Origin of the sequence: Planosporangium mesophilum (assembly GCF_016863255.1) — a bacterium.
GTDB lineage: Bacteria > Actinomycetota > Actinomycetes > Mycobacteriales > Micromonosporaceae > Planosporangium > Planosporangium mesophilum.
Window position 1 is genome coordinate 1 of the sequence record NZ_BOON01000030.1, and the last position, 166,771, is coordinate 166,771.

The 166,771-nt window shown below is 70.8% G+C and carries 132 protein-coding genes, 1 tRNA gene, 1 other RNA gene and 1 pseudogene; 73 read left to right on the top strand and 62 right to left on the bottom strand.

Annotated features, from left to right (window positions below):
• Positions 1-353: 353 nt before the first annotated feature.
• From Pme01_RS15470 to purE, 5 genes are all read left to right on the top strand, one after another.
• Positions 354-2,861 (top strand): putative bifunctional diguanylate cyclase/phosphodiesterase, encoded by a 2,508-nt coding sequence (locus Pme01_RS15470; RefSeq protein ID WP_168116458.1) that lies wholly within the window; start codon positions 354-356, stop codon positions 2,859-2,861.
• Positions 2,862-2,899: 38 nt separating this feature from the next.
• A complete protein-coding gene (locus tag Pme01_RS15475) occupies positions 2,900-4,888 on the top strand; it encodes a thioredoxin domain-containing protein (RefSeq protein ID WP_168116457.1) in 1,989 nt (662 codons plus the stop codon).
• A 144-nt stretch (positions 4,889-5,032) separates the two neighbouring features.
• Complete coding sequence (abmR, locus tag Pme01_RS15480; protein ID WP_239088255.1) at positions 5,033-5,602, top strand: ATP-binding transcription factor AbmR; 570 nt, start codon at positions 5,033-5,035, stop codon at positions 5,600-5,602.
• A 68-nt stretch (positions 5,603-5,670) separates the two neighbouring features.
• Positions 5,671-6,813 (top strand): 5-(carboxyamino)imidazole ribonucleotide synthase, encoded by a 1,143-nt coding sequence (locus tag Pme01_RS15485; protein ID WP_168116456.1) that lies wholly within the window; start codon positions 5,671-5,673, stop codon positions 6,811-6,813.
• A complete protein-coding gene (purE, locus tag Pme01_RS15490; protein WP_168116455.1) occupies positions 6,806-7,303 on the top strand; it encodes a 5-(carboxyamino)imidazole ribonucleotide mutase in 498 nt (165 codons plus the stop codon). Before Pme01_RS15485 ends, purE begins: the two co-directional genes overlap by 8 nt.
• 52 nt (positions 7,304-7,355) lie before the next feature.
• Here purE and Pme01_RS15495 read toward each other — a convergent pair whose 3' ends face one another.
• Positions 7,356-12,623: an SCO7613 C-terminal domain-containing membrane protein gene (locus Pme01_RS15495; protein WP_168116454.1), complete on the bottom strand. Its 5,268-nt coding sequence runs from the start codon at positions 12,621-12,623 to the stop codon at positions 7,356-7,358.
• A 210-nt stretch (positions 12,624-12,833) separates the two neighbouring features.
• Positions 12,834-14,258 (bottom strand): UDP-glucose dehydrogenase family protein, encoded by a 1,425-nt coding sequence (locus Pme01_RS15500; RefSeq protein WP_168116453.1) that lies wholly within the window; start codon positions 14,256-14,258, stop codon positions 12,834-12,836.
• A 253-nt stretch (positions 14,259-14,511) separates the two neighbouring features.
• Here Pme01_RS15500 and Pme01_RS15505 point away from each other — a divergent pair, with 253 nt between their 5' ends.
• From Pme01_RS15505 to Pme01_RS15515, 3 genes are all read left to right on the top strand, one after another.
• Complete coding sequence (locus tag Pme01_RS15505) at positions 14,512-15,672, top strand: acyl-CoA dehydrogenase family protein (RefSeq protein WP_168116452.1); 1,161 nt, start codon at positions 14,512-14,514, stop codon at positions 15,670-15,672.
• Between the two features lie 311 nt (positions 15,673-15,983).
• Positions 15,984-16,499: an acyl-CoA thioesterase gene (locus tag Pme01_RS15510; RefSeq protein ID WP_168116451.1), complete on the top strand. Its 516-nt coding sequence runs from the start codon at positions 15,984-15,986 to the stop codon at positions 16,497-16,499.
• A gap of 60 nt (positions 16,500-16,559) precedes the next feature.
• The gene (locus Pme01_RS15515) at positions 16,560-18,518 is read left to right on the top strand and encodes an acetoacetate--CoA ligase (protein ID WP_168116450.1); all 1,959 of its coding nucleotides are present in this window, start codon (positions 16,560-16,562) and stop codon (positions 18,516-18,518) included.
• A gap of 44 nt (positions 18,519-18,562) precedes the next feature.
• Here Pme01_RS15515 and Pme01_RS15520 read toward each other — a convergent pair whose 3' ends face one another.
• Complete coding sequence (locus Pme01_RS15520; RefSeq protein ID WP_168116467.1) at positions 18,563-19,291, bottom strand: TIGR03089 family protein; 729 nt, start codon at positions 19,289-19,291, stop codon at positions 18,563-18,565.
• A 39-nt stretch (positions 19,292-19,330) separates the two neighbouring features.
• On the opposite strand from Pme01_RS15520, the gene Pme01_RS15525 reads away from it, so the two are divergent.
• From Pme01_RS15525 to Pme01_RS15535, 3 genes are all read left to right on the top strand, one after another.
• Positions 19,331-21,658, top strand: a complete 2,328-nt coding sequence (locus Pme01_RS15525) for a hypothetical protein (protein ID WP_168116449.1) — start codon at positions 19,331-19,333, stop codon at positions 21,656-21,658.
• 192 nt (positions 21,659-21,850) lie between these two features.
• The gene (locus tag Pme01_RS15530) at positions 21,851-23,029 is read left to right on the top strand and encodes a glycosyltransferase family 4 protein (RefSeq protein WP_168116448.1); all 1,179 of its coding nucleotides are present in this window, start codon (positions 21,851-21,853) and stop codon (positions 23,027-23,029) included.
• Between the two features lie 66 nt (positions 23,030-23,095).
• Positions 23,096-24,196 carry a mannose-1-phosphate guanylyltransferase gene (locus Pme01_RS15535; protein WP_168116447.1) on the top strand — a complete coding sequence of 367 codons (1,101 nt, stop codon included), beginning with the start codon at positions 23,096-23,098 and terminating at the stop codon, positions 24,194-24,196.
• A 2-nt stretch (positions 24,197-24,198) separates the two neighbouring features.
• Here Pme01_RS15535 and Pme01_RS15540 read toward each other — a convergent pair whose 3' ends face one another.
• Positions 24,199-25,317, bottom strand: a complete 1,119-nt coding sequence (locus Pme01_RS15540) for a coenzyme F420-0:L-glutamate ligase (protein WP_168116466.1) — start codon at positions 25,315-25,317, stop codon at positions 24,199-24,201.
• Positions 25,307-26,251, bottom strand: coding sequence for a 2-phospho-L-lactate transferase (cofD, locus tag Pme01_RS15545; RefSeq protein ID WP_168116446.1), 945 nt, complete (start codon positions 26,249-26,251; stop codon positions 25,307-25,309). The genes Pme01_RS15540 and cofD overlap by 11 nt, the downstream gene beginning before the upstream one ends.
• Before the next feature lie 177 nt (positions 26,252-26,428).
• Here cofD and Pme01_RS15550 point away from each other — a divergent pair, with 177 nt between their 5' ends.
• From Pme01_RS15550 to Pme01_RS15560, 3 genes are all read left to right on the top strand, one after another.
• Positions 26,429-27,460 (top strand): DUF2076 domain-containing protein, encoded by a 1,032-nt coding sequence (locus Pme01_RS15550; RefSeq protein WP_168116445.1) that lies wholly within the window; start codon positions 26,429-26,431, stop codon positions 27,458-27,460.
• A gap of 55 nt (positions 27,461-27,515) precedes the next feature.
• Positions 27,516-30,050 carry a bifunctional FO biosynthesis protein CofGH gene (locus Pme01_RS15555; protein WP_168116444.1) on the top strand — a complete coding sequence of 845 codons (2,535 nt, stop codon included), beginning with the start codon at positions 27,516-27,518 and terminating at the stop codon, positions 30,048-30,050.
• A gap of 404 nt (positions 30,051-30,454) precedes the next feature.
• Complete coding sequence (locus Pme01_RS15560) at positions 30,455-30,712, top strand: WhiB family transcriptional regulator (protein WP_168116465.1); 258 nt, start codon at positions 30,455-30,457, stop codon at positions 30,710-30,712.
• 159 nt (positions 30,713-30,871) lie between these two features.
• On the opposite strand, the gene Pme01_RS15565 is transcribed toward Pme01_RS15560, so the two are convergent.
• Positions 30,872-31,237, bottom strand: coding sequence for a metallopeptidase family protein (locus Pme01_RS15565; protein WP_203935655.1), 366 nt, complete (start codon positions 31,235-31,237; stop codon positions 30,872-30,874).
• A gap of 344 nt (positions 31,238-31,581) precedes the next feature.
• On the opposite strand from Pme01_RS15565, the gene Pme01_RS15570 reads away from it, so the two are divergent.
• Positions 31,582-31,941, top strand: a complete 360-nt coding sequence (locus tag Pme01_RS15570; protein WP_168116442.1) for a DUF3499 domain-containing protein — start codon at positions 31,582-31,584, stop codon at positions 31,939-31,941.
• Positions 31,942-32,005: 64 nt separating this feature from the next.
• Here Pme01_RS15570 and Pme01_RS15575 read toward each other — a convergent pair whose 3' ends face one another.
• The 4 genes from Pme01_RS15575 to Pme01_RS15590 all read right to left on the bottom strand — a co-directional run bounded on the left by Pme01_RS15575 (position 32,006) and on the right by Pme01_RS15590 (position 36,910).
• Positions 32,006-33,361 carry an NAD(P)/FAD-dependent oxidoreductase gene (locus Pme01_RS15575; protein WP_168116441.1) on the bottom strand — a complete coding sequence of 452 codons (1,356 nt, stop codon included), beginning with the start codon at positions 33,359-33,361 and terminating at the stop codon, positions 32,006-32,008.
• Positions 33,362-33,425: 64 nt separating this feature from the next.
• Positions 33,426-34,793 carry an aspartate aminotransferase family protein gene (locus tag Pme01_RS15580; protein WP_168116440.1) on the bottom strand — a complete coding sequence of 456 codons (1,368 nt, stop codon included), beginning with the start codon at positions 34,791-34,793 and terminating at the stop codon, positions 33,426-33,428.
• Positions 34,790-35,254 carry an Lrp/AsnC family transcriptional regulator gene (locus tag Pme01_RS15585; RefSeq protein WP_373315490.1) on the bottom strand — a complete coding sequence of 155 codons (465 nt, stop codon included), beginning with the start codon at positions 35,252-35,254 and terminating at the stop codon, positions 34,790-34,792. The genes Pme01_RS15580 and Pme01_RS15585 overlap by 4 nt, the downstream gene beginning before the upstream one ends.
• Before the next feature lie 120 nt (positions 35,255-35,374).
• On the bottom strand, positions 35,375-36,910 hold the full coding sequence (locus Pme01_RS15590) for an APC family permease (RefSeq protein ID WP_168116438.1): 1,536 nt from the start codon (positions 36,908-36,910) through the stop codon (positions 35,375-35,377).
• 169 nt (positions 36,911-37,079) lie between these two features.
• Between Pme01_RS15590 and Pme01_RS15595 the strand changes: the two genes are divergently transcribed.
• Positions 37,080-38,285: a saccharopine dehydrogenase family protein gene (locus Pme01_RS15595; protein WP_168116437.1), complete on the top strand. Its 1,206-nt coding sequence runs from the start codon at positions 37,080-37,082 to the stop codon at positions 38,283-38,285.
• A 136-nt stretch (positions 38,286-38,421) separates the two neighbouring features.
• On the opposite strand, the gene gabT is transcribed toward Pme01_RS15595, so the two are convergent.
• Together gabT and Pme01_RS15605 are read right to left on the bottom strand one after the other, a co-directional pair.
• Positions 38,422-39,711, bottom strand: coding sequence for a 4-aminobutyrate--2-oxoglutarate transaminase (gabT, locus tag Pme01_RS15600; RefSeq protein ID WP_168116436.1), 1,290 nt, complete (start codon positions 39,709-39,711; stop codon positions 38,422-38,424).
• The gene (locus tag Pme01_RS15605) at positions 39,712-41,148 is read right to left on the bottom strand and encodes a gamma-aminobutyraldehyde dehydrogenase (RefSeq protein WP_168116435.1); all 1,437 of its coding nucleotides are present in this window, start codon (positions 41,146-41,148) and stop codon (positions 39,712-39,714) included.
• A gap of 211 nt (positions 41,149-41,359) precedes the next feature.
• Here Pme01_RS15605 and Pme01_RS15610 point away from each other — a divergent pair, with 211 nt between their 5' ends.
• The 14 genes from Pme01_RS15610 to Pme01_RS15675 all read left to right on the top strand — a co-directional run bounded on the left by Pme01_RS15610 (position 41,360) and on the right by Pme01_RS15675 (position 58,013).
• Positions 41,360-42,748, top strand: coding sequence for a phosphomannomutase/phosphoglucomutase (locus Pme01_RS15610; RefSeq protein WP_168116434.1), 1,389 nt, complete (start codon positions 41,360-41,362; stop codon positions 42,746-42,748).
• A gap of 25 nt (positions 42,749-42,773) precedes the next feature.
• The gene (locus tag Pme01_RS15615) at positions 42,774-42,956 is read left to right on the top strand and encodes a Trm112 family protein (protein WP_168116433.1); all 183 of its coding nucleotides are present in this window, start codon (positions 42,774-42,776) and stop codon (positions 42,954-42,956) included.
• Positions 42,956-44,173 carry an SIS domain-containing protein gene (locus Pme01_RS15620; protein WP_168116432.1) on the top strand — a complete coding sequence of 406 codons (1,218 nt, stop codon included), beginning with the start codon at positions 42,956-42,958 and terminating at the stop codon, positions 44,171-44,173. Before Pme01_RS15615 ends, Pme01_RS15620 begins: the two co-directional genes overlap by 1 nt.
• Positions 44,174-44,236: 63 nt before the next feature.
• The gene (locus Pme01_RS15625) at positions 44,237-45,193 is read left to right on the top strand and encodes a cation diffusion facilitator family transporter (RefSeq protein WP_168116431.1); all 957 of its coding nucleotides are present in this window, start codon (positions 44,237-44,239) and stop codon (positions 45,191-45,193) included.
• A 3-nt stretch (positions 45,194-45,196) separates the two neighbouring features.
• Positions 45,197-46,348, top strand: a complete 1,152-nt coding sequence (manA, locus tag Pme01_RS15630) for a mannose-6-phosphate isomerase, class I (protein ID WP_168116430.1) — start codon at positions 45,197-45,199, stop codon at positions 46,346-46,348.
• Positions 46,349-46,603: 255 nt separating this feature from the next.
• Complete coding sequence (gene ahcY, locus Pme01_RS15635) at positions 46,604-48,100, top strand: adenosylhomocysteinase (RefSeq protein ID WP_168116429.1); 1,497 nt, start codon at positions 46,604-46,606, stop codon at positions 48,098-48,100.
• Between the two features lie 151 nt (positions 48,101-48,251).
• Positions 48,252-49,100 (top strand): iron uptake transporter permease EfeU, encoded by an 849-nt coding sequence (efeU, locus tag Pme01_RS15640; RefSeq protein ID WP_168116428.1) that lies wholly within the window; start codon positions 48,252-48,254, stop codon positions 49,098-49,100.
• Positions 49,101-49,142: 42 nt separating this feature from the next.
• Positions 49,143-50,261 (top strand): iron uptake system protein EfeO, encoded by a 1,119-nt coding sequence (gene efeO, locus Pme01_RS15645; protein WP_168116427.1) that lies wholly within the window; start codon positions 49,143-49,145, stop codon positions 50,259-50,261.
• Between the two features lie 72 nt (positions 50,262-50,333).
• Complete coding sequence (efeB, locus tag Pme01_RS15650) at positions 50,334-51,608, top strand: iron uptake transporter deferrochelatase/peroxidase subunit (RefSeq protein ID WP_168116426.1); 1,275 nt, start codon at positions 50,334-50,336, stop codon at positions 51,606-51,608.
• 418 nt (positions 51,609-52,026) lie between these two features.
• Positions 52,027-53,745, top strand: coding sequence for an ABC transporter family substrate-binding protein (locus tag Pme01_RS15655; RefSeq protein ID WP_168116425.1), 1,719 nt, complete (start codon positions 52,027-52,029; stop codon positions 53,743-53,745).
• Between the two features lie 106 nt (positions 53,746-53,851).
• Positions 53,852-54,838 carry an ABC transporter permease gene (locus Pme01_RS15660; RefSeq protein ID WP_168116424.1) on the top strand — a complete coding sequence of 329 codons (987 nt, stop codon included), beginning with the start codon at positions 53,852-53,854 and terminating at the stop codon, positions 54,836-54,838.
• Positions 54,839-54,907: 69 nt separating this feature from the next.
• The gene (locus Pme01_RS15665) at positions 54,908-55,849 is read left to right on the top strand and encodes an ABC transporter permease (RefSeq protein ID WP_168116423.1); all 942 of its coding nucleotides are present in this window, start codon (positions 54,908-54,910) and stop codon (positions 55,847-55,849) included.
• Positions 55,846-56,946, top strand: a complete 1,101-nt coding sequence (locus Pme01_RS15670; RefSeq protein ID WP_168116422.1) for an ABC transporter ATP-binding protein — start codon at positions 55,846-55,848, stop codon at positions 56,944-56,946. The genes Pme01_RS15665 and Pme01_RS15670 overlap by 4 nt, the downstream gene beginning before the upstream one ends.
• On the top strand, positions 56,943-58,013 hold the full coding sequence (locus tag Pme01_RS15675; RefSeq protein WP_168116421.1) for an ABC transporter ATP-binding protein: 1,071 nt from the start codon (positions 56,943-56,945) through the stop codon (positions 58,011-58,013). Before Pme01_RS15670 ends, Pme01_RS15675 begins: the two co-directional genes overlap by 4 nt.
• Before the next feature lie 91 nt (positions 58,014-58,104).
• Here the strand turns inward: Pme01_RS15675 and Pme01_RS15680 are convergent, their stop codons facing one another.
• The gene (locus tag Pme01_RS15680) at positions 58,105-58,959 is read right to left on the bottom strand and encodes an RDD family protein (RefSeq protein WP_168116420.1); all 855 of its coding nucleotides are present in this window, start codon (positions 58,957-58,959) and stop codon (positions 58,105-58,107) included.
• A 42-nt stretch (positions 58,960-59,001) separates the two neighbouring features.
• Between Pme01_RS15680 and Pme01_RS15685 the strand changes: the two genes are divergently transcribed.
• Positions 59,002-59,952 (top strand): stage II sporulation protein M, encoded by a 951-nt coding sequence (locus Pme01_RS15685; protein ID WP_168116419.1) that lies wholly within the window; start codon positions 59,002-59,004, stop codon positions 59,950-59,952.
• Here Pme01_RS15685 and Pme01_RS15690 read toward each other — a convergent pair.
• Genes Pme01_RS15690 through Pme01_RS15710 form a run of 5 tightly spaced genes read right to left on the bottom strand, consistent with a single transcriptional unit; the run spans position 59,949 to position 64,972 of the window.
• Positions 59,949-61,274 (bottom strand): DUF58 domain-containing protein, encoded by a 1,326-nt coding sequence (locus tag Pme01_RS15690; protein WP_168116418.1) that lies wholly within the window; start codon positions 61,272-61,274, stop codon positions 59,949-59,951. The two genes, Pme01_RS15685 and Pme01_RS15690, sit on opposite strands and share 4 nt — an antisense overlap.
• Positions 61,271-62,254: an AAA family ATPase gene (locus tag Pme01_RS15695; protein ID WP_239088257.1), complete on the bottom strand. Its 984-nt coding sequence runs from the start codon at positions 62,252-62,254 to the stop codon at positions 61,271-61,273. The genes Pme01_RS15690 and Pme01_RS15695 overlap by 4 nt, the downstream gene beginning before the upstream one ends.
• Complete coding sequence (locus Pme01_RS15700; RefSeq protein ID WP_168116417.1) at positions 62,251-63,552, bottom strand: DUF4350 domain-containing protein; 1,302 nt, start codon at positions 63,550-63,552, stop codon at positions 62,251-62,253. Before Pme01_RS15700 ends, Pme01_RS15695 begins: the two co-directional genes overlap by 4 nt.
• Complete coding sequence (locus Pme01_RS15705; RefSeq protein WP_168116416.1) at positions 63,549-64,127, bottom strand: DUF4129 domain-containing protein; 579 nt, start codon at positions 64,125-64,127, stop codon at positions 63,549-63,551. Before Pme01_RS15705 ends, Pme01_RS15700 begins: the two co-directional genes overlap by 4 nt.
• Positions 64,124-64,972: a hypothetical protein gene (locus tag Pme01_RS15710; RefSeq protein ID WP_168116415.1), complete on the bottom strand. Its 849-nt coding sequence runs from the start codon at positions 64,970-64,972 to the stop codon at positions 64,124-64,126. Before Pme01_RS15710 ends, Pme01_RS15705 begins: the two co-directional genes overlap by 4 nt.
• 185 nt (positions 64,973-65,157) lie before the next feature.
• Here Pme01_RS15710 and mtrA point away from each other — a divergent pair, with 185 nt between their 5' ends.
• The 5 genes from mtrA to hpf all read left to right on the top strand — a co-directional run bounded on the left by mtrA (position 65,158) and on the right by hpf (position 71,417).
• Positions 65,158-65,847, top strand: a complete 690-nt coding sequence (gene mtrA / locus Pme01_RS15715) for an MtrAB system response regulator MtrA (RefSeq protein ID WP_168116414.1) — start codon at positions 65,158-65,160, stop codon at positions 65,845-65,847.
• Positions 65,848-65,851: 4 nt separating this feature from the next.
• On the top strand, positions 65,852-67,792 hold the full coding sequence (mtrB, locus tag Pme01_RS15720) for an MtrAB system histidine kinase MtrB (RefSeq protein WP_239088258.1): 1,941 nt from the start codon (positions 65,852-65,854) through the stop codon (positions 67,790-67,792).
• Positions 67,789-69,627, top strand: coding sequence for an LpqB family beta-propeller domain-containing protein (locus Pme01_RS15725; protein ID WP_168116413.1), 1,839 nt, complete (start codon positions 67,789-67,791; stop codon positions 69,625-69,627). The genes mtrB and Pme01_RS15725 overlap by 4 nt, the downstream gene beginning before the upstream one ends.
• A gap of 75 nt (positions 69,628-69,702) precedes the next feature.
• Positions 69,703-70,434, top strand: a complete 732-nt coding sequence (locus Pme01_RS15730; protein WP_168116412.1) for a ComF family protein — start codon at positions 69,703-69,705, stop codon at positions 70,432-70,434.
• Positions 70,435-70,754: 320 nt separating this feature from the next.
• The gene (hpf, locus tag Pme01_RS15735) at positions 70,755-71,417 is read left to right on the top strand and encodes a ribosome hibernation-promoting factor, HPF/YfiA family (RefSeq protein WP_168116411.1); all 663 of its coding nucleotides are present in this window, start codon (positions 70,755-70,757) and stop codon (positions 71,415-71,417) included.
• Between the two features lie 147 nt (positions 71,418-71,564).
• Here hpf and Pme01_RS15740 read toward each other — a convergent pair whose 3' ends face one another.
• Entirely contained in the window at positions 71,565-72,707 is a 1,143-nt protein-coding gene (locus tag Pme01_RS15740) for a GNAT family N-acetyltransferase (RefSeq protein WP_168116410.1), read from the bottom strand.
• A gap of 221 nt (positions 72,708-72,928) precedes the next feature.
• Here Pme01_RS15740 and secA point away from each other — a divergent pair, with 221 nt between their 5' ends.
• Entirely contained in the window at positions 72,929-75,805 is a 2,877-nt protein-coding gene (gene secA, locus Pme01_RS15745) for a preprotein translocase subunit SecA (RefSeq protein ID WP_168116409.1), read from the top strand.
• A gap of 60 nt (positions 75,806-75,865) precedes the next feature.
• Here the strand turns inward: secA and Pme01_RS15750 are convergent, their stop codons facing one another.
• A complete protein-coding gene (locus Pme01_RS15750) occupies positions 75,866-76,441 on the bottom strand; it encodes an Rv3235 family protein (RefSeq protein WP_168116408.1) in 576 nt (191 codons plus the stop codon).
• 149 nt (positions 76,442-76,590) lie between these two features.
• Positions 76,591-76,827, bottom strand: a complete 237-nt coding sequence (locus Pme01_RS15755) for a helix-turn-helix domain-containing protein (RefSeq protein ID WP_168116407.1) — start codon at positions 76,825-76,827, stop codon at positions 76,591-76,593.
• Between the two features lie 255 nt (positions 76,828-77,082).
• Here Pme01_RS15755 and Pme01_RS15760 point away from each other — a divergent pair, with 255 nt between their 5' ends.
• Positions 77,083-77,586, top strand: coding sequence for a DUF6912 family protein (locus tag Pme01_RS15760; protein ID WP_168116406.1), 504 nt, complete (start codon positions 77,083-77,085; stop codon positions 77,584-77,586).
• On the opposite strand, the gene Pme01_RS15765 is transcribed toward Pme01_RS15760, so the two are convergent.
• Positions 77,574-78,587: a hypothetical protein gene (locus tag Pme01_RS15765; RefSeq protein WP_168116405.1), complete on the bottom strand. Its 1,014-nt coding sequence runs from the start codon at positions 78,585-78,587 to the stop codon at positions 77,574-77,576. The two genes, Pme01_RS15760 and Pme01_RS15765, sit on opposite strands and share 13 nt — an antisense overlap.
• Before the next feature lie 182 nt (positions 78,588-78,769).
• On the opposite strand from Pme01_RS15765, the gene pruA reads away from it, so the two are divergent.
• The gene (pruA, locus tag Pme01_RS15770) at positions 78,770-80,401 is read left to right on the top strand and encodes an L-glutamate gamma-semialdehyde dehydrogenase (protein WP_168116404.1); all 1,632 of its coding nucleotides are present in this window, start codon (positions 78,770-78,772) and stop codon (positions 80,399-80,401) included.
• Entirely contained in the window at positions 80,398-81,213 is an 816-nt protein-coding gene (locus Pme01_RS15775) for a tryptophan 2,3-dioxygenase (protein ID WP_168116403.1), read from the top strand. Before pruA ends, Pme01_RS15775 begins: the two co-directional genes overlap by 4 nt.
• On the opposite strand, the gene Pme01_RS15780 is transcribed toward Pme01_RS15775, so the two are convergent.
• The 3 genes from Pme01_RS15780 to Pme01_RS15795 form a co-directional block, all read right to left on the bottom strand.
• Complete coding sequence (locus Pme01_RS15780) at positions 81,177-82,205, bottom strand: N-acetylglucosamine kinase (protein WP_168116402.1); 1,029 nt, start codon at positions 82,203-82,205, stop codon at positions 81,177-81,179. The genes Pme01_RS15775 and Pme01_RS15780 overlap by 37 nt on opposite strands.
• Positions 82,193-83,458 (bottom strand): 6-phospho-beta-glucosidase, encoded by a 1,266-nt coding sequence (locus Pme01_RS15785; protein ID WP_168116401.1) that lies wholly within the window; start codon positions 83,456-83,458, stop codon positions 82,193-82,195. Before Pme01_RS15785 ends, Pme01_RS15780 begins: the two co-directional genes overlap by 13 nt.
• A gap of 201 nt (positions 83,459-83,659) precedes the next feature.
• A complete protein-coding gene (locus Pme01_RS15795) occupies positions 83,660-84,865 on the bottom strand; it encodes an ROK family transcriptional regulator (RefSeq protein ID WP_168116400.1) in 1,206 nt (401 codons plus the stop codon).
• A gap of 437 nt (positions 84,866-85,302) precedes the next feature.
• Between Pme01_RS15795 and Pme01_RS15800 the strand changes: the two genes are divergently transcribed.
• The 7 genes from Pme01_RS15800 to ssrA all read left to right on the top strand — a co-directional run bounded on the left by Pme01_RS15800 (position 85,303) and on the right by ssrA (position 91,272).
• The gene (locus Pme01_RS15800; protein WP_168116399.1) at positions 85,303-85,818 is read left to right on the top strand and encodes a PadR family transcriptional regulator; all 516 of its coding nucleotides are present in this window, start codon (positions 85,303-85,305) and stop codon (positions 85,816-85,818) included.
• 18 nt (positions 85,819-85,836) lie between these two features.
• Positions 85,837-86,958 carry a peptide chain release factor 2 gene (gene prfB, locus Pme01_RS15805; RefSeq protein ID WP_168116398.1) on the top strand — a complete coding sequence of 374 codons (1,122 nt, stop codon included), beginning with the start codon at positions 85,837-85,839 and terminating at the stop codon, positions 86,956-86,958.
• A gap of 198 nt (positions 86,959-87,156) precedes the next feature.
• On the top strand, positions 87,157-87,837 hold the full coding sequence (gene ftsE / locus Pme01_RS15810) for a cell division ATP-binding protein FtsE (protein WP_168116397.1): 681 nt from the start codon (positions 87,157-87,159) through the stop codon (positions 87,835-87,837).
• Positions 87,838-87,915: 78 nt separating this feature from the next.
• Positions 87,916-88,794 carry a permease-like cell division protein FtsX gene (gene ftsX, locus Pme01_RS15815; RefSeq protein WP_168116396.1) on the top strand — a complete coding sequence of 293 codons (879 nt, stop codon included), beginning with the start codon at positions 87,916-87,918 and terminating at the stop codon, positions 88,792-88,794.
• 154 nt (positions 88,795-88,948) lie between these two features.
• A complete protein-coding gene (locus Pme01_RS15820; protein WP_168116395.1) occupies positions 88,949-90,187 on the top strand; it encodes a M23 family metallopeptidase in 1,239 nt (412 codons plus the stop codon).
• Positions 90,188-90,324: 137 nt separating this feature from the next.
• On the top strand, positions 90,325-90,801 hold the full coding sequence (gene smpB, locus Pme01_RS15825) for an SsrA-binding protein SmpB (RefSeq protein WP_168116394.1): 477 nt from the start codon (positions 90,325-90,327) through the stop codon (positions 90,799-90,801).
• A 96-nt stretch (positions 90,802-90,897) separates the two neighbouring features.
• Positions 90,898-91,272: a transfer-messenger RNA gene (ssrA, locus tag Pme01_RS15830) on the top strand.
• 244 nt (positions 91,273-91,516) lie between these two features.
• Here ssrA and Pme01_RS15835 read toward each other — a convergent pair.
• The 5 genes from Pme01_RS15835 to Pme01_RS15855 all read right to left on the bottom strand — a co-directional run bounded on the left by Pme01_RS15835 (position 91,517) and on the right by Pme01_RS15855 (position 95,380).
• On the bottom strand, positions 91,517-91,924 hold the full coding sequence (locus Pme01_RS15835) for a (R)-mandelonitrile lyase (RefSeq protein ID WP_168116393.1): 408 nt from the start codon (positions 91,922-91,924) through the stop codon (positions 91,517-91,519).
• A gap of 47 nt (positions 91,925-91,971) precedes the next feature.
• Positions 91,972-92,994: a zinc-dependent alcohol dehydrogenase family protein gene (locus Pme01_RS15840; RefSeq protein ID WP_168116392.1), complete on the bottom strand. Its 1,023-nt coding sequence runs from the start codon at positions 92,992-92,994 to the stop codon at positions 91,972-91,974.
• A gap of 104 nt (positions 92,995-93,098) precedes the next feature.
• A complete protein-coding gene (locus tag Pme01_RS15845) occupies positions 93,099-93,434 on the bottom strand; it encodes a carboxymuconolactone decarboxylase family protein (RefSeq protein WP_168116391.1) in 336 nt (111 codons plus the stop codon).
• A 24-nt stretch (positions 93,435-93,458) separates the two neighbouring features.
• Positions 93,459-93,896 (bottom strand): DUF2255 family protein, encoded by a 438-nt coding sequence (locus tag Pme01_RS15850; RefSeq protein WP_168116390.1) that lies wholly within the window; start codon positions 93,894-93,896, stop codon positions 93,459-93,461.
• Positions 93,897-93,973: 77 nt separating this feature from the next.
• A complete protein-coding gene (locus tag Pme01_RS15855; protein WP_168116389.1) occupies positions 93,974-95,380 on the bottom strand; it encodes an MFS transporter in 1,407 nt (468 codons plus the stop codon).
• Positions 95,381-95,552: 172 nt separating this feature from the next.
• Between Pme01_RS15855 and Pme01_RS15860 the strand changes: the two genes are divergently transcribed.
• On the top strand, positions 95,553-96,446 hold the full coding sequence (locus tag Pme01_RS15860; RefSeq protein ID WP_239088259.1) for a helix-turn-helix transcriptional regulator: 894 nt from the start codon (positions 95,553-95,555) through the stop codon (positions 96,444-96,446).
• Positions 96,447-96,899: 453 nt separating this feature from the next.
• Here Pme01_RS15860 and Pme01_RS15865 read toward each other — a convergent pair whose 3' ends face one another.
• From Pme01_RS15865 to Pme01_RS15900, 8 genes are all read right to left on the bottom strand, one after another.
• Entirely contained in the window at positions 96,900-97,496 is a 597-nt protein-coding gene (locus Pme01_RS15865; protein WP_203935656.1) for a maleylpyruvate isomerase family mycothiol-dependent enzyme, read from the bottom strand.
• A gap of 206 nt (positions 97,497-97,702) precedes the next feature.
• Positions 97,703-98,983: a threonine--tRNA ligase gene (gene thrS, locus Pme01_RS15870; RefSeq protein ID WP_203935657.1), complete on the bottom strand. Its 1,281-nt coding sequence runs from the start codon at positions 98,981-98,983 to the stop codon at positions 97,703-97,705.
• Between the two features lie 298 nt (positions 98,984-99,281).
• On the bottom strand, positions 99,282-102,524 hold the full coding sequence (locus Pme01_RS15875; protein ID WP_168116386.1) for a LamG-like jellyroll fold domain-containing protein: 3,243 nt from the start codon (positions 102,522-102,524) through the stop codon (positions 99,282-99,284).
• 17 nt (positions 102,525-102,541) lie between these two features.
• A complete protein-coding gene (locus Pme01_RS15880; RefSeq protein ID WP_168116385.1) occupies positions 102,542-103,564 on the bottom strand; it encodes a LacI family DNA-binding transcriptional regulator in 1,023 nt (340 codons plus the stop codon).
• A 5-nt stretch (positions 103,565-103,569) separates the two neighbouring features.
• The gene (locus Pme01_RS15885; RefSeq protein WP_168116384.1) at positions 103,570-104,562 is read right to left on the bottom strand and encodes an ABC transporter permease; all 993 of its coding nucleotides are present in this window, start codon (positions 104,560-104,562) and stop codon (positions 103,570-103,572) included.
• Between the two features lie 23 nt (positions 104,563-104,585).
• The gene (locus Pme01_RS15890; RefSeq protein WP_168116383.1) at positions 104,586-105,563 is read right to left on the bottom strand and encodes an ABC transporter permease; all 978 of its coding nucleotides are present in this window, start codon (positions 105,561-105,563) and stop codon (positions 104,586-104,588) included.
• Positions 105,560-107,083, bottom strand: coding sequence for a sugar ABC transporter ATP-binding protein (locus tag Pme01_RS15895; RefSeq protein WP_168116382.1), 1,524 nt, complete (start codon positions 107,081-107,083; stop codon positions 105,560-105,562). The genes Pme01_RS15890 and Pme01_RS15895 overlap by 4 nt, the downstream gene beginning before the upstream one ends.
• Before the next feature lie 66 nt (positions 107,084-107,149).
• Complete coding sequence (locus Pme01_RS15900) at positions 107,150-108,229, bottom strand: ABC transporter substrate-binding protein (protein WP_239088260.1); 1,080 nt, start codon at positions 108,227-108,229, stop codon at positions 107,150-107,152.
• A gap of 434 nt (positions 108,230-108,663) precedes the next feature.
• Between Pme01_RS15900 and Pme01_RS31515 the strand changes: the two genes are divergently transcribed.
• The 4 genes and pseudogenes from Pme01_RS31515 to Pme01_RS15920 all read left to right on the top strand — a co-directional run bounded on the left by Pme01_RS31515 (position 108,664) and on the right by Pme01_RS15920 (position 112,397).
• Positions 108,664-109,284 (top strand): FAD-dependent oxidoreductase, encoded by a 621-nt coding sequence (locus tag Pme01_RS31515; protein ID WP_203935658.1) that lies wholly within the window; start codon positions 108,664-108,666, stop codon positions 109,282-109,284.
• Positions 109,256-110,047 (top strand): annotated as a pseudogene (locus Pme01_RS31520) (FAD-dependent oxidoreductase); the annotation flags it as partial. The gene Pme01_RS31515 and the pseudogene Pme01_RS31520, both read left to right, overlap by 29 nt.
• A gap of 130 nt (positions 110,048-110,177) precedes the next feature.
• Positions 110,178-111,740, top strand: a complete 1,563-nt coding sequence (locus Pme01_RS15915; RefSeq protein ID WP_168116381.1) for a methyl-accepting chemotaxis protein — start codon at positions 110,178-110,180, stop codon at positions 111,738-111,740.
• A 195-nt stretch (positions 111,741-111,935) separates the two neighbouring features.
• Positions 111,936-112,397, top strand: a complete 462-nt coding sequence (locus tag Pme01_RS15920) for a hypothetical protein (RefSeq protein WP_168116380.1) — start codon at positions 111,936-111,938, stop codon at positions 112,395-112,397.
• Between the two features lie 113 nt (positions 112,398-112,510).
• On the opposite strand, the gene Pme01_RS15925 is transcribed toward Pme01_RS15920, so the two are convergent.
• A complete protein-coding gene (locus Pme01_RS15925; protein WP_239088261.1) occupies positions 112,511-113,311 on the bottom strand; it encodes an S-methyl-5'-thioadenosine phosphorylase in 801 nt (266 codons plus the stop codon).
• 48 nt (positions 113,312-113,359) lie between these two features.
• On the opposite strand from Pme01_RS15925, the gene Pme01_RS15930 reads away from it, so the two are divergent.
• The 3 genes from Pme01_RS15930 (at position 113,360) to Pme01_RS15940 (ending at position 114,515) form a co-directional block, all read left to right on the top strand.
• Entirely contained in the window at positions 113,360-113,704 is a 345-nt protein-coding gene (locus Pme01_RS15930; RefSeq protein ID WP_168116378.1) for a VOC family protein, read from the top strand.
• 56 nt (positions 113,705-113,760) lie between these two features.
• Positions 113,761-114,315: a YqgE/AlgH family protein gene (locus Pme01_RS15935; RefSeq protein ID WP_168116377.1), complete on the top strand. Its 555-nt coding sequence runs from the start codon at positions 113,761-113,763 to the stop codon at positions 114,313-114,315.
• Positions 114,316-114,442: 127 nt separating this feature from the next.
• Positions 114,443-114,515, top strand: a tRNA-Ala gene (locus tag Pme01_RS15940).
• A 196-nt stretch (positions 114,516-114,711) separates the two neighbouring features.
• Here Pme01_RS15940 and Pme01_RS15945 read toward each other — a convergent pair.
• From Pme01_RS15945 to Pme01_RS15995, 11 genes are all read right to left on the bottom strand, one after another.
• Positions 114,712-115,062 carry a DUF6401 family natural product biosynthesis protein gene (locus tag Pme01_RS15945; RefSeq protein WP_239088262.1) on the bottom strand — a complete coding sequence of 117 codons (351 nt, stop codon included), beginning with the start codon at positions 115,060-115,062 and terminating at the stop codon, positions 114,712-114,714.
• A gap of 80 nt (positions 115,063-115,142) precedes the next feature.
• Positions 115,143-115,442, bottom strand: coding sequence for a DUF4193 domain-containing protein (locus Pme01_RS15950; RefSeq protein ID WP_168116376.1), 300 nt, complete (start codon positions 115,440-115,442; stop codon positions 115,143-115,145).
• A 268-nt stretch (positions 115,443-115,710) separates the two neighbouring features.
• Entirely contained in the window at positions 115,711-117,063 is a 1,353-nt protein-coding gene (locus Pme01_RS15955) for a glycoside hydrolase family 26 protein (RefSeq protein WP_168116375.1), read from the bottom strand.
• Complete coding sequence (locus Pme01_RS15960) at positions 117,057-119,267, bottom strand: glycosyltransferase (RefSeq protein WP_203935659.1); 2,211 nt, start codon at positions 119,265-119,267, stop codon at positions 117,057-117,059. Before Pme01_RS15960 ends, Pme01_RS15955 begins: the two co-directional genes overlap by 7 nt.
• A gap of 254 nt (positions 119,268-119,521) precedes the next feature.
• Entirely contained in the window at positions 119,522-120,121 is a 600-nt protein-coding gene (locus tag Pme01_RS15965; RefSeq protein WP_168116374.1) for a GTP-binding protein, read from the bottom strand.
• On the bottom strand, positions 120,102-120,470 hold the full coding sequence (locus tag Pme01_RS15970; protein ID WP_168116373.1) for a DUF742 domain-containing protein: 369 nt from the start codon (positions 120,468-120,470) through the stop codon (positions 120,102-120,104). Before Pme01_RS15970 ends, Pme01_RS15965 begins: the two co-directional genes overlap by 20 nt.
• A 15-nt stretch (positions 120,471-120,485) precedes the next feature.
• Positions 120,486-120,938, bottom strand: a complete 453-nt coding sequence (locus Pme01_RS15975) for a roadblock/LC7 domain-containing protein (RefSeq protein ID WP_168116372.1) — start codon at positions 120,936-120,938, stop codon at positions 120,486-120,488.
• Positions 120,938-123,373 carry a sensor histidine kinase gene (locus Pme01_RS15980; RefSeq protein WP_168116371.1) on the bottom strand — a complete coding sequence of 812 codons (2,436 nt, stop codon included), beginning with the start codon at positions 123,371-123,373 and terminating at the stop codon, positions 120,938-120,940. The genes Pme01_RS15975 and Pme01_RS15980 overlap by 1 nt, the downstream gene beginning before the upstream one ends.
• Before the next feature lie 216 nt (positions 123,374-123,589).
• Complete coding sequence (locus Pme01_RS15985; protein WP_168116370.1) at positions 123,590-123,976, bottom strand: DUF742 domain-containing protein; 387 nt, start codon at positions 123,974-123,976, stop codon at positions 123,590-123,592.
• Between the two features lie 12 nt (positions 123,977-123,988).
• The gene (locus Pme01_RS15990) at positions 123,989-124,420 is read right to left on the bottom strand and encodes a roadblock/LC7 domain-containing protein (RefSeq protein WP_168116369.1); all 432 of its coding nucleotides are present in this window, start codon (positions 124,418-124,420) and stop codon (positions 123,989-123,991) included.
• A gap of 2 nt (positions 124,421-124,422) precedes the next feature.
• Positions 124,423-126,756 (bottom strand): sensor histidine kinase, encoded by a 2,334-nt coding sequence (locus Pme01_RS15995; protein ID WP_168116368.1) that lies wholly within the window; start codon positions 126,754-126,756, stop codon positions 124,423-124,425.
• 363 nt (positions 126,757-127,119) lie between these two features.
• Here Pme01_RS15995 and Pme01_RS16000 point away from each other — a divergent pair, with 363 nt between their 5' ends.
• Both Pme01_RS16000 and Pme01_RS16005 read left to right on the top strand, forming a co-directional pair.
• Complete coding sequence (locus Pme01_RS16000) at positions 127,120-128,472, top strand: cytochrome P450 (protein ID WP_168116367.1); 1,353 nt, start codon at positions 127,120-127,122, stop codon at positions 128,470-128,472.
• A gap of 255 nt (positions 128,473-128,727) precedes the next feature.
• On the top strand, positions 128,728-129,018 hold the full coding sequence (locus Pme01_RS16005) for a HesB/IscA family protein (protein ID WP_168116366.1): 291 nt from the start codon (positions 128,728-128,730) through the stop codon (positions 129,016-129,018).
• A gap of 26 nt (positions 129,019-129,044) precedes the next feature.
• On the opposite strand, the gene Pme01_RS16010 is transcribed toward Pme01_RS16005, so the two are convergent.
• Positions 129,045-130,094 carry a lipase family protein gene (locus Pme01_RS16010; RefSeq protein WP_168116365.1) on the bottom strand — a complete coding sequence of 350 codons (1,050 nt, stop codon included), beginning with the start codon at positions 130,092-130,094 and terminating at the stop codon, positions 129,045-129,047.
• Positions 130,095-130,321: 227 nt separating this feature from the next.
• On the opposite strand from Pme01_RS16010, the gene Pme01_RS16015 reads away from it, so the two are divergent.
• Positions 130,322-131,398, top strand: coding sequence for a MerR family transcriptional regulator (locus tag Pme01_RS16015; protein ID WP_168116364.1), 1,077 nt, complete (start codon positions 130,322-130,324; stop codon positions 131,396-131,398).
• Here Pme01_RS16015 and Pme01_RS16020 read toward each other — a convergent pair.
• Both Pme01_RS16020 and Pme01_RS16025 read right to left on the bottom strand, forming a co-directional pair.
• The gene (locus Pme01_RS16020; protein WP_168116363.1) at positions 131,395-131,697 is read right to left on the bottom strand and encodes an AzlD domain-containing protein; all 303 of its coding nucleotides are present in this window, start codon (positions 131,695-131,697) and stop codon (positions 131,395-131,397) included. The genes Pme01_RS16015 and Pme01_RS16020 overlap by 4 nt on opposite strands.
• On the bottom strand, positions 131,694-132,428 hold the full coding sequence (locus Pme01_RS16025) for an AzlC family ABC transporter permease (RefSeq protein WP_168116362.1): 735 nt from the start codon (positions 132,426-132,428) through the stop codon (positions 131,694-131,696). Before Pme01_RS16025 ends, Pme01_RS16020 begins: the two co-directional genes overlap by 4 nt.
• Positions 132,429-132,581: 153 nt before the next feature.
• On the opposite strand from Pme01_RS16025, the gene Pme01_RS16030 reads away from it, so the two are divergent.
• Positions 132,582-133,496: a TIGR03620 family F420-dependent LLM class oxidoreductase gene (locus Pme01_RS16030; protein WP_168116361.1), complete on the top strand. Its 915-nt coding sequence runs from the start codon at positions 132,582-132,584 to the stop codon at positions 133,494-133,496.
• 225 nt (positions 133,497-133,721) lie between these two features.
• Here the strand turns inward: Pme01_RS16030 and Pme01_RS16035 are convergent, their stop codons facing one another.
• The gene (locus tag Pme01_RS16035; RefSeq protein ID WP_168116360.1) at positions 133,722-134,036 is read right to left on the bottom strand and encodes a YciI family protein; all 315 of its coding nucleotides are present in this window, start codon (positions 134,034-134,036) and stop codon (positions 133,722-133,724) included.
• A gap of 227 nt (positions 134,037-134,263) precedes the next feature.
• Here Pme01_RS16035 and Pme01_RS16040 point away from each other — a divergent pair, with 227 nt between their 5' ends.
• Together Pme01_RS16040 and Pme01_RS16045 are read left to right on the top strand one after the other, a co-directional pair.
• Positions 134,264-134,860 carry a hypothetical protein gene (locus tag Pme01_RS16040; RefSeq protein ID WP_168116359.1) on the top strand — a complete coding sequence of 199 codons (597 nt, stop codon included), beginning with the start codon at positions 134,264-134,266 and terminating at the stop codon, positions 134,858-134,860.
• A gap of 212 nt (positions 134,861-135,072) precedes the next feature.
• Complete coding sequence (locus tag Pme01_RS16045) at positions 135,073-135,705, top strand: FMN-dependent NADH-azoreductase (protein WP_168116358.1); 633 nt, start codon at positions 135,073-135,075, stop codon at positions 135,703-135,705.
• A gap of 141 nt (positions 135,706-135,846) precedes the next feature.
• Here the strand turns inward: Pme01_RS16045 and Pme01_RS16050 are convergent, their stop codons facing one another.
• The 3 genes from Pme01_RS16050 to Pme01_RS16060 all read right to left on the bottom strand — a co-directional run bounded on the left by Pme01_RS16050 (position 135,847) and on the right by Pme01_RS16060 (position 138,580).
• A complete protein-coding gene (locus tag Pme01_RS16050) occupies positions 135,847-136,896 on the bottom strand; it encodes a 1-acyl-sn-glycerol-3-phosphate acyltransferase (RefSeq protein WP_168116357.1) in 1,050 nt (349 codons plus the stop codon).
• A gap of 31 nt (positions 136,897-136,927) precedes the next feature.
• Positions 136,928-137,758, bottom strand: coding sequence for a patatin-like phospholipase family protein (locus Pme01_RS16055; protein ID WP_168116356.1), 831 nt, complete (start codon positions 137,756-137,758; stop codon positions 136,928-136,930).
• A 165-nt stretch (positions 137,759-137,923) separates the two neighbouring features.
• Complete coding sequence (locus Pme01_RS16060; protein ID WP_168116355.1) at positions 137,924-138,580, bottom strand: polysaccharide deacetylase family protein; 657 nt, start codon at positions 138,578-138,580, stop codon at positions 137,924-137,926.
• Positions 138,581-139,090: 510 nt separating this feature from the next.
• Between Pme01_RS16060 and Pme01_RS16065 the strand changes: the two genes are divergently transcribed.
• From Pme01_RS16065 to pglZ, 8 genes are all read left to right on the top strand, one after another.
• Entirely contained in the window at positions 139,091-139,858 is a 768-nt protein-coding gene (locus Pme01_RS16065; RefSeq protein WP_168116354.1) for a hypothetical protein, read from the top strand.
• Positions 139,855-140,952: a hypothetical protein gene (locus tag Pme01_RS16070; RefSeq protein ID WP_168116353.1), complete on the top strand. Its 1,098-nt coding sequence runs from the start codon at positions 139,855-139,857 to the stop codon at positions 140,950-140,952. The genes Pme01_RS16065 and Pme01_RS16070 overlap by 4 nt, the downstream gene beginning before the upstream one ends.
• Positions 140,949-142,400 carry a hypothetical protein gene (locus Pme01_RS16075; RefSeq protein WP_168116352.1) on the top strand — a complete coding sequence of 484 codons (1,452 nt, stop codon included), beginning with the start codon at positions 140,949-140,951 and terminating at the stop codon, positions 142,398-142,400. The genes Pme01_RS16070 and Pme01_RS16075 overlap by 4 nt, the downstream gene beginning before the upstream one ends.
• Positions 142,397-143,686, top strand: a complete 1,290-nt coding sequence (locus tag Pme01_RS16080) for an AAA domain-containing protein (protein WP_239088263.1) — start codon at positions 142,397-142,399, stop codon at positions 143,684-143,686. The genes Pme01_RS16075 and Pme01_RS16080 overlap by 4 nt, the downstream gene beginning before the upstream one ends.
• 278 nt (positions 143,687-143,964) lie before the next feature.
• Positions 143,965-148,140: a BREX system serine/threonine kinase PglW gene (gene pglW, locus Pme01_RS16085; RefSeq protein ID WP_239088264.1), complete on the top strand. Its 4,176-nt coding sequence runs from the start codon at positions 143,965-143,967 to the stop codon at positions 148,138-148,140.
• Positions 148,137-151,649 carry a BREX-2 system adenine-specific DNA-methyltransferase PglX gene (pglX, locus tag Pme01_RS16090; protein ID WP_168116350.1) on the top strand — a complete coding sequence of 1,171 codons (3,513 nt, stop codon included), beginning with the start codon at positions 148,137-148,139 and terminating at the stop codon, positions 151,647-151,649. The genes pglW and pglX overlap by 4 nt, the downstream gene beginning before the upstream one ends.
• On the top strand, positions 151,646-155,329 hold the full coding sequence (locus Pme01_RS16095) for a DUF6079 family protein (RefSeq protein WP_168116349.1): 3,684 nt from the start codon (positions 151,646-151,648) through the stop codon (positions 155,327-155,329). The genes pglX and Pme01_RS16095 overlap by 4 nt, the downstream gene beginning before the upstream one ends.
• Positions 155,326-158,004, top strand: coding sequence for a BREX-2 system phosphatase PglZ (gene pglZ, locus Pme01_RS16100; RefSeq protein WP_168116348.1), 2,679 nt, complete (start codon positions 155,326-155,328; stop codon positions 158,002-158,004). Before Pme01_RS16095 ends, pglZ begins: the two co-directional genes overlap by 4 nt.
• A gap of 8 nt (positions 158,005-158,012) precedes the next feature.
• Here pglZ and Pme01_RS16105 read toward each other — a convergent pair whose 3' ends face one another.
• A complete protein-coding gene (locus tag Pme01_RS16105; RefSeq protein ID WP_168116347.1) occupies positions 158,013-158,642 on the bottom strand; it encodes an NYN domain-containing protein in 630 nt (209 codons plus the stop codon).
• A 167-nt stretch (positions 158,643-158,809) separates the two neighbouring features.
• The gene (locus Pme01_RS16110; protein ID WP_168116346.1) at positions 158,810-159,244 is read right to left on the bottom strand and encodes a hypothetical protein; all 435 of its coding nucleotides are present in this window, start codon (positions 159,242-159,244) and stop codon (positions 158,810-158,812) included.
• A gap of 154 nt (positions 159,245-159,398) precedes the next feature.
• On the opposite strand from Pme01_RS16110, the gene brxD reads away from it, so the two are divergent.
• From brxD to Pme01_RS16125, 3 genes are all read left to right on the top strand, one after another.
• Complete coding sequence (gene brxD / locus Pme01_RS16115) at positions 159,399-160,733, top strand: BREX system ATP-binding protein BrxD (RefSeq protein ID WP_168116345.1); 1,335 nt, start codon at positions 159,399-159,401, stop codon at positions 160,731-160,733.
• Positions 160,730-162,832, top strand: coding sequence for a DEAD/DEAH box helicase (locus Pme01_RS16120; RefSeq protein ID WP_168116344.1), 2,103 nt, complete (start codon positions 160,730-160,732; stop codon positions 162,830-162,832). Before brxD ends, Pme01_RS16120 begins: the two co-directional genes overlap by 4 nt.
• Before the next feature lie 774 nt (positions 162,833-163,606).
• Entirely contained in the window at positions 163,607-164,014 is a 408-nt protein-coding gene (locus Pme01_RS16125) for a hypothetical protein (RefSeq protein ID WP_168116343.1), read from the top strand.
• 205 nt (positions 164,015-164,219) lie between these two features.
• Here Pme01_RS16125 and Pme01_RS16130 read toward each other — a convergent pair whose 3' ends face one another.
• Both Pme01_RS16130 and Pme01_RS16135 read right to left on the bottom strand, forming a co-directional pair.
• Positions 164,220-164,576 (bottom strand): hypothetical protein, encoded by a 357-nt coding sequence (locus tag Pme01_RS16130; protein WP_168116339.1) that lies wholly within the window; start codon positions 164,574-164,576, stop codon positions 164,220-164,222.
• A 118-nt stretch (positions 164,577-164,694) separates the two neighbouring features.
• Positions 164,695-165,063: a nucleotide pyrophosphohydrolase gene (locus Pme01_RS16135; RefSeq protein WP_168116342.1), complete on the bottom strand. Its 369-nt coding sequence runs from the start codon at positions 165,061-165,063 to the stop codon at positions 164,695-164,697.
• Here Pme01_RS16135 and Pme01_RS16140 point away from each other — a divergent pair.
• On the top strand, positions 165,041-165,829 hold the full coding sequence (locus tag Pme01_RS16140) for a ComEA family DNA-binding protein (protein ID WP_168116341.1): 789 nt from the start codon (positions 165,041-165,043) through the stop codon (positions 165,827-165,829). The two genes, Pme01_RS16135 and Pme01_RS16140, sit on opposite strands and share 23 nt — an antisense overlap.
• Here Pme01_RS16140 and Pme01_RS16145 read toward each other — a convergent pair.
• A complete protein-coding gene (locus Pme01_RS16145) occupies positions 165,826-166,080 on the bottom strand; it encodes a hypothetical protein (RefSeq protein ID WP_168116340.1) in 255 nt (84 codons plus the stop codon). The genes Pme01_RS16140 and Pme01_RS16145 overlap by 4 nt on opposite strands.
• Between the last annotated feature and the right edge of the window lie 691 nt (positions 166,081-166,771).

Here is a 166,771-nt window from a genome sequence, read left to right on the forward strand (position 1 = left end):
CCCCCCCCCCCCGGAGCCGCAAACCGGATTTTCGTCGCCATTCCGTCCTAATACAACGAACGGATTGGATCCCTCCCTCGGGTTTGCTCTAGCCTCCGGCTGGACGGTGAGGGAGGGGCGGGCATGGGTGGTCGGCGCGTGCCTTTCGTCCGTCGTGACCTCCCGCTACCGGTGAGTCGGCCCACCCCTTCGCCCCACCGCCACGTCACCCCCGCGATCACCGCTGATATCGCTCCCAGGGCCGTCCGGGTGACGGCGGTAACCGGCGCGACCGATGTCGCATCGACCGCCGTACGGATAATCTCCTCGGGGAAGCGCACGCCTGGGCTCCGGGGGCGGGAGAGGTAAGGCGGATGACGGCAACGCTGCGGCGTCAGGGCACTCTCGTGCCACTGCTCGCGTTCGCGTTGGCCACCGCCGGCGTACTGGTGGGCAGCCACGTCCTGGACACCGGTATCCCCGCGCTCGACGCGCCGGCGCCGCACCCCGCCTGGTTCGCGATCGCGGTCGGCGTGGTGATCGCCGCCCAGCTGCCCATGCTGCGGGTACGCGTCGGCACTGGCGCGATCGGGCTGGCCTGGGGCGAGTCGGCGGTCGTCATCCTCTGCGTGCTGCTGCCGGCGGCCTGGGTGCCGCCGGTGACGCTGGTCGGCGTCGGGTTGGCCCGCGTGATCCAGGTACGGCGCCGGGACCTGCCCGTACGGAGTTCGGCGGTGTGGGGCACCGGTGTGCTCACGCTCGCCAGCGGTGCGGCCGCCGCCGCGGCCAACCTCCTCACCGTGACCTACCGGCATCCGCTCACCCCGCGGCTGGCGGCGGCGCTGTTCCTGGCCGCCGGCGGGTACGCCGTCACCAGCCTCGGCGTGGTCTCGTGGCGGGTGGCGCGCCGCAACGGCGATCCGTTCCCGCCGGTACTGCGCAGCGCCAACGCCAGCAAGCTGCCGATGGTGATCGGCAACGTGGCGGTCGGTCTGCTCGTCGTCGGCCTGTACGGGGTGAACCCACGCTGGCTGGCGCTGCTGCCACCCGCGCTGTGGCTGCTGCACCGGGCGTACGCGTACCGGCTGCGCATCGACGACGAACGGCGCAACTGGCAGACGTTCGCGGACGCGACGCGCCAGCTCAACCGGCTCGACGACGAGGGGACGATCCGGGCCGGCATCGAGTGCGCGCTGCGCCTGTTCGACGGCGAGTGGGCCCGGTTGTCGCTGATCACGCCGGGCGGCGCGGTCCGGGCGTACGCGGGTTCGCGCGACGGCGAGGTCGAGGGGTGGGAGTGCGGCGACGCCGACGAGCCCGGCACCGTCGCGCGCGACCTCTCCGTGGCCGGGGTGCACGTCGGTGAGCTGCGGATCCGCCTGCGACTGCCGGACCGGATGGGCTCCCGCGACCGGCTCATGTTCGCCGCGTACGCCGATGCCCTCGCCGGGGCGCTGCACGACGCCGCGAGCCACGAGCAGTTGCGGGAGATGGGGGAGCGCAGCACCCGCGATCTCATCCATGACTCGCTCACCGGGCTGACCAACCGCGTCGGGTTCCTGACCTCCGGCGACCGGCTGCTGCGGGAGCTGCCCGCCGGTACGCCGGTCGCCCTGCTGCTGCTCGACCTGGACCGCTTCAAGGAGGTCAACGACACCCTTGGCCACGGCGCGGGTGACGTGCTGCTGCGGATCGCCGGCTCGCGGCTGGGCGAGGCGCTCGGCCCCGGCGAGCTGCTGGCCCGGTTGGGTGGCGACGAGTACGCGCTGCTGCTGCCGGAGCTGTCCGGCGGCGGGATCGAACCGCCGCGGTGGCTGGTCACCGATCACCCGGACGAAGTGGTGTACGCCCTGGTCCGGGCCCGCGCCCTGGTCCGCGGCCTCGCCGTCCCGACCGAGGTGGCCGGGGTCCAGCTCTCGGTCGAGGCGTCCGTCGGCGTCGCCGTCGGGGTCGCCGGCTCGGTCGACCTGACCGAGCTGCTGCGCCGCGCCGACATCGCGATGTACCAGGCCAAGCGCGGCGGGGTGCGGGTCGGCTGGTACGACGCGGCCCGGGACCTGGCCAGCACGGACCGGCTGTCGCTGCTGGCCGAGGTGCGCGAGGCGCTCGCCGTCGACGATCAGCTCACGCTCGTCCTGCAGCCGGCGGTCCGGCTCGGCGAAGGCGGCGGCGTCACCGGCGTCGAGGCGCTCGTACGGTGGAACCACCCCCGTCGGGGCACTCTGATGCCCGACGACTTCGTGACCGTCATCGAGCACAGCGAGCTGCTCGGTGACTTCACCCGGTACGTGCTCGACCGCGCGCTCGCCGTCGCGGCGGGCTGGGCCACCGAAGGCCTCGACGTACCCATCGCGGTCAACCTGTCGCCGCGCAGCCTGCTGGACGCGACCCTGCCGGCCGACATCGCCGCGCTGCTCGACCTCCACGGCGTCCGGCCGGACCGGCTGGTCCTGGAGATCACCGAGACCGTGGTGATGAGCGAGCTGAGCGTCATCGACGATGTGCTCTCCGCGCTGCGCGAGCTGGGCGTCCAGTTCGCCGTCGACGACTTCGGCACCGGGTACTCGTCGTTGACGTTCCTGACCCGGGTGGCCGTCGACGAGGTGAAGATCGACCGGGCGTTCGTCCGTGGCATGGTCGAGTCCGCCGGCGCCGCCGCGATCGTACGGACCACTGTGGACCTCGCCCACCGCCTGGGCCTGCGGGTCATCGCGGAGGGTGTGGAGACCGCCGAGCAGCGTGCGGTGCTGACCGCGCTCGGCTGTACCGGTGCGCAGGGCTACTTCTTCCACCCGCCGATGCCGCCCGAGCGCATCGTCGAGGTGCTGCACGGGCTGACCGACGCCGAGGTCGTCCCGCTGCGCCAGGAGGGCGCCGGCTGACGGCTGCCGGCGATCTTGGTGGCGCGTAGGGTGGACCCATGGCCAACCGACTGGCGGACGCCACCTCGCCCTACCTCCGGCAGCACGCCGACAACCCGGTCGACTGGTGGCAGTGGGGCCCCGAGGCGTTCGAGGAGGCCCGGCGCCGCGACGTACCGGTGCTGATCTCTATCGGGTACGCGGCCTGCCACTGGTGCCACGTCATGGCCCACGAGAGCTTCGAGCACGAGGGCGTCGCCGCCGTGGTCAACGAGGCGTGCGTACCGATCAAGGTCGACCGCGAGGAGCGCCCCGACATCGACGCGGTCTACATGACCGCGACGCAGGCGATGACCGGCCAGGGCGGCTGGCCCATGACGGTCTTCGCGACCCCCGACGGCGAGCCGTTCTTCTGTGGCACCTACTTTCCCCGCCCCAATTTCGTGCGCCTGGTCCAGTCGGTGGCCGAGGCGTGGCGCGACAACCGCGAGGCGGTGCTGAAGCAGAGCTCCGCGGTCGTGGAGGCGATCGCCCGCGCCAGCGGCATGGGCCTCCCCACCGGGCCGATGACCGCCCAGGTGCTCGACTCGGCCGCCGCGTCCCTGTCGCGGGAGTACGACGAGCGGTACGGCGGGTTCGGCGACGCGCCCAAGTTCCCACCGCACATGAACCTGCTGTTCCTGCTGCGCCACCACCAGCGCACCGACTCGGAGCGGTCGCTGGAGATGGTGCGGGGGACCTGCGAGGCGATGGCCCGCGGCGGCATCTACGACCAGCTCGGCGGCGGCTTCGCCCGGTACAGCGTCGACCGCACGTGGACGGTGCCGCACTTCGAGAAGATGCTCTACGACAACGCGCTGCTGCTGCGCGCGTACGCGCACCTGTGGCGGCTGACCGGCGACGAGCTTGCGCTGCGGGTGGCCCGGGAGACCGCGGACTTCCTGCTCGGCTCGATGCGTACCGGCGAGGGCGGCTTCGCGTCCGCCCTGGACGCCGACACCGACGGCGTCGAGGGGCTGACGTACGTGTGGACGCCGGCCGGGCTGGCCGAGGTGCTCGGTGACGACGATGCCGCCTGGGCGGCCAGGGTCTTCAACGTCACCGAGGAGGGGACGTTCGAGCACGGTACGAGCGTGCTGCAGTTGCCCGTCGACCCCGAGGACGGGGAGCGTTTGGAGCGGGTGAAGGCGCTGCTGCTGGACGCCCGCGCGGGCCGTCCGCAGCCGGACCGGGACGACAAGGTCGTCGCCTCGTGGAACGGGCTCGTGGTGACCGCGCTGGTCGAGTACCTGGCGATCGCGGGGGAGCGGGAGTCCAACGCGCTGGCGCTGGAGGCGGCGATGGTGCAGGCCGGCAACGTCCTGGTCGACCACATCGTCGACGGCCGGCTGCGCCGGGTGTCGCTGGGCGGGGTCGTCGGCGAGCCGATGGGCGTACTGGAGGACTACGGCGCCGTGGCCGAGGCGTTCTGCGCGCTGCACCAGTACTGCGGCGAGGGCCGCTGGCTGGAGTTGGCCGGCCAACTGCTCGACCATGCCCTGGAGCACTTCGCCGACTCCTCGGGCGGGTTCTACGACACCGCCGACTACGCCGAGCGCCTGGTGACCCGGCCGTCCGACCCGACCGACAACGCCACCCCGTCGGGCTTGTCGGCGCTGCTGGCGGCGCTGACCGCGTACTCGGCGCTGACCGGTGACAAGCGGTACCGCGACACGGCGGAGCTGGCGCTGACCAAGGTGGCCGCGCTGGCGGCGCAGCACGCGAGGTTCGCCGGGTACTCCTGCGCGACCGGTGAGGCGCTGCTGTCGGGCCCGTACGAGATCGCCATCGCCGGCCCCGTCGGGGAGGCCGAGCCGATGATCGAGGCAGCGTGGCGGGCGGCGCCCCCGGGCGCGGTCATCGTTGCCGGCGAGCCGGACGCGCCGGGGGTACCGCTGCTCGTGGGCCGTCCGGCGCTCAGCGGGAAGCCCACGGCGTACGTGTGTCGCGGGTTCGTCTGCGACGCGCCCGTGACGACCGTGGACGAGCTGGTCGCCAAGCTGTCGTAGGTGCTCTTCGTGATCCTGGACTCCCGCGTCGGGTGTCCGGGATCGGCGCGTCATCCGTCCTGTTCGCTGCCAGCGAACACAATGGCGCTCCGGTTGGTGCAACGATGTAAGCATGTAATCAATGCACCGGAGGAGGAGGCCGCCATGAGGAAAGAGCACTGGGGGATGGGCGCCGGTTGGAGCCGCGGCGGCCGTACGGAGCCGCCGCCCGCCGACGACGCCCCGGCCTGGATCGCGGGGGCGCTGCCCGATGACTGGTTCACCGGTACACCGGAGATCAGCATCGACCGGGATGAGATCGTCATCGTGGGCCGGCTGCCCGAGCCGACCCTCGCGCAGGACGCCGCCGACGCCGACCGGGCAGCGGCCGAACAGGGCAGGATCGCATCGTTCCGGGAGTCGACCCGGGACCGGCGGGTCGCCATCGCCCGGCAGCTCGAGCACCGGTACAGGCGCAAGGTCGGCTGGGGGGCGGCGGCCGGCGGCACCCGTGAGCTGTTCACGACGCTGTCCGCTCCGGTGATGACCCGGCTGCGCCAGGACGACCGCCAGGTCCTGGACACGCTCGTCGCCGCCGGCGTCGCGCGCTCGCGCTCGGACGCGCTCGGCTGGTGCGTGAACCTGGTCGGTCAGCACGCCGATGCCTGGCTGGCGGAGCTGCGCGCCGCCATGGGTGCGGTCGATGAGCTGCGCCGCCGCGGCCCGGAGCTTTAGGGCGACCCGTGCCGGTAAGCGGCCCGGAGCTGTAACGGAGTGTCCGGGGCGCGGTAGTCTTTGCGCCGATGAATTCCCACACCGGTCTGCCCGTTGTCGGCATGGTCGGCGGCGGTCAGCTCGCTCGGATGACCCACCAGGCCGCGATCGCGCTCGGCCAGTCCCTCCGGGTTCTCGCTACCTCGCCCGCCGACGGCGCCGCCTTGGTCACCCCCAACGTCGCCCTCGGCCACCACACCGACCTCGCCGCGCTGCGCGAGTTCGCCAAGGAGTGCGACGTGGTCACGTTCGACCACGAACACGTACCGGGCGAGCACATCCGTGCGCTGGCCGCCGAGGGCGTCACGGTGCTGCCCGGCGCCGACGCCCTCCGGTACGCCCAGGACAAGCGCGCCATGCGCGAGCGCCTCTCGTCGCTCGGACTTCCCGTTCCCCGGTGGCGCGCGGTCTCGTCGCCGTCCGATATCGCCGACTTCGCCGCAGAGGTCGGCTGGCCGGTCGTCGCCAAGGCCGTCCGCGGCGGGTACGACGGGCGCGGTGTCTGGATGCTGGGTCCTGACGACCCGGCGCCCGACACCGAGTTGATCGTCGAGGAGAGGGTGCCGCTGCGCCGGGAACTCTCCGCCGTCGTGGCCCGGTCGCCGTTCGGGCAGGTCGCCGCGTACCCGGTGGTGGAGACCGTGCAGCGCGACGGCATCTGCGTCGAGGTGCTGGCCCCGGCGCCGAACCTGTCGGAGGACCTGGCCTGCGCCGCGACGCGGTTGGCGATCGACGTGGCGACCGAGCTCGGCGTCGTCGGCATCCTCGCAGTCGAACTGTTCGAGACGGCCGACGGCCTGGTGGTCAACGAACTGGCGATGCGCCCGCACAACTCCGGGCACTGGACGATCGAGGGCGCCCGTACCTCGCAGTTCGAGCAGCACCTGCGCGCCGTGCTCGACTACCCGCTGGGCGACACGTCGCTGGCGGCCCCGGTGGTCGTGATGGCCAACGTGCTGGGCGGCACCGAGGGCGGCATGTCGATCGACGAGCGCCTGCACCACCTGTTCGCCGCCGAGCCGGGCGCGCGCGTCCACCTGTACGGCAAGGAGGTCCGCCCCGGCCGCAAGATCGGGCACGTGACCGTGCTCGGCGATGACCTTGACGACGTACGGGCGCGTGCGGCGCGGGCCGCCCGCTGGCTGACCGAGGGTGGGGACCCGCATGCCTGACGTTGGCGTGATCATGGGCAGTGATTCGGACTGGCCGGTCATGAAGGCCGCCGCCGAGGCGCTCGCCGAGTTCGACGTGCCGTTCGAGGCACACGTCGTGTCCGCGCACCGGACGCCCGAGAAGATGATCGAGTACGCGCACAGCGCCGCCTCGCGTGGCCTTCGCGTCATCATCGCCGGCGCGGGTGGCGCCGCGCACCTGCCGGGCATGGTCGCCTCGGCGACGCCGCTGCCGGTGATCGGCGTGCCGGTGCCGTTGAAGTACCTCGACGGGATGGACTCGCTGCTGTCGATCGTGCAGATGCCGGCCGGGGTGCCGGTCGCCACGGTGTCGGTCGGCGGCGCCCGCAACGCCGGCCTGCTCGCGGTACGCATCCTGGCCGCGTCGGACGAGGCGCTGCGGTCGAGGATGGCGGCGTACCAGGAGGACCTGAAGCGCCTGGTGGCCGAGAAGGACGCCGCGCTCCAGTCGGAGATCGTGGACAGCTAGACCGGTAGACCGGCTGTAGGCGGCCTCACTGTCCACGATCGCGGAGATGGGGTCAACGCAGGCGGTCGAAGGCGCCACGCAGTCGCGCCACGTTGTGACGGCGCTTCTCGTACGTCGCACCCAGGCTGATCAGCAGCGCACCGGCCGCGCTGAACAGCAGGAGCAGCACCCACCAGGGCAGCATCGCGGACAGCCGCAGCAGTTCGTGCAGCGTCGCGACGGCCGTGACCGCGCTGCCCACCACGACCGGCGCCTTCTGCCGGCGGACGCTGCCCACCGCCAGGGTCAGTACCCCGGCGACGATCACCAGTACCCGGCGCGCGGGAGCGCCGTCCGCCATCAGGACCAGGGCCAGGCTGGGCGCGAAGCCGGCGACCAGGGCGGGCCCGTATGCCAACCAGCTACCCAGGTCGGGCCGGCGGCGCAGCTCGAAGACGCCGACGAGCAGGGCGAACACGGCAAACGGCAGGCTGTACGCCTCGGGCAGCTCTACCCGGCCGGTGCTCATCAGCAGCCACACGCCGACGACCTCGGCCGCGGCCGCCGCGAAGATCAGACCTTGCAGGTACTTCTCCGGCCGGCCGGGGCGCAGCGCGGCCAGGCCGAGGATGGCGCCGAGCGCGGTGCAGGCCAGCGCGGTGTAGCGGGTGTTGTCCGAGGTCAGCACGAGCGCCCCGACCAGCCCGAGGAGAGCGGTCGCCTCGATGACCGTGGCCTCCGTGTCGACCGAGACGGTGGGCCGCAGCCGGGGCAGCGTCGCCGCCAGCGCGACGGCGATCGCGGCCACGCCGAGCAGCGGGAACGCCGCCGAGCGGGCGGGGTGGCCGGCGGCCAGGCTGGCGGCGAAGGCGAGTAGTTGGGCGGTACCCACGGCCACGTGCCAGCCGATCATCCGGGCGAGCGGGTACCGGCCCCAGAGCGCGCCGATCGCGCCGACCACCACCGAGCCCGCGAGGGCCTGGATCGTCATCGACCGGGTCGCGAGGCTGCCGACCTGCCCGGCGATCGCGGCGAGCACGGCCAGCGCGAACACCAGCCGCCGCGCCGTCCGCAGCGGCCCGCCCTCGATGCTGTCCGGGGCCGGCGGCAGGGTCAGCGCCAGGCTCAGCCCGCACAGCGTCGTCACCAGCAGGGCGAACGTCGCCTGGAGATGGTCGAGGTGCGCGGCGGTGGGGATGAGCAGCAGGGTCAGGGCGGCACCTGGTACGACCACCGCGACGGTCCGGTTCGCGACCTGCTCGCGTGACCCGCCCAGCCCGAGGGCGGCGAGGGCGGCCGCGAAGGTCAGCACGGCCATCGTGATCACGTCGGTCGCGTGCGCCTTCCAGCCGTTGAACGACGCCAGGTTGCCCGCGCCGGTCTGGGTAGAGGTCCACGGGTGCAGCCCGAAGTGGTACGGGCCGAAGAGGACGGCGACGAGCGGCAGCGCCACGGCGGCCACCGCGATCGCGGCCGGTACGGCGCTCGCGGCCGCCGCGCCGCCCCCGAAGCCGATCGGCTCACCGGCCGGGCGCCAGCGGCCCATACCGAGCCAGCCCCGCCCCGGCATCCACTGGTCGAACCGCGGTCCGCGGCCCGGGCTCCAGTCGGCCACCGGCTGCCAGCCGTCCTCCGGGCGCCAGCCGATCCGGCGTACCGCGCCGACCCGCATCAGCTCGGCCAGCACGCCGAGCAGGGCGCCGGTCGCCCCGTACAGCCCGAGGGGCAGCCGGTGCGGCAGTGCCGCCAGCGCGGTCGCCGTGCAGGCGACGGCCACCGCGGCCGTCAGGTACGGCAGGAAGCCGGGCGTACGCCAGCAGGCCAGCCCGGTCACGACCAGCGAGAGGCTGGTGGCGGCGAGGGCGCCGGCGAGCACCACCGGCGTCGGGTGGTGGCCGCCGGCGGACAGCGCGGCCGCGGCGCCGGTGAACGAGAGCACCGCGGCGGCGACGGCGCCGCCGCCGACGGGTACCAGATGAGCCCGTCCGACGCGGTCGTCGGCCAGCCGGACCCCGGCGAGCGCCGCGACGAGCGTGCCGACGAGCGCGATGCTCTGCAGGGTCGCGGCGGTGGACGCGGGCCGTACCAGGCTGGCCGCGGCGGTGTACAGCGCGAGCAGCCCGGCGACGCCGACGCGGGTGTACGCCACCCGTGGCAGGTCGGCCAGGCACGCGGCCACCCCCAGCCCGGTGATGGCCAGCAGGCCGACCACCATCGGCGACCACCAGGGCAGCCCGAGCGCGACCGGGGCGACGACGGCGGCGAGCCCCATCGCGACGGTCGCGATGTCCTCGCCCTGTGGGCGCGGTACGACGATCACCGCCGCCAGGGCGATCAGCAGCAGCGCCACCGGCGCCTGCCACCCGTACGGGGTGTACTGCGCCGAGGTGTGCCCCCAGGCCGGGCCGAGGTCGGCCTGCCAGACCGGGTTGGCCGCGTGGATCACGCCGGCCGCGGCACCGAGAGCGGCCGCGCCGCTGGCCGCCGCGATCACCGCTCCGATGGCCATCTCGCCGGCGACCGGGCCGCGCCGCTGCCGCGCCGGCAGCCGCCGGACCGCGGTGGCGACGGCGACCACGAGCACCGCCGTCGTCACCAGCCCGATACCCGGTACGGCCAGCGCGAGTACCCGTGCCAGGGCCGCCGTGGCGCTGGCGGTGACCGCCGCGGCGGCGATGTCGTTGCCGTCGAGATCCTGGCCGAACACGATCCGCGAGCCGAACGAGGGCGCGGTCCAGAGCAGGATCGCACCGGTCGCCAGCAGGATGCCGACGGCCATGTCGATGACGGTCGTGCCGCGGCCCGCCAGCGCCCCGATGGCCACCGCGAACGCGCCGAGCGAGGTACCGAGCAGCAGTGGCCGGCTCTCGCGGCGGCCGGACACGAGCCGGTAGGCCGAGTACCCGAGGGTGCCCGACACGGCGACGAAGCCACCGGCGAGAACCAGGGACGCGTTGGCGCCGGGGAAGACCCCCTCGCGTACCAGCGAGGCGAGCCCGGCGCAGACGGCACCGGGCAGCGCGAACGCCGCACCGCCGGCGGCCCACTCGCCGACGCGCTGCCCCACCAGCTCCGCCTGCGGGTCGGTACGGGGTGGCCGCAGCGTCGCGATCACGTACCCGCCGAGCGTGATCGCGGCCAGCGTGAACGACGTCGCGGCCGGGTGGGTGAGCCCGGTGAGGGCGGCGTACCCGCCGAGAACCCCGGCGGCGGCCACGAAGCCGTTCGCGGCCTCCTCGTCGCGCGCGGTCAGCCCGCTCGCGCCCACCGCGACGGCGGCGATCACGAGCACGGCGGGCGTGACCACCCAGTTGAGGTGCCAGGCGGCGGGCATCGTGAGTATCGTGAGGACACCGCTGGCGAGCGCGGCGTTGACGCGGAGCGAACCGGGTAGCGCGAGCGCCGCCGCGAGGGTGAGCAGTGCGCCCGCCACGACCAGTTGCCACCCGGTCGGCCCGGCCGCGTCGCCGATCCTTTGCGCGTACCCGGGGAGGTCGGCGCGCCACCACGGGTACGCGGCCTTGACCGGGGCCACGATCGCCGGTACCGCCTGGGCGAGCAGCACCAGCCCGGTGACCGCCGCAGCGACGCCGCTGGCCAGCCGCGGACCGGTACGGGCGGCCGTCGGCAGCAGGGGTACGACCACGGCGGCGACCGCGACCGCGAGGGCGGCGAACAGCAGCGCCCGGCCGGGCAGCGCGACCATGCCGACCCGGGTGACCGCGACGACGACCGCGAGGGTGGCCAGCCCTCCGGCGAGGTCGGGCAGCGGGTTGCGCCGCCAGGTCAGCGCGCCGGCCAGGCCCAGCCCGGCGGCGAGCAGCAGGACCAGCGCGGCGCGTACCGCGGGTCCGGGTGTGGTGGCGGTGGTGAGGGCGACGGTGGCGTACGCCAGTGACGCTCCGAACGCGACGGTGAACAGTACCCAGGTCAGGTCGCGCAGGATGGCCGGCGCCTGGACGGCCGGGGCCGGCTCGGTCAGCGTCGGGGTCGGCGCCGGCTTCGGGGCGGGCTCCGGTCGGGTGGGGAAGTCGGACGAGGTCTTGACGTCCTCCGGCTCCTCCGGGGCGCTCTCCGGGCGTACCGGGGGCGTGCCGTCGTCGACCGGTTCGGGCTCTTCGTGGTGCGGCCGGTGCAGGCGTACCGGCCGGACGAAGCCGGCCAGGGTGGCGAACCGGCCGGGGCGGGTGAGGCTGATGCCGAGGGCCAGGTCGAGCGCGGTGACCCCGGCCAGCGCGAGCCCCCAGCCGGCCGGGCCGGAGATCCAGTCGTACCCGAGCAGCGGCAGGACCGGCTGCAGGACCAGGACCGTGGCGTACCGGGGTGCGATGAGGTGGCTCGCGCCCCGGTAAGCGGTCGCGATGGCGGCCGTGGCGAGGCAGACGAATCCGAAGTAGACCGGTGTCGAGATGAACGACGCCCCGAGCAGCCCCAACGACCAGGTGACGTACCCGTCGAGCAGGACCATCAGCAGCCCGACCGAGGCGATGGTCTCGGCGGTGGCGACGAGGCCGCGGACGGCCAGCCGTACCGGCAGCATGAGCAGGATGAACGTGGCGAGGGTGAGCAGGGCGACCCGCCCCATCGAGCCGAGGCTGCCGAACCCGAAGACCGCGAGCACGACGGCGGCGCCGGCCAGCAGCAGGCCGCCGACGGCCAGCAGCGCGCTCTGGGAGGTCGCGGTGGTGGTCTCCGCGCCGCCGACGCGCCCCGGCCCGGTCACCGGCGGGCGGGGCGTCCGGGGGCTGCGGGTCTCGACCTTCGGCGGGGCGTCGGCCAGCACACCGGGCAGGCGTCCGGCGATGGCGGGCGGAAGCCCTCCGGTGCGCCGCGGCCGACCGGCCTGCGCCGGCTCACCCGATCGCTCACCTGCCTCGCCCGGCTCGCCCGCGCGGGCGGGCCGCTCACCCGGGCGCCCGGGTGGCGCACCGCCCGGCGGTGCCGTGGGCGGGGCTGTCCTGTGTGGTGCCGCCCCGGAGGTCGGTGTCGCGCCGGGAGCCGGTGCCGCGCCAGCGGTCGGCTGTTCCGGCTCGGCACCCGTGGACTCGTCCACGGAGTCGGTGACGGGATCGGTATCCCCGCGGCGCGTGATGCGGGAGCGCAGCGAGCGGCCCTGGCCGCGGCCGGCGCCCTCCCGGTCGAACTTGGCGCGTACCCGTCTGGCGAGGGAGTCGCGCTGCGCGGACGCGTGCGCGAGCTGCGTCTTCAGCAGCAGTTGGTCTTTTTCGTACTGGCGCTTCTTGGCCTCGAGCGCGGCCACGGTCCGTTTGAACATGGCCAGCGCGGCGACGTCCTGGTCGTACGGGCTGCCGCAGCGGCGGCACCCCTCGTCCCGTGTCACCGTGCCACCGCAGACCGGACACTGATAGGTGTCCACGCCGCTCCCTCCCGCCGGACGGGTGTGTCAGCACCCGGCGCCTCTTACGGGAGTTTCCCGTACGCGAGGCTTCCACAGAAGGATTCTGCGTGTTTCGGCGGTCTTCCGCGCGTCACGATCATAAATGTGTCCGCCACGATCGGTGATCGATCGTGGCGGACACAGGCGTGAGGGTCAGGAGAAGACGGGGCGACCCATGCCGCGGTACTCCCAGCCGGCGGCGGTCCACACGACCGGATCGAGGCAGTTCCGTCCGTCGATCACCTTGCGGCCGGCGACGAGCTCGCCGAGCGCCTGCGGGTCGGCGTTGCGGAACTCCTCCCACTCCGTGAGGACGCAGACCAGGTCCGCGCCGGCGACCGCCTCGGTCAGCGCCTTGGTGTAGGAGACGTCGCCGACCTCGCGCTTGGCGTTCTCCATGCCCTCGGGGTCGTACACGTTCACCTGCGCGCCGGAGCGGGCCAGCTTGCGCACGATCGACAGGGCCGGCGAGTCGCGGACGTCGTCGGAGTTGGGCTTGAAGGTGGCGCCGAGCACGGCGACGCGGACGCCGGACAGGTCCGGGCCGGCCGGGCCGTACGGGCGCTCGAGCAGCTCGGCGGCGAGCTGGACGACGCGCTGGCGGCGCCGCTGGTTGATCAGGTCGACCTCGTGCAGGAAGCGCAGCGCCTCGCCGGCGCCCAGCTCCTGGGCGCGGGCCTGGAACGCGCGGATGTCCTTGGGCAGGCAGCCGCCGCCGAAGCCGACGCCGGCACGCAGGAACTTGTTGCCGATGCGGGGGTCGTACCCGATGGCGCGGGCCAGCAGGGTCACGTCCGCGCCGGCGGCCTCGCAGACCTCGGCCATCGCGTTGATGAACGAGATCTTCGTGGCCAGGAACGCGTTCGCGGCCACCTTGACCAGCTCGGCGGTGGCGAAGTCGGTCACGACCACCGGAACCTCGCGGTCCTCGGTCATGGCCAGGTCGAAGACACCCTTGTGCGCGGCGTAGAGCATGGCGTTGGCCCACTCGCTCCGGACGCCGACGATGATGCGATTGGGCCGCAGCACGTCCTCGACGGCGAAGCCCTCCTGGAGGAACTCCGGGCTCCACGCGACCTCGACGCCGGCGTCGGCGGGCGCGTGCCGGCGGACCAGCTGCTCGATCCACTCGGCGGTGCCGACCGGTACCGTCGACTTGCCCACGATCAGCGCCTTGCGCTTCAGGTGCGGGGCGAGGTTGGTCACGGCGCTCTCGACGTACGAGAGGTCGGCGGCCATGCCGTCGGCCCGCTGCGGCGTACCCACGCAGATGAAGTGCACGTCACCGAAGTCCGCCACCTCCTCATAGGACGTGGAGAAGCGGAGCTTGCCGGAGGCGAGGTTCTTTCGGAGCAGCTCGTCCAGGCCGGGCTCGTGGAACGGCACCTGACCCTCGGAGAGCATCGCGATCTTCGCCTTGTCGACGTCGAACCCGAGGACCTCGTACCCCAGTTCGGCGAAGCAGATCGCGTAGGTGGCACCCAGGTAGCCGGTACCGAGGAAGGTCAGACGCGGACGCGCGGCACCGGACGGCGGCGTCACCGCGGCGGGCGTCGTGCTGGGGTATGGGATCGTCACGCGGCATCTCCGTTGGTGTGATGGGCGTCGGCGCACAAGGGTGTCGCGCGGGGCCGCTCGAGGTCAATATATCTGACGGGTACCTGGACAAACGTCGTCAATATTGCGTTTATCGCCACAGACGGCGTAGCACGGTGGTCGACCGCCACGTCGCTCGGGCGAGGATAGTCCCACCCGGCCGACCGCGCCGGTAGCCCGTGGTTACCCGTCGGTATCCTGACAGCCGCCCACGTCGTTTCGGGAGGCTACAGCCATGGCGGATTCGCAGTTCGACGCATACCAACTGCCCGAGGAGCACGAGGCGATCCGGGAGGCGGTGCGGGCGGTCTGTGAAGGCAAGGTCGCTCCCAACGCCGCGACCGCCGACGAGACCGGTGAGTTCCCCCAGGCGTCCTACGATGCGCTGCGGGCCGCCGACTTCCACGCCCCGCACATCCCCGTCGAGTACGGGGGAGCCGGCGCCGACGCGCTCGCCACGGCGATCGTGATCGAGGAGGTGGCGCGGGTGTGCGCCTCATCCTCTCTGATCCCGGCGGTCAACAAGCTCGGCACCATGCCGCTGCTGCTGTCCGCCTCCGAGGAGCTCAAGCGCCAGTACCTGACGCCGGTGGCGTCCGGGGAGGCGATGTTCTCGTACTGCCTGACCGAGCGTGAGGCGGGCAGCGACGCCGCGTCCATGAAGACCCGCGCCGAGCGTGACGGCGATCACTACGTGCTCAACGGCGTGAAGTGCTTCATCACCAACGCGGGTGTCTCCGAGTACTACACCGTGTTCGCGGTGACCCAGTCGGGCATCGGCGCGCGCGGCATCTCGGCGTTCGTGGTGGAGAAGTCCGACGCCGGCGTGAGCTTCGGCGCCCCGGAGAAGAAGCTGGGTATCAAGGGCTCGCCGACCCGCGAGGTGTACTTCGACAACGTGCGCATCCCCGCCTCCCGGATGATCGGGGCGGAGGGCACCGGCTTCGCCACCGCGATGCGTACCCTCGACCACACCCGGGTCACGATCGCCGCACAGGCGGTGGGCATCGCGCAGGGCGCGCTCGACTTCGCCAAGGGCTACATCCAGGAGCGCAAGCAGTTCGGCAAGGCGGTCGCGGACTTCCAGGGCATCCAGTTCATGCTCGCCGACATGGGTATGAAGGTGGAGGCGGCCCGGCAGCTCACCTACACCGCGGGCGGCAAGTCCGAGCGCGGTGACGCCGACCTGACCTACTTCGGCGCGGCGGCCAAGTGCTTCGCCTCCGACGCCGCGATGGAGGTCACCACGGACGCCGTCCAGCTGCTCGGCGGGTACGGCTACACCAAGGACTTCCCGGTGGAGCGCATGATGCGCGACGCCAAGATCACCCAGATCTACGAGGGCACGAACCAGGTACAGCGCATCGTCATGGCCCGGCAGCTGCTCAGGGGTTAGATCGGGGATTCTCAGCGCCTGGGCCACTGCCGGGCCGGCTGATCGAAGCGGCCCTGGCCGGCGACCGGTAGTTCTCGAAGGCCAGGGTGCTCATCACCGGCCCAGGTTAAGGCGTGCGCCACCCAACGCCGCCGTTCGCGGGCGTCGGAGTTCGGCGGCGGGTGGACCGCGAGCTGAATCACCCCCGGCCATGCTTTCGTGGGGCCGGGGGACCGGCTCTTGATAACGTGCGCTGGTCTGGGCCGCCAACCCGCCGCGGGCCGTGAAACGGCCGGCGGGCACGGCAGGGAAAGTCGAAAAGAGCACCTGAGATGTTGGACGGCAAGCCCACTTCGTACTCCCGGGTCACGCTGAGTCGGATCATGACCGCGGTGGACGTGAACCTGTACGGGACCGTCCACGGCGGAGTGATCATGAAGTTCATGGACGACGTGGCCGGTGCCGCCGCCGCCCGGCACTGCGGCGGCACCGCCGTCACCGCGGCGATCGACGAGATCGCCTTCCTCGAGCCGGTCCGTACCGGCGACCTCGTGCACGCCCACGCCCAGGTCAACTGGACGGGCAAGGCGTCGATGGAGGTCGGCGTGCGGCTGGTGGCCGAGCGCTGGGACCGCGCCGAGGACGAGCCGGTCGACGTCGCCACCGCGTACCTCGTCTTCGTGGCGGTGGACGCCGACGGCACGCCGCGGGAGGTCCGGCCGGTGGTGCCGGAGACCGCCGAGGACATCCGCCGGTGGCGGGAGGCAGAGATCCGGCGGGCCCACCGGCTGGCCCGCCGGGAGGCGATCCAGGCGTCGCGCGAGACGGCCGGTCCACCACAATCCTGAGCGCCGTATGTGGCGCGCACCCATGTCTGGTCAACGGCGGCCCGTGCGAGGATGGCCGCTATGACAGGCGAGGTGCTCTGGACGCCACCGGGCGACATACGGGACTGCTCGCGCATCGGCGCGTACCTCCGCTGGCTGTCCGACGAGCGTGGGCTCGACGTCGCCGACTACGCCGCGCTCTGGCAGTGGTCGGTCGACGACCTGCCCGGGTTCTGGCGCTCGATCTGGGACTACTTCGACGTGGTGGCGCACACGGCGCCGAGCGACACGCTGCCCGACGCCCGGATGCCCGGCGCGCGCTGGTTCCCGGACGCCCGGCTCAACTACGCCGAGAACGTGCTGCGCATGCCGGGCATCGGCGACGACGAGCCCGCCGTGATCGCGTACTCCCAGACCCGGGCGCCGGTCACGCTGACCGCGGCGCAGCTGCGCGACGAGGTCCGCCGGGTCCGCGCGGGCCTTGCGCGCCTCGGGGTGGCGGCCGGCGACCGGGTGGCGGCGTACGCCCCGAACATCCCCGAGACCTACGTGCTGATGCTCGCCTCCGCGAGCCTCGGCGCCGTCTTCTCCAGCTGCGCCCCGGAGTTCGGTACCCGCAGCGTGGTCGACCGGTGGCGGCAGATCGCGCCGAAGGTCCTGGTCGCCGTGGACGGCTACCGCTACGGCGACAAGGCGGTCGACCGGACCGGTGAGGTGGCCGCGATCCGGGAGGCGTTGCCGTCGCTGGAGCACACGGTGATGCTGTCCTACCTGGACGGCGACCGCCCGGACGGCTGGGCGGAGCTCGCCGGGCCGACCGATGAGCCGCTGAGCTTCGCGCCGGTACCGTTCGACCACCCGCTGTACGTCCTGTACTCCTCGGGTACCACCGGACTGCCCAAGCCGATCGTGCACGGTCACGGCGGGATCCTGGTCGAGCACCTCAAGATGCTGGCCCTGCACCACGACCTCGGCCCCGGCGACCGGTTCTTCTGGTTCTCCACCACCGGCTGGATGATGTGGAACTACCTGGCCTCCGGCCCGGCGGTGGGTGCCGCGATCGTGCTCTTCGACGGCAATCCGGCCGCCCCGGACCTCGGTGAACTCTGGCGGGTCGCCGCCGACTCGGGCATGACCTACTTCGGTACCTCGGCGCCGTTCCTGCTCTCCTGCCGCAAGGCCGGCATCGTGCCGCGCGAGCTGGCCGACCTGTCGAAGCTGCGCGGGATCGGTTCGACCGGCGCGCCGCTGCCGCCCGAGGGATTCCGCTGGGTGTACCAGGCCGTGGGCAAGGACCTGCTGCTCGCCTCGGCGTCCGGCGGCACCGACGTGTGCACGGCGTTCGTCGGCGGGGTACCGCTGCTGCCGGTGTACGCCGGGGAGATCTCCTGCCGGTGCCTGGGCGCCCGGGTGGAGGCTTTCGGCCCGGACGGCTCGCCGGTCGTCGGCGAGCTGGGGGAGCTGGTCATCACCGCGCCGCTGCCGAGCATGCCGGTCGGCTTCTGGGGTGACGAGGACGGCTCCCGCTACCGGGAGGCGTACTTCGACGTGTACCCGGGGGTGTGGCGGCACGGCGACTGGATCACCATCGACGCCGAGCGCGGCACCTTGGTGATCACCGGGCGCTCCGACGCCACCCTCAACCGGGGCGGGGTACGCCTGGGCACCGCCGAGTTCTACTCGGTGGTCGAGGGGCTCGACGAGGTCGTCGACTCGGTCGTGGTGCACCTGGAGGACGCGGCCGGCGGCGCCGGTGAGCTGCTGCTGTTCGTGGTCCTGGACTCCGGCCTGGAACTGGACGGCGCGATGCGCGACCGGATCGCCCGCGAGCTGCGTACCGCGCTGTCGCCCCGGCACGTACCCGACGAGATCTTCGGAGTACGGGCGGTGCCCCGGACCCTGTCGGGCAAGAAGCTCGAGGTACCGGTGAAGCGCATCCTCACCGGTACCCCGGTGGAGTCGGCCGCCGCGAAGGGCGCGCTGGTCAACCCCGAGTCGCTGACCGCCTTCGAGCGCTTGGCGGCGGAACGCCGCCCATGATCATCGAGAGTCTGCGGCGCGATCGCGCCGCAAACTCTCGGCGATCATGAGAGGACGTGCGTGATCCGTTCGGCGTCGCGGCGGCGGTCGAGCGTGGTCGGGTCGAGGTTCGCGCAGAGGACGACCGACGCGCCGGCCACGAGCGGGGCGAGCAGCCAGGTCAGCGGATCGGGCGCGGCGGCGGCGTCGACGAGTACCCGGTCGGTCGGGCCGATGCCGCGCGCCGCCGCCAGTTCCCGCGCCGCGCCGCAGAGTTCGGCGTGGGTGGTGCCGTCGGCCAGCGCCGGGTCCGTGTCGCGGACCCGGGTGACCGGTTGGAAGCGGTCGCCGTGGCCGCGCACCTCGGCCACGTAGTCGACGAAGCCGGCCGGCACCTCCCGCAGCGGTAGGGCCATCGGGGCGAGCCCGAGTACGAATCGATCGGGGCCGTCGGGGGCCTCGCCGATCCGGTCGGCGGCGACGAAGGCCACCTCCGCCGCGGTCGGGTTCGTGTGGTCGACCACGAGCCCGGCCGACCACGCGCCCAGCAGGACGGCGGCCGTCTGCCAGTGCGGCGGCAGCACGATGCCGGCGGAGTCGCCGGCCATCAGGCCGCAGCCGTCCACGAGCAGGTTGGCGGTCTTGGCGACCCAGTTCTCCAGCGTCGTACCGGAGAGTTCGGTCCGCTCGCCGGTCGCGTCGTCGTAGAACGTCAGCAGCGGCCGGGTCGGATCCGAGGCGATCGCATCACCAAACGCGGCTGGAACGTTACCAAAACCGTCTTTGGCAGATATAACCACGAGATGCTCCAAAACGGATGAATGGTGGTAGGTGTGAGCGGCGCGGCGGCACGGTCACGGCGACGATACCGGCTGGTCTCGGCGGGGGTCGTGGCCGCGGCGGCGCTGCCGCTGCTGCTGGCCGGCGCCTGGCGCGCGGACCGGGCACCGACGGCCGGGCCCGAACGGGGGGACGGCGACGCGGCCAACCGCGTGGCCGTCCGGGCACGGCCGGAGGCCGGGCAGGCCGGATCGTCGGGGGGCGGGATCGCGCCCGGGGCGGTCCGGCTTCGGCTCGGCCGCTTCGACGCGCCCGCCACGGACGCGGTGGCCGGCTGGGGGGTACCCGACGGGGTGCCGCTCGTGGCCGGCTTCCCCGGGCCGGCCGGAGCACGCACGCTGCGCCTGGCCCGCGAGGGGTTGACGCCGTTCCGCGCGGCCGGCGTGACGTGGACCGGCCCGGCCGACGGGGTCAGCGTCGCCGTACGCTCCCGGACCGGTACGGGGGAGTGGAACTCCTGGCACCTCGCAGCCCCGACGGGCGGCGCCGACGGGGCCGGACCGGGAGCGCGGCAGGGCGCCCAACTGGTCTGGCTCGGCAGTGGCGACGCCGTACAGGTCGCCGTCACGTTCACGGCGGTCGCCACGCCGGACGACGTGAGCGTCGACCTGATCGACCCGCGCGAGGCGCCCGGGGACGCCGTGGCGGTGCCGTCGGTGACCAGTGTCTCGGTCGATGCCTCCCGCGTCGCGCGGCCGCCGATCCACAGCCGGGCGGAGTGGGGGGCCGACGAGCGGCTGATGAACTGGCCTCCGCAGTACGCGTCCGTGGCGCGCGCGCTCGCCGTGCACGACCAGTCGGTCGGCGGCGACTACGCCGAGACCGACGTACCGCGGATCCTGCGGGCGCTGTTCTACTACGACGCGGTCAGCCGGGGCTGGGGCGACCTCGGCGACAACGTGATCGTCGACCGGTTCGGCCGGCTCTGGGAGGGCCGGTACGGCGGCCTGTCGCGCCCCGTCATCGGCGCGCACACGCCCGGACGCAACGCCGGTACCGCGGGGATCGGGGTCCTGGGTGGTCCGCCGCCCACCGACCCGGCCGCATCCGGCCAGGCGACCGACCCCGCCGTCGAGGCCGCCGCCCGGTACGTCGCCTGGAAGCTGTCCATGGGGCCCGCCGTCGATCCCCGCGGTGACGCGACGCTGCCGCCGGTGGCCGGCGCGCCGGCGGGCGGCTCGGCGCCGATCTCGCCGCCCGCGCCGCTGCCGCCGGCCGAAACCGTGACGCAGGCCGCGCCGGCGCCGGTCCCGCCGCAGGCCGCGCCGCCCCCGGTCGCGCAGCCCGCCCCCGACCCGAGGCAGGAGCGCGGGACGCTGCCGTCGGCCACCCCGACGCCGAAGCCGACGGCCCCGGTGGCACCGAAGGTGACGAAGCCGAAGCCGAAGCCGTCGGCGTCGAAGACGACGACCAAGGCGAAGCCGAAGGCGCCGGCGAAGCCCAAGTCCAAGCCGACCCCGCCACCGGTCACCATTCCGCGCGTCTTCACGGCCGGCCAGGCCGTACCCGCGCCCATATTGTTCGCCGTCCGCGACCGCGCGTACGCGCTGATGGGTGGTTGGACGCGGCCGGAGACGATGCGCCGCACGCTCGCCGTGTGGAGCCCGGGGCGCGCCGCCTTCGCCGAACTGGGCGGTGGGGCCGAGGCGTGGGCGGGGCAGCCGGGCGACGTACCGGTACCAGCGGACTACGACGGTGACGGCCAGTTGGACCTGGCGACGTGGTCGCCGGCGACCGGGGCGTGGACGATCCAGAACTCCGGCGGAGGTACCACCGAGCGGTCCGTCCTGGGCCAGCACGGCGACGTGCCGGTACCGGCGGACTACGACGGCGACGGGCGCGCCGAGCCGGCCACGTTCACCCCGGCGACCGCCACCTGGCACGTCCGCGGTGCGGCGGACGTGGTGTACGGCAAGCCCGGTGACCGGCCGGTGCCGGCCGACTACACCGGCGACGGGCGCGCCGACCTGGCGGTCTATCGAGCAAAGAGCGGCCTGTGGGAGATTCAGGGTCTCGGACGGGTGAATCTCGGTTCGCCGTGGCACCTTCCGGTACCGGCCGACTACGACGGCGACGGCAGGATCGAGCCGGCGACCTGGTCGCCGCTGTCGGGCCTGTGGTACCTGCGCGGCAAGCCGCCCGTGCGGTTCGGCAACCCCGGCGACGTACCGGTTCCCGGGCAGTACAACGGTGACGGGAAGGCCGATTTGGCCGTCTGGCGACCGCCGAGCCGTGGGGCGACCACCGGTACCTGGATCGTCCGAGGGGTGGGCAGCTATCCGCTGGGCACCCAAGGTGACGTGCCCACGACCCTCGGGTAACCGTTTTGTCGATTCGGTCGCGGGTACGCGTGTGGACATCGGGCGGTGGGCCCGTAGCAGTAGGCTGACGAACAGATGCCGAACCCCGCGTACCCGCGCGGCGCCCGCTCGGTTTCGCTCCGCTCACGAAGCGGGGTACGGCCGGGTGGTGTCGGGTGGTTGCGCATCGCAACGAGTGCGAGGAGCTGCCCAGTGACCCCCGGCCGCCCGCCCCGCGTGCTAGTCGACGCCACGAGTGTCCCGGCCGACCGCGGAGGGGTGGGGCGCTATGTCGATGGCCTACTCGGCGCGTTGGGCACCATGGACGTCGATCTGGCAGTGGTCTGCCAGCGCACCGACGCGGAGCGTTACGGCAGGCTGCTGCCGTCCGCCAAGGTGATCGCCGCGCCCGCCGCAGCGGCCCATCGGCCGGCTCGGCTGGCGTGGGAGCAGACGGGCCTGCCGCTGCTCGGGCAGCAGGTCGGTGCCCAGGTGCTGCACTCGCCGTTCTATACCTGTCCGTTGCGCACAAACTGTCCGGTTACCGTGACTGTGCACGACGCGACTTTTTTCACGGAACCCGAGCACTACGACAAATCTCGCCGCACGTTCTTCCGGTCGGCGATCAAGACGTCGCTGCGCCGCGCCGCCCGGGTGATCGTGCCGAGCAAGGCCACCCGCGACGAGCTGATCCGGCTGCTGGACGCCGACCCGACCCGCATCGACGTGGCCTACCACGGGGTCGACTCCCACGCCTTCCACGTGCCGAGCGAGGACGAGAAGGCCCGGGTACGCGCGCGGCTCGGCCTCGGTAGCACCGACTACATCGCGTTCCTCGGTGCCAAGGAGCCGCGCAAGAACGTGCCCAACCTGATCCGGGGCTGGGCCGAGGCGGTACGGGACCGCGAGGACCCGCCCGCGCTGGTCATCGCCGGCGGGCAGGGCCACGACGACGAGATCGACCAGGCCGTCAGCGAGGTGCCACCGCACCTGCGCCTGCTGCGCCCCGGGTACCTGCGCTACGCCGACCTGCCCGGGTTCCTCGGCGGTGCGCTGGTCGCGGCCTACCCGTCCTACGGCGAGGGCTTCGGCCTGCCGATCCTCGAGGCGATGGCGTGCGGCGCCCCGGTGCTCACCACCCCGCGGCTGTCGCTGCCCGAGGTCGGCGGCGATGCGGTGGCCTACACCGGCCCCAACTCCGACGAGATCGCCCGTGACCTGAGCGCCCTGCTCGACGACGAGCCGCGCCGGGTCGCGCTGGCCAAGGCGGGGGTCGACCGGGCGAAGGAGTTCACCTGGGAGTCCAGCGCCGAGGTACACCTCGCGGCCTGGGCCCGGGCCCTCGCGGGTAGCGCCGGTGGCATCGCGATCCCGGATCTGTCGAGCCGGTAGCAGGCACAACGTGGTTCGGGGCACCCCAGCTATGCCTCGGGGGATCTAGTCGGCATGATGGTCGGCGTGTTCTACGCGGTTATTCCCGCTGGCGGCAGCGGCACTCGGTTGTGGCCCTTGTCGCGAGCCGGTCACCCTAAGTTCCTGCACACGCTGACCGGTACGTCGGCCAGCCTGCTGCAGGCCACCGTCGACCGGCTCGGCCAGCTGGCCGAGCCGGAGTCGACCTACGTGGTGACCGGGGTGGCCCACGCCGCCGCCGTCGCACGGCAACTGCCGGCGCTGCCCGACGCGAACATTCTCGTCGAGCCGTCGCCGCGGGACTCGTGCGCGGCGATCGGCCTCGCCGCCGCCATCATCGCCGCCCGCGACCCGCACGCCGTGATGGGTTCGTTCGCCGCCGACCATCTCGTCCGCGACGGTGACGCCTTCGCCAGCGCGGTCCGCGCCGCCACCGACGGCGCCCGGGACGGCCTGCTGATGACCGTCGGCATCACCCCGACCCATCCCGAGACCGGGTACGGCTACCTGCGCTGCGGCGAGGCCGTCGGCGCCGGCCAGGTACGCCGGGTCGCGGAGTTCACCGAGAAGCCGCCGTACGAGGTGGCGGTCTCCTATGTGGAGTCCGGCGAGTACTTCTGGAACGCCAGCATGTTCATCTGGCGGGTCGACGTGTTCCTCGCCGAGCTGCTCCGTCAGCAGCCGCAGCTGCACGCCGGCCTGATGCGGATCGCGCACGCGTGGAACGGCGTGGATCGGGAGCGGGTCCTCGGGGAGGTGTGGCCCACGCTGCCGAAGATCTCCGTCGACTACGCGGTGATGGAGGGCGCGGCCGCCGCCGGCCTGGTCGGCACGGTGCCCGGTGACTTCGGCTGGAACGACGTCGGGGACTTCCACACCCTCGGCGACGTGCTCGAGCGCGACGAGCGCGGCAACGTCGTGATCGAGTCCGACGACGGCGCCGTCGGCAAGTCCGACATCCTGCTGCACGACACCGACCGCACCGTGGTCGTACCGCGGTCGGGCCGGCTGGTGTCGGCGGTCGGCGTGCACGACCTGATCATCGTGGACACGCCGGACGCGCTGCTGGTGTGCCCGCGGGACCGCGCTCAGGACGTCAAGAAGCTGGTCGACAGCCTGAAGGAGCGCGGCAACCCGCACGTGTAGAGCTAGCCCGGCACGCCCACCGCGAGCAGGCCGAGCGGCTCCTGGCCGGGCGGCAGGGCGGCCAGGCCGGTGATGGCCGCGGCCTCGGCCCGTACCCACGCGGTGGACAGACCGGCCGAGGCGAGCGCCGCGCGCAGCCGGTGGACGTCGGCGCCCGCGGCCGCGAGCGCCCACCGGTCGGCGGCGGCGGCCAGGTGCGGTACGACCACCTCGGCGGTACCGCTCGGTGCGAGGTCACGCAGCTTGTCGCGGACTCCGTGGTCGGTGACGTGGGTGAACGCGGTGCCGACCGGCCCGACGGTGGCGAGCGCCGCCGCGACCAGCTCGGGATCCACCGGTACGTGGGCGAAGCTCGTCGCGTCGGCGAGCGTGGCAGCCTCGGCGGCGCCCCGCGCCCGCGCCTCGGCGGTACCGAGCGAGAACATGTCCTGCTCGGCGTCGCGTACCAGGGCCCGGGCGCCCGGGCCGTCGTCGTCGGTCACACCGGGGTAGCCGCGGACCACGGCGACCGGCACCTGGTCGTACTTGCCCTTGACCAGTTCGCCGGCGGCGGCCAGCTCGTCGACGTCGGCCATCTCGGTGACCCGTAGCTCGTTGCCGTACGGGTCGACGTGCCCCCGGTAGTCGCGTACGGGCGCGACCCCCGCCGCGCCGATCGCCACGTCGGTGAGGCCCAGCCGCCACGGCCGGCCCATCGTGTCGGTGATCACGATGCCCACGCGCACGTCGTACCGCTCCCGCAGGGCGGCGCGCAGCGCCCGGGCCGAGGCGTCCGGATCGACCGGGAGGAGGACCAGGCGAGTCGGCTCGACGTTGGACGCGTCGATACCGGCGGCGGCCATCACCAGGCCGTGGTGGGTCTGCACGATGCGGGTCGGCCCGCGGCGGGCCACCACGCGGGCGGTCTCGGCGGCCAGTACGGCGTCGCGTACCGCGTCGCGCTCCGGCCCGCTCTCCGGCACCTCGACCAGGCGCCCCTCCGCCTTGCTCACGATCTTGCTGGTGACCACGAGGACGTCGCCGTCACGGATCCAGTCGGCGGCGACCATGACGAGCGCGGCCAGGTCGGAGCCGGGCGTGACCTCACCGATGCCGGTGACCGGGTGGATCTCAAGCACCAGCCACCTCCAGCGCGGCCCGCACGATGGCGGCGGTGGACGCCTCGTCGCGCATCCAGAGGTCGTGGCTGCGTACGGTCACGCCGGGGATACTGACGTCCGCGTCGGTCGGGTCGACCAGCCAGCCGTCGAGCAACCCGCCGGTACTCCGCGCGCCGTAGAGCCCGCCCACGCCGGCCGCGCTGCACTCGACCCCGACGGTGGCGAGGCACTTGTCGGCCATCCCGCGTACCGGCGCGCCGCCGATGATGGGGGAGACGCCGACGACCGGCGCGGTCAGGGCCTCCCGGATGCCGCCCACGGCGAGGATCGGCGCGATGCTCACCACCGGGTTGCTCGGCGCGACGAGGATCACGTCGGCGGCGCCCAGCGCGTCGAGGACGCCGGCCGCCGGCTTGCTGGCCTCCGCGCCGACGAAGACGAAGCGCTTCGCGGGAAGCTCGCCCCGGTAGCGGACCCACCACTCCTGGAAGTGGACGGCGCGCTGCTTGCCCTGCTCCTCCACCACGACGTGGGTCTCGGCCCGGTCGTCGGTGGCGGGCAGCAGGCGTACCCCCGGCTGCCAGCGTGTGGACAGCGCCTCGGTGACGGCCGACAGCGGGTACCCGGCGTCGAGCATCCGGGTGCGTACCAGGTGGGTGGCGATGTCGCGGTCACCCAGCCCGAACCAGGTCGGCTCGGCCCCGTACGCGGCCAGCTCCTCCTTGACGGTCCAGGTCTCGCCCCGGCGGCCCCAGCCGCGCTCCGGGTCGGCGCCGCCGCCCAGGGTGTACATCACGCTGTCGAGGTCGGGGCAGATGCGCAGGCCGTGCAGGGTCACGTCGTCGCCGACGTTGACCACGGCGGTCACCTCGGCACCGGACTCCCGCGCGACCGCGCGCACCCCCGTAAGGAACTTGGCCCCGCCGATTCCACCGGCCAGTACGACGATCCGCATGCCTGCCATCCTCGCGTACCGGCCCGACGCGGGCCCTTCGGGTCCGGTGGTGCGCCACGAGGGTCCGGCGCTGCACCACGGCGGGCGGTACGGGTACTAGGCTTCGATCCGGCGTTCCGGTTCACCGTGCCCGTCGCGCCCGGGCAGCCACTGACCGCCGACCCTCTGGGGGCAGCCGTGACCAGCCAGCCCAACGACACGCCGCCAGCCGCGCCGGCCGGTACGCCGGGCGACAGCGCGCCGTCCGGTCCGGTCGGCACCGCGCCCGCCGAACCGGCGGACAAGAGCATCCGTCAGCTCACCGAGCCGCTGCGGCAGCCCGCCGCGTTCCTGCTCCTCCTCGCGAACGCGCTGATCCTGCTGTTCGCGATGATCGACTTGATCGTGATCTTCGACGACTGGTCGGGGAGCTTCGTACAGCGGGCCGGCGGCACGTTCAGCAGCTTCGTCGGTCTGATCTCGATCGGGTTCCCGTTGCTGGCCGTGCTGCTCGCCCACCTCAAGCCGCGGGTGCCGCACGCCAGGGTCGTCACCGTCGTCGCGCTCGTGGAGTACGGGGTGTCGGCCGTCTTCGGCGCGCTGTGCCTGCTGGTGGACTTCCTGCACGGCGTGACGAACGGCCAGGCGATCCTCGGGATGAGCTCGGCCCGGCGGGCGTTCGAGGAGCTGCTGATCCGGGCCGGTGAGTTCGGACTGCTCGCCATCGCCGCGTTCGCCGTGTTCCAGATCTTCCAGGGCCTGTACCCGTCGGCCAGGCCGGCCCCGGCCCACCCGCCGTACGCCGGCGGGTACGCGCCCGGTTACGCGCAGCCGGGCTACCCCCAGCCGGGCTACCCCCAGCCCGGCTACGGCCAGCCCGGCTACCCCGCCGGGTACGCCCAGCCGACCCAGCCGGCCGGTTACGGCCAGCCGGGGTACCCGCCCGCCTTCCAGCAGTACGGTCAGCAGTACGGACAGCCGTACGGCGGGCAGCCCAGCGCCTGGGCGGCTCCGCACACCGAGGCCCCACAGGGAGCAGCGCCGCCGCAGGCATACGCTCCGGCGCCGGAGCCCCCCGCCGCCCCGGCTCCCGAGACCCCGGCCGCCGCTACCCCGCAGGCTCCCGAGACCCCGGAGAACAGGGACGACAACTCGGAGGCGACCCGGCCGATCCGGCCCGCGGTCGCCCCCGAAGGGCCCTCTGACCAGTGGAACCGTCCACAGGGCTGAGAGCCCCACCGCCCGCCCGGGTGCGGGCCGGGGTACAACGCCTACTGTTGATCGGGTGAGCACCGGTAGGAGCCAGCCGATATCCGACAGCGCCATCCGACGCGCGCTGCGCCGAGCCTCAGACGGGCGCCCGCTCGACCCGGCCGAGGCGACGACGTTGCTCTCCTCCCGAGAGGAGGCGTTCGACCAGCTGCTCGGCATCGCCGCCGGGGTGCGCGACGCGGGCCTCGCCGACGCGGACCGACCGGGCGTCGTCACGTACTCGAAAAAGGTCTTCATCCCGCTCACCCGGCTGTGCCGGGACCGTTGCCACTACTGCACGTTCGTGACGGTCCCGCACCGGGTCCCGGCACCGTACCTGGAGCGCGACGAGGTCCTGGCGATCGCCCGGCAGGGCGCCGCGATGGGCTGCAAGGAGGCCCTGTTCACCCTCGGCGACCGCCCGGAGACGCGGTGGCCCCAGGCCAAGGCCTGGCTGGAGGAGCGCGGGTACTCGTCCACACTGGACTATGTGCGGGCCTGCGCGATCGCGGTCCTCGAGGAGACCGGCCTGCTGCCGCACCTCAACCCCGGCGTGATGTCCTGGGCGGAGCTGCAGCGGCTGCGACCCGTCGCGCCGAGCATGGGCATGATGCTCGAGACGACCGCGACCAGGCTGTGGAGCGAGCCCGGTGGGCCGCACTACGGGTCCCCGGACAAGGAGCCGGCGGTCCGCCTGCGGGTACTGGAGGACGCCGGCCGCGTGGGGATCCCGTTCACCACCGGCATCCTGATCGGCATCGGCGAGACGCTCGCCGAGCGGGTCGACTCGCTGTTCGCGATCCGGCGGCTGTCGCGCGAGTACGGGCACGTCCAGGAAGTCATCGTGCAGAACTTCCGCGCCAAGCCGGACACGGCCATGCGTGGCATGCCCGACGCCGACCTGCACGACCTCGCCGCCACGGTGGCGGTCGCCCGCCTCGTGCTCGGGCCCAAGGCCCGCATCCAGGCGCCGCCCAACCTGATCGCGGGCGAGTACGAGCTGCTGCTGCGCGCCGGCATCGACGACTGGGGCGGGGTGTCCCCACTGACGCCCGACCACGTCAACCCGGAGCGCCCCTGGCCGCAGATCGACGAGCTGGCCCGCCGCAGCGCCGCCGCCGGCTTCGCCCTGCGCGAGCGGCTCACCGTCTACCCGGAGTACGTCCGGCGCGGCGAGACCTGGATCGACCCGCGGGTGTGGGGCCACGTGACGGCCCTGGCCGACCCGGTGACCGGGCTCGCGGTCGAGGAGGCGAGGGCGGTCGGCCAGCCGTGGCAGGAGCCCGACGGCGGGTTCCCCGACACCGGCCGGACCGACCTGCACGCCACGATCGACACGACCGGTCGCAGCGCCGACCGGCGCGGCGACTTCGACACGGTGTACGGCGACTGGGCCGAGGTCGCCGCGCACGCGGCGGCCGAGGACACGGCCGCCCGCCTGTCCACGGGTCCGGCCCGGCTCGGCGGTGACCTGACGGCGGCGCTGTCGCTGGCCGCCTCCGACCCGGCCGCGCTGCTCGACCCGGCCCGCGAGGCCGCGGCCCTCGCGCTGTTCACCGCCGACGGCACCGCGCTGGACGAACTGACCCGCATCGCCGACGGCTTGCGTCGCGACGCGGTCGGCGACGACGTCACGTACGTGGTCAACCGCAACATCAACTTCACGAACGTCTGTTACGTCGGGTGCCGGTTCTGCGCCTTCGCCCAGCGGGAGCGGGATGCCGACGCGTACCGGCTCTCGGTGGAGCAGGTCGCCGAGCGGGCGGAGGAGGCGTGGCTGGCAGGCGCGACCGAGGTCTGCATGCAGGGCGGCATCGACCCACAATTGCCGGTGTCGACGTACCCGGAATTGATTAAAGCGATCAAGAGGCGGGTACCGGGTATGCATGTGCATGCCTACAGCCCGATGGAGATCGTCACCGCGGCGGCCAAGGCCGGGGTGTCGGTGCGGGAATGGCTGACCGAGCTGCGCGACGCGGGCCTGGACACGATCCCCGGTACCGCCGCCGAGATCCTCGACGACGAGGTCCGGTGGGTGCTGACCAAGGGCAAGCTGCCCGCGGCGACCTGGATCGAGGTTGTGACCACCGCTCACGAACTGGGCGTCCGGTCCAGCTCGACGATGATGTACGGCCACGTCGACAACCCGCGGCACTGGCTGGGGCACCTGCGTACCCTCGCGGCGCTGCAGGACCGCACCGGAGGGTTCACCGAGTTCGTCGGGCTGCCGTTCGTGCACAACAGCGCGCCGATCTACCTCGCCGGGATCGCCCGGCCGGGCCCGACCTGGCGCGACAACCGGGCGGTGCACGCGATGGCCCGGATCCTGCTGCACGGCCGGATCGCGAACATCCAGTGCTCGTGGGTGAAGCTCGGCGACGAGGGCACCGTCGCGCTGCTGCGCGGGGGAGCCAACGATCTGGGCGGCACGCTGATGGAGGAGACCATCTCCCGGATGGCCGGCAGTGAGCACGGCTCCGCCCGTACCGTCGAGCAGTTGCACCGGATCGCGGCGACTGCGGGTCGACCGGCGCGGGAGCGGACGACCACCTATGCACTCGTGCACTGAACGTCGGCAATCATCCGATTGTCCGAATATGCCCGACGGTTCGCCGTCGGTTACCCCACGATCAGCGGAATTGGAATGCGCCACGCCGAACGGCGCGCCGAAATCGCGGAAAAGGGCGTTACCAACCGCCCGGCTGGGTCGGTAACAGTACGACACCGCGCGAATCGGTTCGGGTCCGACATCGGGCGAATCGGACGAGGACGGGGTGTTGGAGGGCAGGGCCTATTTATCAGGTTCCGCTTGACGACGCGAGCATTACACGCGTGTAATTTCACTGGGGATGCTCAATCAGGGCGCTGGGAAGCGCCATGTTTCGTGCAAATCGGAACGCGTTTCCGACGGGATGCGCCTTCCGCGTGGGGGGTTGCGTCGGCATGGCCGGCGCGCAAGAAGGAGGCACGCTGATGGACGGCCGAGGTGTAGTGGCCGACCTGCTAGGTGACGCGCCCGAGTGGCAGGAGCGCGCTCTGTGCTCCCAAACCGACCCGGAAGCGTTCTTTCCCGAGAAGGGGGGCTCGACCCGCGAGGCGAAGCGCATCTGCACGCGGTGCGATGTGAAGGCGGACTGCCTTGAGTACGCGCTCGGGCACGACGAGCGCTTCGGCATCTGGGGCGGACTGTCCGAGCGCGAGCGTCGCAAGCTCAAGCGCCGGGCGGCCTAGCAGGGGGACGCAGAGCTGGCACGAGGGCGGGTACCGGTCGGGGGATCGGGTGCCCGCCCTCGCCGCGTCCGCGGGCGGGCAGAGCCCGCGAACTGACGATCATGCGATTCGACGGTGGCGCCGTCCGTGCTGCCGTGCTCAACCTCGGCCGGACCCGGATCAGTCGAGATCCTCCGGCGCCACCCCGAGCAGGTTGGCGACCTGTTCGATGATCACGTCGTGCACGAGGTCGCCCAGGTCGTCACGGTCGGTCGCGCGGAACTCCAGCGGCCGCCGGTAGAGCACGATCCGGGGCGGCACGCCGTGGCGGCCGGGCCGGCCGGGCAGCAGCCGGGCCAGCGGCACGTCCCCGTCCTCGAGCACGTCGGAGTCGTACACGTTGAGGTCGGGCGGTACGTCCTCGACCGCGAACTCCACCCCGGCCAGCTCCTTGGAGAACCGCTGCTCCAGCACCTCCACCGCGTCGAGCACAAGATCGTCGAAGATCTCGGCGCGGGTCCGGGAGAGCGGCGCCGAGGCGGGCACGAGGCGGCCTCGCAGCCCCCGTCCGTGACGGTCGCGCCCGCGCCGACCAGGACCACCGTGGCCCGGGGCTGCGCTGGACGCTCCGCCGCCGTGGCCCGGGGTTCCGGCGGGACCTGAGGCTGCGCCGGAGGCTCCGGCGGGACCCGAGGCTGCGCCGGAGGCTCCGCGATGGCGTCGGTCGGGACTGGTCACGTCGCCAGATTAGCGCCGGCCTGCGACAAGACCGCACGGCGCGCCATCCGGTGTGTCCCATTCGTGATCGTCGTACCGGTGTGATGATCGGACTCGGCGTGTCGTGAGGCCAGCACGGCGTGCCATGAGGCGCGGGGCGATACCGTTCCGCCGTGAGGTCACCACGACGCTGCTCCCGCAATGGCTGTCCCCGGCAGCCCGTCGCGACGCTCACCTATGTCTACGCCGATTCGACCGCGGTGGTCGGTCCGTTGGCCGCGTTCGCCGAGCCACACTCGTACGATCTGTGCGAGCAGCACGCACGTAGCCTGACCACCCCGCGCGGCTGGGACCTGGTGCGTCACGACGGCGAGTTCGAACCCCCGCCGCCGAGCAGTGACGACCTCGTCGCGCTGGCCGAGGCGGTCCGGGAGGCGGCCAAGCCGCCGGTCCAGCGTGACGACCTCGGTGACGGCCTCGGGCAGCATCTGGGCCGCCGTGGCCACCTGCGCGTCATCCCGCCGGGCCGGTAGCTCAGCGTTCCGCGGGCGCCGCCCGCCACCCGCGAGAACAGCGCCGCTTACGAGACAGCGCCGCTTACGAGAACAGTGGGGTCAGTAGTCGGGCCAGCCGCGAGGACCGGCCGGTACGCGCCTCCTCGGCGTCTGACGCGCCGGCCAGCCGGAGACCGGCGTTGACGCCCACCCAGCGCAGTGGCTCCGGCTCCCAGCGCCGCGACCGGTGGCCGACCCACGGCAGCCGGACCCGCTCGCTGTCGACGCCGAGGATCAGGTCGGCGAGCGTACGCCCGGCGAGGTTGGACGTCGCGACGCCGTCGCCGACGTAGCCGCCGGCCCACCCCAGCCCGTCGCGCAGGCCGACCGACGGCATCCAGTCCCTCGGTACGCCCAGCGGGCCGCCCCAGGCGTGGCTCACCGGTAGCTCGTCGCCGAACAGGTCGGCCAGGGTCGCCCGCAGCGCGGCGAAGACGGCCGGCTCCCGGTCGTACGACGGCCGGACCCGCGACCCGAAGTGGTACGGCGCGCCCCGCCCTCCGAAGGCGAGCCGGTCGTCGGCGGTGCGCTGCCCGTAGATGATGAGGTGGCGGTGGTCGGAGAAGGTCTCGCGGCGGCTCAGCCCCACCCGGTCCCAGAACGCCGCCGGCAGCGGCTCGGTCGCGATCATCAGCGAGTACACCGGGGCGAGGGCGCGCCGCAGGCCGGGCAGGCCCGGCGTGTACCCCTCGGTGGCGCGTACCACCACGTCGGCCCGCACCGTCCCGGTGGCGGTGACCACCGCGCCGGGCCGCGCGGCGAGTACCCGGGTGCCCTCGTGGACGGTGACGCCCCGGCGTTCGACCGCTCCGGCCAGGCCACGGACCAGCCGCGCCGGGTGGATCGCGGCGCAGTCCGGCGTGTACGTGCCGCCGAGTACCCCGCAGGCGCCGCAGCGGGCCCGGGCCTCGGCGGCGGACAGCAGCGACAGGGGCAGGCCGTACTCCTCGGCCTCGGCCACCTCGGCGCGGGCCCGGTCGAGCTGGGCGGCCGACCGGGCCAGCACGACCGTGCCGCCCTTGGCGTAGTGGCAGTCGATCTGCTCGGCGGCGGCCACCCGGCCCACCTCGTCGACGGTGTCGCGCAGCGCCTGGTACAGGGCGACGGCCGGTCCGCGGCCATACCGGCGGGCGAGGGCGGAGACGGGCTTCGGGAACAGCGCGGAGCACCAGCCGCCGTTGCGCCCGGAAGCGCCGAAGCCGGCGTACTCGGCCTCCAGTACCGCGATCCGCAGCCCCGGGGCGGTGGTGGCCAGGTAGTAGGCAGTCCACAGTCCGGTGAAGCCGGCACCGACGATGGCGACGTCGACGTCCCGGTCGCCGGGGAGTGCGGGCCTGCGGGCCACGTTGTCCACACCGGACAACCAGTACGGCCCGGCCGCGGCTGGTCCGCCGGTCACGGCGCTCGGCGGTGACGTCGGGCCGGTGGACCAGCCGCGGTGCTCAATGGGCCACCCACGGTGCTCACATATGCGTCCAGGCCTCGGTGAGCACGCTCCGCAGGATCTGCTCGATCTCCGCGAAGTGCGACTCGTCGCAGACCAGCGGCGGGGCCAGTTGGATGACCGGGTCACCCCGGTCGTCGGCCCGACAGTACAGGCCGGCGTCGAAGAGCGCCTTCGACAGGAACCCGCGCAGCAGCCGCTCGCACTCCTCGTCGTTGAACGACTGCTTGGTGGCCTTGTCCTTGACCAGTTCGATGCCGAAGAAGTACCCGTCGCCGCGCACGTCGCCGACGATCGGCAGGTCGGTCAGGCGCTCCAGGTACGACCGGAACAGTCCGCTGTTGGCGCGCACGTGCCCGTTGAGGTCCTCGCGCTCGAAGATGTCCAGGTTGGCCAGGGCCACCGCGGAGGCGACCGGGTGCCCGCCGTACGTGATGCCGTGGGCGAACCAGCTCGTGCCGCCCAGGAACGGCTCGGCCAGCCGCTCCGAGGCGATCATCGCGCCGAGCGGGACGTAGCCGGAGGTCAGGCCCTTGGCAGAGGTGATGATGTCGGGCTGGTAGCCGTACCGGTCGGCGCCGAAGTACTCGCCGAGCCGGCCGAACGCGCAGATCACCTCGTCCGAGACGAGCAGCACGTCGTAGCGGTCGCAGATCTCGCGTACCCGCTGGAAGTACCCGGGCGGCGGCGGGAAGCAGCCGCCGGCGTTCTGGACCGGCTCCAGGAAGACGCACGCGACCGTGTCCGGCCCCTCGAACTCGATCGCCTCGGCGATCCGGTCGGCGGCCCAGATCCCGAACTGCTCCTCGGTCATGGACTGATCGGGACGCCGGTAGTAGTTCGTGTTCGGCACCCGGAACGTCGACGGGATCAGCGGCTCGAACTCCTGCTTGAGCACGGGCAGGCCGGTGATCGACAGGGCGCCCATCGAGGTGCCGTGGTACGCGACGGCCCGCGAGATCGCCTTGGTCTTCATCGGCTTGCCGACCTGCTTGAAGTAGCTACGCGCGAGCTTCCAGGCGCTCTCGACGGCCTCCGAGCCGCCGGTGGTGAAGAAGACCCGGTTGAGGTCGCCCGGGGCAAGCCCGGCGAGCCGGTCGGCCAGCTCGATCGCCGCGGGGTGTGCGTACGACCACAGCGGGAAGTACGCGAGCTCGGCGGCCTGCTTCGCGGCGGCCTCGGCCAGCTCGGTACGGCCGTGGCCGACCTGTACCACGAACAGCCCGGACAGGCCGTCGAGGTAGCGCTTGCCGCGCGAGTCGTACACGTACGGGCCGGAGCCGCGCACGATCACGGGTACGTCGGCCTCGGCGTACGCGGACAGCCGGGTGAAGTGCATCCACAGGTGGTCGCGGGCCGCCGCGTACATGGCATCGCCGTCGGTCATCGGGTCCCCCAGGCGTAGGTTTGCTTGGCTAGTTTGAGATAGACGAACGTCTCCGTCGCGGTGACGCCGGGGACGGTCCGGATGGTGTCGTTGAGGAGATGCAGCAGGTGGTCGTCGTCGGTACAGACGAGCTCGACGAGGAGGTCGTAGCCCCCGGCGCAGATGACGACGTAGTCGACCTCGGGGATCGCGGCGATCGCGTCGGCCGCCGCGCGCAGGTCCCCGGTCACCTTGATGCCGATCATCACCTGGCGTGCGAAGCCGAGCATGAGGGGATCGGTCACGGCGACGATCTGCATCACGCCACCGTCGAGCAGTCGCTGTACCCGCTGGCGGACCGCCGCCTCCGACAGCCCCACGATCTTTGCCAGGGCGGCGTAGGACAGGCGGCCGTCGCGCTGCAACTGTTCGATGATCAGCTTGTTCACGTCGTCCAGCACCGGCTCCACCACGCCATGGATTCTCTCGCGTGACCGCTCATTTATCAATGAAATCCGTCGGCAGACCGTGCCTATTATCATGATTCCGCAGAGTTGGGGGCACCGCAGGGTCGCGACGCCCCCATCTCCGGGGTAGGTGCGTCAGTCGCTGAGGACCTCCTCGCCGTGCTCGCCGACCGCGACACCCTCGCGCATCGTGGTGCCCCGGAAGTACTCCGGGCGCACCGCGTTCCACGCCACCATCAGCACGACGCCGACCAGGATCGAGCCGATGCCGAGGACGAACACGCCGCCGATGCCGAACGGCGACGTCTCGCTGTCGCCTCCCGCCGGGAAGCTGTCGATGGCGGTCTTGACGAACGCGACCAGCAGGATCACGCCGCCCAGCAGCGGCATGATCACCTTCAGCCACAGGTCCTTCGCCGTGCGGCCCGGCTCGTTGCGGAAGTACCAGGCGGAGGCGAAGCCGGTCAACCCGTAGTAGAACGCGATCAGCAGACCGATGGCCGCGATGAGGTCGTTGAGCGAACCCGGGCTCAACCAGGTGAGGCCGGCGTAGAACACGACCGACGCGATACCCATCGCCCAGGTCGACACGGTCGGTGTCTGGTAGCGCGGGTGGACGTCGCCGAACACCTTCGGTGCGGCCTTGTATGCGGCCATCGACAGCGTCGTCCGGGCGGTCGGCAGGATCGTGGTCTGGGTCGACGCGGCGGCCGACGACAGCACCGCGAGGAAGAGGAACTTCGCGCCCCAGCCGCCGAGCACCGCCTCGCCGATCCCGGAGAGCGGGTCGTCGATGGTGTCCGGGTTGGTCATGCCGATGCCGTCGGAGCCGACACCGGCGTACGCCTGGGCGGCCACCGTGACGATCACGTAGGTCGCCAGCAGGATCACCGTCGAGAGCACCGCGGCGCGTCCCGGGGTCACCGCGCGGTTGTCGGTCTCCTCGTTGACCGCGACCGCCGAGTCCCAGCCCCAGTAGATGAAGACCGCGAGCAGGAAGGCCGCCGACAGCGTCTTGAAGTCCATGCCGCCGCCGAACGGGTTGAACCAGTCCAGCGACGGGTGGATGGACTGGTCGCCGGCGCTGTTCGCGTACACCTGGACCAGTGCGACGACCGAGAACACCGCGAGGACGAGCAGTTCCAGGCCGAGCAGGACGACCTGGGTACGCGCCGACAGTTCGACGCCCCGCCAGGCGATCCAGGTCATGACGAGGATCCAGACGCAGCCCAGGCCGGTCACGGCCCACGTGTTGCCACCCAGTTCCTTGAGCCCCAGCAGGTCGAACGTGTACTTGCCGGCGATCTGGGCGAGGTTGGCCATCACGATGACGTCCGCGGCGACGATCACCCAACCGGTGAGCCAGCCGAGGCGCCGGCTGAACACGCGCGCCACCCAGGTGAAACTGGTGCCGCAGTCGGGGTCGACGTTGTTGAGCGCCTTGTACGCGTACGAGATGAACAGCATCGGGATGAACGCCAACAGCATGATGATCGGCCCCTTGGTGCCGACCTCGTCCGCGACGTAGCCCATGGTTGCCGCGAGGCTGTAGCCCGGAGCGGTCGAGGCCACGCCGATCACGACGGTCGATAACAGGCCGATGGCGCCGAGCCTGAGGCCCTTGTCAGCGGGCGACCGGGCCGGGGTCGCCGGGGGAGCGGAAGCGGTCATCGCAGCCATCCTCGGAGTGGGAGAGAGATCGACGTGCTGCGTTTATCGCAGGTTTGGATGCTCTTGACAAGGGTTTCCGTAGCAGTAACGTGCTTCGATAACGGTTTCAGTCTTACGTGGGCCGCCACGGTTACGTGGCTGTGCCCGTCTTCTGGTGAAAGGCGCACCCATGCGGGTACTTCTCGTGGGCGCCGGCGGCGTAGGTGCTGCCGCGGCCGGTATCGCCGCGAGGCGCGACTTCTTCGACGCGTTCGTCGTCGCCGACCATGACGCGGCGCGGGCCGAGAAAGCGGCGTCGGGCACCGGCGATCCCCGCTTCGTGGCCGCCCGGGTCGACGCCTCCGCGCCGGAGGCCGTCGCGGCGCTGTGCCGCGAGCACGGCATCACGCACGTGCTCAACGCGGTCGATCCCCGTTTCGTCATGTCGATCTTCTCCGGCGCGTACGCGGCCGGCGCGGACTACCTCGACATGGCCATGTCCCTGTCCAGCCCGCATCCGGAGCGACCGTACCGCGACTGCGGCGTCAAGCTCGGCGACGAGCAGTTCGCGGTGGCCGACGACTGGGCCGCCAATGGACGGCTCGCGCTCGTGGGCATCGGCGTCGAGCCCGGACTGTCCGATGTGTTCGCCCGGTACGCCGCGGACCACCTCTTCTCCCGCGTCGACGAGATCGGCGTCCGGGACGGCGCCAACCTGGTCGTGGACGGCTACGACTTCGCCCCGACGTTCTCGATCTGGACGACGATCGAGGAGTGCCTCAACCCGCCGGTGGTCTGGGAGGCCGACCGCGGCTGGTACACCACGGAACCGTTCTCCGAGCCGGAGGTCTTCGACTTCCCGGCCGGCATCGGGCCGGTCGAGTGCGTGAACGTGGAGCACGAGGAGGTGCTGCTGATCCCGCGCTGGGTCAAGGCCCGGCGCGTGACGTTCAAGTACGGCCTCGGCAACGAGTTCATCGAGGTGCTGAAGACGTTGCACAAGCTGGGGCTGGACTCGACCGGACCGGTGAAGGTCGGTGGCGTTTCGGTGGCCCCGCGCGACGTCGTGGCGGCGTGCCTGCCCGACCCGGCGACCCTGGGTGAACGAATGCGCGGCAAGACGTGTGCTGGAACCTTGGTTACGGGCCTGGACCGATCAAATCAGTATAAGTCGATATATCTTTATCACGTGGTCGACAATGAGTGGTCGATGCGCGAGTACGGCTCCCAGGCGGTCGTCTGGCAGACCGCCGTCAACCCGATCGTCGCGCTCGAACTGCTGGCATCGGGTACGTGGTCGGGCGTCGGCGTGCTCGGGCCGGAGGCGTTCGACGCCGTCCCGTTCCTGGACAAGCTCGTCGAGTACGGCTCCCCGTGGGGCATTCGCGAGCAGTGAGTCGCCGCGAGCACGGAACGCGGACACGATAAGCTGAGCCGCTCCCAGTAGCGATCTTGGAGTTGTGGCGCCGCTGCACCGCTGCCGCGGAGGCGGGCGGCAGGCGCCACAACTCCAGGGTCGTCAAAGTCGTCGATCATGACGCCAGTGCGGACCCCAGGATCTTCAGGCCGCGGGCGAGGTGCTCGTCGGAGATGACCAGGGGCGGCAGGAAACGCAGCACGTTGCCGTGCGTACCGCAGGTCAGCACCAGCAGCCCCGCCTCGTGGCACGCCAGCGCGACCCGCGCCGTCGTCACCGGATCCGGCTCGGGCCCGGTCGGCCCGGAGGCACCCGGCACCACCAGTTCGATGGCGAGCATGGCGCCACGGCCGCGTACCTCACCGATCGCCGGATGCCGTGCGGCCAACTCTTCCAGGCCCGGCCGGAGCACCGACTCGATCCGCCGCGCCGCGGCGCACAGGTCCAGCTCGCGCATGGTCTCGATGGCCGCGAGCGCGGCGGCGCAGGCGATCGGGTTCCCGCCGTACGTGCCGCCCAGCCCGCCGGGGTGCACGGAGTCCATCAACTCCGCGCGCCCGGTCACGCCCGCCAGCGGCAGCCCGCCCGCCATGCCCTTCGCCGTGGCGACCAGGTCGGGCTCGACGCCCTCGTGGGAGGACGCGAACCAGTCGCCGGTACGGCAGAAGCCGGTCTGGATCTCGTCGGCGACGAAGACCGCACCGGCCTCGCGCGCCCACGCCGCGATGGCGGGGAGGAACCCCGGCGCGGGTACCACGAAGCCGCCCTCGCCCTGGATCGGCTCGATCAGGACGGCCGCCACGTTCGAGGCGCCGACCTGTTTCTCGATGACCTCGATGGCGCGCACGGCGGCGTCCACACCGGACAGTCCGCCGTCGCGCAGTGGGTACGACATCGGCGCGCGGTACACCTCCGGCGCGAACGGGCCGAAGCCGTGCTTGTACGGCATCGACTTGGCCGTCATCGCCATGGTGAGGTTGGTGCGGCCGTGGTACGCGTGGTCGAACACCACCACGGCCGGCCTGCCGGTGGCGTGCCGGGCCACCTTCACGGCGTTCTCCACCGCCTCGGCGCCGGAGTTGAACAGCGCCGACCGCTTGTCGAACGTCCCCGGCGTCAGCGCGGCCAACTGCTCGCAGACGGCCACGTACTGCTCGTACGGGGCGACCATGAAGCAGGTATGGGTGAAGCGCTCAACCTGCTCGCGGACGGCCGCCACCACCCGGGGCGCGGAGTTGCCGACGTTGGTGACGGCGATGCCGGCGGCGAAGTCGACCCACTCCCGGCCGTCGACGTCGACGAGCGTGCCGCCGCCAGCACGCTCCACATAGGACGAGATGACGGAGCCGACGCCACGGGCGACAGCGGCTGCCCGCCGCTTGTGCAGCTCAGCAGACGACGACATCTAGGCCTCGATGTTGTGCATGACGTGCTTGACCCGGGTGTAGTCCTCCAGCCCGTACACCGAAAGGTCCTTGCCGTGGCCGGAGTGCTTGAAGCCGCCGTGCGGCATCTCCGCCACCAGGGGGATGTGGGTGTTGACCCAGACGCAGCCGAAGTCCAGCCGGCGCGTCATCCGCATCGCACGGCCGTGGTCGCGGGTCCAGACCGAGGAGGCCAGGCCGTACTTGACGCCGTTGGCCCAGCGCACCGCCTCGTCCTCGTCGGTGAAGCGCTGCACGGTGATGACCGGGCCGAAGATCTCGTCCTGGATGACCTCGTCGTTCTGGTTCAGCCCCGCGACGACGGTGGGGGAGTAGAAGTAGCCCCGGTCGCCCACCCGGGAACCACCGGCCCGCAGCTCGGCGTGGTCGGGCAGCCGGTCGACGAAGCCCGCGACCCGGGCGAGCTGGTTGGCGTTGTTGAGCGGGCCGTACAGGACGTCCTCGTCGTCGGGGGCTCCGGTCCTGGTGCCGCGGGCCTGCTCGGCGAGGGCGGCCACGAAGTCGTCGTGGATCCCGGGGGCGGCCAGCACCCGGGTGGCGGCGGTGCAGTCCTGCCCGGCGTTGAAGTAGCCGCCGATCGCGATCGCCTCGGCGGCGGCCTCCACGTCGGCGTCGTCGAAGATCACCACGGGGGCCTTGCCGCCGAGCTCGAGGTGGGTGCGCTTGAGGTCGGCGGCGGCCGCGGTGGCGACCTCCATGCCGGCGCGGGTCGAGCCGGTGATCGAGACCAGCCGGGGGGTGGGGTGGTTGACCAGGGCGCGGCCGGTGTCCCGGTCGCCGGTGACCACGTTGAGTACGCCCGGGGGCAGGAACTCGGCGGCGATCTCGGCCAGCATCAGCGTGGTGACCGGGGTCGTGTCGGACGGCTTGAGCACGACCGTGTTACCGGCGGCGAGCGCCGGGGCGATCTTCCACACCGCCATCATGAGCGGGTAGTTCCAGGGGGTGACCTGGCCGACCACCCCGATCGGCTCGCGCCGCACGTAGCTGGTGTGCCCGGCCAGGTACTCCCCGGCGGAGCGCCCCTCCAGCAGCCGGGCGGCGCCGGCGAAGAACCGGAGCTGGTCGACCGCCGGGGGGAGTTCCTCGTCCGTGGTCAGGCCGATCGGCTTGCCGGTGTTCTGGCTCTCCGCGGCGACCAGTTCGTCGGCGCGCGCCTCGACCGCGTCGGCAAACTTGAGCAGCGCCCGCTGCCGGTCGCCGGGCGTGGTGTCGCGCCAGGTCTCGAACGCCTTCTCGGCCGCCCGCATGGCGCGGTCGACGTCTTCCGCGCCGGAGACAGGGGCTGCCGCGAAGACCTCCCCGGTGGAAGGATCGATCAGGTCCGCGTACCGGCCGTCGGCCGGCTCACGCGCGGCTCCGTCGATGAAGTTGGAAAGTACACGCTTGTCGGGCATGCCTGGCCTCCAGCACTGATATCCGCCTTCAAAGCCACATCCTTCCATCGAATCCGCAGCAGGCAAGGCCGTATTTCGATCGTTTCCGTCGGTGCGGACCAGGGCTGAGGGTCCGGGGAGGGCGCGTGCCCGGTGTCGTCGGCGGAGCGTGGGCCGCGATCGGTAGGCTCCTGGGTACATCCGACGACGTACCCCCGAGGAGCCCGAACCCGTGTCCGACCTGAGTCGCATCGTCAAGGCGTACGACGTCCGCGGGACGGTTCCCGACCAACTGGACGAGGCGACCGCCGAAGCGCTCGGCGCGGCCTTCGTGCAGACCGTGCGCGCGGGCGGTGACGACGCCTCCCGCGTGGTGGTCGCGCACGACATGCGGGACTCCTCGCCGGCGCTGTCCGGGGCGTTCATCCGGGGCGCCCGCGCGGCCGGCGCGGACGTGGTGGAGGCCGGGCTGGGCTCGACCGACCTGCTGTACTACGCCTCGGGCTCGCTCGACATCCCCGGCGCGATGTTCACCGCCAGCCACAACCCGGCGCGGTACAACGGCATCAAGATGTGCCGGGCCGGCGCCCGGCCGATCGGGCAGGAGACCGGCCTGGCCGAGATCCGTGACCGGGCGCAGCGCATCCTCGACGGGACCGCCGCCGTCGGCGACGGGGAGGGCAGCGCCACGCGTCAGGACCTGCTCACCCAGTACGCGGCGCACCTGCGTACCCTCGTCGACCTTTCCAAGATCCGGCCGCTGAAGGTGGTCGTGGACGCCGGCAACGGCATGGGCGGGTACACCGTCCCGGCGGTGCTCGGCGCCGCCGTGCTCGACCGGCTGCCGCTGGAGATCGTGCCGCTGTACTTCGAGCTGGACGGTTCGTTCCCCAACCACGAGGCCAACCCCCTGGAGCCGGCCAACCTGGTCGACCTGCAGAAGGCCGTTCGTGAGCACGGTGCGGACCTGGGCATCGCGTTCGACGGCGACGCGGACCGGTGCTTCTTCGTCGACGAGCGCGGCGAGGCGGTCTCGCCGTCGGCGGTCACCGCCATGGTCGCGGTACGGGAGCTCGACAAGCACCCCGGCAGCGTGATCATCCACAACCTGATCACCAGCCGGGCGGTACCCGAGATCGTGAGCGAGAACGGCGGCGAGCCGATCCGTACCCGGGTGGGGCACTCCTTCATCAAGGCCGAGATGGCACGTACCAACGCGGTGTTCGGTGGCGAGCACTCCGCGCACTACTACTTCCGCGACTTCTGGTACGCCGACACCGGCATGCTGGCCGCGATGCACGTCCTCGCCGCGCTCGGTGAGCAGGACGAGCCGCTGTCGGCCCTGGTCAGCAGGTACATCCGGTACACGGACTCGGGTGAGATCAACTCCACGGTCACCGACCAGCGGGCCAGAACCGCCGAGGTCGAGGCCGCGTTCGCCGGTGTCGAGGGCGCGCACGTCGACACCCTCGACGGGCTGACCGTGGACCTGCCCGACGGCAGTTGGATCAACCTGCGCCCGTCCAACACGGAGCCGCTGCTGCGCCTGAACGTGGAGGCGCCGACTCCGGAGCGGATGGCTCAGCTACGCGACCAGGTCCTCGCTATCGTGCGGGGTTGAGCAAAAGACATTAAGGAGAACGACCGTGTCACTCGACCCGGCGCTGCTGGAGATCCTGCGCTGCCCCGATGAGCACCACGCGGCCCTCGACTACGACGCCACGGCTTCGACGCTGACCTGCACCGAGTGCGCCCGCGTCTACGAGGTCCGCGACGGCATCCCGGTCCTGCTGCTCGACGAGGCCCGTCAGGGCGGCGAGAAGTCCTGATGGCCGGTCCGTTCGAGGGCGAGGCCGGCGTCCGAGGCCACCGGCACCTGGATCTCGACCTGCTCGACGACGCCGAGGCGCTGGCGACCGCCGACCCCGGCGGGATGCTGCGCGCCACGGCGTCCTCCGGAGCACAGGTGCGCGAGTCCGCCGCCCTGGCGGCCGAGGCCAACCTCGGCTCGATCGCCGACGAGGGCCGGCCCAGGGCCGTGGTCGTCGCGGGCGTGGGTACCGCCGCGCGTACCGGCGAGATCCTCGCCACGGTCGCCGGTGCCCGCTGCCCGGTCCCGGTACTCGCGCACCGCAGCGCCGGCATCCCGGGCTGGGTCGGCGCCGGTGACGTGGTCATCGCGGTATCGGCGTCGGGCCGCTCGCCCGAGGCGCTGGCCGCCGCCGAGGCGGCCTCCCGGCGCGGCGCCCGGCTGGTCGCGATCGGCGCTCCCGACTCCGAGCTGCAGTCCATGGCAGAGCGCGCCCGCGCGCCGTTCATCCCGGTGCCGCGGCGTGCCCCGGCCCGGGCCAGCCTGTGGGCGCTCACCGTGCCGGTGCTGCTGGCCGCCCGTACCCTCGGGTTGGTCAAGGTCAACGAGGCCGACCTGGCGGAGACCGCGACCCGGCTCGACATGGACGCCGACCGGTGCCGGCCCGCCCTGGAGTCGTTCGTCAACCCGGCCAAGGCGCTCGCCCTCGACCTCGCCAACTCGATCCCGGTGATCTGGGGCTCGTCGTCGCTGGCGACGCTCGCAGCCCGCCGCTTCGCCGACACCCTCAGCTCGAACGCGCGCTACCCGGCGGTGGCGGGCGCGCTGGGCGAGGCCGGGCGCGGGCGCGTCGGCCTGCTCGACGGGGTCTACGGCGGCCTGACCGAGGCCGGCCGCGACATCTTCGCCGACCCGGGTGAGAGCGACGAGGACGTGACCCGGCTGCGGCTGGTGCTGCTGCGCGACGGCGGCCTCTCCGACGACACCGACGACCAGGGCGAGCCGCTCGCCGTCGAGGAGCGCCGCGCCGACGCGGTGCAGGCTCTGGCCGAGCGTCGCGGGGTACGCGTGAGCGTGGTGACCGCCGAGGGCGCGTCGCCGCTGGAGCGACTGGCGTCGCTCGTCGCGGTCCCCGACTTCGCCTCGATGTACCTCGGTCTGGCCCACGGCCTGGACCCGATGGCCGTGCCGGCCGTCTCGGAGATGAAGGAGCTGTCGCGGCATGAGCGAGCGTAGCGAGCGAATCAGTAACTCAGTGCTTTGGCGAGCGCCGTCGCCGAGCGCCAGCGAGGTGACGGCATGAGTGCCGGCGGTGGTAACAAGGCGGTGGTCGCGGCGCTCGCGGCCAACCTCGGCATCGCGGTGACGAAGTTCGTCGCCTTCGCGCTGACCCTGTCGTCGTCGATGCTGGCGGAGGGGATCCACTCGCTCGTCGACTCCGGCAACCAGGTGCTGCTGCTGATCGGCGGCAAGCGGGCGAAACGCCACGCGACGCCCAAGCATCCGTTCGGCTTCGGGCGGGAGCGCTACATCTATGCGTTCGTCGTCTCGATCATGCTCTTCTTCGTGGGTGGTCTGTTCGCCCTCTACGAGGCGTACCACAAGATCTCCCACCCCGAGCCGATCCTCAAATGGCAGTGGGTCCCGATCGTGGTCCTGGTGATCGGCATCGTGCTGGAGTCGTTGTCGTTCCGGACCGCGATCCACGAGACCAACCAGATCCGCGGCGACGCGAGCTGGCCGGAGTTCATCCGCCGTTCCCGGGTACCGGAGCTGCCGGTGATCCTGCTGGAGGACTTCGCGGCGCTGATCGGCCTGGTGCTCGCGCTGTTCGGCGTCGGCCTGACGATCCTGACCGGCAACGGGATCTGGGACGGCGTCGGTACCGCGGCGATCGGCCTGCTGCTGGTGGCGGTCGCGTTCGTCCTCGCGGTGGAGATGAAGAGCCTGCTGCTCGGCGAGTCGGCCACGGCCGACACGGTCGCGAAGATCGAGCGGGCGATCCTGGAAGGCGACGAGGCCGAGCGGATCATCCACATGCGTACCGTTCACGTCGGCCCGGAGGACCTGCTGGTGGCGGCGAAGATCGCGGTCCGCCACGACGAGACCGCCGGTGCGGTCGCCAAGGGCATCGACGCTATCGAGCGGCGCATCCGCTCCGCCGTACCGATCGCGAAGATGATCTACCTTGAGCCCGACATCTACCGGAAGCCGGGGACCAGCGTGGAGGCCGAGTCGGCGCTGACGGAGAGCTGATCCGTGGAGCCGCTCGACAACCCGGTCCGCGGGTACGCCTGGGGGTCGCGAACCGTTCTCGCGGCCCTGCAGGGGCGGCCCGCGACCGGGCGGCCCGAGGCCGAGCTGTGGATGGGTGCGCACCCGGGCAGCCCGTCGGCGGCGGGCGGGGTGCTGCTGACCGAGGTGATCGCGGGCGACCCGGCCGGCGTGCTCGGCGCCGGTACTGTCGCCCGCTTCGGGGAGCGGCTGCCGTTCCTGCTGAAGGTGCTGGCCGCCGCCGAGCCGCTGTCGTTGCAGGCCCACCCCACCAGCGGGCAGGCGGCCGAGGGGTTCGCCGCGGAGGAGGCGGCCGGCAAGCCGCGCGACGCGCCGGACCGCAACTACCGGGACCCGTACCACAAGCCTGAGCTGCTGGTCGCGGTCGAGCCGTTCGAGGCGCTGTGCGGGTTCCGCGACCCGGCGGTGACGGCGACCCTGCTCGCGGGCCTCGACGTCGCCGAGCTCGCGCCCACCGTCGCCGCGCTGCGCGGCGCGGATCCGGGCGTGGCTCTGCGCGAGGCGGTCACCGGCCTGATGGAGCTGGCCGAGGCCGAGCGCTCCGCGTTGGTCAAGGGCGTCGTCGCGGCGGCGCGCGGCCGGTCCGGCTACGAGCTGGCCACGGCGCTGGGGCAGCGGTACCGGGACGACCTCGGCGTGGTGGTCGCGCTGCTGCTCAACCACGTCACACTGCAACCGGGCGAGGCGGTCTGGATGCCGGCGGGCAACCTGCACGCGTACCTGCGCGGTACCGGGGTCGAGATCATGGCCGCCAGCGACAACGTGCTGCGGGGCGGGCTCACGCCGAAGCACGTGGACGTGCCGGAGCTGCTGCGGGTACTGCGCTTCGAGGTCCTCGCCGATCCGGTCGTACGCCCGCGCGAGGTGGCGCCGGGGCTGGTGACCTGGCCGGCGCCGGTCGACGACTTCGCGCTGTACCGGGCCCTGCCGGACGGTTCCGCGATCACCCTGCCCGGCGACGGCCCGCGCATCGTGTTCTGCCTGCGCGGAGAGGTTCGGGTCGACGACGGCGCGGGGGAGGTGGTCCTCGCCGGCGGGCAGGCCGCCTTCGGGAGGGCCGGCCGTGCCGCCACGGTCGCCGGCTCGGGTGAGGTCTACCAGGCGACGATCGCCTGACCAGCCCGTACGGGCGCTGGTCTGCACCCGACTTGCAACCTGGAATGTCCCCATTCGCCTTGACGGTAAGACTGCAGCCTGTAACTTAATAACCACGCATTGTCACTCCTCTGGGAGTGCGAGCTGTGCGTGGGGGAACCAAACCGGGGGGAGACGCGGGGCGGTGGTGTCGGACACCACCGCCCCGCGCGTTTTCTGTTGCGCGTACGCTGGATTGTTGCCGCCCGCTTACGCATTGGCAGATCTGGAGACTTCATGACGAGCACAATTCAGCCGCGGGCCAACGCGGCCGCAGCCGGCCGTCCGCAGACCGTGGCTGACGGTGATTTCAAGGTTGCCGACCTGTCCCTCGCGGCGTTCGGCCGCAAGGAGATTCAGCTGGCCGAGCACGAGATGCCCGGCCTGATGGCGCTGCGCCGCGAGTACGGCGACGCCCAGCCGCTGCGCGGAGCGCGGATCACCGGGTCGCTGCACATGACGATCCAGACCGCGGTCCTGATCGAGACGCTGGTCGCGCTGGGCGCCCAGGTCCGGTGGGCGTCGTGCAACATCTTCTCCACCCAGGACCACGCCGCCGCGGCGATCGCGGTCGGTCCGAACGGCACGCCGGACAACCCGCAGGGCGTACCGGTGTACGCCTGGAAGGGCGAGACGCTGCCCGAGTACTGGTGGTGCACCGAGCAGGTGCTGCTGTGGCCGGACGGCGGCGGCCCGAACATGATCCTCGACGACGGCGGGGACGCCACCCTGCTGGTCCACAAGGGTGCGGAGTTCGAGGGCGCGGGCGCGGTGCCGGCGGTGTCCGAGCACGACAGCGAGGAGTACGGCGTCATCCTGGAGACGCTGCGCCGCTCCCTCGCCGAGGACAACCAGCGGTGGACGCGGGTGGCGGCCGGGATCAAGGGCGTCACCGAGGAGACCACCACCGGCGTGCACCGGCTGTACGAGATGGCCCGCGCCGGCACGCTGCTGTTCCCGGCGATCAACGTCAACGACTCGGTGACCAAGTCGAAGTTCGACAACAAGTACGGCTGCCGGCACTCGCTCATCGACGGCATCAACCGGGCCACCGACGTGCTCATCGGCGGCAAGGTCGCGCTGGTGTGCGGCTACGGCGACGTCGGCAAGGGCTGCGCGGAGTCGCTGCGCGGCCAGGGCGCCCGCGTGATCGTCACCGAGGTCGACCCGATCTGCGCGCTGCAGGCGGCGATGGACGGCTACCAGGTGACCACGATCGAGGACGTCGTCGGCATGGTCGACATCTTCGTGACCACCACCGGCAACAAGGACATCATCACGGCCGCCCACATGGCCCGGATGAAGCACCAGGCCATCGTGGGAAACATCGGCCACTTCGACAACGAGATCGACATGGCCGGCCTGGCGAAGACGCCGGGCATCGTGAAGAACGAGGTCAAGCCGCAGGTCCACGAGTGGGTGTTCCCGGACGGGCACTCGATCATCGTGCTGTCGGAGGGCCGGCTGCTGAACCTGGGCAACGCCACCGGGCACCCCAGCTTCGTCATGAGCAACTCGTTCACCAACCAGGTGATGGCGCAGATCGAGCTGTACGCCAAGACCGACCAGTACCCGGTCGGGGTCTACACCCTCCCCAAGCACCTGGACGAGAAGGTCGCGCGGCTGCACCTGGACGCCCTCGGCGTCAAGCTCACCACGCTGACCAAGGACCAGGCCGACTACATCGGCGTCCCGGTCGAGGGCCCGTACAAGTCGGAGCACTACCGGTACTGATATATCTCCCGAAGATGCCGGCCACGGTCACCGTGGCCGGCATCTTTGTTTGTTCTGTCACCTTGACTTCCGACACCGGTCGCGCCGTAAGGTATCCCTAGCCTAAGTAAGGTCTACCTAACTGGAACGTATCCAGTGTCAGGAGCGTGCCGTGTTGAACGCCCTTCTCGGCAACTTCCTCATCGGACTGCGTGAGGGCCTCGAAGCGACGCTCGTCGTCACGATTCTCGTCGCCTTCCTGGTGAAATCCGACCGCAAGGAGCGACTGCCCCAGGTGTGGGCGGGGGTCGGTGCCGCGGTGGCGCTGTCGGTCGGCTTCGGCGCCCTGCTGACGTTCGTGGCGCAGGATCTGCTGCCCTCGAGCAAGCGGGAGCTCTTCGACGCCGTGGTCTCCGTCGTCGCCGTCGTCTTCGTCACCTGGATGATCTTCTGGATGCGGCGGACCTCCCGGAAGCTCTCCGGCGAGCTGCGCACGAAGCTGTCCGACGCGATCAACGTCGGCGGGTTCGCCGTGGTCGGCATGGCGTTCCTCGCCGTGGCCCGGGAAGGGCTCGAGACCGCGACGCTGTTCTACACCGCCGCGCAGGGCGCCACCACGTCGGCCGGCCCGCTGGCCGGCATCACGCTGGGACTGGTCGCGTCCATCGCGCTCGGCTGGGCGCTGTACGCCAGCGCGGTGCGGATCAACCTCGCCACGTTCTTCAAGTGGACCGGTCTGCTGCTGGTCCTCGTCGCGGCCGGCATCCTCAAGTACGCCGTCCACGACTTCCACGAGGCCGGTGTGCTGCCCGGCGGCAACGTCCACGCCTTCGACTTCTCCAACGTCATCGACCCGGCCGCGTGGTACTCGGCCCTGGTGGGCGGCATGTTCAACCTCACGCCCACGATGAGCGTGTTCGAGCTGACCGCCTGGCTCGCGTACGCCGTGCCCGTGCTGTTCCTGTTCCTGCGCCCGGCGCGCCCGGTGACGCGGGTACCCGTGACGAGCGCCGCCGCCTGAGCCAGCCTCTTCCCCCGATCCTCGCCGCCAGGAGTGCCCTTCATGCGTAGCCACCGCCTGCCCGCCTGCGTCACGCTCGGCGCCCTCGCCCTCACCGGCCTCGCGGCGTGCGGGCAGAAGACGGACAAGTCGCAGAAGATCGCCGTCAGCGCCTCGGACAGCGCCTGCGAGGTCGCCCGGACCGAGCTGCCCGCCGGTGCCCACACCTTCTCGGTGACCAACAAGGGCAGCAAGGTCACCGAGTTCTACGTGTACGCCAAGGACGGCAGCATCAAGGGCGAGGTGGAGAACATCGGCCCGGGTACCACCCGCGACGTCCACGTCGAGCTGGCGGCCGGCGAGTACGAGAGCGCCTGCAAGCCCGGTATGAAGGGCGACGGGATCCGGGGCAAGCTGACCGTCACCGGTCAGGCGGCGGCGCTCGCGTCCGACCCCAAGCTGGCCGCGGCCGTGGCGACGTACAAGGCGTACGTGTCGACCGAGGCCGACGCCCTGCTGGCGAAGACCACCGAGTTCGCGGCCGCCGTGAAGGCGGGCGACACCGCGAAGGCCAAGGAGCTGTACCCGGTCGCACGTACCCACTGGGAGCGCATCGAGCCGGTGGCGGAGTCGTTCGGCGACCTGGACCCGGCGATCGACGCGCGGGAGAACGACGTCGAGGCCGGCCAGGAGTGGACCGGCTTCCACAAGATCGAAAAGGACCTGTGGGTCACCGGCGACGTCAGCGGTGACGCCCGCGTGGCGGACAAGCTGGTCACCGACGTCACGGAGATCGTGACCCGTTCCAAGTCGGTGGACCTGTCCCCGGTGCAGTTGGCAACCGGCTCGAAGGAGCTGCTCGACGAGGTCGCGACCGGGAAGATCACCGGCGAGGAGGACCGGTACTCCCACACCGACCTCTGGGACTTCGCCGCCAACGTCGAGGGCTCCAAGGCCGCGGTCGACGCGCTGCGTGACGCCCTGACCGCCCGCGACCCGAAGCTGGCCGACGAGCTGACCGCCAAGTTCGCGGCGGTCGACGCCGCGCTGGGCAAGCACAAGGCCGGTACCGGCTGGAAGTCCTACACCGAGCTGTCCAAGGCCGACATCAAGGAGTTGTCGGACGTCATCAACGGTCTGGCCGAGCCGATCAGCAAGGTCGCGGCGGTGATCGCCAAGTAGTCGTGTCTTGGACGGTTGTGCGACCTACGGGTTGAACAACCGTCCACGATCGCGGAGTTCGGGAGGGTGGCGATGGCGGGCAGGTTCTCGCGACGGCGGATGCTCACGGTCGGCGGCGCGGGCGTGGCCGGCGCGGTGGCGGCCGGCGGGGCCGGTGCGTGGGCGCGCGGCCTGATGGCGGAGGAGCAGCACGGCTCGGAGGCGGGCGGTGCCGTCGCGTTCCTCGGTGAGCACCAGGCCGGTATCACCACCCCGGCGCAGGACCGGCTGCACTTCGTGGCGTTCGACGTGACCACGGACAAGCGGGCCGACCTGGTCGACCTGCTGCGGGAGTGGACCCTGGCGGCCGCCCGGCTGACCGCCGGGCACGACGCCGGGCCGGTCGGCGCGGTGAACGGGTCGCCGGAGGCGCCGCCCGACGACACCGGCGAGGCGCTGGGCCTCCCGCCGTCCGGGCTGACGCTGACGGTCGGTTTCGGGCCCACGCTGTTCCGGGACGCCGGCGGCCGCGACCGGTTCGGGATCGCCGACCGCAAACCGGCGGCCCTCGCCGACCTGCCGCACTTTCGCGGCGACGCGCTGGACCCGGCCACCGGTGGCGGCGACATCTGCGTACAGGCCTGCGCGCACGACCCGCAGGTGGCCGTGCACGCCATCCGCAACCTGGCCCGTATCGGCTTCGGCGCGGTGAGCATGCGCTGGTCCCAGCTGGGCTTCGGGCGTACCTCCTCCACGTCGCGCGCGCAGGCCACGCCCCGCAACCTGTTCGGGTTCAAAGACGGTACGGCCAACCTCAAGGCGGAGGACACCGCCGCGCTCCGCCAGCACCTGTGGGTACAGGCGGGGGACGGGCCGGCGTGGATGACCGGCGGCACGTACCTGGTCACCCGGAAGATCCGGATGATGATCGAGACGTGGGACCGCACCTCGCTGGCCGAGCAGGAGGCCATCGTCGGGCGGACGAAGGGTACCGGCGCGCCGCTCGGAAAGCGCGGCGAGTTCGACGAACTCAACCTCGCGGCGACCGGCGCCGACGGTAAGCAGGTGATCCCCGCCGACTCACACGTACGGCTGGCCCACCCGGACACCAACGGCGGCGCGCGGCTGCTGCGGCGCGGGTACAACTTCGTCGACGGCTCGGACGGGCTGGGCCGGCTCGGCGCCGGCCTGTTCTTCATGGCCTACCAGCGGGATCCGCGGCGGCAGTTCGTGCCGATCCAGACCTCGCTGGCCCGGAACGACGCCATGAACGAGTACCTGCGGCACGTCTCCAGCGGGCTGTACGCCTGCCCGCCCGGGGTCCGTACGGCCGACGACTTCTGGGGCCGCGCGCTGTTCTCGTCGTGACCGGCGCGACCCTAGATACGGCGGTGTGACAACCGTGGTCTCGGCTCGGCCGACTCTCTTCGAACCCTTGCTCCGGGTCCGGAAATCGGGTTGCACGGCCGGGCGTCCCGGGCCGTCCGGTCCGAGCCGACGAGGCCGAGCGGGCCAGCATACCCGACATGTCGGGCGTGGATCGGGTTATCGGCGAGGTGATGTGAACTTTCAGTCATACAGGATCGGACGTACGGATGACGGTCGTTACCCTGGCGTGGTGTCCGGATAACGGGACAGTCACGAATTCGGGCGCCCTCTTTGCAGGCGACCCCTGGCGACGTTTGCTTTATGCACTACAACGCAGCCCCTGCCTGCCCGGGTCCGTGCACCTTGCCATGGTCTCGGCGTGCCGGCGCGTGGGCTGCGGTAGCTGACTGGAGGGAAAATGCGCACAGCTAAGAGGTTGGCGGGCGCTGTCGCTGCCGCCGGCGTCTCACTGGCGGTGGTTGCGGCGTGTGGTGGCGGCGGCAGCTCGGATAGCGGAAAGACCGTCTCGACGAGCTTTGCCGACTGCGCCACCAAGCCGAACGACTGCAACGGTGGGGCGACCAAGCAGGGTGGCACGCTCACGTACGCCGTCGAGAAGAAGATCACCGGTTGGAACCTCAACGACGCGGAGACAAACACCGCCGACTACGTGCCGGTGATGACCGGCATCACGCCCCAGGCGTTCGTCGTTGAGCCGGACTTCTCCGTCCGACTCAACGACGACCTGCTGGATTCGGCCGAGCAGACGAGCACCAGCCCGCAGACGATCGTCTACAAGATCAAGAAGGAAGCGGTCTGGGACGACGGCACGCCGATCTCCGCCGACGACTTCACCTACGCCTTCCAGACCCGCAACAGCAAGGACTGCAAGGACTGCAGCCCCGCGTCGGCCTCTGGCTACAACATCATCAAGTCGGTCACCGGCTCGGACAACGGCAAGACCGTGACCGTGGTCTTCGACAGCCCGTTCCCGGACTGGAAGGCGTTGTTCGACAACCTGCAGCCGGCGCACATCGCCAAGCAGCACGGTGACCTGGCGACCTCGTTCAAGTGGTTCAACGAGACCGTGCCCACCTTCTCCGGTGGCCCGTACAAGATCTCGGACTACCAGAAGGACGTCTCGGTCACCGAGGTGCCGAACCCGAAGTGGTACGGCAAGACCAAGCCGAAGCTCGACAAGCTGGTCTTCCGTATCATCACCGACCAGTCGCAGGAGGTGCCGGCCCTCCAGAACAACGAGGTCCAGGTCATCTACCCGCAGCCGGACCAGGACATGGTCAACCAGGTGAAGGCGCTGGCCCCGAACGTTCAGTACAGCCTGGGCACGGGCCTGACCTGGGAGCACTTCGACCTCAACCTGAAGAACAAGTTCCTGGCTGACAAGCCGCTGCGACAGGCGATCTTCACGGCGCTCAACCGCCAGGAGGTCATCGCCAAGACGATCGGCCAGTTCGTGCCGGGCGCCAAGCCGCTGAACAACCACAACTTCAAGCCGAGCCAGGACGGCTACAAGGACGTCGTCACCTCCACCGGTGCCGGCTCCGGCGACGTCGAGAAGGCCAAGAAGGTCCTCACCGACGCCGGTTACAAGGGCGTCGGCACGGCACTGGCCACCCCCGCCGGCGAGCCCATCTCGCTGCGCGTCACTTACACCGCCAGCAACCCGCTGCGGAAGGCGACCGCCGAGCTGTTCCAGAAGCAGATGCAGGCGATCGGTCTCAAGATCGACGTCACCCCCACCCAGACTCTCGGCCCGACACTGACCAAGGGCGACTACGACGTGATCCTGTTCGCGTGGATCGGTCAGCCGTTCGCCTTGCAGGGCGCGGAGCAGCTGTGGGGCAGCGCCAGCGACAGCAACTACGGCAAGTGGGTGAACCCCAAGAGCGACGACCTGCTGAAGCAGGCCACCGCGCAGGTCGACCCCAAGAAGGCCACTGACCTGCTCAACCAGGCCAACCAGGTCATGGCGGACGACTACTACGTGCTTCCGCTGTTCCAGAAGCCGACGTTCCTGGCCGCGTACTCGCAGTTCGCGAACATCCGCGACAACGCGACCACGAGCAGCCCTGGTTACAACAACCAGGAGTGGGGCCTGCGCGCCTCGGCCAAGTGAGGTAGCCGCCAGGCAACGTAAACGCCATCTGCACATTGGGTAGTGTCGGATCCCGGACGTTCGCGTCCGGGATCCGACACTAAGTGGGCACAGCTGGGAGGTACGCGTGCTCGCGTACGTCATACGACGCATTTTTGTTTCGATCCCGATCCTGATCGGATCGACGATCCTGGTCTTCATCATGGTCAAGTTCTCCGGTGATCCGCTGGAGCCCTTGAAGATGCGCAACCCGCCGGCTCCGCGACAGACGATCCTGAACGAGGAGCACCGGCTCGGTCTGGACCAGCCGATTCACGTGCAGTACCTGAACTGGTTGAAGAACCTGGTCCTGCACGGCGACTTCGGCCCGTCGGTCCACTCCAACACCAACATCGGCCACGAACTGGGCGGCCGGCTCGTCGTATCGCTGCGTCTGGTCCTCATCTCGGTGTTGATCGCCCTCATCTTCGCGGTGATCACCGGTGTGGTGAGTGCCGTGAAGCAGTACTCGGCGACCGACTACACCTTCACGTTCACCGGCTTCCTGTTCCTGGCCATGCCCACGTTCTGGTTCGCGATCCTGCTCAAGTCGGCGGCCATCTCGTACAACCAGGCAATCGGTACCCAGACCTTCTTCACCATCGGCGACAAGTCGCCGTTCCTGACCGACGACTCCGCCTGGGGGCACGTCAAGGACATCGCCGGCCACATGATCCTGCCGACCATCGTGCTGGGCCTCGTCAGCTACGCGGCGTGGAGCCGGTTCCAGCGCGCGTCGATGCTCGAGGTGCTCAACAGCGACTACGTCCGGCTGGCCCGGGCCAAGGGGCTGCGGCCCCGGCGGGTCCTGGTACGGCACGCGCTGCGTACCGCGCTGATCCCGCTGACGACCGTGACGGCGCTCGACATCGCCGCGCTGCTCGGCAGCACGATCATCACCGAACGGGTCTTCCAGTGGCACGGTCTCGGTGAGTTCTTCCTCGACTCGGTCGGGGACCACGACGCGAACGCGATGCTGGGCTGGCTGCTCATCTCCGCGTTGATCGTCATTCTCTTCAACCTCGTCGCCGACCTCTTGTACGGCGTGCTCGACCCGAGGATCCGCTATGAGTGAGCGAAGCGAACGAATCATGGGCTCAGCGTGTGTGCTCATGCGGTCAGCGAGCCCCAGCGAGGTGGCGGCATGAGTGAGATGCGTGCCAGTTCGGTGACGACGTCGGGAACCCCCCAGCCGACGTCTGTGACGGGCGGGTCCGACCGCGAGTTCAACGTCAAGGAGCGCAGCCAGCTTCAGCAGGCGCTGCGGCGCTTCCGGCGCCATCGGCTCGCCGTCGCCAGCCTGGTGCTGTTGATTTTCATCGTGCTGCTGGCGTTCGTCGGTCCGCTGGTGTGGAAGTACCAGTACACCGACATCACGCCGGACAACTCGCAGCCGCCGTCGCTGGCGCACCCCTTCGGCACCGACAGCCTCGGCCATGACGGGTTCGCACAGGTGCTGCGGGGGCTCCAGCAGTCGATCAAAGTGGCGCTCTGCATCGCCCTCGTCGCCACCACCCTCGGCGTGGTGTGGGGCGGCATCTCCGGGTACTACCGGGGCCTGGCCGACTCCGTGCTCATGCGTCTTGCCGATCTGATCCTGACGATCCCCGCGATCGCGCTGGCCGCCGCGCTGGGCAGCACCTCCGGCGGCGCCTGGTGGATGATCGCCCTGATCCTGGGCGGCCTGAGCGCGCCGCTGGTGGCGCGGGCCGTCCGCGGCGTCGTGCTCTCCCTGCGCGAGCAGGAGTTCATCGAGGCGGCCCGGGCGCTGGGCGCCTCGGACAGCCGGATCATCCTGCGCCACCTCGTGCCGAACGCGCTCGCGGTGGTCATCGTCTACGCGACGCTGCTGGTCGCCGCCGGCATCCTCGCCGAGACGGCGTTGTCCTACGTCGGCTTCGGGGTGCAGGCGCCCGATACCTCGCTCGGTCTTCTCATCACCGCGGCCCAGTCGGCGGTACAGACCCGGCCGTGGCTGTTCTACTTCCCCGGCTTGTTCATCATCCTGATCGCGCTCACGGTCAACTTCATCGGTGACGGCCTGCGTGACGCGCTCGACCCCCGACAGACGAGGCAACGCCGATGACCGCAGAGACCAATATCGAGCTGAGCCGCAAAGCCGGCGACCGCGAGGCCGTACTGGAGGTCGAGAACCTCACGGTCGAGTTCCCCACCGACGACGGTGTCGTCCAGGCCGTCCGCGGTGTCAGCTACCGGCTGGCGCCGGGGGAGGCGATGGGCATCGTCGGCGAGTCGGGCTCCGGCAAGTCCGTGACGTCGATGGCGATCATGGGACTGCTGCCGAAGACGGCACGGATCAGCGGATCGGTCCGCTTCCGCGGTGAGGAACTGCTCGGCCGCAGCGAGAACGACTACTCGTCGATCCGCGGCAAGAAGATCGCCATGATCTTCCAGGACCCGCTGACGTCGCTCAACCCGGTGTACACCGTGGGCTACCAGATCTCCGAGGCGATCCTGGCCCACAACGACGTGTCCAAGAAGGCCGCGATGGACCGGGCGATCGAACTGCTCGCCATGGTCGGCATCCCGAACCCTTCGCAGCGGGTGAACAACTACCCGCACGAGATGTCGGGCGGTATGCGGCAGCGCGTCGTCATCGCGATCGCGATGGCCAACAACCCGGACGTCATCATCGCCGACGAGCCGACCACCGCCCTCGACGTGACGGTGCAGGCCCAGGTGCTGGAGGCGCTCGAGGCGGCCCGCGCCGCGACCGGCGCCGCCCTGGTGCTGATCACCCACGACCTGGGGGTCATCGCCGGCCACGCCGACCGCATCGGGGTGATGTACGCCGGCAGGCTGGTCGAGAAGGGCACCGTCGACGAGGTGTTCTACGAGCCCAGAATGCCGTACACGCTGGGCCTGCTCGGCAGCCTGCCGCGCCTGGACGAGGCCGGCCGCGAGCGGCTGACCCCGATCGTGGGCGCCCCGCCGTCGTTGATGAACCTCCCACCCGGCTGCCCGTTCACGCCGCGGTGCCCGCTGGCGCAGCCGGTCTGTGAGGAGCGGGAGCCGGACCTGTACGTCACCGACGCGCCCGACCACCTGTCGGCCTGCCACTTCCACGAGCGGCTGGTCGGGGCGAGCGCCGCGCAGTTATTCCGGCCCACGTCAGTGGACACCGAGGACATCACGCCTCGGGATCTGGAGGTACAGCCATGACGGCCGCCAACGTGGTCGAGGCGGGGGCCGGCGGCACGGCCGGTGGTCCCGGTGAGCCGGTCCTCGCAGTGCGCGACCTGGTCAAGCACTTCCCGGTACGCTCGCGCGGCCTCGTGCGCCGGACCGTCGGCGACGTGCACGCGGTGTGCGGGGTCTCGTTCGACCTGTTCGGGAACGAGACGCTGGGGCTGGTCGGCGAGTCCGGCTGCGGCAAGACGACGACCGGCCGGCTCCTGCTCAACCTGATCAAGGCGACCTCCGGCGAGGTGGTCTACGCCGGCCGCAACCTGGTCGAGCTGTCGCCCGGCCAGATGCGGCCGCTGCGGCGCGACCTGCAACTGGTGTTCCAGGATCCGTTCGCCTCGCTGGACCCCCGGATGACGGTCAACGAGATCGTCGCCGAGCCGCTGCGCATCCACGGGCTGTTCGGTTCGGGGACGCAGGGTCGGGACAAGGTACGCGAGCTGCTGAAGTTGGTCGGGCTCAACCCCGAGCACGGCAACCGGTACCCGCACGAGTTCTCCGGCGGCCAGCGCCAGCGCATCGGCATCGCCCGCGCCCTGGCGCTGCGCCCGAAGGTCCTCATCCTCGACGAGCCGGTCTCCGCCCTGGACGTGTCGATCCAGGCCGGCGTGATCAACCTGCTCGAGGACCTGCAGAGCGAACTGGGCCTGTCGTACCTGTTCATCTCGCACGACCTGTCCGTGGTGCGGCACATCGCGGACCGGGTCGCCGTGATGTACCTGGGCCGGATCGTGGAGATCGCCGACAAGGAGGAGCTGTTCACCAAGGCGGCTCACCCGTACACCCAGGCGCTGATCTCGGCGATCCCGCTGCCGGACCCGCGCAAGGAGCGCTCCCGCAAGCGCATCACGCTGACGGGTGACGTGCCGAGCCCGGTCAACCCGCCCAGCGGGTGCCGGTTCCGGACGCGCTGCCCGAAGTTCGCCAATGTGCTGTCCGAGGCGGAGCGGCGCAAGTGCGTGGACGAGGTGCCGGCGCTGACGGACCGGGGCCAGGGGCACGCCTCGGCATGCCACTACGCCGAGGCGATCAAGCTCGTCTGATCATCAAGATCGGCACAACCTCCGATCTGGAAGAAGTGGTCTCGACCCCGGCCGGAGACCACGACCTCCGGTGGAGGTTGTGCCGATCTTGCTATGTCGTGCCGGGCCAGGCCGGGGGCGCGTCGGGCCAGACCGAGGCGGTCGCGGCGCGGTTCGCGGCCAGCCGTCCCGTCGCGCGGCGATGCCGCTCGGCGAGGACCGCCGCGAGGTAGGCCCAGCCGGGTACCCCGGGCGGGGGCGGCGGCGTGACCCGGGCGGAGACCTCGACGGCCAGCGCGTACCCGATCCGGCTGCGCGCCGGTTCGTGGATCTGCCGGTTGCGCGCCAGGTAGTGCCGCAGTGCGAGCGCCAGCTCGTCGTCGAGGCGGGTGAGGTCGAGCAGCGAGGCCCACGAGGCCAGGTGGGGTGGCATCGCCGGTACCCAGCCCCAGGCGGCGGGGGCGCGCTCGTGGATGACGATCGTGCCGGCGGCCAGGTCGCCGATGCGCTTGCCGCGGGGGTGGGCGAGCATCGTGGCCAGCGCGATCATCGGGGCCAGGAACGGGAGGACCAGCCCCGGCCACTCCACCGCCACGGCGACGAGGCAGCGGGTCAGCGCGTGCCGGAACCGGATCGGCCCGCCGTCGTCGCCGACCACCCGCAGGCCGAGGGCGAGCTTGCCGATCGTGCGGCCACCGGCGAGCGTCTCCATCGTCACCGGGTACCCGACGAGCACGACGACCGCGACCACCACGGTGAGCGCCTGCGTGGAGGCCGCGTCGGCGCCCGGGACCAGCGGCTCCACCACCAGCACGGCGACAACCAGGAGAAGCAGGTACAGCACGCCCTGCGCCAGGGCGTCGAGGATGCGGGCGAGGACCCGCGAGCCGACGCCGGCGACCCGGACGTCCAGCTCCACGGCCTCACCGCTGACCAGTCGGTCGACCGGCTCCTCGCTTCGATCCATCTCGATAGTCAACACCATCCACGCCGGCACTAAAGTCACGGCGTGGACCTGGACGCCTACGTGGCCGAGCACGCCGACGAGTGGCACCGGCTGGAGGCGCTGTCGCGGCGGCGACGCCTGTCCGCGGTCGAGGCAGATGAGCTGATCCGGCTGTACCAGCGGGCCGCCACGCACCTGTCCCTGATCCGCAGCCGCTCGCCGGACCCCGTCCTGGTGGCACGCCTGTCGCACCTCGTGCTCGCCGCCCGGTCGGCGATCACCGGGCCGAGCGCGTTCTCACTCCGGCGGATCGGCCGGTTCTTCACCGTCTCGTTCCCGCTGGAGGTGTACCGGGCCAGGTGGTGGTCGGCGGCCGTCGCCGTCGGCTTCGTGACCCTGTCCGGGCTGGTCATCGGGTACATCGCGGGCCATCCGGCGGCCGCGCACGTGTTCATGGGCGACGCCGAGATCAACCGGCTGGTCGACTCGGAGTTCGTCGGCTACTACAGCACCTACCGGCCGCAGAACTTCGCCCTCGCGGTCTCGAGCCACAACGCGTGGCTGTCGGCCCAGTGCCTGGCGTCGGGGGTACTGCTCGTGCCGGTGCTGTACCTGCTGGCCAGCAACGCGCTCAACCTCGGGGTCACCGGTGGCGTCATGGCGGCGGGCGGCCGTACCGACGTCTTCTTCGCCTACCTCACGCCGCACGGGCTGCTCGAGCTGACCGCCGTCTTCGTCGCCGCGGGGGTGGGGCTGCGGATCGGCTGGGCCTGGATCGCCCCGGGCCCGGCCAGAACCCGGGGCCAGGCGCTGGCCGAGACCGCCCGCGCCGGGATGCTGGTCGCGCTGGGACTGGTCGGCGTGCTCGCGGTCAGCGGAGCGATCGAGGCGTACGTGACGCCGTCGGGCCTGCCCACCGCGGTGCGGATCGGCCTCGGCGGGCTCGGCTGGCTGGCGTTCCTCGGGTACGTGACGGTGCTCGGCCGCCGCGCCGCTGCGGCGCAGGAGCGCTAGAGGCGGCCGGTCGCCTTCATCGCCAGGTACGCGTCGGCCACCCGGGAGGCGAACGACTCGACCGGCGCGTCGACCACCTCGACGCCGTGCCGGGCCAGCGCGGCGCGGACCCGGTCACGCTCGGCGAGCGCCCGGTGCGCGGCCGCGGCGGCGTAGACGCGGTCGACGGGATCGGCATCATCCGGGGCCGACCCTTCGGCCAGGCGCGACAGGATCGGATCCTGGACCGAGGCGACGACCACCCTGTGCCTGGCGGCCAGCCGGGGGAGCACCGGTAGCAGCCCCTCGCCCAGGGCGGCCGGCTCCAGCGCGGTGAACAGTACGACCAGGGCGCGCTTGCGCTCGCGGCGCATCACCTCGCCGGCGACCAGGCCGAAGTCGGTCTCCACCAGCGCCGGCTCCAGCGGTGCCAGCGCCGACACCAGCCGCCACATCCACGCCCGCTTGCCGGCGCCGGCCACCGACGCGCGTACGGCGGTGTCGACGGCGAGCAGGTCCACCCGGTCGCCGGCGCGGGCCGCGATCCAGGCGAGCAGCAGCGAGGCATCGATCGCCGCGTCCAGCCGGGGCTCGTCGCCGACGCGTACCGCCGAGGTGCGGCCGGTGTCGAGGACGCACAGCACCCGCCGGTCGCGCTCGGGCCGCCAGCTACGGACCACCATGTCCGAGCGGCGCGCGCTGGCCCGCCAGTCGATCGAGCGCACGTCGTCGCCGACCACGTACTCCCGCAGCGCGTCGAACTCCGTACCCTGCCCGCGACCCCGGATCGCCACCGTGCCGTCGAGGACCCGCAGCCGGGCCAGCTTCTCCGCCAGGTACCGGCGGGAGGCGAAGCGGGGCAGCACCCGGAGCGTCCACGGCGGGGTGCGGGCGTCGGCCACCCGCCGCCGGCTCTGCCGGTACGCCAGCCCCATCGGCCCGTACGAGCGGATGCTCACCCGTACGGCGCTCCGGTCGCCCCGCCGGGTGGGCGTCAGTACCGTCTCGACGGTCCGAATTTCCCCCGGCGCCAGGTCGAGGCGGTGTGAGTACGGGCCCGCGCCGGCCGACGGTACCCAGGCGTCCCGGAGCAGGCACCGCAGCCGCCGGGGAGACCCATTGGTCAGGGTGAGTCGCACGGTGACCGTCTCGCCGAGCCAGGCCACCCGGGCGCCGTCGCGGCCGGCGGTCAACCGGCTCAGCGGTGCCGCCGCGAGCAGGTCGGCCGCGGCCAGGGCGAGCGGGAGCGCCACGGCGGCCAGCGCGCCGAGCCACGGCGAGGGCACCAGTGGTACGACCGGGACGCCGACGAGCAGGAGCAGCGGTACCCGCGCGGTGATCATCGCGGGGTGGGCACCGTGGCGAGGACGGACTCGAGCACGCTGTCGACGGTCACGCCCTCCAGTTCGGCCTCGGGCCGCAGCCGTACCCGGTGCCGCAGCGCCGGCCGGGCCAGGGCCTTGACGTCGTCGGGGGTGGCGTAGTCGCGGCCGGCGAGCCACGCCCACGCCTTCGCCGCGGCGAGCAGCGCGGTGGCGCCGCGCGGAGAGGCGCCCAGCTCCAGCGAGGGCGACACGCGGGTACCGCGACACAGGTCGACCACGTAGCCCAGCACCACGTCGGCGACCTGTACCCGTCGCACCGCCTCCCGGCCGGCGGCCAGGTCGGCGCCGTCCGCGACCGGGGTGACCCCGGCGGCGCGCAGGTCACGGGGGTCGAACCCGGAGTGGTGGGCGCGCAGGATGCCGAGCTCCTCCTCCCGGCCGGGCAGCGGCACGGTCAACTTGAGCAGGAACCGGTCGAGCTGCGCCTCGGGGAGCGGGTAGGTGCCCTCGTACTCGGTGGGGTTCTGGGTGGCGGCCACGATGAACGGGTCGGGCAGCGGGCGGGGCCGCCCCTCGACCGACACCTGCCGCTCCTCCATCACCTCCAGCAGCGCCGCCTGGGTCTTCGGGGGAGTGCGGTTGATCTCGTCGGCCAGCAGCAGGTTGGTGAAGACCGGGCCCTCGCGGAACTCGAACGCGGCGGTACGCGCGTCGAAGATGAGCGAGCCGGTGACGTCGCCGGGCATCAGGTCCGGGGTGAACTGCACCCGCTTGGCCTGAAGGTCCAGCGCCGCCGCGAGGGTGCGTACCAGCAGCGTCTTGGCCACTCCGGGTACGCCTTCGAGCAGTACGTGCCCCCGGCACAGCAGCGCGATGACCAGGCCGCTGACGACGGCGTCCTGCCCGATCACGACCTTGGCCACCTCGGCGCGCAGCCGGCCGAGCGCCGCGCGGGCCTCGTCACCGGTACGGGCCTCCAGTGCTGATGTTCGGGTCAACGGAGCTCTCCTCCATCCGTGCGCGTCACGGCGCGCAGCAGGCCGTCCAGGTTCGCCACCGCCGCGACGAGTTGCTCGTCGTCCGCGGGCGTCGGGGGGTACAGCGTCGAGTCGACGTCGGCCGCGCTCCAGCCGGCCTGCGCCGCGGTCGCGGCCACGAGCGCCTCGCGGTGCGCGTCGGCGGGCAGGTCGAACAGGTGGCCCAGGCGCTGCCGGGTCGCCGTCGCCCGGGTGGACAGGGCCGTATCCCGGGCCCTGGCCCGCCGGTAGAGCCGGCCCCGCCCGAGTACGGTCTCGGCGGCGGGCACGGTGACCGGAAGCCGCTCGGGGACGGGCCCGTCCAGGCGGCGGCCCCTCGCTGCGGCCATCAGTACGCCGGCGGCGAGCAGCAGGGCCAGCGTGGCCCAGGCCGCCGGCGGGAACGCCGACCACACCGACGGCGGGCTGCCACCGCCTCCGTCACCGCTGCCTCCGTCACCGCCGCTGGACCCCGATCCCGGCCGGTCGGGGTCGCTGGTCGGAAGATCCGGGTCCGGCGAGGCGGGAGCCAGCGACGGCGGCGCCGAGCCGGGGGACGCACCGGGATCGACGGCCGGCGGCGGTTCGAGCCGGTGCACGTCCAGCCAGACCAGCCGCCCGGTACCGGTGAGGAGGTCCGTCGCGAGGGCCGCGTTGCCGTGCTCGCCGATCCGGTCGTTGCGGAACACGTCGTTCGCGCCGATCACGGTCAGGTCCATGCTGTACCAGCGCAGTTCGACCAGGCCGCCGCGGTAGCAGCGCCGCAGTTCCACCGCGTCGTCCTCGGGGGCGGTGAAGCTCTCCCGCCGGGCGGCGGCCCCGGCGCTCGCCGCGGCCGGCAGGTCGCACCCGGGCGGCTCGACCGCGGTCGCCCAGCGCCGGTCGGCTACCGAGATCGGCAGGCGGCCCCGGGACAGGGCGCTGTCGGTGGGCGCCACCAGGACCAGCCGGGTCGACGCCGGCAGCAGCGTGAGCATGCGCAGGTAGTACTGGTTGACCAGGGCGGGCGCCGGGACGAACAGGGTGACCCCGCCCCGGTACGCCGCGACCAGCGCGTCGGAGGTCCTGGTCGCGCGCTCGACGGTCACCCCGCGCTGCTCGACCAGCCGGGCCAGCCGGGCCGCGCCGATCGGGGCCTCGCTGGCCGGCGACAGGAAGGCCGGGTCGGACTCGTCCGGCTGCTGCAGCGCGTACGCCACGGCGGAGAAGATCATCAGTAGTACGACCAGCGCCGGCGGAGCGACCAGTCGCAGCCGTCGGGTACGAATGCGGGTCCTCATCCCGCGTGCCCCGGTGCGGCCGGCCACTGGATCGCCTGCCGGACCGTGTCGGCGAGCGCCCGCATCCGGGCGTCCGTGGCGGCCAGGGCCGGGCGCTGCCCGTACCAGGTGTCGGAGAAGACGCCGGCCGCCTCGGCCAGCGGCCCGGCGACCGCGGGCAGGGCGGCGCCGGCAGCCCCGGCGAGCTCGGTGACGGTCCACCCCGGGCGGTGCTCGATCACGCCGCGCTCTATCAACTGCCGGACCATCTCGCGGAGCCGTTCCCGGATCGCCTCGGCGTAGCGCTCCTCGGCGGCGAGCCGGTCGGCGAGCGAGGCGAACTCGGCGGCCGGGAGGTCGGGCAGGCCGGTACCGTCGGCCGGCTGTGACTGCGTGGCCGGTACGGCGCCGTCGGCCCGCTTCCGGCCCCGACGGCGCAGCCGGGGCAGCCGGGGCAGCCGGCGGGGCACCCAGGCCGGGAACCGGTACCACGCCACCCCGACGATCACCGCGACGGCCAGCAGCAGGAGCACCAGCAGCGGCAGCGGCACCACGTCGGAGACCGCAGCCACCCGGTCGGTCCACCACCGGCTCATGGCAGCACCCTCGGCAGGTCGGCTCCGACCTCGGCGGCGCCCGGCCGCAGCGCCCGGGCCAGCCAGATGTCCAGGCCCTCGGTGCGCATCCGGGTCTCCAGGTGCAGCACGGCGTCGAGGCAGGCGAGCGCCGGGTAGGCCACGCCGTTCACGGCGACGGCGATCGCCACGACGGCCCCGGGCAGCCACGGCTGGCCGGGGAAGAGCTCGTACAGGACGAAGGGGCCGCCGAGCGTGAGCGCCGCCCGGATGGCCAGCCAGGCCAGGTAGCCGGCGACCCGTACGGACGCCGCCCGCATCCCGGCGCGCACCGACAGCCGCGCCGAGCGCAGCAGCGCCCGGCCGACGCCGTAGCGGTCGATCACGAGGGTGGGCACGGCGAGCCCGACCAGCCCGTACCCGATGACCCACGGCACCAGGCCGACGACCGTGCAGACCCCGACCGCGAGGCCGGCCACCAGCGCCACCACGGCAACCGCGCCGAACCGCGACCCGGTCGGCGCCAGCAGCCGTCGGGCCGGCAGATGCTCGCCGAGCAGGTCCGACGCCGCGGCGCGGGCGGCCAGGCCGCCGAGCAGGGCGATCACCACCGCTTCGGTGGCGAAGCCCGCGGCGATCACCAGCCAGTACCCGCCGAGCCGGCCGTGCGGCAGGTAGCCGGGTGGCGTGATCGCGGCGGCGGCGCGCAGCGGGTACAGCACGGCCTGTTCGGCGGCGGCGACGGCCGGGCCGGCCAGCAGCAGCGCCACGGCGTTGCGGCGCAGCAGCTCGATCGCGGTGTCGAGGAGTTCGCCGAGCGTGAGCGGTCGCAACGGGATGACTCCCGGTGGGCGCGACGGCTGCACGGGGCCCTCCTCGGGCGATCATCGATGAATGACGGGGTCATCGTGGCACGTGGCGCCGCGCGCCGACGTACCCACCGTGCCTGGCCAGCCAGAGATGGATCAAAACGTCCCAAACGGCCCCGGCGCCGCCCCCATGGGGGGAGCGTCACCCACGTTTCGGCGTGGAGGTGGAATCATTGGGCCGCATGAGGGCCCGTGTACTGGTGGTCGATGACGATCCCGCGCTCGCCGAGATGCTCGGCATCGTGCTCCGGAGTGAAGGATTTCTGCCTTCGTTCGTGGCCGACGGCGAGCGGGCTCTCGCCGCGTTCCGCGAGGCACGGCCGGACATCGTGCTGCTCGACCTGATGCTGCCGGGGATGAGCGGCATCGACGTGTGCCGTGCGATCCGCGCCGAGTCCGGGCTGCCGATCGTGATGCTGACCGCCAAGAGCGACACCGTCGACGTCGTGCTCGGCCTCGAGTCCGGCGCCGACGACTACGTGGTCAAGCCGTTCAAGCCGAAGGAGCTGGTCGCGCGCATGCGGGCCCGGCTGCGCCGGGGCGAGGACGTGACGCCCGAACTGCTCACGATCGGTCCGCTCGGCAATCAGATCACCATCGACGTGCCGGCGCACACCGTCGCCCGCGACGGCGAGGAGGTCAAGCTCACCCCGCTGGAGTTCGACCTGCTGGTGGCCCTGGCCCGGAAGCCGCGCCAGGTCTTCACCCGTGAGGTGCTGCTGGAGCAGGTCTGGGGGTACCGGCACGCCGCCGACACGCGCCTGGTCAACGTCCACGTACAGCGGCTGCGCGCCAAGATCGAGCCCGACCCGGAGCGGCCCGAGATCATCCTCACCGTGCGTGGCGTCGGCTACAAGGCCGGTACGGGCTGACGCCGTGCCCGAGCCCAGGCACCGGGAGATCGTCACCGACGGCTCGGCCGCACCCGGCCGGGGGCGCCGGCTGATCGACGCCACCCGGGTGCGCAGCATGATCAAGGCTGTCCGGGACCGGGCGCTGCCGTGGGGTCTCCGGCTGGTGTCGCTCGTCGTCACCGGCCTGGTCGCGGTCCGGGATTCGAGGCCGGTACGGGCGCTGCGGCGCGGGCCGCTGCAGCACGCCGCGAGGCTTGCCGCCCAGGCCCGGCGCGCGTGGCGCCGCTCGCTGCAGCTGCGGATCGTGTCGATCACGCTCGTCCTGTCGGCGCTGCTGGTCGGCGTCTTCGGCTTCGTCGTGGCGTCCAGGATCACCGGCGGCCTGCTCGACGCCAAGGTCCGGTCCGCCAGCCGGCAGGTGGACCAGGGCGTGGCGTACGCGGCGAGCCAGCTCAAGGGCGTCACCCAGTCCGGCGACCCGGCGCTGCTCTCCACCGTCCCGGCCGTCGTCGTGGCGCTGGGCAACACCGCGCAGGGCGGTCAGGTCCAGGTCGTCATGCGCGCCACCGACAGTTCGCTGCAGCCGCTGACCGCGCAGGCGCAGTCGCCGGCCTGGCCGAAGGCCGGTGCGTACGACGTGGTGTCGTCGCCCCGGCTCGTGTCGCTGCGCGAGGAGGTCGCCCGGGGGAAGGTGGCCCGCCAGTGGGTGACCGCCGACCCGGACGGCACCGGCGAGCACCGGTACCTGGTCTTCGGTTCGCCGGTCAGCAGCATCACCGACGGTGGCCAGCTCGAGCTGTACTACCTGTTCCCGCTCGACAACGAGGTCGCCACGGTCGACCTGGTGCGCACCACGCTGTTCGCGACCGGGGTGGCGCTGGTCGGGCTGCTGGCCATGGTCGCCGCCCTGATCACCCGGCTCGTGGTCCGGCCGGTACGGCTCGCGGCCCGCACGGCGCAGCGGCTGTCGGCCGGCCTGCTGGACCAGCGCATGGAGGTGCACGGCGAGGACGACCTGGCCCGGCTGGCCGCCTCGTTCAACCAGATGGCGGCCAACCTCCAGCGGCAGATCGTGCGCCTGGAGGAGATGTCGCGGCTGCAACGGCGGTTCACCTCGGACGTCTCGCACGAGCTGCGCACGCCGCTGACCACGGTACGGATGGCCGCCGACCTGATCTTCTCGGCGCGCGAGGCGTTCGACCCGGCGGTGGCGCGCAGCGCCGAACTGCTCCAGGCTGAGCTGGACCGCTTCGAAGGGCTGCTGGCCGACCTGTTGGAGATCAGCCGCTTCGACGCGGGGTTCGCGATGCTCGATGCCGAGCCCACCGATCTGGTACCGGTGGTGCGCCGCGCCGCCGACGGCCTGGCGTCCGTGGCCGAGCGCGCCGGTTGCCTCGTCGAGGTCGGCGTCCCGGCCGCGCCGGTGATCGCGGAGATCGACCCACGCCGGGTCGAGCGGATCCTGCGCAACCTCGTCGGCAACGCGATCGAGCACAGCGAGGGCAGGCCGGTACGCGTCACGCTCAGCGCGGACGAGTCGGCGGTGGCGGTGACCGTGCGCGACCACGGGGTGGGCCTGCGGCCGGGGGAGGAGAAGTTCGTGTTCAACCGGTTCTGGCGGGCCGACCCGTCGCGGGCCCGGCAGACCGGTGGCAGCGGGCTGGGCCTGTCGATCAGCATCGAGGACGCCCGGCTGCACGGCGGCTGGCTGGAGGCGTGGGGGGCGCCCGGTCGGGGCGCCCAGTTCCGCCTGACCCTGCCGGTACGCGCGGGTGACCGGCTGGTCTCCTCGCCGCTGGGGCTGGTACCGGGCGACGCGTGGCTCAGGGCGATCGAGGGGCCGGAGCCCGCCGCCGCGCCGACCGTGGCCGGGTCGATCGCCGCCACGCCGACCGCTGCGGACACGACCGCCGTCGAGCCGGGCATACCGGCCGTCACGGCGGACCGAAGGGGTGCCCCGTGAACCGGCGGCGCCGGCTGGTCGTGCTCCTGGCGGTCGCGGCCGCGGCGCTGCCGCTGGTCGGCTGCGGCGTACCGACCTCCGGACCGCCGATCGTGGTCAAGGACGCCCACCGCGACCGCGGCTCCGCCGCCTCCAGTAAGCCGATCGAGAAGAAGACCCCGGTGGGCGTGACCGACCCGCTGATCCTGGTCCACCGCTACCTGGAGGCGGCCGCCTGGGCCAACGAGGCCGGCCCGGATTCGGAGGCGATCGACAAGGTGGCGGAGGCTGCGCGCGGCTTCATGACGAGCGGGGCGCAGGCCACCTGGCAGCGGGGCCAGGAGATCACCGTGGTCCGTCCCCGGTTCAACATCCCCACGGCCACGGCCAACGGCACCCGGGTCGAGGTCGCCCTGGAGCCGATCGGCGTGTTGAACAGCCGGGGCACCCTCGAGCCGCGGACCGGTGCCGCCACGGTGACCCACCAGTTCAACGTCGTGCCCGCCGAACGGGGCCTCGAACTGCGCATCTCCAACCCGCCGCAGGGGATGATCCTCAGCGACGAGGGGCTCGGCGAGTTCTACGACATCCGGCCGATCTACTTCTGGGACACCGGCTACCGCAACCTGGTGCCGGACCTCCGGTACGTCGGCAGGTCGGCATCGCCGGCCAACGAGCTGATGAAGCTGACCAACTGGCTGCGCGACGGGCCCTCGGAGTTCCTGCGGCCGGCGGTCAACCCGCTACCGGCCGGCATCGAGACCAAGGACCTGCCGGTCATCGACAGCAACTCCGGCGTGGTGCGGATCAACCTGTCGGCGAAGGCGGCCAGCGTGCAGAGTCAGCTGGCGCGGTTCCTGACCCAGCTGAAATGGTCGCTGCGGCCGCGGTCCGGGACGCTGGAACTGCTGATCGAGGGGCAGCGCACGGACCTCGGAGCCGGGCTGGCGAATCCGGCCGTGACCCCGGACGGGCAGAAGGACCCACCCCGGTTCGGCGTCGTGGACGGGCGGGTCAAGCACATCGGCGGGGACTCGGTGGCGGTGCCCGTGCTCAACAGCGACGACAACTCCGGCGTCGTCAGCGCGGCGGTCCTGCGGGGCGCCGCGCAGCAGGTGGCGCTGGTACGCGAGGCCGGCCCGGGACGGGTACGGCTGTGGCTGGGCTCGTACAACCAGGCCGCGAAGACCGCCGAGTACACGTCCACCGGCCTGACCGCGCCGCTGATGAGTCGGCCGGCCGGGGTGACCACGCCCGCCGCCAACGACCCGGCCTTCCTGGTCGCCGCGGACGGCAAGCTCTTCGCCGTGTCCGTGGCGAGCAAGCAGTGGACGGATCGGACCCCGGTGGGCATGAACGGGGTCACCGCCGTGTCGGTCGCCCGCGACGGTCGGCGGGTCGCGCTGGTCGTGGGTGGCCGGGTGTACGTCGGCGTGCTCGCGTTCGACGGTTCGAGCCCGTTCGTGACCCAGTTGCAGGAGGTGCACAGCGGGCTGAGTGACGCCGTCGGGGTGGCGTGGAGCCGGGAGGGCTGGGTGGTGGTCGCGGGCCGTTCCGCCGGCCAGACCTCGCTGGTCGAGCTGACGATCGACAGCGCGCTGGTCGAGCAGATCTCGCTGCGCAACCTCCAGGGGCTCGCCGTGACCCGGGTGGTGGCCGACCCGATGGTCCGCCTCGACTCCGACCCGGACCGGGGTGGCGAGCGCGGCCAGATCATGCTCGAGGCGAACGGCCGCGCGTACCGCGTCTACTCCACCAGCGTCGACGAGTGGCCGCAGGATCCACCGACCGGGCCGGCCCCGTCCGGCGCACCGGCGAAGCAGTCGCCGCCGAGCGCGCCGTTCTTCATGGACTGAGTGCGGCCGACAATATGACAGGCGGGCCACCGGTAGGGTCGGACAACCCGATGCCATCACCTTCCTGGACGGACTATGGCCACCCGGTCGAACCCGCTCGCCGACACCTGGTCGGCGCTGGTCGACCTCGTCCTGCCGGCGGGGTGCGCCGGCTGTGCCGGTGCCGCCGGCCGGCGGGTCCTGTGTGGCGACTGCGCCGCGGCGCTCGCGGCGGCGCGACCTCAGCGGGTGCGGCCGCGGCCCGAGCCGCTGGGGATGCCCCGCTGCGTGGCGCTCGCCGCCTACGCGGGGGCCCTGCGGGAGGCGATCCTGGCGTACAAGGAGCGCGGGCGGCACACCCTGGCCGGTCCGCTGGGTGACCGGTTGGCCGACGTGGTCGCGGCGGCCCTGGGTGCGGTACCGGGACCGGTGCTGCTGGTACCGGTACCCGCGACCGCGGCGTCGGCCCGGGACCGCTACGGCGACCACATGCTCCGGTTGGCGCGCCGGGCCGCCGGCTCGCTGGCGCGGCGAGGCTGGCCGGCCGACGTCGCCTGCCCGCTGCGGGCGCGGCCCCGCCGGGACTCGGCGGAACTGTCCAGCGTGGATCGGCTGCGGTCGGCGGCGGGCGCGTTCATGCCGGTACCCGGCCGGCTGCCGGCCGTCCGCGCGGCGCTGGCCGGCGGGGCCCGGCTGGTGCTCGTCGACGACGTCGTCACCACGGGCGCCACGCTCACGGCGGTGGCGGCGCGGCTACGCACGGCCGAGGTCGACGCGTCGGTGGCGGCGGTGCTCGCTGCTACCCAACGTCACGTACCGGCCCGGTGACAGTCGGTTGCTATTTCGTTGTTCCGGGCATCTAAGGGGTGACGTGCGGCTTTCCGGAGGTTAGCGTCGAGATTCACCAGTAATGTCGAAGGCAGCGGAGCAACACCGCGGAACGACACCGCCCAGGGGTCAGGCGACCGTACGGTCGCAGCGTAGGGAGGTGACAGCGACACGAGTCGACCGGCAGCGCCGTCCGGGGGCGAGGCGCGCCGGTCCGGGAGTCACGTAGGGCGAACGCCCGAGTCCCACAGGACGAAAACCCACCTAACCCCGTCGGTCATCCGGTCGGGGTCCGCTACTCACCGTGGGGGAGGTCAAGCGTGGACATTGTTGTCAAAGGCCGTAACGTCGAGGTGCCTGACCACTACCGTCAGCACGTCGCCGAGAAACTGCACAAGATCGAGCGGTATGACCACAAGATCATCCGGGTTGACGTCGAACTGTTCCACGAGCGCAACCCGCGCCAGTCCGACCACTGTCAGCGCGTCGAGATAACCTGCGTGTCACGCGGCCCGGTCGTGCGCGCCGAGGCGTGCGCCGCCGACTTCTACGCCGCGCTCGATATCGCGATCACCAAGCTCAACACCCGCCTGCGCCGCACCGCCGACCGCCGACGGGTCCACCGTGGTCACAAGACGCCGGTCTCCGTGGCCGTGGCCACGGCGCCACTGGCGCAGGTCGACAGCGGGGCATGGTTCGGCCGGAACGGGAACGCGACCACGACCGCGCTGGCCGGGCCGCCGGCGGCTGAGTCCTCGATGGATGCGGCCGACGAGTACGCGTCCGAGTACGACGACCAGCCGTGGCACATCGTGCGCGAGAAGGAGCATCCGGCCGAGCCGATGACGGTCGACGACGCGCTGTTCCACATGGAACTGCTGGGCCATGACTTCTATCTCTTCATGGACAAGGAGTCCGGTCGGCCGAGCGTGGTCTACCGTCGGCACGGCTACGACTACGGGGTCATGAGCCTGTCCACGTAGTGGCGCCGGCGGGCGCCACTGAGGTCCGTGGCGGTTGCCCTGCTCGCTTCGCTCGCGGCCGGCGGTGTGGAGCAGTTGGGTGACCGCTTCGGCGTGGCCGTCGCATGCGGCGTACCGCGCGCGGTGCCGGGGTCGGCGTCGGCCGGGTCAGTGTCGGTCCACTCCGGGTTCCGGTGCCTTCCCGGTGGCTTCGACGACCAGGTCGTCGGGGAGCAGCGCGTACAGCAGATCGTCGATGCGGGCGCCGGAGACTCCGGGCAGCCGGGACCGCTGGTACCCCTCCCGCCGGAAACCGACCGCCTCCAGTACCCGCTGCGACGCGACGTTGGACGGCGCGGTACCGGCGATCAGCCGGACGATCCCGGTGTACTCGAACGCCCACGCGGCCAGCAGTCGCGCGGCCCGGCTGGCGTAGCCGTGCCCGCGCCAGGCGGGGTCGAGGTTGTACCCGATCATCGCCTGGCCGGTCGGCGGCTCGTTGTAGTAGAGCCCGATCTCGCCGGCGAAGGCGTCCGTGACGGCGTCGCGGATCGTCAGGTCCACCCGGGCACCGGCGAGCCAGGCAGCCTCCGCCTGGGCGCAGCGCCGGACGGCCTGGGGCTGGGACATCGGCTCGGGCGGTACCCGCGCGGCGATCACCTCGGGTAGTTGGTGGGTGCGGTGGACGTCGTCGGCGTCGTCGGCGCCGAGCGGCCGTAGCGTGACCGTGCCGTCGCTGAGCTCGCCGCCTGGCAGGTCGGGCAGGAGCCGGGGTACGGGCCCCGGCGGGTCGTCGACCAGGCGGCCCCACACGATCAGGTCGTACCGGTCACCGTCGCGGGTCACCCCGCCGCCGCGCTGCACGCCCTCCCGCGCGTACCCGGCCGCGATCGCCACCCGCTGGCTCGGGCCGTTCGCGACGTCGGTACGGATCTGCAGCCGGGCGTACCCCTGGTTGAAGGCCCAGGAGGAGACCGCGCGGACGGCTTCGGTGGCCGCGCCGCGGCCGCGCCCCCAGGGCGCCACCCAGTACCCGATCTCCGCGCTCTGGTGACCCACGGGGGTGACCCCGACGCAGCCGAGCAGCCGGCCGGCGGCCGGCTGCGTGATCGCGAACTCGGCACCACCGGCCGCCCACTTCGCCGGCGCCACCTCCGTGACGAAGGCGCGCGCGTCGGCCTCGGTGTACGGGCTGGGCAGCAGTGGCAGGAAGCGCTGGCTCACGGGGTCGGCGCAGGCCGCGGCCACGTCGGCGACGTCGTCGACCACCAACTGCCGCAGGGTCACCGAACCCGCCTCGATCACGTCCATGGGGCGATTCTGCCGTATTCTCGTGCTGCCGGGCTCATCAAGATCACCATGTCGGGGGCCCGGTACCGGGGAATGCCCGTCCCTGGGGTGACGTTGCGCTTCCGAGCGGGGGAAAACCCGCTCGTTCGCATGGAAGGGTGCCCCGTGTCGGTACGCGGGCGGCGGTTTTTGTCGCCGGGCGCCTACGATAGGTCCGCAGGCTGTTGAGGGAGCGCTGACCCGTGTCAATTTTCGAGAAGATTCTCCGCGCCGGTGAGGGCCGTATGGTCCGCCGGCTCCAAGCCATCGCCAACGCCGTGAACTCTATCGAGGAGAACTACACGGAGCTGACCGATGCCGAGCTTCGGGAGCTGACGGACCAGTACAAGGAGCGGCTGGCGGACGGGGAGGGCCTCGACGACCTGCTGCCCGAGGCGTTCGCCACGGCGCGCGAGGCGGCCCGGCGGGTGCTCGGCCAGCGCGCCTACGACGTACAGCTCATGGGCGGCGCGGCGCTGCACTTCGGCAACATCGCCGAGATGAAGACCGGTGAGGGCAAGACGCTCACCGGCGTGTTCCCGGCCTACCTCAACGCGCTGAGCGGCAAGGGCGTTCACATCGTCACCACCAACGACTACCTGGCCCAGCGTGACGCCGAGTGGATGGGGCGCGTCCACCGGTTTCTCGGCCTGACCGTCGGCGTGATCCTGCCGAACCAGATGCCGGCCGAGCACAAGGCCGCCTACGCCTGCGACATCACGTACGGCACCAACAACGAGTTCGGCTTCGACTTCCTGCGCGACAACATGGCCTGGTCCGCCGATGACCTGGTGCAGCGCGGCCACAACTTCGCGATCGTGGACGAGGTCGACTCGATCCTGATCGACGAGGCGCGCACGCCGCTGATCATCTCCGGCCCGGCCGAGCAGTCCGCCCGGTGGTACATGGAGTTCGCCAAGCTGCTCGCCCGGATGGAGCGCGGCACCGATGGCGAGGGTGACTACGAGGTCGACGAGAGCAAGCGCACCGTCGCGGTCACCGAGCGGGGCGTCGCCCGGATCGAGGACCGGCTGGGCATCGACAACCTGTACGAGTCGGTCAACACGCCGCTCGTCGGCTACCTCAACAACGCCATCAAGGCCAAGGAGCTCTACAAGCGCGACAAGGACTACATCGTCAGCGACGGCGAGGTCCTGATCGTCGACGAGTTCACCGGCCGCGTCCTGCACGGTCGCCGCTACAACGAGGGCATGCACCAGGCGATCGAGGCCAAGGAAGGCGTGGAGATCAAGCAGGAGAACCAGACTCTTGCCACGATCACCCTCCAGAACTACTTCCGGCTGTACGAGAAGCTGTCCGGCATGACCGGCACGGCGCAGACCGAGGCCGGCGAGTTCAACAAGGTCTACAAGGTCGGCGTGGTCAGCATCCCGCCCAACCGGCCGATGATCCGGATGGACCGCTCGGACGTCATCTACAAGACCGAGAAGGCCAAGTTCAACGCGGTCGTCGAGGACATCGTCGAGCGCCACTCGCTCGGCCAGCCGGTCCTGGTCGGTACGGTCAGCGTCGAGAACTCCGAGATCCTGTCGCAGCTGCTGCGCCGGCGCGGCATCCCGCACTCGGTCCTGAACGCGAAGTTCCACGCCGACGAGGCGGAGATCGTCGCCCAGGCCGGGCGCAAGGGTGCGGTCACGGTGGCCACCAACATGGCCGGTCGTGGTACCGACATCCTGCTCGGCGGGAACCCGGAGTTCCTGGCCGCGGCCGAACTGCGCCAGCGCGGCCTGGAGCCGGAGACCGACGAGTACGCCGCCGCCTGGGACGACGCGCTGGACCGCTGGAAGAAGCTGTGCGACGAGGAGGCCGACGAGGTCGTCGCCGCCGGTGGCCTGTACGTGCTGGGCACCGAGCGCCACGAGTCCCGGCGGATCGACAACCAGCTGCGCGGCCGCTCCGGCCGGCAGGGTGACCCCGGCGAGTCCCGGTTCTACCTGTCGCTGCAGGACGAGCTGATGCGCCGGTTCCGGGCGGGCGCCGTCGAGGCGGTCATGGAGCGCTTCAACATCCCGGAGGACGTGCCCATCGAGTCGAAGATGGTCACCCGTCAGATCCGGAGCGCGCAGACCCAGATCGAGGCGCAGAACGCCGAGATCCGTAAGAACGTCCTCAAGTACGACGAGGTGCTCAACAAGCAGCGCCAGGTGATCTACGCCGAGCGCAAGCGGGTGCTCAACGGCGAGGACCTGCACGAGCAGGTCCGGCACATGATCGACGACACGATGACCGCGTACGTGCAGGGCGCCACGGCCGAGGGGTACGCCGAGGACTGGGACCTCGACCGGCTGTGGAGCAGCCTGAAGCAGCTCTACCCGGTCGGCGTCACCGTCGACGAGCTGGTCGAGGAGTCGGGTGGCCTGGAGGGGCTCGACAAGGAGTTCCTCGAGGTGCAGCTCAAGGAGGACGCGCACGCCGCGTACGACCGGCGCGAGGAGGAGCTCGGCGCCGAGGTCATGCGGGAGCTGGAGCGGCGGGTGCTGCTCGAGGTGATCGACCGCAAGTGGCGCGAGCACCTCTACGAGATGGACTACCTCCAGGAGGGCGTCGGACTGCGGGCGTATGCCCAGCGCGACCCGCTCGTGGAGTACCAGCGCGAGGGCTTCGATATGTTCGCCCAGATGCTGGAGGGCATCAAGGAGGAGGCCGTCGGCTTCCTGTTCAACCTCAAGGTGCAGATCGAGGAGGTGCCGGCGCCAGAGGTGGCGGCCGGTACCCCGGCCCTGCCGCTGCCCGACAGCCAGACGCAGGTCGAGATCCGTGCCAAGGGGCTGGGTTCCCACCTGCCGCGCGCGCTGCAGTACTCGGCGCCGACGATCGACGGTGAGGCCGGTGCCGGCGGGGTCATGATCGAGCACGAGCAGGCGCCCGCCCTCGGTATCGGCGGTTCGCGAGACGGCGGTTCGCAGGGTGGCCCGCGCCTGTCCGGGCCGGCGCCGACCGCCGGCCGCAAGCCGTCGCCCGGCCCGTCGGCCAGCAACGGGCCGTCGCGCAACGCGCCGTGCCCCTGCGGCTCCGGCAAGAAGTACAAGCGCTGCCACGGCGCGCCTGCCGGCGCCTGACCCGTCGTGGCCTGAAGGTGGCCGTCCCGGACTGGTTCCGGGGCGGCCACCTTCCTGCGTTCACACGACCTCCAGCAGCGTGCACAGCCAGCTTCCGCCGCGGTACTCGAAGCGCAGCGCCATCGCCCAGGAGGCCTCGCCGGTGCCGAGCACCGCGACCGCCTCGGCGACGCCGGCGCGCTGCTCGCACACCCGGAGCCGGCGCACCACGATGCGCTCCCGGCCGGGCATCCGCAGCCGTACCGCCCGGCGGGTCAGTTGGGTCATGACGCCGGCGAACCGCTCGGTGGGGATGAGCGGCCGCAGGTGGGCGGCGGGTCGGAACCCGTTGAGCACCTCGACACAGGCGGCGACGAACCGGCTGACGGCGGCGTGCGCCGGGGGTGGCGTGGCGGCGCTGCCGTCCTCGGCACCCGGTTCTTTCCGCGCGTCTGTTCCGCTCCGCGCGCCTGCTCCGTCCCGGGCGCCGGTGTCGTCCCGGCTTCCGTGAACGGAGAGAAACAGCGCGAGTTGTCCCGGGCAGACCGGGTGGTCGTCGGAGCTCCGGTCGTCGTCGGCCGGCGGCTCGAGCGCGGGTGCCCGCCGGATGCGGACGAGGGGGCGGGGTGGACCGGGCGTGGTCAGGGTGGCGGTCATGCAAGCCTCCGCGATCCATATGATCTTGCGTTTGCTTACGTTTGCCTTCGAGCGTTTGTATCCAGGCTAGAGTGCGGAGTCAAGAAGGATGCCGGAAAACAGATCTCGGGAGGTCCGGCGGACCTCCCGAGACCGTGAAAAGCGGCGGATTACTCCTCGTCCGGCTCCTCGCGCCCGGTCAACGGGTTCTGCCGGACCCAGGCCGCGGTCTCGTCGTACTTGTGCTGGATGTACTCCTCGAGCCTGCTGCGCTCGATCCGCCACTGGCCGCGGCCGCCGATCTTGATCGCGGGCAGTTCGCCGCTCCGCACCATGTGGTAGACCTGCGACATCGATACGTTGAGCTGCTCAGCGACGTCGGACATGAGCAGGAACCGCGGCTCCATGCGAGTTGGCTCTCCGTGATCGGCGGGTGGGGCGGGTGGGCCCAGTTTGCCACCGATTGCCTCCGCCGTCCTCCGTCAGCCTCCCTTCAGGGCACCCTTGGACGCGCCCGGACGACTCGCCGCGGTGGTATCTCGCCGCCCGTGGGGGAAAGAGTTCAGACTTGTGCTGAAACACTTCCGTCCGAGCTGGACGGGGTGTACCAAAGGAGCGGTGCCGCCACCGGCGCCCATCACTGGCCGACTGGAGTGCACGCGGTGACCGAGTACGTCCGGGTATACCTGCCCGCCACACTTCCGGCCCTGGCGGCCCTGAAGGAGCGGGGCGAGCTGGAGCCACCGAGCGAGGCCCACGCCGTCACCCCGACCCTGCGCGAGTGGTACGCCGAGGGTGACGACGAAGAGCTGGAGTACGTGGCGTTCACGCGCGCCGCGCAGGGCGCCCTCCGACTGCTCCGCGACGACCCGAAGGCGCCCCGCCGCCGCGTCGTCGTCTCGGTCGACATCCCGACACAGGGCGTACGCCGGCACGGCGACCAGGAGCTGGGCTCCAGCCTGGTCTGGGTGCTCGGCGCGGTGCCGCTGTCAGCGGTGGCGGCGGTACACGTCGACGGGGCGGACGCGGAGGGCGACGTAGCGGCGGCCGCGGACGTGGTGGTGGAGGCGATCGCCGGCGACCCGGACGCCCAGTTCACCGTCGACGGCGCCGAGGACCACGAACTGGAGTGGTACGACCCGAGTGAGCTGGGTCAGCTCGTCTGATCCCGGTCCGCCGGCGTCCCCGGCCCGGCCTCCGGTGCCTCTGACCCGCCCCGCCCCGCCTCCGGCTCGGCCGGCGGTGCCTCGGTCGGTGGTGCTGCCTCGGCCGGCGCCGCCTCCGGTTGCAGGGTCCGGCCGAACGCGATCATCGCCGTGATCGCCCCGGCGAACATGACCACCATCGCGGTGTTGAGGCCCACGTTGCTCGACCAGTGCAGCGCGGCCTGGTCCGCCTCGCTGGACGCCGCGGCCAGCGAGCGCAGCCGCGCCCCGGTGGCCGCGGCGTCCAGGCCGGCGAGCAGGAGCAGCAGGCCGGGCCCGGCACCTGCGACGAGGTACGCCGGCCAGCGCAGCCCCTCGCCGCGCGGGCGCAGGTACCGGTACGCGACGAACCCGGCGACGACACCGCCGACGACCGCCACGAGCAGCCCCAGCCAGTGAACGGCGTTGACCTGGGAGGCCAGGTCCTGGCCGCCGCCGAACAGGCGCAGCAGCCGGTTGTAGTTTCCGCTGATCAGCACGCTGAGGAGCAGCCAGGCCAGGGTGCCGGCCACCGCCGCTCCCGCGACGGGCGGCCGGAGCGCCGCGCTGACCGCTCCGCCCAGCAGGCCCGCGGCTGCGACCCCGGCGGCGAGTACGAACAGCGACGAGGTCGTGCCGTACCCGGCGAGGATCAGCGCGGCCACCACGAGTCCGACAAGGAGGCCACCGCCGAGGGCGGCGGCGACGCGGGGTACCCGCGCACCGAGCGGCCGGGCGGCGGCGAGCCCGACGGCGGCCCCGGCGACCAGGCTGGCGGTGACGACCACGGGCAGCGTGAGGGCCGCCTGGATGATCGCCTGCACCCCGGTCGAGCCGGAGAGGGTGGCGTTCGCCGACCACAGGGTGACGGCCAGCCAGGCCACCGCCAGCACGGTGAGGACGCCGGTCGCCCAGCCGCGCCCGGTGCCCTCGGCCTCGGTCTCGGCGACGTCGGTGGAGACGGGACTGTGGGCGTCGGTCATCAGCTCTTCCTCACGGTCGGCCACCGGCAAGGGTACGCGGCCCGCTCGGCGCCGCTTCGCCCAGCGCCGCCATGATCGTCGTCGCGGCGATCTTGAGGGTGTTCGGGGCCCCGCACCGAGGCGTGCAAGGATGGGACCGGACCTCGCCAACGGCGCCGAGATCGATGTAGGAGCGTGCCCCCGTGGATGCTGTCTTCGCTGTCCCCGAACCGCGCAACGAACCCGTACGCGGCTATGCGCCGGGCACCCCCGAGCGCGACAGCCTGCAGCGCAGGCTCGACCAGCTCGCCGCCGACCGGCTCGACCTCACCATGACCATCGGCGGCCGGCAGCGCCCCGGCGGCGGCGAAGCGATCGACGTGGTCCAGCCGCACCGCCACGCGCACGTCCTGGGCGTCACGCACAACGCGACCAGCCAGGACGCCGCGGACGCCGTGGCCGCAGCTAAGCGCGCGGCGCCGATGTGGCGTGACTTGCCGTACACCGAGCGCGCGGCGGTCTTCCTGCGCGCCGCCGACCTGCTCTCCGGCCCGTGGCGGGACACCCTGAACGCGGCCACGATGCTGGGCCAGTCGAAGACGCCGATCCAGGCCGAGATCGACTCCGCCTGCGAGTTCATCGACTTCCTGCGGTACAACGTCCACTTCGGATCCAAGATCCTCGCCGAGCAGCCGCTGTCGTCGCCGGGCGTGTGGAACCGGATGGACCACCGCCCGCTCGAGGGCTTCGTCTACGCGATCACGCCGTTCAACTTCACCGCGATCGCCGGCAACCTGCCGACCGCGCCCGCGCTGATGGGCAACACCGTGGTGTGGAAGCCGGCCCCGACGCAGCAGTTCGCCGCGCACTTCACGATGCGCCTGCTGGAGGCCGCCGGGCTGCCTCCCGGTGTGATCAACATGGTCACCGGCGACGGGATCGCCGTCTCCGACGTGTTGCTGGCCGACCCCGAGCTCGCCGGCATCCACTTCACCGGCTCCACGAACGTCTTCCAGTACCTGACCAGGACGGTCGGGGAGAACATCGCGCGCTACCGCGGGTACCCCCGGCTGGTCGGCGAGACCGGCGGCAAGGACTTCGTGATCGCGCACTCCTCGGCGGAGCCGGCCGGGCTGGCCACCGCGCTGATCCGGGGCGCCTTCGAGTACCAGGGCCAGAAGTGCTCGGCGGCGTCCCGGGCGTACGTCCCGGCGTCGCTGTGGAACGGCGGCCTGCGCGACCGGCTCGCGGCCACCGCCGAGTCGCTGGCGTACGGCGACGTCACCGACTTCAGCAACTTCGGCGGCGCCGTGATCGACAAGCGCTCGTTCGACCGCAACGCGGCGGCGCTGGACCGGATCAAGAACAACGACGCGTGTACGGTCATCGCCGGCGGTACCGCCGACGACTCGGTCGGCTACTTCGTACGCCCCACGATCGTGGAGTGCACCGACCCGACGTACGAGGTCTTCACCACCGAGTACTTCGGACCGATCCTCGGCGTCCACGTGTACGACGACGGCGACTTCGACGACGTGCTGCGGCAGGCCGAGTCGGTGGCGCCGTACGCGCTGACCGGCTCGATCTTCGCCACCGACCGGCAGGTGGTCGACTCGGCCGCCAAGGCGCTGCGCTACGCCGCCGGCAACTTCTACATCAACGACAAGCCGACCGGCGCCGTGGTCGGGCAGCAGCCCTTCGGCGGCGCCCGCGCCAGCGGTACCAACGACAAGGCCGGCTCGTGGCACAACCTGCTGCGCTGGGTCTCCCCGCGCACGATCAAGGAGACGTTCGCGCCGCCGACCGACCACACGTACCCGCACATGGGCGCATGAGCGAGCGGACAGCGGGCTCAGCAGGCGTGACCGAGCCCAACTTCGGGGAGCAGGGCGGCCGGCTGACGTACGGCACCTACCTTCGGGTCGCGGACCTGCTGGAGCAGCAGGTGCCCGAGTCCGACCCGGCCGCCCACGACGAACTGCTGTTCATCACCATCCACCAGGCGTACGAGCTGTGGTTCAAGCTGCTGCTGTGGGAGCTGACCGACGCCCGCAACCGGATGCTGGCGGGGGAGAGCTACCTTCCCCGGGTACGCCTGGAGCGTTGCCGCTCCGTCGAACGGGTGCTCATCGGCCAGGTCGACGTGATCGACACGATGACGCCGCAGGACTTCCTGGTGTTCCGTAACAAGCTGGCGCCGGCGTCGGGCTTCCAGTCCAGCCAGTTCCGGGAGATCGAGTTCCTGTCCGGGCTGAAGGACCCGTCCTACCTGAGCCGCTTCCGGGGCCTGAGCGACGCCGAACGCACCAACCTGCAGCGGCGGCTGGACGAGCCGAGCCTGTGGGACGGGTTCCTCACGGTACTGGCGAAGGCCGGCTTCGCCGTCGGCACCGCCGAGGAGCGCTTCGACGCGTACCGCCGGATCGCCGGCGATCGGGAGCGTTACGGCCAGCTGTGGGACCTCGCGGAGGCGCTGGTCGACCACGACCAGTCGTGGTCGCTGTGGCGGGCCCGGCACGTCCTGATGGCGGAGCGGCAGATCGGGACCAAGCCGGGTACCGGCGGCAGCGTCGGGGGAGCGTACCTGCGCTCCCGGGTCGAGCTGCGCTTCTACCCGGAGCTGTGGGAGCTGCGCGGCCGGCTCTGACGCGTCTCGGGAGCCCGGCGCAGCGCCTCCCGAAGCACCTGCTCCGCGTCCGGCCCGGCACCCACCGCGTCCAGCGCCAGCAGCGCGGCCCCCACCACCGGGGGGTCGGTCACGACGGTCACCTCGGCCATCGGTGCCTGCGCGCGGAGCCCGGCGAGCACCGGTTCGTGCAGGTGCGGGTGGCGGGCGCGCAGCACCCCGCCGCCCAGGACGACCGCGTGCGGCGCGTACCGGAGACCGAGCCGGTCGGCGGCGACCCGGTGCAGGGCGAGCACCTCGTCGACCTGCCGGCCGACGATCTCGGCGGCGACCGCGTCGCCGGCGGCCGCGACGGCGAACAGGACCGGGCTCAACTCGCCGATCCGGCTCAGCGGCACCTCGCCGACGTGCAGCCCCTCGCTGACGCTCTCCACGCGGGCCCGTCCGAAGTGTCCGGCCACCGCCGCCGACAGCGCGGTGGGCCGGCCGCGGCCGTCCTCGCCGCGCGCCGCGTACCAGAGCGCCAGCTCAGCGAGGTGCTGACCACCGCCCCAGTCGCCGGAGATCTCCCCGAGGGACAGGAACCTGGCCGTACGCCCGTCGGCGGTACGCCCGACGCAGTTGATGCCGGCGCCGCACACCACCGCGACGGCGTCCGGATCGGAGGTACCGGCCCGCAGCAGCGCGAACGTGTCGTTGTCGACCACGGCAGCGTCCGCCCAGCCCGCCGAGGTCACCGCGGCGTGCAGCCGCTCCACCTCCGCCGGCAGGTCGGCGCCGGCGAGGTACACCGAGATCTGCTCGATCCGGGTGTCGGCCGCGACGCCGGCCGCCGACCGGGCATCGGTGATCAGCTTGTCGAGCAGGTGCAGGCAGCCGGGTACGCCGAGGCTGTGCGGCGACGAGCCGGGGCCGCGTACGAACGCGAGCACCTCGCCGGCGGCGGTGCCGAGGACCACGTCGGTCTTGGAGTTGCCGCCGTCGACGGCGAGAAAGAGGCTCACCGTGCCCATTCCAGGTGCTCGGCGTTCGCCGCCAGCAGCCGGTTGGTCAGCGCCTCGGCGTACTCGTGCTGGCCCACCAGCGGGTGCGCCAGCAGTGCCCGGTACACCCGCTGCCGCCCGCCCCGCAGCGCGGCGTCGACGGCGAGCTGCTCGTACCCGGAGACCGCGGCGACCAGCCCGGCCAGGTCCGGCGGCAGCGGCGCGACAGGCAGCGCGGCCGGCCCGTCGGCGCCGACCCGGGCGGAGACCTCGATGACCGACTCGTCGGGCAGGAACGGCAGCGTGCCGTCGTTGCGCAGGTTCACCGAGTGGACGCCGTCGGGGTCGAGGCCGTGGAGCGCGGCGATCAGGCCGACGGCGGCCTCCGAGTAGAACGCCCCGCCCCGCTGGCCCAGCAGCTCGGGCTTGGTCGTACGCGCCGGATCCCGATACATCGAGAGCAGCTCCGCCTCGATCTCGGCGACGCGCTGGCCGCGGGTGGCCGAGCCGCGCTCGGAGCGGACGACCTCATCGTGGCAGTAGAAGTAGCGCAGGTAGTACGAGGGGACACAGCCCAGGTTCTCCACCACGGCGCGCGGCAGACGCACCTCGGCCGCCACCTCGTCCAGGTGGTCGGCCAGCAGGGACGGCAACCGGTCGACACCGTCGACATAGGCCGCCCGCTCCCAGGTGAGGTGGTTGAGCCCGACGTGGTCGAGGACGACGGCGTCCGGTGGGACGCCGAGGAGCCGCGCGAACGTCCGCTGGAACCCGATCGCGACGTTGCACAGCCCGACGGCGCGGTGCCCGGCGTCGAGCAGGGCGCGGGTCACGATGCCGACCGGGTTGGTGAAGTCGACGATCCACGCGCCCGGCTTGGCGCGCTTGGCCGCCCGCGAGGCCAGGTCGAGGACGACCGGTACGGTCCGCAGCGCCTTCGCCAGGCCACCTGCGCCGGTGGTCTCCTGGCCGAGGCAGCCGCACTCGAGCGGGAACGTCTCGTCGCTGATGCGGGCCGTCTGGCCGCCGATGCGCAGCTGGATGATGACGGCGTCGGCGCCGTCCAGCCCGGCGTCCGGATCGCTGGTCCAGGTGACCCGGCCGGGGTGGCCGTAGTGGCCGAAGATCCGCCGGGAGAACCCGCCGACGACCGAGAGCCGCTCGGCGTCCGGGTCGACCAGTACCAGCTCGTCGACGCGCAAGCCGCAGTCACGCAGCCGGGCGAACCCGTCGACCAGCTCCGGGGTGTACGTCGAGCCGCCCCCGACGACAGCGATCTTCATTCGATCTAGCCTTTCACTCCGGTCAGCGTGACACCTTGGACGAACGCGCGCTGCGCGAAGAAGAAGACGACGATGATCGGGGCCATCGTGAGGACGGTGGCCGCCGTCACCAGGTTCCAGTCCACGTGGTGGACCGTGTGGAACGAGGCCAGCCCCAGCGACTCCTCTCGGGAGCGACGGATCGTGGGGGGTGGGATGGCGTCAGGTCGTCGTTGCGGGTACCGAGGATTCGTGTACCGAGGCGATGAGCGCCTCGCGGATGGCGGTGACCCCGGCGTCCAGGGCGCCGAGGAGGACCGCGTCGTCGTCGATGGCGGTGACCGCGATCGCGGTCTCCAGTGGCTCGACCCGTACCATCGCCGCCCGCACCGCGTCGCACAGCGGCCGGCCGCCGGCCTGCGCCACCTGGCCGGCGAGGACGACGAGGGGCGGGTCGAGTACCGCGACCACCGCCGCGAGGCCGACCGAGACCCGGTCGGCCAGCGCGGCGAAGAACGCCGAGGCTGTGTCTCCACCGGCGGCCGCGCCGGCGACGGCGGCCGCCGCGGTCCGCCCGTGGAAGCCGTGCTCGGCAGCGAGCGCGAGCACCGCGGGGCCGCCGACCAGATCCTGGAGATCCGTCTTGCGGTCCGAGCCGGGGTACGCGAACAGGGGCATGTACCCGATCTCGCCGGCGCCGCCGCGCGCGCCGCGCAGCAGGGTGCCGCCGAGGTCGATGGCGAGGCCGAGGCCCTCCTCGCCCAGCCACAGCAGCGCGAAGCCGTCGGCCTCCCGGGCGGCGCCGCGGCGCCGCTCGGCCACCGCGGCGAGGTTGACGTCGTTGTCCACGCCCACCGGGGTACGCAGGCGGCTGCGCAGGTCGCCGACGAGGCCCGGTCGGCTCCAGCCGCCGCTGACGCCGACGTGGTGGATCGACTCCGTTGCGGCGTCGTACGAGGCCGCGACCGCGAGCTGGACGTACGCCAGCCGGCCGGCCGGTATCCCGACCTCGTCGCGCAGCCGGTCCACGATCTCGACCACCGCGTCGACCGGCTGGGTGCGCAGGAAGTCCACGGCGATCTCGGCGCGACCACGCACCTGGCCGGACAGGTCACTGGCGGCGGCGACCACCGACGGGAGGTCGGTGTCGCCGCTGTCGCGTACGGACACCGCGACCGCGTATGCGGCGTCCGGGTTCGCCGCGTAGATCTCGGCGTTGGGGCCGGGACCACCGCGCAGTTGGCCGACCACGCCCGCCAGCCCGGCCCCGGTGAGCCGGCGCAGCGCCTCGGAGACGGTCGGCTTGGACAGGCCGGTGAGTTCCCGCAGGTCGGCCCGGGTGAGCTGGCCGCGCTCGAGCAGGTGTGCGAGTGCGGCGCTCTCGTTCATCGCGCGCAGCAGCTTGGACGAACCGGCGAGGCGGGACACCGCGGCTCCAACTGTAAGGCAGGTTGACTAACAGTTCCTCGGACCGTAGGCGCGCCCGATCGGTCCGTCAAGAGTCTGGCCTCCGCGGGCGCCGCCCGGGTGCCCGTCCGGCGGCAGATTCAAGAAATTTGATGGGTCGAGCCGCCGTATCGGGGCAGCAGTGTCACGTTCGGGACGGTCGGCTCGCGCCGGCTCCATGACCGGGTGACCCGGCGCCGGGCTTTCGCCCGACCGGGTCGCGCAGATGAGGCTCCGGTCCCGTCGGGTCACCCGGTCGGGGGACAGGGCTGGCTCCAGCGCCCCGTCCGGGATACCTTCTGGCCTGCACCGATGTACATCGACAAACGTTGTCCTATAGCGACTGTCCCGCGACGACTGTTCTTTGTGGATTCTGCGAAAACCTGGACGCGTGACTGAATAGATGGGAGCGTGGAGGTATGGCGGAATCTGGTCTCAACGCGACAGCGGCAGCCCTGCTCGGGCTGCTGCACGAGGGTCCGATGACCGGCGGTCAGTTGATGGCCGCCGCGACCCGTCGACTAGGGCCATTCTGGTCGATGACCCGTAGTCAGGTCTACCGGGAGCTTCCGGCGCTAGCCGATCTGGGCTACGTCCGGCTGGGCAAACCGGGGGCGCGTTCGAGCCAGCCGTACGCGATCACCCCGGCGGGCAAGCGCGCGTTCGCGCGTTGGCTGGCCGAGCCGGACGGGCGCGAGGCGCTGCGTAACCCGGTCGCGCTGCGGGTCGCGTTCGGTGCCCACCAGTCGCCCGCCCAGCTCCAGGAGCTGTACGAGCAGGCGACGGAGTACCACAGCGCCTCCCTGGCCGACGCCCGGGAACGGGCCAAGGAGACCAGGAAGGCCGGCGACGAGTTCGGCGCCGCCGCCCTGGATTTCGCCGTCGGGTACCACAAGGCCGCGCTGTCCTGGCTGAAATCGGTTCCGGGGAAATAGCAGACTACGCTTGACACCGTGACCGCTGCCGACTTCGCCGACGCCCTCAAGCAGCTCGACGCCACCCTGCGCAATATCGAGACCGTCCTGGATCTTGACCGGCTCCGCCGGGACAAGGCCGACCTGGAGCAGCAGGCGTCCGCGCCCGACCTCTGGGACGACCAGGCGCGGGCGCAGCAGGTGACGTCGCGCCTGTCGTACGCCCAGGGTGAGATCAACAAGCTGGAGCGGCTGCGCGGACGCCTCGACGACGCGCAGGTCCTGCTCGAGCTGGCCGAGGCCGAGGGCGACGAGTCGTCGCTGGCCGAGGTCGGCCAGGAGGTCGTGGCGCTGCGCCGGGCGATCGAGGAGCTGGAGATCCGCACGCTGCTGTCGGGGGAGTACGACTCCCGCGAGGCGGTCGTCACGATCCGCTCCGGCGCGGGCGGCGTCGACGCCGCCGACTTCGCCGAGATGCTGCTGCGGATGTACCTGCGGTGGGCGGAGCGGCACGGCTACCCGACGGAGGTCTACGACACCTCGTACGCCGAGGAAGCGGGCCTGAAGTCCGCCACGTTCACGGTCAAGGCGCCGTACGCGTACGGCACGCTGTCGGTGGAGGGCGGCACCCACCGCCTGGTGCGGATCAGCCCCTTCGACAACCAGGGGCGCCGCCAGACCAGCTTCGCCGCGGTGGAGACGGTTCCGGTCGTCGAGCAGACCGACGAGATCGAGATCCCCGAGGACGACCTGCGGGTGGACGTCTACCGGTCCAGCGGCCCCGGCGGCCAGGGCGTCAACACCACGGACTCGGCGGTCCGGCTCACCCACCTGCCCACCGGCATCGTCGTGAGCTGCCAGAACGAGCGGTCCCAGCTGCAGAACAAGGCGACCGCGATGACGGTGCTCAAGGCCAAGCTGCTGGCGGTCAAGCGGGCGGAGGAGGCGGCCACGCTGAACGCGCTGCGCGGTGACGTGGCGGGCTCCTGGGGCGACCAGATGCGCTCGTACGTGCTGCACCCGTACCAGATGGTCAAGGACCTGCGCACCGAGCACGAGACGGGCAACCCGTCGGCGGTCTTCGACGGCGACATCGACGGCTTCATCGAGGCCGGCATCCGCTGGCGCAAGCAGCAGGAGATGGCCGCCGAGGCGGGCTGAGTCGGGGAGGACGGCCGGCGGCGACGCCCGGCGGCGCGCCGGCCGGTGTCGCTGGCATGACCTAAGTCACAGCCAGTGACGAAACCCTTGCGTGGGTATTGATCCGACTGACCGTTTGGGCCGTTTTTCGGGGCGAGGGTATGGGGTCCCACCTCGGCGCTTTTGGCGTTTGGGGCTCCCCGCGTAGACTCACGACCCGTGATTCAGCTCGAGCATGTGACGAAGACGTATCCCAAGGCGTCCCGGCCCTCGCTGGACGACGTGTCGGTGGCGATCGACAAGGGCGACTTCGTCTTCTTCATCGGTCCGTCCGGCTCCGGCAAGTCGACGATCATCAAGCTCCTGCTTCATGAGATCACCCCCAACTCGGGCAAGGTGTACGTCAACGAGCGCGACGTCACCACGATGCGCTCCTGGAAGATCCCCACCTTCCGGCGCTCGATCGGCTGCGTGTTCCAGGACTTCCGGCTGCTGCCGAACCGGACCGCGTACGAGAACGTCGCCTTCGCGCTCGAGGTGATCGGCAAGTCCAAGGGCGTGGCGCGCCGCGTCGTCCCCGAGGTTCTGGAGCTGGTCGGCCTTGGCGGCAAGGAGCACCGGTACCCGCACGAGCTCTCCGGTGGGGAGCAGCAGCGGGTGGCGGTCGCCCGCGCGTTCGTCAACCGGCCGCTGATCCTGCTCGCTGACGAGCCCACCGGAAACCTCGACCCGGACACCTCGGTCGAGATCATGCGGCTGCTCGACCGGATCAACCGGACCGGCACCACCGTCGTGATGGTGACCCACGACTCCAACATCGTCAACCAGATGCGGCGTCGCGTCGTCGAGATCGAGAGCGGGCGTATCGTCCGCGACCAAGCACGCGGCGTCTACGGCTGAACTGACGGGCCGGTTCGGCCCGTACCACCAGTCGTAAGCCAGCCGAACGCGTAAGAAACTGGGAAGGAACCCCACCGGATGCGCGCGAAGTACGTCCTGGCCGAGGTTGTCACGGGACTGTGGCGCAACGTGACCATGACGATCGCCATGATGATCACAATGGCGGTCTCGCTCACCATGCTGGGCGCCAGCCTGTTGATGTACATGCAGGTCAAAAGCTTGCAGGACTTCTTCTACGGCAAGGTCGAGGTCTCGATCTTCCTCAAACTGGACGTCACCGACGATCAACGCGCCGCGCTGAAGTCCGACCTGGAGCGCGACCCGCTGGTACAGCAGCCGGTCATCTACGAGAGCCGCGAGACCGCCATGAAGCGGTTCAAGGAGCAGTTCAAGGACGCGCCCGACCTGGTCAACGCGACCAAGCCGGACAGCCTGCCCGAGTCGTACCGGGTCAAGCTGAAGGACCCCAACCAGTTCAACGAGGTCGCCAGCAGGTACAACGGCAAGGAGGGGATCTCCGAGATCATCGACCAGCGCAAGCTGCTCGGGAAGATCTTCGGCATCTTCAACTCCGTGCAGAACGTCGCGTTGATCGTCGCGATCGTGCAGGGCCTGGCCGCTCTGCTGCTGGTCGCCAACATGATCCAGATCGCCGCGTTCAGCAAACGCCGCGAGGTGGCGGTGATGAAGCTCGTCGGGGCCTCCAACTGGTTCATCCAGGCGCCGTTCGTGTTGGAGGCGGTCTTCGCCGGCCTGGTCGGCGCGATCCTGGCCTTCGCCGCCCTGTGGTTGTCGAAGCACCTGTTCCTCGACGGCTCGCTCAAGGCCCTGCAGAACGTCTTCCCGCCGATCCCCGAGAGCAACGTCCTGCTGATGCTGCCGGTGCTGGCCGGTATCGGTGCGGCGATCAACGCGATCACCGGTTGGATCACTTTGCGGTTCTATGTCCGGGTCTGACCATCCGGATGACACCGTTTAGGCCCAACTGCATAGCCGACACGTCCGTTTTGTTCAAGATGCACTCTTGACACGTTTTTGTGGCGTACGGTAACTCTCGAGTACTACTGGAGGGTTACCGTTGGAGACGACTCGTTCGAGCCGCCGGAGGACCGTGCCGGTCCTCACCCTGACCCTGGCGGTGGTCCTGTTCGGGGCGGTTCCCGCCGGCGCCGACCCGGCCGACGACAAGAGCCGGGTCGACGCCGAGCTGGCGCAGACCAGCGCCACGCTGGAAGCGGCGACCTCCCGGGCGCAGCAGGCGGTGGCCCAGTACGCCCAGGCCAACGCGCAACTGCCGGGGGCGCAGAACATGCTCGCGGACGCCCGTGGCCGGGTCGCCGCGGCCGAGGTCGTGGCCCGCCAGGCCGACCGCGAGGCGGCCGCGGCCGACGAGGTCAAGACCGAGGCGGCCAAGGAGTACCAGTCGGCGGCCGTCAAGGTCGACGAGTCGCGGGCGCACGTCGGCGAGTTCGTCTCGCAGACGTACCGCGGGAGCGGCTTCCTGGCGCTCAACTCGATCCTGGAGTCCGGCTCGCCCAGCGAGTTCGCCAACCGGGTGGGGTACCTCAACCAGGTCGCGGCGGGGAAGACGCGGGCGCTCAACGCGCTGACCGTGGCCCGCGCGCAGGCCAAGGAGCGGGAGGACGCCGCCGAGGTGGCCCGCCAGCGCGCCGATCAGAGCCGCCAACAGGCTCAGCAGGCCCTCGCCGCGTCCCGTGCCGCCCAGGCCGGCGCCGAGCAGGCCGCGACGGACGTGCAGAACCTGATCACCCAGCGCCAGCAGGCCATCGACGTGGCGAACCAGGAGCGGACGGCGGTCCTCGCCAACTACGACCGGCTCAAGGCGGAGAGCGACCGGATCGCCGCCGAACTGCGGGAGGCGGCGAAGAATCGCAACGGCGGGAGTCCGCCGCCGACCGTTACGCCGCCCTCCGGCGGCGGTGCGTTCTTCATGATGCCGACGGCCGGGTGGAAGTCCAGTGACTACGGCATGCGTTACGACCCGTACTACAAGGTCTGGCAGTTGCACGCCGGCATGGACATCGCCGCACCGTCCGGGCAGGTGATCTACGCCGCCGCCGACGGCCGGGTGGTACGCGCGGGCTGGAACGGTGGGTACGGCAACTACACCTGTATCTCGCACGGCAACTACCAGGGCCGGGATCTGGCCACCTGCTACGGCCACCAGTCGGCGATGATGGTCTCCGCCGGCCAGTACGTCCGCCGCGGCCAGGCCATCGGCCGGGTCGGCTCGACGGGCGCGTCGACCGGTGCGCACCTGCACTTCGAGGTGCGCCGCGACGGTACGCCGGAGAACCCCCAGGGCTGGCTGCCCGCCTGCCTCTGCTGATCGTGTTCGGGAGAACGGCGCCCTCCTGCAAGTGGGAGGGCGCCGTTCTCGTTGGGCGGGATGATCTCGTTGGCCGGTGCGCGGCGTCGGCGGGTAGCATTGCGTGGTTACGCACCGGGTCATGGAAGGTGGGGGCGATGCCGCGCGAGAAGGGTCGCAAGGTGGTCGCGTCCAACAAGAAGGCGCGCCACGACTACGCCATCCTCGACACGTACGAGGCGGGCATGGCGCTGACCGGTACCGAGGTCAAGTCGCTGCGGGCCGGTCGGGCGTCGCTGACGGACGCGTTCGGCCACGTCAGCAACGGTGAGGTCTTCCTGCACGGGATGCACATCCCCGAGTACGCCCAGGGCACCTGGACCAACCACGAGCCGAGGCGGGTCCGCAAGCTGCTGCTCAACCGCCTGGAGATCGGCCGCCTCGTCGGCAAGCTGCAGGAGAGCGGGCTGACCCTGGTGCCGCTGTCGGTGTACTTCTCCGACGGGTGGGCCAAGGTCGAGTTGGGCCTGGCGCGCGGTAAGAAGTCGTACGACAAGCGGCAGGATCTGGCCAAGCGCGACGCCCAGCGGGAGATCCAGCGGGCGGTCGGCCGTCGCGGCAAGGGCATGGAGTGACGTAGGTCGCCCCGGGATAACGGGATGAATCTCGGCCCCTGAGGCGTTAAACTGGTATGGCTGCACGAATCCACCGGGCAGCACTGCAACGATCACGGGGGTGACTGGTTTCGACTTCGTGCGTCGAGGCAGGTGAAGCGAGCCGAGGAAGCCGACGTTGTCTCGTGAATCAGTCGTCGGAAAAAAATAAGCGCCAACATCAAGCGCGATCAGCTCGCCCTCGCCGCCTGAGGCTAGGAACGAGCTTGTCGGTCCGGGGGAGCCTTCGCCCCGGTACACCGGCATCAGATAGAAGGCTGGCCAATCGAACCCGGTCGCGGGGGTCGTGCGGCGAGATTAATTGCGACTGGGCCCGTCACACCGACTCGCTCGCGTGATCGGAGGGGCCGAGTAGAGGCATAGCGAGCTGCGCTCGGAGAAGCCCTGGCAACACGACGAAGGACCCGGGTTCGATTCCCGGCACCTCCACAGGGGGTTTTCCCCGAAAAGCTGGATTCGTTTCCCCGAATCCGGCTCTCGGGAAGAGCCCACAACTTGATCACGTAGGGCCCGGTCAACAGACCGGGCCCTACGTGTGTCTGCACCTGCTCGAGCACGCCCCCGGACGGTGCAGCCCAGGTCGGCGGCGGCAACAGGCCAGATGCGACGAGGGGCCCGACGGTCGGTCGGGCCCCTCGCTACCCAAGCCTCCGGTGAATCGCCGGTGGGCGCTGGGCTACTGCTTGTTCGCTGCCTGGTACTGCTCGTCGGTGACGGGTTCCAGCCAGGTGGTGGGGTCACCGCCGTCGGGAAGATTCTCAAGCATGGCGAAGTGGCTCATGAAGGTGTCCGCTGCGGCGCCGTGCCAGTGCTCCTCGCCTGGCGGGCAGACGATGGTGTCGCCGGGGCGCACACGCACGACCGATCCGTCGCGGGTTCCGACCAGCCCGACGCCGTCGGTGACGTGGAGGGTCTGGCCGACAGCGTGGGAGTGCCAGTTGGTGCGGGCGCCCGGGGTGAAGCGGACGAGGGCGACGACCATCCGCGAGGGCCCCTGGCCCTGGTGGACGGGGGTGACGTAGACGTTGCCGGTGAAGGTCTGCGCGGGGCCTTTCGCGGTCGGGTTGATGGGTCGTAGTTCCACGTGGTTCTCCTATGGTGTCGCGGGCTCGGGACCGACGGTCGTGGAGGTCAGGGACGCAGCAGTGCCTTGATGGCGCGGCGTTCGTCCATCGCGCGGTAGCCCTCGGCGGCCTGGTCGAGCGGCAGGGTCAGGTCGAACACCCTGCCGGGGTCGATGTCGCGGTTGTAGATCAGGTCGATCAGCTCGGGCAGGAAGCGGCGCACCGGCGCGGGACCGCCGTGCAGGTGAACGTGGGAGAAGAACAGCTCCTCGCCGGGCAACTCGACGCCGTGGGCAACGCCGACGTAGCCGACATGGCCGCCGGGTCGGGTGGCGCGGATGGCCTGCATCATCGACTCCTGGGTGCCGACGGCCTCGATGACCGAGTGCGCCCCGAGACCACCGGTGAGTTCCTTGATCTTCGCCACGCCCTCGACGCCGCGTTCGGTGACGATGTCGGTCGCGCCGAACTCGATCGCAAGCTTCTGCCGGGGCTCGTGCCGGCTCATCGCGATGATCCGCTCGGCGCCCAGCTGCCTGGCCGCGAGCACCGCGAGCAGGCCGACCGCGCCGTCGCCGACGACGGCGACTGTCTTGCCGGGCCGCACGTCGGCGGCGACGGCGCCGAACCAGCCGGTGCCGAGCACGTCGGAGGCCGCCAGCAGGCTCGGGACTAGGTCGTTGGAGGGGATCTCCGGGGTGGCCACGAGGGTGCCGTCGGCGAGCGGAACGCGCAGATGCTCGGCCTGGGCGCCGCCCGCGCCGACGTACTCGCGATGCACGCATGAGCTCTGGTAGCCGGCCTGGCAGATCTCGCAGGTGTTGTCACTGGCGAAGAATGAGCCGATCACGAACTGGCCGGGCTTGATCGACCGGACCTCGCTGCCGACCTCCTCGACGATGCCGACGTACTCGTGGCCCATCGGGGCCGGCCCGTTGACGGCTTCGATTCCTCGGTAGGGCCACAGGTCCGAGCCGCACACGCAGGTGGCGGCCATGCGGATGACGGCGTCGGTCGGCGCGGAGATCTTCGGGTCGTCGCGTTTCTCGACGCGGATGTCCCGGGGGGCGTGGAGTACGGCTCCTCGCATGGTTGGTCGTCCCTTCAGGGCGTGGGGTGTTACAGGGTTGGATGATCGGTATCCGGCCCGGCTGCGGCGTGGCCCGGTGCGGGGTGTTGCCGTGGCCGGTGCGGTCACTCGCCGCGGAAGACCTGCTTGGCGACGGCCATCGCCGACATGGCCTTCGGCCATCCGGCGTAGAAAGCCAGGTGGGTGATCGCCTCGATCAGTTCCTGCTCGGTCGCACCGTTCTCCTTCGCCAGGCCGAGGTGATACACCAGCTGCTCGGTGTTCCCGCTGGTCGTCAGGGCTGCGACCGTGACGAGGCTGCGCTCCTTCGGCGACAGCTCCGGGCGCTTCCAGACCTGCCCGAACAGCACGTCGTCGGTGTAGGCCACCAGGGCGGGTGCGAAGTCGCCGAACATCTTCTCGGCGCCCGAGGGTTCGGTATGTTCTGCGTTGTCTGCCATTTCTCTCATCCTTTTCCAGTTCAGTTACCCGGTCGCGGCTGCGCGTGCGGATGGAAGGCCCTGTGTGGCCAGCGCCCCGGGGATGGGGCAGCGGGCGTTCAGCCGCAGCGTCGCCGCGGCCGCACCTGGGCTCACCATCGGGTCGACGTACGTGCCGCCGTAGCGGGCGTACTTGCTGCGGTACACCCGGTCGATCACGTCGTGGTCGGCGTCGGTGGGTTCGTCGAACGTGACGTCGCGTTCGACTCCGCCCGCGCGGATGCGCCCCTCGGGGCGGCGCAGCACTGACCGGAACCAGGCGCCCCCACGTTCCCGGTAGGACCGTACGTACAGGTCGTCGCCGACCCGCACGACCCAGATCGTGGTGTAGGGGCGCAGCGACCCGTCCGTCCGCAACGCCGCGATCTCGAGTTCGTCCGCGCTACCGATCGTGTCGAGTTCCTCGGCAGTCCAGTTACTCATCTCGTTGCCATCTCCGGTGTCGTGGCGTTCTCGGTCCGGGCGCTGATGCTGGCCGCTCGGGCCGGTCCAACGCCCCGTCAATGTGTGGGTTGCCCGTCTGGGGAGGACGGCTTCAGCAGCAGGCTCGAGGCGGCGGCCGCGAGCGCGACCCCGGCCGCGAGCAGCAGGCTGGTCCGCAGGCCCGCCATGAAACCGGCAGGCTGCGCCAGTAGCGCGCCGAACACGGCCACGGCGAGCGCGCCGCCGACCTGCCGGCTGGTGTTGAACACGCCGCTGGCCGTGCCTGCCCGGTGTCCGGGGACGCCGTTGAGCAGCATCGCGGTCATCGGCGGCATTACCAGCGGACCGGCTACCCCGACGAGGACCATCAACACGGCCAGCGCCGACACGGGCGTCGAGGCCGGCGCGACGCCGAGGATCACCAGGCCCGCCGTCATCGCGACCAGGCCGGCGATGATGAGCGCTCGCGCGCCCAGCCGTTCGGCGAGGCGGGCGCTGAACGGGGTCAGGGCGGCGCCGATCAGCATCATCGGCAGGAACGCCGCGCCGGTGGCCAGCGACGACAGGCCGCGCAACTGCTGCAGGTACAGGCTCATCACGAACGGCAGCCCGTAGTAGCCGACGATGAACGCGAACCCGACGGCGACGGCGACCGTCACGGTGCGCGACCGGAACAGGTCGAGGGGAACCATCGGGTGCGCGCCGCGCGCCTGGGCCGCCAGGAAGGCGATCAGCGCCACCACCGCCACCGCGAAGGCCGTCACCACCCGGGGCGCGGCGAAGCCTGCGGCGCCGGCTTCGATCGCCCCATAGGTGAGACCGCCCATCGCCAGGGTCGCGGTCACCTGCCCGACCCAGTCGAACGGCACCGTCCGGTGCGGCGAGCGAGCCGTGCGGGCGAGCAGGATCAGCGCCACCGCACCGACCGGCAGGTTGATGAAGAAGATCCATCGCCAGCTGGCCAGGGTGAGCAGACCGCCGACCACCGGGCCGGCCGACGACGCAGCGGAGCCGCCCATCGCCCATACCGCGACCGCGCGCGCCCGTCTCACCGGATCCGCATACGCCTGGCTGATCAGCGCCATCGACGACGGCATCATCACCGCGGCCCCCCCGCCCTGCACGAATCGGGCCACCACCAGCGCCCCCAGGTTCGGCGCCAGGCCGCAGGCTGCGGACGCGACCACGAACACCGTGACGCCGGCTGCGAACGCCCGGCGCGCGCCGACCCGGTCCGACAGTGCTCCAGAGGACAGCAGCAGCGCGGCGAACATCAGCGTGTAGCCATCCACCACCCACTGCAGCCCGGTGATGCCGCCGCCGAGGTCGCGCCGGATCGAGGGCAGGGCGACGTTGACCACGACGGCGTCGAGCGTGATCACGAAGAAGCCGAGCACGGCGGCGGCCAGAGTCGAACTGGAACGGGAGCCGTCCGACGCGCCTGAGCTGATGCGCTGGCGTCGCATGACGGAAGGCATGGTCATCGGAAGCTGGCTCCTGCGGATGCTTTGGTCCACCCCGATGGGGGTGGCCGTCACCGGCGGTCTCTGGTGACACCTCCACGCAACCACGTATCCGCGTCGTGAGAGAGGCCCTGCTGAGAGGGGTAAAGGCAGTACCCCTGTGATGGAGGGCAGCGTCCATAAACTCGGGATGGTGACCAGCAATGATGACCTCCGCAGCGAGATCCGCGAGTTCCTCGCCTCGCGTCGGGCTCGGATCACGCCGGAGCAGGCCGGCTTGCCGGTCTACGGCGGCAACCGACGCGTGCCCGGGTTGCGCCGGGCGGAGGTGGCGATGATCGCCGGGGTGAGTCCGGACTACTACGTCCGGCTGGAGCGCGGCAACCTCAACGGCGTCTCCGACAGCGTGCTCGAGGCGCTCGCCCGTGCGCTCCAGCTCGACGAGGCCGAACGCGCCCACCTGTTCGACCTGGCCCGTGCGGCCAACACCACCCCCCGTACCCGCCGCCGACCCGCAGCGCAGCGAGTCCGGCCCGGGGTGCAGCAACTCCTCGACGCGATGACCGACGCGCCAGCGTTCGTGCGCAACGGACGCCTCGATGTCCTCGCCGCCAACCGGCTCGGCTACGCGCTCTACTCTCCGGTGTTCGACGACCGGGCCCGGCCGGCGAACCTGGCCCGGTTCAGATTCCTCGACCCCCGCGCGATCGAGTTCTATCCCGAATGGGATGAGTCGGCGAACAGCGCGGTCGCCCTGCTGCGCACCGAGGCCGGACGCGACCCGTACGACAAGGCGCTGACCGACCTCGTGGGAGAACTCTCCACGCGCAGCGAGGACTTCCGGACCCGGTGGGCCGCGCACAACGTGCGGCTGCACCAGACTGGGCTCAAACGCTTCCATCACCCCGTCGTCGGCGAGCTCAGCCTGAACTTCGAGGCGATGCCGCTGCCGGCCGACCCCGGCCTGACCATGACCGCCTACAGCGCCGAGCCCGGCTCCGCCTCCCAGGACGCGCTCCGCCTCCTCGCCAGCTGGGCGGCGACGCAAGAGGAAACACCGGCAGAACCCACACGCAACGATGCCTGATCCCCGTCGAAGCTCCTCGCCCGGTTCGCTTGGGGCACATCTCGACGCAGCCGAGCACATCGCTGCCGACGCCACGCGGCTCCCGTGACGAGCGCCCGGGTCTGCCAGGCACGTCATTTGTCGCCAGAGACGAGCCCGTGTGAACAAAACGCATTCGTGTTGTGAAGGGCTCGCTGGGGAAGGTCAACCGCAACATCGTGACCTGCGAGAAGGCATTTCGGGAAAACCCCACAGGGGGGTCTTCGCAGAATGTGCGGAGACTCTTCGCAGAATGGCAGAACGCCCCGGACCACCTGGTCCGGGGCGTTCTGGGTTTTTGGCTGGGTGCCCACCGTCTGCGGAATGCCGATCTCGGCCGGTGCCGGGTGATCGGGCGTAACGGCGGAGCGTCCCAGGACGTGAGCAAGGCTGATCAGGTCCGGTTACAGCCACGCGGTCGTCGGCCTCGGTGGGTCAGCTGCGGGGTAGGGCTCGGCCGTCGGGAAGAGTGCGGCCGCTCAGGAGCGCCACCAGAGAACCGCTCTCGGCACGCACGACCTCGCCGCTGCCCCAGCTCCAGCCGGTGTCGGTGGCCTCGAGACGGACGCCGGTCAGGTCGAGCCCGAACCACGCACCGTTCGCGGCGGTGAGCTCGTCGAGGATGGCGGTCACGGCCTCTTCTGGAGCGACTGCCGGGCGGCCGAGCGCGACCGTCACGTCGAGGGCGTGGATGACGGCGTGGCTGAGCGCACCGGCCGCGCCGCCACCCGGCGGCTGCCACGCGTGCAGCAGCGGGGAGCGCAGGCCGTCCAGGTGTTCGGCGACCGGCAGGGAGGCGTCGCGCGCGGCCACGGTGTCGGAGAGTACGGCGAAGTCCCCGCCGGCCGCCGCCATCTCGGCTCCGAACTGTTCGGGCGTCAGCCGAGCCGGCATCGTCACGTGCGCGACCACGTGCCGCACCTGCCACTTCTCGCAGAGCGACGGGGCGTCCCAAGTCTGGACAGGTGAGGAGGCGAGTAGGTCGGCGAGGGCGTCATAGGTCGGCGCCACCCAGGACTGGAGGCCGGTCACGGTCATTCCTCTCGGATAAGGCGCACCGTAGGGCGGTTGCTGACGGTACGCGCATTGGACTTGGGGCGCATGAGTTGGTGCAAGGTTCTCCTATTTAGGGCCCGGTCATCACACCGGGCACTACGCGTGTCCGGGGGACATGCGGCGGTTACAGAAGCCGGCCGGAGGCCCCAGCCGATCGTGCCAGGGCAGACGTGCCGGTCAGCTCAGTGCCGGTCAGCAGCGAGGGTTGGCCAGGCGATGCTCGGTACACGATTGGCATGGGCGCTGCGGACGGTCTCCATGAAGGTGTCCCGCGCTACCGGCCCGGTGAAGTCGGCGGTCAGGTCGGTGACGTGGACCAGATCGGAGATGATCTCGGCCGGTCCTATGACGGCGATGAGGCTGTCGCGGCGGCGGCGGCTGATTCGGATGCGAGCGCGCAGTGATCCGTCGGTGTCCAGTCGAGCGCGCATGCCAGCCGTGCACAGGTCGTCGACCAGTGCTCTGGCGTAGTCGTCCTGGGCAGGAGTGATCGGCAGGACGCAGACCTGGACGGGTGCCAGCCACAGCGGCAACCGGCCCGAGTAGCGCTCGAGCAACGCGGCGACGACGCGTTCCATCGCGCCGACGGTGCCCCGATGGATCATGACGACGCGTTGGCGGGTGCCATCCGCGGCATCGTAGGTCAGGTCGAGCCGCTCGGGCTGGTTGAAGTCCAGTTGGACCGTCGCGATGGTCTCCTCGGAGCCACGCTGGTCGCGCACCTGAAGATCGAGCTTCGGCCCGTAGAAGGCCGCTTCACCGACGGCCTCCACAAGCGGGGGGCCACCCGGGCCGAGCACCTCCGCGGCAGCCGAGCGCAGCGCCTGCTCGGCATCCTGCCACTGAGTGGCCGAGCCCAAGTAGCTGTCGCTGCCGTCGCGGCGGGACAGCCGGACGTAGTCGACCGGCAAGCCGAGTACCCGCTGGGACTCCAGAGCGGAGCGCAGCGCCCGGGCGACCTCGGCGGCGGTCTGATCCGGGCGGCAGAACACGTGGGTGTCGTCGAGCGAGATCTGCCGCACCCGGCTCAGACCGCTCACGACCCCGGACCGTTCGGCGCGGAACATTGACGCCAGCTCGTTGAGCCGGATGGGCAGCTGCCGGTAAGAACGTTGCTGGGACGCATAGATCATCGCGTGGTGCGGGCAGTTGGCCGGGCGTAGCACCAGCTCATCACCGCCGAGGCGCATCGGCGGGAACATGTCGTCGCTGAACTTGTTCCAGTGCCCGGACCGCTCGTACAGCGCACGCTTGCCCAGTACAGGGGAGTAAACCGGCAGGCACCCGTCGCGGTGGGCAATCTCTCGCGCGAGCATCTCCAGCTCATACCGGATGACGGCTCCCGCAGGCAGCCACAGCGGCAGCCCGGCTCCGATCATCGGGTCGGTCGCGAAGATGGCCATGTCGGCGTTCAGGTCCCGGTGGTCGAGCGCCGAATGTCCCGGCTCCGAATGACTGGTCACGGTGGCTCCTTCGGTGGCAGTGCCGCCGGAGCCCGCCGTCGGGACGACTCAGCCCCGGAGCACCGCTCCGGGGCTGAGTGAGTTGCCGAATTGCAGCAGCTAGCGCCGGAGACGATCCGGCGTCGTGGTCAGCTGCTGTACGAACATGCCGCAACCATACGACACATCGAAGCGGGTCGCGCGCCTATTCCAGCGAGCATCCCTGCGAGACGGCATGTCGGGGAAAGCCCACAGGACAGGTCCCGGGAGTGTCGTGAAGACGCTCCCGGACCTGTCTACTACGTGGGGCCCGGCGGAGTCACGCGCCCGACGCGTACAGCGTGCCGACCTCGTCCGCGGACAGCGCGCGGTCGTAGACGTGCACCTGGTCGAGTTTGCCGCCCCAGAAGTCCACCTGGTTGCCCTGGTACTGCGCGCGCCCGAGCACGGTGTGACCGCCTGCCGCGGCACCGGGGCAGTAGGAGGCCGTACCCGCGAGGGTGCCGTCGACGTAGAGCCGCAGCTCGCTGTGCTGCGCGTCGCGGACGCCGACGAGGTGGTACCAGCGCCCCGGGCTGGGCGCGGTCGGCGCCAGCGCCCGGATCCCGACCGCGCTGAACGCGAACCGGTGGTCGACGCCCGAGTACTGCAGGAAGAACTCGCTGGTACCCCCGGCGCTGTCCTGGCTCACCGCGGTCTGGAAGGCGTTGCCGGGATCGTCGATCGTCACCCACGCCGACACGGTGTAGTTGCCGGTCGTGTCGAGGATGCTCGCCCCGGTGTCCACCCACTGGTTGCCGCCGTTGAACTGGAGCGCGTTGCCGTTCTTGCCGGCCACCGGAGTCGGCCCGTTGACGAGCGTCCCGTCGTTCCCCTTGCCGGACGCGTCCGGCGTGGTGCCGCCTGCGGCCTGGTCGAGCGGCCAGGAGCCCACTCCCGTCAGGCCCGGGGTACCGGGCGGCGGCGGGGGCGGGTTCGAGACGTTGCCGGCCGCGGCGAGCACCGCGAGGTTGGCCGCCCGTACCCGCGCCGCGTCGACCTTCAGCACCCGCCGGTCGTACGTCATCAGGCCGTTGACCTCGCCCTCGACGTCGTACGGCTGGGTGTAGATCGAGCCGGACAACCCGCACCTGATGCAGGACTCCAGATCCTTGTCCATGCCCACGTACCGGTCGGTCAGCTGCTGCGACGAGTTCTCCATCTCGTACGCGAAGCCACCGCCGAACCACATGTGCCCGGGGACCTTCAGGCCCAGCCCGCCGAACTCGCCGTCGACGATCGCCCGATGGTCGGTGATGACGGGATGCCCGGGAGCCGGATAGTTGTGGTTGTCGTAGATGTCGCCGGCGTGCGGGTCGGGCAGCGAGGCGCAGCAGTTCTGGCCGCTGTCGGTGTTGACCAGCCGGCTCGGGTCCCAGGCCTTGACCTCGTTCGTGACGCGAGCCGGGTCGTACTCGCCCCAGCCCTCGTTGAACGGGACCCACATCGTGATCGAGGGGTGGCTGCGGTGCTGCTCGATCATCGTGTGCAGTTCCGACTCGAACTCCGCCTTGTCGGCGGCGGTGAGCGGGCTGCCCCGGTCCGGGTTCATCGCCGGCATGTCCTGCCAGACGATGAGGCCCAGCTTGTCTGCCCAGTAGTACCAGCGTTGGGGCTCGACCTTGATGTGCTTGCGGACCGTGTTGAAGCCGAGCGCCTTCTGCTGCTGCAGGTCGAACTTGAGCGCGGCGTCGGTCGGTGCGGTGTACAGGCCGTCGGGCCAGAAGCCCTGGTCCAGGGTGCCGAGGTTGAACACGAAGGAGCCGTTGAGCAGCGCGTGCGGCTGCCCGTTGACGTCGCCGATCGACACCGAGCGCATCCCGAAGTAGCTGCCCACCCGGTCGACCGGCCGGTGACCGTCGACGAGCGCGACCTTCAGGTCGTACAGGAAAGGTTTGTCGGGGTTCCACAGCTTGGCGTGCGGCACGGGCAGCGCGAGCGCCGTGCCGACCGGCCCGGTGACCGAGCCGACCTTCGTGTCGCCGTCCCAGGCCGTCGCCTCGACCCGCTGGCCGGTCACCCCGGACGCCCGCACGGTCAGCTTCAGGGTGCCGTCGGTCAGGTCGGGGGTCATGTCGAGGCGGTCGATGTGCGCGGGGGCCACCGGCTCCATCCACACCGTCTGCCAGATGCCCGACGACGGGGTGTACCAGATGCCGCTCGGGTTGCTGCGCTGCTTGCCGACGGGTTGGTTGGAGGGGCCGGAGGTGCTCGGGTCGACCGCCCTGACGAGCAGCGTCTGCGGGCCGCGGCCGGTGACCGCGTCGGTGACGTCGGCGTCGAAGGCGTCGTAGCCGCCGGTGTGGGTGGCCACCTGTACGCCGTTGACCCACACGGTCGCCTGGTAGTCGACGGCACCGAAGTGGAGCAGCAGCCGCTGGCCGCCGGTTCGCCAGCTTTCGGGGACGGTGAACGTGCGGCGGTACCACATGTGGTCGTCGTGCCGCTGGACGCCGGACAGCAGCGACTCCGGCGGGTACGGCACGAGGATCTTTCCGGACAGGTTACCCGACGGCGGAGCCTGATCGGCGCTGCCGGCCTGGTACTGCCACACGCCGTTGAGGTTCTGCCAGTCGGAGCGGGTGAGCTGCGGGCGCGGGTACTCCGGCAGCACGTTCGACGGCGAGACGTCCTTGGCCCACGGCGTGGTGATCTGGTACGTCGAGTCGTTGACGACGTAGACGTTGAACCCCGGGACGCCTGAGCCGCCGGTCGTCGTGACGCCGCCCTGGCCGTCGTAGACCGCCCGGATGCCGTTGCCGGCCTGCCGGGGAATCGGCTCCGACAGGCGCAGCGCGACCGTAGCGGGATCACGACGGTCCAGCGCGGCCGACGCGATCGGCCACGCGGTGCCGTTGACCTGAACCGTGAAGTGCGTGGCCGCCCCGGCCGGTACCGGCTTCATCGCCTGGTCGAAGGTCATCGTGATGGTCTCACCGTCGGTCGGGACCGCAGACGACAGCGGCCCGGGGTAGGTGAATCCGGGCGGGAGGTACAGCGCGGAGTTCGGCACGATCTCCTTGGGTCGGCTCGGGCTCGACCAGCTCAGGTGCGCGTTCGAGCCGCCCCGGTTCTCGAAGTACTCCACCTTGATGTCGTACTTCCGGCCGGCCTGCAGCGCGACCGGGGTGCCCGTCTGCGGGTTGTCCCAGTCGTCGACCCAGTGGTCGATGACCAGCTGGTTGTCGACCCACACGCGGAAGCCGTTGTCCGCGACCATCGAGAACGTGTACGGCTCGGAGTACCGCGGCTGGACCTGCCCGGTCCACCGGATCGTGTTGTGGTCGTTCTGGCCGGTGAGGCTGTCGAGGACCGGTTCGAGGTCGTTGACGTCGATGTTCGGGTCGACGACGGTGGCCTTGAGGGTGGTGAACTGGTCGTAGGTTCCCGGCGCGCTGACATGGTAGTCGCCGCGGAGCCCGTGGCGTTCGGTTGTCGCCGCGCCCGCCCGGCTCGCCGGTACGGCGACCGACGCCAGTACCAGTGCCCCGACCGCGACAATCAGTTGCCGTACTCTTCGCACAGTTGATCAACCTCCATTCAGCCCGGCTCGGGATGGCCGAGCGTGCTCTCCCTGGTGACCAGCTCGAACGGCACCTGTACCTCCTCCGGCTCGGCTTCGCGGCTGCCGTCCAGCCGGCCGATGAGCGCGGCCACGGCCCGGCGGCCGATGTCGGCCTTGTCGGGGGAGATGGTGGTCAGTGTCGGATTGCTGTACCGCCCCTCGTCGATGTCGTCGAAGCCGACCACCGCGATGTCGTCGGGGACCCGCAGGCCCAGCTCGACCGCGGCGCGCAGCACGCCGATGGCGATGAGGTCGTTGTAGGCGAAGACCGCGTCCGGCGGCTCGGGCAGCGCCATGAGTCGTCGTAGCCCGGCTGCCCCGTCCGAACGTCCGAAGTAGTCGGTGGTCACGACCAGCCCCGGGTCGTAGCTGAGCCCGGCGCCGCTCAGCGCTTCCTGATAGCCGAGCAGACGCAGCTGGGCGGGTTGCCGGTTGACGTCGGACTGGGCGCCGACGAACGCGATCCGGCGCCGGCCCAGCCCCAGCAGGTGCGTCATCGCGGCGACGCTGGCCGCCACGTTGTCGATCGCGATGTGGTCGTAAGGCACGTTGTAGACGCCCTCGCCGACGAGCACCATCGGTGTCTCACTGGTCCGGCTCAGCACGTCGGCCCGCCTCAGCTGGACCGGCGAGAGGATGAGCCCGTCGATCACCTGAGCCCGGAACCCCTGACTGACCAGCAGTTCCTTCTCCCGGTCCCCGTCGGTGTAGTCCAGGAGCACGGTGTAGCCGTGCAGGCCGGCCTCGCGGATCGCCGCGTCGGCCAGCTCGGCGAAGTACGGGTTGTTGAGCTCCGGGATGGCCAGCGCGATGATCCCGGTCCGGCCGTTGCGCAGGTGCCGCGCGGACAGGTTGGGGCTGTAGCCGAGCTCGTCGATCGCCTGCCGGACCCGCTCGCGGGTGGCCTCGGCGACCGGGCGGTACCCGTTGACCACATTGGACACCGTCGCCACCGATACGCCGGCCCGTTTGGCGATGTCCTTGAGGCTGACCCCCATCGGCGTCACCGGATCCGCTGGGTACGGCCGAGGTACGTCTGTGCCACCACGACGACGATCAGGAACGCGCCGCTGACCACCGACTGGTACGAGGAGTTGAGCGAGCCGATCTGGTTGATGACGTTCTGGATCACGCCCAGCAGCAGCACGCCGCACAGCGTCCCGCTGAGTGTGCCGGCGCCGCCGACCAGCAGCGTGCCGCCGATGACGACGGCGGCGATGGCGTCCAGTTCCAGGCCGACGCCGAGGATCGTGACGCCCGACGACAGCCGGGCGGCGTTGAGCGCGCCGGCGAGCCCGGCCAGGAGCCCGCTCAGCAGGTACACGGTGATTTTGATGCGGGCGACCGGCAGGCCCATCAGGCTGGCCGCGTCCTCGCTGCCGCCGACGGCGAAGAGCGACTGCCCGGTTCGGGTGCGCCGCAGCACCAGGCCGCCGAGTCCGAATACGGCGAGGGCGATGTACACCGGGTAGCCGAAGCCGACGAGCGTGCCCTGCCCGAGCGTCGCGAAGGCCGAGCCCTTCGGGACCAGGAACGTGTCGGACCCCTCGTGGGTGATCGCGAGCAGCAGGCCGCGCGCGCCGAGCAGGCCGGCGAGCGTGACGATGAAGGCGGGCATCCGGGTCCTGGCGACGAGTACACCGTTGACCGCGCCGATGAGGCCGCACACCGCCAGCGGCAGCAGCAGCGCCGGCAGCAGGCCCCAGCGGGACGCGTACGCGGCGAGCACACCGCCGAGCGCGAACACGGAGCCGACCGAGAGGTCGATCCCGCCGCTGATGATCACGAAGGTCATGCCGAGCGCGACGATGGCGAGGAACGACGACTGGATGGCGATGTTGTGGGTGTTGTCGAGGGTGCCGAAGGACGGGAACGCGCCCGTGGCAACGGCTGCGCCCAGGAGGAGGACCGCGAGCGCACCGTGCCGCTGGACGAGCGCCGCGGCCCGCTCGGTCCGCCCGGGGGTGGCGGTGGGCGCCGGGTGGGTGTCCGCCATCGGAGGCTCCGTTGTCGACCGGGTCATCGCGACTTCCGCTCTCGGGCGACGTATACGGCGACGAGGATGATGACGGCCTGCGCCATCTGCGCGGTGGAGTCGGGCAGGTCGTGCTTGATGAGGGTGGCGCGCACCAGCTGCATGAGCAGCGCGCCGACGACCGTACCGAGGACCCGGACCCGGCCGCCGGACAGCGGGGTGCCGCCGACGACCACGGCGGTGATCGCGGACAGCTCCATCAGGTTGCCGAGCGCGGACGGGTCGCTGGCGTTGAGCCGTGCGGTGGCGAGCACCCCGGCGAGCGCCGCGAAGACACCGCACGCGATGTAGGTGCAGCACAGCACCCGGCGTACCGGAAGACCGGCGAGCTGGCTGGCGACCCGGTTGCCGCCGATCGCGACGAGCTGGCGGCCGAACGTCGTGCCCCGCACCACGAACCCGACCGCGACCGCCAGGGCTGCGGCGATCAGCACGACCGCGGGCACGCCCAGCACGTCGTCGCTGCCGATGGCCAGCAGCGCGGCGTTGTGGAGCTGCTTGAGCTGCCCGTCGGCGAGTACCAGCGCGAGGCCGCGGCCGCCGACGAACAGCGCGAGGGTCGCGACGATCGGCTGCAGCCCCACCACCGCCACGAGCGCGCCGTTGACCGCACCGACCGCGACCCCGGCGACCAGCGCGACCGCGATCGCGGGCACGGCGCCGTAGCCGAGGTAGAGCGGCAGGACCGCCGCGGCGAGCGCCATCACCGAGCCGACCGACAGGTCCACTCCTTCGGTACCGATGACCAGCGCCATCCCGAGTGCGACGATGACCACCGGCGCGACCTGGATGAGCTGGGTGCGCAGGTTGCCGACGGTGAGGAAGTGGTCGGTGAACGCGGCGTTGAACGCCAGCAGCGCCGCGACGGCGGCGTAGACGCCGTAGCCCGGTAGATACCGGGCGATGTGCCGGCGGTCGGCCACCGGTGCGGCCGTGCTCGTGGTCGCGGCCAGGTCGGTCATTCTGGTGCCTCCCCGTCATGGGCCACCGCGGCCATGAGGTGGGATTCGCTGACGTCGTCGCCGGCCAGCTCGTCGACCACAGCGCCGGCGTGCAGTACCACGATCCGGTCGGCGCCTTCGACGAGCTCCTCCAGGTCGGAGGAGATGAGCACGACGGCCAGCCCCTCCTGCGCGAGGTCGTCGATGAGCTGCTGGACCTCGGCCTTGGCGCCGACGTCGATGCCCCGGGTCGGCTCGTCCAGCAGCAGGACCTTCGGGTTCAGGCACAGCCACCGGGCGAGCAGGACCTTCTGCTGGTTGCCGCCGGACAGCTCCGACACCTTCTGGTCGGGGCTCGCCGCCTTGATGCGCAACCGCTTCATGAACAGGTCGACGACGCGGTCCTGCTGGGCGCGGGAGACCACGCCCACACGTGACAGCCTCGGCATCGCCGCGAGCACGATGTTCTCCCGTACCGACAGCTCCGGGATGATGCCTTCGGCCTTGCGGTCCTCCGGCAGGAGGCTGATGCCGGCCCGGATGGCCGCGGCGGGGGACAGGCGGCGCAGCCTCCGGCCGGCGACGGTCACCTCGCCGCGCTCGACCGGCAGCGCGCCGACGATCGCCTTCGCGGTCTCCGACCGGCCGGAGCCGAGCAGGCCACCGAGGCCGGTGACCTCGCCGGGGCGCACGTCGAACGATACGCCGGACAGCACGTGGCGCCGGGTCAGGTCGCGTACCCGCAGCACCGGCTCGCCCGCCGCGGCGGTGTGCGACTCGCTGAACCGGGTGAGCCCGTGCCGGCGTACCTCGGCCACGTCCCGGCCGAGCATCAGGGAGACCAGGCGCAGCCGGTCGAGCTCCGCGAGCGGCCCGGTGTGCACGACCCGGCCGTCTCGCAGCACGGTCACCCGGTCGCAGATGCGGTAGAGCTCGTCGAGGCGGTGGCTGACGTACATGATCGCCACGCCCTGTCCGCGCAGGTCGCGTACGACGCGGAACAGGGTGTCCACCTCGCGGGGCTCCAGCGAGGAGGTCGGTTCGTCCATGATGACGACGCGGGCGTCGACCGAGACGGCCCGCGCGAGCGCGACCATCTGCTGGGCGCCGAGGCCGAGCGACTGCAGCGGCGCCCGTACGTCGACGTCGATGCCGTACTGCGACAGCAGCGCGGCCGCGTCGGCGTACATCCGGCGGTGGTCGATGAGGCCGAACCGGCCGCGGGGTTCGCGCCCGAGGTAGAGGTTGCTCGCCACGCTCATCCGGGGGAGGAGGTTGACCTCCTGGTAGATGGTGGAGATGCCGGCAGCCTGGGCGTCCAGCGGGCGGCGGAACGACACCGGCCGCCCGGCGTAGCGGATCTCGCCGGCGTCGGGCGTGTACACCCCGGTCAGCAGCTTGATCAGCGTCGACTTCCCGGCGCCGTTCTCGCCGACGAGGGCGTGCACCTCGCCGCGTGCGAGCGTGATGGACACGTTGTCGAGTGCCAGCACGCCCGGAAAGCGTTTGGAGACGCCGACCAGCTCGGCGATCGGGCTCATATGTTCCCCTTCCACGCCGGGCGGGTGCCGGCGGCGGGCAGAACCGCCGCCGGCGTCCGCGTCGGATCAGTACGCTCCGGCGAGGGAGTCCTTGGCGTTGGTGCTGTCGTAGGCCCGGTCGGAGATGATGACGTTCTCCGGGATCGGCGAGCCGCTGTAGAACTGCTGGGCGGTGGAGAAGGCGAGCGGACCGAAGCGCGGGTTCGACTCGATCACCGCGTTGATCGTGCCGTCCACGATGCCCTGGACCGCGTTGCGGGTACCGTCGATGGAGACGATCTTGACGTCCTTGCCCGGGTTCTTGCCGGCGCCCTTCAGCGCGGTGACGGCGCCGAGGGCCATCTCGTCGTTCTCGGCGTATACCGCGGTGATGTCGGGCCTGCTCTGGATCAGCTGCTCCATGACCTGCTGGCCCTTGTCCCGCGCGAAGTCACCGGTCTGCTGCGCGACGATCTCCATGCCCGGCGCGCTCGCCTTGAGCTGGTTGACGAAGCCGTTGGTGCGGTCGGTGGTCACGTTGTTGCCCGAGGCGCCGAGCAGGATCGCGACCTTCCCCTTGCCGTCGGTCGCCTTGATCAGCGCGTCCGCGGCCCGCTTGCCCTGCTCGACGAAGTTCGAGCCCAGAAATGCGACGTAGTCCTTGCACGCGGTCGCGTTGATCTTCCGGTCGATCGTGAGGACCGGTACCTTCTTGGCCGCGGCGGCCTGCAGCGCCGGCTGGAGGCCGTCGGAGTTGAGTGGTGCGACGATCAGGAACTGCGCACCCTGGGCGAGCATGTCCTGTATGTCGCTGATCTGCTTCCCCAACTGCGACTGCGCGTTGGTGGTGAGCAGCTTCTTGACCCCGAGCCTGGCCGCCTCGTCCTTGATGGACTGCGTCTCGGCGATCCGGAACGGGTTGGCCTCCTTCTCCGACTGGGAGAAGCCGACGATGGCGTCCTTGAGGTCGAGCTTGGTGGCACCGTAGCTGGACAGGGTGCAGCCGCCGGCGCCCGCGTTGGGCGTGACGACCCGCTGCTGACCGGCGTCGCCGTTGGTGGATGCGCTGCCGCTGTTCTCGCTCTTGGCGCATGCCGCCAGCAGGATCGACGCGCCGGCCAGGAACGCCGTCGCGCCGGTGGCCAGGCGATGGTGACGTGTGATCACAGGTGCCACTCCTTACCTGAGGGAATCGCTGAGCTGCCGGCCGTCGGGCCGGTCGGGATGGTGGCGTGAAGACTCACCGGCGGGTGCTGGTGACACGAAACGTCGATGGGGGTGACCAGATGGACGCTTGCCGATATCGAGCAGGCTCTATAACGTTATACAGGTCACCGTCAGGGCCCGACAAGATTCCGTCGAGAAAACCCTCCGCCTCGCCAGGGCCGGCCTAAGGCGGCCTTGAGCTGCGGTTTTACCGGCGCGCGAACCGTCGGCAGGCGATGCGGCGCCGGGGTGTCCACGGTGCCGGTACTCCTGGCCTACCTGGTGGCGCGGCGCCAGATCACCGAAAGCCCGGCCCATATCGGCTCCCGCCAGCTCTCGCTCCTGATGGCACCGGCGCCCGTCCGGGCCGACGCGCGCACAACCGAAGGGAGTTCATGGAACTCGACTGCGACGTCCTTGTCGTCGGCGCGGGCTGCGGGGGCGTCGCCGCCGCCCAGTCCGCTGTCCGGCTGGGGCACAGCGTCATCCTGACCGAGCCGACCGACTGGATCGGTGGACAGCTCACGGCCCAGGCCGTACCCCCCCCCGACGAGCATCCGTGGGTGGAGCGCACCGGCGTCACCGCCACCTACCGGCAGATGCGCGACGCGGTACGCGACGCCTACCGGTACGGCCGTCCGCTCACCCCCGCCGCCCGCTCCGCGGCGCACCTCAACCCCGGTCAGGCCTGGGTCAGCAACCTCGCTGCCGAGCCGACGGTCGTGCACGGCGTCCTCCACGACATGCTCCAGCCGTACCTGCGAGAGGGGCAACTGCGGCTGCTCACCCGGCACCAGCCCGGGTCGGCGGACGTCAGCGGCGACCGGGTCGACGCCGTCACCTTCACCGACACACGCAACGGCGAGACGGTACACATCAGCGCCCGCTACGTCCTCGACGCCACCGAAGAGGGCGACCTGCTGCCGCTCACCGGGTGCGAGCACATCGTCGGGGGCGGAGAGTGCCGACCAGACGGGAGAGCCGCACGCGTTGGCCGGGCCGGCCGACCCGTGTGACCAGCAGGCCATCACCTGGTGTGTCGCGCTCGAACTCGACCCCGGCTCCGACCACACCATCGACCGGCCGGCCGGGTACGCGTTCTGGCGGTCCTACCAGGCGTCGCACTGGCCCGGTCCGCGGCTGGGCTGGGTGACCCAGGAACCGGAGACCGGCAAGCCCCTGCGCCGGCCACTCTTCGGCGTCGACGGCGAACAGGACTTGTGGACGTTCCGGCGGATCCGCTACGGCCGGCACGTCAACCCGCCGGTCAACGACGTCACGCTCGTCAACTGGCCGCAGATCGACTACTGGCTGTCCCCGGTCACCGGCGTGTCCACCGAGGAGCGGGCAACCGGGCTCGCGCGGGCGCGGGACCTCACCCGGTCGTTCGTGTACTGGCTGCAGACCGAGGCGCCCCGCCCCGGAGGGGGAGCCGGGTACCCGATGCTGCGCCCGTGCGGAGACCCGCTCGGTACGACCGACGGGCTGGCCGCCGCCCCGTACATCCGGGAGGCGCGACGCATCCGGGCCGAGCGGACGGTGCTGGAGCAGCACGTCGGCGTCGATGCCCGCCCCGGAGCCGACGGCGCGGAGCAGTGTCTTGATAACGCGGCGCTCGTCCATGGCGCGGTAGCCCTCCGTGACCTGGTCGAGCGGCAGGGTCAGGTCTTCAAGTGGAGGAAACGCCGCTTCCGTTCCGGTACTGGTCGCACCCGAACACACCTCTCGTCGCCATGTGTTGTTGCTTATCCAATCAGCCGGCTGGCCGATATGGCCTAGTAATGGGCCTTTTGCGGCGACTCTGACTGATTGGATGGCAACGGTGGCGCGTATGGACGCGACGAGGTACGGGCGGCCCGGAGGCCGCAGCAGTCGCAACCCCGTGACGAGGTGGTACGCAGACCGGCGGGTGAACACCAAGATCCTTCTGATCGTGGCGACACTGGCCGTGGTGGCGGTCATGGTGGGCGTGGCCGCCCTGAGCGCACTCGGGCAGACGAGGCAGGCGGCGGCGGACCTTTACAACCGCAGCGTGATGCAGACCGCGCGGATGGGCGACATCCGCCAGACGTACATGCAGATGCGGGTGGACGTCACCAACGCGAGGGCAGCGCGGCCCGGCAAGGAACTGGACGACGCGATCGCAGTCGTCGCCGCCTCTGATGCGGCCATCGACAAGGCGCTGGCGGCATACGCAGCCGGCCCGATGAGCGGTCGGCAGGAGGCGTTCGACAAGCTCAAGGCCGACCTGGACGCATATCGCAAGCTGCGCGACGCGGATTACTTCGCGGCCCTGCGCGCCGGTGACGTCGCCACTGCTCTCAACCTGCGGAACACGACCTTCGGTGAGATCAACAAGGCGCTCTCGGCGGACGTGGTCCGCCTGGTCGACATCGAGAAAGTCCGCGCCGCCCAGCGGGACAAGGACGCGGGGGCCACCTACGACAGCGCCCGTACCACTCTGATCACCGTTCTTGTGGTCGGTCTGCTGATCGGGCTGCTCTTCGCCCTGTATGTCGCCCGGCTGATCGTCGGTGCCGTGCGCAAGGTCTCGTACGTGGCGGACGGCCTCGCCGCTGGTGATCTCACCCGGTCCGCGGACGTCGACGCCCGGGACGAGCTCGGCCAGATGGCCCGGTCACTGGACTCCGCGACCACCAATCTGCGCGAGGCGATCGGTGCCGTCGCGGCCAACTCCGAGCAACTGGCTTCGTCCAGCGAGCAGATGTCGAGCGTCTCGGCGCAGATCGCCTCCTCGGCCGAGGAGAGCAGCGTTCAGGCCCAGGTGGTGTCGGCCGCGGCCGAGCAGGTCTCCAGCAACGTGCACACGGTCGCGACCAGCGCCGAGGAGATGGGCGCGTCGATCCGGGAGATCGCGCACAACGCGACCGAAGCGGCGAGGGTGGCGACCACCGCGGTCGCCGGGGCGGAGGCCGCGACCGCGACGGTGGGCCGGCTCGGTACCTCGAGCGTGGAGATCGGCAACGTGGTCAAGATGATCACTTCCATCGCAGAACAGACCAACTTGCTGGCGCTGAACGCGACGATCGAGGCCGCGCGCGCCGGCGAGGCGGGCAAGGGGTTCGCCGTCGTGGCGACCGAGGTCAAGGATCTGGCTCAGGAGACGGCGAAGGCGACCGAGGACATCTCCCGGCGCGTTCAGTCGATCCAGACCGACTCCACCGCGGCCGTCGAGGTGATCGCCCACATCACCGAGGTGATCGGGCAGATCAGCGGTTTCCAGGAGACGATCGCGTCGGCGGTCGAGGAGCAGAGCGTCACGACCAGCGAGATGAGCCGTAACGTGGCCGAAGCCGCGACCGGCGCGACCGAGATCGCCTCGAACATCACGAGGGTCGCCACCGCGGCGCAGAGTACGAGCGACGGCGTCAACGAGTCCCGCCGTACGGCGGAGGACCTGGCCCGGATGAGCGGCGAGCTGCAGCAGCTCGTCGGGCGCTTCAAGTACTGAGGATGTTGGAGAGGGCCGGCGCGTGCCGGTCCTCTCCGGCGGCCCCGCCGATCCGACTGACCGCTGGACAGATCGGGTCCCTGGCCTGACCCTGGTGGTAAGGGACGAACGTTCGACAGAGCGGAGGCCGGTCGCTGGGTGTCCGGCGGCATCCGGATGCGCCCCGGCGATGACCGGCTGAGGGGCGGGTGCTCCATGACGGCAGAACCCACGGCGGCCCGGCAGTCGCACGCGCGGATCGACAAGATCCGCACAGCGCTTCAGCACCGGTTCGAACTCCTTGCCGCCATCCGGAACTTCCAGCACGCCCTCGCCAGGCCGTCGGGTGACCCGGGTTGGCGGCACGGTGTCGCCTGCCAACTTCCCCGCCTGCGGTCGGCGTTCGTCACGCACGTGGAGCTGACCGGTGGGCCGGAGGGGCTGTACGCGGAGGTGCTCGCCGACGCACCGCGACTCGCGCGCCAGGTCAGCGATCTCAGCCGGGAGCACGCGACGATGGCGGAGGCGCTGGACGCGCTGGCCCTGGCGGTCGACGCCGAACCGGAGCGGGTCCGGGCCTGGGGCGCCGAGCTTCTGCGTGAGCTGTCGCGGCACCGGCAGCGTGGCGCCGACCTCGTCCACCAGGCGTACGCCACCGACCTCGGCGGCGAGACCTAGGCCCCTGTTGACTGTCAGGCCGCGCCGGTGGCGTTCGGGCCGGCGCCGGGCGGCGTCCACAGCCGAAGGCGGTTCAGGGCGGCGCTTTCAGGGCGGCGGACCGGAGCCGTGGGTCAGAGCGGCTCAACGCCGTCGAGGGCGTGCCGGCAGGGGCAGTCGGCCTCGGCGGGCAGTGCGGCCACCACGTCGAGCAGCAGGCCGCGCAGCCGTTCGGTGTTCTCGGCGAAGACCCGGAACACCTCCTCCTGGGTGACACCCTGCTCGCCCTCGACCCCGGCGTCCAGATCGGTGACCAGCGCGATCGCGGTGTAGCACAGGGCCAGCTCACGGGCGAGTACGGCCTCGGGATGGCCGGTCATGTTGACGACCGCGCCGCCGATCGAGGCGTACCAGCGGGACTCGGCGCGGGTGGAGAAGCGCGGCCCCTCGATGACGACCATCGTGCCGCCGTCGGTCAGCGGGATCCCTTTCGTGGCGGCCCGTTCGACGACGGTACGGCGGCCCACCGGACAGTACGGATCGGCGAAGTTCACATGGACGGCGCCCTCGTCGTAGAAGGTCTGCGCCCGGCCGCTGGTACGGTCGATCAACTGGTCCGGGACGACGAAGCTGCCCGCGCCCAGTTCGGGTCGCAGGCCCCCGACGGCGCACGGCGCGACCACCTGGCGTGCTCCCAGAGCCCGCAGCGCCCACAGGTTGGCCCGGTACGGGATCTTGTGTGGCGGGAAGCGGTGATCACGACCGTGGCGGGGTAGGAACGCCACCCGCCGGTCGGCGACGCGGGCGACCGTGATCACATCCGAGGGCGGCCCGAACGGCGTGTCGACGGTGTACTCCTCGGCATCCTCGAGGAGGGCGTACAAGCCGGAGCCGCCGATAACGGCGACTTCGGCGGTGGTGTTTAGTCCGGTCACGGACCAAGACCCTAAACAGGTTGCCGGCCTCAGGCTAGGGTGCGAGTCATGGTGTTGAAACCCGGCATGGTGACGATCGACTGCGTGGACCCGCGGACGCTCGCCGCCTTCTGGACCGAGGCGGCCGGCTACCGCGTGGCCGCCGATCATGGCGTGTTCGTCCAATTGGTGCCCGGGGATGGGGGCGGCTTGTCCATAGGGTTGCAGCAGGTTCCGGAGCCTCGCGCGGGGAAGAACCGGGTGCATCTCGACTTCCACGCCGACGACCGCGAGGTCGAAGTGGCGCGTCTGGTCGGTCTGGGCGCTACGGTGCATGGCGAGCAGCAGGTGCCCGGTCTGCGGTGGACGGTGCTCGCCGACCCCGAGGGCAACGAGTTCTGCGTGGCCGGGTAGTGATGCAGAACGAGCCGGGGCGACACCGGGAGCCGGAAACGAGCTGGGGGAGTGGCATGGAGTCGCTGACCGGGCGGCTACTGGTCGCGACGCCTGCCCTGCGTGACCCCAACTTCGAACGCACGGTGGTGCTGCTCGTCGCACATGAAGAGGGCGGAGCGCTCGGGGTGGTGCTCAACCGGGCGACCGAGGTACCGGTCGCCGAGGTGCTCGGCCCCTGGGGATCGCTCGCCGGCGAGCCGTCCGTGGTCTTCGAGGGCGGTCCGGTACAGCCGGAGGCGGCCATCTGCCTGGCCCGTACCCGGCCGGGCGTGCAGTCGCTGGTCGGGTTCAACCGCGTCTCCGGCGCGGTCGGCACCGTCGACCTGTCCGGCGATCCGGACCCGCTACGGGACGGCCTGGTGGGTGTGCGGGTGTTCGCCGGGTACGCGGGGTGGGCGCCGGGTCAGTTGGAGAACGAGATCGAGATCGGATCGTGGTTCGTGTTCGACGCCCTCCCGGGCGACGCCTTCACCTCGCGCCCGGATGATCTCTGGCCGATGGTGCTCCGGCGGCAGGGCGGGCTGATGGCGGCCGTCGCGCACTTCCCGTCCGACCCGGCGGCGAACTGAGACCCGACGACCGGGCTCCCACGAACCGGGATCCGACGCGCCGATCATGGTTTCGAGGGATCCGATGTGACCGGGCGGCGGCGGGTGTGTACTATTGCCCGGTGCCCAGGGAGTTCCCGGGCGCAGCGGGGCCGTGGCGCAGCTGGTAGCGCACCACACTGGCAGTGTGGGGGTCAGGGGTTCGAGTCCCCTCGGCTCCACCCGTAGTAGGCAGGGCATACGTCGAACGTGGCGTATGCCCTGTTTCGTCGTGGGGGCGGGATGGCCTTCCCGGCCTGGGCACCAAGATCTGTACGTGGATCGCGGCCGCGGAAATCGAGCCGGGTAGCCGCTCGCGGCGTGCTCGGTGCTCTCCGGGCCGCGGTGGCCCGGCCGCCGCGGTTTCCGTGTTTCGCGTTACAGGCAGTCGGCGACGCCGGCCAGGGCGCAGACCGCCACCAGCCGCACCAGGTACGACGGTGCGTGGGCCCAGTCCAGGCGGGCCGGGTTCGGGAACTCGTGGCCCTCGGCAACCGCGGCGGCGTGTACCTGGCGCGCGTGCTCGGCGAGCGCCGGCGCGTCGGTGATGCGCTCGCCGAGTTCGTCGCGTACGGCCGCAGCGTGCTGGTCGATCGCGGCGAGCAGGGCCGGGTTACGGATGGCGGCCACCATGCCGTCGACGCCCACCCAGCCCATCAGGGCGTCAAGGCACGCGCGCGCCACGTAGACCACTGTCGGGTTCACTGTCCTGCCGTACTCGCTCGTCATGAGCCAGACGTTATTGAGGTCGGCGGCCGAATGGGGGCTGGGAAACCGGTCCGCACCCGGTCGCAACCCGAAGCGCTCCGTCAGGCGCACTCGGTGCAGATGTCCCGGTTGTTCCGGTCGATCGTGCGCTGGCTGCGGTGGTGCACCAGGAAGCAACGCGAGCACCGGAACTCGTCGGCGAGGATGGGGACGACGGACATGGTCAGCTCTTCGTTGGAGAGGTCCGCTCCCGGCAGTTCGAAGCCTTCGATGGCCTCCGTTTCGTCGACGTCGACCAGCGGGGACTGGGCGGCGGCACGGCGGGCCTGGAGTTCCTCCAGGCTGTCCTCGTCGATGTCGCCGACAGTACGGCGAGGCGTGTCGTAATCGGTGATGGCCATCGGTGTCACCCTCCTCGGGTGTCTTCGGGACGTGGCAGGCGCAGTCGAGGATGGGCGGTTCCGCGAACGCGACGGATACATGACACGGCGCCGTCGTCGGCGCCTTCGAACCGGTCGATATTCGGACCGGATCATGGCGCCCGATGTACCCACCGCAGGTCGGCTCAAACAAACTTCCGCCGATTGGCTCGGGCGCTGGGGGCCGATGCGCGATCTCCGGCTGCGCTGCACCCGACCCCCACGCTCCACCGTGGACATACGCGGATCGTCAGGGTGACGGGGTCGGCTCCGGCGTCGGGTCATGCGGCGGCGAGGCGGTCCGGGTCGGTGTCGGGTCGACCGGCGGCGTCGTGGTCGGGGTGTGACTCGGCGGACGGGTGCGGCCCGGCGTGGGCCTAGGTGCGACGGTACGCGACGGTGGGGGGCTCGCCGCTTGGGTGGCCGACGGGGCGGCCTGGACGGGGGTCGGGCCGACGAGGCTGGTACGTGGCTCGAGATCGGGCGCCCAGGTGACCGCGTACCGGGGATCGGCGGCCAGCTCGGCGAACGCCGTCGCGGCCGCCTGTGAGCTGGCGATCCGCCAGTCGGTCTCCCGGACCGCCTCGCACCAGATGAAGCCGATGACGTCGGCGTGCTTCGGTAGGTACTGGAAGAGGTCGCGGACCCATCGCGCCTTGAGTCCGGCGGTGTCGGTGGCCGCGGTCTCCGTGATGACGACGGGCCGCCCGGCGAACGTGTGCAGGTCGATCAGGGCGGCGTCGAAGATCGAGTCAGGTGACCGGTAGCCCGGGGCGCCCGCGGTGCCGGAGCCCGTCGTGCCGGAGCTCGTCGTGCCGTAGTAGCCGGACAGGCCGACCCAGTCCACGTAGTCGTCGCCGGGGTAGAGCGCGGACAGCCGGGTCCTGCTCTCGACTCCGGCGGTGGCGCTCCAGACCCAGACGACGTTGTCGACGTCCTCCTCCGCGAAGACGTCGTGGACGTGGCGCCACATCTTCACGTAGTCACCCGGCTGGTTGCCGTTGACGTTCGCGCCCCACGGGTACCGGGGGCCGTTCATCTCGTGGGCGAGGCGGATCGCGACGCGGTAGTCGAGGCTCTTCACCCCTCGCGCGTACGAGCGGATGTAGTCGTCGAAGGCGCCGGAGGCGATCCGGGACAGCCGGTACTGCGGCTGCGCGGCATCCCTGGCGGTGACGTCGTCGCGGCGGTTCCACGGCTCCCAGCTCAGCATGGGGAGCGCGCCCTGCTGCGCGATCTTGTCGAACGCCGTCTTGTCGAACGCGGTCTTGTCGGACGTTGCGCCGTCGGAGTCGGTGCCGGACCAACCCTGGCTGAACATCATGACCGCGGGGCGGTGCCGGGTCGCCGTCTTGAACGCGTCGACGGAGGCGAGGTCGACGGTACCGTCGGCGGTCGTCACCCCGATGAAGCTCTTGTCGCGCGGCGGGAAGACCGTGGGTGCCCCGGACGTGGACGCCCTTGCGCTGGGTACGGGCGACGCGGTGGTGGACGTGGCCTGGCTGGCCAACCCCAGCTTCGGGGCGAGTACGAAGGTGTAGCTGACGAGCGCGGCCGCGACGAGCGCGAACGTCAGTCCGGGTCCGGTCGGCTTCTTCACCATGGCCGGTTCGGCTCCTCGACAGGCGTCGCTTTGACTAGATCGGTACCGGGTTCCGGCGCCGAGTCCAGGGTCCAGTACGGGTCGGCGGCGGCCGTGGCGTCGAGGATCTGCATGGTGTCGGTTTCCGCTCCTACGTCGTAGCCCCGGGCGTCGACCACGGGCTGGACCTGGGTGTCCTCGTGCGCGTCGGGCACCGCCTGGGTGTCGCCCTCCGCCTCGGCTTCGGTGTCCGCCTGGGCGTCGGCGGCCACCCGCGCGGTTGCCGCCACCCGCGCGGTTGCCGCCGCCGGGACGTCGGGATCCGGCACGACGCCGACGGGGTCACGCGCCGAGGGGACCTGGAAGGTCGGCTGGATCTTGCCCCGGACGGGCGGCGCCCACTCCGCCATCGGGTCGTCCGCCGGCGCGTCCTCACCCCATCCGTCGTCGGGCTCCGCGTCCCACTCGGGGCGGCGGCCCGCCCCCAGGCCAAAGTCTGCGGGGCCGCCGGAGACCGCGGGGCCGCCGGAGTGGGCAGGGCTGCCGGAGACCGCGGCGATGACGGCCGGAGCGACGCCGATGACCAGGATCAGGGCGGCCCAGATCCACAGCGGCGGGTAGGCGTGGCCGCCGGTGAGGCTCACCCCGAGCGCTGCCGCGGCGACCACGGCCCACAGCAGGTGCAGCCGGAACGTACGGAATGAGTCGGCCGCGCCCGGCTTGGCCCGGGCGGTCACCACGAAGGCCGGCCGGCGGCGCAGCAGCGCCCCGGCACCCGCTGCGACGTGGACCGGACCGGCGAACAGGGTCAGCGCCAGGCCCGACAGCCCCAGCCCGCGCCGCTCGTGGGTGGCGACGTGGTACCGGCGCAGCCGCAGCAGCAGCACGAGCCAGCTCGCCAGCGTCGCACCCCACAGGGTCAGCCACATGATGGTGTCGAGCCGGATGGCGGAGGCGCCGGCGAGTAGGTAGACCATGCCGGCGAGGCTGCCCAGCGCCAGGCTGGCCGCCGCGCTCGGGTGGTAGAACCGCAGCAGGCGGTACTGCCAGCGGCGGCGGCCGGGCAGGTTCTCCGACTGCCGCAGGTCACGCCGCAGCAGGACCTGCCAGATCCCGTACGCCCGGCGCTTCTGCCCGTTGAAGTAGTCCGCCCACGAGGCCGGCCCCTGGCCGATCACCAGCACGTCAGGCGTGTAGACGCCCTTCCACGCCCTGCCGGTCGCCGGGTTGACGGCGGTGTACACCTCGATGCTCGTGGCGTGGCCCTCGAGGATCGAGTCCCGGTAGCCGCCGATCTCGTGCCAGGCCGAGGGCCGGTAGAGGTGGCCGGAGCCGGTGAGCGGGGGAGCGCCGAGCCCGTTGCCGCCGCGGGCGATGACCCCGTTGGACAGGTACTGCTGGACCGAGGCGGCGTTGGCCACCCAGTTGGCGTCCGAGTTGCCGTACACCTGCGGGGTCGTCACGAAGGCGACGTCGGGATCGCGGAAGTAGCCCAGCGTGCGTTCCAGCAGGCGCGGCATCGGTACCTGGCCGGGGTCCACGACCGCCACCACGTCGTACTCCCGCTCGTGGTCGGCGCGCCAGGCGTTGTGGTTGCCGGACCTGGTCCGTACCCGGAACTCGCCGGCGAGCTGGTTGTACTCGGGGCGCGACCTGCGGCTGAAGTGGTGTACGCCGAGGCGGGCGGCCATGGCCCGTACCTCCGGGTCGTCGCCCTCGTCGAGGATCCAGACGTCGACCGTGCCGGCGTACCCGACGCTCTTCATCGCGCGCAGCGTGCGCTCGGCCGCCTCGATCGGCTCCTTCGCCGGCACGATCGTGGTGAGCAGGGCGACCCGCAGGCCGACGGGCGGATCCATCGGTACCGGATCCTTGGCGTTGACGGCGAAGACCCAGAGCGCGACGCTCCGGCCCAGCCGGACCAGCTCCACCGCGATCAGGAGACAGTACGCGAGCCGGGCGACGACGAGCTGCCAGCCGCCGACGCCGATGCCCAGCGCGCCCGGCACCCGTTCCGGGAGCAGCAGCCAGCCCGTGAACAGCGCGATCGTACCGATGTTGACCAGGACGAGGAGGGTCAGGACCAGGCGGGCCGTGCCACCGGCGACGTGCCGGAACATGACCGGCTGGTCCCGGTGTCCGGGCGAGACCGGCGCACCGGCCAGCTCGGCGCAGTCGCGGTACAGCTGCTGACCGCGGCCGGGCGGCGTCGGTGCGTCCGCCATCGACACACCGTGCCTCGTCGTCGCGCTCAAGGCCCCTCCCAGCTGCGACGTGTCACCCGTATGGCCTACCGACGGGTACACGGAACGCCAGGCTAGTCAATGCGGTCGCCATCGGGAAGTCGGGAAATTGCCGCATTCAGCGTGAACCATCATCTATGGGCGCGCTGATTTCGCGATCTCCATGATCCCGGATGACCCGGTCGTCCGGCGCGGACCGGGATCGATGGCTGCGCGGCATCCCGTCAGGTCCGCGGCTAGCGCTGGGCCTTCCGGATCAGGTCCTCCACGAACGAGATCAGGATTTCCTTGGTGGAGGCGCGATCGCGGGCATCGCAGAGCAGTACCAGTACGTCGTCGTCGAGGTCCAGGGCGATCCGGATGTCCGCGGGGTCGTACTGCTTCGCCCCGTCGAAGCAGTTGACCGCCACGACGAACGGGATGCCCCGCTTCTCGAAGTAGTCCACCGACGGGAAGCTGTCGTCCAGCCGCCGGGTGTCGGCGAGCACGACCGCACCGAGGGCGCCGGTTGCCAGCTCGTCCCACACGAACCAGAACCGGTCCTGACCGGGCGTGCCGAAAAGGTACAGGATGAGGTTGTCGGTCAGGGTGATGCGGCCGAAGTCGAGCGCGACCGTCGTGGTGTTCTTGCCCTCCACGCCGGACAGATCGTCTACGCCGACACTCTCGGCGGTGATCAGTTCCTCGGTCCTCAGCGGTTCGATCTCACTGACCGAGGCGACCATCGTCGTCTTTCCCGCCCCGAAGCCGCCGGCGATGAGGATCTTCACCGCCATCGGCATGGTGGCCACCGCGGAGGTGCCCCGGACGGGCCGGTCAGAGTGCGCGTAGGCCATCAGCCACCGCCTTCAGGATCGTGAGGTTGGGCGTAGATGTTTCCAGGGAGGCGGCGCGCACGATGAGGGCACCCTGGGCGCGCAGGTCGTCGAGCAGGACCCGGACGACACCGGCGGGTACGTTCATGCGTGCGGCAAGCTCGGCCACCGAGACCGGCCGCTGCGCAAGCTCCAGAATGGACAGATGTTCAGGTTCCCAGAATTCGTCGGGATGCGGTGACCGGGCGGCCACCACGAGCGTGATCAGGTCGAAGTCGGCCGACGCCCGGGTACGCCCGTGGGTCATCGCGTACGGGCGCACCAACGGCCCGGCCGACTCGTCGTCGGCGTCGTGCTCCGACCAGCTCATCACGCCACCCCACGCTCAGCCCTGCTGCTGGAGGAGCGGGTCGGAGTCCGGCGACGGCACCCGGGGGAGCGACGAGCGGGACAGGGTCGCGAGGTTCTGGCCGACGCGCTGGATGAGCAGGTTCATCTCGAACGCGACCAGCCCCACGTCGCAGGCGGAGGTGGCCATGACGGCGAGGTTCGCTCCGTAGCCGGCAGCGGTGACGAAGAAGAACCAGCGATCCGTCTCCACGATGGTCTGGCGTACCGAACCGCCGTCGAAGTGGCGACCGGCCCCGCGGGCGAGACTCTGGAAGCCCGAAGCGATCGCGGAGAGGTGCTCGGAGTCGGCGCGGTCCAGGTCGGCGGAGGAGGCGATCGGCAGCCCGTCGGCGGACAGCAGGACCGCGTGGTGGATGTCCGCCACTCGCTGTACCAGGTCTTCGAGCAGCCAGTTCAGGTCGCCGGCCGCGCTCGTACGCTCGGTCATCAACTCTCCTCGTCGCGATGCTCTGTGCTGGTCGTGCCGGGGTCGCCCGGTGTGGACGACCGGCCGGTGTGGTCGTCGATCGGTTGGCGCCCCCGCTGGGTGCCTCGCTGGTAGGCGCTCATCATCTGGCGTACCTCGTCGGCGGAGCGCTGTGGCGGCGGCGCCGGGTGCGGGCGTGGGACGGTGGCCGGGCCGGCGTTGTCGCGCAGGCCGGGGGCGAGCCGCGCCTGCCGTACCCGTACCGGCAGGCCGAGGTGGGTTCGCGCCGCTGGGGCGTCGGCGCCGACCCGATCACCGGTGTCGCCCTGTCCATGGTCGCCGGGAACGTCACCGTCGCCGGGAACGTCACCGCCTCCGGGAACGTCACCGCCTCCGGAAATGCCACCGCCGTGAAAGTCACCGCTGTCCCTGTCCCTGTCCATGTCACCGTCCATGTCGTCGTCATCGGTACCGTCCCGACCGGCCGGAACGGTACCGGCGTCTGCGGCGCCCCCCGTAGGTTGACGTTCTACCGGCTCGCGCTCGGTCGTGGCTGCCGCCACACCGCTGACGAGCTCCCCTGGCAGCAGGATGACGGCCGTGACCCCGCCGGACGGGGAGCCGTGCAGCGACACCCGGATGCCGTGCCGGGCCGCGACGCGGGCCACCACGAACATGCCCAGGCGAGGGCTCTCGCTCAGGGCCAGCACGTTGAACTCGGGCGGATGGGCCAGCCAGGCGTTCGCGGCGGCCAGGTCGGTGTCGGTCATGCCCAGCCCGCGGTCGACCACCTCGACGGCGAACCCGTGCGGCACCATCTGGCCCGAGACCTGGACCTGGGTGTCCGGCGGCGAGAACCTGGTGGCGTTGTCGATCAGCTCGGCCACCAGGTGGAGGACGTCGGAGACCGCGGTTCCGGCGAGCATCACCGGCGCGACGGACACCACGCGTACCCGCTCGTACTGCTCGGCCTCGGCGGCCGCGCCGCGCAGCACCTCCCGCATCGCCACGGGTTCGCCCCAGTGCCGGCCGGGCCGGCCGCCGCCCAGGATGACGAGGTTCTCGGCGTACCGCTGCATCCGGGTGGCGAGGTGGTCGACGCGGAACAGGTCGTGCAGCTCCTCCGGGTCGACCGTCTTGCGCTCCATCACGTCCAGCATGGACAGTTGCTGCTTGACCAGGGTCTGGCTGCGGCGGGCGATGTTGATGAAGACGTTCCTGATGCCGGTACGCAGCTCCGCCTGTTCGACGGCGGTACGGATCGCGGTACGGCGCACCGTGTTCAGGGCGGCGGCCACCTCACCGATCTCGTCGCCGGTACGTTCGAGCACCGGCGCCTCCGCGTCGACGTCGACGTGCTCGCCGCGGCTGAGCCGGTCCACGACGTCCGGCAGCTGGACGTCGGAGAGCGTGTGCGCGGAGCTGCTCAGGTGGCGCAGCCGCCGGGCGAGGCGGCGGGCGATGCGCAACGAGACCGCGACGGTCACGACGACCACGATCAACCCGACGAGCCCGGCGACGATGATGCGGCCGAAGATGAGGTACGCCGGACCTTTTGCATGGTCGGAGACGATGCCGGACAGGTGGTTCTGGAAGTCCGAGAGCTGTGCGAGGGCCGTGGTGTTGGCGTCGCGCCACTGGCTGGCGTTGACCGGGATCGCTCCCGTCCCGTTCGTGGCGATGGCGGAGTCTTCGGCGCGGGTCAGCCAGCCGTACGGGTCCTTGGCGAAGAAGGCGTCGAACTCTCGCCGGTACTGCCCGTCCATCCGGACGTACGTCTCGTGGTACTCGGCGCGCATCAGCCCGACCGCCTGTACGAACTGCAGGTAGCCGTCGCGGGTGAAGCGGCCGTTGGTGAGCGCGCCGGCGAGGATCGCGTCGGTACGGGCGCGCAGTTCCCGCGCGTGCGCCAACCGCTGCAGCGCCTGCCCCTCGGCCGAGACCTGGTCGTCCGGGAACGTCGCCACCGCCGCGTACAGCGGGGTGATGGGGTCGACCAGGTCGGTGAAGGCGTCCATCATTCCCCGGCCGTCGATGGCCCGGGTCTCGACCTGCCGGCGCAGCGCGTCCAGGTTGTCGAGGGCAGTCAGCGGTGCCTCGGCCAGCTCCATCAGGTGCGCCGAGGCGATGCCGCGCACGTCGTCACGCTTCAGAGCGGCCCGGTACGCGTCGATCTTCTGGTCGACCAGGGTGCGGGCACGGGTCAGGTCGCCGAGGTTGTCCGCCGACCCGATCGTCAGGTACACCGCGGAGGCGCGGCGCTCGCCCTGGATCGCACCGACGATCTCCTCGGCCGGCGCCACCACCTGGGTGGTCAGCCGCCCCTGGTTGTACAGGCGGTATCCGTCGCCCACGGTGAGGTAGGTGGCGAAGCCCCAGAGCGCGAGCAGGGTGACCAGCGGGATCGTGGCCAGCGTCAGCAGCTGTCTGCGGATGGACCGGACCGAACGCGACATCAATACTCGTCTCCGCGGCGGCGTGGGGGAGTACGGTCAGTAAGAAAGATCATGTAGTAGAGCGTCATGGTATAGATCACCGGGTATCCCTGGTATGCGCATTGGCTCACACACCGGCCGCCCCGCGCAACGATGGATGATCCGGCAAATCGGTGAGCGGCGGAGGTAGTGGGCGGAGAAAGCGGTGCCGGGGGAGTGGGAACCGAGGAAGTGGCGTCAGAGGGACCGCAGGCCCTCGAGGACCGCTTTCAGGACGCGTTCGTGGTGCATCTGCACCGCCGACCGGGGGCCGCGGGCCACGATCAGCCCCCTGCCCAGGAGGTCACCGAGCAGCACCCGGACGATGCCCACCGGCAGGTCCAGGTGCGCCGAGATCTCCGCGACCGACAGCGGCTGCTGGCACAGGTCGACGATCGCGTGGTGTTCCGGCCCCAGCCCCACCGCCACCGGGGTGGTCGGCCGGGTCGCCGCGACGAGCGCGATCAGGTCGAAGTCGCCGATCTCCGGCTTGGTCCGGCCGCGCGTCATCGCGTACGGACGTACGACGGGCCCCGCGTCCTCGTCGAGCCAGCGGTCCTCGGTCGGGTCCTGCCGGGCGTCCATGGCGGCGTGCCGTCACTCGCGGCCGTGCGGCCGGCCGTGCGGCTGTGCGGGCTGGCGGTCCGCGGTCGCCAGGTACGTGCCGACGCGGGCGACCAGCATCGCCATCTCGTACGCGATGAGGCCGATGTCGGCGTCCTCGGCCGCGAGGACGGCGAGGCACGCACCGTGGCCGGCGGCCGTCACGAACAGGAACGCCGACTCCATCTCGATGATGGTCTGCCGTACCGGCCCGCCGCCGAAGTGACGCCCGGCGCCCCGGGCCAGGCTGGCGAACCCGGACGCCACCGCCGCGAGGTGATCGGCGTCCTCGCCGCTCAGCTCGCTCGAGGCGGCGATCAGCAGCCCGTCGGCGGACAGCACCACCGCGTGCCTGGCCTGGTCGACCCGGGCGGTCAGATCGTTGAGCAACCAACGCAGGTCCGTACCCGCGGTTGTCTTCTGCACGGCTAGTCCGCCTCCCCGGTCCGTTCGGTCTGCGAGCCGCCGACCTGTTCGGCGTCCGCGCGTCCGCGCCTGGTCTGCCGCTGGTAGGACGCCAGCATCCGGCGGACGTCCTCGGGCTGGCGGCCGGGGCCGTCGGCCGTCGGCTCCCCGGCCGGCGCCGGGTCGCGCTGGAGGTGCTCCTCGAGGTTGGCCTGCCGCACCCGGCGGGGCAGTCCGTTGCCGGCGCGGGGCAGTCCGTTGTCGGCCCGGGCATCCGAGGCGCGGCGCTCGGCCGCTTCGGCGGCGCGGTTCGCGTCCGCCTCCAGGTCGCGGTACACCAGTACCCCGGCCGGGGCCCGCGCGGGCGTACCGATCTCGTTCGCCGGCCGGCCGGGGAGGGCGTGCACGACCGCGTCGCCGTCGGTCGTGCGGGCCCGCTCGACGGCCCGCCTGGCGCGCGTCGCCGGGGTGTCGGCGTCCGTGCCGTCGAGTACCAGCGTGTTCGGGATCAGGACGATCGCGACGGTCCCGCCGTACGCGGACTCCTTGAGCCGGACCCGGATGCCGTGCCGCATCGCCAACTGTCCCACCACGTACAGGCCCAGCCTGGCCGTACTGGTGAGCTTGAACTCGGGCGGGTTGCGGAGCCGGTCGTTGGTCAGCGCGAGCTCGCCCTCGCTCAGGCCGAGCCCGCGGTCCTCGATCTCGACGGCGAAGCCGTTGGCCACCAGCTGGCCCCCGACGTGGACCGGGGTGTCCGGCGGCGAGAACGACGTCGCGTTCTCGATCAGCTCGGCCAGCAGGTGGATGACGTCACCGACGACCCGTCCGGTGAGCGCGGCCTGCCCCATCGGCAGCACCGTCACCCGCTCGTAGTCCTCGATCTCGGCCGCGGCGGCGCGGACGATGTCCACCAGCGGCACCGGCTGCCGCCAGCCGCGGCCGGGGACCGCCCCGGAGAGCACGATGAGGTTCTCGGCGTTGCGCCGCATCCGGGTGGCGAGGTGGTCGACGCGGAACAGGTTGGCCAGCTCCTCCGGGTCGTCCTCGCGCCGCTCCATCGCGTCCAGCGTGGTGAGCTGACGGTGGACGAGCGCCTGGGTGCGCCGGGCCAGGCTGAGGAAGACGTCGCGTACGCCTCGGCGCAGTTCGGCCTGTTCGACGGCGACCCTGATGGCGGTCTCCTGCACCGCGTTGAACGCACTCCCGACCTGCCCGATCGCGTCGGGGCCGTGCGGCACCGGCGGCGCCTCGGCGGAGACGTCGACCTCTTCGCCTCGGCGCAGCCGGTCGACGACCCGGGGGAGTTTCTCGCCTGCCAGCTCCCGCGCCGCGTCGCGCAGGGTCCTGAGCTGCTGGACGAGCGCGCGGGCCGTGGTGACGGACAGGACGATCGCGGCGATGACGGCGATCAGCCCCAGCACGCTGACGGCCAACCGGATCACGATGCCGACGACGATCGGCTTCGCGCGCGCGATCGTGCCGTCCGCCGCCTCGAGGATCAGGTCCCGCAGCTCGCCGTAGACCGGGGTGATCGCGCTGTTCCAGGTCTGGGCGTCGACCGGTGGTGCGAGGCCCGCGCGGCCCTTGTCGGTCACGAGGTCCTCGAGCACCCGCAGTCGGGTGGCGGCGGGCCCGTTGGCGAGTTGCCGGTACCGTTCCCGGTCGGCCTGCGGCAGCTGGGCCGCGGAGTCCTCGTGCAGGAGCCGCTGGGCGCCGACGAGCTGGACGAAGCGCGGGTGCTCGGAGCCGGTGAACCGGCCGGCCTCGATGACCCCGGCGAGCAGCGCGTCCTCCTGCGACAGGACCTCCATGGCCCGGCTGAGCGCGATGAGGGTGGCGCCCTCCCGCGCGGTCTGCAGGTCGTCCAGCGTCGCCTGGGCGTTGTACAGCCGGAACGTGGTGCTGATCATCCCGGTGAAGGTGCTCGCCGCGGCGGTACGGTCGAGGCCGCCGCCGTCGATCTCCGCCCGGACCCGGCCGAGGCCGTTCAACTGGTCGAACACGTTGCGGATCTGCTGTTCCAGCAGCGCGCTCGCCGCGCGCCGGGTGCTGGCGCTGCCGGCGAGGTGCCGGAAGGCCGCGACCGTACGGTCGGTCCGGGCGCGTTGCTCGGTCAGCGCGGTGCGCTGGTCGGCGCCGCGGCCGGCAAGGTAGATCACCGACAGCCGGCGCTCCTGCTGCAGGGCGGCGGTGAGCGACTCGGCCGGCCGGCCGACGTTCGTGTCGTTGGTGCTGACCCAGATCAGGTTGACGCCCTCCCGCAGGGTCACGTACGCGGCGAAGGCCCACAGTGCCGCGAACGAAGCGAGCAGGGCGACGACCTTGGTGCGTACGTGCAGCTTGCGGGATTTCATACACGTCTCCCGACGTCCCCCGTGACCACGTCCCCGAACGGTGCACGAACGCCGCGGTCACCGGGGCGCGATTTCCCCGTCACGACTGGTGCCCGTGCGCCGGGCACGCCGGCACATTAGCAGCGTTCGATGAATGGTTTCAAGATATACGTCTATAATGGACAGTACTGTCCACTCGGGTCTTCCGGCGCTCCCGCCGCCAGGGGTTGTTGCGCAATCCGGCAGTACCGGAAGTCGAGGACGGCTGTCCGAAGTGGATCAAGCTGCGGCGATCACGGTCGGTTCCCGTACGGCTCTTGACAATTCCTCACGTCCGGCGCTGCGCTTGGAACGAGTGCGTCACCTGAGAAGAGTGGAGTCGCGATGACAGCGGCCGGCGTGGCATCCGAAGGCACCGTCGACGTACCGCGGATCAGGATCTACCACCGGTTGCCCAGCCTGGCCCGCAACCCGCTGGCCGTACTGGAGGACATCGCCCACCGGCACGGCGACCGGCTCGTACGCCTCGATCTCGGGTTCTCCAAGCCCTACCTGGTGACCAGGCCCGACCACGTCCAGCGGGTCTGGCAGCGCGCGGACATCTACGTGCGGGGCGGCGGGATGTGGGACACCGCCCGCAGCTTCCACGGCAACGGGATCCTGGGCGAGGGGGAGCAGTGGCAGGTCAGCCGCAAGCTGCTCCAGCCGCTGTTCACCGGCAAGTCGATCTCCAAGCTCATGGACGCCACGGCCGGGACCGTCGATCAGGCGGTGGAAGACCTCGCCGGGCGGGTCGGAGCCGGCGCGGAGGTGAACGCCCACCAGGAGATGCTCCAGATCACCCAGCGGGTACTGGGTCGCGCGTTCCTCGGTGACCGCATCCCGAACCAGGACGCCGCGACCATCTCCCGGGCGGTCTTCACCGCGTACGGCGCGCTCGGCGTCCGGCTGCTGCTGCCGTTCGTCAGCCGGCGGGTACCGCTTCCACGCGACCGGGCGTACCGCCGCGACGTGCACACCATCGACTCGACCCTGCTGCCGTACATCGCGCAGGCCCGTGCCGAGGAGCCCACCTCCGACATCCTGTCGGTGCTGGTACACGCCCGCGACGAGCACGGCGACCGGCTGGCCGACCGGCTGGTACGCGACGACATGGTGGCGATGTTCCTCGCCGGTACCGAGACCACCGCCTCGACGCTGACCTGGCTGTGGACTCTGCGCGAGCTTCACCCCGAGGTGGCTGCCCGGCAGGACGAGGAGATCCGGACGGTCGTCGGGGACGGGCCGGTGACGGCCGAGCACGTCGGCAAGCTCACCTACACCAGGGCGGTCCTCGACGAGGTGCTGCGCCTGTACCCGGCCGGATGGTTCCTGCCCCGGGTGCTGACCGAGCCCGACGAACTGGGCGGGGTGGCGCTCGCACCCGGCTCGACCGTGATCACCAGCCCGTACCTGACCCACCGCAATCCGCGGCTGTGGCCGGAGCCGGAGCGGTTCGACCCCGACCGCTTCGCCGGCGACCAGCCGCGCCGCCACCCGTACGCGTACTACCCGTTCGCCGGCGGCGTCCACCGCTGCCTGGGCAGCCACTTCTTCGTCATCGAAGCCGTGCTCGTCTGCGCGGCGATGCTGAGCAGGTTCCGGCATCGGGTGCGGGTCGCCCATCCGCTCGTACCCGACGTGGCGGGGTCGCTGCGGCCGCGCGGCACGACGGTGATGGAGCTGCGCCCCGCCTGACCGTTGTGTTGATCTGGACGCCCTCTTCGGCCGATTTGACGTATTCGGTATGGCAGGGAACTGTTGGAACCGGACGGCTGCCCACATGCCGGAGGGAACGATCCTGTCGCACCGGACGCCAACCAACGCCGAGCGCGGCGCGGGGACGCCCGCGCCCGGGCGGATCGGCGAGCGCGTCCGGTGGGAGTCCACAACCCCCACTCACGTCCGGGCTGCGCGCCGGCACCGGATCCGGAAACCTTCGAGGAGTACACGATGCTTGCTGTGACCGACAACGCGGCAGCGGTGATTCGCGACCTCACCGAGCAGGAAGAGGTGCCCGCGGGAGCCGGCCTGCGCATCGCCACGGACGAGTCGGCGGGCGCGCTGCGGCTGAGCCTGGCACCCGAGCCGCAGGAGGGCGACCAGGTCGTCGACGCGCACGGGGCCCGGTTGTTCCTGGACCACGACGCCGCCGAGCTGCTCGACGACAAGGCGCTCGACGCGGCCGTCGACGCCGAGGGCGGGGTGCAGTTCGCGGTGGGGGAGCAGGCCACGCACGCCTGATGGCCTAGGCCCAGAAAGCCAGCCGCTCAGCCCGGGTCGCCGTACTCGCTGCTCACCCCGGCGGGGGTGAGCGCGCTGATGTAGTGCTGCGGCCCGTGGTCGTACAGCGACTGCTGGAACGGCAGGTTGCGGAACAGCCGCAGCTGGTGGCTGATGAACGCGACCGGCGCGATCGCGAGCCCGGTGAGGTTGCCCAACTGCTGGGTGGTGCGGGCGGCGGCGTCCTGAGTGGTGCCGGGGCCGCAGTGTAGTTCCCGGCCGAAGTGCGCGAACGGGCCGGAGACGGTCGGCGGCAGCTGGGGTACGACGTCGCTGCCGTAGACGTACCGGATCAGGTTGGCACCCAGGAATTCGTCGTCGTCGCACGCCTTGGCCAGGCCGGGCTCGCCGATCATCGGCTGCCCGTACGTGTACACCGCCCGCAGCTTGCGCGCGATCGGCGCGTACGCGGGCTCGGTGCGCAGCATGACCGCCATCATCGCGGCCATCGCGCCGCCCAGGCTGTGGCCGGTGAGGTAGAGCGCCTCCATCCGTTGCGGCATCGCCTTGCCCTTGGCGCGCACCGACCGGCCGTCGAGCGCCCGCTGGAGAGCGTGGACCACCTCGTGCCGGGTGGCCCGGACGTTGCGGTAGAACCCGCCGTGCACGGCGAACGAGACCGGGGGATCGGCGAACGGCACGGGTACGGTCTCGGGGTTGACGTCGGCGTCGGTGAGCCAGTTGATGAAGTTCATGGGCTGGGTGCCCCGGTAGCAGAGGATCACCACCCGGCCGTCGTCGCTCTGTACCAGGAACGCGTGCGAGCAGATGAACATGGCGTCGACGGTCTGGCTGACCAGGCGGCATTCGTTGCTCTCCAGCCCCATCCGAGCCATGATCATCGCCAGCGTCGCCGCATCGGAGTAGGCGTAGCCGGCGCAGGTGGCGAGGGCGTGCGCGACGACCCGGTCGGGGTGGTCGGAGGCCTGCGTAAGGAGGTCCTCAAGCTTCTTGTACACGGGGAAGGTCGCGGACTCCGGCTTCTTCAGCGGCCTCAGGTACCGGTAGTCCGGGGCCACACTGTCCTGTGTCTTCATCGGGCTCCTTTGCGGCTGGCTGCGGGTTGGAGATTCCTTGTCGGCGCTTCGCCAAACCCACCCGCCTTCGGCTTCAGTACCGCCGGTACCGGTCACGATCGTCTGGTCAAGAATGACCATCAGCATCCCGGCGGCGCGCGAACACGGCAGTTGACCTTCCCCCTTGGGGAAGCCCCAGCATCGTCGGCATCCGGGCGGTGCCCCGCCCGGTGCGAGGAGGGTGACCGGTGGAGCTGCTGACGATCGGGGCGTTCGCGCGGGCCTGTCGGCTGTCGCCGAAGGCGCTGCGGCTGTACGACGAACTCGGCCTGCTGCCACCCGCGCACGTCGACCCGGCGTCCGGGTACCGGTACTACGAACCGGGGCAGCTGGAGCGGGCCCGGCTGGTCGCCTGGCTACGCCGGCTGGGCATGCCGCTGGCGCGCATCCGCGTCGTCTGTGACCTGCACGACCGGGACGCCGGTGCGGCCGCCGACGAGATCGCCGGGTACTGGGCCCGCGTCGTCGCAGACACCGAGACCCGGCAGCGGCTGGCCGCCTTCCTCGTCGACTACCTGTCCGGGAAGGGAACCACCATGGCAGACACGCCGACCACCCTCGGGATCCGCTACGCCGCCCGCTCCGACACCGGCAAGGTGCGGCCCAGCAACCAGGACGCGGTGTACGCCGGGACCCGGCTGCTCGCCGTCGCCGACGGCTTCGGCGCATCCAGCGGCGACCGGGCTTCCGCTGCCGCCATCGACGCGCTCAAGCCCCTCGAAGCCGGTATCCCGGCCGGTGACCTGCTCAACGCTCTCCAGGAGGCGGTGGCGGACGCCGACCGGGCGCTGCACGGCATCGCCTCCTCGGCACCCGACGGCGTGGGAACGACCCTCACCGCGATGGTGTGGGCCGGCTCCCAGCTCGCCCTGGTGCACATCGGCGACACCAGGGCGTACCTGCTGCGCGGCGGCGAGCTGTTCCAGATCAGTCACGATCATTCGTACGTGCAGTCGCTGGTCGACTCGGGGAGCCTGACCCCGGAGGAGGCGGCCTCGCACCCGCAGCGCGCGATGCTGATCCGGGCGCTGGACGGCAAGGGCAGCCCGCGGCCGGACCTGTCCCTGCACGACGCGCAGGCCGGTGACCGCTACGTGCTCTGCTCCGACGGGCTGTCCGCAGTCGTGGCGGCGGACGCCATCCGTACCGCGCTGACGATGATCACCGACCCGGAGCAGGCGGTCGGGCAGTTGATCGACCTGGCGTACCAGAGTGGCGCGCCGGACAACATCGCCTGCGTGGTGGCCGATGTGGTGCCGCTCTAGAAGATCAGACGGATGAGGGCGGCGGTGACCGCCGCCCCGCCGACGACCACCAGGAACGGCGCCCGGAGCGCCACCGCGACGACCGCGACGGCGAGCCCGGCGGCCCGGGCGTCGAGGGTCAGCCGGTGCCCGCTGGTGAACGTCTGGATCACGATCAGGGCGCTCAGCAGCGCGACCGGCAGCGCCGCGGCGATGCGCTGGACGAGCTTGTTCTCCAGGATGCGCGGCGGTACCGACAGGCCGGCGAGCTTGAGCAGGTAGCAGCCGATCGAGCCGGCCAGGACGGCGGCCCAGATCACTTCGCCTCCACGGCGGCGTCGGTGCTGTCGGTGCTGTCGCTGTCATTTCGGCCGCCGTCGCCACGGCCTCGCAGGACCAGCAGCGCTGCGGTGGCGGCGGCCAGCAGCACGGGTACGCCGGCCGGCACGAACGGCACCGCGACCAGCGCGACCGCAGCCGCGGCCAGCGCGACCACCCACGGCTGCCTGGCGCGCATCCGCGGCGCGAGCAGCGCCAGGAACGCCGCGGGTACGGCGGCGTCGAGGCCGAGCACCTCGGGGTTGCTCAGCGACTGCGCACCGAGCCCACCGAGCAGGGTGCCGAGATTCCACAGGACGAACACCGACAGGCCGGTCGACCAGAAGCCCAGGCGCGCCGCACGAGGGGAGTCGCGGCCGACCGCCATCGCCGTACTCTCGTCGATCACCAACTGGGCGGCCGTGGCGCGCTTGAGGCCCCGTACCCTCAGAAGCGGCGCAAGCCGCAGCCCGTAGAGCGCGTTGCGCGACCCCAGCAGCACCGCGGTGCCCGCCGCGGCGACCGCCGAGCCGCCCGCGCCGAGCACGCCCACCAGCGCGAACTGCGAGCCGCCGCTGAACAGCAGCAGCGACAGGGCGCAGGTCTGCAGCATCGAAAGCCCGGAGGCGACGGAGATGGCGCCGAACGAGAGGCCGTACGCGCCGGTGGCGACTCCGATGCCGACGGCGTCGCGGACGATCGACCGCCGGTCGGGTTGAATTTCGGTATTCATGCTGGTCGGAATCGTATTCCATCGCAGTTGGCCGTCGGGTTCCCGGCTCTGTTCCCGGCGCTGCCGGTCGATCGATGTGTTTCTTCTCGCCGGTGCGGGAAGGAGGGTGGCGCCATAGTCTTGACCAGGAAGATCGCTTCTCGGAGGTGCGTGATGGCCGAACTCGACATCGTCACCGCGACCCGGGCGCACCTCGGGCCGGTCGGCGTCTGGCTGGCGGTGCTGCGCCGCGAGACCGCCGACGCCCAGCGCGACTTCGCGCGCGTCGCCGAAGGGCTGGGGTACGGGTCGCTGTGGAGCGGTGAGGGCGTCGGCGGCAACAACATCTTCGTCGACCAGGCCGTGTGGCTGTGCGCCACGACGAGGCTCATGACCGGCTCGGGTATCGCCAACGTCTGGGCCCGGCACCCGGCCGACACGGCGGTCGCCGCGGCGTCGCTGGAGGCGGCGTGGCCGGGGCGGACCGTGCTCGGCATCGGCGTCAGCCACGCTCCCGCCATCGAACGCACCGGCCAGGTGTACGAGCGGCCCCTCGAACACATGCGCCAGTACCTCGACGGCATGGACCAGGCCGCCGAATCGTTCACACCGAACCGGGCCCGGGCGCCCCGGGTCCTGGCCGCGCTGCGCCGCCGGATGCTCGAACTGGCCCGCGACCGGGCCGACGGCGCGCACACGTACTTCGTACCGCCCGAGCACACCCAGCAGGCCCGCGAACTCCTCGGCCCGGACCGGCTGCTCATCCCTGAGCAGGCGGTCTACCTGGGCACCGACCCCGCCGAGGCGAGGGCCGTGGCGCGTGAGCACACCGCGTTCTACCTGCGGCTGCCCAACTACGTCAACAACCTCAAGCAGCTCGGCTTCACCGAGGAGGACCTGACCGGCGCGGGCAGCGACCGGCTCGTCGACGCCATCGTGGCCTGGGGTGACGTGGACGCCATCGCGGCTCGGGTACGCGCGCATCTCGACGCGGGGGCGGATCACGTGCTGCTCCAGCCGCTCGGACCGGACGCGAAGGCGGCGGAGCGGCAGTTGGCGGAGCTGGCACCGGCGCTGCCGCGCGGCTGATCCGCTCTGCCTCCGGGTTCGCGACGTCTCCTGGTTCGCCAGGTCTCCCGGTGGTGCCACGCGGGACGAAGGCACCCCGCCGCGTGCTTTGCTCTGCTCCCGGATAGGCAGCACCTATCGCCTCACTGCCGGTGTTGCCCGCCCGGGAGCAGAGCAAAGCACGCGGAAGCCACGTCCTCCCTGACTCGGGGCTGTTACCGGCTGTCCCGCCCGGTCGAGCAGCCGTCAGGCGGGTAGCCGTACGCCCGCGGCGGCCAGGGCGTCCTTCAGCTCGGCGGCGGCCCGTGTCGGTTCCACCTGGATGACCGTGTACGCGGCCACGTTCTTGATGACGAACGGGTCGGTGGCGATGAGGCGCTCGATGGCGTCGCGGTCGTCGCCCTTGGCGAGGATGAAGCCGCCGCCGTCGCGGGGGTTCTGCCGGCCGGAGAGCAGGAAGGTGCCGTCGGCGTAGTGGTCGACGACGAACTGGAGGTGGTCGGCCAGGATCGCGTCGACCTCGGCGAGCGGTGCGGTGTAACTGACGATCAGCAGGAACACGGTGAAACCTTTCGGATCATGTATGTGAGCAGCGTATGAGCCCTGGTTGCCGCTGGTTGATCCGGGTGTCCCGCGCATGATCCTCGTCAGGCTGCCAGCGGTTCGCCCTTGAACACTTCGCGCCGATGCCACGTGACGCGCTCGGCCGACGGCGGACCGGGAATGTCAGGGGGGCGCCCTAGTGTCCGCTTCGGAGGGCAGCCGAGCAGACGGACGGGGGACGCGCGGTGGTTACGTGGTACGAGAACCTGCTGGTGGCGGGCGAGTTCGAGCTGACCGTGAACGCGCTGGAGAGGGCGGGATTCGAGGCCATCGTGGCGCCGGTCGCCCGGGCGCGGGTGGCCGTCGTCCCGTACGAGTGGAGCGGCGGCGAGGACCTCTCCGACATGGTGACCCTGCTCGGCCGGGACCTGGGCTTCGCCGCCATCCGCTGGGAGAACAACTCGTTCGTGCTCACGGCCGACGTGTGGGAGGGCGGCCGGCTCACGCACTGGTACGTGTCCGAGCTGTCGAATGTGGCCTACCGCTGGGTGGACGAGCTCGGACCCGGACCGTCCATCGACCCCCAGGGCATACCGCTTCCCGCCGGTCCCGTGGGTGACCCGGCGGTGTTCGCGAGGTTCGGCGTCGGCAACGTCGACATCGGACGGTTGGCGGCCGCGCTGCGCGGTGAGGGTCCGAGCGGCGTGGCCCCGGGCCGGCAGCACCGGGCCATCCTCGAGGCGCTCAACCTGGATCCGTTGCCGCTCACGGACGAGTTCAGCAGTTTCGACCTCCATCGCCTGCCCGGGGCCGTGCTGACCGGGCCGGTGGGCGTTCGGTAGGCGGGCGGTTGGTCCACCCCGGGCTGCGTGACGAAGATGACGTCGCGCGGGGGTGTTCACGGATGTGGCACCAGTCACGGCCCAGGACGGGGCACCCAACTTGAAGGTTCAACAAACGTCGTGGCAGAGTTTGGTTGAACGCTCAATCGATGGTGCCGCTGCGGTGTCCGTTGGTGTCGTTCACGCACGCACCGAACCGAAGGAGCCATCCCGTGACTCTGCTGCGCATTGACGCCAGCATCCAGGGACCGATGTCGGCCAGCAGCGAGCTGGCCGACCTCGTACTCGCCGAGTGGGCCGCCGCGCGGCCCGACGCCCCGGTGGTGAGCCGCCACCTCGGCGCCGAGCCGCTGCCCGCCGACGCGTGGGCGGCCGCCGTCGGCGGCGCCTGGACCCCCGAGGCCGACCGCACCGAGGCCCAGAAGTCCGCCCTGGCCCTGGCCGCTGCGCTGGCCCAGGAGCTACGCGACGCCGAGGCCGTCGTGGTGGCCATGCCGCTGTACAACTACGGCATCTCCCAGCACGCGAAGACCTGGATCGACCTGGTCACCGCCGGCGGCGCGCCCGGCGAGCAGATCCTGGCCGGCAAGCCCGTCGTGCTGCTCACCACCCGCGGCGGCGCCTACGGCCCCGGCACCCCGCGCGAAGGCTGGGACCACAACACCGACTACCTGCGCCGCGTTCTCGCCGACGTGTGGGGCGCCGACCTCACCGTCATCGAGCGCGAGTTCACCCTCGTCGGTGTCAACCCCGCCCTCGACGAGTTCACCGAGATCGCTGCGCTGATGAAGAAGACCGCCCACGACAACGCCACCGAGGCCGGCAAAGCCCTCGCCGCCCGGTAACGCTCCCGCCCGAGAGCGCCGCGCGCGGCTGCCCTTGAACCGCGAAGGTCCCCGACCGATACCGTGGGGACCTTCGCGGTTTCTCTGCCGGCTGGTCGCCACAGCGTGAGCGGACCGGTCACCTGGCCGATGAAACGCGGCCTAGCGGCGGCCGGTGAGCCTGAGGCCGCGCAGCGGCAGGTCGACGGGGCGGTTGTCGGAGATCCACGCGTCGATGCGCGCCCACCACCGGTACAGCCACTCGATCCGTTCGTCGGCCCCGGCCGGTACGGCGTGCGCCGGCTCCAGCCACCACTGCATGGCGATCCTCTTGTCCATGGGCAGTTCCCGCCACACGTCGGCAACCGTGAACAGGTGGTCCACCCCGGTGTGCGCGACGAAGATGACGTCGGTGCCGGGGGCGGCGTCCAGCGCAGCCAGTACTCCGCCCGGGCGTGGCGCCAGCACGTTCGGCATGGCCTCCGCCCGTCGGGCCATCGCGGGCAGCCCCAGCCGGCGCAGCCGGGCGATCGCGGTCACCCACCGTTTCGGGGTGAAGTTGCCGCCCTCGGGGAAGATGACGAACGCGTCGTCGCTGTCGAGCGCGGTGGCCAGGGCGCTTACCTGGGCCTCGGCCTCGTCGCCGCGATGCCTGGCCGGCGCGATGAACCTGCTCGGTAACCGGTTGAGCAGCACGTCGATGGCGGGATCCCACTGCAGGGCTTCCTTGAGCACGATGCGCGGTTCCCGGGCGTACCAGTTGATGAGCGCGTGGACGAGCAGGAACGAGTCGCCGGGGCCGGCGTGCCGGCACAGGACGAGCAGTGGCCGGCCGTGCGGTACCGCGTCCGGATCGGTACCGTCGATGTGCACCGATACCCGCAGCACCCATGACGCCTGCCGGTACAGCACCCGCAGCACGACCCCGCACAACCGGTAGTGCGCGCGTTGGAACGTCGGGCCCCGGACCCTCCATCCGCATCCGGCCGCCACCCACAGGCCGAACAGCGCGACCAGGAGGACGGCCTCGACGGCCAGGTACACGGTCACCAGCCACAGCAGTCGCAGCGGGCGCAACCGTCCCGGCGTGAAGGGCGACACGACGAGCGTGACCACCATCCAGAGCGGGATGGTGACGACCAGTCCGAGTGAGAGCAGGAGCACCAGCGGGGCCAGCAGGACGCGGCGCACCCACCGCGGCGGCGGCCTCACCGCGGCCTCGGTGCGGCTGAGCGCCCCGCGCTCACCTGAGGTTCTCCTTGAGGTAGGCGACGGACGCCTCGTACGCGCGGTCGATCCGGCGCGCGGCGGCCGCCAGGTCCCGGTACGCCAACGGCGAGTCGTCGCGATCCGACCCGCCTCCGGTCGGCAGCACATGCACGTCGACGGTCGGGGGGACCGCCGCGAGCTCCCGGGCGTACCGGTGCCGGCGGGAGATCTCGAAGGCCACCTTGGCGACGTCGAGGACGTGCCGCGGGGCCGTCAGCGGGCGGTCGATCCGGCCGACCTGCAGCACGAACACCGTGCCGGCGCCGAGTTCGACGGCCCGGCCGACGGGGATCGAGTTGACGATGCCGCCGTCGATGTAATGCTCGCCGCCGACGACGATCGGCGGGAGCAGCGCGGGTACGGCGGACGAGGCGAGCACAGCCGGTACGACCTCGCCCCGGTCGAACCAGTGCTCGACGGACCGCTCGATGCTCGCCGCGCAGCACTGGAACCGTACGGGAAGGTCGGCGAAGGTCGTGGCCTCACCCAGTTCGCGGTGCAGCAGGTCGCGCAGCGGCTTGGGGGAGTGCAGGTGGCCGCCGCGGACGACGCGGGCGAGCTGTCGGTGCGGCAGGTCGCCGTACACGGCGCGGGCCTCCGGGGACGCCCAGACCTTCGCGAGCCGTTCGGTGACCCCGGGGGTCGGGTTGGCGGCGACGAGTACCCCGTTGACCGCGCCGATCGAGGTACCGACGATCAGGTCGGGGGTGACGCCGTGCTCCAGGAGAGCCCGGAGCATGCCGACCTCGACCGCGCCGAGGACGCCGCCGCCGCCGAGCACGAACGCGACCGGCCCGTCAGACATGAGATCATCGTGCCACGTTCACGTGGGCAGATGTCGGCTACGCCTTGTCGCGTTCATCGATCGGCGACGCGCCGGCGGTGCCGGCCTGCTGGGCCTGGTGGTCGCGGTGCCGCTTCAGCAGCAGTACGCCACGGGTGAGCCAAATACCGGCACGCCCGGTCGGGATCAGGGCTGGGTGAAGTGGTACCCGGCATCGAGGAGCCGGGGCAGGGCGATGGTCAGCGCCTCGATGGTCTGCTGACGGTTCCCGCCGCCGTCGTGGTTGAGGATGATCGAGCCGGGGCGGGTCCTGGTCAGGATGGTCTGCACGATGTGCGGTACGCCCGGCCGGGACCAGTCCCTGGGGTCGACCGACCAGTCCAACGGGCGCATGCCCGCCGCGGCACAGGCGTCGAGGACGGCCGGGGACCAGTTGCCGCCGGGGGCGCGGAACAGGGTGGGGCGGTGACCGCCGGACGCGGTGCTGATCGCGTCGGTGGCCCGGTTGAGCTCGTCGTTGATCTGCGCCGGGGGCAGACCGGGCAGGTTGAGCGGGTGGGTGAAGGTGTGGTTGGCGATGTGGTGCCCGGCCTCGACGACCGCGGCGACGAGCTTCGGGTTGGCGGCGGCGCGGCGTCCGATCATGCAGAAGGTCGCCGGGATCTTGTAGTGGGCCAGCAGCGCGAGGACGCGCGGGGTCCACTCCGGGTCGGGGCCGTCGTCGATGGTCAACGCGATGTTCGTGCCCTCGCACGGCAGGTAGTGCTGCGGGCCGCCGGGCTTCTGGATGAAGTTCGGATCGACGGGGCAGACCCCGGGGGTGGGGGTGACCGGTGTGGGCACCTGCCAGGGGGTCGGAGATGCGCTCGGCGACGGGCTGGGTGTGCTCGGTGGGGGGTGGGGGCTTCCGGACGGCTTCGCGCTCTTCGGCGCGGCGTGCCCGGCGTGCGTACACCCGCCCGTCAGGGCAAGCGCACCCATCGCGAGCAGTAACCGGCGGCCAACCGGCCGGTTCAGGGCGGTCATGGGCTGGCAGCAAACCACACGCAGTAACCGTCGGATGACGGTCCTGTCGTTGATATGTCCTACATCATGGCTGATCCGCCTTGGTTGCGATTATCGGCGGCTTCACACACGGTGATCATGGATGAACCTGTTGTCGGTCGGCCTGCTGCGATAACGACGCGCCGGGGAGATCGTCGCCGTTCGGCTGACCAGCCTGTGCTGACAGGAGGAGCGGGGAAGGCGTCTTGCCGGCCGTGCTCCAGAGGTGGGTGCCTGTCGTCCGATCGGGCCCGCGTGTCACCGGTACTGGTGATTGCTGGAAAATACTGGAACTTGTACCGTCCTTGCGTGGATCAATCGGCCGAGGCGCTCGAGCGCCGCATCGACGAGCTGCGCACCGCCGTGCGCCAGGCGGTGCTGGCCGGCGACCGGGCCCGGGCGCGGGGATTGAGAGCTGAGCTGCGGCGGGCCGAGCGGGAGTGGGACAACGCGGTCGACGGCCTCGCAGACCAGGTAGAACCCGTCACCCCGCTGCTGCCGATCCGCGAACAGGTGCACAACGCGCTGACCCTGCTCGGCGTCCCCGCCGCACCCAAGCTCGTCATCGCCGTCCACGAGACGTTCTTCGCCGGGGAGATCGTCCCGGCCCGCCTGACGAGCCTGCGCCGCGACGAGGAGCGCTCGTTCCGCTCGGCGCCGGGCTCCCGCCCGTACTATCTCTGCTCCGCCCTGACCGCCGACCTGCTCGCGCCGGCCCGCGGCCTGATGGCGGTGTCGACCTGGCCGTTGGCCCGCCGCATCGTCGGGCCGCTCAGCGCCCGGGTCGACTTCCTCACCGCCGCGATCCGCATCGCCGAGCGGACTGAGCGAAGCCCCGGCGCTGAGCGGCTGCTGTGGCGGTTCGCCGCCAACATCCCCGGCGCCACCACGGACTTCGCCGACGTGAAGCCCGTTGATGTGGCGCGGGCGGCCCGAGCGGAGCTCGCGGTCCACGAAGACGCCGACCGGTCGCACCGCGAAGCGGCCGCCGAGCGAGCCCGTACCCAACTCGACGACGCGGCGCAGCTGTTCGGCAGCCGGTTGCGGGTCGTCTCCCCGGGGGTTGTCAACGAATGACTTCACTGGATCGTCTACGTGGCGACGTCCAACCGAAAAACCACAACGCGCGTACGATCGCCGCGCTCACCGCGAACCCGGGGTGCTCGCGGCGGGCGGTGATGGACGCGGCCGGCATCGACAAGAGCCGGCTGGCGTCGTACATCGGGTTCCCGGCGCGGTTCGGCCAGTCGCAGTTCGCCATCACCCGCGGCAACGCGTTCGAGGCGCAGCTCAAGGCCAACGGCTGCGCGGAGCTGCTGCGGCTGCTGCGCGAGGCGCTGAAGCTGCCGATCGAAGAGGCGTCGTACGACGACCTGGAGTCGCTGGAGCAGATGGACGCGCGGGCCGCCCGGTCCCGGCAGCTACTGACGCGCGCCGCTTCCGGTGAGGAGGGGGCGGGAACGCTCTTCGACCACCCGCTGCTGCGGCTGGAGGTCGGCGGCCGGTGGGTGTACCTCGAGCCGGACCTGGTCGCGCTGCGGACCGGCGGCAAGTTCTACGTCGTCGAGATCAAATCCTTCGCCGTCATCGACGGGCAGGCCGACGGTACGAAGGTCTCCGCCGCCGCGACCCAGTCGGCGGTGTACGTGCTCGCGCTGCGCCGGCTCCTCGCCGAAGCCGGCCACGACCCCTTGTTGGTGTCGCACGACGTGGTCCTGGTGTGCCCGGAGAACTTCTCCAACCGTCCCGTCGCGACCCTCGTCGACGTGCGAAAGAAGCTTTCGGTACTGGAACGGCAGCTGAGCAGGATGGCCCGCATCGACGCGATCGTGGAGTCGCTGTCCCCGGACCTGACGTTCGACCTGGCGCCCGACTCCTCCGGGGTGCCGCAGCGGCCGGCCTCCGAGCTGGTGGACGGGCTGGGGCAGGTCGACGCCCGGTACTCGCCGGAGTGCCTGGCCAACTGCGAGCTGGCGTTCTTCTGCCGGCACGAGGCGCGCGGGACGACGGCCTCGTTGGGGAAGTCGGTACGTGAGGAGCTGGGCGGGGTTTCGTCGGTGGAGTTGGCGCTGTCGCTCGCGTCGGGTTCTGCCTCGCCGGAGCCGGATCAGGAAGAGGCGGCGGCGATGCTGCGGTACGCCGCCAAGCTGCGCGCGGAGATCGTCTCTTGAGCGCGTTGACGGCCCTGGCCCGCGCGTCCGCCGTTCAGGCTGGCGTGGCACAGCCGATCGCGACCGTCCGGCACGTCCACCTGTCTTCGCGGCCGTTGGTATTCATACCGCTGTCGCTGGCCGGGGAGGCTCATGCTCCACTGGCCGCGCTGGTGGGCTCCTCTGTTGAGTCGCCCCAGTTGTTGGTGGTGCCGCAGCCGCGCAACCGGGACCAGCGGTTCGGGTTCGCCGCCACGCTTGCCGAGATTTTAGTGTCTTATGTGGACAGTTTCTGCGGCGAGACCGAGACGGTCGCGGTCGACCGGGGGCGCGACGTCCGGGAACGGTACGTCGACGCGCCGCAGATTCTGGTACCGAATGGCGGCGGGATCGGGTTCGTGCGGCTGTTCGGCCGGTCCACCCGGTTCCGGCGTACCACGGGGGAGTGGGCGGTCGACCCGGCGGTACCGCTGCTCGGGCGGTGGCTGACGTTCTTCGCCGAGCGGGCCGAGTACCCAGGCTCGTCCATGCTCGTGAGCATGACCGGCGCGCTCGGTATGCACTGGGCGACCGGGCAGAGCAGCGTCGAGGACGCCAACCTGGCGGCGCTGTTGGGCTGGATCGCACCGCCCGCCGGTATGACCGGGGCCGAGGCGGCGCTGGAGGCAGAGGATCCGCTGCGGTGGCCGCCGGCCGGGCCGGCGACGGATCCCACGTTCGACAACGAGGTGCTGGCGCCCGCGATCGAGTCCGGCTCACTGTCCACTCTGGAGAAGGCGCTGCGCGACCAGTTGGAGCCGACCTGGGAGCTGATGTGGCGCGGGGTGTCGCTGCTGCGCGCCTTGCCGGCGGGCTCCCGCGTCGAGCGGCGCTGGGCCGACGATCGGGGCGCGTTCACCGGGTACGTGGAGTACGTTGCCGAGGGCGGATTTCCGCAGGCCAAGCTGGACGTGGCGGTCGCGGCCGCGCAGCGCCTGGCGAAGCTGGAGCGGGCGCAGGCGCTGTATGACGCGCAGCGGGCGTACGACGATCCGCTGGTGCTGGCGGAGTACCGGCTGACCGGGGAGGCGTTCGCGGGCTCGGTCGTGGCTTCGTCGCCTGATCGTCTTGATGCCAGTGGTAAGAAGCGGGTGCTGCGGCCGCACATCACCGTGCGGTCTGACGATCCGGTGCGCCTGGGGCCGGGGGTAACCGTCGTGTCGCCCGCCCGGCCTGCTCAGAAGGGGCGCATCGTCTCCGTTTCCGGCTCCGATGTGGTGCTGGAGCTGTCGGGCGGGATGGGGCGTGGCCTGACCGCGCCGCCGGGGAGCGTGCCCGAGGTGGGGGAGCGGCTGACGTACACGACGCTGACGGAGTCGTACCAGGCCCCGGCCGCGTTCCCGTCCCGCGACGAGACGCCCTGGACGCACGGCGGGCCGCCGGCTGAGTACGTACCCGATAACGAGGACGCGGCGGAGGAGTGGTCGTGACCGATGTGCTGCCCGGGGTGCTCGCCGATCTGACCTCGCACCGGGGTGTCGTCGTCGACTCGCCGCCCGGGGCGGGGAAGTCGACCCTTGTCGTGAAGGCCACCAAAGAGATGGTCTCGTCGGGCCAGCTGCCCCTCATGATCGTGGCGCAGACCAACGAGCAGGTCGACGACCTGATTTCTCGTCTGATCACCGCGCTCCCGCCAGGCGTCGTCATCGGGCGGCTCTCGGCGCAGGGGTACGTGCCGACGCCGCGGGTCGCGGCCCACGCGTCCGTCACGGTCGGCTCGAAGGTCGCCGACCTCGGGCCGGCGCTCATCGTCATCGGTACGGCCGCGAAGTGGGCCACGCTGAACGACGGCCAGTGGCCATGGGCGATCGTGGACGAGGCGTACCAGATGCGCTCGGACATGCTGCTGCGCATCGCGAACCGGTTCGACAAGGCGCTGTTCGTCGGGGATCCGGGGCAGCTCGACCCGTTCTCGGTCGTGGAGAGCGAGCGGTGGAACGGGCTGACCTGGGACCCGATGCAGAGCGCGGTGGCGGTGCTGCTGCGCCACAACCCGCATCTGCCGGTACACCGGCTGCCGGTGTCGTGGCGGCTGCCATTCTCCGCTGCACCCGTGGTGTCGCAGGCGTTCTACCCGTTCACGGGCTTCTCGTCCGGCACCGGTGACGGTGACCGGCGGCTCTCTCTGACGACCGCTTCGTTCGGCGGCGGGCCGGTCGACGCGGCCGTGGAGACGGCGGCCGCCACCGGCTGGGCGCTGTACGAGCTGCCGAACCGGCACACCCTGCGTACGGACGCCGAGGCGGCGGCCGCGTGTGCCTCTTTGGCGCAGCGGTTCCTGGAGCGCGGGGCTGTCGCGTACTCGGAGCAGGCTCCTGACGGTGCTCCGGTGACGGCCTCACGCATCGCCATCGGGGCCGCGCACCGGGACCAGGTGGCGGCGATCCGGTCGTACCTTCCGCCTTCCTCGGAGATCACGGTCGACACGGCGAACCGGCTGCAGGGGCGGGAGTACGACGTGACGATCGTGCTGCACCCGCTGTCCGGGCGGCGGGACGCGACCGCGTTCCACCTGGAGTCGGGGCGGCTGTGCGTTCTCGCATCCCGGCACCGGCATGCGTGCGTGGTGGTGGCGCGGGCCGGGATCCCGGAGTTGCTGGATGCTCATCCGTCGACGGAGCCGGTGCACCTGAATGTGCCGGTGAAGTTCCCGGACGGGTGGGAGGCCAATCAGTCGATCATGGCTCATCTGAACGGTCATCGGGTGAACGTCTGAATGACTGAACGCATGGTTAGGGTTGCGAACGGTAACGTCATGCCGTCGTCGATCTGGGAATGGGCGGCTGCCGATTGGCGGGGAAGCGGCCGAGGGGTAGGGCGGAGTGCCTGTACAGCGTCGAGCCTGGGTCGTATCGGCTAGTGGGTCAACTGGCCTCGCCGTTCAGCAGGGCCGGCGGACTGAGGCTGATGGGTGACAAAGAACTAGCGCGTCCGCATCGGCCTTCCGTGTGGTTATGGGTCGCGGTATGAAACGCTTGCTTACGCTGTCGGGAGGTGGCTGTCATCAGGGAGAACTCGCCTCGCTGGAAAGAGATCAATGCCAGCGTGTGGCCGCTTGAGCGTGCGGGTCTGCATCACCTGAAGACGCTTCTGCCCGATTCCGATCCCTACCATGCCTGGGCCAACGTCGAGTTCGTCGGCACCGACAGCTCGCTCAACGAGGTCGACCTTCTCGTCCTGACCCCTAGCGGTCTGCACCTGCTCGAACTGAAGCACTGGCAGGGAGAGATCGCGGGCAACGGCACCCAGTGGACCGTACGCTCGCCGAGCGGGAGGCTCCGGTACGAGGACAACCCGCTGCTGCTTGCCAACCGCAAGGCGAAGCGACTGGCCAGTCTCCTCGAGCACTACGGCCGGCAGTCCGGCAAGAGGGTACGGATTCCCTACGTCCGCGCCGCGATCTTCCTGCACGCGCCGAACACGACCGTGCGGCTGGATGAGGTGGGCAAGCAGCGGGTGTACGGCCTGCACACGGACTCGCGCAGCGGCCTGCCGAGCATCTATGACCTCCTTATTCAGCAGCCGACGGACCAGCGCGACGCGGTGGACCGGACGCGGGCGCGCGAAATCGTCTCGCTGATTGAAGGCTGCGGCATTCGACCCTCGATCGCCGACCGAACGGTGCAGGGAATTCTGCTCCAGCCGAAACCCTTCGCCGAGGGGCCGGGCTGGCAGGACTACCTGGGCGGTCACAAGGTCGAGACGGACATCGTCCGGCGGGTCCGGTTCTACCTGACCTCGAAGGCGAGCGTCGACGACCGGGAGTTGATCCGCCGCGCTGCGGAGCGCGAGTTCCGGCTCCTCCAAGGTATCTACCACCCGGGTATTGCGCACGCGATCGACCTGGTGGACCACGAGTACGGGCCGGCCGTGATCTTCGAGCACGACGAGGACGCGGTGCGGCTCGACCACTGGTTGGCCGAGTACGGCGAGCGGCTGACCCTTGAGCAGCGGCTCGACCTGATCCGTGACCTGGCCGAGGTGCTCCGGTACGCACACTCCCGCCACCTCGTGCACCGTGGTTTGAACCCCCGGTCGATCTACGTGTACGACCCGGACAAGCCGCGGCCGCGCCTGGTGGTCACAGACTGGCAGACCGGCGGCCGGGTGGCGACGACGACGACCCAGGCGACCCTGCTCGCCGGCACCACCCACGTCGATCAGCTCGCCGACGAGAGCGTGCGGCTGTACCAGGCTCCCGAGGCGGCCACGAATCCGGATGCCCCGGGGCAGCTGCTGGATGTCTTCGCTCTCGGCGCGATCACGTACCTGATCTTTGCCGGCCGACCTCCGGCCACTAGCCCGGAGGCGCTCAAGTCCGCCATCACCGCTCAGGGTGGCCTAGAGCTGTCCGCCGCCGCCGACGCGGTGCCGGATACTCTGAGCTACCTCGTGTACGACGCGACGCTCGGCGACACGTCGCAGCGCACGCAAAGCGTCGTCGATTTCCTTGGTCACCTCGACGCCGTCGAGGAGGAGGTGACCAGGCCTGAGCAGGCGCCCGTGCTCGACCCCGTCGATGCCGGTTCGGGCGACGTCCTCGACGGTGGCCTGACCGTCGAACGGCGGCTCGGCTCCGGCGCAACCTCCATCGCGCTGCTCGTGCGGCGCGAGGGGGACGCTGCCCCGCTCGTGCTCAAGGTCGCCCGGGACGAGGAGAAGAGCCAGCGGCTGCGTGACGAGGCCGACCAGCTACGAGACCTGAAGCACTGGCAGGTGGCCCAGCTCGTCGAGGGTCCGGTGACCGTCGGAGGGCGCACCTGCCTGCTTCTTGAGTTCGCCGGCGAGCAGACCCTCGCCGAGGAGCTCGGTACGCACGGACGGCTCAGCCTCGACCTGCTGGAGCGCTACGGCAAGGATCTGCTCGACATCGTCGAGTACCTCGACGGGCAGGGCGTCATCCACCGCGACATCAAGCCTGCCAACCTCGCGGCCCGGCCACGGCCAAAGGACAAACAGCCCCACCTCTGCATCTTCGACTTCTCGCTGGCGTCCGCGCCGGCCGACCAGATCAGCGCCGGCACGCCGCCGTACCTCGACCCGTTCCTGGGTCCGCCGCGCCGCCCTCGTTACGACCTGGCCGCCGAGCGCTTCGCCGCCGCGGTGACACTGTTCGAGATGGCTACCGGGACACTGCCGCGCTGGGGCGACGGGGTCGCCAATCCCGCGGCGGTCGCCGACGAGGTCGCCGTACCGGCCGTGCTGTTCGATTCGGCGATCGCCGACCGTCTGGCGTCGTTCTTCACCCGTGCGCTGGCCCGTGACGCCCGTGAGCGCTTTGACACCACCGAGGAGATGGCCGACGCCTGGCGGTCGATCTTCAAGGACGTTCCCGAGGCCGGCGTCGAACCGGCGATCACGCAGCCCGAGGGGCCGGGCATCACCCGGGACACCCCGCTCGATCTGGTCAACCTGACCGAGCGGGCCCGGTCGGCCCTGGAGCGCTTCGGCGTACGCACGGTCGGCGACCTGGTCGACTACGACCCGATGGCGCTGTCCCGGCTGGCCGGAGTCCCGCAGGCCACCAAGACCGAGATCCGGCGACGGGCCAAGGAACTTCGGTCGCTCTTCGCGCCGTCGCCGGAGCCGCAGCCGGTCCCTGTGCCGAGCGTCGGTGTACCTTCTGCGCGCTCGGTGGACATCCTGGTCACGATTCTTCTGCCGACGTCGACGGGTCGTAACGACGGCGAGGTCCGGTCGCTGGAGGTGATGCTCGGGCTGAGAGGCCCGACCGACGAGACCGACCCGCTGTACTGGCCAACTCAGAGCGAGGCTGCCGCCGCGCTCGGCGTCGCGCAGCCGCAGCTAAGCCGGGCGATGCAGAAAGGCGTGCAGCGCTGGGCGGCCAGTGAGGAGCTTGCCGGGATTCGGGCCGAGATCGTCGAACTGCTCGACGCCCGCGGCGGCGTCATGGCGGCCGGCGAGCTTGCCGCGGCACTGATCGCCTCCCACGGTTCGTCCGCTGACGAACCGCACCGCAGCGCACAGGCGATCGGTCTGGTACGCGCTGCCGTGGAGGTGGAGCTGTCCACCGGGGGTGACTCACGGGTCGGTATCCGGCGGTTCGGGCCGGTCGTGCTCGTCGGCCGGGAACCGGACGACCCGACCGCCGACTACACGTCCCTCGACCTGCTCCTGTACGCGGTCGGGCTGGGGAGAGCGGCCCAGAAGCTGGTCGACGAAGATCCGCTGCCCACCCCGTCGAGGGCCGTGGAGCGGCTGCGCCTCCTCACACCACCCGCGGTCATGCCGGCGCTCTCGGATACCCGGCTCGTCCAGCTTGCGGCGGCCGCCGCCGGGACCGTGGCGGTCAACGCGCAGCTCCAGCTCTACCCGGTCGGGATGTCGGCCGAGCGGGCCGTGAAGCTCGCCGCCGGCAGCCTGGTGCTGACCGCCAACCAGTCGCTTGATGTCCGCAGCCTGCACAACCGGGTGCGGGCCCGCTTCCCGCAGGCGGCACCGCTTTCGGAGCGCCCGGCCCTGGACCACCTGCTCGCCCGCTGCGGCGTCGCGCTGGAGTGGGATCCGCACAACCGGGTGTACCGGCCGCCGTCCGCGTCCACGCACGGCCCGCTCGGCAGCACCACCCGCTGGGCCACGTCGGTCGGGCCGCTCGTGCTCGCCGGCGCCGACGCCTCGGCGGAGGTGGACATCCGGATCAACGGGGTGCTGGATCGGCGCGCGTTCCTCGCCCTGCTCGTCGCACCGCCACGGCTGGCGCAGGCCCGCCGCGCCCTGCTCGACCGGTATCCACTGACCGAGGTCGACGTGACCCGGACCATGGTCGAGACACTTCGCGCGATCGGGGTGCCGTGGGAGCTGGTCATCACGTCCGACGCCAAGGACCGGACGGATCCCGACCGGCGGAGCCTCGAGATCGCCGTACGCCAGGAGGTCCTGCCCCGGGTTGCCGCCGCGATGGAAGCGGCGCCCGGCGCGGTCCTGCTCGCCGAGGCCGGACCGCTCGCTCGGTACGGCTGCATGGACCTGCTCGCCCAGCTTGCCGACAACGCAGTACCGAGGCCGGCGGCGCGCCTGCTCCTGACCGCCGCCCGGCGTAACCAGCCCGTGCTGGATCACGAACCCATTCCGGTAACCTCGCCCGGCCAGTGGCTGTGGCTGCCCGACCAGTGGCTTGACCGTCCCGCAGATGTGAAAGGACGACCGTGAGCTCGTCGAGTCCCGTTCCACTCAAGGTGCTGCCGCGTCAGGTGAAGGCGCTGCGGGCCGATCTGCTTGGGCAGAGTACCGAGGTGCCCGAGCTGAAGGCGTGGCTGCGCGACCAGTACGACGCCGCGTACGCCGGGAAGCGGACCGGCGCGACCTTCGAGTCGTGGCGCGACGAGCAGCTCGACCAGGCAGCCGTGGCCTGGGTACTGGGTGTCGTGTTCGTGCGCTTCTGCGAGGACAACGACCTGGTCGACCGGGTGTGGATCGGCGGGCCTGGCACCGTCGACGCGGCGGTGCAGGCGCGTACCGCGTACTTCATGGAGCAGCCGACCCACAACGACCGGCACTGGATCCTCGAAGCATTCAGTCACCTGCGTGGGTTCCGGGCGACGAAGGCACTCTTCGACGAGCACAACCCGGTGTGGCGGTTTCCGATATCGGCCGATGCGGCCGAGAAGCTGCTGCACTTCTGGCAGCGCGGCGACGGCCTCGCGTCGTTCGCCGACCTGGACACCCGCTTCCTCGGCGACCTGTACCAGGACCTCTCGGAGGACGCGCGTAAGCGGTACGCGCTGCTGCAGACGCCGGAGTTCGTCGAGGAGTTCATCCTCGACCTGACGCTGACGCCGTCACTGCAGGAGTACGGGCTGGCGGAGACATCGGTGATCGATCCGACGTGCGGGTCGGGTCACTTCCTGCTGGGTGCGTTCCACCGGTTGCACAAGCAGTGGCTGCGCGAGGCGCCGGCGATGGATGCGCGTGAGCGGGTGCAGCAGGCGCTCGACCAGGTGACCGGCGTGGACATCAACCCGTTCGCGGTGGCGATCGCCCGTTTCCGGCTGCTGATCGCCGCCATGCAGGCGTGTGGTGCGACGAAGCTCGCCTCCGCCCCGGGCTTCCGGATCCGTGTGGCGGCGGGCGACTCGCTGCTGAAATGGGGCGGCGGGCAGTCGTCGCACCAGGGCGACATGCTCACCCTGCTGAGCAAGGGCGAGGCCTTCGCGTACTACACCGAGGACGGCGCCCTGCTGGCCGACTACCTGCGACCGGGGCAGTACACCGTGGCGGTGGGCAACCCGCCGTACATCACGGTCAAGGACAAGGTCCTCAACGAGGTGTACCGCCAGGAGTACAAGACCTGTTCCGGTACTTACGCTTTGTCCGTTCCCTTCGTAGAACGGTTCTTCCAGCTGGTGCGGGTCCGTGAGGAGTCGGGACGGGCCGGGTTTGTTGGTCAGATCACTGCAAACTCGTTCATGAAGCGAGACTTCGGCAAGAAGCTCATCGAACAATACCTGGCGACGCATGTGGAACTGTCGCACGTCATTGATACGTCAGGTGCGTACATCCCTGGTCACGGTACGCCGACGGTGATCCTTGTCGGTCGCCGGAGGTTTCCGAAGGCGCCAACGATACGGGCGGTGTTCGGTATCCTGGGAGAGCCAGGCGCGCCTGATAATCCTGCGAAGGGATTGGTGTGGACGGCAATTGTGGACCACATCGACAGGCCGGGCGCAAAGAACACCTTTGTTACAGTTTCAGATGCAATTCGTGCAGTATTTGTCAAACATCCATGGAGTCTTGCGGGCGGTGGTGCGGGAGATGTCAAGTCCGCCGTTGAATCTGTGGCTGTCGGCGTCCTCAAGGATCGGGTCCTGGAAATCGGTCGTACTACCCATACCGGTTCGGACGAATGTTTTTATCGGCCCATGGAGACGGCCCGGACGCACGGTATCGTGGAGGATACCGTTCCTGTCGTTCTCGGGGAAGATGTCCGCGACTATATAATCGAGCCCTCAGTCGTCGCACTCTTTCCGTACAACGAGCAGGGTTCTAACCGTGAAGATTTGGCGTCCGCCACGCGCCGTGAGTTTTGGGCCTTGCGAACCGTTCTGAGGGAACGGATCGATTTTGGCCAGCGACCTGAGGAGCGTGGATTGCGGTGGTTCGATCACAGCATGTTCTTCCCGAAACGCTACCGGACACCCTTGTCGATCACATACGCGGAGGTGGCAACCCATAACCACTTCGTACTCGACCGAGGTGGGAAGGTCTTCAAGCAGACTGCCCCGGTCATCAAACTGCCGGAGGGTGCGAGTGAGGACGACCATTTCGCATTGCTTGGGCTGCTGAACTCCTCGGTCGCCTGCTTTTGGCTGAAACAAGTCAGCCACAATAAGGGCAGCACTGTCGACCAGAAGGGCGCACGGCAGTCGACGGTGCCGTGGGAGGATTTCTATCAGTTCAATGCGACGAAATTGCAGCCGTTTCCACTATCGAAGGGCGCCCCGCTCGTTGAGGCGCGGCGGCTCGACCAACTGGCGCAGGACTTGACGCGGGTTCGTCCCGCCGCCGTCCTTTCAATCAGCGTCCCGGGTCGCGATGACCTGGACAAGGTGAGTGCCGATTACGACCGAATCCGTGGCGAGATGATCGCGACTCAGGAGGAGCTGGACTGGGAGGTCTACGGACTTTATGGGCTGCTCGACGATGACCTGACCGCCCCCGAGGGCTCGGTGCCCGGGTTGAAGCTGGGCGAGCGTGCCTTCGAGATCGTGCTGGCCCGCAAGGTCGCAGCCGGTGCAGCCAAGACGCAGTGGTTCGCCCGGCACGGGTCGGCGCCGATCACCGAGATACCGGCGCACTGGCCCGAGGCGTACAAGGCTGTCGTGGAGCGCCGCATCCAGATCATCGAGGAGCGGTCGGACATCGCCCTGATCGAGCGCCCGGAGTGCAAGCGGCGCTGGGCGAGTCGCTCCTGGGAGGACCAGGAGCGCGACGCGCTGCGCGACTGGCTGCTCGACCGTCTCGAAGCCGAGAACCTCTGGCGAGAGTCGGGCCGTGCCCGGATGCTCTCCGTCGCGCAGCTCGCCGATCGGGTCCGCGCAGATGAGGACTTCCGCAGCGTGGTAGCTCTCTACTGTGGACGTGACGACTACGACCTCGTCGCCGAGCTGACGAAGCTCGTCGCGGACGAGGCGGTCCCGTACCTCGCGGCCTATCGCTACAAGCCGAGCGGCCTCGCCAAGCGTGCCCAGTGGGAGCGCACCTGGGAGCTGCAGCGCAAGGAGGACGCGGGGGAGAAGCTCGACCAGCCGATTCCGGTGCCCCCGAAGTATGTGGGTGCGGACTTTGCCAAGGTCTCCTACTGGCGTAACCGCGGCAAGCTCGACGTGCCGAAGGAGCGCTTCGTGGCGTACCCGAAAGCCGGGCGCGATGCGGACAAGACGCCGGTGATCGGCTGGGCCGGCTGGAACCACGTCGACCAGGCGCAGGCCCTCGCCACGCTGTACCTGGAGCGCAAGATGCAGGACGCCTGGCCGGCGGAGCGGCTGCTGCCGCTGCTGGCCGGGCTGGTGGAGCTGGAGCCGTGGCTGCACCAGTGGTACTCCGACCCGGCCCCCGGTTACCCGTCCGGAGCGGGCCAGTTTTACACGATGCTGATCGACTCGGAGCTGGCCGCACACGGACGCGGCCGGGCCGACCTCGCCCCGGAGAAGCTGTCATGACCCTGCTGCGCGACGTCATCACCATCCCGGAGCGGGTCTCCGACTCCGACTTCGTGATGCGACTGTCCGAAGGCGTGGCCCAGGCACACGCCACGCTGCAGGACTACGTCGTCACCGACAGCCTCAAGCGCAACTTCGCCCAGGCGCTCGGGCTGGTCGGACAGGGGATCGAGACCGGCAAGTCACAGGCGGCGTTCCTGCACGGGTCGTTCGGTGCCGGTAAGAGCCACTTCATGGCCGTACTCCACGAGATCCTGCGCCGTAACCCGGAGGCGCGCGCGATCCCGGAGCTGGCCGACGAGGTGGCCGACTCCGATCGCTGGCTCACCGGACGCAAGGTGCTCCCGCTGACCTACCACATGCTCGGCGCCCGGTCGGTCGAGGAGGCGGTGCTCGGCGGGTACCGGGCGCAGATCGCCGCGCTGCACCCGGACGCGCCGCCACCCGCCGTACACAAGTCGGACGGGCTGCTCGAGGACGCCGCGAAGCAGCGGGCGCTGCTCGGCGACGAGAAGTTCTTCCAGGTGCTCTCCAACGGTTCCGGCGCCTCGGCCGGCTGGGGCACGTACCGGGGCGGCTGGGACGCACAGTCCTACGCGGCGGCGGCCGCCGCCGCACCGGGCACGCCCGACCGGGACCGGCTGGTCAGCGGCCTGACCGCGGCCTTCTACTCCAACGCCGTGCACAGCGGGGAGTACCTCGACATCGACACCGGCCTGGCGGTGCTCAGCCAGCATGCCAAGTCGCTCAAGTACGACGTCGTCGTGCTCTTCCTCGACGAGCTGGTGCTGTGGCTGTCCCAGCACCTGTCCAACCTGGAGTTCGTCAACAACGAGGGTGGCAAGCTCGCCAAGTTCGTGGAGTCCGCGGACGCGCATCGGCCCGTTCCGCTGGTGTCGTTCGTGGCTCGGCAGCGCGACCTGGCCGAGTTCCTCGGGCCGCACGTGCCCGGTGCCGAACGCCAGGCGTTCGCCGATGTGTTCCGGCACGGGCGCGGACGGTTCGCGTCGATCCCGCTCGAAGAGCGCAACCTGCCCCTGATCGCTGAACGGCGGCTGCTCGCGCCGAAGGACGCGACGGTGAAGAAGGTGCTCGATGACGCTTTCGCCTCGCTCACCCGTCGCCCGGACGTGTGGGACACCCTTCGCCTGGGCGCCCAGTTCGACGACGCCGGTATCGGCTCCGACGAGCAGGTCTTCCGGCGCCTGTACCCGTTCAGCCCGGCCCTCGTGGCCGCGCTCGTCGCGCTTTCCCAGGCACTCCAGCGGGAACGTACGGCGCTCAAGACGATGCTGCGGCTGCTCGTCGACCGTCGGGAGACGCTTCAGGTCAACGACCTGCTCGGCGTGGCCGAGCTGTTCGACGAGCTGATCGGCAAGGGCGAGCTGCCCGACGAGCCGACGCTGCGCCGGCACTTCGAGACCGCCCGGACTCTCTACCGCAACCGGCTGCGTCCCGCGCTGCTGCGGCGCAACCACCTCGACGAGGCCGGTGCGGCAGGCGCCCCGGAAAGTCACCAGTTCCACATCGACGACAAGCTGGTCAAGACGCTGCTGCTGGCTGCGCTCGTGCCCGACGTACCGGCGCTGTCCAACCTCACCGCGGCCAAGCTGCACGCGCTCAACTACGGCTCGATCGACAGCCCCCTGCCCGGTATGGAGCCCCAGCTCGTGCTCGGCCGGCTCCGCGAGCTGACCACCGAGGCGCCAGAGATCCGGGTCGGTGAAGGGCCGGATCCAGTCGTCAGCGTCGAACTTTCCGAGGTCGACTACGCACAGATCCTGGACCGGGTTCCCACCACAGAGGACACCCCGGGCGCCCGGCGCCGGCTGCTGCGCGAGTTGATCTGTGCCGAGCTGGGCGTCAAGGCTGCCGAAGGCGTGTACAGCGAACTGCCCCACCATCGGGACTGGCGCGGCCGGCGTCACCAGATCGACGTCCTGTTCGGCAACGTCCGCAACCGCAACGAGCTTCCCGACTCGACGCTCGCCACCGGCAGCGACACCTGGCGGGTTGTGATCGACTACCCGTTCGACGACGAGCAGCACAGCCGCCTCGACGACTTCGCGCGGGTCGAGAGCCTGATCAACAATCAGGTCAAGGGCAGGACGGTCTTCTGGCTGCCCCTCTACCTGACCGAGGACCGGCTCGGTAGCGTCGGCACCCTCGTCAAGCTCAACTACGTGCTCGCCGGTGGCGGTGACGACCGGCTCCGAGCGCTCGCGCCGGACCTGCTGCCGGCCGACCGGGCACAGGCCAAGCTGATGCTCGAACAGCAGCAGAAGGCCGTCATCGGTCGCATCCTCGACTGTCTCAAGCAGGCGTACGGGGCGGCGAAGCCGCAACCTGGGGACGTCGAACCGGACACCGAGACCGTGTTCGTGACTCTCGAGCCAGGCCTCGGTGTGGACAACCCGGTCGGTGGCACGCTCAAGGCCGCGTTCGACCACCTCACCGGTCAGGTCCTCGCCTGGAGCTTCCCCGGCACGCCCAACCTGCCCGAGGACGAGCCGGTCGTGCGCCCCGCCGAGCTGCGCAAGGTGCTCGAGTACGCCCGCAAGGCGGTGGCCGACGACGCCCGGCGTGCCACGGTCGACCAAGCCGACCGGCAGACCGTCCGGCGGATCGCCAACAACCTGCAACTCGGCGAGCTGTCCGAGAACCAGTACGTGCTCAACCTGACCACGTCCTGGTGGAGCCGCCACCTGCTGCAGGGCGCCCGGGCGCAGGGATACGCCGACCGCTACCCGGTCAGCGTGCTGCGCGGCCTGCTCGACCAGCCACAGGACCGCGGTTTCGACCGGCTGCTTCAGAACCTCATCATCGCGGTGTTCGCGCTCGACCAAGACCTCGCCTGGTACCGGTACGAGGCTCCGGTCCCCATCGCCGACCTGCAGGGCATCACCGACGACCTGGAGTTGCGGCAGCCGCGGCTACCGAAGGCGGAGGCGTGGGCGGCGGTCATCCAGAAGGCGCCGGCGCTGTTCGGCGGTGCCTACCCGCCGCTGCGGTCGGCGGCCAACCTGGCTGACTTCAGCCGGACCGTACGGGCGGCCGCACGGCAGTACAGCACATCCGCCCAGGAGCTGGTGAAGCTGCTCGGGGCGCATGCGGGCCAACTCGGTATCGACCCATCGGCCACCGAGGGGCGCCTCGCGACGGCCCGCCGGGTCGCCGAGCTGCTTCGCCAGCTCACCCAGGAATCCGACGATGTCGTGCTGGTCGAGATCCTCGAGGCTTCGGACCTCGGCGTGCCGGACAAGACCGCTGCTCGCGCGATGAGATCCGCGCCGACGTTGGTCGACGCGCTCGCCAAGACGCACTGGACAACCCTGGACACGGTGGCGGCCATCGCTGACGAGCGGGCCGAACAGGTACAGACGCTGCGTGACGAGCTCGCGATCAGTGCGCGGACCGAGCAATTGGCGGCAGATCTGGTCGAGGCGCTGGACAAGGCCATCAAGCGGGCCCAGGACATCCTCGTCAAGACGCCGCCTCCGCCGCCGGTCGTCGTGAACCCGCCGCCTACTCCGACACCGCCGGTGCTGCCGCCAAACGCCAAGGGAGGCCAGCGGAGCGTACGCAGCGTGAGCGAACTTCAGGCCGCTGTCGACGAGATCCGGACCGCGATTGGCGACAACCCGACGCGCACCGTCCGGATCACCTGGGTGGTGGAATGACCAGCTTGTCGGTCGGCTCCATGCCTGTCGCGAGCGAGGCTCAGATCCGTCGCCTCGCGGCTGAGTGGCTGAACCGGGAGGGAAACGGCGAGGTACTCGCCGTCAAGGCGCGCCCCCAGTGGCTCGGCGACCCCGTACTCGCAGTCGGCGGGACCTGGGTCCGCGTCGTGCCGTGCCCGTCGCCGCTGGCCATGCGGGCTGCGCTCGTCGAACGCGCTGCTGACGAGCGGCTCGTCATCCTCACCGACTGCGACGAGGACACGCTGGGCGTCGGGTTGATGGCGCACTGCGCGAAGCTGAAGTTGGTCAGCATCGAGCCGTGGGAGCTGGTGCGCACCCACTTCGCCGCATCGGCCCTCGACCCGGCGCTAGTCAGGGAAGGGCGGTGGCTCGCGGACGCGCTGACTGAACACGCACCAGCCGACGGCTGGCCGCCGGTCTCCGGCGCCGTCCTCACTCGCGGCCACGCCATGCGCAGCCTCGCCGCCCGACTCCTGGCTATCGACATCAAGGATCTCGACAGCGCCGGGATCCTGCAGTGGACGACCCGTAGCGTCGACGTCGTCCGCTACAGCGGCCTTCCCGCAGACGTCCGCCAGGGGATCGGTAACTGGCTGGCATCCGTCGCCGGCGCGCCTACCCGGTGGGCGATGGCCGCTGTGGACAGCGGATACGGCACGGACGCCATCCCGCTCGGCATCGTGGCGGGACTGCTCTGGCATCCCGAAACGCGTGTTTCGGCGACGGTCACGGCAGCGCGCGTACGGCTCGAACCCATGATCGGCGGCGCTCAGCCGAGCAAGAATGATGCTCTGGCGTGGAGCGAGGCGGCCCACGCCTGGCTGGAGCGCGCCGTCGACGCGGCGGACAACCGTCCGCTGGTGACGCGGATCCTGCGCCGCACCGAGGAGATCCTGACCGATATCCAGGCGGCGGGCCTCATCCAACAATCCGATGTGCTGCCCGCTGCGCTGGCCGCCCGGATACGGATCTTCGCCGACCGGCTCCGCGCGGCGCTGCCGCAGCCGGTGCCGATCACTCTGGCCGCGGCAGAAGCAGCCTTGCGTGCGGCCAAAGCACATCAGCTGGCTGTGGCCAGCAGCGACATCACGGTGGCGGATTCGGCGCTGCGGCTGCTGCGCTGGCTCGCGACCCCGGACGGGGCCGCCCCGTTGACCCTCGCTGACGCGGTCGCGCGCCACGCCCTCGACGACGGCTGGGTGGATCGTGCCCGCCACGACGTCTGGTCGGGAGTCAACGATCTGGAAGTGGCGGCCGCCTACCGGCAGTTGCTTGATCAGATCAACGCTCGCCGTGACCGCCACGACGACCAGTTTGCCCAGTTGCTGGCGCAGGCGACGCAGGCTGACGCGGCACCTGGATCGATGCTGCGCGTGGAGGATGTGCTCTCCCGTGTCGTGCAGCCGATCGTCGACGCCGGGCAGCATGTGCTGCTGCTGGTTGTCGACGGGATGAGTGTGGCCGCGAGTGTCGAGCTGGTTGAGTCCATCACCGCGAACACCTGGGTGGAGCTAGCACCGAAGGGCGGACGGCGCGTCGGCGTGCTCGCCGGTCTGCCGACCGTCACTGAGGTGAGCCGCACGAGTCTGTTCAGCGGACGCCCCGCCCGGGGTGGGCAGACTGAGGAGCGCGCGGGACTCGCCGCGGTGTTCGGCAAGAAGGCCCAGTTGCTTCATAAGGCCGACCTCCGTACAGGTGGGGGAGCGAGCATCGATCCCACCGTCGTCAGCGCGCTCAAGGACCACTCCCTGAAGGTCGTCGCGGCGGTGGTCAACACCGTTGATGACGCGCTCGACCGTAGTGATCCTGCTGCTATCGACTGGACCGTTGACACTGTCCGCGCAGTGCGTGACCTCCTCGAGCACGCCCGGGACCGGGTCGTGGTGCTGCTGTCCGACCATGGCCATGTGATCGACCGGGGATCCGAGGCGGAGCTACGGTCGCAGCCCGGCGCGATCTCGGCGCGTTGGCGACCTGCCACCCAGCATGCGGGTGATGGCGAAGTCCTGGTGTCCGGGCCGCGGGTGATGCTCGGCGACGGGAAGGTCGTCCTCCCGTGGCGGGAAACGATCAGGTACACCGCGCGCAAGGCCGGTTACCACGGCGGGGCCAGCCCGTCCGAGGCCGTCATCCCGCTGACAGTGCTTACTGCGGGCAACGAAGATGCCGTCCCTGGCTGGGCCGGCGCCCCGGTCGCCGCGCCCGCATGGTGGAGGGGAGCGGCGGCGCCGGCCGCTACCGGGACCCCAACCCCGGCGCCGGTCGCGCAGGACAGCCAGGACGCGCTCTTCGACATGGTGTCGGCGGCACCTCAGCAGGCCCAGCCTGTCGCCCCCGGTGAGCACCCTCTCGTTGCAACGCTGCTGGCGAGCGACCTCTACCGGGCCCGCCGGAAAGCGGGTCGCGCCACGCTGCCAGACGATCGGGTGGCTGCACTGCTCACCGCGCTTCTTGCCGCTCCGAGCGGCCGGCTGCGGGTCGAGTCGCTGGCCGCCGAGGCGGGGATTCCCCCACACCGGATCGGGCCGACGCTCACAGTGCTCCGCCGGCTCCTTCAGGTCGAGGGGTTCCCCGTCCTCGACCTCGACCCGGACGGAAAGACGGCGGTGCTGAACGAGCGGCTGCTTCGCGAGCAGTTCCAGTTGGGCCAGTGAGGCGAGAATCAGTGCCACTTGGCGGGCCGTTGGTGGGCCCGCCCAGTTGCCGCGTCGATCACCGTATCTGGGAGCAGCGAGTTGCGGATGTCGGCGTGAGCGAGCTGGAATGACGCTGGGATCAGGCTCCTGAGCTCGTTGCTGTTCCGCCGCGGCGGGAATGCGGCGATCATGCCCATCTTGCTGCCGGTCATTGCGGCCACGGTCCTGGCCTTCCGCACTGCGGGACAGAGGTCGGAGTCGGCGCTGACGATGAGGGCGATGTCAGCGGCGGCGGAGGCTGCGTCGGCAACCAGGGAGACCGCGATGTTGACGTCGGTCTCCTTCTCCTCGTACGACGTCCACACGGCGCCGCACGAGCGGCAGGACCGCGACTTGGCCTGGTACCTGCCCAGGATCACCTCGATGGAGTTTCCGCAGTGCGCCTTCAGCGCTTCCAGGTAGGTGTGCTGGCGTGCCTCGGCGGCCGGGTCGTTGCGTACCGCGGCCGTGAAGTAGCGAACGGCGATGATCGTATCGTTGGGGCGGAGCCGTCCGACCAGCTTCGCTAGGTCGAGCCAGAGGTACCGGTGCTGGTAACGCTCCCGCAGGCCGTGGTACAGGTTGAAGCCGTCGACGTAGGCGATGACGCTTGCCATCGGTACTCCTTCAGTGGTTGCCGCCGCCGACGGCAGGCCGATAGGGCGGACATCGTTGCGGAGTGTGGAAGGCGCGGCTATTCTCGAGAAGACTCCGCCGGGGACTCGTTCCCCGGCCTGACGGCCCCGTTCGCGGGGCCGTCGTGCTATGTGCTTCTTTGTCCAGTTCAGGACTTGGCTGAGCGTGGGCCGATCAGCGCGCGGAGCGTTTTTCCGGTGCTGTCGACGATCCAGAACGTCCGGCCGTTCGTTTGCGGGAATGCGCGAGCAGGATTCACGCTCTGCACCACGGCGATTGCGGCAGCGCTGGCCGACGGGTAGGTCTTTCCCGTCAACGGCCCGGAAGTGATCCGTAGTTGGTGCGTTGTGCGATCGAACCTGCCGCTGATCCGTTTTCCCTGGTAGACGACGTGGACAGCTACTTGGTCCGGCTCGTCGTCCGCGCTGGCGGGCGTGGCGCGGGGCGGGCTGGCCGGTTCCTGCGCAGGCTCCGTCGGCGCCTCGACGAGGCGAGCGACGACGTCGCCGACAGCAACCCCGAATACCTTGGCGGCGAAGGCCAGGCGTTCGTACGTCTCATCCGAGACCTCTACCTGCTTCACGTCTTCCTCGCAATCCGGCCGGTACTGCAGGGGTCGGAAAAGAAACTATAGACGTCTATTTCGAGTGTCAAGAGGTTATAGTTGACCATGTAAAGGTGTGATCATTGCTGATGAGGCGCCGGTCACCAGCCTGGAAGGACGTTAGGCTCAGCGCGTGAGTGTGGAGATCAGCGCCCGTCGGCGACGCGAGGTGATCGATGCGCTGCGTCGCGGGACCGTGCCGCGCAGCGGGCTCGACGTCCTTGCTGTCGGGCTGGACGGGTTTGCGGCTGCGATCGATGCCGAGCTCGACACCGCCACCGACGGCGGTGCGGTCTTCAAAGCCGTCCGGGGAGAGTACGGCGCCGGGAAGACGTTCTTCACCAGGTGGCTCGCGGAGCGCGCGAAGCGGCGGGGCCTGGCCGTGGCCGAGGTGCAGATATCCGAGACCGAGACACCACTGCACCGGCTGGAGACCGTGTATCGGCGTGTGGTCGAGAACCTGACCACCGAGGAGTTCGCGCCCTCTGCCCTTCGGCCTGTGCTTGACTCCTGGATCTTTACCCTCGAAGAGGACGTCCTGGCCGGCGGTGGGGTGACGGAGAACGACGCTGATGCGCTCGACGCCGCGGTAGGCGAGCTAATGGAGCGGCGGCTGGGCGACATCGGGCGTAACGCTCCTACATTCGCCGCCGCCATCCGTGGCTACCGAGCGGCCTCCGCGGCTGGCGAGGCGGCCACTGCCGAAGGGCTGGCCGCATGGCTCGGTGGACAGCCGAATGTAGCGGCCGGCGTACGCCGGACCGCAGGCGTCAAGGGGGAGCTGGACCACTACACCGCGCTCGGGTTCCTCCAGGGACTGCTCACGGTGCTACGTGACTGCGGCCACCCCGGGCTGCTGGTCGTCCTCGACGAGGTCGAAACCCTGCAGCGGATGCGCTCCGACGTTCGAGACAAGGCGCTCAACGCATTACGGCAGCTCATCGACGAGATCGACGGTGGCAGGTTTCCCGGTCTCTATCTGGTCATCACCGGCACGCCGGCGTTCTTCGACGGGGTGCAGGGCGCGCAACGGCTGCCCCCGCTCGCCCAACGGCTGTCGACCGACTTCACCACTGACCCGCGCTTCGACAATCCACGGGCCGTTCAGCTACGACTGCCCGGGTTCGCCGCCGAGGGGTTGCGTGAGCTGGGTGGCCGCGTACGGGACCTCTTCGTCGCCGACCTTCCCGACAGGAGGCGAGTCGTCGATGCGGTCGACGACTCGTACATTCGCCTGCTCGCCGAAGCGGTCACGGGGCACCTCGGCGGAAAGGTGGGCATCGCCCCCCGAGTCTTTCTCAAGAAACTCGTCGGCGACGTGCTTGATCGGGTCGAGTTGCATCCAGACTTTGATCCGCGCCGCGACTACAAGCTAACCTTGAGGGCCGGAGAGCTCACCGACATCGAGCGCAATGCGGCTGGCATGGCTGTCGCCAGTGTTGACGACATCGAGCTCGAATTGCCGTGACCGCCGTCGACCGCCTGCACCCTGGGCTCGTTCACCACCTCGTCAACACACTTGGTTGGCCGTCGCTTCGTCCGCTCCAGGAAGCCGCCGTGGAACCGCTCATCAGCGGCAAGGATGCCCTACTGCTGGCTCCGACCGCCGGGGGCAAGACGGAAGCGGCAGTGTTCCCGCTGCTCACGTCAATGATCGAGTACGGGTGGCGCGGGCTTTCCGTGCTGTACGTCTGCCCGCTGCGGGCGCTCCTCAACAACCTGCACCCACGTGTCGACGGCTATGCCCGCTGGGTTGGCCGCGCGGCGGGGGTCTGGCACGGCGATACAAAGCCGTCGCAGCGGAGGGCGATGCGGGCCGAGCGACCGGACATCCTGCTCACGACCCCTGAGTCTCTTGAGTCACTCCTGGTCTCACCGTCAGTCAACCCCAGGGAGTTCTTCGGTGATGTGCAGGCCGTCATCGTCGACGAGGTCCACGCCTTCGCCGGCGATGACAGGGGCTGGCATCTTCTCGCTGTGCTGGAACGGATTTCCCGTCTCGCCAATCGGCCCATCCAGCGGGTGGGTTTGTCAGCAACCGTCGGGAACCCGCAGGAGTTGCTGAGCTGGCTGCAGGGGGCAGGTGCGGCCACTCGCCCCAGCGTCGTCGTGGCGCCTGTGGCTGCAGGCCCACCGTCGCCGGCGCAGATCGAGGTTGATTACGTCGGGAGCGTCCAGAACGCCGCTACCGTGATATCCGCGCTTCATCGAGGAGAGAAGCGGCTGGTCTTCTGCGAGACGCGCCGGCGGGCAGAAGAATTAGCCCTCGCTTTACGGTCGCGCACTGTGACGACCTTCGTCTCCCACTCGTCGCTGTCGGCTGACGAACGGCGCCGCGCCGAGCAAGCCTTCGCCGAGGCTCGAGACTGCGTCATCGTCGCGACATCCACGCTGGAACTCGGCATTGATGTCGGCGACCTGGACCGGGTCATCCAGCTTGACGCTCCACGCTCGGTAGCGTCATTCCTCCAGCGCCTCGGCCGGACCGGACGGCGCGCGGGTAGTGAGCGGAATATGCTGTTCCTCGCCACGTCGGCGAAGAATTTGCTTCATGCGACCGGACTTCTGCGGCTCTGGAACACAGGGTTCGTCGAGCCAATCAGTCCACCGCCGGCACCTCGTCACATCGCTGCTCAGCAGCTACTTGCTCTCTGCCTTCAGGAGGGGCGCGCTGGCGAAACCATCTGGCGCGAATGGTGGGGTGACCTTCCAATCTTCGACGAGTCCGCCCGAGATGTCGCCGAGTGGCTCGTAGCAAACGGCCATCTCGAGCGGGACTCGTCGGGCATGCTCTTCATCGGACCGGAGACCGAGCGCCGTTACGGGCGACGCAACTTCATGGAACTTCTCGCGGTCTTCACTGCCGCACCTGAGTTCACAGTCCTCTACGGCCGACAGGAGGTCGGGGGAGCAGATCCTCTCATGCTGATGCGCAAGGTGGAGGGCCCACGAGTCCTGTCACTCGCGGGCCGTCCGTGGCGTGTGACGCACATCGACTGGCCCCACCGGCGTTGTTTCGTGGAGCCGACAGATATTCCGGGCCGCAGCGTTTGGCAGGGGATGACTCCGCCCCAGTCGTTCGAGCTCAGCCGAGCTCAGCGGGATGTACTGCTAGGTGCAACGCCTGAAGTTGGGCTATCGAAACGGGCGACCGAGGCCCTGGCCAAGCTTCGGGTGGAGGCCGGCCACCGGGCCTGGGCGGACGGCACGGTTGTCGAGTCGGACGGCGAGAACATCGTGTGGTGGACCTGGGCCGGCGAGCGAGCTAACGCGACGCTCGCCGCAGCCCTTCCCGATGTAGTCGACCCCGACTGCGATCTCGACGATCACTGTATCCGGCTCCGCGATGATGTCTCGAGGGACCGTCTTCGTGCGGCAATCGACCGGCTCGAGGACGAGCTGCCGCGGCCAGTGGTGGTGGACGAGGCGCTGCAGCAGCTCAAGTTCGCTGAGATGCTCCCCGCCAAGCTGGCTCAGGACACACTTGGTCTTCGTCTAGCGGATCCAGGTGGGGCGCTTGCAGTGGTGGCAGAACGTATCCGGTGGTATCACTCATCGGACAGCTAAACGGATTCCCGCCACGTGTGCGCCGGGCCTCAGCCTTCGCTTCAGGCAATTGTGGTCGGTGGCACGGCGGACGGCGGGGCGATCAACTGCATGTGTACGCGGTCGGCTGCGAGGAACTCGCCGGCACGCGAGCTGACCTCATCGAGGTCTTGAACCTCGACGAGGAAGGAAAGACCATCCGGGAAGAGGTGGAGGGCCCTCTCCTGGTGGGTGTGCGAGCCAGGATCAAGGAGGCAGGAGACTCGCTGCGAGACAACCAGCTGCCTCGGTTGCCGGTCTGGAGCGAACCCTGCGGGAAGTGTGACCTAGCCGAGCTGTGCCGCGACGTTCCAGCAGTTGCCAGGAGGGACCGTCGGGCTGCAACCGGTCGCTGACAGGCGTTAGCTCAGCCGGCGGCCCGTGCGCGGCTGAGCGAGGACGAGAGCAGGCCCCGGAGGGTACGCGGTCCGGCGTACCGGACTGGCGCCGCTCTCCGTCAAGTCGTCGCCGATACCGCCTTAATACCTAGTAGCGCCTAACTTTGGCGGTCCTGTCTCGGCACTTCGTATCCGCGCGGTGGCGCGCGCCCAGTTACGGCTACTTTCCGTGTGAGAGGCGAAGTAGGGTCACGAGCCAGGGGTGGGCATTTGCGGCGATAGTAGGCTGCCCAGATGCCGAATCATGTGCCGAATTGGAGCAAACCCGAGACCACGTGGATATAGGGGGTTAGTCTACTCACTGACAGTTATCTAAGGGTCGGTGTATTCGGCCCGTCGAACGGGAGATGAGGCGCCGATGACCGCTACGCGGCCGGGAGGACCACCAGCTTACGTTGCAGCCCACCGCATTGCTGTCGTCGACGGCCGGCTACCATTCGAGCAGGCTTACTGCCTAACGAAGCTGGTCTTTGACCACGCGGGCGGACCGGTCGTTCCCGAGCGTCGTGGCCAGATGTCGCTAAAGCTTTGTAAGGCGCTAGCAGTGGAGAACCTAGTAATGTTGACCGGAGAGATGAGTGAGACGATGCCGGCTATCGTCCGGCTGACTGTGACAGCCTCCTTTCTGGAGGAGCTTGGTTACTTGCCCGAGCAGATTGTCGTTGTGGAAAGCCGCAACTCTGGTGGCCACAAAAATGTCAACTGGTTCGTTGAGGTAACCCAGGAAGGTCTAGACCTTGTCGCCTCGGCCATCGCTTCCGGCTGACGCGCAGTCTCACGGGCTGCTGCCTTCCGGGCTCGTGCATTTTCGGCGCAGTCCCCGCTAATCCGATCATTGAGGATTCACGGCGTGCCTAGGTCGATGGTATGCGGAACTCGGAGTCGTCCGGAGGTTCCGGGTACGTGTGACGACGGCTTGACTCCAGCGCCCTGGGGCAGAGGTATTGCTCCGCGTGTGACTGGAAAATGCGTTACCGATGCTCGCTGATCACCGAGCCGACCTTGCCCAGGCAATTACCTCGCTCGCGCAGCCACATGACAGCGTAGTGCCCGGCGATCTGCAGCCCGGGGTGCAGCCGCGGTCGCGGGGTGTGCTCCACGTTGAGCAGCCGATCCGACCCGTCGAACGAGCTGGCCGCGCTCCACTGCTTCAACTCGATGACGACGTACGAGTCTCTGCCGGTCTTCGGGTGTACGCCGGCCAGCACGGCGTCGACCCGCATGCTGGTGAGCGGGAGCTGGTACTCGACGAGGATCTCGACGCCGCCCAGGCTGCCGTCCTTGGCGTACTGGAGAAGACCGGCCGCATAAGTGCGGAGCTCCGACACCGAGAATTGCCCCCGGGCAGCACGAAGTGATCGTGCGCATGGGGGGCATATCCGGAGCAGCCGGAAGCCCGTCGGAGTGCGCTGGTTGCCATGACTGTAGCGATCAGATCACGCAGGGCTATGGCGCGGACGGATGATAGCCAGGTGCCTTCGCGGCTGATCCCCGGGACCTCTCGACCGGGTACCGCCGGGCGGAGTCCTCGAGCTTGTCCAGTGCGGCCTGGACGAGGTCGATGCCGAGCACGTCGGCCAGGCGGGTCAGGTAGATGACCACGTCGCCGAGTCCGGCCCGTACCCGGGCGCCGGCCTTCAGGTCGTCCATGACGGCGGCGGACTGCTCCGGGGTGAGCCACTGGAACTCGGCTACCAGTTCGCCCATCTCGCCGGCGGCCGCCATGACGAGGTTCTTGGGCGTATGGAACTGGCCCCAGTTCCGCTCGTCGGCGAAGGTGCGTAGCCGCTGGGTGAGTTCCTCGACCGGTGCCATGGAAGATATGGGAGGTTATCGAGCCGCTTCGTCCAAGGCAGGGGAGGAGCGGCGTACCCGGATCTATGATCAGCGCGTGCAACCGCAGCCAAGGCCATCAGCTGTGCCGGACCGCCGACCGACCACCTGGTGGTGGTTCCTGATTCCCCTGCTCACCTGCGGAATCGGAACGTTCGTGATGGTGCTCATCGGTGGGCTCAAATTGCGGTCTCGGCTTCACACTTTGGCGGCTGTCGGTTACTTCCTGCTGACGGTGGTCTTCTTCGTCGGCGCTCAGTTCACCAAGCCTGGCCACACCGGGGCGGTCGACGCGGTAATCATTCCGCCGTTCCTGATCATCTCGCTGGGCGGCATTGCACACACGATCGTGCTTCAGATGAAGGTGCGCGGAGCGGCTCCGATACCGGTCGTGCAGATGGGCAGCGACCCGGCTCTCGCCGCAGCGCAGTGGCGCGCGCAGCGCCGCCAGGAGGCCCGCGCCCTGATCACCACCAACCCGCCGCTGGCGGCCGAACTGCGCATCGGCCGACCAGACGCGCCGGGGCGGCAGTACGACGACGGCGGTCTGGTCGACGTCAACCACGTGCCGGCCGCGTACCTGGTGTCGGAGCTGGACCTGACACCCGAGGCAGCGGCCGAGATCGTCTCTGAGCGCGATCGGTGCGGCGGCTTCAGTAGTCCGGAGGAGCTGGTCGTCTACTGTTCGGAGATGACACCCGAGCGCCTGGCGATCATCCGTGACCGCCTGGTCTTCATCCCTTTCTAAGGTCGACACCCCTTCAGGTACGTCCGGACGAGGCCTGAAGTCGGCGCAGGCTCGTCGATCAGTGCCCACTGGCTGAAGTGATCGACCATCCGCCGGCTATGGCGGGCCTCGTCGCACGGCCAGGCCCGGCCGCAGAACCGGCAGCAACCCGTGCCGTCGAGTTCGTGCAGCGCGAGGGCCTGTTCGTGGTAGGCGACCTGCGCGGTCGCGTACTGAGCGAACGCCACGGCCTGCGATTGGTACACGGCCATGCCGGTCACCATCGGCCGCTCTGGCGGTGCCATGGATGCCGGACGTCCGCCGAGCCGCCCGATTCGGTGAGAAGACCGCAGGCATACGCCATGCCCTCGATCGTCAGTCGAGCCGGCGGGCACGGGTAGAGCTCGTTGGCCCGGCCGCACTGCCCGCAGAAGCCGTCGGTTGCCGGCTGGTGTGCCTGCCAGAGGTCGCGTGCGAGCCGCCAGACCATCGGACGTGGACACCCAGGCGGTGGCTCAAGCGGCGGTTGGTCCGGGTCGAAAGGAAGCGGTGGAACCGGTGACATGGTCTAGCTCCGTCAGGTAGGGGTGTGTGCGGCCAGCTGCGGCGCAGGCAATGACCAGAGCACAGGCGGATTTCCACCCTCGGCTTCGAGATTTCGGCCATTTGCGCAACCGGTTTCCAACCGAGGACTTTTCTTGGCACCGACGCTACGATCGCGGCGTTTCTCGATCGACTCGCTGCCTGTACGCGTTTCGGTCGAGTGCGACCCGCGAATCTGGATTGGAACGCAGTTTCCGCTGACCGCTGGTAAGCGTTTGGGGGTGGGCATGCCACATCAGCGTGCCCGACGGTCGCATCGTGGCGTCATCACCGGCTACGTGTTGAAGCTGACCAGGGAGTCCGTTCCTAGCAGCCAGGAGCAGCTTGCCGCTGATCTCGGTGTCGACCGGGGCACGGTTC

Bases quoted from the DNA above. Each gene is read 5' to 3' on its own strand.
- Pme01_RS15510 (WP_168116451.1), top strand. From the start codon at position 15,984: ATGTTGGACGGCAAGCCCACTTCGTACTCCCGGGTCACGCTGAGTCGG.
- Pme01_RS16125 (WP_168116343.1), top strand. From the start codon at position 163,607: ATGACCGCTACGCGGCCGGGAGGACCACCAGCTTACGTTGCAGCCCAC.
- Pme01_RS15700 (WP_168116417.1), bottom strand. From the start codon at position 63,552: ATGAGGACCCGCATTCGTACCCGACGGCTGCGACTGGTCGCTCCGCCG.
- Pme01_RS16095 (WP_168116349.1), top strand. From the start codon at position 151,646: ATGACCCTGCTGCGCGACGTCATCACCATCCCGGAGCGGGTCTCCGAC.
- Pme01_RS15850 (WP_168116390.1), bottom strand. From the start codon at position 93,896: ATGAGTAACTGGACTGCCGAGGAACTCGACACGATCGGTAGCGCGGAC.
- Pme01_RS15750 (WP_168116408.1), bottom strand. From the start codon at position 76,441: ATGACCGCCACCCTGACCACGCCCGGTCCACCCCGCCCCCTCGTCCGC.
- Pme01_RS16030 (WP_168116361.1), top strand. From the start codon at position 132,582: ATGGCCGAACTCGACATCGTCACCGCGACCCGGGCGCACCTCGGGCCG.
- Pme01_RS15890 (WP_168116383.1), bottom strand. From the start codon at position 105,563: ATGACCGACCTGGCCGCGACCACGAGCACGGCCGCACCGGTGGCCGAC.
- Pme01_RS15780 (WP_168116402.1), bottom strand. From the start codon at position 82,205: ATGGGCACGGTGAGCCTCTTTCTCGCCGTCGACGGCGGCAACTCCAAG.
- efeO (WP_168116427.1), top strand. From the start codon at position 49,143: ATGCGTAGCCACCGCCTGCCCGCCTGCGTCACGCTCGGCGCCCTCGCC.
- Pme01_RS15670 (WP_168116422.1), top strand. From the start codon at position 55,846: ATGACCGCAGAGACCAATATCGAGCTGAGCCGCAAAGCCGGCGACCGC.
- Pme01_RS15980 (WP_168116371.1), bottom strand. From the start codon at position 123,373: ATGTCGCGTTCGGTCCGGTCCATCCGCAGACAGCTGCTGACGCTGGCC.
- Pme01_RS15765 (WP_168116405.1), bottom strand. From the start codon at position 78,587: ATGACCGACGCCCACAGTCCCGTCTCCACCGACGTCGCCGAGACCGAG.
- Pme01_RS15950 (WP_168116376.1), bottom strand. From the start codon at position 115,442: ATGGCCATCACCGATTACGACACGCCTCGCCGTACTGTCGGCGACATC.
- abmR (WP_239088255.1), top strand. From the start codon at position 5,033: ATGAGGAAAGAGCACTGGGGGATGGGCGCCGGTTGGAGCCGCGGCGGC.
- Pme01_RS15995 (WP_168116368.1), bottom strand. From the start codon at position 126,756: ATGAAATCCCGCAAGCTGCACGTACGCACCAAGGTCGTCGCCCTGCTC.
- Pme01_RS15590 (WP_168116438.1), bottom strand. From the start codon at position 36,910: ATGACCGCTTCCGCTCCCCCGGCGACCCCGGCCCGGTCGCCCGCTGAC.
- Pme01_RS15775 (WP_168116403.1), top strand. From the start codon at position 80,398: ATGAGCGAGCGGACAGCGGGCTCAGCAGGCGTGACCGAGCCCAACTTC.
- Pme01_RS15705 (WP_168116416.1), bottom strand. From the start codon at position 64,127: ATGAGCCGGTGGTGGACCGACCGGGTGGCTGCGGTCTCCGACGTGGTG.
- Pme01_RS15605 (WP_168116435.1), bottom strand. From the start codon at position 41,148: ATGCCCGACAAGCGTGTACTTTCCAACTTCATCGACGGAGCCGCGCGT.
- Pme01_RS15935 (WP_168116377.1), top strand. From the start codon at position 113,761: ATGGAGTCGCTGACCGGGCGGCTACTGGTCGCGACGCCTGCCCTGCGT.
- Pme01_RS31515 (WP_203935658.1), top strand. From the start codon at position 108,664: ATGGAACTCGACTGCGACGTCCTTGTCGTCGGCGCGGGCTGCGGGGGC.
- Pme01_RS15505 (WP_168116452.1), top strand. From the start codon at position 14,512: ATGGCGGATTCGCAGTTCGACGCATACCAACTGCCCGAGGAGCACGAG.
- pglZ (WP_168116348.1), top strand. From the start codon at position 155,326: ATGACCAGCTTGTCGGTCGGCTCCATGCCTGTCGCGAGCGAGGCTCAG.
- Pme01_RS16005 (WP_168116366.1), top strand. From the start codon at position 128,728: ATGCTTGCTGTGACCGACAACGCGGCAGCGGTGATTCGCGACCTCACC.
- Pme01_RS15930 (WP_168116378.1), top strand. From the start codon at position 113,360: ATGGTGTTGAAACCCGGCATGGTGACGATCGACTGCGTGGACCCGCGG.
- Pme01_RS15895 (WP_168116382.1), bottom strand. From the start codon at position 107,083: ATGAGCCCGATCGCCGAGCTGGTCGGCGTCTCCAAACGCTTTCCGGGC.
- Pme01_RS15945 (WP_239088262.1), bottom strand. From the start codon at position 115,062: ATGACGAGCGAGTACGGCAGGACAGTGAACCCGACAGTGGTCTACGTG.
- Pme01_RS15740 (WP_168116410.1), bottom strand. From the start codon at position 72,707: ATGGACGTGATCGAGGCGGGTTCGGTGACCCTGCGGCAGTTGGTGGTC.
- Pme01_RS15475 (WP_168116457.1), top strand. From the start codon at position 2,900: ATGGCCAACCGACTGGCGGACGCCACCTCGCCCTACCTCCGGCAGCAC.
- Pme01_RS15690 (WP_168116418.1), bottom strand. From the start codon at position 61,274: ATGATCACCGCGCGGGTACCGCTGCTCCTGCTCGTCGGCGTCCCGGTC.
- Pme01_RS15840 (WP_168116392.1), bottom strand. From the start codon at position 92,994: ATGCGAGGAGCCGTACTCCACGCCCCCCGGGACATCCGCGTCGAGAAA.
- ahcY (WP_168116429.1), top strand. From the start codon at position 46,604: ATGACGAGCACAATTCAGCCGCGGGCCAACGCGGCCGCAGCCGGCCGT.
- Pme01_RS16025 (WP_168116362.1), bottom strand. From the start codon at position 132,428: ATGAATACCGAAATTCAACCCGACCGGCGGTCGATCGTCCGCGACGCC.
- Pme01_RS15755 (WP_168116407.1), bottom strand. From the start codon at position 76,827: ATGGAGCCGCGGTTCCTGCTCATGTCCGACGTCGCTGAGCAGCTCAAC.
- Pme01_RS15785 (WP_168116401.1), bottom strand. From the start codon at position 83,458: ATGAAGATCGCTGTCGTCGGGGGCGGCTCGACGTACACCCCGGAGCTG.
- Pme01_RS15485 (WP_168116456.1), top strand. From the start codon at position 5,671: ATGAATTCCCACACCGGTCTGCCCGTTGTCGGCATGGTCGGCGGCGGT.
- Pme01_RS16055 (WP_168116356.1), bottom strand. From the start codon at position 137,758: ATGTCTGACGGGCCGGTCGCGTTCGTGCTCGGCGGCGGCGGCGTCCTC.
- Pme01_RS15625 (WP_168116431.1), top strand. From the start codon at position 44,237: ATGAGTGCCGGCGGTGGTAACAAGGCGGTGGTCGCGGCGCTCGCGGCC.
- Pme01_RS15470 (WP_168116458.1), top strand. From the start codon at position 354: ATGACGGCAACGCTGCGGCGTCAGGGCACTCTCGTGCCACTGCTCGCG.
- Pme01_RS16105 (WP_168116347.1), bottom strand. From the start codon at position 158,642: ATGGCAAGCGTCATCGCCTACGTCGACGGCTTCAACCTGTACCACGGC.
- Pme01_RS15730 (WP_168116412.1), top strand. From the start codon at position 69,703: ATGGCCACCCGGTCGAACCCGCTCGCCGACACCTGGTCGGCGCTGGTC.
- gabT (WP_168116436.1), bottom strand. From the start codon at position 39,711: ATGTCGTCGTCTGCTGAGCTGCACAAGCGGCGGGCAGCCGCTGTCGCC.
- Pme01_RS15680 (WP_168116420.1), bottom strand. From the start codon at position 58,959: ATGGATCGAAGCGAGGAGCCGGTCGACCGACTGGTCAGCGGTGAGGCC.
- Pme01_RS15965 (WP_168116374.1), bottom strand. From the start codon at position 120,121: ATGGCCTACGCGCACTCTGACCGGCCCGTCCGGGGCACCTCCGCGGTG.
- Pme01_RS15655 (WP_168116425.1), top strand. From the start codon at position 52,027: ATGCGCACAGCTAAGAGGTTGGCGGGCGCTGTCGCTGCCGCCGGCGTC.
- Pme01_RS15675 (WP_168116421.1), top strand. From the start codon at position 56,943: ATGACGGCCGCCAACGTGGTCGAGGCGGGGGCCGGCGGCACGGCCGGT.
- mtrA (WP_168116414.1), top strand. From the start codon at position 65,158: ATGAGGGCCCGTGTACTGGTGGTCGATGACGATCCCGCGCTCGCCGAG.
- Pme01_RS15580 (WP_168116440.1), bottom strand. From the start codon at position 34,793: ATGACCGACGGCGATGCCATGTACGCGGCGGCCCGCGACCACCTGTGG.
- Pme01_RS15975 (WP_168116372.1), bottom strand. From the start codon at position 120,938: ATGACCGAGCGTACGAGCGCGGCCGGCGACCTGAACTGGCTGCTCGAA.
- smpB (WP_168116394.1), top strand. From the start codon at position 90,325: ATGCCGCGCGAGAAGGGTCGCAAGGTGGTCGCGTCCAACAAGAAGGCG.
- Pme01_RS15855 (WP_168116389.1), bottom strand. From the start codon at position 95,380: ATGACCATGCCTTCCGTCATGCGACGCCAGCGCATCAGCTCAGGCGCG.
- Pme01_RS15845 (WP_168116391.1), bottom strand. From the start codon at position 93,434: ATGGCAGACAACGCAGAACATACCGAACCCTCGGGCGCCGAGAAGATG.
- cofD (WP_168116446.1), bottom strand. From the start codon at position 26,251: ATGCGGATCGTCGTACTGGCCGGTGGAATCGGCGGGGCCAAGTTCCTT.
- Pme01_RS15955 (WP_168116375.1), bottom strand. From the start codon at position 117,063: ATGGTGAAGAAGCCGACCGGACCCGGACTGACGTTCGCGCTCGTCGCG.
- Pme01_RS16145 (WP_168116340.1), bottom strand. From the start codon at position 166,080: ATGGCCGTGTACCAATCGCAGGCCGTGGCGTTCGCTCAGTACGCGACC.
- Pme01_RS16070 (WP_168116353.1), top strand. From the start codon at position 139,855: ATGACTTCACTGGATCGTCTACGTGGCGACGTCCAACCGAAAAACCAC.
- Pme01_RS15515 (WP_168116450.1), top strand. From the start codon at position 16,560: ATGACAGGCGAGGTGCTCTGGACGCCACCGGGCGACATACGGGACTGC.
- Pme01_RS16135 (WP_168116342.1), bottom strand. From the start codon at position 165,063: ATGGCACCGGTCGAGGAACTCACCCAGCGGCTACGCACCTTCGCCGAC.
- Pme01_RS15960 (WP_203935659.1), bottom strand. From the start codon at position 119,267: ATGGCGGACGCACCGACGCCGCCCGGCCGCGGTCAGCAGCTGTACCGC.
- Pme01_RS15920 (WP_168116380.1), top strand. From the start codon at position 111,936: ATGACGGCAGAACCCACGGCGGCCCGGCAGTCGCACGCGCGGATCGAC.
- Pme01_RS16000 (WP_168116367.1), top strand. From the start codon at position 127,120: ATGACAGCGGCCGGCGTGGCATCCGAAGGCACCGTCGACGTACCGCGG.
- Pme01_RS15985 (WP_168116370.1), bottom strand. From the start codon at position 123,976: ATGGACGCCCGGCAGGACCCGACCGAGGACCGCTGGCTCGACGAGGAC.
- Pme01_RS15800 (WP_168116399.1), top strand. From the start codon at position 85,303: ATGGCGGAATCTGGTCTCAACGCGACAGCGGCAGCCCTGCTCGGGCTG.
- Pme01_RS15880 (WP_168116385.1), bottom strand. From the start codon at position 103,564: ATGGGGGTCAGCCTCAAGGACATCGCCAAACGGGCCGGCGTATCGGTG.
- efeB (WP_168116426.1), top strand. From the start codon at position 50,334: ATGGCGGGCAGGTTCTCGCGACGGCGGATGCTCACGGTCGGCGGCGCG.
- Pme01_RS15885 (WP_168116384.1), bottom strand. From the start codon at position 104,562: ATGGCGGACACCCACCCGGCGCCCACCGCCACCCCCGGGCGGACCGAG.
- Pme01_RS15595 (WP_168116437.1), top strand. From the start codon at position 37,080: ATGCGGGTACTTCTCGTGGGCGCCGGCGGCGTAGGTGCTGCCGCGGCC.
- Pme01_RS15665 (WP_168116423.1), top strand. From the start codon at position 54,908: ATGAGTGAGATGCGTGCCAGTTCGGTGACGACGTCGGGAACCCCCCAG.
- Pme01_RS15560 (WP_168116465.1), top strand. From the start codon at position 30,455: ATGGACGGCCGAGGTGTAGTGGCCGACCTGCTAGGTGACGCGCCCGAG.
- purE (WP_168116455.1), top strand. From the start codon at position 6,806: ATGCCTGACGTTGGCGTGATCATGGGCAGTGATTCGGACTGGCCGGTC.
- ftsX (WP_168116396.1), top strand. From the start codon at position 87,916: ATGCGCGCGAAGTACGTCCTGGCCGAGGTTGTCACGGGACTGTGGCGC.
- Pme01_RS16010 (WP_168116365.1), bottom strand. From the start codon at position 130,094: ATGAAGACACAGGACAGTGTGGCCCCGGACTACCGGTACCTGAGGCCG.
- Pme01_RS15620 (WP_168116432.1), top strand. From the start codon at position 42,956: ATGGCCGGTCCGTTCGAGGGCGAGGCCGGCGTCCGAGGCCACCGGCAC.
- Pme01_RS15970 (WP_168116373.1), bottom strand. From the start codon at position 120,470: ATGAGCTGGTCGGAGCACGACGCCGACGACGAGTCGGCCGGGCCGTTG.